Source organism: Micromonospora sp. 067-2 (assembly GCF_046549295.1).
Classification (GTDB): domain Bacteria; phylum Actinomycetota; class Actinomycetes; order Mycobacteriales; family Micromonosporaceae; genus Micromonospora.
The window spans coordinates 55,458-286,143 of sequence record NZ_JAJPWB010000007.1 but is presented as its reverse complement, the minus strand read 5'-3'; the positions used below and the strand labels follow the sequence as shown (position 1 = coordinate 286,143).

Sequence of the window (230,686 nt, the reverse complement as noted above, 5' to 3'; positions counted from 1 at the left end):
CCGCCCGCAGGTCGCCGGGCCCGTGCAACCGGACGGCGGTGGCCGTGCCGGATGCCGCCGCGACCGTGCCGAGCCGGGCCCCGGTGCTCACCGCTGCACCCGGTACAGCGCACTGCCGTGTGCCGGCAATCGGACCGGCAGGTCGGCCGAGAGGACGCCGAGATCGGTGCCGGTCCACAGCTCGGTGGCCCGGCTGCCCGGCGTGCAGCCGGCCGACGTCAGCGGCAGGTCCACCGCCAGCGGCTCGTCCCCGGTGTCGAAGACCGCGACGTACCGGCTGCCGTCGGCGGCGTCCGCCGTCCACACCACGAGGTCACCCTCGCGCAGCACCTGCCGGTTGTTGCTGCTGTCAGTGAGCACCCGCAGCACGTCTGCGTTGGTCAGCAGGTCGAGGGTGCGCGGGTCGCTGCGTGGAAGGTCGCCGCCGAACATCAGCGGAGAGCGGGCCATGCACCACAGCGTCATCAGGGTGCGCTGCTCGTCCCAGGTGAGCAGGGAGTCGCGGTCCACGCCCCGTTCGGCCCGGATGCCGACCCGACCCAGGGGCAGCATGTCGGCGTCCGGCCAGCAACCGGGACCGGCGAGGTGCGCCCAGCGGGCGGTGCGGTCGAACTGGTCGTAGACGTCCGACCAGCGGTCCCACAGGTCGTCGGAGATCCGCCACATGTCGGCGTTGGCACGCAGGTGCTCGTCGTGCTCGAGGGAGAGCGATCGACCGGGGGAGAGGCTGAGCACCATGTCCCGTCCGCAGGTGCGCACCGCCTGGGAGAACGAGGCGATCTCCCGATCGTGGTACGGCCCGAGCATGTCGTCGACCTTGACGAAGTCCACCCCCCACTCGGCGAAGAGCGCCAGCAGCGAGTCGTAGTACGCCTGTGCGCCCGGGTGGTCGTGGTTGAGCCCGACGTTGTCGGTGTTCCAGTCGCAGGTGGAGTCGGGATCGGCCACCTCACCGGCCCGGTATCCGGTGCCGAGCACCGGAAGGCCGCGGCTGACCGCCAGCCTCGGAATGCCGCGCATGATGTGCAGGCCGAAGCGCAGCCCGAGCGCGTGCACCCGTTCGGCCAGCGGGCCGAAGCCCCGCCCGTCGGCAGACGATGGGAAGCGGCGCTCGACCGGGCGCGGCCGACCGTACTCGTCAAGCTCCAGCGGTGCGTCGTCGTTGTACCCGCCGGCGCGGGCGGTCGGCTCGTACCACTGGATGTCGACCACGACGGTGTTCCAGCCGTACGGCAGCAGCTTGGCGGCCATGAACTCCGCGTTGGCGACAACCTCGTCCTCGGTCACCGTCGTGCCGTAGCAGTCCCAGCTGTTCCAGCCCATCGGTGGAGTGGTCGACAGCGGGCGATGCGATGGGGTGGTCAACGGGGTCCTCCGTTTGCTCGATGCTCTTGTTAGCGTTAACAACATAGGCCCGGAGCCCGCCGCTCGTCGACCGACACCGGGGCCAGCTCAGCCGAGGGGTTCCGCCGGGCGCGCCCGGCGGGGGCGGGGCGTCGCGGACACCACCGGCGGCACGAACCCGGCCGGCCCGCCGGTGCGGCCAGCGCGGATCTGCGCACGGACGAAGTCCTCGACCCCGGCGACGTGCACCGCCGCCCGGATCCGGGCCAGCTCGGGATCGCGGGCCCGCAGCGCGTCGAGGATGGCCCGGTGCTCGCCGAGGGTGCGGCGCGCGGCACCCTCATCGGTCAGCTCCCGCCACAACCGGGCGCGCATGGTCTGCCCGGACAGCGATTCGGTCAGTGCGGTGAGCACCGGGTTGCCGGCGGACCGGACGATCGTGCGGTGAAACTCCCGGTCGTGCGCCAGCAGCGCGTCGTGATCGGCCTCGTCGGCGTCCAGCAGCGCCTCGGCCGCGTCGAGGATCCGGCCGAGTTCGGCCAGGTCGGGGTCGCGCAGCCGGACCGCTGCCTGGCTGGTGGCGTGCGACTCCAGTGCTCGGCGGGTCTCCAGCAGGAACAACTCGGAGCTGTCCTGGTGCAGGTCCATCGTGAACGACAGCGAGCCGAGCAGCAGGTGTGGTTCCAGGCTGGTGACGTACGTACCGTCACCCTGCCGGGTGTCCAGTACGCCGATCAGCGTCAGGGCGCGGACGGCCTCGCGCAGCGTGCCACGGGACAGACCCAGCTCGGCAGCCAGGTCCTTTTCGACCGGAAGCCGGTCACCGGCCCGCAGTCGGCCGTCGAGAATCATCCTTCGGATCGCGCCGACGGCGTCGTCACTGAGGGCCACCGTGCACCACCTTCTGTGGAATCCTCGGGTGCCCCGGCATCGTCCAGGACCGATTCATTCGATGACTCGCTGAGGGCCGAGGTTAGGGACGCCGTGGCGACGTGTCAAGAGAGACCGTTCAGGGAGGGGGCTAAGGAGCAGCTCAGCAGATCTTTGCCGGTCCGCGGTCGAGGTCCGGGGGAATTGCACCCTGGCGCCTCCTGATCGCAAGTGATTGGATGACTCGCGTTCGGTGGGTCCTCGACCCGCCCCTCGTCCGCTGCCCCCACCCCGCGAGGACGCCATGCACGCACGCGAGACCACGCCCGTACCCGCTCCTTCCGGCCGCCGCCTCACCTACGATCGGCCCGCCCGGATCTGGACCGAGGCGTTGCCGGTGGGCAACGGCCGGCTCGGCGCGATGGTGTTCGGCGACCCGCACCGGGAGCGGATCGCGCTCAACGTCGACACGCTCTGGTCCGGCGGCCCCCGCGACGCCGGCGTGACCGACGGCCCGGCGGCCCTCGCCGAGGTGCGCCGGCTGCTGCTCGACGAGGGTGACCGGGCCGCCGCCGGTGCGGCGACGCTGCGGTTGCAGGGACCGAACAGTGAGTCGTACCAACCGCTGGGCGACCTGCTGCTGACCCGGCCGGACGTCGGCGCCGACACCGGATATCGCCGGACGTTGGACCTCGGCCGGGCGGTCGCCGCGGTGCGGGCCGACGGCTTCAGCAGCGAGACGTTCTGCTCGGCACCGGACGGGGTGCTGGTGGTCAGGCTGCGCGCCACCGGTCCCGAGCCGCTCGACGTGCGGCTGGCGCTGCCGCACCCGCACCGCGAGGGCTGGACCGAGTGGCTGGACGCCGCCACCGTGGCCGTCGGCGGTCGGGTGCCCAGCCACGTCGACCCGCCGCACACCGAGCGGCCCGACCCGGTCACCTGGACCGAGGGCACCGGCATGATCTTCGCGACCGCGCTACGGGTGCGCACCGACGCCGGCACGGTCAGCGTCGACGGCGACGGGCTGCGGCTGACCGGCGCCCGTGAGGCCACCCTGCTGCTGGCGGCCGAGACGTCGTTCCGGAGCTGGGACGCGGTGCCGCACGACGACCGGGCCGCACTGCTCACGGCGGTCACCGCCACGCTGGACGCGGCGTCGGCCCGTACGCCGGAGGAGCTGGCCGACCGGCACGAGCGGGACCACGGCTCGCTCTTCGGCCGCGTCCAGCTGAAGCTGGCCGGCGATCCGGAGGTGGAGGCGGCGCCGACCGACCTGAGGCTGGCCCGCTACCGCGCCGGCCACGACGACCCGGGGTTGGAGGCGCTGCTGTTCGACTACGGCCGATACCTGCTCATCGCCTCGTCCCGGCCGGGTGGTCAGCCTGCCAACCTCCAGGGCGTCTGGTCCGCCGACGTGCAGCCGTCGTGGAGCAGCAACTTCACCTCCAACATCAACGTGCAGATGAACTACTGGCCGGCGGAGACCACGAACCTGCCCGAGTGTCACCGCCCGCTGTTCGACCTGGTCGACGAGCTGGCCGCCTCCGGTGCGCGGACCGCCCGCTCGCTGTACGACTGCGCCGGCTGGACCGCCCACCACAACGTCGACATCTGGCGGACCAGCTGGCCGGTCGGTGAGGGGGAGGGCGACCCGATGTACGCCATGTGGCCGATGGGCGGCCCGTGGCTGAGCCGGCACCTGGTCGAGCACGCCGAGTTCGACGGCGACGACACCTTCCTGGCCGAGAGGGCCTGGCCGGTGCTGCGGGGCGCCACCGAGTTCGTCCTCGACTTCCTGGTCCCGGACCGCGACGGTCGGCTGGTGAGCGCCCCGTCGACCTCGCCGGAGAACACCTTCCTCGACGCCGGCGGCCGGCACGTCTCGCTGGACACGATGTCGACGATGGACATCTGGCTGATCCGCGACCTGTTCCGGGACACCCTCACCGCCGCGAAGCAGGCTGGCGTGGCGGACGACGGCCTCGGCGGGCGGATCGCCGCGGCGCTGGCCCGACTGCCGGAGCCGGCGATCGGCCCGGACGGGCGGTTGCAGGAGTGGTCCGAGCCGTTCGCCGAGTTCGAGCCGGGGCCCCGGCACGTCTCGCACCTGTACGCGCTCTATCCCGGCAACGAGATCGACCCGGTGGACACCCCGGTCCTGGCCGACGCCGCGCGCCGGTCGTTGCGGGCCCGGCTGGATTCCGACGGCGGCAGCACCGGCTGGAGTCGGGCCTGGGCGATCTGCCTCTGGGCCCGCCTCGGCGACGGCACCGCGGCGGCGGCGAGCATCCGGGAACTGCTCTGCCGGTACACCGCGGCGAACCTGTTCGACCTGCACCCGCCGGAGATCTTCCAGATCGACGGCACCTTCGGAGCGACCGCCGGCGTCGCCGAGATGCTGGTGCAGAGCCACCGGGGTCGGCTGCGCCTGCTGCCCGCGCTGCCACCGAACTGGCCGAGCGGCTCGGTGCGCGGGCTGCGCGCCCGTGGTCCGGTGCTGGTCGACCTGACCTGGCAGAACGGGCACCTCACGTCGGCCACTCTCACCGCCCGCGACGACCGCACCGTGCCGCTGGCCCTGTCGACCGGGACCACCGGCCCCGAGTCGGTCACCCTGCGCGCCGGAGTCCCGCAGACCCTCACCTTCGCCACCTTCTGAGCCGGAGAGGACCGTCGTGCACGCCACGCTCACCGCCCATCCCGGGTTCACCGTCGGACCGGTCCGACGGCGGATCTTCGGGTCGTTCGTCGAACACTTCGGCCGCTGCGTCTACGGCGGTATCCACCAGCCCGACCATCCCACGGCCGACGAGGACGGCTTCCGGGCCGACGTGCTCGCGTTGGTCCGCGAGCTGGGCGTCACCACGGTCCGCTATCCCGGCGGCAACTTCGTCTCCGGCTACCGCTGGGAGGACGGCGTCGGTCCGGTCGACCAGCGCCCGGTGCGTCTCGACGGGTCCTGGCGCAGCATCGAGACCAACCAGGTCGGTCTGGGGGAGTTCAGTCGCTGGGCGGCGCGGGCCGGAGTGGAGACGATGCTGGCCGTCAACCTCGGCACCCGGGGGGTGCCGGAGGCGCTGGACCTGCTGGAGTACGCCAACCACCCGGGCGGCACGCGGCTGTCCGACCTGCGGGTGGCGCACGGGGCACCCGAGCCGTACGGCATCCGGATGTGGTGCCTGGGCAACGAGATGGACGGACCCTGGCAGACCGGGCACAAGACCGCCACGGAGTACGGTCGGTTGGCCGCCGAGACGGCCCGGGCGATGCGGATGCTCGACCCCGGCCTGGAGCTGGTGGCCTGCGGTAGCAGCCACTCCCAGATGCCGACGTTCGGCGGCTGGGAGTCGACCGTGCTGGCCGAGACCTACGACCTTGTCGACCACGTCTCGGCGCACGCCTACTACGAGCACCGTCCCGGGGATCTGGGCGGCTTCCTCGCCTCCGCGGTGGACCTGGACCGCATGATCGAGGCGGTGGTGGCCACGGCCGACGCTGTGGGCGCCCGGCTGCGCAGCCGCAAACGCATCATGGTCTCGGTCGACGAGTGGAACGTGTGGTACCAGAGTCGACTGCCTGACTGCCTGCCCGCCGACTGGACCCGGGCGCCACGGATCAGCGAGGACGCGTACACCGTCGCGGACGCGGTGGTGGTCGGCAACCTGCTGATCTCGCTGCTGCGGCACTCCGACCGGGTGGCCGCGGCCTGCCAGGCGCAGCTGGTCAACACGATCGCGCCGATCCGCGCGGAGCCGGACGGGCCGGCCTGGCGGCAGACCATCTTCCACCCGTTCGCTCAGGCCGCCCGGTACGCCCGGGGCACGGTGCTGCGCACCGAGTTGACCGCGCCGACGTACGACACCGAGCCGCACGGGAGCGTGCCGGTGCTGGACGCGGTGGTGACCCACGACCCGGGCGCCGGGGCGCTGACCGTGTTGGCGGTCTGTCGGGAGCAGAGCCGCCCGGTGCGGTTGGACCTGGATCTGGCCGCGTTTCCCGGCTACGAGCTGCTGGAGCACTCCGTGCTGGCCGACTCCGAAACGGGGGCGGCGAACACCCGCGACGATCCGGACCGGGTCCGGCCGCGGTCCGCGACGGGATCCGCGCGCCGGGAGGGATCGGCGCTCAGCGTGCTGCTCCCGCCGGTCTCCTGGAACGTCCTGAGGCTCACCGGCCCGGCCACCGGCGACCGGGTCGGTGGCGACCAGGTGCACGACCGCGAGGAAGTCATTCGATGACTGGTATCCGGCGTCACGTGCCGCGTCCCGGCCCCGGTGTCCGCAGGCGCCCCGTTCCGGGTGCCCGCACGCGGCAGGCGGCGGCCGTGCGTCCGGCGGAGGCGGTGCCGCGCGCGGATGCGGCGTACCAGCGCCGCTCCGATACGACCAGCTGCCGTCGCAGCTCAGAGGCATCGTGCCGGGTTTCGAACATGCCTCAGCGGCGGCCTCGGCGGCCTGCCACGGCCCCGGGGAGAGGCCGTCCGGGGCGGTGCTCCTTGGCGTGTCCAGGTAACGGCTTCGCCACCGGCGCAGATCGTCCATTGACAACGTCGACCCGAAGATCTAACGTTCCGGAAACAGTCATCAGATGAATATTCCTACTGGGTGACTCGTGATTGTGAGCGCTAACAACACGGTCGCCGGGCCGGACGGCATCCGGACCGGATGACCCGGACACATGCATCCCACACCCCCATCACCTTCAGCGCGCACCGGCACGCCCCCGCCCGCGACAGCCACCGTCCCCCGACGGCAGCGGGCGTTGGGCCCCCGGGCGTTCGAGAGAGGCAGATCATGGCGATTACTGTGGACAGACGTCGGCTCCTCGCCGGGGCCTTCGGCGTAGCGGCCGCCGGGGCGCTCGCGGCCTGCGGCTCCCCGGGAGAGGACAAGCCGGCGACCAACGCCGGCACCGACAAGGACGTCGACAAGCTGGTGTTCCTCACCAACGCCGACGACCCCACCGCGAAGCCGATCGCGGCGAAGTACACCAAGGTGCCGGTCGAGGTCCGGCAGACCGACTCGTCCACCTACGCCGACAACTTCCCCCGCATCGCCACGGCGGCCGACGCACCGAGCATCGCCGGCTTCTTCATCGACGGCGGGCGCTTCACCGACCTGGCCAAGGGCGGCAAGCTGCTCGACCTCACCGACGTCTGGGAGAGTGCGGGCCTCAACGCCTCGGTGCCCGACCTGGTGAAGAAGAAGTACCTGGAGTTCACCGGCGACGGCAAGGTCTACGGCGCACCCACCAACACCAGCCGCTACGGCTGCCTGTTCTACCGCAAGTCGGTCCTGCAGGCCGCCGGTGTCACCCCGCCGACCGACCATGTCTGGGAGTCCGAGGCGCAGTGGAACGCCGCCTGCGACAAGCTCAAGGCGGCCGGCATCGAGCCGCTGAGCGTTGGCGGCAAGGACGGCTACCCGCTCTCGCACCTTCAGGACGGGCTGCTCTCCTCGGTCATGCTGCCCGAGCAGATCAACAAGCCGCTGACCATCGACTACAACTCGCCGCAGTGGAAGGCCCCGATCCAGAAGCTGGTGGAGTGGAACAAGAAGGGCTACTTCTCCCGCGGCTTCCTCGGCCGCTCCACCGACCAGGGCAACACGCTGTTCGGCCAGAAGAAGATCGGCTTCTCCACCGGCATGAACGTGTGGCAGCCGCTGGTGGTCAAGGCCGGCACGCCGCTCGACGACCTCGACTGGTGCCTGCTGCCGCCGATCGGTCCGCTGCCCACCAAGATGTCGGTCTACGCCGGTGGTGGCGTGGTCATCCCGGCCATCGCAGCCGGGCACAAGCAGGCCAAGGAGTTCATGAGCTACCTCGTCTCGCCGGAGGCGGCGCTCGAGGCCGCGAAGATCGGCCAGGCCGTTCCGGCCCGCACCGACGTGCCGGGGCTCCAGGCGGCGCTCGGTCCGATCGGCGGTTCGATGGTGGACTTCGCCAACAAGCCGGACCGCTCGCAGTTCGGCTGGGACGACCCGGCGCCGACCGACATGATCGAATACGACCGGAACAATCTCCAGGCGGTGCTCGCGGGAACGCAGACCGTCGACGCCTTCTGCGCCGAGCTGGAGAAGCTGAAGGCCAAGAACAGCTGATCATGAACCGTCCAGTCCGGATCTCCGCACGCACCGGCGTCGCACCGCACCAGCGGTCCGCGCCGTCGCAGCCCGGCGTCGCCGCGGCCCCCACCCGGGGGCCGCGGCGGCGCGGTCCCGGTCGAGCCAACCGACGTACCCTGTTCTGGGTGGCGCTCTTCGGCGCCCCGGCCCTGCTCCTGATGGCCGTCTTCCTGGTCTACCCGGTGGTGCAGAGCTTCCGGTTCAGCATCTACGACTGGGACGGCATCGGAAAGGCCACCCCGATCGGGCTCGGCAACTACCGAGAGTTGGTCGCTGACGCCCTGTTCCGCAAGGTCGTCCGCAACAGCCTCTTCCTGGCCGTGCTCGGCACCGTCGGCTCGATGCTGGTCGGCCTGCTCTGGGCGTACGGCATCGAGCGGCGGCTGCCCGGCTGGCGCGCCTACCGGTTCCTGCTGTTCATCCCGGTGATCATGCCGATCACCGTGTCGGCGTTGCTCTGGGCTCTGATGCTTGACGTGCAGGGTCCGGTCAACCAGCTCATCGGCTTCTTCGGCGTCGACCTGCCACCGGACTGGCTCGGTGACTACCGGGTCGCCCCCTGGGTGGTGGTCTTCGTGGCCATCTGGCAGGCCAGCGGCTTCACCATGCTGATCATCCTGGGGGCCATGGAGGACGTGCCGGCGGAGTTGCACGACGCCGGGTCGCTGGACGGGGCGAACGCCCTGCGCCGGCTGACCTCGATCGTCATCCCGTACATCCGGGGCACCCTGGGCACGCTGACCATCGTCCAGTTCATCGGCCTGCTGAAGGCGTTCGACATCGTCTTCGCGCTGACCGCCGGCGGCCCCGGCAACGCCACCGACGTGCTCGGCACGTACCTCGTGCAGAAGGCGTTCGCCGAGGGCCGCTACGGCTACGGCTCCGCGGTGGCCGTCGGCATGACGCTGATCATGCTGGTGATCAGCGTGGTCTTCTACCGCAGGCTCCTCGGGAAGGACAACGAGCAGTGACGGTACCGGGCACAACCCCGCTGACCGGCGTCAGGCCGACCCCCAGCAACGCCCGGCGCCGGCGCGGGGCGCAGAGCGTGGACACCCCGGCCGGCCGGGTCGCCCGCGTCGCCGGCCTGATCGGCCTGATCGTCTGCTCCGCCGCGACCGCGCTGCCACTGCTGCTGCTGCTGGCCAACGCGCTCAAGGGCAGCGGTCAGATCCTCAGCGACCCGATCGGTGTGCCCGTTCCGCCGCACTTCGGCAACCTGTCCGACGCCTGGTCGCAGGGCCCGTCCGGGACGCCGTTGGCCCGCAACTTCCTCAACAGCGTGATCGTCACCACCGGGGCGGTGGCGCTGGTGACGGCCGCCGCGGCGTTGGCCGGATACGCGCTGGGCGGGTTCAGCTTTCCCGGCGAGCAGTGGGTCAGCCAGGGCATCCTGGTCCTGCTCGCGGTGCCGGTGCAGGCCACCCTCATCCCGGTCTTCGAAATGCTGGACGACGCCGGGCTGCGCAACAGCTACACCGGCATCATCCTGGTCTACGCGGCGTTCTGGATGCCGTTCAGCGTGTTGCTGCTGCGCGCCGCGTTCCGCTCCTTCCCCCGCGCGCTACTGGAGGCGGCCCGGGTCGACGGGGCCAGCGAGTCACGCGTCTTCCTCCAGGTGGTGCTGCCGGTGTTGCGCGGGCCGATCGCCGGCGTGGCGGTCGTCAACGCCGTCGGTATCTGGAGCGAGTTGCTGTTCTCCTACGTGCTGCTCACCGAGCCGGGCAAGCAGACTCTGCCCGCCGCGATCATCGCCTACCAGGGTGTCTTCGTCACCGACTACCGGCTGCTCTACGCCGGCCTGCTCATCTCGGTGGCCCCGGTGCTCCTCTTCTACGCGGCGATGTCCGGAGTGATCCGCAAGGGGATGAGCCAGGGCTCCTTCCGCTGACCCGCCGGCCGGCACACCGCCCGTGCCGACCAGTTCCACCGACCGCACGTCCGGACGCACACAGGGGAGCGGCATGACCGTCGACGCGCACCACCACCTCTGGCAGCCCGAGCGCGGCTACTCCTGGCTGGACGATCCGGAGCTGGCCGGGATCCGCCGGCCGTTCACCCCGGATGACCTGCGCGCCGAACTCGACGCCGCCGGGGTGGCGCGCAGCGTGCTGGTGGAGGGTGGCCGCTGCCACCCGGACGAGGTGGCGGAGTTTCTCGGCTACGCGGCCGACACCGAGCAGATCGCCGCAGTGGTGGCCTGGGCGGACGTCACCGACCCGGACCTGGCGGTGACGCTGGCGGGGTACCGGCGGCTGCGCGGCGGGGAGCTGCTGGTCGGCGTCCGGTCGCAGGTGCAGGGCGAGGCCGACCCGGACTACCTGGATCGGCCCGACGTACGCCGGGGTCTCGCTGCGGTGGCCGACGCGGGACTCGTCTTCGACCTGGTGATCCGGGACGACCAACTGCCCGCCGCCGCCCGCGCCGCGCGGGACGTACCCCAACTCGCCCTCGTCCTCGACCACCTGGGCAAGCCGCGGATCGCGGACGGTGAGGCCGCGCTGCCCGGCTGGCGCGCGGATCTGACCGCGCTGGCCGCCAACCCCAACGTTTCCGCCAAGCTCTCCGGCCTGGTGACCGAGGCCGGCCCGGAGTGGACGGTGGAGCAGCTGCGCCCGTACGTGGCTGCCGCCGTGGCGACCTTCGGACCGTCCCGCCTGATGTTCGGCTCCGACTGGCCGGTCTGCCTGCTGGTCGCCGACTACCGAGCGGTCCGCGACGCGCTGGTCGCGGCGCTGCCACCGCTGACCGACGCCGAGCGCGACGAGATCTTCGGCGGTACCGCGGTCCGCGTCTACCGGCTGGCGGGGTGACCCTGCCCGGGTGCCTCCGCCGTCCCGGCACCCGCCCGTCCCGATCCCGACCACGAAAGGAGCCGCTCGTATGGAATACCGGCCGCTCGGCGCCACCGGCCTGACGGTCTCCGTCCTCGGTTACGGCGCGTCCTCGCTGGGCAGCGTCTTCCACCCGATCGACGAGGAGGCCGGCATCCGGTCGGTGCGTACCGCGCTCGACCTCGGCGTCAACGTCATCGACGTCTCGCCCTACTACGGCTCGACGGCGGCCGAGACGGTGCTCGGCCGTGCGCTGCGCGGCGTCGACCGGGACAGCTACGTGCTGGCCACCAAGGTCGGTCGGTACGGCGAGGCGGACTTCGACTTCTCGGCGGCCCGGGTGACCGCGAGCGTGGACGAGAGCCTGGCCCGCCTCGGCACCGACCACGTCGACCTGATCCAGTGCCACGACATCGAGTTCGGAAGCCTGGACCAGATCGTCGAGGAGACGCTGCCGGCACTGCGTCGGCTGGGTGAGCAGGGCAAGGTCCGTCACGTCGGGATCACCGGCTATCCGCTGCCCGCGTTGACCCGCGTCTCAGCCCGTACGCCGGTGGACACGGCGCTCTCGTACTGTCGCTACAGCCTCCTGGACCGCGCCCTGCTGGCCGAGGCGCCGCGCTTCGCCGAAGCCGGGGTCGCCATCATGAACGCCTCCCCGCTGGCGATGGGGCTGCTGACCCGCAAGGGCCCCCCGAGCTGGCACCCGGCGCCGCAGCCGGTCCGCGAGGCCGCGGCCGCCGCCGCCCGGCACTGCACGGACGCCGGGGTGGACATCGCCCAGCTGGCGCTGCGGTTCGCGGTGCAGCCGCAGGCGTTCGCCACGACCTTCGTCAGCTCCGCCAACCCGGACAACATCGCCCGCAACGTGCGCTGGGCGGCCGAGCCGTCCGACCCGCAGTTGCTGGCCGAGGTGGAGCGGATCCTCGCGCCACTGCGCGACGCGACGTGGCCCAGCGGCCGGCCGGAGAACAACGTGGGTGGGGAGTGAGCGTGCAGCGCCACGATTCGGACGTTCGGCGACTCAGCGAAGGTGGAACGGCATGACGACCAGAGGAGCGCTCTACACCGGCGACCAGACGTTCGAGGTACGGGAGGTGCCGCCGGTGCCGCCGGGCCCGGGCGAGGTGCGCATCGACGTCGCGTACACCGGCATCTGCGGCACCGACCTGCACATCCTGCACGGGGCGATGGACCACCGGGTCCAGCGTCCGGGAGTGATCGGGCACGAGATGTCCGGCCGGATCGCGGAGCTGGGTGAGGGGGTCGGCGACTGGTCGGTGGGCGACGCGGTGACCGTGATGCCGTTGATCTGGTGCGGTGAGTGCCCGGCCTGCCGGGCCGGGCACCAGCACATCTGCCAGCGGCTCACCTTCGTCGGCATCGACTCGACCGGCGCGATGCAGGGCTCCTGGACGGTCCCGGCCACGCTGCTGGTCGGCATTCCGGAGACGCTGTCGCTGCGCCACGGTGCGCTGATCGAGCCGACCGCCGTGGCGGTGCACGACGTACGCCGCTCCCGGCTGGCCGCCGGGGAGCAGGCCGTCGTGATCGGTGCCGGCCCGGTGGGTCTGCTGATCGCCGCGGTGGCCCGCACGGTCGGCGCGCACGTCGTCCTGGTGGAGTTGGATGCCCACCGGCGCGCGGTGGCCACCGGTCTCGGCTTCACCGTGGTCGACCCGGCCGCCGAGGACCTGCCCGGCTGGGTGGAGAAGTGGACCGAGGGCGCCGGCGCGGCGGTGGTCTTCGAGGTGTCCGGCTCGGCCGCCGGAGCCCGCACCGCCACCGACCTGCTGGCGGTACGCGGTCGGCTGGTGGTGGTGGCGATCCACCCGACGCCCCGGGAGATCGACCTGCACCGGATCTTCTGGCGTGAGCTGGAGGTGATCGGGGTGCGGGTCTACCAGCGGAGCGACTTCACCGAGGCGGTGCGGCTGCTGGCCGACGCCGCGGTCCCGGCCGAGGAGCTGATCTCCGAGGTGGTGCCCCTGGACGCGGTCACCGAGGCGTTCGCGGCGCTGGAACGTGGCGGCGTGGTCAAGGTTCTGATCGAGTGTGGAGGTGCCGCGTGAGCATGTTCGACCTGACCGGACGGTTGGCCGTGGTGACCGGTGCCCGCCGGGGCATCGGGCTGGCGATGGCCGAGGCCCTCGCGGGGGCCGGTGCGGACATCGTCGGGGTGAGTGCCGCGCTGGAGGCCGAGGGCAGCGAGGTGGCCCGCCGGGTGGAGAAGCTGGGCCGCAGCTTCACCGCGCGGCAGGTGGACCTCTCCGACCGGGGGGCGGTGGCCGCGCTCGCCGAGGAACTCGCGGCGGGTCCCCCGGTCGATGTGCTGGTGAACAATGCCGGGACGATCCGCCGGGCGCCCGCGGCCGAGCACGGCGACACGGACTGGGACCACGTGCTGGAGGTGGACCTCACCGCGCCGTTCCTGCTGGCCCGTGAGCTGGGCCGGGGGATGCTGGAGCGGGGATCCGGGAAGATCATTTTCACCGCCTCGCTGCTCAGTTACCAGGGCGGGATCAACGTGGTCTCGTACGCCGCGGCGAAGTCGGCGGTCGCCGGGTTGACGCGGGCACTGGCCAACGAGTGGGCCGGTCGGGGGGTGAACGTCAACGCGATCGCTCCCGGCTACATCGCCACCGACAACACCCAGGCGCTGCGCGACCAGCCGGAGCGCAACCAGGCGATCCTGGACCGGATCCCGGCCGGACGGTGGGGACGGGCCGAGGATCTGGCCGGGGCCACCGTTTTCCTCGCCTCCGACGCCGCCAGCTACGTGCACGGCACGGTCCTGGCGGTGGACGGTGGGTGGCTCGGCCGGTGACACCCCGCTGCCGGCCGTGAGCGGCCTCGACGCCAGGGTTCGCGACCGGCACCGGTGGACGACAGCGACGGGACTTCGACGCAGGCCCTGACCTGGGGATGCCCCGCGCGTTACCGAAGCGTTACCAAGTCCGATTGACCCGATAAATGTTAGCGATAACATTCGGGGTACCCGAGGACCGGAAAACCTCCGGCCCGTCATTCCCTCCGGCGAAGGTGTCGCACTGTGACAGGTCAATCAGACGCACTCGTGGTGGGTGTCGACTATGGAACGCTCTCCGGTCGGGCCGTCGTGGTCCGTGTCCGTGACGGCGCCGAGCTGGGGTCGGCGGTGTGCGACTATCCGCACGCGGTGCTCACCGATGCGCTTCCCGACGGCACTCCGCTCGGCCCGGACTGGGCGCTGCAGGTCGCCGAGGACTATGTCGAGGTGCTGCGCCGGGCGGTGCCGGCCGCACTGGCCGACGCCGGCGCCGATTCGGCCGCGGTGATCGGGCTGGCCACCGACTTCACCGCCTGCACCGTTCTGCCGACGCTGGCCGACGGCACCCCGCTGTCCGAGGTGGAACGGTTCAGCGGCCGGCCGCACGCGTACGTCAAGCTGTGGCGGCACCATGCGGCGCAGCCGCAGGCCGACCGGATCAACCGGCTGGCCGCCGAGCGCGGTGAGTGGTGGCTGCCCCGCTACGGCGGCTTCATCTCCTCGGAGTGGGAGTTCGCCAAGGCGTTGCAGGTCCTCGACGAGGACCCGGAGGTCTACGCCGCGACGGCGTGCTGGGTGGAGGCGGCCGACTGGATCGTCTGGCAGCTCACCGGCGGGTACGTGCGTAACGTGTGCAGCGCCGGTTACAAGGGCATCCGGCAGGACGGCCGCTACCCGGACCGGGAGTTCCTGGTCGCGCTCGACCCGGGCTTCGCCGACTTCGTGACCGACAAGCTGGCCGCGCCGATCGGCGAGCTGGGCGCGGCCGCCGGCGGGCTCAGCGAGCAGGCCGCCGGTTGGACCGGCCTGCCGGCCGGTATCCCGGTCGCGGTCGGCAACGTCGACGCGCACGTCACCGCGGCGGCCGGCAACGCCCTCGAACCGGGTCAGCTGGTGGCCATCATGGGCACCTCCACCTGTCACGTGGTCAACAGCACCGAGGTCCGTGAGGTGCCGGGCATGTGCGGAGTGGTCGACGGAGGCATCGTCCCCGGCCTGTGGGGCTACGAGGCCGGGCAGAGCGGCGTGGGTGACATCTTCGCCCAGTTCGTCCGCAACCACGTGCCAGCGGCGTACGTGCAGCGGGCCGAGGCGGCCGGGCAGAGCGTCCACGAGCACCTCACCGACCTGGCGGCGGGCCAGCGCGTCGGCGAGCACGGGCTGATCGCCCTGGACTGGCACAGCGGCAACCGTTCGGTGCTGGTCGACCACGAGCTGTCCGGTGTGCTGCTGGGGGAGACCCTCGCGACCCGGCCGGAGGACATCTACCGGGCGTTGATCGAGGCCACCGCGTTCGGCACCCGCACGATCATCGAGGCGTTCACCGGTGCCGGCATCCCGATCACCGAGGTGATCGTGGCAGGAGGGCTGGCCCGCAACCGTCTGCTCATGCAGATCTACAGCGACGTCACCGGGCTGCCGCTGTCGGTGATCACGTCCGAGCAGGGGCCCGCGTTGGGCTCGGCGATCCACGCGGCGGTGGCGGCCGGGGCGTACCCGGACATCCGGGCCGCGGCCGCGGCGATGGGCCACGTGGCCCGCGCGGTGTACGTCCCCGACGCGGACCGCGCCGAGCGCTACGACGAGCTGTACGCGGAGTACGTCCGGCTGCACGACTACTTCGGCCGGGGCGGAAACGGCGTGATGCGGCGGCTGCGGGCGATCCGCCGGCGGGCGCTCACCGAGTCGGCACCGGTTGCGGCGGCCGGTCGCGAGGCGATGGAGGCGGTCCGATGACAGTTGCCGGCGCGGTGCGGGACACCGTCGAGACGCTCCGCGCGCACGTCGCCGACCTGCACGCCGAGCTGCCGCGCAACGGGTTGGTGGCGTGGACGGCCGGCAACGTGTCGGCCCGGGTGGCCGGAGCGGACCTGATGGTGATCAAGCCCTCCGGGGTGGGTTACGACGAGCTGACCCCGGACGTCATGGTGGTCACCGACCTGTTCGGGCGGCTGGTCGACGGTGCCCACGCGCCGTCGTCGGACACCGCCGCGCACGCCTACGTCTACCGGCATCTGCCTGACGTCAACGGGGTCGTGCACACCCACTCCGCGTACGCCACCGCCTGGTCCGCGCGAGGTGAGGCGATCCCCTGCGTGCTCACGATGATCGCCGACGAGTTCGGCGGTGAGATCCCGGTCGGCCCGTTCGCGCTGATCGGTGACGACTCGATCGGGCAGGGCATCGTCGAGACCCTCGCTGGGCACCGATCCCCGGCGGTGCTGATGCGCAACCACGGCGTGTTCACCATCGGGGCGACCGCGCGGGCCGCGGTCAAGGCGGCGGTGCTGTGCGAGGACGTGGCCCGCACCGTGCACCTCGCCCGTCAACTCGGCGAGCCTCTACCGATCGCCCAGGCCGACGTCGACTCCCTCTACGACCGCTACCAGAACGTCTACGGCCAGTCCTGACCGGGCCGCAGGCCACCGCACACCCCTTTCGCAGGAGCACATGATGACAACGGCCGCGCAGCCACACCTCTGGTTCCTCACCGGCAGCCAGCACCTCTACGGCCCGGAGACGCTCGACCAGGTCGCCGACCAGTCCGCGCAGATCCAGCGGATGCTGGCCGCGCCGGGACGCATCCCCGCCGAGATCGTCGCCAAGCCGGTGCTCACCGACAGTGCCGCGATCCGAGCGGTGATGCTCGCCGCCAACGCCGACCCGACCTGTGTCGGCGTGATCGCCTGGATGCACACCTTCTCTCCGGCCAAGATGTGGATCACCGGTCTGGACGCGCTGCGCAAGCCGCTGCTGCACCTGCACACCCAGCTCAACGAGGCGCTGCCGTGGGCGTCGATCGACATGGACTTCATGAACCTCAACCAGGCCGCGCACGGTGACCGGGAGTTCGGCTATGTGCAGACCAGGCTGGGGGTGGCCCGCAAGACGGTGGCCGGTCACGCCAGCGACCCCCACCTGATCGCCCGGATCGAGGACTGGGCGCGGGCCGCACGCGGCGCGGCTCACCTGCGGTCGCTGCGGCTGGCCCGTTTCGGCGACAACATGCGCGACGTCGCGGTCACCGAAGGCGACAAGGTCGAGGCCGAGCTGCGCTTCGGCACCTCGGTCAACACCTACGGCGTCAACGACCTCGTGGCCGCCGTCGACGGGGCGACCGAGGCCGAGCTCGACCCGCTGATCGAGGAGTACGCCGACACCTACGAGCTGGTGCCGGAGCTGGCCCGGGGCGGCGACCGGCACGACTCGTTGCGGTACGCGGCCCGGATCGAGGTGGGCCTGCGCCGGTTCCTGACCGATGGCGGGTTCGGCGCGTTCACCACCAACTTCGAGGACCTGGGCGGCCTGCGTCAACTGCCCGGCCTGGCGGTGCAGCGGCTCATGGCGGACGGTTTCGGCTTCGGTGGCGAGGGCGACTGGAAGACAGCCGCCCTCTTGGCGGCGGTCAAGGCGATGGGGGTCGACACCGGCCGGGGAACGTCCTTCATGGAGGATTACACCTACCACTTCGGGCCGGGCGAGCCGAAGATCCTCGGTGCGCACATGCTGGAGGTGTGCCCGAGCATCGCCGCCGACCGCCCCCGGGTGGAGATCCACCCGCTGGGCATCGGTGGCCGGGAGGACCCGGTCCGGCTGGTCTTCGATGCCGAGCCGGGCGACGCGGTGGTGATCGGTCTGGCCGACCTGGGGGACCGGTTCCGGTTCGTGGCCAACACGGTCGAGGTGGTGCCGCCGGACGAGCCGCTGCCGAAGCTGCCGGTGGCCCGGGCGGTCTGGCGGCCGCACCCGTCGTTGAGTACGTCGGCGGAGTCCTGGCTGACCGCCGGTGGGCCGCACCACACGGTGTTGACCCGGGCGGTGGGGGCGGACGCGCTACGGGACTTCGCCACCATGCTGCACACCGAGCTGCTGCTCATCGACGCGGACACCACCACCACGACCTTCACCGATCGGCTGCGCTGGAACCAGGCGTACCACCGGCTGGCCCAGGGGCTGCCCGGTCGGGGCTGACCCGACGTCCACCCGGCCGGCGGCCGGCCCGCAACGCCGGTGGGCGGGCGTACCTGTGCGACGCCCGCCCACCCGGCCCGCGCTACGGCAGGTCGCGGCCGCGCTGGCGGGTGCCGAAGTCACCGTAGGGATAGCTGGAGGACACCGGGGCGCTGACCCGGTCCAGTTCGACCTTCTCCTCCTCGCTCAGCTGCAGCTCGGCGGCGGCCAGGGTGCTCTCGAGCTGGTCGAGGGTGCGTGCGCCGAGGATCACCGAGGTGACCGCCGGGCGCTGGGCCACCCAGGCGATGGCCACCGCCGGCATGGAGGCGTCCGGCCGCCCGTCGGCCACTCGGCGCAGCGTGTCCACGATGTGCCAGGTGCGGTCGTTGTCCCGCACGTCCAGCGCCTCGGCCCCGCCGGAGGGGTGCTCGCCCAACCGGGTCGCGGCCTCGGGCGCGACGCCACGCTGGTACTTGCCGGTCAGCCAGCCGCCACCCAGCGGTGACCACGGCAGGATGCCGATCCCCTCGTTCTGGCAGACCGGCACGATCTCCCACTCGATGTCGCGCTCCAGCAGGTTGTACTGCGGCTGGAGGGTGACGATCGGAGCCAGCCGGTGGAACTCGGTGAGCAGGGCAGCCTTCTGCAGCTGCCAGCCGGTGAAGTTGCTGACGCCGGCGTAGCGGATCTTGCCGGCCCGGACCGCGTCGTCGTAGAAGCGCAGCGTCTCCTCGATCGGGGTCAGCGGGTCCCAGGCGTGCGCCTGGTAGAGGTCGACGTGGTCGGTGCCGAGGCGGCGCAGGCTCGCGTCCAGGGCCTGGGTCAGGTGTACCCGGGACAACCCGGCGTCGTTGACCCCGTCGCCCATCGGGAACCGACCCTTGGTGGCGATGACGATCCGGTCCCGGACCTCGGGCCGCTGGGCCAGCCAGTGCCCGATGACGGTCTCCGTCGCGCCCCGGTTGTAGACGTCGGCGGTGTCCAGGAAGTTTCCCCCGGCATCGAGGAACCGGTCGAGCTGGGCGAACGACTCCTTCTCGTCGGTCTGCGCGCCGAAGGTCATGGTGCCCAGGCACAGGTGGGACACGAGCGTGCCGCTGCGGCCCAGTCGGCGGTACTGCATTTCTGCCTCCTCCCGGCGCGGCGGCCCCGGTGACGGGTGGCTCGGGTCGACCGCCGGACGCCCGGAGCCAGACTACGCGATCATGCGGCATTGATCAGATGTCAGGAGGCCGCCGCGCGGAAACGCGCGCGTCATGAGGTTGACACATGTCGATGATGGGGCTAGACATCTGATGTATCGCCGCACCACCATCCGTCATCACCGCGCAGCATCCGCTGGGAGGTCCGTCCATGTCCGTACCCCCGTTCAGTCGCCGAGCGTTTCTCGCGGCGCTCGGAATCACCGGCGCCGCAGCCGCCACGACCGGCATCACCGACGCCGTCCTCGGCGCCCGCGCCCAGGCCGCCATCCCCGGTCCCAGCAGCTACACGGCCAGCTGGTCCTCGGTGGACCAGCATCCGCCGGCAGCCGAGTGGTTCCAGGACGCCAAGTTCGGCATCTACTTCCACTGGGGCGTGTTCAGCGTCCCGGCCTACGGCAGCGAGTGGTACGGGCGCAACATGTACATCGAGGGGCAGTCCGTCAACGGTCACCACAAGAACGCCTTCGGTGAGCCGGCGGCCTGGCCGTACCACTACTTCATCAACGGTGCCCGCGACAAGGCCGGAAACTTTGTCCAGTTCGCGCCCAAGCTGAAGTCGGCCGGAGGCAAGTTCGACCCCAACGAGTGGGCGCAGCTCTTCGCCGACGCCGGCGCCAGGTACGCCGGGCCGGTCGCCGAGCACCACGACGGCTTCTCGATGTGGGACAGCACGGTCAACGAGTGGAACTCGGTGGACAAGGGCCCGAAGCTGGACCTGCTCAAGCTGCACGCCGACGCCATCCGGGCCAAGGGCCTGAAGCTGGTCGTCGCGATGCACCACGCGTTCAACTTCACCGGCTTCTACGAGTACGCCCCGATCCAGTCCGACAACAGCCTCAAGAAGCTGTACGGACAGCTCAGCAACGCCGCCGAGCAACAGCTCTGGTACGACAAACTCAAGGAGGTCGTCGACCACGTCCAGCCGGACGTCCTCTGGCAGGACTTCAACCTGCCCCGGGTTGACGAGGCGCAGCGGCTGAAGTTCCTGGCCTACTACTACAACCGGGCCGTCGCGTGGAACAAGGAGGTCGTCGCCACCTACAAGGACGGCTTCAACAACCGGGGCGAGGTCTACGACTACGAGCGTGGCGGCCCGGCCGACATCGTCTCGCCGTACTGGCTGACCGACGACTGCATCAGCAGCTCCAGCTGGTCCTACGTCAACGGCCTGCGGCTGTACGCGCTCAACGCCGTGCTGCACGCGATGATCGACCGGGTCAGCAAGGGCGGCAACCTGCTGCTCAACATCTCACCGATGGCCGACGGCACGATCCCGAACGACCAGCGCAACCTCCTGCTCGGCATCGGTGACTACCTCAGGCGGTTCGGTGAGTCGATCTACTCCACCCGGCACTGGACCGTCTACGGCGAGGGGCCGACCAAGATGGGCGGCGGCAGCGGCTTCTCCGCGCCCAAGGCCGGCACCGCGCAGGACATCCGGTTCACCCGCAACAAGGCCAACACCGTGCTGTACGCGACGATCCTGGGCTGGCCGGGCAGCTCCGTCAACGTCACCAGCCTCTCGTCGAGTCGGATCAACCTCGGCGGCCTGACCTCGGTGCAGCTGCTCGGTTCCACCGCCGGCACCTACATCAACCTGCCCACCCGTAACCAGGACGGCTCGGGCCTGCGCATCACCCTGCCGTCGTCAGGCGCCCCGTTCAGCGCCCCGGCGTACGTGGTGAAGTTGACCTTCTCCGGCCAGATCGGTGGTGGCGGCGGCGCCTTCGACCCCAACCGGCAGTACGCCATCACCTGCCGCAAGAGCGGCAAGGTCGCCGACGTCTCCGGCACGTCCACCGCCGACGGGGCACCGGTGGTGCAGTGGACCAACAACTCCGGCGCCAACCAGCGCTGGTACGTCCAGGACGCCGGCGGCGGCTTCTACAAGGTCATCAACGTCCGCAGCGGCAAGGCGCTGGACATCGGCGGCGGGTCGAGCGCCAGCGCCGCCGCCGTCGTCCAGAACACCTGGACCGGGGCGAACAGCCAGCAGTGGAGCATCACCAGCGCCGGCGGCTACTACACCCTCACCAACCGCAACAGCGGCCTGGTGGTGGACGTCAACGCCGGCTCCACCGCCGACGGCGCCACGCTCATCCAGTACCGCGGCACCGGCGCCACCAACCAGCAGTGGTCCATCGGCTGATGGGAAGGAACCCCTGCACCCGGCGGTGGGTGTCTCCGGCACGCCTGCTCAGCGCGGTGTTGCTCACTGCCGTCGCCGGCACCGTGGCCGGTGCGTACCCCGCCGCCGCGGCGACCGCCCCCTCGGACGGCGCCACCTTCACCGTCACCAGCGTCAACAGCGGGAAACTTCTCGACGTCGTCGGCTCCTCCACCGCCGACGGCGCCCAGGTGATCCAGTACGCGGCCAGGGGGCAGGCCAACCAGCGCTGGACCACCCGGGTCGCCGCGGGTGGCGCGTACACCGTGGTCAACGCGCACAGCGGCAAGTGCCTGGCGGTCAGCGGCGCCTCGACCGCCGCGGGCGCCGCGGTGGTCCAGTCGACCTGCGTCGCCGGGGCCACCGAGCAGAGGTGGTCGGTGGCCACCACCGGCGGCGGCATCTCCACCGTCCGCTCCGTGCGCAGCAACCTCTGCCTGGACGTTCCCGCCCGATCACGCGCGGACGGCGCGCTCGTCGAGCAGTGGACGTGCAACGGCGGCACGAACCAGCAGTGGCGGTTCGACACGTATCCCGGCACCGGGACGCGGGTCGGGGCGTGGAGCACCGGCCTGAGCCCGGGCGGGATCGGCTTCGACAACCAGACGGTGCGCCAGATCGTGCACGTCTCGGCCGGCGGCTCGGCACCGCAGCTGCGGGTGTCCAACCTCTTCGGAAGTGGCACCCTGTCGATCGGCCACGTCGACGTCGCCGTGCAGGCCAGCGGTGGCACGGCGGTGACCGGCTCGCACCGCGCCGTCACCTTCGGCGGATCGGGGTCGCTGAGCCTGCCCACCGGCCAGGAGCGGGTCAGCGACTCGATCAACCTGACCGTCGACGCCGACCGGAACCTTCTGGTCAGCATCCACCTGTCCACCTCCATCACCTCGACCAGCTGGCACTCGGGCGCGACCGGCACCACGTGGGTCTCCACCGCCGGCGACCACGCCGCCGAGGACGGCACCGGCAACTATCCGACCACGAACACGTCGTGGTTCCTGCTCGCCGGGCTGACGGTGGTCAGCCCCACCGCCGGCAGCACGCTGGTGGCCTTCGGCGACTCGATCACCGACGGCTACGGCTCCACCAACAACACCAACCGGCGCTACCCGGACCACCTGGCCCGGCGCCTGGTCGCGGCCTCCGGCGGCCCCCGGCTCGGCGTGGTCAACGTCGGCATCGGCGGCAACCGCGTGCTCACCGACGCCGGCACCGTCTACGGCTACAGCGCCCTGCACCGCTTCTCCCGCGACGCGCTCGGCCAGCCCGGTGTGTCGCAGGTGCTGCTGCTGGAGGGGGTCAACGACATCCGGGGCTCCACGGTGACCGCGCAGCAGATCATCAGCGCGTACCAGACGCTGATCGCCCAGGCCCACGGTGCCGGCGTCGCCATCCACGGGGGCACCATCCTGGCGTTCAACGGGTCCAGCGGCTGGACCACCACCCAGGAGAACGTCCGGACGAGCATCAACGCGTGGATCCGGACCAGCGGCGCGTTCGACTCGGTGGTGGACTTCGACGCCGCGCTGCGCGACCCGGCGTCGCCGACCCGGCTGCTGCCCGCGTACGACCGGGGTGACCACCTGCACCCCAACGACGCGGGGTACGCGGCCATGGCCAACGCGGTCGACCTGAGCCGGCTGCGGTACTGAGCCGGCACACGCCGTGGCCCCTGACCGGAAACGGTCGGGGGCCGCGGCGCCAATACATCAGATGTTCTGGTTGACCCGGTCGTCACGGGTCGGTTACGTTGTGGACACATCGACACTCGTCAGCCTGGGGGCGCAGATGAAGCAGACGACCCATCCGTCCCGGGCTGGCGTGTTGGCGACGCTGACCGCCCTGCTGGCCGGCCTGCTGGTCGCGCTGGGTGCCGGCCCGGCCGCGGCGGCCACCGACCTGGCTCTGGGCCGTCCGGCCAGCACCGACTCGACGCAGGCCGGACATCCGGCCGCGGCCGGCGCCGACGGGAACGCCGGCACCCGGTGGTGCGCCGCGGACGGTCGCACCGGGCACTGGTGGCAGGTCGACCTGGGCGCCACCACCGACCTCACGGGCAGCCGGGTGGTCTGGGAGTTCGCCCGGGCGTACCAGTACCGGGTGCAGGCCTCCACCGACGGCACGAACTGGACGGTGGTGGCCGACCGGTCCACCGGCACCGCCACCGCACAGACCCGCGACGACGCCTTCACCGCCCGCGGCCGGTACGTGCGGATCACCGTGACCGGGCTGCCCCAGAGCACCTGGGCGAGCCTGTCCAGCTTCTCGGTCTTCGGCACCCAACCACCCGCCACCGGGGGCCCGGAGCCGGATCCGGCGCTGCTCGCCAGGTGCGCCGGCACCGCGCCGATCACCTGCCACTACGACCTGGCACCCGGCAACTACGACGTCACCCTGGTGCTCGGCGACGCCAACCGGGCGGGCAGCACCACCGTGCACGCCGAGGCGCGGCGTAACCTGCTGGGGCCGGTGAGCACGGCGGCCGGCCAGCTGTCCCGGCAGACGCTCACCGTGAACGTCCGCCAACCCGAGGGCCAGCCCACCGGGCAGGGCGGCACCGGCACGCCCGGCCTGGACCTGGTGCTCGGTGGCAGCGCGCCACGGCTCAGCGGCATCGGCATCGCCCCGGCCGCGAGCGGCACCCGACGGCTCTTCCTCGCCGGCGACTCCACGGTCTGCGACCAGCCCACCACGCCGTACACGGGGTGGGGCCAGCAACTGCCGCAGTACTACCGGGCCGGGCTGGCGGTGGCCAACTACGCCGACTCGGGGGAGAGCTCCGGCTCGTTCCTGAACGTCGGGTCGCTCTTCCCGACGATGGCCCCGCTGATCCGCTCCGGCGACCACGTGCTGATCCAGTTCGGACACAACGACAAGACCACCACCGAGGTGGCGTTCCGGCAGAACCTCACCGACCTGGTCAGCGGGGTACGCGCCCGCGGTGGCGTCCCCGTGTTGGTCACGCCGCCGGTCCGTCGGCTGTTCACCTCCGACGGCTCGTTGAGCAGCACGGCACTGCACGTCAACTCCGTGGGTGTGAACCTGCCGGCGGTGACCCGACAGTTGGCCAGCGCGCAGGGGGTGCCGCTGATCGACCTGACCGCCCGAAGCGCCACCCTGGTACGGGCGCTCGGCCCGACGGCCTCCCAGCAACTCTTCCTGACCCAGGCCACCGACGGGGTCACCGACAACACGCACTTCTCCTCCTACGGCGCGCAGGAGATGGCGAAGCTGGTCCGGCAGGGGATCCGCGACCTGGGCCTGCCGTTGCTGGCCGACGAGCGGTCAGGTGCCTGATCCGATGGGTGCCGTGGTGGTCGAGACCGCTCGGTAACCTGCCGGAAAAGAAATACTGGACAGCTCTGTGATATGCGTCTATAAAGACATCAGATGTTTGATCCAGTTCTGATGATCCTCCCGGCTTCGTTTGTCGCACCGGTCCGGAACGTGCAGCGATCGACGTACGCCCACGACGCGCCACGTCGGACACCGACCAGTCCACCCCGGGTCCCTACCGGGGGGCCTCGGCATGCCTCCACCGAGGTCGGTGGCGGTGCCGACCCTCCCGCAACCAGTCGAACGCGATAGGAGAACGGTGAGCATCACGAGATCTCTCCGCGCAGGCGCAGCCGTCCTGCTGGCCCTGGGCCTCGGCACGCCCCTGGTCGGGGTCGACTTCCCCCGCTCGGACACCGACTTCTGGAACTCCTACATCAAGTACGTGCCCACCTACGGCAAGGAGCTGGGAGTCGAGCTGAAGACCAGCAACTCGCAGAACGACATCGCCAACCTGATCTCCAACACCCAGACCTTCATCAGTCAGAACGTCAAGGGCGTGGTGATGGCGCCGCAGGACACCGCAGCCATCGCGCCGTCCCTGCAACAGCTCGCCGACAAGAAGATCCCGGTGGTCACCATCGACACCCGTCCGGACAACGGCCAGGTGGCCATGGTGGTCCGCGCCGACAACCGCGCCTACGGCACCAAGGCCTGCCAGTTCCTCGGGGAGAAGTTGGGCGGCAAAGGCAAGGTCATCATGTTCCAGGGTGGCCTCGACTCGATCAACGGCCGGGACCGCACCGAGTCGTTCAACGAGTGCATGAAGCAGAACTACCCGACCATCACCGTGTTCGGTGAGGCGACCGAGTGGAAGGGCGACCTGGCCGCGTCGAAGTTCCAGACCCGACTCGCGTCCGACCCGGACATCAAGGGCGTCTACATGCAGTCGTCGTTCGCCCTTGCCGGGACCCTCCAGGTCCTCCGCCAGCGCAACCTGCTGGTGCCGCCGACCGATCCGAAGCACGTCTTCGTGGTCTCCAACGACGGCATCCCGGAGGAGCTGAAGGACATCAAGGACGGCCACATCGACGCCACGGTCAGCCAGCCCGCCGACCTGTTCGCCAAGTACGGCCTCTACTACGTGAAGGCGGCCATCGAGGGTAAGACCTTCCAGCCCGGCCCGACCGACCACGGCAGCACCATCATCCAGGTCCGGGAGGGACTGCTGGAGGATCAGCTCGCGGCGCCGCTGGTCACCCTGGACGGCGCCCCGATCGCCGGTCAGCCGACGCTGAGGTACGACGACAAGACCCTCTGGGGCAACTCCCTATGAGTCACCCGGCACCACTCCTCGACGACGGTGCGGCCCGGCCGCCCGTCGTCGAGGCCGTCGACGTCAGCAAACGGTACGGCTCGACTGTCGCGCTGGACGCCGCCGGCATCCTGATCCGACCGGGGGAGACCCACGCGCTGGTCGGGCGCAACGGCGCCGGCAAGTCCACGCTGGTCAGCATCCTCACCGGCCTCCAGGCGCCGGACGGCGGCGCGGTCGGCTTCGGCGGCCGACCGGCGCCCCCGCTCGGCGACCGGGACGCCTGGCGCAGGTTGGTCGCCTGCGTCTACCAGAAGTCCACCATCATCCCCACCCTGACCGTCGCGGAGAACCTCTTCCTCAACCGGCACTCCACCGGCCCGGGTCGCCTGATCAGTTGGCGGCGGGTCCGCGTCCAGGCCGAGGAACTGCTGCGAGAGTGGTCGGTGGAGGCGGACGTGGACCAACCCGCCGGCACGCTCACCGTCGCGCAGCGGCAGTTCGTCGAGATCGCCCGGGCGCTGTCCTTCGGTGCCCGTTTCATCATCCTCGACGAGCCGACCGCGCAGCTCGACGGCACCGGGATCGAGCGGCTCTTCACCCGGATCCGGGATCTGCAACGGCAGGGCGTGACGTTCCTGTTCATCAGCCACCACCTGCAGGAGATCTACGCGATCTGCGACACCGTCACGGTGTTCCGCGACGCCCGGCACATCCTCAGCGCGCCGGTCGCCGAGGTCGCCGCGCCCGAGCTGGTTGCCGCCATGACCGGCGAGGACGTCGACCTCGCTCCGGACGCCGGCCGGCCGCCGGTCCCGGCCGACGCGCCCACCGTGCTGACGGTCGACGACCTCGCCACCGCGTCCGGCGCCCGCGCATCGTTCCAGGTCCGGGTCGGCGAGGTGGTCGGGCTGGCCGGCGGCGGCGGCAGCGGCACGGTGGAGCTGGCCGAAACGATCGTCGGCCTGCGCAGACCGTCCGCCGGCACGGTCACTCTCGCCGGTCGGCGGCTGCGACCGGGCAGTGTGCCCGACGCGCTCGCCGCCGGCATCGGCCTGGTGCCGCAGGATCGGCACCGGGAAGGGCTGGTGCCGGAGCTGTCGGTGGCCGAGAACATCACCATGACCGTCCGGGACCGGCTGCGCCGGCACGGGCTGGTCACCCCCCGCCGCCGCGACGCGTTCGCGGAGAAGCTGATCGACTCGCTCGCGGTGAAGACCACCGGACCACGCCAGCCGGTCTCCGGGCTCTCGGGGGGAAACCAGCAGAAGGTGGTGATGGGCCGCGCCCTGGCCAGCGATCCCCGGGTGCTGGTGCTCATCACGCCGACCGCAGGGGTCGACGTGCGTTCCAAACAGACACTGCTCGGTGTGGTGGACGAGGTCCGCGCCGAGGGCACCGCCGTCCTGGTCGTCTCCGACGAGCTGGACGACCTGCGCGGTTGTGACCGGGTCCTGGTCATGGTGCAGGGCAGCGTCGTCCGGGAGATGCCCCGGGGCTGGCGTGACAACGACCTCGTGGCCGCCATGGAAGGGGTCGACGCAGACCATGTCTGACACGCTGTCCAAGCGGGCCGTACCGGCACCGGCCGGGCCCGTCGCAGCCGCCCGGTCACGGATGCCCGCGCTGGCCCGGCTGCGGGACCTGGTGCTGGTGCCGGCGATCGTGGTGATCGCCATCGTCGGCCAGATCGTCAACCCGGTCTTTCTGCAGAGCGACAAGTTGATCAACATCCTGCAGAGCATGTCGGCGATCGCCATCCTGGTGCTCGCCGAGACACTGGTGCTCATCGCCGGCAAGATGGATCTCTCCCTGGAGTCCACCTTCGGCCTGGCGCCGGGCATCGCCGCCTGGCTGGTGGTCGACCCGGCGCTCACCCGGGGCCTCGGCGTGGACCTGCTCGCCGGCGGCTGGGCGGTGCCGATCACGTTGCTCGTCGGGGCGCTGATCGGCGCGTTCAACGGTCTGCTGATCGTCCGGTACGGCCTCAACGGCTTCGTTGTCACCCTCGGCATGCTGATCGTGCTACGCGGTCTGCTCACCGGCGTCTCCGGTGGCAAGACGTTCTTCGCCCTGCCCGAGTCGATGACCTACCTGGGCAGCGATTCGTGGCTCGGGGTGCCGGTGTCGATCTGGCTGTGCCTGGCGGCGTTCGCGGTGGCGATCGTGGTGCTGGGCTTCACGTCACCGGGCCGGGCACTCTATGCGATCGGTGGCAACGTCGACGCGGCTCGGGCCGCGGGTATCCGCACCGATCGGATTCTCTGGCTGACCCTGGTCATTGCCAGCATGCTGGCCGCGCTGGCCGGGCTCATGCAGGCCGGCCGTCTCGCGTCGATTCCCAGTGGCCAGGGTGACGGCGCGATCTTCCAGGTCTTCGCGGCGGCGGTGATCGGCGGGGTGAGCCTCAACGGCGGCAAGGGCAGCATGTTCGGCGCGTTCACCGGTGTGCTGCTGCTCTTCATGATCGTCAACGTGCTCACCCTGGCCGGCGTGCCGGCCCAGTGGACGAATTTCCTCAACGGCGCGGTCATCCTCATCGCCCTCGTGCTGTCCCGCATCACCGGAGGCAAGGCCCAGGAGTGACCGGTTGCCGGCCATGAGGCGGGGTACGACCCGGCCGGATGCGAGCCCGGCCGGGTCGTACGGGAGCGCGATCAGCTGGTGGGCCAGCCGTCGGAGCCCCACGTGATCGTGCCGAAGCCGAGCACCGATCCACCGCTGTTCGGGTAGTAGTGGTAGCTGTAGTAGTCCCGTCCACCCTCGCTGAGGATGCCGATGTGCCCGGGGCCGTGCCGGGTGCTGGTGGAGGAGATGAACTTCGCGCTGCGCTCGGTGTAGGGGCCGGTCACCGAGGTCGAGCGGGCCACGTGCACGACGTAGGTGCTCGACGCGCCACTGCAGCAGCCGCCGGTGTTCCAGAACAGGTAGTAGTAGCCGCTGTGGTACTGCACGTACGCGGCCTCGCACCCGCAGCTCTGCACGGTGCGGACCTGGTTGTCGGACCGCAGACCGGTGTTCTTGTTCAGCGCGACGATGTTCAGGGCGGTCTCCCGGGTCGAGCCGTACCCGGAGCCGAAGGCCATCCACATGTTTCCTGCGGCGTCGAAGAACGGCGCCGGGTCGATGGCGTTGTACGTGTTGGCGGTCGGCGTCTTGGCGATGACCACGCCACGGTCGGTCCAGCGGTAGTTCGACGACGACGGGTTGAGCGTCGGGCTGGTGGCCAGGCCGATCGCCGAACGGCTGCCATCGTCCCAGTTCGCCACCGAGTAGTAGAGGAAGAACAGCCCGGCGTTGGGGTTCCAGATCACGTCGGGCGCCCACACGTCGTGCCCGTCGTTGGACGGCACCGCGTTGCGCACCGAGGCCGGGATTCCGTTCGGGAACACCGCCGGCGTCCGCTGCCAGGTGCTGCCGTTCGTGGTGTACCAACCGGGCAGGTTTCCGCCGGTGGAGTAGAAGTAGTGCGCCCCGCCCTCGCTGACGAGCCGGGAGGGGTCGTGGGTGCCCAGGTTCCCGGGGATCGTCGGGGGCGTGCCGCCGCCTCCGCCGCCGCCGCTGCCGACCTTGACGAGTTGCCACTGTTGGTTGGTGGCGCCGGTGTTGGTCCATTGGATGACGTTGGCGCCGTCGGTCTTGGAGCCGGCTTCGACGTCGAGGGCTTTGCCGCTGCGGCGGTTGAGGATGCTGACGTAGCCGGAGGTGGTGTCGGTGACGGACCATTGTTGGTTGGTGGCGTTGGTGTCGGTCCATTGGACGACGTCGCCGCCGTCGGCGGTGCTGCCGGCGTTGACGTCGGCGACCTTGCCGGAGTGGCGGGCCTTGAGTCGGTACCAGCCGCTGCCGGAGGAGACGAACTGCCATTGTTGGTTGGTGGCGGTGCTGGGGGCCCACTGGACGACGTCGGCGCCGTCGGCGGTGGATCCTTCGTAGACGTCGAGGGCTTTGCCGGTGCCGCGGTTGACGAGTTGGTACCACGCCGACGTGTCGATCGTGGCGGCACTGGCCGGCACTGGCGCGACGACGGTGAGGCCGCTGGCGACAGCCAGTGCGACGGCCGGATACAGCAGGTGTCGGGTTCTCATGAGCCTTCTTCCGTTCAACGGGTGGGGTGGACGGTGTTGATGGAACCGTTGGCGGCGAACGTCATCCGGTCGATGCACACCTCGCGGTGGGTGCCGTCGCCGCCTGGGATGTGGAACCGGTGGTACGCGAGGTACCACTCGTCACGCCCCGGAACCTGGACCACCGAGCTGTGCCCGGTGCCGAGAATTCCGGCAGAGGTGTCCTTCGACAGCACGGGGTTGCCGGCCGCCTTCGTGAACGGACCGAGCGGTGAACTGCCGGTGGCGTAGCTGACCCGGTAGTTCTCGCTGCGCGTGTCGTCCTCGGAGTACATGAGGTAGTAGGTGCCGTTGCGTTTGAACACGTTCGACGCCTCTCGGTAGCCACCTGGCGTGATCCGCGTCGGTGCCGTCGCGAGGGCGGTCATGCTGCTGGCCAAACGGGCCACCTCGGCCCTGCCGGAGCCGAAGTACAGATAGGCGGTGCCGTCGTCGTCGACGAACACGTCGGGGTCGATCTCCTGCTCGCCGTACTGGTTCGTGCGCACGAGCGGAGCGCCGAGCGCGTCGGTGAACGGGCCGGCGGGCGAGCTCGCCCGGGCGACGCCGATCTGCTGGCAGGCGCTGAAGTAGAACCAGTAGGTGCCGCCGCGGTAGACGATGGTCGGCGCCCAGGCCTTGGCGTGGCACCAGTTGACCTTCGCGAGGTCCAGCACGACGCCGTGGTCCGTCCACGTCACGAGGTCGGATGAGGAGAACGCACGGAACGTCGTGCCACTCCAGTCGGCGTAGCCGTCGCTCGTCGGATAGATCCAGTAGCGTCCGGCCAGGTACTCGATCTGCGGGTCGGCGAAGTACCCGGGCAGCACCGGGTTGCGTGGTGTGCCCGGTGAACCGCCGCTGCCGACCTTGACGAGTTGCCACTGTTGGTTGGTGGCGCCGGTGTTGGTCCATTGGATGACGTTGGCGCCGTCGGTCTTGGAGCCGGCTTCGACGTCGAGGGCTTTGCCGCTGCGGCGGTTGAGGATGCTGACGTAGCCGGAGGTGGTGTCGGTGACGGACCATTGTTGGTTGGTGGCGTTGGTGTCGGTCCATTGGACGACGTCGCCGCCGTCGGCGGTGCTGCCGGCGTTGACGTCGGCGACCTTGCCGGAGTGGCGGGCCTTGAGTCGGTACCAGCCGCTGCCGGAGGAGACGAACTGCCATTGTTGGTTGGTGGCGGTGCTGGGGGCCCACTGGACGACGTCGGCGCCGTCGGCGGTGGATCCTTCGTAGACGTCGAGGGCTTTGCCGGTGCCGCGGTTGACGAGTTGGTACCACGCCGACGTGTCGATCGTGGCGGCACTGGCCGGCACTGGCGCGACGACGGTGAAGCCGGCGGCGACGGCCACCGTCAGAGCGACAAGCCCAGGACGTTTCATCAGATCTTCCAATCCGGATCGGGTCCACGATGTCGGGTGAGCGCGGTCGGGTGTTTCGTGAATGTTACCGCTAACATCACGCCCGTCAATACGCAGTCACCTGCGCTGGAGCGTCTGTCTCGATCGAAGAGGGTCGCTTTGCTCAGGCTTCGGGCCGCGCTGGCAGCATCACCACGTCATGTGCTAGACATCTGATCTATCGACCTGTTTCCCTCGAAGGGTCGAGGCGTGGCGTCTACCTGGCGTCCGTCGCACTGTGGCCGACGGCGTCGGCGTGACCGTGGACGGCAGGCCCAGCCGACCCCGGCTGGCGAGGGTCACCGCGACGGCGCCGATCGCGAGCGGCACCAGCAGGTTGATCTCACTGATCAGGTAGGCCGACAGGCTGTCACCGAAGACGAATCCGCCGAGCCGGACCGAGTCGTTGGACAGGCCGTGCATGGCGACCGCGAGGATCGTCGCGCCGCCGATGCGGTTGAAGAACCAGGTCATGAGGACGGTGAGGGCCACGAACTTCGCGGTGAGCACCGCGACGATCGACAGCGCCCCCGGACCGTATCCGACGAGGTCGAACTTGACCGGCAGATGCCAGGCGGTCCACATCAGCCCGAGCACGATCGAGCCGAGCAGCGGCCCGTACCGGGTTTGCAACAGGGGCAGCGCGAAACCCCGCCACCCGTTCTCCTCGAACACCGCGCCGCCGTCGAGGAACATCGCGATCACCAGGCCTATCAGGAGCGGCCACAGGAGCGGACGGACGTTCCACACGAATCCCTCGTCGCGGGCGGTCATCGCGTTGAGCCCGGCGGTGGCGAGGTTCATCGCGCAGAACACCGCGACCATCTGCAGCCAGATGCGCAGGCCCCGCCGCCAGCCGGTGGCGGGCGACCAGAACCGCCACCGTCGAGCCACCTGCCGTAGGTGGTGCCGTCCGGCGAGCAGGCCGACCATCAGCACCGCGATGTCGGGTGCCGCCACCTGGATCAGTGACAGCACCACCCCCGCCATCGCCCGATGATCGTTCAGGACCAGTCGGAACGCGGTGACGAGGTCGGTGTTGAAGTCCGTTCCGGTGGCGGTGAGCGCCGCGTCCACGCCCTCCTGGGCGCCGCTGAGCAGGAATACCGGAATGACCACCAGTTCGATCGCCACGGCGATCAACCAGAACCACAGCACCGGGCGGTCCGCGATCCGCGCCCGCAACCCGCCAACCCGCAGGCCATCTCCGCGCATGACTTCTCCTTCGTCGCGCCGTCGATCGAGCGGCTGGAACGCTAGGCCAGTCGCTGTCAGGAGCCGTCCACGCCAGATGGAGAGTCCGCGCAGGTCCCTTCACCGGATCTTGACGTCATCCGGGGCGGATCCAGGTGGACGGGCCCTATGCTCGGTGGACATGTCCGACGTGCGGCGACTGCTGGTGGTGGAGGACGAGCCCGACGTGCGCGAGGTGCTCGTCGCCTATCTGCGTCGGGACGGCCACGCGGTCATCGCCACCGGCGACGGCGCCCACGCCTGGCAGTTGTTTACCGCCGAGCGCCCCGACCTGGTGCTGCTGGATGTCCGGTTGCCGCAGGTCGACGGGTTTGAACTGCTCCGCCGTATCCGCGAGCGGGGCGACGTGCCGGTGATCATGGTGACGGCGCGGGACGAGGACATCGACACGGTGCTCGGCCTGCGGATGGGCGCGGACGACTATGTGGTGAAACCGTTCAACCCGGCCGAGGTCGCCGCCCGGGTCGCGGCGGTGCTGCGCCGCGCCAACCGGTCGACCGTCGCGCCAGGCCGGATCGCCCTCGGCCGGCTCACCGTGGACCTCGTCGGTACGCAGGCCCTCGTGGACGGGCGTCCGGTGCCACTGACCGCCAGCGAGTATCGCCTGCTGGTGGTGCTGGCCACACATCCGCGTCAGACGATGACCCGGTCCCAGTTGCGTGTTGCGGCGTTGCCGGGATCCGCCGCGCTGGACCGGGTCGTGGACGCCCATCTGACGAACCTACGACGCAAACTGACCGATGCCGGCGTGCCCGCGGATCTGATCGGGACCGCCCGCGGGCTCGGTTACCGGCTCACCCCACCGGACCCGGCGCGGTGAGGAGCGTCCGTGTCCGCCTGACACTGGCCTTCGCCGCGGTCGCTGTGATCACCGCGGCGGCGGCGCTGAATCTTGCCCTCGTGTACTTCGAACGCCGACTGGCGGGACTGCCGCCGGAGGTGGCCTCCCAGGTCCAGGGCCGACTGGCTGTCGCCGGTGGCGACTTCGACGGCTTCCGGGAACTGTCGGCGGTGGTGGCGGTCAGCCTTGCCGTGGGTCTGCTCAGCGCCGTTGTGCTGGCCCGTTGGATCAGCCGGCCGCTGCGGGCGCTGAGCAGCGCCGCCGGCCGCCTGGCCGATGGCGACCTCGCCGCCCGAGCGCAGGCACGGGCGGGACGCGACGAGATCGGCCAGCTGGTGTCCGATTTCAACAGCATGGCCGCCACGCTGCAGACCCTCGAGGAGGAGCGGCGGACGAGCAGCGCCCTCATCGCCCACGAACTGCGGACACCGCTGAGCGCACTGACCGCCCGCCTGCAGGGGCTCCGGGACGGCGTACTGGTCTGGGGCCCGGCCGAATCGGACCGACTGCTGCGCCACACCACCATCCTTCGCCGGCTGGTGGAGGACCTCCGCACGCTCAGCCTGGCCGAAGCCGGCCGGCTGCGGTTGGATCGCCGTGACACGGACCTGCGTGGCCCGGTGAGCGACGCGGTCGCGGCGCACCAACCCCTCGCCGACCTCCGCACCGTACGCCTGATCCTGCGACCCGTGCCGTCGCAACCACTCCTGGCGCGAGTCGACGCCGATCGCCTCGGCCAGGTGCTGGGGAACCTCCTCGACAACGCCACCCGGCACACACCGGTGCACGGTGCCGTGACCGCGAGCGCCCATGCCGAGACACGCGAGATCGTGATCCTCGTGGACGACGAGGGACCCGGCATCCCACCGAGCCAGCGCGAACGTGTCTTCGACCGCTTCACGCAGCTAGATGCGGTGGGGGGCGCCGGAAGCGGCCTCGGGCTCACCGTGGTGCGTGCGTTGGTGACCGCCGAGGGCGGCAGTGTGACGATCGGGAGCGCGCCGAGCGGCGGTACGCGAATCGCGGTCAGGCTTCCGCGGCTGGATCAGCCTCGCTGACTCGGTGGAAGCGGGATGAGGATCATGCCTCAGCGCCGGCGCGCGTGTCGACGCCCTCAGCGGGACGCCGCCACCGGCCGGGTGGCTGCGGTGCTCCCATCGGACGGCGGCGACGCGTACCTGGTCGCGGCGCCGATGGCGCCATCCTGGACGAGGGGGCTCTCGATGTCGGCGTGGTCGCCGACCGTTCGCCGCTTGGCCCTCGCCACGGCCGCCGCGGCCGCTGCCGCGGTCAACACCATCGCCGCGGCCTGCCACAGCTGCCGTCTCCTGTTCGGCCGACGCTTCATGCCGAATGCCCCTCACTGTCATGGTGACCCGTGGCTCCATGGTCGGGAACCGGGACGGGGGCGAGGGGACAATCGGCCGGATTGACACGATCGTGGGCCACCCGACGGTGGTCATCGGCCGACCTGTCGCCGCGACCCTCTCACCGTCGGCAGCCCGGGCGCAGTGTCACGGTGATCGGCCGTGACCTGCGGCCCGGTCGAGGCGACAGGGACGTCCCGTCGGGCGAGGTGGCGCAGGAGGCCCCGGATGTGGTGCTTGTCCGCGGGCGAGACCGTGTCGTCGAGCAGCCGTTGGCGGATGGCGCTCAGGTCCGCGTCGACCTCCGCGAGTGCCCGGGGGTCGGGCGTGGTGGCAGCGTTCGGCATCGCGAGCGGTCGGATCGCGGCCCCGAGGGGTAGTTCCAGCGTGGCGCACAGGCTGCGCACCTTTGCCAGCTCAGGGTAGTGCTGCCAGTCGCCGGCGAGCCAGCGAAACAGCGTCGAGCGGCTGACGCCGGTCTGTTGCGCGATGTCGCCGATGCTCCAACCGCGTTCCTCGCGGGCGTCGGTGACCGCTTGGCGGACGAACCGCGCGAAGGCCACCTGCGGCGTCGGTGGAGTCGTGGCCATCCTCAGACGTGTCTTTCCTGGGTCCGGTGGTGCCTCGATGTGCGGCGCTCGATGGTCGGATCCGGTCAGCGATCCCAGGCTTCCGGCTGTGTGACGGTGTCCGACACGATCGTCTCCCAGCTTCCGCCGTCGCACCGTGTCGGCCGGCAGGAATGCCTTACTCCTTTGAGCTGGGTCAGCTACTCAACTGCTGGGCTGATTCCGTTTTCTGATTGGCTGCTCAGGGGATATCGGACTCACCGGCCGTCGTCAGATCAGGTACCGTCGCCTGTCACACCGTCTTCGCACCAATCTGGCTGCCCGTCGCAGGGCGAATCGAACCGGAGGGACACAGCCGTGAGGTTCCATAGCGCAGTCCGCAGGGCCGGCGTCGTCGTGGCGATCGCCGCTCTGGCGGCGAGTGCGGGATGTGCCAAGAAGGACGACAGCGAGGTCCAGGCGAGCGGGGTCAAGCTGGTCCAGGCGGGCAAGCTGACGGTCTGCACACATCTGCCGTACCCGCCCTTCCAGTCGAAGGACGCCAGCGGCAAGGTCACCGGGTTCGACGTCGAGGTCATGGACCTGGTCGCCAAGGAGCTCGGTGTCGAGCAGACCATCGTCGACACGCCGTTCGAGGGCATCAAGTCTGGTCAGGATCTCAACACCGGCAAGTGCGATGCCGCCGCCGCCGGCATGACGATCACTGCGGAACGGCAGAAGGTGGTGAACTTCTCCGACCCGTACTTCGACGCGACCCAGGCCATGTTGATCAAGACCGGCAAGCCGTACAAGGCTCTCGACGACCTCAAGGGCAAGAAGCTCGGCGTCCAGGCGGCCACCACGGGCCGTGACTACGCCCGGAAGTTCGAGCAGGAGAAGGGTCTGCAGCTCGTCGAGTTCGAGGATCTCGCCGCCCTGCAGCAGGCCCTCGCCAACGGTCAGGTCGAGGCCGCCATCAACGACCTGCCGGTGTGGACCGAGTACCTGAAGAAGAACCCGGGTGGGTTCGAGGTTGCCGCCGAGTTCAACACCGGCGAGCAGTACGGGTTCCCGGTGAAGAAGGACAGCAACCCGGAGCTCCTCAAGAAGATCAATGAGGTGCTGGCCAAGGCCAAGCAGGACGGCTCGTACGACGCCATCTACGAGAAGTGGATCGGCAAGCGGCCCAGCGCGTGATCGAAGCTCACCACCGGAGGGCGCGCGGCTCGCGCGCCCTCCTCGTGGGTAACCCCCGGAACGGCAAGGAGCGACGACGGTGAAGCTGCGGCGCCGCCAGCGAGAGCGGCTGTCTCTCTGGCTCCAGTACCTGGCCTTCGTAGCCGTTATCGCCACGGTGCTCTTCGCCGCGGACTGGGGCAGGCTGAAGGACGCGTTCTTCCGCGTCGACATCATCGAGTCGATGTTCCCGACGATCATCACCGTCGCGCTGCGCAACACGGTCCTCTACACGCTGGGTGCCTTCGCCTTCGGCCTCCTGTTCGGCACGATCCTCGCGTTGATGCGGCTGTCCCGCGTGGCGCCGTACCGCTGGGTGGCGACGGCGTACATCGAGCTCTTCCGGGGTCTGCCCGCGCTGCTGGTGCTCTTCCTCGTCGGATACGGCATTCCGATCGCCTTCCCGGAGCGGGAGATTCCCGGCGGGGTGTTCGGTTCGATCGCGATCGGCCTCGGGTTGACCGCCGCCGCGTACATGGCCGAGACCATCCGGGCCGGCATCCAGGCCGTGCCCAAGGGGCAGATGGAGGCGGCGCGCACACTCGGCATGTCGCACGTCACCGCCCTGCGCACGATCGTCATTCCGCAGGCGTTCCGGATCGTGATCCCGCCGCTGACCAACGAACTCATCCTGCTCACCAAGGACTCGTCGCTGGCGTACGTGCTGGGCGTGACGGCCCAGACCATCGAGATCACCAAGTTCGGTCGGGACATGCTGAACGACCGGGTGAACGCCACTCCGCTTCTGGTGGCCGGCCTCGCCTACCTGATCATCACCCTGCCCCTGTCCCAGGTGGTACGACGCCTCGAACTCCGATACGCCAAGGCTCGGTGACCCGCATGACGACCCCGCCGCTCCGACCCGCCGTCGAGATCCGCGACCTGCACAAGTCGTTCGGGTCGCTCGAGGTGCTCAAGGGCATCGACTTCGAGGTCGGTCAGGGCGAGGTGGTGTGCGTCGTCGGGCCGTCCGGGTCCGGCAAGTCGACGCTGCTGCGGTGCGTCAACCTGCTGGAGGAGCCGACCGCCGGCAATATCTGGGTGAACGGGGTCGAGATGACCGACCCGGATGTCGAGATCGACGCGGTGCGCCGCGGCATCGGAATGGTCTTCCAGTCGTTCAACCTCTTTCCGCACCTGACCGTGCTGAACAACCTCACCATCGCCCAGCGTCGGGTGCTCAGACGCGGCAGAGCCGAGGCTGAGCGGATCGCACGGGACAACCTGGAGCGTGTCGGCCTGACCGACAAGGCCGACGTGTTTCCTGCGCAGCTCTCCGGCGGGCAGCAGCAGCGGGCGGCGATCGCCCGATCGCTGTCGATGGCTCCCACGCTGATGCTCTTCGACGAGCCGACCTCCGCGCTCGACCCCGAACTGGTCGGCGACGTGCTCACCGTGATGCGCACGTTGGCCGAGGACGGCATGACGATGATGGTGGTCACCCACGAGATGGCCTTCGCCCGCGACGTCGCCGACCGGGTCGTGTTCATGGACGGCGGCGTCGTGGTCGAGCAGGGGCCGCCGCAGGAGGTGCTCGGCTCGCCGCGGCACGAACGGACCCGCTCGTTCCTCTCCCGGGTCCTCGACCCGACGCACGTCGCGAAGCTCGGCCAGCCCGGCGAGTCTCCCGAGCCGCCGGGGCCGCCCCGACTGTCAACCGACGACCGCCACGAGCTCTGAGGTGCTCCCCGAGGGATCTGCCCTCCACCCGGGCAGCCGTTGGCGCCTGTGCAACGATCGACGGGCATCCGGTCACACGGCCGTCCACCGGCCTGCCGGCGCACCAGTCACCGGCAGGCACGGCAGTGCGTGCCGCACCTCGTACCCCTTGGAGCACGATGTCCCTCTCCCCGATCCGGGTCCTCGCCATGCTGAACGCTGCGCGACCGGCCAGGCAGACGCTTCCGAGCCTGGGCAAGGCCGTCGTGCTCGGTGGCAGTGTCGCCGGCATGCTCGCCGCGCGGGCTCTGTCCGACCACGCGGAGAGCGTGGTCATCATCGACCGGGACGATCTGCAGACGACCGGCGGGCGACCCGGCGTACCACAGGGGACGCAACTACACGCCCTGCTGCCCGGCGGCTTCCTCCAGCTTGAGCGCCTGTTTCCGGGATTCCGCGAGCAGGCGGTGGCCCGGGGGGCGATCGAGGCCCCGCCGGAGGCGAGGCGGAACTACCTCGACGGACGCCGGAAGGTTGTCGTGCCCGACGACGCCGACAGCCTGGCGGGCAGCCGACCGCTGTTGGAGGGCCTGATCCGCGAGCGGGTCCTACGACTGCCCAACGTCAAGGCGGTCACCGCTCGCGCCACCGGTCTGGTGTTCGGCGGTGCCGAGGTCACCGGGGTCCGGTACGACGTCGCCGGTGTGCCCGGCGTGGAGAGCGGCGATTTCGTGGTGGATGCCATGGGGCGTTCCAGCAGGCTCTCGGACTGGCTGGAGCAGGACGGCTGGGATCGGCCGGTGACACGACGGATGGCCGTGCACCTGAACTACGCGACCGCCCTGTTCCGCCGCCCCGAGGCGAATCCCGCCTCGACGGTCGTCCTGGCGCTGCACAGCCCGAAGATGTCGTCGGATGTGGCCGGCGCGGCGTTCTTCGCGATCGAGGGTGGCCGGTGGATGGCCATGATGGCCGGTTACGGGGACCACCGCCCGGGGCGTACCGCGGAGGATTTCGTGCGCCGCCTGCGCGACCAGTTCCCGCCGGAGTTCGGCGAGGTCGCCGGGAACGAGATGCTCGGCGACGTCCAGACCTACCACCATGCCGACAGCCGGCGGCGGGACTACCACGCGGTGCGGCGGCTGCCGGCCCGGCTCGTCAGCGTCGGCGACGCCGTCGCCTCGTTCAACCCGGTGTACGGGCAGGGCATCACGGCGGCGGCCCTGCACGCGGCGTGCCTGTCGAACTACCTCGGGTCGAATCCGGATCTGAGTGCTCCCGCACGCCGGCACCTCGCCCTGCAGAAGGTGGTGGTCGACGCGGCCTGGTCGTTGTCGACCTCCGCCGACCTGGCCCTGCCGCACGTCGACGGGCCCTACCCGCGCGGGCACCGGATCTCCAGCTGGGCCAGCGGTCAGATCGTCGCGGCGACGGTCACGGACGTGACCATCGCGCGACGGTTCAACGAGGTCGTCTCCCTGCGGGAACACCCACGTTCGCTGGCCACACCGGGCGTGATACTCGGCGCCTTGCGGGCCAACCGCCGGGCGCGCTGATCACCACCCGGGCGGCGACAGCCCGAGCGGCGACAGCCCGAGCGGACGCGGCGACGGTGGCCGTCGACTAAGGCGTGTTTCAGAAGTCGTGGGTGGCCGGTGAAGGTCACGGCGTGGCGGTGACCTGGCTGACGGTCCAGGGCAAATCGGCCGTGATCCGGAGTGGTCATGGTGGTGGTGTCCGAGGCGGAGCCACGTGGTGCATTGACGCGCTGGACCTGAAGGCGGATTCCCCGGCCACGTTGTGGGAATTCACGATTGGCCTGAACAGGCGTCGGTCTACCGTGCCTCAGTGACCAGCCCTCCGGACGCGGCGCGCATGCGCCTCCGCTTACGCGTTCACCACGTGTCCCGTAGCGCCCAGCTACGGCGGGTGATCACGATGGCGGCTCCACTTCGCAACACCCACATCACCAATGTGCTGTGGCAGCACACCGGCGCTCTTATCAGCTCCCGCGCGGATCTACTTCGCCTCGGGGCGCTGTTCCGGCTGGCGGCGGTCAGCCCACACAGCGCGGTGTTTCTGCCGTTGCGAATGAACGAACCCAGCGATACCGCCGCGTCCTGGCGTGACAGCCAGGGATTGGCCGACCTTCTCATCGTGCGCCGCGATATGCCGCTACGACCGTCGGCCTGGCCGACGATCCGTGCGACGCTACGCCGTGGCCCCGGAGCCCCCGCGACAATGTCGACACCGGCTCCGCGCCCGCCGGCCGGCCGGACATACAACCCGGCGCTGCAGGCACTGTTCGTCGCCGAACATGCCCACACGCTGGTGATGTCAGGCACCTCCACCGCCCTGCACGAGGCCGGTGACGAGCTGACGTGGTGTGGCAACGAGGTCGCCACCAACGAGGCCATTCACCGATATGGGGGCCCCACCGGGCTCAGCCAGTTCAACGGACCGGACCGCCGCTCCGGACGACGCGACGGTAGCTGGGAATGCATGGTCCTCGCCGAGGACCCAATCTTCCACCGGTCTCGCTGGCTGCGAATCATGTCCGAACCAGCTGCCGCCTAATACTGCAACTAAGGCGTTTTTCATAAGCCCCGTCAGAGCCATTCGCAGATGATGGTGATGGTCAGGACGGCCTGGAACCGGACGGCCAACTTGTCGTAGCGGGTGGCCACGCCGCGGTGGCGCTTGAGCCTGTTGATGCCGTTCTCGACGGCATGCCGCCTCCGGTAGAGGTCTCGGTCGAACGTGGGCGGGCGTCCGCCGCGGCTGCCCTTGGCCTTGCGGTGGGTGTCCTGATCCTTCTTGCGCGGGATGCACGCCTTGATGCCACGCTTACGCAGGTAGGCGCGGTTGCCGCGGCTGGTGTAGGCCTTGTGGGCGCGGCTGGTCATCGAGTCCAGGCTGACTGTCCAGATGATCCGGCCCTCGGCATTGCCGGCAGCCTGCGACGCAGACAAGATCTTCTCCCAGGTTCCATCGCGCTGCCAGCGACGGAATAGGCCGTAGAGCGTCTGCCAGGGTCCGTACTCGGCCGGGACGTCACGCCAGGGCGACCCGATACGGCCACGAGGTCTCCGGTATGAAGTTCTTGCTTGGTCGCAGAACCAGATACCGGAGACCTCTTCAGTTGTCGATCACCGCCACGCCGGGACCTTCACCGGCCACCACGACTTCTAGAACACGCCTTAGCGCGGGAGCTTGCGCAGGATGTCGACGACGAAGCGGTGGTCATCCAGTTGCGGCAGACCGGAGACACCGACCCAGCCCACCACGCCGGTGCCGCGCACGCGCAGCGGCACCGCGCCTCCGGCGGCCGCGTACCGTGCCGCCGGCAGGCCGTACTTCTCCGTGAGCGTGGTCTGCTTGTCGTGGCACAACCGGGCCATGTACAGCGACGAGTGCTCGAACCGGGTCACGACGCGTCCCTTCCGGCGCAGCCACCCGTCGTTGTCCAGCGTGGAACCGGGCAGGCCGCAGTGGAACAGTTGGCGCCCGGCCCGCCACACACCCACCGCGACCGGGAGCCGCTGTGCGCTCGCGGCGCTGACGGCCAGCATCCCCAACTCGTACGCGTCGGTCTCGGACAGGCCCGGCAGCTCCAGCTCGAACTCCTCGCGCTGCAGCTCGTCCAGTGTCGGCCAGAGGTCGTGGTCGGATGGCATGGGTGCCTCCTCGTCGAGTGGGCGAATGATCCGGTGTGTGGCGGGTGGAACGCTGGTCACCACGCGCAGGGTGCGTAGTCCTTGAGGAAACACCCGTAGAGGTCCTCGCCCTGCTCGCCGCGGACGATCGGGTCGTACACCCGGGCCGCGCCGTCGACCAGGTCCAGGGGGGCGTGGAAGCCCTCGTCCGCCAGCCGCATCTTCGTCGGGTGGGGCCGCTCGTCGGTGATCCAGCCGGTGTCGACGCTGGTCATCAGGATGCCGTCGGTCAGCATCTCCTGCGCGCTGGTCCGGGTCAGCATGTTCAGTGCGGCCTTGGCCATGTTGGTGTGCGGGTGCCCCGGCCCCTTGTAGCCGCGGCCGAACTGGCCCTCCATGGCCGACACGTTCACCACGTACTTGCGGCGGGCCTTCGCGGCGGCCATCGCCGGTCGCAGCCGGCTGACCAGCACGAACGGCGCGGTCACGTTGCACAGCTGCACCTCGAGCAACTCGACCGGGTCGACCTCGTGCACCCGCTGGACCCAGCTGTTGACCGAGTCGAGATCCGGCACCAGGCCGCCCGCGTCGATGGCCGTGGACGCCGCGATCCGTTCCGGCGACGCGGAGCCGCTGGTCAACGCGAGCGCGGTGAGCGCGTGCGGGGTGAGCGCGGTCGACTGTGGCCCGGCGGTCAGGCTGCCCGCCGGGGCGCCCGGCTTGGCGAACGTGATCAGCTCGGGCAGCGGGCCGTCCGGCAGGGCCGCGGCCTCGGCGGCGGCGAGCTGCGCGTACGCCCCGGGTGTGCGCCGGACCGTCTGCGCCGCGTTGTTGATCAGGATGTCGAGTGGCCCCTGATCGCCGACCGAGTCGGCGAGGGCGATGACCTGGGCGGGGTCGCGCAGGTCGATTCCGACGATCCGCAGACGGTGCAGCCAGTCACCGCTGTCCGGCATCGCGGCGAACCGGCGGACCGCGTCGTGCGGGAACCGCGTGGTCACCGTCGTGTGCGCGCCGTCGCGCAGCAGCCGCAGCGCGATGTACATGCCGATCTTCGCCCGCCCGCCGGTGAGCAGGGCGCGGCGGCCGGTCAGGTCGGTACGCGCGTCCCGGCGTTCCCGGTTGAGCGCGGCGCAGGACGGGCAGAGCTGGTGGTAGAAGGCATCCACCTCGCGGTATCGCTGCTTGCAGACGTAGCAGCCGCGCGGGTTGTGCAGCAGACCGGCCGTGGCACCCGCGGTGGCGGAGGCGAGCGGAATGCCCTGGGTCTCGTCGTCGATGCGGCCGGGGGCGCCGGTGGCGGTGGCCGCCGTCACCGCGCGGTCGGCCGACGCGATGGCGTCCCGCCGCTCCTCGCGTCGCCGCTGCTTGATCACCTTGTAGAGCTTCGCGGTGGCCCGCTGCACCGCCACCACGTCCGGGTGATCGGCCGGCAGGGCCTCCAACGCCGCAAAGACACTGAGACAGGTCTCCAGCCGGCTCCGGTCGATGCCGATCTGACCGTTATCGGTAACTTCGTCCACTGTCATGCGTCTGTGTCTCGTCCCGTTCCCTGAGCCGGTTCCGGCCGGCGCACCCCAAGTCCGACCAGGAACTGTACGCGACAGACCGAATCGCGACATCAGCGCGGAACTCCGTGGAAACATTGACGATGGTCTCGGTGTTCGATTACCGTGCGGGCTGAGAGAGCGCTCTCTCAGCCCCTCTTTCCCCCCATTCCGAGGCAAGAGCGTGGGAGGCCGGTCAGCCGGCGTTCCGACGCGCGATGGAGGCACCATGAAACCTCCCGTCCCACACCGCCGATGGGCCCTGGCCGCCACCACCGCCCTGGCGCTGGTCGTCAGCGGCCTCGCGATCGCCGTCACCCGCCCGGCCGAGGCAGCCCCCGTCGGCGCCGGCAGCTACACCACCACCCCGGTCGGCCCGCTCCCCACCGGCTGCGGCGCGATGTCCAGCAACCCCCGGCAGTTCGCCACCGCCAACGCGCCAGCCGGCGCCGTCCCCACCAACGACTGGTGGTCCTCGCTGCTCTGGAAGCGCACCGACTGCGCCTTCAGCGAGCCCCTGCACGCGCATCCGATCTCGTACGACACCTTCACCGACGGCCTCGGCTTCTCGGCCAACTCCACGCCCGCCATCAGCGGCACCGCGACCGGCGTCGGGGAGTACCACTATCCGTACGTCCAGGACATCCGGGTCGGCGTCGCCGGGCTCGCCGCGCCCCAGGTCAAGGTGGACGGCTGGACCGACTGGACGGTCAGCCCGCACTGGAGCGACGGAACGCGGACCATGCGCGCCACCATCGGCCACGGCCTGCCCTTCGCCTACCTCCAGACCAGCGGCGGAGACGCGGTGATCAGCACCTCCGGCACCGCCGAGGTCTGGTCCAACAGCGGCTCCACCGTCGGCTTCCGGGTCAACGGCCACGACTACGTCGGGTACGCCCCCAGTGGTGCCAGCTGGACCGTCGGCACCGGCCGGATCTCCTCCACCCTGGCCGGTCGGGGCTACCTCTCGGTGGCCCTCCTGCCGCCGACGGCGAACACCACCGAGCGCGCCGAGCTGGCCGCGACCTACGGCCGGTACGCGCACGCGCACGTCACCGGCACCCGGGTCTCGTACGCCTACGACCCGGCGACCAGCGGCCTGACCACCACGTACGCCTTCACCACCACCGCCCGGGAGGGCACCGCCACGCAGACCGTGGTGAGCCTCTACCCCCACCAGTGGAAGTCACTGGCCGGCTCCACCGCGATCGCCGCGACCTACCCGTCGGCGCGCGGCCGGATGAAGGTGCTCACCGGCGTCAACCAGTTCCGTACCGCCATGAAGTTCCAGGGCGTCCTGCCGGAACTACCTGCCGTCGGCGACGGCAGCGGTGCCGACCTGGCGACGCTCACCGGCCACCTGGCCGCCGCCCGCGCGAACCCGTTGGACCAGCGCGGCGCCGACACGTACTGGACGGGCAAGGGGCTCGGCCGGGCCGCCCGCCTCGCCGAGGTGGCCGACCTGGTCAATGACACCGCGACGCGCGACAGCGCGTTGAACGCGATCCGTAGCACGCTCACCGACTGGTTCACGGCCTCCAGCGGCAAGACCGGGAGGGTTTTCTACTACGACGGCAACTGGGGCACGCTGATCGGCTACCCGGCGTCGTACGGCTCCGACCAGGAACTCAACGACCACCACTTCCACTACGGCTACTTCATCGCCGCCGCCGCGACGTTGGCCAAGTACGACCCCGGGTGGGCGGCCACGAGCCGTTACGGCGGCATGGTCGACCTGCTGATCCGGGACGCCAACAACTACCGCCGCGACGACACCCGCTTTCCCTACCTGCGCGACTTCGACATCTACGCCGGCCACGACTGGGCCTCGGGGCACGGCTCGTTCGGCTCCGGCAACAACCAGGAGTCGTCGTCCGAGGGGATGAACTTCGCCAACGCCCTGATCCAGTGGGGTCAGGTCACCGGCGACACCGCCGTCCGGGACGCCGGGATCTTTCTCTACACCACGCAGGCTGCGGCGATCCAGGAGTACTGGTTCGACTCGAGCGACCAGAACTTCCCCGCCGCCTTCGGGCACTCGACGGTCGGCATGGTGTGGGGTGACGGTGGGGCGTACGCCACCTGGTTCAGCGCCGATCCGGAGATGATCCAGGGCATCAACCTGCTGCCGGTCACCGGCGGTCACCTCTACCTGGGCAACAACCCGGCGTACGTACGGACCAACTACGCCGAACTGGTGCGCAACAACGGCGGCCAACCGACGGTGTGGCAGGACATCCTCTGGCAGTTCCAGGCCCTCGGTGACGGCAACGCGGCACTCGCGAACCTCCGGGCCAACCCGGGCTACACGCCGGAGGAGGGGGAGAGTCGGGCGCACACCTTCCACTGGATCCGTAACCTCGCGGCGCTGGGCACCGTCGACACGACGGTGACCGCCAACCACCCGCTGGCGGCGGTCTTCACCCGCAACGGCGCGCGCACGTACGTGGCGTCGAACCCGACCGCGACGGCGGTCACGGTGACGTTCTCCAACGGCACCACACTCGCCGTCGGCGCCGGAAAGACTGCCACCACGGGTGCGTACACCTGGAGTGGTGGCAACGCGTCCGGCGGCGTACCCCCGGGGAACCCGCCGCCCACCGACCCGCCGCCCACCGACCCACCGCCGACGGATCCGCCGCCGACCCCCGGCACTCCCACGCGGTACCTGCTGCCCGGTGGCGGGCTGGGCGCCGCCGGCGGCGCGGCCACGACCACGGTCGCGGCGGCCAACGGAAACCACGACGGTACGCCGACAAACGCGCAGGTCTTCACCGCTACCGGTCTCAACCTCGCCTACTCCGGCGGGCAGACCGCGTTCGACCTGTTCGTGGACGCTGGCGCGGCGGTCGGTAACGGCGTGCAGGTGCGGGTCTCCTACGACCTGACCGGTAACGGCAGCTTCGAGAGGGTGGAGACCTGGCGTTACTTCGCCACCGATCCCGTTGCGGGCTACGAGCACTACACCCAGAACGCCGGCCTTGCCTCGGCCACCGGCACGCTGGGGGCGCTGAGCAACGGCACCGTTCGGGTCGAGGTCTGGTCGGCGATCGGCAACAACCCGAGCACCCTGGGCATCGGCAACCAGTCGGTGTTGCGGCTCCCGTACTCCTGAGCCCCGCCCACGCCGCCGCAGGTTCCGGCCTGCGGCGGCGTGGCTCCGACGAATGGGCCACGCCCCCTCGGGTACGCGAGCGGAACCGGGCACGACCAGAGGAGGGGTGGCTGCGATGAAGGTCAGGAACTCGCTGCGTGGCTTGAAGAACAAGATGAACTCGATCGTGGTACGTCGCCGGGGCAGGACGTTCGTCATCAACAAGAACGACCGGCGCCAGAAGGCCCGCCAGGGCTGACAGCGCAACACCGGGTGGTGGGTCAGCCACCGAGCCGAACCCGGACCGCGGTCGCGGCGCACAGGATGACGACGAGACCGCCGACGACCGTGGCCCAGCCGATGGGCTCCCGCAGGAGCAGACCCGCCCAGGCGATGCTCAGGACCGGCTGGATCAGTTGCACCTGGCTGACCCGAACCATCGGGCCGGTGGCCAGGCCGTGATACCAGGCGAAGAAGCCGAGGAACATGCTGACGACCCCGAGGTAGCTCAGGGCCGCCCACTGCACCGCGGTGCCCGGCGAGCTCTGCTGGACGGCGGAGACCACCGTCAGGACCACCGAGAGCGGGGAGCACAGCACGAGCGCCCAGGAGACGGTCTGCCAGGCGCCCAGCGTCCGCGCCAGCAGGCCGCCCTCGGCGTAGCCGACGGCGGCGGACACCACCGCGCCGAGGAGCAGCAGGTCGGCCCAGTGCAGCTGACCCAGGCCACCCCACTGCGCGGAGGCGAAGGCCAGCGCGGCGAACGTGCCGATGCCGGCGGCGACCCAGAAACGGGCCGAGGGGTGCTCGTGCCCGCGGATGACCGCCAACACCGCGGTCGCGGCCGGCAACATGGCGATGACGACCGCGCCGTGGCTGGCCGGCGCGCTCGTGAGCGCGAACGAGGTCAGGAGCGGGAACCCGACGACGATGCCGCCGCCGACCACGGCGAGGCGGGGCCACTGCGTACCACGAGGCAGCCGCTGGCGGGTGACGGCCAACGCGACGACCGCGAGGGCCGCTGCCACGACCGCTCGGGCGGAGCCGACGAACAGTGGCGCGAGGCCGCCCACCGCCACCCGGGTGAGCGGAACGGTGAAGGAGAAGGCCGTGACGCCCACCAGCCCCCACCACAGGCCCGACGGTCGGGTACGGGATATCGCGTCGTCCATTATCGCGGTAGCGCTACTCTGACCTCTCATGAATGACAGTAGCAGTTCACGGATCGAGGCCGGCCTTCGGAACTGGATCGCGACCGCCGCGCCCGGTGCCCGTCTGCCGTCCACCCGCGAACTGGTCGCCCGCCACCAGGCAAGCCCGGTGACGGTGCAGCACGCGTTACGCATGCTCACCGCCCGAGGGCTCATCGAGAGCCGACCCGGAGTCGGCACGTTCGTCCGGGCGGTACGCACCGTACGGACGGCCGACTACGGCTGGCAGACGGCTGCCCTGCGCTCGTTCCCGGCGCGCGTCGACTCGCTCTCCACCGCGCTGCGCAGTGCCTCCAACGACGTCATCGCGCTGCATGCCGGTTACCCGGACCGGGAGCTTCTCCCGGAGCGTCTGGTCCGTTCGGCACTCGCACGCGCGGCCCGTACCGACGCGGCCCTGGCCCGGCCACCCGCCGCGGGCCTGCCGGAGCTGCAAACCTGGTTCGCCAACGAGCTCGGCGCTGTCACCCCGGCCGGGATCACGCCGCCAACGCCCAGCGACGCCATCGTTCTTCCGGGAAGCCAGAGTGGGCTGAGCTCGGTTTTCCGCGCCCTGGTAGGGGTCGGGCAACCCCTGCTGATGGAGTCCCCGACCTACTGGGGCGCCATCCTCGCCGCCCGACAGGCCGGTGCGCTCGTCGTGCCGGTACCCGGGGGCCCGGCCGGCCCGGATCCCGGCCAACTGGAACGAGCCTTCCGAGAGACGGCCGCGCGCGTCTTCTACGCCCAACCGAACTACGCCAACCCCACCGGCGCGCAGTGGCCGACGGCGCTGCACGAACAGGTGCTGCAGGTCGTGCGCGAGCACGGCGCGTTTCTCGTCGAGGACGACTGGGCGCACGACTTCGGCATCACCAGCGCACCGACGCCGGTCGCGGCCCACGACGACGCTGGCCACGTCGTCTACCTGCGCTCACTCACGAAGAGCGTGTCGCCGGCGATCCGCGTCGCCGCGGTCATCGCGCGAGGACCGGCACGCGAACGGCTCCTGGCCGACCGGGGAGCGGAGTCGATGTACGTCAGCGGTCTACTTCAGGCCGCGGCGCTCGACGTCGTCACCCAGCCCGCCTGGCACTCGCACCTCCGCGGCCTGCGGCAGCAACTCGGCACCAGGCGCGACCTGCTGGTCGCAGCTCTGCGCGAGCATGCCCCACAGGCGGAGCTGGGGGTGGTGCCGGCCGGCGGGCTGAACCTGTGGGTGCGTCTTCCCGACGGAACGGACGTCCACCAGCTGGCGTACGACTGCGAGAAGGCCGGGCTGATCATCGCCCCCGGGACCGAGTGGTTCCCCGCGGAACCCACCGGGTCGTTCGTCCGACTCAACTACGCCGGGCCCAGCCCGGCGGCCTTTCCCGCCGGCGCACGCCTCCTCGGCCGGGCACTCGCCAACGGCCCTGGCAGGTGACCATCTCCGCCCCGGCGTTCGCTGTCCCTACGCCGGTGGTGCGGCGAGCCGCAGCTGCCACCCCGAGCCGCGGTTGGTGAGCCGGACGATCGCCAACGGCTCGACGTCCAGCTGCCGGTACGTCACCAACGGCAGGTCGAGGGCGTGCACGACGGCGACCCGGAGCAGGATCGGGTGGGTGACGGCGATGACCCGCTGGCCACGGTCGCGCTGGCCGTCCAGCCAGCGGCCGACCCGCTCGCGCAGCGCCAGGACCGATTCGCCCCGGTGGGGTGCGGCGTCCGGTGCGGACAGCCACTCGCGCAGCGCCTCGGGCTGCGTGGCGGCGATCTCCTCCAGCGACCGCCCGTTCCAGTCGCCGTAGTCGCAGTCGGCAAGCGCCGCGTCGACGGTGGGCGTCAGGCCGAGGGCGTACGCGGTCCGGGTGGCCGCCACCGCTGGGCTGGACAGGCAGACGTCGGAGGCACCCAGGAGCGCCCGTCGGCCCGGCGCGGCGGGAGCCAGGGCGAGGGCGGCCCGCAGGCCGCCCTCGTCCAGGTCGTCGAGCTGCCCGCCGAACCGGGCCTGCCGCAGGGCGGCGGTGGAACCGTGCGCGACCAGCCGCAGGCTGGTGACGCTCACGTGCTCAGGGGTGCGCTGGTGCTCCTGCGGCGCCGGTCGTGGTTCAGCAGAGCCGCGAACAGCAGGCCGATGCCGGTCCAGAGGACCACCTGGGTGCCCAGGGAGGCCAGTCGGAAGTCCCACAGCAGGGCGGCGGGGAAGTCGTCCGGGACCTCCTGGAACGACGGCAGCACCACGTAGGACACCACGGTGACCAGCAGGAACCCGCCGAGGGCGGCGGCGGCGCGGAGCCACTGCGGTGCGTCGCCGCGAAGCGCCCGGTAGCCCAGCGAGCCGGACCAGACCGCCACCAGGCCGAGCACCACCATCAGCAGGTAGGTGCCGGTGCGCTGGTCGATGGTGGCCGGATCACCGACGGCCGGGGGATTGGGTGGGTACTTGACGAACGGCACGATCACCACGCCGAGCAGCGCGGCGCCGGCCAGCAGCAGACCCGACCGTCCGTCGTCGTCGGTCCGCCGTCGACGCTGCAGCAGGACGTACGCGGTGGCCAGCAGGCCACCCATCGCGGCGCCGAACAGGCCGGTGGCCAGGAACAGGCCGCCGCGCTGGCCGGTCCTGCTGACCAGCGCCTCCTCGTGGTCGTGTGCGCCGGTGGCGGGTTCGGCGTGTGCCGCCGCCTCCTCGATGGCGATGGCGGCCTGAACGCGTGGTTCGCCGGCGAAGTAGGCGAACGTGCCGGCGAGCAGGCCCGCGACCAGGCCGGCGAGCAGCCCGCGGAGCAGCACGCTGACGAACGTGGGCGTGCCGGTGGTGGCCGTCAGTGGCACGGGACACCCAGCAGGTGCCGACCGTCGTGCATCAGCTCGTGCAGGTACATCCCGCTGCGCGAGACCGCTCCCTGGTCGAAGGCGACGAGGTAGGCCAGCAGCGTGAGCACGGCGACGGTGGCCAGGACCGTCCATAGAAGACGGGCGGTGTCAGCGGGCTGCACCAGGGGCTGGCTGGACGTGGAGCTGGACATGGGTACACGAACCTCCCCGGGGATAACGCGTCCCCATCGCAAGGCTGCGGACGACCGAGCGTCCTGACTCGCGGTGCCCCGTGCAGGGGAACCGCTCACAGTGGCGCGACCGCGCCGGAATCTCACCGGCTTCCCTCGCGTCGCCGCAGATAGTGGGTTGACGGTATCGGTGCCGGTTCGGGCGGTCAACCCGGTCCCCGGCGGCGTCGATGGACGAGAGCCGGCTGCGCCGCAGATCGACATGTGGGGTGTGACAACCGTGTCCCTCCCTATATATGGTGTTGAGCGCAGCTGGTTCGGCCGCTCATCGTCAGTGGTCGAGGCAAGAGGGAACCCGGTGGGAATCCGGGACTGCCCCGCAGCGGTAAGTGGGAACGACCGCCGTCATCAGCACTGGGCCGCGAAGCGGCCTGGGAAGCGACGGCCAGTAGGAGACCGGCGAGCCCGGTCGTGCCCGCAAGTCCGAAGACCTGCCAGCGCGCCGCGTACCCGCACCCGGGTGGGCGGCGGTCCGAGGCCGCGTGGGACGGCTGACGCCACCTGACCCCGCGCCCTCCGGCGTGGCGTCCACCGGTGTCCGCCTCCTCGTGTCCGAGGGCCATCAGGTCTCGAACTCGCGAGGAGTGAGTGGTGACGGTCACCCAGGTAGTTCCGGCCAGCGCCGAGCCGGCCCCGCCCGGTCGGCGACGGGCGCAGATGCAGGTCCGCAAACGCGACGGCGCCACCGAACAGGTGGATGTGAACAAGATCGTCCGGGCGGTCGAGCGGTGGGCCGACGACCTCACCGACGTCGACCCGCTGCGGGTGGCGACCCGGACGATCAGCGGCCTGTACGACGGCGCGACGACGGCCGAACTGGACCGGCTGTCGATCCAGACGGCGGCCGAGATGATCGGGGAGGAACCGCAGTACTCCCGTCTCGCCGCGCGGCTGCTGGTCGGCTACGTGGACAAGGAGGTCCACCGGCAGGGCATCACCTCGTTCAGCGCGGCGATCCGGACCGGCCACGCCGAGGGACTGATCTCCGACGACACCGCCGCGTTCGTCGCCGCACACGCCCGTACCCTCGACGACGCCGTCGACCCGGAGGGTGACCGGCGGTTCGAGTACTTCGGGCTGCGCACGGTCTACGACCGGTACCTGCTGCGGCACCCCACCAGCCGGCTGGTCCTGGAGACCCCGCAGTACTGGCTGCTGCGGGTGGCCTGCGGGCTGTCCCGGACACCGGACGAGGCGATCGACTTCTACCGGCTGATGTCCAGCCTGGCCTACCTGCCCAGCTCGCCGACGCTGTTCAACTCCGGCACCCGGCACACCCAGATGTCCTCCTGCTACCTGGTCGACTCGCCGCGCGACGAGCTGGACTCGATCTACCAGCGGTACGCCCAGGTCGCCAACCTGTCCAAGTTCGCCGGCGGCATCGGCATCGCGTACTCCCGGGTCCGGTCCCGGGGCTCGCTCATCCGCGGCACGAACGGGCAGTCCAACGGGATCGTGCCGTGGCTGCGCACGCTGGACGCGAGCGTCGCCGCCGTCAACCAGGGCGGCCGGCGCAAGGGCGCGGCCTGCGTCTACCTGGAGCCGTGGCACCCGGACGTCGAGGAGTTCCTGCAGTTGCGGGACAACACCGGCGAGGATGCCCGGCGCACCCACAACCTGAACCTGGCCAACTGGATCCCGGACGAGTTCATGCGCCGCGTCGAGGCCGACGAGATGTGGTCGCTGTTCGACCCGCACGAGGTGCCCGAGCTGCCCGACCTGTGGGGGGAGCGGTTCGACGCCGCGTACCGGGCCGCCGAGGCGCAGGGGCGATACGTGCGGCAGGTCCCGGCGCGGGAGCTGTACGGCAGGATGATGCGCACCCTGGCACAGACCGGCAACGGTTGGATGACCTTCAAGGACGCCGCGAACCGGCTGTGCAACCAGACCGCCGAGCCGGGCAACGTGGTGCACCTGTCCAACCTCTGCACCGAGATCATCGAGGTGTCCAGCGACGCCGAGACGGCCGTGTGCAACCTCGGTTCGGTGAACCTCGCCGCCCACCTCAGCGACGGCGGCATCGACTGGGAGCGGCTGCGGGCCACCGTCCGTACCGCCGTCACGTTCCTCGACCGGGTCATCGACATCAACTACTACCCGACTCCGCAGGCGGCGGCGAGCAACCCCCGCTGGCGCCCGGTCGGGCTCGGGCTGATGGGCCTGCAGGACGCGTTCTTCGCGCTGCGGCTGCCGTTCGACTCCCCTGCCGCGCGGGAGTTGTCCACCCGGATCAGCGAGGAGCTGTACCTGACCGCCCTGGAGACGTCCGCCGACCTGGCGCGGCGCTTCGGGGCGCACCCGGCGTACGGGCAGACCCGGGCCGCGCGGGGGCAGCTGCAGCCCGACCTGTGGGGTGTCGCCGGTACGCAGACCGCCCGGTGGGCCGCGCTGCGTGAGCGGGTCGAGGTCGACGGGCTGCGCAACTCCCTGCTGGTCGCCATCGCCCCGACCGCCACCATCGCCTCGATCGCCGGTTGCTACGAGTGCGTCGAGCCGCAGGTGTCCAACCTGTTCAAGCGCGAGACCTTGTCGGGGGAGTTCCTGCAGGTCAACACCGCTCTGGTACGCGAGCTGAAGGCCCGCGGCCTGTGGACCGAGCCGATCAGGTCGGCGATCAGGCGCGCGGAGGGGTCGGTGCAGGACGTCCCGGAGCTGCCGTTCGCCGTCCGGGAGTTGTTCCGTACCGCGTGGGAGCTGCCGCAGCGGGCGCTGATCGACCTGGCCGCGGCCCGCGCGCCGTTCATCGACCAGTCCCAGTCGCTGAACCTGTTCCTGGCCGCACCCACCATCGGCAAGCTCTCCTCGATGTACCTGTACGCCTGGAAGGCCGGGCTGAAGACCACCTACTACCTGCGCTCGCGTCCCGCCACCCGGATCCAGCAGGCCACCGTCGCCGTTGTCGCGCCCCCGACGGCCGACGACGAGGCACTGGCCTGCTCGTTGGAGAACCCCGAGTCGTGCGAGGCCTGCCAGTGACCGCCGCCGACACCACCACCGACACGAGGACCACGCACATGCTGCTCGACCCCGGGATGGATCTCACCCTCCGCCCGATGCGGTACCCGCACTTCTTCGACCGGTTCCGCGACGCCATCCGCAACACCTGGACCGTCGAGGAGGTCGACCTGCACGCCGACCTCGCGGACCTCGACAAGCTCTCCCCGGCCGAGCGGCACCTGGTGAGCCGTCTGGTCGCCTTCTTCGCCACCGGCGACACCATCGTCGCCAACAACCTCGTACTCAACCTCTACCAGCACGTCAACAGCCCCGAGGGCCGGCTCTACCTGTCCCGGCAGCTGTTCGAGGAGGCGGTGCACGTCCAGTTCTATCTCAACCTGCTCGACACGTACGTGCCGGACGAGACCGAGCGGTTCGCCGCCTTCGCCGCCATCGAGAACATCCCCTCGATCCGCCGCAAGGCCGAGTTCTGCTTCCGCTGGATCGACTCCCTTGGCGAACTGCGCGAGCTGCGGTCCCGCGAGGACCGGCGGACGTTCCTGCTCAACCTCATCTGTTTTGCCGCCTGTATCGAGGGGTTGTTCTTCTACGGCGCCTTCGCCTACGTCTACTTCCTGCGCTCCCGTGGCCTGCTGCACGGCCTCGCCTCCGGCACCAACTGGGTGTTCCGCGACGAGTCCATGCACATGGCCTTCGCGTTCGACGTCGTGGACACCGTCCGCCGTGAGGAACCCGACCTGTTCGACGACGACCTCGCCGAACAGGTCCGTCAGATGCTCACCGAGGCCGTCGAGTGTGAGGTGCAGTTCGCCGAGGACCTGCTCGACCACGGGGTGCCCGGCCTGACGCTGACCGACATGCGGGAGTACCTCCAGCACGTCGCCGACCGGCGTCTCGCCCAGCTCGGCATCGCGCCGCACTACGGGTCGGTCAACCCGTTCGGATTCATGGAGTTGCAGGACGTGCAGGAGCTGTCCAACTTCTTCGAGCGGCGGGTGTCGGCGTACCAGGTCGGGGTCAGCGGCACCGTCGCCTTCGACGACGACTTCTAGCCCCGGCAGGACGAAGCCCCGGCCCGCTGCCGACAGCCGGGCCGGGGCGTCGGTCCGCCGGAGCGGAGGGTGGGCGCGGACGTGCTCCCGCGCCGGTCGGCTGGACAGCGTGGTTGGATGGTCCGGTGCAGTTCACCGTGACAGACGCGCCGACGCGGGAGCGGTTCGAGGCGCGCGACGAGGCGGGCGTGGTCGCCGGGGTGGTCACCTACCAGCTGACCGGCGCCATCATCGTCTACACCCACACCGAGGTCGAGCCGGAGTTCGAGGGCAGGGGCGTCGGGTCGACCCTGGCCCGTGCGGTAATGGACGACGCGCGGGCCAGGGGCCGGACCGTGGTGCCGCTCTGCCCGTTCCTCGCCGAGTGGCTGGCCAAGCACCCGGAGTACGAGGGCATCGTGGCCCGATCGACTCGCAAGGTCAAATAGCTCGAGCGAAGCTCACTGGCCGGTGCGGCCGTCGACGCACTCGCGCAGCAGGTCGGCGTGGCCGGCGTGCCGGGCGTACTCCTCGATCACGTGGACGAGCACGTCGCGGATGCTGACGGTGCCATCGTCGAACGGCACCTCCCGCCCGAGGTCGTCCTCGTCGAGCGCGTCGAGCCACTGCTCGGCCGCGGCGATCTCGGTCTTCCACGTAGCGAACGCCTCCTGCACGACGGCAGGGTCGGCGACCGCGTCGGTGAAGTCCGCGTCCCGGTCGTCGTCCCGCTTGAACACGCGTGGCCGGTCGGTCCTGCCCTGCAGCACCCGCTGGAACCAGTGGTTCTCCACCTGGGCCAGGTGCCGGACCAGCCCGAGCAGGCTCATGGTGCTCGGTGGCACGGAGCGGCGGGCGAGCTGCTCGGCGTCGAGACCGCCGCATTTCAGGTCCAGCGTCAACCGGTAGTTGTCGAGGTACTCCCGCAGTGTCGCCTTCTCGCCCTTCGGGTTGCCGAAGGTTCGCGGATCGTCGGCGGGCTCCACCCACATGTCGCTCATGGCTCCCGACCCTCCCGGAAGGACCGGGCCCGGCGCAAGCCGGTTACCGATCCGCCGGGCCGCGCGTACGGCACCGGCGGGAACCGCCAGAATGAGCTGGTGAAGATCCTTTCCATCCAGTCGTCGGTCGCCTACGGCCACGTCGGCAACTCGGCGGCCGTGTTCCCCCTGCAGCGGCTCGGCCACGAGGTCTGGCCGGTGCTGACGGTCCACTTCTCCAACCACACGGGGTACGGCTCGTGGCGTGGGCCGATGCTGGCGCCGGCCGACGTCGCCGAGGTGATCGCGGGCATCGCGGACCGTGGGGTCCTGGGCAGCGCCGACGCCGTGCTGTCGGGTTACCAGGGTGACCCGGCGATGGGCGCGGTGATCCTCGACGCGGTGGACAAGGTCAAGACGGCCAACCCGGACGCGGTGTACTGCTGCGATCCGGTGATGGGCGACGTCGGTCGGGGGATGTTCGTTCGGGCCGGTATCCCCGAGTACCTGCGTGACGTCGTCGTTCCGCGCGCGGACATCATCACCCCGAACCAGTTCGAGCTGGACTTCCTCGCCGGCGCCACGACGACATCGCTGGCCGGGTTGTTGGCGGCGGTCGACGTGGTGCGGGAAACGGGACCACGGCACGTCCTGGTCACCAGCGTGCTGCACGACGACGTGCCGGCGGGCTCGCTGGAGGTGGTGGCCGTCTCGGACGAGGGCGCCTGGGCGGTGACCACGCCCCTGCTGCCGATCAACCCGAACGGCGGGGGTGACGTCACCGCGGCGCTGTACCTCGCGCACCTGAGGACGACGGGCGCACCGGCGACGGCACTGGAACGCACCATCGCCTCCGTCTACGCCGTCCTCGAGGCGACTCTCGCCGCGGGCACCCGGGAGATCCAGCTGATCGCGGCCCAGGACGCGATCGCCGAACCCCCGACCAGGTTCGTCGCCCGGCAGCTGCGCTGACCCGTCAGCGGCATCGGTCACCGCGTCGGCTCAGCGCAGCGCGTCGTCGCGGAGCACCGCGTGCGCGCCGACGGTCTGGTTGACGATCTGCGTCACCCGTACGTCGACCGCGACGCTGGCCAGGGCCACCGCGTCGGGGCGGCTGACACCGTGCAGCCGTTGCATCAGGGTCAGCATCGAGTCCAGGGCCATGAACGTGGCGTCGCCGAGGGACGCGCCGACGCCGAGGGTCAGCCAGGCGTCCGCGGTGCGCGCCACCGGGCCGGTGACCGGAAAGTCGTCGCGCACGTCGAAGGTCAGCGTGACCTCGTCCATCGGGCACTCGATCGCGGTGCCGCCGACCTCGCCGTCGCCCTGCGCGGCGTGGCCGTCCCCCACCGAGAACAACGCCCCGTCGACCGGGATCGGCAGCAGCAGGGTGCTACCGGCGGTCAGGTCCTTGCAGTCCAGGTTGCCACCGTGGGGTCGCGGCGGCACCGTCGAGTGCTGCCCCGACTCGGCCGGCGGCATGCCGAGAACCCCCATGAAGGGGCGCAACGCGACGGTGTGGCCGTGTTGGTTGCGGCCGGTCATCGCCACCGGGTCGAGAGCCCAGGCGTGCACCACGCCCTCCGTCTCGACGCCGTACCGCTGGTTGAAGGCGCTCGGCCAGCCGCCGGCGACCGTGGTGCCCCAGGTGGCCGGGATGATCGCGTCGACGCGTACCGCAAGGGTCTGGCCGGCGCGGGCACCGCGGACCGCGACCGGACCGATCAGCGCATGTCCGTGGTCGGGCCGGTGTTGCGGCGCTCGCGGCCGCTCCCGGTGCGGCCCGCCGGGGTACGGGCCGGCCGACCACCAGCAGTCCAGGGTGCGGTAGGTGACGGTGTCGCCCGGATCGACGGTGAGCACTGGCGCGAAGTCGGGGGAGAAGTGGCCGTGCAGGGTGTCGTCGCCCGGGGTGAGGGTGTGTCGCATCTGCGCAGGCTACTGGTGCCCCCGGGATCGCGGACCAGCCCGCCGGGAGCCGGCCGTCGTCGTGGGCGGTGACGCCCAGGGTCTCAGCGGAACGTCCACGTCTGGTTCGACTGTCTGTCCCCGCAGTCCCAGATGATCAGTTGAGTTCCGTTGAGGGTTCCCCAGGCGTCCGCGTCGAGACACCTGCCGGACTGCGGGTTGCGGAGCTGGCCGTTCACGGGCAGCCACTGTTGGGCGCCGTTGCCGAGGCACGTCCACAGTTGCACAGGCGTCCCGCCGCTCGTTCGCCCACCCGCGACGTCGAGGCACTTGTTGGTCGCGGCGTTGACGAGTGTGTTGCCCTGCCAGCGCCAGCGCACCTCCGGCCCGCCGTGGCAGTCCCAGAGCTGCACTCTGGTGCCGTCCCCGCTGCGCCCGCCGGAGACATCCACGCAGCGACCGGAGCCGGCACCACTGATCGTCTGGTTCGGAAGGACCGGCAGACCGGGCACTCCGCGTCGGTTGCCGAGCTGCCACGCCCTGGTGCCCAACCCGAGGTTGCCGGGGATCGTGCCGTTGAGGAAGTCGCGGTACCAGCCGAGCCAGTACGGAAGCCCGTGCTGGTTCTGGTCGTAGCCGTGATCGGCGGCTGAGTGCAGGTCCACCGCGCCGGGTACGCCGCGTTGGTGGAAGTAGTACTGCTCGCCGAGCTGGTGCAGCATCTCGTGGACCCAACCCGCCAGCGCGTCCTGGTGGTAGCCGAGGTCGTCGCGCGCGTTGACGCTGCTCCAGCCGGTGTTGTGTGGCCCCGGCGAGCCGCTGGAGAAGTAGGCGTGCGTCCGGAACGCGTTGTAGACGAACACGCCGTCCCACTCCTGGGGGTGCACGTACTGCGCGACATCCGCACTGATGTTGGCGGGTTCGACCATCAGGCCCGCGTACCCGATCGAGGTGAGCGGCCGCGGCGAGACGACGACCTGGTTGTTCATGTCCACCGCTCCGTCGGTGAGCTCCTCGACCATCCGGGGAAACGTGGTGAGGAAGGCGTTGCTCGCCGCGTCGACCTGGCCCTGGTCGAGGGTCGCGGACAGGTTGGGAACCTGGGACACCGGCTTGACGATCATCAGGAAGCGCAGCGACAGGGCCGGCGCCGCGACAGCGGACCGTCCCGCCTGCGTGGGGGTGGCGGCCCGGGCCGGCGCGACACCGGTCGAGGCCGTGAGCAGCACCGCGGCGAATAGCGCCGCCCTGCCTGTCGAACGACGCGATCGTTCCAGGAATCGCATGATCATGTGCTGTTCTCCGATCGCCGGTGGTGGAGGCGTCGGGCCGGTTGGTGCCGAGCCGGCGGCTCGGCACCAACCGGGCCGATCAGCCGAGTCGCCAGACCTGGTTCGACTGGTTGGTGCCGCACGTCCAAATGATCAACTCTGTGCCGTTGGCGGTGCCCCAGGCGTCGGCGTCGAGGCATCTGCCGGACTGGGGGTTGACCAGCGTGCCGTTGGCCTGCTGCACCCAGCGCTGGGCACCGCTGCCGGGAAGGCAACTCCACAGCCACACCTCGGTGCCGTTCGCGGTGCCGCCGCCGCGTACGTCCAGGCACTTACCGGAACGGGGGTTGACGAAGGTGTCGCCGGTGCGGCGCCACTGTTGCGGCGCGCCGCCGTGGCAGTCCCACAGGATGATGTTGTTGCCGTCGCCGGTGCCCCCGCCGGCCACGTCGACGCAGCGGTTGCTGCCCTGGCCCCGGAGAACGGTGCCGGTGGCGGCGGCACCGCCGACATAGATGGGTTTGCGGGCCTCGTCCAGGAAACGGCTGCGGATGAGGGGGTCGGCCTGGATGCGGGAGTCGCCCCAGTAGCCGTTGGCGCAACCGGGTTGCCCGGCGGGGGCGCCGTTGCACTGCCACTGGGTCTGCGCGTCCCAGTTCGTGTTGATGTAGGCGACGGCGCGGATGACGTCGGTGTTGGCGTTGACGTAGCCGAAGAAGTCGGCGTACCAGGTGTCCCAGATGGCGGCCGCGGTGATCGGCTGCGGGTTCTTGGCGAAGATGCAGCTCGAGGTCCTGGCCCCGGTGGTGAAGCCCTGCGGTGCCGCCTCGGCGATCATCACGGGTTTGCCGTGCCCGCGGGCGAAGCCCAGGATCCGGTCCTGCAGGGCCCGGGGTGAGGTGCTGGGGGCCCGGCAGCCCCACTGGTAGCGCTGGTAGCTGGCGCCGTAGAACGCGGACATGCCGACCCAGTCGACGTACTGGTCGCCGGGGTACCAGGCGTCGAAGTGGTTGGCCGCGGTGACCACGTAGTTCCACTCCGGGTTGCCCGGGTGCTCGTCGATCGGCCACCCTGCCGACTGCCACACGGTGGCGACCCTGGTCGCGCCCAGGGCGTCGATGCGGCCCTTGATGTAGCGGAACGCCTCCTTGTAGAAGTCGGCGTTGTAGCAGTTCCACGGGCCGTCGTACTCGTAGCCGATGCGCAGGAACACCTCCCGGCCGGTGTTCCTCAGCCAGTTGACCATCTCGTCGACCTTCTGCCGGTACGGCCCGGTCAGGCCGGTGACGTCGGCGTCGGGACGGCCGATGATGGCGCGCAGGGGCTGGTTGTTGCAGCCGGTGCTCGCGTCGGAGAGGTACAGGCCCACGGCGAGGGCCGCCCCGGGATACTGCGCGAGCGTCGCGGGGAAGTCGACCGTGCCGGAGCCTGAGTTGGATGGCCCGTAGAAGCCGGCCAGCGGCGGTGGATCGCCGCCGAGTAGCAGGTTCGTGTAGAGGGTCACGCCTCCCGGGCGTGGGGCGCCGGGGTCGGGATCGAGCACGTCCCGCTTGTAGTCCGACAGTGTGGACGAGTCCTGACCCATGAACAGGCGCACCCTGCCGTCGGCGGGAAGGTTACGGGCGTTCACGGCGGCGTCCGCCGCGTCTCCGGCGGTCAGGCCGCCGGCGGTGGCGGCCGCCGCGAGGACGACGGCGAGGACGGCCCTCATCAGGGCGCGAGGTCGACACCGGCGGCGGGAGTGCGGAGCTGTGGCCATGAGGGGCTCCCTGGTTCGTGCTGGTGGTGGTGTGGCAGCCGTTCCCGGTGAGGCCGCCGACTGCCGGCGGCGGGTACGGCCGGGCTGGGGCGGAACGGTATCGATGTTTCTCGCTGCTGTCGTGGTGTTTCGAAACTCGGTTCGAGCTGCTTTCGATTATCGAAAACCATCGACAGTCGGCGATCGATCTACCTAGCCTGCCGCCATGTCACGTACCCGTCTCGCTGCGCTGGTGGCGGCTCTGCTGCTGCTCACCGGCGTCGTCTCCGTGCTGGCGCCGTCGTCGCCCGCGACCGCCGCGACGTTCGTTCCTCCCGGCGGGGGTCGACTGATGTTCGTCGGCCAGTCCACCACCGCCGCCTGGAACGACTACACGTCCTTCGCCGCGCCGCCGTCGGGCGGATCGGTCTACTACGAGGTGAGGTCCGGTACCTGGGTCAACCCGGGTCATCGCGACTTCGCGACCCAACTCGCCGGGCAGGGACGGATGGTCCAGGTCGGTGTGTCGTGGAAGGACAACCCGCCGGGCTTCACCGGTGGCGGCGAGGACGCCAAGGCGGCCCGATCCCGGGTGGTGACCCAGGAGATCGCCGACGGGCGGCACGACGCGCAGTTCGCCGGCCTGATCGCCTTCGTCAACCAGTACCCGGGAGCGAAGTTCTTCCTGCGCCTGGACTACGAGGTCTCGTCGTTCTACCACTGCACCGAGGCGTCGTGTGCCTCGTACCGGGCCGCCTTCGCCCACCTCCGCTCGCTGATCGACGGCGCGAAGCGGCAGGACAACGTCACCTACGTCTTCCACCCCGTCCGCGGGGAGTACGAGCGGCTCTATCCCGGTGACGCGGTGACCGACTGGATCGGGGTGTCGATCTTCGCCCACGAGCTGTGCCTGCCCATCTACGACCGGGGCTACCTCTACAACGGCACACCGCCACAGAACTACGACACGGGTGCCCTGCAGTGCCGCAACGCGTACGTCGGCACGGACGCCTCCGGCAACCCGGCGGCGGTCTGGCGCACCTGGGACCACGACGCGAACGTGCTGAAGATGATGACGTTCGCCCGCGACCACGCGAAGCCGATGATCGTCTCCGAGGCCGGGATGATGAACTTCACCGACAACGGAACGGACACCTCCGGGCTGGAGCAGCAGCGGGGCGATCTGTGGGTGCGGCGACTGTTCGCGCTGATGGACTACGTCGGTCCGGTGCCGAACCTGTCCGGGACGTACGACCTGCGGGGCGTGATCCGCGCCGCGGTCTACATCGACCTCGACTTCCGCTACGGCTGGGACGGCGTCGACGACGGCTCGTTCGACTTCCCGGTCAACTCGACCTGGTTCGTCGACGGCCGCCTCTCCCGGTACGCCCAGGCGCGGGCTTCGTTCTGTCGGGGACTGACCGAGCGGAGCTTCGTCACCCGGTGCGCCGGCGCCGACCAGGCGATCGTCGGCGTCGGCAGCAACCGCTGCGTCGACGTGGCCGGGGGTGACACGGCCGACGGCACCGCCGTCCGACTGTGGGACTGCCTCGGCAACGGCGCCCAACGCTGGCGCAGGGAGGGGGACACCCTGGTCAACACCGGCTCCGGCAAGTGCCTCGACGTACGCGGTGTCGGCACCGCCGACGGCACCCCGGTCTGGCTCTGGACCTGCATCGCCGGAAGCCCGGCTCAACGCTGGCTGTCGAACGCCGACGGCACGCTGGTCAACCCGAACTCGGGGCGCTGCCTGGACGCCGCGGGCTGGGGTACCGCCAACGGAACCCCGCTGCAGATCTGGGCCTGTGGCACCAACCAGTCCAACCAACGGTGGCGGCTGACCTGACCCTCCGGGCCGCGCGGGGTCGGGTTCCGGCCCGCTCCCGCGCGGCGACGTGCTCAGCTGGGCGGCCGCGCGGTGCTGCTGCGCCGGACGAGCGTCGTGGCGAGCTCGATCCGGTGCGAGTCCAACCTCTGCCCGCTGATGATCCGCAGCAGCGTCCGGGCAGCGGTCACGCCCATCTCGTGCAGCGGCTGCCGGACCGTGGTCAGCGGTGGCGCGGTCCACTGGGCGAAGTTGAGGTCGTCGAAACCGACGACGCTGACGTCGTCCGGAATGCTGCGGCCGACCTGGCGTACCGCCTCGTAGACGCCGGTCGCCTGCTGGTCGCTCCCCGCGAAGATCGCGGTGGGCGGCTCGGGGAGCGCGAGCAGGCGTTGGGCCGCGGCCAGCCCTCCTCCGTGGTGGAAGTCGCCGTAGAGGATCAGCTCGCGGCAGGTCGGCACGCCGACCGACTCGAGTGCCGCGCGGTAGCCAGCCACCCGAGCCCTGGTGCAGAGCATCTGCTCCGGGCCGCCGATCATGCCGATCCGTCGGTGGCCGAGGTGCAGCAGGTGCTCGGTGGCGGCGTACCCACCACCGAAGTTGGTGGCGCCGACGGAGGGCACGTCCGGAGGCGGAAGGCTGACCCCGTCCACCACGACGAACGGCAGCGTACGTCGGGCGAGTTCCGCGCGCTGCTGCGCGGCCAGCTCGGAGAGGACCAGGATCGCGCCCTGCGAACCACGGGAGATCAGCGAGTCCAGCCACCGGCGGGTGAGGCTTGCCCGGTTGTGGACCGCGGACACGACCAGACCGAGGCCGGCCTCCTCGGCGACCTCTTCGACACCGGTGAGGATCTCCAGCGCCCAGGCGCTGTCCAGCTCGTTGATCACCAGATCGATGAGGTCACCGCGGCGATTGCTGCGCCGGGGAACCCGCGGTCGTTGGTAGCCGTGCAGGGTGAGCAGCCGCTCGACCTGTGCCCGGGTGGTCGGCGAGACGTCGCTGTGACCGTTGAGCACCTTGGAGACGGTCGGCACCGAGACGTTCGCCTCGCGGGCGATCGTCGCCAGTGTGCAGCGGTTCGGGTCGGTCGGGCTGGTTGCCACGATCGCTGTCCTCCCGCCGGTCGCCGCTCGCGGTGTCGACCGGCCGGCTGTCAGTGTGCCCACTCGCGGGCCGCCGCTTCCAACATGTTTCGAAACTTGTTGGCCGTGCTTTCGACCGGTCCTACGTTGTGTCGCACCGCACCGACGGCAAACCGCCAGGCCGCAGCGCCGACGAAACCCCACCGGCCGACGCGATCACGACGGCCCTCGATCCGGGCCGGGGTGCGCCCACCATCACCACCACCGCACGACCACTTCGGGCACGTGCCCGGTGAACAGGAGGCAACGATGGCGCCCAGAGGCACGAGACCCGTCCGACGACGGTCAGGGCTGCGGCTGGCCGCCGCTCTGGCCGCGACCGCGCTCGCCGTGACCGCGAGCGGCTGCGGCGGCGACGACAGCTCGGGCGGCAGGACCAGCCTGACGGTCGCCGTCTTCAGCGACTTCGGGTACGAGCCGCTGATCAAGGAGTACATGACCGCGCACCCGGACGTCGAGGTGAAGATCCGCCGCGCGGAGTTCGACCCGCACCACAAGCAGCTCGCCACCCGGCTGGCCGCCAATTCCGGCGCGGCGGACATCGAGGCGGTGGAGGAGGGCTTCCTGCCGCAGTTCCGACAGTCCAAGGACAGGTTCGTCAACCTCGCCGACTACGGCGCCGCCGACCTGAAGACGCAGTGGCTGCCGTGGAAGTGGGAACAGGGTGTCGCCGACGGCGGCGCGTACGTGATGGGTCTCGGCACCGACATGGGTGGCCTGGCCCTGTGCTACCGCACCGACCTGTTCGCCGCGGCGGGTCTGCCGACCGACCGGGACGAGGTGTCCAAGCTCTACACCAGTTGGGACGACTACTTCGCCCTCGGCCAGCGGTTCGTCGGCTCGGGCAGCAGGGCCAAGTGGTTCGACAGCGCCGGCAACATCTACAGCGCCATGATCAACCAGTTGCCGTACGGCTACTTCGACACCGGCGACGCCTATGTGGGCGACGCCAACCCGCAGATCAGGGAGGCCTTCGCCACGGTCGCCTCGGCGGCCAGCGGCAAGGGCATGTCGGCCCAGCTCGACCCGTTCAGCCAGCAGTGGAACGTCGGCTTCAAGCAGGGCACCTTCGCATCGCTGCCCTGCCCGAGCTGGATGCTCGGCCTGATCAAGGACGGCTCGGGGCCGGCGAACGCCGGCAAGTGGGACATCGCCAAGGTGCCCGGCAACGGCGGCAACTGGGGTGGGTCGTTCCTCACCATTCCGAAGCAGGGTAAGCACCCCAGGGAGGCGTACGAGCTTGCCAAGTTCCTGACCTCGCCGGAGTCGGAGATCAAGATTTTCCAGAGTGTGGGCAGCCTCCCGTCGCAGCCTGGCCCGCTCAAGGACCCGGCGGTGCTGAGCTTCCGCAACGAGTACTTCACCAACGCGCCGGTGGGCGAGATCTATGCCCGCTCCGGTGAGTCCCTGCGCCCGAACTACCGCGGCACCCGCGACGGCGACGTGCGCCCCGTCTTCGGTCGGGCGCTGGCCCGGGTCGAGCAGGGCAAGCAGTCGCCCGACGCCGCCTGGCAGGCGGCCCTCGACGAGGCGCGCAAGATCCTTGGTTGATCGACGAGGTCGTGGCGGGCGGTCCGGCGACGACCGCGCCGTCCGCCACGACGGAGAACCCCGGAGTGACCCATGACCACCGACGTGAGCAGGCGCCCGGCCGCCCGACACCGACCCGGAGCGCCGCCAGTTCCGCGGCGGCGCCGATCGCTGGCCGACCTGCTGGACCGACGCGCCACGCCGTACCTCTTCATCGCTCCCTTCTTCGTCCTGTTCGGGATCTTCGGCCTGTTCCCGCTGCTCGCCACGGCCTGGATGTCACTGCACGACTGGCACCTCATCAACGGCGACGACGGCTGGGCGGGCCTGGACAACTACCGTGACCTGTTGACCGACAGCTCCTTCTGGAACGCGCTGGCCAACACCCTGAGCCTGTTCGTTCTCTCGACCGTGCCGCAGTTGCTGTTGGCCCTGGGCGTGGCCGCGGCCCTGAACACCGCGCTGCGGGCCCGTACGGTCTGGCGGGCCGGCGTGCTGGTGCCCAATATCGTCTCCGTGGTCGCGGTGGCCCTCGTGTTCGCGCAGGTCTTCGGCAAGGACGCCGGCATCGCCAACTGGCTGCTCGGCCTCGTCGGCATCGATCCGATCAACTGGCAGGCCGAGAAGTGGTCCTCGCACCTGGGAATCAGCGTCATCGTCATCTGGCGCTGGACCGGCTACAACGCACTCATCTACCTCGCGGCCATGCAGGCGGTCCCGGCCGACCTCTACGAGTCGGCCCGGCTGGACGGCGCGTCTGCCTGGTCGGCGTTCTGGCACGTCACCGTGCCGATGATCCGACCGACGATCCTCTTCACCACGGTGGTGTCCACGATCGGCGGGCTGCAACTCTTCGCCGAGCCGTTGCTCTTCGACGGGCAGGGGGAGGCCAACGGCGGCTCGGACCGCCAGTTCCAGACGGTGACCATGTACCTGTACGAGAAGGGGTTCTTCCTCTTCGACGCGGGCACCGCCGCCGCGGTCGCCTGGCTGTTGTTCCTGCTGATCGCCGTCGTCGCGGTGGGGAACTTCCTCGCCGTCCGGCGCGCGGTGGCGAGCCGGTGAGGAGTACGAGATGGTGACATCCGCCCCGGCCGGCCTGGTGCCGGTCGCCACCACCCGCGGGGGTCGGTTCGCCCGCAGCCGCCGACCCGGAAAACTGATCTATCTGTTGCTCGCGGCGGTCCTGGCGGCCTCGCTCTTCCCGCTCTACTGGACGTTCGTGGTCGCCAGCAACGACAACAGCGTGCTCGGCGACGCCACCCCGCCACTGGTACCCGGCGGCCACCTCCTCGACAACATCGCCCGGGTCTTCGACAGCTCCGCGTTCGGCACCGCGTTGGTCAACTCGTTCCTGGTGGCCACCTCGGTGGCCGTCGGCAACGTCTTCTTCGCCTCGTTGGCCGGGTTCGCCTTCGCCCGGCTGCGGTTCCGTGGCCGTAACGCGCTGCTCGTCGTGGTCGTCGCCACGATGATGGTGCCGACCCAGCTCGGCATCGTCCCGCTGTACCTGCTCATGACGGAGCTGGGCTGGACCGGTCGACTCCAGGCGCTGATCGTCCCCGCCCTGGTCTCGGCCTTCGGCGTGTTCTGGATGCGCCAGGCCGTCGAGGAGACGGTTCCGGCCGAGCTGGTCGAGGCGGCCAGGGTGGACGGCTGCACGCTGGTACGGGTCTTCTGGCACGTCGTGCTGCCGGCGATCCGGCCAGCGGCGGCCGTGCTGGGCCTGTTCACCTTCATGACCGCCTGGAACGACTTCTTCTGGCCGTTGGTCGTGCTCAACCCGGAGAACCCGACCGTCCAGGTGGCGCTCTCGGTCCTGGCCAGCGGCTACTACACCGACTACGCCCTGATGCTGGCCGGGGCCAGCCTGGGCGTGCTGCCGGTGCTCGTCGTCTTCGTCCTTCTGGCCCGGCAGATCGTCGGCGGAATCATGCAGGGAGCAGTCAAGGGATGACCGAACTCGTCGCACCCGGCCGGGTTGTCAGCCCCGGCGAGGTGGCCGGGCAGATCCACAACCCGGTGCTGACCGGGTTCCACCCCGATCCGTCGATCCTGCGGGTCGGAGGCGACTACTACCTCGCCACCTCGACCTTCGAGTGGTACCCGGGCGTCCGCCTGCACCACTCCCGCGACCTGGTGCACTGGCGACCGATCGGCGGTGTGCTGACCGACCGGCGACTGCTCGACCTGGCCGGCCGTCCGGACTCCGGCGGGGTCTGGGCACCGTGCCTGTCCTACGCCGACGGCACCTTCCACCTCGTGTTCACGGTGGTCGACTGGTATTCGGGCGGGTTCTGGGACACCCCGAACTACGTCACCACGGCCCCCTCGATCACCGGCCCGTGGGCCGACCCGGTGCCGCTGCACGCGCGCGGGTTCGACCCGTCGCTGTTCCACGACGACGGCCGGAGTTGGCTGCTGTCCAACGCGTGCGACTGGCGCCCGGGTCGCTCCTGGGCGGGCGGCATCATCCTGCAGGAGTACGACCGGCGCGCGGCGAGCCTGGTCGGCGCGCCGGTCACCATCTTCGACGGCACCGTGGCCGGCTTCACCGAGGGGCCGCATCTCTACCGACGCGACGGGTGGCACTACCTGGTGACCGCCGAGGGCGGCACCGGATGGGAGCACCAGGTGACCGTCGCCCGTTCCCGACAGCTGACCGGGCCGTACCTGCCGGACCCGGCCGGCCCGATGCTCACCTCGCTGCACCATCCCGACCTGCCGTTGCAGAAGGCTGGCCACGGCAGTCTGGTGAGTGCTCCCGGCGACGAGTGGTATCTGGCGCACCTGACCGCGCGGCCGCTCGGGCGGCGCGGCCCGTGTGTGCTGGGTCGGGAGACCGCCCTGCAACGGGTCGAGTGGACGCCGGACGGCTGGCCCCGGGTCGAGGGCGGGGTGCCGCACGAGCGGGTCGAGGGGCCCCGGTTGCCGCCGCGTCCGTGGCCGCGGCCGTCCGAGACCGACGACTTCGACGCGACCAGGCTCGGCCCGGACTGGAGCACGTTGCGCCGGCCGCCGTCGCCGGACTGGCTCTCGCTCACCGCCCGACCGGGGCACCTGCGCATCCACGGCGGCCAGTCCCCGTCGTCCCGGCACCGGCCCAGCCTGGTGGCTCGGCGGATCGCGCATCCCCGGGCGGTCTTCTCGACGGTGGTCGAGTTCGCACCGACGTCGTATCAGCAGATGGCCGGGCTGGTCGCCTACTACAACACCCGCAACTGGCACTATCTCCACCTCACCTGGCGGGACACCGTCGGGCCGGTGGTGGACCTGTTGTCCTGCCGTCGGGGCCGGCTGCGACACCTGGATCAGCCGGTGCCGGTCACCGGGGCGGTCGGGCTGCACGCCGCCCTGGACGGAGCCGACCTGCGTCTGGGACACGGCGCCCCGGAGGCGGAGCCGACCTGGTGGCCGGAGACGTTCGACGCCACGATCCTCTCCGACGAGCACGCCACCGAGATCGTGGACGGAGTGGCCGAGGTGTGGGGCTTCACCGGCGCGTTCTTCGGTCTGTGGGTGCAGGACCTCACCGGCGGCGGCGCGTACGCCGACTTCGACCTGGCCCGGTACCGACCACAGTGACGGCGGTCGGACGGCGTCAAGCAGTTGCGAAAAGGCTGGATAACGCGGTGAGCGGATCCCATCCTGGTCATGGAAGCGCTCCCACCCGTCCCCCGAGGAGTTACGTCCATGACCTGGCGATTACGTCCACTCGCGACCCTGGCCGCGCTGGTCACCTGCGCCGCCGCCGGTCTGCTGGCCGTCGCCGCGACACCGGCCAGCGCGGCACCCGTGATCTGTGACCAGTACGGCACCGCCTCCGTGCAGGGGGGTCGGTACACCGTGCAGAACAACCGCTGGGGCGCCAGCACCACCCAGTGCATCGACGTGTCCAACGCCGGCTTCACGGTGACCCGGGCCGACCACAACAACGCCACCAACGGGCCGCCCGCGTCGTACCCGTCGATCTATGCCGGCTGCCACTACGGCGCGTGCACCGTGAACAGTGGCCTGCCGGCCCGGGTCAGCGCGCTCAACAACCCGCGCGCCACCTTCAACCTCACCACCCCCAACTCCGGCGAGTGGGACGCGGCGTTCGACCTGTGGTTCGACCCGAATCCGAACCCGGCCGGGCAGAACTACGGCGCCGAGCTGATGATCTGGACCAACCACCGGGGCCGCCCGCAGCCCATCGGCAGCCGGATCGCCACCGTCAGTCTCGAGGGCGGCACCTGGGACGTCTGGTTCGGCAACATCGGGTGGAACGTCATCTCCTACGTCCGGACCACGCCCACCAACACCTTCGCCAACTTCGGCCTGAAGTCGTTCGTCAACGACTCGGTCGGCCGCGGAAAGATCGACACCGCCTGGTTCATGACCAGCGTGCAGGCCGGCTTCGAGCCGTGGATCGGCGGCACGGGCCTCGCGGTGAACCAGTTCGACTTCAATGTCAACGGCGACGCCGCCGGTGGTGGCGGAGGCGGCGGTGGTGTCTCGGTGCTCCGCGGGGTGGCCGCCAACCGGTGCGTCGACGTGGCCGGCTGGGGTAGGAACGACGGCACGCCGGTCCAGCTCTACGACTGCTTCCCGAACAACGGCAACCAGCAGTGGCGTCGGGTGGGCAACACGTTCGTCAGCGTGGACTCCGGCAAGTGCCTGGACGTGGCCGGCGGCCGGACCGGCAACGGCACCGAGGTACGGCTCTGGACCTGCCTGAACAACGGCGCGCAGCAGTGGGTCGTCAACGGCGACGGATCGGTCGTCAACCCCAACTCCGGCAAGTGCCTGGACGCGGTGGAGCGCGGTACGGCCAACGGAACCCGGATCCAGATCTGGGACTGCGGCAACCCCCTCGGTGGCAACCAGCAGTGGCGTCTGGGCTGACCGGTAAGGCCCATCCCGCCCGCCCGGCCGTCGTGGTCGGGCGGGCAGGTGGCCGCTCACCGCAGCAGCCGCCACTGGTGGTCGGCGGTGCCGTTGTCCTCGTACTGGACGACCTGGGCGCTGTCCGCGCTGGACATGCCGCTCACGCCCAGCACCAGGCCGCTGTTGCGGTTGCGGATCCGGTACCAGCCGTCCCCGTCGCCGAGCAGCTGCCAGTAGTGGTCGGCCGAGCCGTTGTCGCGGTACTGCTGCACGAGCGCGCTGTTGGCCTGGGACATGTTCTGCACCGCGAGCAGCAACCCGCTGTGCTGGTTGACGATCGTGTACCAGTTGTTCGCGGTCAGGTCGAGCCGCCAGTTGTGGTCGGCGGTGCCGTTGTCGGCGAACTGCACCACGTTCGCGCTGTCGGCGGTGGACATGCCACTGACCGCCAGCACCTTGCCGGCGTGCCGGTTCTGGAGCCGGTACCAGGAACCGGGGGTGACCGGGGCGGCGGTGGCGCCGACCCGCCACTGCAGGATGCCGCCGGAGAAGCCGGGCCGCAGCTGGACCACCACCCGCAGGGCCGTCGTGGTCACCGGCGTGAAACGCGCCGTCTGGTAAGCGTTGGTGCCGGTGCCGTACCCGCTGGGCTGGGCGACGGCCTGCCAGGCGCCGGCGTCGGTGAGGTACTCCAGCCGCCAGCTCGCTGGCGTACGGCAGGAACCGTGCCCGGTGTCGTCGAACCAGTAGACGCTGGCCGAGGTGGCCCGCACCGGCGCCGCGAACCGGTACTGCGCCCACTCCGCCGTGCCGACGTGGTCCCACCAGGTGAACCGCGCGCGCGAGGTGTCGTACGAGCTGGTCGGGTCGTATCCGCTGTTCAGCGCGGTGACGGTGTCGCCGGAGAAGCAGTGCGACGCCGTGGGCGTGGCCGGCAACTGCCAGTCCCGGTCGCCGCCGAGGGTGGGAAAGGAGGTGATCCGCAGCGATGCCGCACCCATCGGCACCAGTCGCAGCGTCTCGGTCGGCTCGGCGGAGGCGACCGGGCTCGGTTGCAGCGGAGTCACCACGTTCTCGCCGTCGGCCTGCCAGTTCGGGATGGCCCGGCCCTGCGCGGTCAGCGTCAACGGGGTGCCGTCGAGGGTGAACGGGTTGCCGCTGGCCCCGGTCGCCTGCACCTGCAGGGTGCCGGGCAACAGCCCGTAGTTCCACGACGAGGTCGGCAGCACCGACCACTCCGGCCAGCTAGAGGTCTCCTCGTTGCGACGCAGGAAGTTCTGCCCGATCCGCAGTGAGTACGTCAGCGGCCCGTTGCTCACCGACACGGACCGTCCGTTACCGGGCCAGGTGGTGGTCCGCGGGGTCGCGGGCAGGGTGACGGTGACCGTGTCGCCGTCGCGCCAGGTGCGGTTCACCGGCACGTACGCGGGGCCGGCGACGGCGGTCACCGTCGCGCCGTTCACGGTGACCGACGGGTTCGGGCACCAGCCCGGGATTCGCAGGTAGAGCGGGAAGGACACCGCCGCGGGTGTGCCGACCCGGATCGTCACGGTGTCTCCGAACGGATAACTCGTCTGCTCGGTCAGCGTCACCGTGGTGCCGGGGGAGCCCACGGTGGCGGTGACCGTGCAGGGCGCGTAGATGGCCGCGGCGAGCCCTCGGTCGGCGGTGGCCACCCACAGGTTGTCGGTCAGGTACGGCCAGCCCTGCCCGTAGTTGTGCGGGCAGCACCGGTACTGGTCGACACCCTGCAGGAACGCCTGCATGGCGAACCCGTTCTGGAACTGGCCCTGGGTCTTGGGCCGGTTGTCGAGCTGGACCGAGTTGGCGCTGACGATGTAGTGCAGGCTGCGGTGGCCGGTCGGTTCGACCGCCGCGGGCAGCGAGTTGAAGGCTAGGGTCTCGCAGCCGTCGGCCCAGGTCGGGTCGCCGGTGAGCCGGGTCATCGTCTCGAAGCTCTGCAGGTACTCGACGATCCCGCAGGTCTCGAAGCCCTGGCGGGGATCGCGCTGGTCGGCGCGGACGTTCTCGTCACCGGCGAAGCCGCCGCCGGCGAACTGCCCCCAGGTGCCCTGGATGGTGGCGTACGTGCGGTAGCTGGCACCGGTCAGGGCCGCGTTACCCCGCAGCGCGATCAGGGCCGGCTCGGTGAAGCCCTGCGCGAAGTCGACGTTGTGGTAGCTGGGGATGTTGTCCACGTAGTTGGCGCCGTACTGGTGGATCCTGTCGGCGAGGCTCAGCAGGAAACCCTCACCGGTCCGGGCGAACAACCAGTAGACGCTGTCCAGATTGGTGGCCCAGCGCACCCGCCCCCAGGACTGGTTGAAGACCGAGGCGCCGAAGGTGCTCTGGTAGCGCAGGAAGCGCGTCAGCATCGGCACGATCCGGGTGTCGCCGCTGTACTCCTGGTAGGTCCGCAACGCCTGCATCATCGGCATGTACGGCCAGAAGTCCGGGCCGCCGCCGAGCGAGGTCCGCAGCGCGCCCGGCCCGAAGAAGCCGTCGGCCTGCTGGGTGGCCACGATGCCGTCCACCCAGAGCTTCAGCTTCGCGCGCAGCCCGGCGTCGCCGGTGACGCCGGCCAGGCCGGCCAGCCCGCGCAGCCAGTAGGGCACCTCCTCCCAGCCGCCCCGGGCCGGGTTGATCCAGCCGCTGTCGGCGCGGACCAGGAAGTGCGACACCTCGTCGTACGATCCGGCGATGCCGGTGCGGTCCAGGTCGAGCTGCTGGGCCAGCCAGCCGGCGGCACGGACACTGCCGCTGGGGAGCTTGAGGAAGGGCGTGCGGGTCAGCCCGCCGGGATAGGGGAAGTAGTGCCCGCCGCTGGAGGTGTCGCCGACCAGGGTGACCGGGGTACCGGTCCCTCCGGCCCAGCCGGCCGTCACCGCCTGTCCGGCGAGGGCGAAACCGCCCGCGATACCCACCGCGCCGCGCAACAGCGTCCGTCGCTCCATGGGAGCCTCCTGACATCGACATTCTCGGTTTGAGGGGTTGACCGTGGCGTTCCCGGGGCCGGCCGACGGTGGCCGGCCCCGGGAACCGACCGGTCAGGGCGCCCAGGGGGCGGCGATGTTCCAGGTGCTGTCGGCGGCCCAGAGCGACGGCGTGTTCCAGGCGTCGCCGCCGGTGCCGTTGCTGAGCCAGACCTCCGAGTTGTAGTGCCGCAGGTACTTGCCCCGGAAGTTGTACGACTCCAGCGACACCGCGCCGCCGGTCAGCCCGACCCGGGCGCACCAGGTGGCGTCGGCGCGCAGCAGCGCCGAGCCGTCGTTGGGCGAGTTGCGGACCCGCGAGGCCTGGTGCCGTAGGAACTGGCCGGGGAAGTTGACCGACTCGAACGAGTAGCAGTTCCCGTCGGCCAGGCCGGGCCGGATCGTGTACGTCGCGTCGTTCTTGAGCAGCGCGGAACTGCCCGCGTCGACCACCTCGGTGTAGGCCAGGCTGTTCTGGTGGCGCAGGTACCGGTTGGTGTAGCCCGGCGTGGTGACCTGCAACGACCGGCGGGTGTTCACCGGCAGGGCGACCGGCGCCGAGCTGCCGATCGTCTTCGAGGCGTTGATCAGTGCGGTGTTGACGGCGCGGACCCGGGCCTGGTCCATCTTGACCACCTGGCGGTCGTACGTGAGGAACCCGTTCAGCTCGCCCTCCTGGTCGGCGATCTCGGTGTAGATCGAGGCGCTGAGACCCTTGCCGAGCATCAGGTTCTGCGCACCCTGCACCAGCCCGACGTAGCGGTCGGTGAGCGCGGCCGAGGTGGGTTGCCACTCGTAGGCGAAGAAGTTGCCGGTCGGGCTGTACTCGTGGCCCGGGGTGCGCAGGCCCAGGCCACCGAACTCACCCAGCACGGCGATGCGGCTGGCCGACGGAGAGGGCGAGTCCGGCCCGAGGTAGGCGTGCCAGTCGTCGATGTCGCCGTTGCCGGGGTCACCGAGGGACTGGCAGCAGTTGTGGCCGCTGTGCGGGTTGACCAGCCGGGTCGGGTCCTGGTTCTTGATGTTCTGGGCCACCCGGCGGGTGTCGGCCAGGGCACGCTCGCCCCAACCCTCGTTGTACGGGGTGTACGCGACGACGGCGGGGGAGCTGCGGTGCTCGTCGACGATCTCGCGCGCCTCGGCCTCGAACTGCGCCTGCTGGGCGTCGGTGGCGTTGATGTCCTGCGCGGTCAGCGACGGGATGTCCTGCCAGACCAGCAGGCCGAGTCGGTCGGCGTGGTAGAACCAGCGCTGCGGTTCGACCTTGATGTGCTTGCGCACCATGTTGAAGCCGAGGTCCTTGTGTTTCTGCAGGTCGAACGCGAGCGCGGCGTCGGTCGGCGCGGTGTACAGCCCGTCCGGCCAGAAGCCCTGGTCGAGGGTGCCGACCTGGAACACGAACTGACCGTTGAGCTTGGGGCGCAGCACACCGTTCACCAGGCCGGTGGTGATCTCGCGCATGCCGAAGTAGTGCGTGGTCCGGTCGACGGTCGCCCCGCCGGCGTTGCGGAGGGTGACCCGCAGGTTGTAGAGGAAGGGGTCGTCGGGCGACCAGCGGCGGGCGTTGGGCACCGGAACGCTGAAGTCGGTGAAGCCGCCGGTGGCCGAGCCGACCACGGTGGCGCCGTTCAACGCCTCGGCGAGCACGCTGTGGCCGCTCACGTCGCCACGGGTGAAGACCCGGACCCGCAGGGTGTTGTCGGCGAGGTTCGGGTAGACGTCCACGCTGCTGATCGACGCGGTGGGCACCGGCTCCAGCCAGACCGTCTGCCAGATGCCCGAGCTGGGCGTGTAGAAGATGCCGCCGGGCTGCTTGGTCTGCTTGCCGATGGCCGGCAGGCTGCCGTTCTGCCGCGTGTCGGTGGGGTCCCAGACCTTGACGACGATCTCGTTCGTGCCGCCGTTGAGCTGCGGGGTCACGTCGAAGGTGAAGGCGTCGTACCCGCCGGTGTGCGCACCGACCTGGACGCCGTTGACCCAGACCGTGCTCTGCCAGTCGACGGCGCCGAAGTGCAACAACGTCCGCCGGCCCGACCAGTTCGACGGGACGGTCACGGTGCGCCGGTAGAACAGGTAGTTGCGGTTGTCGTTCGCCGCCCGCTGGATGCCGGAGAGCGCGCTCTCCACCGGGAACGGCACGTTGACCCGCTCGGGCAGGGTGGTGTTGAACTGGGGGGCATCGTCGGTGGTCGACTGCCGTAGCTGCCACTCGCCGTTGAGGTTGAGCCAGTCTGGCCGGGTCATCTGCGGTCGCGGGTACTCCGGCAGCGGAGTGCCCGCCAACGCCTGGCCGGTCCAGGGCGTGGTCAGTGGTGGCGTCTTGGCCGGTGCGGCGTGTGCCTGCGGCGCCGGCCCGGCGAGGACACCGGCGACCAGGGCGAGGATGAGTAGCAGGGGACGTGCGGGGCGGATGGGGACCTGACGTGTCATGCCGTCTCCGGGGGGACGAGTCGCCGCGGGCGGTGCTGCTGGGCCCGAGGCGCGGTGGCGGTGGGCATCGGGTGGCCGTTCGGCGGGGGACGGACGTCGCCAATGGATGTCGGCGGGATTTCCATCGATGAGCAATGGCAACCGTATTGACATCCATCACCACCCGTATAACGTTATAGAGGCACGACGGACGTCCCGTCAATCCTTGTTTGTCAATGCCTGCTCAGGTTTTCCTCAGTTGCCACACCACGGCCACGGCCGCTCCCGGGCCCGCGTGCACGCGCGCCCGGCGCTGCCGCTGGCCCACCCACCGCGCAGAAGGAGTGATCAGATGAGCACGAGAAGTCGAGCCCTGGCACACGTTCCGCTCGCGCTGCTCGCCGCGACGGCGCTGCTGACCGGGTGCACCAAGAGCGAGAGCGACGGCACGCCCGGGCCGGCCGGCAGTGCGGGCGAGCAGGTGGTGGCCACCGGAGCGCCGACCGGCGCCGGCTGCACGCTGAGCCAGTACGGCGCGTCGAAGCTCGACCTGAAGGATGCCGTCGTCGGCTTCTCCCAGTCCGAGAAGGAGGCCAACCCGTTCCGGATCGCCGAGACCGCGTCCATCCGCGACGAGGCCGCCAAGGTCGGGGTGAAGAAGCTGCTGGTCACCAACGCGCAGTCGCAACTGTCCAAGCAGATCAGCGACATCCAGGACATGCTGGCCCAGGGTGCGCAGTTCCTCATCGTCGCCCCTCTCAACAGCGACGGCCTGGAGCCGGCGCTGCAGGCCGCGGCGGCCAAGAAGGTTCCCGTCCTCACCATCGACCGTAAGATCAACGCGTCGAGCTGCAAGGACTACCTCGCCTTCCTCGGCTCGGACTTCGTGTCGCAGGGCAAACGCGCGGCCGACGCGATGATCAAGGCGACCGGCGGTAAGGGCAAGGTGGCGATCCTGCTCGGATCGTCGGGCAACAACGTGACCACCGACCGCACCAACGGTTTCGTGGACCAGGTCAAGGCCGCCGGCCCGGGTCTGGAGATCGTGGCCCAGCAGACCGGCGAGTTCGCCCGGGACAAGGGGCAGGCGGTGATGGAACAGCTCATCTCCAGCAACCCGGAGATCACCGCGGTCTACGCCGAGAACGACGAGATGGCCCTGGGTGCGGTGACCGCACTGCGGTCCGCCGGCAAGAACCCCGGCAAGGACGTCAAGATCGTCTCGATCGACGGCACCCGCAACGCCGTCCAGGGAATCGTCGAGGGCACCATCAACGCGGTGGTCGAGTCCAACCCGCGGTTCGGGCCGCTGGCCTTCAAGACCGCGCAGGACTTCTACGCCGGCACTGCGATCAGCGAGAACGTCATCATCTCCGACCGCGAGTACGACCCGGCCAACGCTAAAGAGTCCCTCGGTAGCGCCTACTGATCCCCCCGCACGGCGGGTCCGCCGCGCGTCGGGAGGCGCGCGTCGGACCCGCCCACCCCGTCCCGTCGTACGTCGCAAGGGGTTTGCCCATGACAGACACAGCGGTGCGGCCCGTGCTGGAGGTGCGGGCGGTGACCAGGCGGTTTCCCGGCGTGCTCGCGCTGGACCGGGTCGACCTGACCCTGGCGGCGGGTGAGGTGCACGCGCTCGTCGGTGAGAACGGCGCCGGCAAGTCGACACTCATCAAGGTCGTCACCGGTGTCTACCGGCCCGACGGTGGCACCGTCCACCACCTCGGCCAACCGGTCGCCTTCGCCCGGCCCCTCGACGCGCAGCGGGCCGGCATCTCCACCATCTACCAGGAGGTCAACCTCATCCCGTTGATGAGCGTGGCCCGCAACCTGTTCCTCGGCCGGGAGCCACGCCGCTACGGCCTGATCGACCTGGGGCGGATGAACCGTCAGGCCGACGAGATCCTCGCCGGCTACGGGATCGACGTCGACGTGACCCGCCCGCTGCGGTCGTTGAGCCTGGCCGCCCAGCAGATGGTGGCGCTGGCCCGCGCGGTCGCGGTCGACGCCAAAGTGCTGATCATGGATGAGCCGACCTCGTCACTCGAACCACGCGAGGTGCAGACCCTCTTCCGACTGGTCCGGCGGCTCAGCGCCCAGGGGATCGCCATCCTGTACGTCAGCCACCGGCTCGACGAGCTGTACGAGCTGTGCGACAGGGTGACCGTCCTGCGCGACGGTCGGGTCGTGCACACCGGTCCGTTGGCCGGACTGGACCGGCTACGGCTCGTCTCGCACATGCTCGGTCGGGACCTGGTGCAGGTGCGGCGCGACGGGTTGACCGCGTTCACCGACGACCGTGCGGCGATCGAGGCGCCCCCGGTGCTGCGCGCCGAGGGGCTGACCAAACGGCACCTGCTCGACGACGTCTCCTTCACCGTGGCGCCCGGAGAGGTGGTGGGGCTCGGTGGTCTGCTCGGCTCGGGCCGCTCGGAGACGGCGAAGGCGATCGTCGGCGCGCTACCTCTGGACTCGGGAACCGTCACCGTGGACGGTCGACGGCTGCGCCGGCTGTCTCCGGCCGCCGCCCTGCGCGCTGGCGTGGCGCTGCTGCCGGAGGACCGCAAGGCCGAGGGGATCATCCCCGACCTGTCGGTACGGGAGAACATCGTGCTGGCCGCGATGCCCCGGCTGGCCCGCGCGGGCGTGGTCAGCAGGGCGCGGCAGGACCGGATCGTCGACATCTTCATGAAGCGGCTGCGGATCCGTGCCGCCAGCGCGGAACAGCGGGTCGGTGAGCTGTCCGGCGGCAACCAGCAGAAGGTGCTGCTGGCACGGTGGCTCTGCCTCAACCCCCGGCTGCTGCTGCTCGACGAGCCGACCCGGGGCATCGACGTCGGAGCGAAGGCCGAGGTGCAGCGGCTCATCGTGGAGCTGGCCCGTGAAGGGCTCGCCGTGGTGCTCATCTCCTCCGACCTGGAGGAGCTGGTGGAGGGCGCCGACCGGGTGGTGGTGCTGCGGGCCGGCGCGGTGGCCGGGGAGCTGACCGGCGACGACGTGTCGGAGCACGCCATCATGGCCCGGCTGGCCGCCGACAAGGAGGACCGGCATGACAACCGTTGAGCCGGCGCTGCGCGGCACCGTCGACCGGCCGGCACTGACCCGCTACGTCCAGGACTACGGTGTCTACGCCGCCGTCCTCGTCCTGCTGCTGTTCAACGCGGCGTTCACCGACAACTTCCTCCAGGTCGCCAACCTGCGGACGCAGCTCGTGCAGGTCGCCCCGGTGCTGATCGTCGCGCTCGGCATGGCCCTGGTGATCGGCAGCGAGGGCATCGACCTGTCGGTCGGTTCGGTGATGGCGCTCGCCGCCGCGGTGCTACCGCTCTACCTCGGCTTCGGGCTGTGGCCGGCAGTCGGCATGGCGCTGCTCGTCGGCGCGGTCGCGGGCCTGGCCAACGGCACTCTCGTCGCCGTGGTGGGCCTGCAACCGATCGTCGCGACCCTTGCCCTGCTGGTCGCGGGGCGCGGCATCGCGCTGGTCGTCGCCGACGGCCAGCTCAAGCAGATCCGCAATGGCGACCTGCTCGCGCTGGGCAGTGGGGAGTGGCTCGGCGTACCCGTCGTGGCGCTGGTCGCGATCGTCCTCGCGGTCGTCGTGGGCGCGGTCGTGCACCGCACCACATACGGTCGGCAACTGGTGGCCGTCGGCGGCAACCGTGCCGCGGCCCACCTCGCCGGCCTGCCGGTGCGGCGCATCCTCCTGGTGACGTACGTGCTCTGTGGCCTGTTCGCCGCGCTCGCCGGCGTGCTGGCGACCGCCCGGCTCACCGCCAGCGACCCGTCGGCGATCGGCAACCTCATCGAACTGTCGGCCATCACGGCGGTCGTCGTCGGGGGGACACCACTCGCCGGCGGCCGGATCCGCATTCTCGGCACCGTGGCCGGCGCGCTGCTCATGCAACTGCTGCGGGCAACCATGATCAAGCATGACCTGCCCGACTCCACGGCGCAGATGGCGCAGGCCGTCATCATCCTGCTCGCCGTCTACCTCGCCCGGCAGCGGAGGACCCGATGATCGACAGCACCGACGCCACCACCCAACTGATCACGCCGGACGCCCAGCAACGCCCCCGCTCCCGAATCGCCACCGGCGAACGGGTCGCCACGCTGGCCCAGCGTCACGGCGCGCTGGCGGTGCTGCTGCTCGCGTGTCTGGCGTCGACCGTGCTGTTTCCCTCCTTCGGCAGCCGGGACAATCTCGCCGGCGTCGCCATCCAGTCCTCCACGTTGATCATCGTGGCCCTCGGCATGACCTTCGTGATCATCAGTGGTGGGATCGACCTGTCGGTCGGTTCGGTCTTCGCCCTCGGTGGCGTACTCGCCGCCTGGGCGGCCCAGTGGGGCCCGCTGGCCGCCATCGCGTTACCGCTGGCGGTCTGCGGTGGGATCGGCCTGGTCAACGGACTGGTGATCGCCCGCACCGGGCTGGAGCCGTTCATCGTCACCCTGGCCAGCCTGCTCGGGGCGCGCGGTCTGCTGCTCGCGGTGACCGACGAGGGCGCCCGGACGTACCTCGTGCCGCGCGACTCGGCGCTGCTCGACGTCGGGCGCGGCACGGCTCTCGGCATCGGATACCCGGTGTTCGTCGCCCTGCTGCTCGCCGTGCTCGGTGCGATCCTGCTGCAACGCAGCCGCTACGGGCAGGCCCTCTTCGCGATCGGTGGCAACGCCGAGGCGGCGGCGCTGATGGGACTGCCGGTCGCCCGGGTCAAGATCCTCACCTACCTGCTGAGTGGGTTGCTGGCCGGTCTCGCCGGCGTCCTCAACGCCGCACGGCTCGGCTCCGGGGTGACCATCCTCGGTGTCGGCCTCGAGCTCGACGCCATCGCGGCGGTCGTGATCGGCGGCACCCTGCTGATCGGCGGCGCCGGCAGCGTCAGCGGTACGCTCTGCGGCGTTCTGCTGCTGGGGGTCATCCAGAACGTGATCAACCAGATCGGTAACCTCACGTCCTCGATCCAGTCGGTGGTCAGTGGAGCGTTCCTGGTGGTGGTCGTCGTGACGCAGACCTATCTCAGTCGTGTGCGGCGGCTCCGGTGACCGGCACCGCTCGCCACCTGTCGGTGGCACCCGGGAGGGGCGGGGGATGAGCTTCAACCTGAAGGCCATCGCCGAACGGGCCGGCGTCTCCCTGTCCACCGTCTCCAACGTGGTCAACGGGTACCGGCCGGTGGGGGAGCACACCCGGCAGCGGGTGCAGCGGGCGATCGACGAGCTCGGCTACAGCCCGAATCTCAGCGCCCGGCACCTGCGCCGCGGGCGTACCGGCCTGATCGCCCTGGCCATCCCGGAACTGAACAACCCGTACTTCGCCGAGCTCGCCGAGATCGCCATCCGGGAGGCCGCCGGGCTCGGCTACACGCTCGTGATGGAGAACACCGCCGCCGACCGGGAGGCGGAGCTGCTGCTCCTGGACGGGTCCCAGCGGCGCATCATCGACGGACTGATCTTCAGCCCGGTGCGGATCGACCGGGACGACGTGTTGTCCCGGACCGCCGACAGCCCGCTGGTGCTCATCGGTGAGGGTGTCTACGACGTCCCGCACGACCACATCGCCATCGACAACGTCGCGGCGGGTCACGCCGCGATCCAGCACCTGGTGTCGATCGGACGACGTCGGATCGCGTTCATCGGCGCGGCTCCCGGCGCCGACCGGCAGTCGGCGCACCTGCGCATGCGCGGTTACACCGAGGCCCTGGCCGCGGCGGGCCTGCCGCTGCGCCCGCAGCTCGTCGCCCGCACCGACGAGTTCAGCCGGCTGGACGGCAGGAGGGCCATGCGCGACCTGCTCGCCCTCGCCGAGCCGCCGGACGCGGTGTTCGGCTACAACGACCTGGTCGCCATCGGCGCGCTGCGGGCGTTGACCGAGGCCGGTCGCCGGGTGCCGCAGGACGTCGCGGTGGTCGGCATCGACGACATCGAGGAGGGGCGCTTCAGCAGTCCCACCCTCACCACCATCGCGCCGGACAAGGCGGAGATCGGCCGACTCGCGGTGCGTCGACTCGTGGCGCGGATCGAGGGCAGGGAGGTCGACGCGCCGCTCACCGTCCAGACGCCGTTCCGGCTGATCCGACGCGAGAGCACCGGCTCGTGGCAACCACCGACTCAGGCGGGGTCGACGCGGCCGAGTCGCCAGTAGCCCATCAAGGCCACCGAACGCCGGTCCGTGCGGGTGGCCGACGGCTCGGCGTACGGGTGGGGGATGCTGGGTCCGTGCAGATCACGATCCTCGGCCCGCTCGCCGTCGACGGCCGGCCGGTCCGGGGTGAGCGGCTCGCCGCCGTGCTCCGCGCGCTCGTCGACGCGCGCGGGCGTACGGTCTCCGTCGGTCTCCTCGTGGACGCCGTCTGGGACGGCACGCCGCCGGACGACGCGACCGGTGCCATCCAGGCGCTCGTATCGCGGGTCCGCCGCCTCGGCCTGCCCGTTGTCGCGGTGCCGGGTGGCTACCGCCTGCCTCCCGACGAGGTCACCGTCGACGCGGTCGAGGCCCGGGCGCTCGTCGAACGTTCCCGTGCCGTGCTCCAGACCGGTGACGCTTTCGCCGCCCGCAGCGCCGCCGACCAGGCGCGTGCCCTGTTTCCCGAGGTCCCGGAGTTCGCCACCGCCGAGAGCACCCGCCTGTTCGCGGACGTCGCCGCGCTGCGGGCGCAGGCGGCACTCGCCGGTGCGGGGTCGTACGAGGAAACTGACCTGCGCCGGCTCGTCGCGCGGACGCCCCCGGACGAGCCGTCGGCCGCCCTGCTCGTCCGGATCCTCGCCGCGCAGGGCCGCGACGCGGAGGCCCTGGAGGTGGTCGAGCGGCTGCGCGCCGACCTGGCCGACCGGTACGGCGCCGACCCGTCGCCGGTGATCACACAGGTCCACCTGGCGCTGCTGCGCGGCGAGCTGACCACCCCGGCCGTCGTGGAGCCACCCCGTCAGCCGACGCGGATCGCCCTGCCCGCCGCGTGGCGCCGTTCGATGACCGCACTCCTCGGTCGGGAACGGGACGTCTCGACCGTGTGCGAGGCACTCACCGTGGCACCCCTGGTGACGATCGTGGCGAGCGGCGGCGCCGGCAAGACCCGGCTCGCCGCCGAGGTGGCGCGTGGTGCGGCGGCGGCCGGGCAGACGGTACGGGTGATCGAACTCGCCGGTCTGCGCTCGCCCGACGAGGTGCTGCCCACGGTTCTCGCGGTGCTCGGCGGTGCGGACACCTCGGCCACCGGTGGCAACCTGGGCCTCGAACGGCGGGTCCTGAACCCCGAGGAGCGGTTGCGCGCCGTCGCGCCGGATCTCGACGGGCTGATCGTGCTGGACAACTGCGAGCACGTCCTCGACGCGGTGGCCACCGTCGTCGCGGACCTGGTCACGGCGACAGCCGGCGAGGTCGCGGTGCTCGCGACGAGCCGGGCCCCGCTCGGTCTCGCCGGTGAGCTGGTCCATCGGCTGACCGCGTTGCCCGACGCCGACGCGCTCGGGCTGATCGAGTCCCGGGCGCGGGCCGGCGGCGCGGTGCCGACCTGGGACGCCGCACGGGCGCTCGCCCTGTGTCACCGGCTCGACAACCTGCCACTGGCGCTCGAACTGGCTGCCGCACGACTGCGGCACATGCCGATCGACGACCTGCTCGACGGGCTGGGCGACCGCTTCGCACTGCTCGACGACGCGCTGCGCGGCCTGCCGGAGCGGCACGCGAGTCTGTGGGCGATGGTCGACTGGAGCAGGGAACTCCTCGCGCCCGACGACCGCGAGCTGCTCCAGCGGGTCGCGGTCATCCCGGCGTCGTTCACCGCGGATCTCGCCGCCGCGGTCGCGCCGGTCCCGGACGTACGACGTGGCCTGGCGGCACTCGTCGAGCAGTCCCTGCTGACCCTGGTCGAGGGGGATGGCCCGCCCCGCTACCGGATGCTCGAGACCGTCCGCGAGTATGGCGAGGCCCGCCTCGACATGGCCGGTGACCGGGATGCGGCCATGGCCGGCCTCGTCGGCTGGGCCAGGGAGCAGGCCCTCTTCCTGGTCGACCGGTTCGTTGGCCCCGGCCAGATCGACGCGCTGGCCCGCTGCGCCGCCGAGCAGGACAACCTGATCGCCGGCCTGCGCTGGGCGCTTCGGCAGGACGACGAGCCGGCCGCCGTGGACATCGCCGGCGCGCTGCTGAACCTCTGGACGGTGCGCGGCCTGCACCTCGAGGTCCTCGGGTGGGCGCGGGGTCTGTTGCACGCCGACGATCCGTCGGGCCGACGGTGCTCGGCCATCTCGCGCGGCCGTACCGCCGGTCGGCCCCTGCCCGACGCCGACCGGCTCGCCTGGATGTGTGTGCTGGTGAGCGTCAACGCCGGCGTCAGCGGGAACCTGCGGCTCACCGTGCTCGCCCGGCGCGCCCTGCGGACGCTCCTCGCCGAGCGGGCCGCCGAGGTGTCAACCCGGCAGCGCGTGATCGCGTCGGCGCTGCCCGGGTTCGACGCGGCCGACGTGGACGAGAGCATGAAGAGCACCGCCGAGATGATCGCGCACCCGGACCCGTACGTGCAGGGGCTCGGTCTGTTCGCCCGGGCGGCCGTCCGGGACAACGGCGGCATCTCCGAGGCGTCGGGTGTCGACGCCGAGCAGGCGTACCGGCGCTTCGAGGAAGCCGGTGACCACTGGGGCATGGGGATGGCGGCGGGGGCCGTCGGGCACGTCTTCCTTCCGCGCCGTGACGCCCGGTCCACGGAGTGGCTGAGGCGCAGCATCCGCCACCTGGAGCTGGTCGGTGCGACGCAGGACGCCCGCTCGACCCGGGTGCGGCTGGACGCGTACCTCGCGCTGGCCGGCGACGCGGACGCGGAGCGACGGCTGGGCGAGACGGCGACGCCGGGCCACGGCGACGAGATGGACGCCGCGCAGGCGCATCTCGGGCTGGCCCACCTCGCGTGGCAGCGCGAGCGGTACGACGAGGCGCTGGCGCACGCCGACACGGTGACCCGGACGATGGCCGTCTGGACCGGGGCGTCGCCGCAGCCCCGCGCCATCCTGCGGGTCGCGGTGGCGGTCCTCTACCTGCGGGTCGCCGAGGTGCGGCAGGCCGCGTCCCAGGAGGCCGACGCGCGGGCGGTCGTGCTGATGACGCTCGCCCGCGACGAGGCGCTCTCCTCGCGGGATCTGCCGGTGATCGGGGCGTGGGCGTTGGGCGGTGCCGAGCTCGCCGCGTACCGGGGCGATGCCGCGGCCGCGCGGGAACTGTTCGCGCTCGGGCTGCGGATCGGCAGCCACCTCGATCCGTTCCTGCCGCCCGGAGGTGGCCAACGGCTCGCCGCCGCCCTCGGCGACGAGGCGCAGCGCGAGCCGTTGACGGCCGCGTGGCGCGCGCGGCCGGTCGGTGCGGTCACCGCCCGGATCCGCGCGCTGATGGACGACCTGCTCGCCTAGGTCAGATCTTTCGGCGGTACGCGCGCAGTGCCAGCGGCATGAACACCGCCACGAAGCCGGCGCACCAGGCGAGTGTCCACCACACGTGCGAGCCGACCGGTGTGCCGAGGAACAGCCCGCGCATCGCTGCCACCAGGTGGGTCATCGGGTTGACGTTCACGAACGCCTGCATCCAGCCGGGCAGGGTGTCGGCGCTGACGAACACATTGGACGCGAAGCTCAGCGGCATGATCAGCGCGAACATCAGGCCCTGCACGGCACCGGGGGTGCGCACCTTCATCGACACGAAGACCGGCAGCCAGCTCAGGCAGAGCGCGAACAGCACCGCGAGCAGGCAGCCGGCGATCGCCCGCAGCGGATCGGAGTCGATCCGGAAACCGAGCAGGTAGCCGATCGCGAGGGTCGAGACGGTGACGATCACGTACCGGACGACGTCGCCCAGGACCGCGCCGACCAGCGGCGCGGATCGGGGGATCGGCAGCGATCGGAACCGGTCGAAGATGCCCTTGGCGATGTCGGTGTTGAGGTTGACACCGATCGCGATGGCGCCGGTGGCGATGGTCTGCCCCAGGATTCCGGGGAGCAGGAACTGCAGGTAGTCGTGGGTGGATCCGGCGACCGCACCGCCGAAGATGTAGACGAAGATGATGAGGAACAGCACCGGCTGCAGCGTGACGTCGATGAGTGCCTCAGGCGTACGCGAGGTCTTGATGAGGCTGCGCTTGGCGAGCGCCAGCGAGTGCCGGATCAGCCTGAACGGTCGTGGGTTCGGGGTGGCTGTCGAGAGCACGGGGCTCTTGGTGGGTGGTGCGACCAGGGTGCTCATGCGGCGACCTCCGTGCGGCTGGTGGTGTCGTCGTCGGACGCGGTGCGCCCGGTGAGGGTGAAGAAGACCTCGTCGAGGCTCGGCAGGTGCAGGGAGAGTTCGGTGACCGCGATGCCCGCCGCGGCGAACCGCGCGACGCTCTCGGTCAGTGCGGCGTCGTCGCCGACCGGCACCGCGAGCACGCCCTTGCGGATCTCGTCGGCCTGCGCACCGGATCCCACCTCGGACAGGATCGCCGCGATCCGCGGCAGGTGCGCGGGGTCGCTCGGCCGGACCTCGAGGGTCTGACCCCCGACCACCCGCTTGAGCCCTTCGGGCGTGTCGTACGCGATGACCCGACCGTGGTCGATCACCGTGATCGCGTCCGCGAGGGCGTCGGCCTCCTCCAGGTACTGCGTGGTCAGCAGGACGGTCGACCCGTTCGTGGCCAGCGACCGGACCACGTCCCACATGTCCTCGCGCTTGGCCGGGTCGAGCCCGGTCGTCGGCTCGTCCAGGAAGATCACGTCCGGCGAGCCGACGAGGCTGGCGGCCAGGTCGAGGCGCCGCCGCATACCGCCGGAGTAGGTCTTGGCCTGCCGGTCGGCGGCGGCGCTCAGGTCGAACCAGCCGAGCAGTTCGGCGGCCCGCTGGCGGGCGCCGGTGCGACCCAGCTCCAGCAGGGTGCCGAACAGCTCCAGGTTCTGCCGCCCGGTGAGGTCCTCGTCGACCGAGGCGTACTGGCCGGTGAGGCCGATGCTCTGCCGGACCCGCTCGGCGTCGCGGACGACGTCGAAGCCGCTGATCCGGGCGGTGCCGGCGTCCGGCGTCAGGAGCGTGGAGAGGATGCGTACGGCGGTGGTCTTGCCGGCGCCGTTGGGGCCGAGCACCCCGAGCACCGTCCCGCGGGGAACGGCGAGGTCGACGCCTCGCAGCGCCCTCGTCTTCCCGAAGTTCTTCACGAGGCCCTCGGCCTCGATCACCAGGTCACTTGTCATGTCGTACAGCCTGCGCGGGCCGCCTGACACCGCCCTGACACGCCACCGACACCGGCACCGACACGCGTCCGGTGGGCCTGTGGCACGCTGGCGACGAGGTCAGCGTGGGAGGTGCGTGCCGATGATCGAGATCACCGTGCGTCCCATGGCTGTCGCCGACGCCGACCGGGTGCTGGCGATCTACCAGACCGGGCTGGACGCCGGCGACGCCAGTTTCGAGATCACCGTGCCGACCTGGGCGGCCTTCGACGCCGCGAGGCTGATCCCGCACCGCTTCGTGGCCGTCGACGGCGACGGCGCCGTCCTCGGATGGATCGCCGTCGCACCGACATCGAGCCGCCCGGTCTACGCCGGGGTGGTGGAACACTCCGTCTACGTCGATCCGGCCGCTCGGGGGCGGGGGATCGCCCGGCTGCTGCTGGGCAGGCTGATCGCCTCGACCGAAGCCGCCGGCATCTGGACCATCCAGTCCGGGGTCTTTCCGGAGAACACCGCCAGCCTCGCCCTGCACGAGCGGGCCGGGTTCCGTGTGGTCGGCGTACGTGAGCGGGTCGGCCGCCATCACGACCGCTGGCGGGACGTCGTCCTGCTGGAGCGTCGTAGCCCCACCATCACGTGACGAGTCGACGTCGGGACGCGCGTCGCCCGGTCCGACAGCTCGGCCGGACGGTCAGGCCGGTGGCCGCCTCGGCGTCAGTGTCGGCTGGCGCAGGCCACGCACGTACCCGCCGAGGGGCGGGCGACCAGCCGTTCGACAGGAATCGGACGGGCGCACCGTTCGCAGACGCCGTACGTGCCGGCGTCGACCCGTTGCACCGCGACGTCCAACTCGGCGAGGCGCCGCCGTGTCGCGTCCAGAACCGCGCTGAGCTGTGCCCGCTCGAACGCGATCGTGCTGCCCTCGGGGTCGTGCTCGTCATCGGCGTTGGACGACCGGGACGCCTCGAACAGGCTCCGCAGATCGCCGTCCAGAGCTGTCGCCTGGGTCTCGGTGTCGTCGCGCAACCGCAGCAGTGCCGCCCGGATCGAGCTGTTGTCCCTGTCCATGACCGTTCAACGGTACTGCGGACATCCCGCCGACCGAGGTGCCGCGACATCGATCACCGTGCGGCGCGGGCATCCCCGCGGTGCGGGCGACCATGCCCGTCGTCACGGTCGATCCGCAACTCCCGCTCCAACTCGGTGATCACCGCCCGGAGGTCGTCGAGCCGTTGGGTCAGTGCGATCCGGTCCACCTCGTCCGGTACGCCGTCACCGTCCCCGTCGTACCCGGAGGCCAACCGCTCGGTCATCTCCAACCGGCGCGCTTCCTCCATCGAGTTGACGATGACGGCGATGAGGATGTTGAGCAGCAGGTTGACGGTGATGATCACGTAACTGACGTAGTAGAGCAGCGTCCACGGCGAGATGGCCATCCCCTGCTCGATGAGGTCCGGCAGCGTCTCCAGTGACAGCAGCACGAACAACGTCAGCAGGGACCGACCGATGTCGCCGTACTGTTCCGGGTATCTGCTGCCGAAGATCAGCCAGCCGGCCATGCCGTACACGTAGAGCGTCACCACGGCCAGGGCGAGGAAACCGCCGACGCCCGGAAGGCTGCGCCACAGGGCGGTGACGATGGTGCGCAGTCCCGGCGAGAACCGCACCAGCCGCACCATCCGGGCGACCCGCACCACTCGCAGCAGTGCCGAGTCGCCGTGCAGGCCCGGTATGAAGATCGCCGCGATCACCGCGAAGTCGAAGACGTTCCACCCGCGCCGGAAGAAGTCCTGCGGGCGGCGGCCGTACGCGGTCAGCCGGATGCCGATCTCGACGACGAAGACGGCGCGGAAGAACAGCTCGAGCCAGTGCAGCGCCGGGCCCGCCACGTTCAGGTCGTCGTACGTCTCCAGGCCCAGGACGATCCCGTTGGCGAGGATCACGACGACGATGCCGATCTCGAAGGACCGCGACCGGGCGAGCCGGTGACAGCTGTCGACCAGCCCGGGCCGATGGCGTGCCGGGGTGGTCGGCGCGCCGCGCTGGGCGGGCGCGGGTGCTCCACTCACCAGCTGGCCGACCCGAGGATGTGTGTCGAGGCCGCCGGGTGGGCCCGTCGGTGGCCGTCAGGGTGGCGGTGCGAGAGGCACTGGGGCATGTCCGTCAGCCTATCCAAGATCAATAGCCGCGGCCGGCCCTGCTCTCCGTGGCACGGCCACCCGTCCGTCGGGGACGACGACGGCCGGGGTGTGTCGTTGGTGTTGAGGCGTTCGCCCGCCCCAGGCGACGCCGGTTGTCTAGGTTTCGGTGGTGAGCCTGAGGAGGAGGTGTCGTGACCGTGTCAGATTCTGATCTTTCGAACCTGCGGGAGCGTGCCGCGAACGGTGACCGGGACGCCGTCGACCAGCTCGTCGAGCTCGCCGGTGAGCGGGGTGACCTTGCGGAGCTGCGCCAACTGGCCGAGGGCGGCAACGCCGACGCTGCGGCTCAGCTCGTCGAGCTTGCCAGCGAGCGTGGCGACATGGGTGAGCTGCGGCGCCTTGCTGATCGGGGCGACGGCGACGCGACCGACCAGCTCGTGGAGTTGGCGGCCGAGCGGGTCGACGTGGCCGAGCTTCGTCGGCTCGCCGACGGCGGCAACCGTGACGCGGCCGACATGCTGGCCGAGCTGACCGAGCAGGACGACGAGACGGAGGAACCGACCGACTGACCGATGCGCGGGGCGGGCGACGGGTAAGCCCCGCCGCCCGCCCCTGATGCTGGCCCAGGTGGCTCGTGATCGAGGCCCGGTCAGGCGAGCGCGGCCCGGACGGCGTCGCGCAACGGCGTGCTCGGGCGACCGATCAGCCGTTCGAGGTCGCCGCTGTCGGTCACCAGCTCACCGATGGCGATCGACGTGTCGAGGGCGGCGACGAACCCGGCGGTGCCGGCGTCGAGCCCCACCTTCTCGAGAGCCGAGGCGAGCTCGGCGGCCGACAGGTCCTGGTGGACGACGGTGGTGCCGGTGACCTCGGTCACGGTGGCGGCCAGCTCGTCGAAGGTGAGGGCGGTCCCGCCCAGCTCGTGGACGGCGTTGCCGTCCTCCTCGCCGGTCAGCGCCGCGACGGCTGCCGCCGCGAAGTCGGCCCGGGTCGCGACCGAGACCCGGGCGCCACCGGTGGCGCCGCGGATCGTGCCGGTCTGCAGGTACTGCGGGAGCTGGTCGGTGTAGTTCTCGGTGTACCAGCCGTTGCGCAGGATCGTGTACGCCAGGCCCGAGGCGGCGATGACCTCCTCGGTGGCCTTGTGCTCCGGCGCCAGCGGGTTCGTGGTGGTGTCGGCGTGCAGGATGCTGGTGTAGGCCAGGCGCTCGACGCCGGCGAGCTTGGCGGCGTCGACGACCGCGGTGTGCTGTGCCACGCGCTGACCGGGCGTGTCGCCGGAGATGAGCAGCAGGCGGCGTGTGCCGGCCAGGGCGCCGGGCAGGGTCGACGGGTCGTCGTAGTTGGCCTGGCGGATCTCCACGCCCCGGGCGGCGAGGTCGGCCGCCTTTTCGGGGGTGCGAACGATGGCGGCGATCTCGGCGGCGGGTACGCCGGTGTCGAGCAGTTGCTCGATCACCAGTCGACCCAGCCGGCCGGTGGCGCCGGTGACGGCATAGGTGGGCATGAGAACCTCCGCAGAAGCAGGAACAAATCCGTAAGCACTTACTAATCTACAGCGCATGCTATCGCGTAACCATCGGGTAGGCTGGTGAGGTGAACGACATGCCGACCCGGGACTCGGCGGGGCCTACCCAGGAACTCGTCAGCGATGTCTTCGCGCGAGGGTGCACCTCCCGCGCCGCCTTCGAGGACGTCACCTCGAAATGGGCCTCGCTGGCCCTGCTGGCGTTGGGCGAGGGTCGGTACCGGTTCAACGCGCTGCGGCGGCGCATCGACGGGGTCAGCGAGCGGATGCTGTCCCAGACCCTGCAGACCCTCGAGCGCGACGGCATGCTGACCCGCGAGGTCCTCACGGCGATCCCGCCGCGGGTCGAATACACGCTGACCCCCCTCGGCGCCCGCGTCGCCGAGCAGCTGCGCGGCCTCGCCGACCTGTTGGAGAGCGCGGTGCCCGAGGTGCAGATCGCCCGCGACACCCACGAACGCGACCGCGCCTAGCCCACCGCCGGGCGCGTCAGTCGACGTCCTGCGCGCAGATCGTGGTCATCTCGGCCAGATAGCTGGCCAGCGTGGGCAGACCCGCCTGCGCCCTGCGCTGCTCGACACCCGGCTCGTCCCTGATCGGAGTCGCCGGAACGGGGCCGTCCGGTCCGCAGCGGACCTGCGTCCCGTACAGCTGGGGCTCGCCCTTGGCGACCGTGACCCGGTCCTGCAGGTAGGCGAGGTTGCCGGGCGACGCCTGACCGATCGCGACGGCCTCGCGCAGCAGGTCGATCGCCTGCTGCTGGAAGGCGGGGTCGAGGTCCGAGTGCTGGGCGATCGCCCAGGCGGCGTTCTCGCCGTCCCGGCCGACGAGGCCGAAGGTCGGCCAGCCATGGGTATGGATGATGTCCTTCAGCCGAGCCGTGCGAGCCTGGTCGGTCTCGGTCTGCGGCGTGCCGCCGCGGTCGGCCTGATCGCGCGCCAGCATCGCGACAAGTTCGTCGTGCAGTGCCTTGTTGAAGACGGCGGGGGAACGGGTCACGGAGGGCGGCGGTGTGACGACGGGCGGTGCGGTGAGCGACGGCGCGGTGCCGGCCGGCTCGGCCGGGTCGGTGCAGGCGGACAGGGCCAGCATGGCGGCCAGCGGTGGCAGGACCCGGAGCAGCGTTCTCATGATGCCTCCTTCCGCCGATTGTCGCCGGGCCGGCGTTCTCGTCAAGAGGACGAGCGCGCCCACGGCTGGTGACCGGTCACGCGTTGAGCGTCTCGCGGGGCGGCACGCCATAGCTGGCGTGGTAGCGGGCGGTGAACCTGCTGTGGCTGGCGAATCCCCACCGACTGGCGATGGCGGACACGGTGTCCTGGTGGGGGTTGGCCCGCACGAGATCGTGATGGGCGCGATCAAGCCGGATTTGACGCAGGTACGCCATCGGGGTCGTGTCGAGGTGACGGCGGAAGGCGAGTTGCACCGCCCGCAGCGAGACGGCGGCGGCGTTGGCGATGTCGGCTGCGGTGATGTCCCGGTCGGCGTGCTCGTCCATGAAGCTGATCGCCCGACGCAGGGTGGCGGTGCCGGCGTTGCGCCGGTCCTCGATCGTCGGATCGGTGACTGCGGTGTTGGGGAAGATCGTGAGCGCGGCCGCGGCGAGCATCCGCGCGGCGTTGCCGATCACCAGCGGCTGCGCACTGGCAATCGGGTTGGTCAGCACGACGTCGCTGATGTAGCGGGTGGTGGTGAACCACTGCCGGGCGAGAGCGGCAGTGGCAGGAGCGAGGTCGGTGAACCGGATCTGACCGGGTCGCCGGTCCGGTGCGGCGGTGGCGACCTGCGCCAGCACCGCGAGGTCCAGCACGCAGAGTTCCACCTCGCCCGGTTGCCAGTGCACGTCGAACGGCAGCCCGGGTCTGCTGGTGAGGAACACGTCGCCCGGGCCACACCGGTGGACCGACGCATCGGTGGCCCGCTCCAGCCGGGCGGTGTGGGAGCGGCAGACGACCAGGGCGTCGATGCCGTTCACGCCGATGTCGAGGTGCGCTGTCTGACCGGCCGCCGCGAGGGCGAACGGTCCGGCGTCGACGCGCCGATGAACGAGTCGGTAGCTCTCGTCCCCACCGTGGATGCGCAGGTCCGTGTCGTAGGTGCTGGCCAGGAAGTCGTGGATGACCGCCGGATCTCGACTCTCGAAGCCTCGGGTCTGCACTGGTGAGGTCATCCGCTGTCTCCGTCTACGGAGGTGCCGCCGGCTGCCGGGCCGAACCGGTGGCGCTGTCGGGTCGGAACTGACTGTCGACAATTCCCACCAGCACACAAGAGATTCATGGGAATTGCACCACACGACAGCGCCGGTGGGTAGCCCCACGCCTCCACATCGGTATGTCGGCTGGTCGACTTCGTTTTTCGACTACCGCGGCCGGTGATGTTGCGCATGCTGTCCTAGCCATGCAGGTTGCACCGACGGACTGTTGTTCCTGATTCCCGGTACAGGGGGCCGGGTCGACGCCGGGAGACCGGCCATCGAGTGGGGTGACCATTGGACGGTACCGACCCTGACCGCATCATACGGCTGGCCACGGCGGAGGCGCTGGCGCGACTGGCGGACCTGGACGGCACGAAGCTGGGCGGCGGCGACGCGCTGGAGAACCTCGGCAGCGCCCTACGTGAGGTGCTGGGTCGAGCCCTGGCCGACCGGGTGCCACTGACCACACCCGCCTTCGTGGACGCCTGCCGTGGCCTGCGCCTCAACCGAGACTCCTTCGACGCGCTGGGGCACTACCTGATGACGGCGTTGCTGGCCCACCACGTTGGGCCGGACGCACTGATCCGGGTCGGCGTGCTGCTCGGCACCGTCCGGCGGTACCTCCCCACCGACCTGCCTCCGGCGCCGCGCAACAGACGCCCGACGCCCCGCCGCCACGACGGGCGCTCGGAGAACGACGTTCTGGGCCGCTACCACCGGACGAGGGTGCCCGAGCACCTACCCAGCCCACCAGACTGGACCTGCACCGGCTGCGGCCGCGACTGGCCCTGCGCCACCAAACAGAGCCAGCTCCTCGCCGAGTTCGGCGGTGCGCGCGCCGCCCTCGCCGTCTACCTCGGTTCCTGCCTGATCGCCGCCGCTCAGGACCTGCCGACGCTGTCGTTGCACCGGGTCCGGAACCGGTTCCTGGGCTGGTTGCCCCGCTCCCGGATCTGACGCCGGCCCGGGTTTTCATCGTGCGCCCGTACCCCGTACAGCGGGTGTTCATGATCCTCTTCGAGGCTGCTGGGACGGCAGCACCAGCTCGATCGAGGAGAGGGCTCTCACGTGCGGAACAAGCAACCCGAAGAGACCGAGCGCGGGCAACTGTCCAGGCGCAAGCTGGTCAAGTACGCGGGCGTCGGCGCGACGCTGGCCGCGGCCAGCCCGCTGGTGGGAGGCGGCGCGGCGTGGGCCGACGAGGAGCGCCGGCCCAGCGACGACAGGAGCGACCGGGGTGGCTCCAAGAGTCGGGTGTGGCGTGCGGGCGACCATCACATCCACTCGGAGTACAGCGGCGATTTCGACACCACGAAGTCACCGGTGGTCTTCCACAAGGGCGCCGACGCGGTCTACCCGATCGTCACCAACGCCATCATGGCGAAGAACTTCGGCCTGACCTGGGCGATGTGTACCGACCATGGTGGACCGACCCACTCGAAGGTGAACATCGAGCAGGCGTACCCCGACCTGCTGCGCTCGCGCAAGCTCGTCCCCGAGGTGCTGCAGTTCTGGGGTATGGAGTTCGACACGCCTGCGCTCGACCACCACACGCTGATGATCCCCCGTCACGACGACGAGGCGAAGCAGCTGTTCGAGCTGGAGAGCCGGTTCGCCAAGTACGACGCGTTCCCCACCGATCCGGCCCGGGACACCGAGGCGAAGATGGTGGAGTTCCTCAAGGTGGCACGGGGGATGCCGCACAAGCCGCTGGTGATCGCCCACCACGCGTCCCGTTCGGCGACCGGGCTGGGGGTGTACGGCCAGGACACCCCGCGGGAGTTCCGCAACGGCAACGACGCCGCGCCCGACATCTATGTCGGCTTCGAGGGCGCGCCCGGCCACCAGGCGGGTCCGCTCAACGGTGGCAAGCGCGGTGGATACGGCAACCACCCCACCTACGGTGGCTTCGACCAGATGACCGCGCGGGTCGGTGGGCTCTGGGACTCGCTGCTCGGCGAGGGCCGCCGCTGGTGGATCACGGCGACCTCCGACTCGCACGTGCACTGGACGCGTGGCGGCGCGGACTTCTGGCCGGGCGAGTACAGCAAGACCTATGTGCACGCCCGCCAGGACTACGGCGACATCATGGACGGCCTGCGCAACGGCCGGATCTGGGTCACCACCGGAGACCTGATCCGCAGCCTCGACGTCACCGCCAGCTCCCAGGGCCGGACCGCCGAGGTGGGTGAGAGCATCACGGTCAGCCGACGCAGCCGCACCGATGTCGAGATCGAGATCAGGTTCCGTCCGTTGGACGGCGTGAACGGCAACGGTGACCGCCCCGAGGTCCGGCGCGTCGACCTGATCGTCGGTCAGATCACCGGCCCGAGCACCAACCCGGACGCCGACACCAACCCCTCCACGACGGTGGTGGCCCGGTTCGGTCCACGGGACTGGCGCCGACAGGGTGCGGACCATGTCATCCGGCACACGCTGCGCAACGTCGAGACCGACACGTACGCGCGGGTCCGTGGCACCAGCACCGACGAGGCCGAGCCGCTCGCCGACGGGCCGGAGAGCCCGTGGGACGACCTGTGGTTCTACTCGAACCCGGTGTTCGTGCACGTGCGCTGACCCGGCGCCGTAGCGGCACAGCGGGTTCCGCCGGCGCCGCTCGACCCACGACCGGTCGGGCGTCGGCGGGACCCGTGCGCACCGGACGGTGCCCTGCTCAGTCGCGACGGCGGGTGCGGGTGGCCGGCGTCCGCCGCGCCGGTGCGGGCGACGCCGACGCGCCCGGCGGACGGGGCGTCGAATCCAGGTCGGGCTGCGCCTGCGCGACCACCTCGCAGAGATCCCGCAGTGGGTCGGCGGCCTGCGCGGAGCAGGCGACCCGCTGAAGCAGGGCCCGCACCGTCGCCGACTCGGCCGGTGAGAGGGTCCCCAGGAGATGTGACTCGACCTGCCGCAGCGACCGCCGTTGCTGCTCCCACGCCGTACGGCCGACGTCGGTGACGTCGACCAGCCGGCTGCGCCGGTCGGCCGGGTCCGCCCGGCGGGCGACGAGGCCGGGTCGTTCCAGGTCGTCGATGACGTACGTGAGCACCGTCCGGTCCATACCGAGCTCCTCGGCGATGGCCCCCTGGTTCCGGGCCGGCCCGTTGATCGCGGCGGTGAGCACCTGGTAGCCGCGCGGGCCACCGGGAAAGTCGGTGAGCGTGTGCTCAGCCGCCCGGACGTAGCCGCGGAAGACGATCCCGAGCATCCAGCCCAGGTCCTCGTCGAGGGGATCGGGTCGATCCCGAGCGTCGGTGGCAGCCGTCATGGCACGACAATAGCGCAGTCGCATAGACCTTGTTGGCAGAAGATGTTCTGTGTGGCATAAGGTTGAGGCCATGACCCAACGCGCCACACGGAAGGCCCGCAGATGAGCGACTACGGCCACGACCTGGTCTTCGGATCGTTCACCACGCCCGGCGCCGACGACCCGGAACGCACCGTCGGCCTCGCCGTGCTGGCGGAGCAGGTCGGTCTGGACCTGGTCACGTTCCAGGACCACCCGTACCAGCCGAAGTTCCTCGACACCTGGACGCTGCTGAGCTACGTCGCGGCGCGGACAACGCGGGTGCACCTGTCGGCGAACGTCACGAACCTGCCGCTGCGCCCGCCAGCGGTGCTCGCCCGCAGCGTGGCCAGCCTGGACCTGCTCAGCGGTGGCCGGGTCGCGCTCGGCCTCGGCGCGGGGGCGTTCTGGGAGGCCATCGAGGCGATGGGTGGCCGGCAGCTGACCCCCGGTCAGGGCGTACGGGCGCTGGAGGAGGCCGTCGAGGTCATCCGCCAGGTCTGGGACACGGCGGCACGCGGCGGCGTACGCGTCGATGGCGAGTTCCACCGGGTGGTCGGCGCCAAGCGTGGCCCGGCGCCCGCACACGCGGTGCCGATCTGGCTGGGCGCGTACAAGCCGCGGATGCTCGCGCTCACCGGTCGTCGGGCCGACGGCTGGTTGCCCTCCCTGGGCTACCTCCAGCCCGGCGACCTGGGAAAGGGCAACGCGATCATCGACGACGCCGCGCGGCAGGCCGATCGCTCGCCGGCGGACATCCGTCGGCTGCTGAACATCTCCGGCCAGTTCGCCCCGGTCGGACGTGGCCCGCTGGACGGGCCTCCGCAGCAGTGGGTTCGCGAGCTGGCCGAGCTCGCGTTGGGCGAGGGCGTCAGCACCTTCATCCTCGGCAGCGACGACCCGGACGACCTGCGTCGGTTCGCCGGTGAGGTGGCTCCCGCCGTCCGCGAGCTGGTCGCCGCCGAGCGCGACCGCGGCACGGCGCCGACGCGTACGCCGGTCTCGGAGTCGGCGCCGGTCGTGGCCGAGCCGGCGCGGGTGACCCGCCCGAGCGTGACCGGTGGCGCGTTCGCCGTGGTGCCGACCCCCGACGACGGCCGGCGGCGGAGCGGGCGGCGGGCCTGGGACGAGTCGACCCGGCCCAGCGGCCCCGCGCCCGACCCGAGGCGCACCTACACCCCGCACGAGCAGGCCACCGGCCAGCACCTGGTGCAGGTGCACGACGCCCTGCGCGCCGAGCTGACCCAGATCCACGACCTGATCGAGCAGGTGGCGGCCGGGGAGATCGATGCCGGCACGGCGCGGTCGCACATCAACACGATGACCATGCGGCAGAACCGGTGGACGCTCGGCGCGTACTGCGAGTCCTACTGCCGCATCGTCACGACCCACCACACCATCGAGGACCAGTCGCTCTTTCCGCGACTGCGCCAACGCGACCCCCGCCTCAAGCCGGTCGTCGACCGGCTGGAGCAGGAACACCACGTCATCCACGATTTGCTGGAGGGCGTCGACCGAGCCCTGGTCACGTACGTCGGAGCACCGGACGGGTTGGCCGAGCTGCGCGCCGCGGTGGACCTGCTGAGCGACGCGCTGCTGTCCCACCTCAGCTACGAGGAGCGCGAACTGGTCGAGCCGCTGGCCCGGTTGGGGATCAACTGATCGACGGATCCGGGATTGCGCCGCCGTGATGTGAGAGCCTACTCTCGAAACATGTCTCTCAATAATCCGTACGGGGATTTCGAGATCACCGAGCCGCAGACCCTGCGGGCGCTGGCGCACCCGGTCCGGCTGGCCATCCTCGACCACCTCCAACGGCACGGCCCGGCCACCGCCACCGGGCTGTCGCCGCACGTCGGCGCCACACCGTCGGTGGTCAGCTGGCACCTGCGACACCTCGCGACGTTCGGCCTGGTCACCGACGCGGAGGGCGCAACCAGCAGGCGCGAACGCTGGTGGCAGGCCGTCGCGCGGGGCTTCCGCTTCACGCTCCCGGACGACGCCGAGGGGCAGGTCGCCGCACGGCAGCTGCGCGGCGAGATGTTCGCCCGAACGGCCGAGGCGCCGCAGCAGTGGCTGCTGAACGACGAGCCCCGGCTGGACGCCGAGTGGCGCGGGCTGGCCGGGTTGGCCGACACCCGGTTCGTGGCCACCGCCGACGAGCTGCGGCAGCTGGAGCGGGCGGTCGAGGAGCTGCTGGCCCCGTACGTCCGGCGCAAGGACGAAAAAACGCCGCCGGACGGTGCGCGACTCGTCCGGATGCTGCGCTACCTGCTGCCCGAGCCCGGCGACGATTCGGCCGCGTCGTGACCGCGGTCGACGCGGCGCCCCCGCTGGCCCTGCACCGCGACCGGCGGTTCCGCACCTTCTGGATCGGCGAGACGATCTCCCAGTTCGGTGACCGGATCAGCGAACTGGCCCTGCCGCTGATCGCCGTCTCCCTGCTCGCCGCGACGCCCGTACAGGTCAGCGTCCTCACCGCCCTGGTCTGGTTGCCCAACCTGCTGGGCCTGTTCCTCGGCGCGTGGGTCGACCAGCGCACCCGCAAGCGTCGACTCCTGGTCATCGCCGACCTGGTCCGGGCGGCGGTGCTGCTCAGCCTGCCGGTGGCCTACCTGTTCGACGCGGTCACCCTCACCCAGCTCTACCTGGTGGCCCTGCTCACCGGTGCCGGGGCGGTGTTGTTCGCCATGGCGCACCAGACGTTCTTCGTCGCGCTGGTGCCACCGTCGGCCTACGTCGACGCGACCAGCAAACTGAGCATGAGCCGTGCTGTCTCGTTCGTGGCCGGCCCGGCCGTCGGCGGCGGGCTGGTCCAGGCGTTGACCGCGCCGGTCGCCGTCATCGTCGACGCGGTGTCCTTCCTCGGCTCGGCGCTGCTGATCGGCCGTATCCCGGTGACCGAGGCGCCCCCGCCGCCGCGCCGGGCCTCCACTCTCGCCCTCGTCCGCGAGGGTCTCGTGCTGGTGCTGCGCCACCCGGTGCTCCGCGCCGCGCTCGGCTGCACCAGCACCGTCAACTTCTTCACCTTCATCGCCAGCGCCCTGCTGGTCTACTACGCGAGCCGCGGGCTCGAACTCTCGGCCGGCGCCATCGGCATCGCCTTCGGCGCCGGCGCGATCGGCGGGCTGGCGGGTGCGGCGCTGGCACCCCGGGTCTCCCGCGCGATCGGGCTGGGCCGGACCGCGATGATCGGGGCCGTTCTCTTTCCCGCGCCGCTGGCGCTGGCCGCCCTCGTGACCGGTCCGACCTGGACGAAGGTCGCCATGCTGGCCGCCATCGAGCTGGTCTCCAGCGTCGGGGTGATGCTGATGGACGTCAACCTGAACGCCCTCATCACCGCGGTCACGCCCGACGACGCGCGAGGCCGCCGGGCTGGCGCGTACAGCGCCGTCAACTACGGCATCCGGCCGTTGGGCGCGCTGGTCGGCGGCCTGTTGGGCACCACCATCGGTGTCCGACCGGCACTGGTCGTCGCCGGCCTCGGCGGCACGCTCGCCGTGCTGTGGCTGCTCGCCTCGCCGGTACGCCACATCAGGACCCTCGACGACCCGGTGGCCTGAGTAACCAATTACCAGGACCTGTCCCAAAGCCGGGTCTATCGATCCTGTGGCAAGATCGCCGAATGCTGCGACTCACCGATTTCATCATCGACTGCCCGGACACGATGAAGCTGGCTGCCTTCTACTCCGAGGTGACGGGTCGCCCGGTCAAGGGGGGCAGCCACGAGAACTGGGCCGGTATCCAGTTTGGCGAGATCGAGCTGGCTTTCATCCGGGTGGAGGACTACCGCGCCCCGCAGTGGCCCGACACCGAGCACCCGAAGCAGTTCCACCTCGACTTCGAAGTCGACGACATCGCGGTCGAACAGACCCGCGTCCTGGCGCTCGGCGCGACCCTGAGGCAGAGCTCCATCGGCCCCAACGGCTACGGCTGGCGCGTGTATACCGACCCCATCGGCCACCCCTTCTGCCTCTGTCGCAACAAGGGTGTCACCTGGACCGACCAGGGCCCCACCTGGTCCACGGGCGACGAGTAGGTGTATCGAAGCGGTGGCTCCCATCGTCCGCGACGGCGCGTCTCGATCGATAGATGTCGAGGTATCGCGCATTGTGCCGCCGGCTCGACGGCCGCCTGCGGCGCAGGTCAGGCGGTTTCCGCCAGTAGCAGGCCGGCCAGCTCGGCGGGCTGGGAGATCATCGGCCAGTGGCCGGTGTCCATCGTGACGAGCCGCCAGTGCTCGCTGGTCAGCAGCTTGGCCACGGTGTCGTTGGGCTCGGGCCCGTCGAGCAGGCACTTGACGTACGTGGCCGGCAGGTCGCCGAGCGGACGGGTCAGCACGGCCGGCTCCGTCAGCGTGGCGCCGGGGTGCGGGGTGGAGCCCGCGACCAGCCGGGCGACCTGCTCGTCGGTGAGCCCCTGGCCGTCGAGGTCTTCCGTGCTCAGCGGCGGCCAGTAGCCGCCACTGTCGGCGATGGTCGACTCCAGTGCCGCCGGGCCCTGCCACCAACCGGACGCGAACGAGGCGCCGTCGACCGGCACCTCCGAGTCGACGAAGACGACCCGGGTCAGCCGGTCGCCGATGCGGTCGGCGGCCTGACCCACCGGGATGCCCGAGTAGCTGTGCCCGACCAGCACCACGTCGCGCAGGTCGTGCCGCTCGATCTCACCGACGACGTCCTGCACGTGGGTCTGCTGCCCGGCGGGAACGCCCTGCTTCTCGGCGAGGCCGGACAGGGTCAGCGGACGAGTGCCGTGACCGGCCGCGCGCAGTGCGGGCAGCACCTCGTCCCATGCCCACGAGCCCAGCCACGCCCCAGCCACCAACACGAAATTTGCCATGGGCCGGACCCTAACGGGCCCCTCCGACACCGACACCGTAGCCGGGCCAGGTCGGAGCGTGGGCGCTGGTCATGGCCAGGCCCGGGCCTGGGCCGCGAACACCTCCGGTGGGCTGGCCACCGGTAGGACGCAGACCAGATGCCCGCCCGGCACCCGCAGGATCCGGCACTCCAACCAGCGCGACACCTCGACAGCGCCGAGAGCGATCAGTCGATCGGTCTCGGCAACCACATCGTCGCTCTCGATGTCCAGGTGGAAGCGAGGCGTGTCGTCGACCGCCTGGACCGCGGTTACCAGGCCGGGCAGGGCGTCGTGCAGGCCGATGAACTGCGGCTCCGAGGGATCCGACCGTGTGCTGACGCCGAGTGCGGCCGACCAGAACGCCGCAGCCCGGGCAGCCTCCTGCTCGGGGGCGTCGATCAGTAGGGCGTAGACGCGACTTCGATGCATGCGACGCAGGATATCGACGGATCGCGTGCCGCAGCGACCGCAGCCCGACCGGTGGCCGTTCAACGGTGGTCAAGCGGTGGCGGGGCGGGTCGGTCGACCAGGGCGGCGAGCCGCCGAGGGGCGAGTAGGCAGTAGCTCTCGGTCAGCAGCTCGCCAACCTCGTCCCAGTCGGTGTCGTCGTCCACGACCATGCCCAGCACGGTCGGGCCCCAATCCGGCTTGTGGAAGGGATGCCCGCCGGCCACCAGAGCGGCGATCTCGTCGGGCGGCGACCGGAAGATCAGCAGGCAGGTCGGCCGGTCCCCCTCGGCGGCACGCGCCTGGGCGACCTGGTGACCGGAGTCGACGGTGTACAGGTGGGCGACGGTCCGCTTGCGGATCCGCCAACGCGTGCCCACCCACGCCGGCTCCTCGTAGGTCTCCGGCAGCCCGAGGCAGATCGGCCGCAGCCGGTCGAGGAACTCGGGAGGAACGTCTCCGGGTTCGGTCACGGTCGGCGACACTAGCCGGCCGGTACGACACCTCCGGCCGTCGCCGACTCTCGGACGGCGCGGCGCCACGGCGGCGGCCGGTGTGGTGCGCGCCCCGCCGATCGGTCAGGATGGGCCGGGGCGACGCCGGGCTGGCGCCTCGGACCGAGCCACCCCGTGCCCGCTGAGGAGTGCCGTGCCGTCCACCCTGCTCTCCCGCCGCGACCTCGACTTCCTGCTGCACGACTGGCTGCGGGTGTCCACGCTCGTCGAGCGGCCCCGCTACGCCGAGCACTCGCGGGAGACCTTCGACGACGCGCTGGACCTCGCCGAGCGGGTGGCCACCGAGCAGTTCGCCCCGCACAACCGGGCCGCCGACCTGGCCGAGCCGACCTTCGACGGGCAGCGGGTACGGCTGATCCCGCAGGTCCGAGCGGCGCTGGAGAGCTTCGCCGAGACCGGCCTGCTGACCGCCGGGCTGGACGCCTCGGTGGGCGGCCTGCAACTGCCGCACGCCGTGGCGGCTGCCTGCTTCACCTGGTTCCAGGCCGCCAACGTGGCCACCTCGGCGTACCCGTTCCTCACCCTGGGCAACGCCAACCTGTTGCTGGCGCACGGCAGCGCGGAGCAGGTCGACACCTACGTGCGGCCCATGCTGGAGGGCCGGTTCTTCGGCACCATGTGTCTGTCCGAGCCGCACGCGGGCAGTTCGCTGGCCGACGTCGCCACCCGCGCCGAAGTCCAGCCGGACGGCACCTACCGGCTCTTCGGCACCAAGATGTGGATCTCCGGCGGCGACCACGAGCTGGCCGAGAACATCGTCCACCTGGTGCTGGCCCGGATCCCCGGCGGCCCGCCCGGCGTCAAGGGGATCTCGCTGTTCGTCGTGCCCAAGGTGCTGGTCGCACCGGACGGGTCGCTCGGTGACCGCAACGACGTGGTGCTGGTCGGGCTGAACCACAAGATGGGCTTCCGGGGCACCACGAACACCCTGCTCAGTTTCGGCGACGGCGGCCACAACCCGGGCGGCCGGCCGGGCGCGGTGGGCCATCTGGTCGGCCCGCCGCACCAGGGGCTGGCGCAGATGTTCCACATGATGAACGAGGCCCGGATCGGCGTGGGAGCCGGTGCCACCGCGCTGGGCTACACCGGATACCTCAAGAGCCTGGCGTACGCCCGGGAGCGGCCGCAGGGCCGGCCGGTCGGCGCCAAGGACCCCGACGCCCCGCAGGTGCCGATCATCGACCACCCCGACGTACGGCGGATGCTGCTCGCGCAGAAGAGCTACGTGGAGGGGTCGCTGGCCCTGGTGCTCTACTGCGCGCGGCTGTTGGACGAGGAGAGGACCGCCCCGGCCGAAGCCGACCGCGAGCGGGCGCACCTGCTGCTGGACGTGCTCACCCCGATCACCAAGAGCTGGCCGTCGCAGTGGTGTCTGGCCGCCAACGACCTGGCGATCCAGGTGCTCGGCGGGGCCGGCTACACCCGCGACCACGACGTGGAGCAGCACTACCGGGACAACCGGCTCAACCCGATCCACGAGGGCACCCACGGCATTCAGGCGCTCGATCTGCTGGGCCGCAAGATGACCATGCAGAAGGGTGCCGGCCTGACCCTGTTGACCGGCACGATCCGGGACACCGCCACCCGGGCGCGAGAGGCCGGAGGCGAGGCCGCCGACCTGGCCGACCGGCTGGCCTCTGCGGTGGACCGGATCGTCGCGGTCACCGGGCGGCTCTGGGCCGACGGTGATCCGGAGGCCGCACTGGCCAACGCCAGCGCCTACCTGGAGGCGGTCGGGCACGTCGTGATCGCGTGGATGTGGTTGGAGCAGGTGCTGGCCCTGCCGCAGGAGGGGTCCGGCGACGCGTTCCATGCCGGCAAGCGGCAGGCCGCGCGCTACTTCTTCACCGTGGAGTTGCCGCGCACCGGCCCGCAGTTCGACCTCTTGGACAGCCGGGACCGGACGAGCCTCGACATGCGCCCGGACTGGTTCTGACCGGGCCGGCCGTCATCGTCGGCGGGCCTGGTGCTGCATCGCCTGCCGACCCTTGACCACGCCCAGGATAATCACGATGACCAGTGCGATGAGACCGATGATGATCAGCCAGCGGACGGCCTCGAGGATCAACCCGAGCAGAATCAGCACGCCAGCGACCACGCCGACGACCCAGAGCAGTGCGCGCATCTCGACCTCCCGTAACCGGCCGCGCCTGGCGCGGCGTGCCCGGCTTCAGGTTCCCCGTTCGGCAGACACCATGCCCGAGCGACGTGCCGAGTCGGCGGGTGGCGCCTGGACGGCTGCGCCGGGTCTTGATCGGGCTCAGCTGTCGGCGCGCGCCACGTAGACGGTGTTCGCGGACTGGCCACCTGTCAGCGGGTTGGCGAACGGCACGACGTGCGCCTGTGCGGTCACGAACACCTCGGTGAGCGCCGCGGTGAACTCGGCGTCCGGCGGGTCGTCCGACCAGAGCGCGAAGACCCCGTCCGGGCGTAGCCGGGCGGCCAGCCGGCGCAGCCCGTCCGGCGCGTAGAAGGCGGCGTGGCTGGGGTGCAGCACGTTGCGCGGGGAGTGGTCGACGTCGAGCAGGACGGCGTCGAACCGTCGCTCCGGCACCTCGGCGTCGAACCCGGCGTCGCCGGCCACCGCCGCGAAGAAGTCGGCCCGCACGAACCGGGTACGTGGATCCTCCGCGAGCCCCGCCGCGAACGGGAGCAGGCCGCGCTGGTGCCAGTCGATCACGTCCTCGATGGCCTCCACCACCAGCAGCGAACGCACCCTCGGATCGTCCAGCGCGGCGCAGGCGGTGTAACCGAGCCCGAGCCCGCCCACCACCACGTCGAGCGTGTCACCGGTCAGTTGGGCCAGGCCCAGCCGGGCCAGCTCGATCTCCGCGACGGGAAAGAGGCTGGACATCAGGAAATCGTCGTCGAGCTTGACCTCGTACACCTCGACCTGCAGCGCCGGGTCCCGACGCCGGCGCAGGCTGATCGCACCGATCGGGGTCTCCCGCCAGGCCAGCTCCTCGAAACGCGCGCCCACGGGTGCCCTCTCGCCGCCGGATTCGTCCCCGGATGGTACCGGCCGGGACGGCGACGGCCACGCAGGGTCCGCGGGACATCGACGCACCGCATATCCTGTGGCCGGCCCATCCATCGGAGGGAACCTCATGCCGTCGCGGCAGGACCAGCTGCACTCCTACCAGTTCAGCGTCCAGCGGGCGGTTGCCGCTCTGGTGATGCGCGAGACCGACCCGGCTCAGTCGCCTTTCCGGCGGCTGGCCGGCGCCGGCCTGGCCAGTGTCCTGGTCGCGGTGATCGGGCTGGGCGGCTTCGCGCTCTACGGCCTTTTCGCCGGCGGTGGCAGCGGCTGGCGCGACACCGGCGCGGTCATCGTGGAGAAGGAGTCCGGCGCCCGGTTCGTCTACCGCGAGCAGAAGCTGCACCCGGTGCTCAACTACGCGTCGGCGTTGCTGATCGTCGGCGCGGACCGGTCGAAGACCGTGCTGGTCTCCCGCCGCTCGATCGACGGCGTGCCGCGCGGGCTGCCGCTGGGCATCGCCGACGCGCCGGATTCGCTGCCCGCCCCGGGCCGGCTGGCGACCACCGCGTGGACGGTCTGCTCGGCGGTACCGGCCGGTGGCGACGCGCCCCGCTCCGCGCTGCTGATCGGCACCGAGCCCGGCGGCGGCCTGCCGCTGGGCGACGAGGCGCTGCTGCTGCGCGACCCCGGCGGCGGGCTGCACCTCGTCTGGCATGAGCGGCGCTACCTGATCCGCGATCCCAGCCGGGTGTTGGCGGCGCTGGCGACCACCCGGGATCGAGCGGTGCCGGTGGCGCCCGCCCTGCTCAACTCGCTGGCCGCCGGCGTCGATCTGGCCCCGCTCGCCCTGCCCGGCCTGGGCCGACCCGCCACCGGGGTGCCCGACGCCACGATCGGCCGGGTCTATCTGGTGCGCAACTCCGGCGGCGGCCGGCAGTACGCGGTGGCGCTCGATGCGGGGTTGGCCGGGATCACCGAGTTGCAGGCCGGGCTGTTGCTGGCCAGCACCGGGCAGGGCGAGCCGGACCCGATGACGTTGGGCCGGTTCGCCGCGCTGCCCACGGTGCCCGATCTGACCCCCGGCGGTCCGACCGCCCCGCCGCCCACCCCGCCCCGGCTCGCGGCCGGTGACGACGCCGCGCTGTGCACCCGGGTCGGCGACGACGGCGGCGCCAGCGAGGTGCGGCGGGGCGTACCGCTGCCTGATCTGGCCGCCGTGCCGCGCACCGCGCCGGCCGGCGGCACAGTGCTGGCCGACCACGTGGTGGTGGAGCCGGGCCGCGGCGCGGTGGTCGAGGCCGCCGCGGCACCCGGTGCGTCCGGCGGCGCCGTCTCCGTGGTCACCGACCTGGGTCGGCGGTATGTGCTGGCCGACCGGGGCGTGCTGGCGATGCTCGGCTACCGCGACGTGCGTCCGCAGCGGCTGCCGGCCGGGCTGGTCAGCCTGGTACCGACCGGCGCGACCCTGGACCCGGCCGCCGCGCGGGCCGTCGCCGCCCCCGCTTGACGGTTCGGGCCCGACGGTTCGGGTCTGACGGCTCGGGCCTCACGGCTCGGCGTCGCGGCGGGTGCCGGGTCGGGCGTCAGGCGGCCGGGCGGCGCAGGATGGTGACCGCGAAATCGGCGTCGTCGCGCCACGGGCGCAGGTCCCAGGTGGCGAAGCGGTGCTCCAGTCGGAGCCCGGCGGCGGCGGCGTCGGCGTCGAAGGCGGTCAGGGGATACCCGCGTGCCGTGCCGAAGCCCACCGCCAGCACGCCGTCCGGACGCAGGTGCCCGGCGAGTCGGCGCAGCACCTCCGGCTCGGTGCCGGCAGCGACGAACGCGAGCACGTTGCCGGCCAGCACCGCGGCGTCGAAGGGTTCGGTCTCACCGGCCGCGGGCAGGTCCAGCTCGGCCAGGTCGGCGACCAGCCAGAGCGGGTCGGGATGGTCGATGCGGGCTGCTGCCACCAACGCCGGGTCGGCGTCCACCCCGACCACGGTGTGCCCACGCCGGGCCAGCGCGGCGCCGACCCGGCCGGTGCCGCTGCCGGCGTCGAGGATCCGTGAGCCGGGCGGCACCAGGGCATCCACCAGCCGGGCTTCGCCGGCCAGGTCCGCGCCCTCGGCCGCGAGCTTCCGGAACCGGTCGATGTACCACTGGGAGTGCTCCGGGCCGGTCTCGGTCGCCCAGCGGGTCGGGTTGGCCATGCGGTCACCGTAACCGGGCCGGCGGGAGTGCGGCGGGCGACCAGGGGAGAGGGGGTCAGCGTCCGCTGATCCGGAGCACGGTCACCGGGCTGTTCGGCGGCGCGGCCGGAAGGGTCAGCACCGTGCCGTGGCGGCCGGGCACGGCCTTGACGGCGGCCGTGGGTTCGAGACTGACGATCGTCCGGTCCTTGTCGAGGTGCACGTCGACGAGCTCGATGTCGCCTTCGGTGGCCGCCTCGACGATGAGGTACAGGTCGTCGCCGCGGCAGGTGAACCAGACCGCACGGCTGTCGGTGGTACGGGTCGTCGGGCGACGCCAGGCCGTCGTGTCGAAGATGGCCTCACCGAACCTGGCCAGCCAGTCCCCGAGGTAGCGCAGACTGGCCCGCTGGTGTGCCGGCAGTGACCCGGTGTCGTCGGGTGAGACGCCGAGCAGCAGGTTTCCGTTGTTCGCCACCACGTCCAGCAGGGTCAGGGTCAGCTCAGGGCCGGACAGGGCCCGTCCCGGATCTTCCTGCCGGTTCCAGCCGAACGACAGCCCGATCGGGCGGATCGACTCCCAGGGCAGGTCGCGCGACGTAGGGGTGGAGAGCTCGGCGGAGGAGGTGCGGAACCGGTCGGTCACCACGCCCTCCGGCACCTTGACCCGGTACTCCTCGATGAGCCTCCGCGCGTCGCCGGCCTCGGGATAACCGGTGTCGTTCCACAACCCGTCCGGCTGGTACCGGTCGATCAGCTCTCGCCAGTGCGCCTCCACGTATCGGGCGTAGTCCCCGCCGGCGGGGCGACTGGTCTCGACATCGGAGCCGGGCCCGGAGGGCCCGCCGGTGTAGGACCAGTCCTCGCCGGAGGAGTAGAAGACACCGAACCGCATGCCGGCCCGGCGGACGGAGGCGCCGAGCTCGCCGAGGATGTCGCGGGGAGAGCGCCAGCGCTCGTCGCGCGGGTGTCGGACCCGCGACGGCCAGAGGAGGTAGCCGTCGTGGTGTTTGGCGACCATGACCACGTAGCGGGCTCCGGCCGCGGCGAAGTCGGCGACCCAGTCCGGCGGGGACCAGCGCGCGGACATCTCTTCGAACGTCGGCCGGAAGTGCTGGTACGGCTGGCCACCATGGATCCGCTGGTGGTACTCGGCGGTGGCGCTGCCGTGTTGGGCCGCGGCGGCCTGGTACCACTCGGCGAAGTACTGGTTCGCCGGCCCTTCGACGCTGCCGGAGCGGATGGGGGTGTCGGCTGGTGGCGGCACGGGTGCCCAGCCGGGAACCGTGTAGACACCCCAGTGCACCATGATCCCGAGTTTGGCGGCGCCGAACCAGGACGGCATCGGGTGGATCTCGTGGGGTGCCTCTGGCTGGCTGGTTCGGGGGACCGTGGGCGACGGGCGCGTGCCGGTGGCCGTGGGCCGCAGAGCAGGGTCCGCGCGGGGCTGGCTCTCGGTCAGCACGAGCCGCTCGGCGAGGTTGCGCGCCTCATCGGGCTCGTGGTCGCCGATGGCTCGCGCGAGTGCCTCGTGGGCTTCGAGGTGCCAGCCCGACGTGCCCAGCGCGCGCGGGTCCCGGCAGCCGCGGAGCAGCATGATCATTCCCTCGGCGACACCGTCTTGCGCGATGGCTGCTATCGCGCGGTGGAATCGATCGTCCGACAACCGTGAGATGGTCGTCTTGAACTGGTCGTGGTGCCCCCGTGACTCCGGTTCCTGAGCGGCCAACCGTAGTTCGGCGAGCGCCTGGGTCAGTGGGCCCATGGTGGACGGGGTCGACCGGGCCGCCGCCCGCGCGGCAGCGGCACCCTCGACCTGGCCGTGCAACCGGACGATCTCGGCGGCGTGATCGATGGCGACGATGCCCAGCACGTGGGTGAGGCTGGGCAGCACTGTCACCGGCTCGAGCGAGGTGACGAAGACGCCCGCGCCGTGCCGTGCCTCGAGCACGCCCATCGTCACCAGAGCGCTGATGGCCTCGCGAACCGAGCCCCGGGACACACCCAGTTGGGTTCCGAGGTCACGCTCGGGCGGCAGCCGGTCGCCGGGGCCGAGGGTGCGCGCCTGGATGAGGTCGAGGATCTGGTGCAACGCCCATTCGGCCGCCGACCGCCCCTGGCTGTAGTGCGAGGACGCCATGCCGCCATGGTAGGCGATTGGTAGGACCAGTCGAAGCCGGGCGGATTGGTCGGATCAATACAGATGCGACGCCCGCGCAACCCGCGCGGCGGGAAATCCCGATTGTGGCGCTGGACACGCGGTCAGTCAGCCGATTTAATCAGCATGACACACGAGGCGCTGCCGCCCTCTGCGGTTCTCCGAGCGTCAAGTGGTCAGACCAATCATTGCTCCCCGAACCGCTTGGAGGCTCGGTGAAACTTGTCAGACCACTCACCGTCGCGATAACGCTGACCGCCCTGACCCTGGCCGGCTGCGGCTCGTCGGCGGACGAGGCCAGCAGCAAGCCACAACCATCTGCCGTCACCGGCGAGGTCGGCGGTGCGATCACCGTCTGGACCTGGGACGGCGCCCCCGGCACCGACGCCATGACCAAACTCGCCGCGGGCTTCCAGGCCAAGACCGGCGTCACGGTCAACTCGAAGGTGATCAAGCGCGACGACTTCAAGGCCCAGGCCCAGCTCGCGCTGAACTCCGGCGAACACATCGACGTGCTCGGCGTGCAGCCCAGCCAGTTCGCCGCCGAGGTGCAGAGCAAGTTGCTCCCCGTCTCGAGCTACGAGTCCAAACTGACCAACGGCCTGGCCGGCTACAAGCCCGCCACCGTCGAGCAGACACGCAAGCTCTACACCGGGGGCCAGTTGTACTCGGTCCCGTTCGGTTCGACGGGATCGGCGGTGTGTTTCTACAACGGTGACCTCCTGGCCAAGGCGGGTGCGCAGCCGCCGCAGACCTGGGCCGACGTCAAGGCCCTGAGCGACGCCCTGAAGACCAAGGCGCCCGGGGTGCTCACCCTGGTCAAGCCCTCCGGTGCGGACACCTGGTTCGAGGACGAGTTCGTGCTCACGATGGCCGGTCAGAAGAACCCCGGATTCTTCAACTCCGTCCGCTACGAGAAGGGCAAGTGGGACCAGGCGCCCTACGTGGAGGCCCTCGCCCGCTACGGTCAGCTCTTCACCGACGGCACGCTGCAGCGCTCCAGCCTCGACCTCGGCTACACGGACGCGATGAACGCCTTCAACACCGGCAAGGCCGCTCTCGTGTGCAACGGGTCATGGGAGGCCGGCCTGCTCAAGAAGTCGTTCCGGCAGACGAACGGCATCAAGATCAGTTCGGTCGGCGTCGTACCGGTCCCGTCCGACGATCCGGCGAGCCGATCGCTGCGCTCGTTCCTCGACGTCACCTGGGGCATCCCGACCACCGCGCAGAACCAGGCCACGGCCGCGGCGTTCATCGCGTACGCCACGCAGGCCGAGGGGGTCAACCTCTGGGCCGACGGTCTCGGGTTCGTGCCGGCCGCCACCAACTGGAAGCTCGACGCGTCGGTGCTCACCGGGGACAGCACGGCCGAGCAGGGCTACCAGCAGATCCAGGATCTGATCAACAAGCCGAGCTCGGACCGCAACAACCTCAGTTCCTTCTCCGCCCAGGTCGGCAAGTACGTCCTGGAGGTCGCCCAGGGCCGCCTGTCCGCCAAGGACGCCGCGGCCAAGGCCCAGAAGGATCTCGACAGCGGCCTCTACAGCTAGCTCGGAAAGGATCGTGACCATGGCATCCGGACGCATCCGACGACGTACCGACGGGCGAGCGGCGACGCTCTTCCTCGGCCCACTGCTCGTCGTATACCTCGGCTTCTTCGGATACGGGTTCTGGTTTCTGGCCCGCACCAGCACGACCCGGGTCAGCCTGTCCTTCGTCAACTCCGTCGACGTCGGTGCGAACAACTACCGGCTGCTGCTGGCCAACGAGACGTTCCGTCGAGCTGTGCTCAACAACCTGCTGTTCGGCGCCGTGAGCATCGCGGCGGCGTTGACCATCGCCTTCTTCGTCGCGTACGCGATCAGTGTCGGGCTGGGCCCGAAGAAGCTGCTCTACGTCCTGTTCATCGTCCCGGCGCTGATGCCCCTGTCGTTGGTGTCCACGATCTTCGGATCGATGCTCCAGCAGCAGTTCGGCGCCCTCAACCAGACACTGACCGCTGTCGGGCTCGAACGGCTCGCCCAGCCCTGGCTCACCGAGCCAGGGCTGGCGTTCGCCTCGGTCGCGGCGATCTTCTGCTATCTGATCGGCCTGCCGATCATGTACTACACCGCTGACCTGTCGGTGTATCCGACCGACACGATCGAGGCCGCCCTGCTCGACGGCGCCGGCACGTTCCGCATCATGCGGTCGGTGGTCTACCCGATGATGACCGCCACCCACCTCACGGTGATCCTCTCGCTGCTCCTCGGCTCGTTCCGGGCGCTGGAGGTCGTCCTGTTCTCCACCGGCGGCGGCCCGGCGGGTAGCACGGAGATCGTCGGCAGTTTCCTCTACCGCTTCAGCACCGACCCCGGACCACGGACCGGCTTCGTCGCCGCCGGTGCCGTGGCGATCCTGCTGGTCGCGTTCGTCATCGCGCTCGTCCAGCTGGCCGTCACCCGTCCTCGAAACAAGGCAACCCGATGAGCACCTCGATCACCGACGTCCGTCCCGATCGCGCCGCCGCGCCGCCGGCCGAGCCGGTCGCCGCGGCTCGCGGCCAGCACGACGACGGCACCCACGGCGCCGTCCTCGCACGGGCCGTCACCTCACGCCGCGACCAGGCGGTCATGTACGCGATCCTCGCCGTCATGGCCGCCCTGTGGGCCTTCCCGCTGTACGCCGCCATCCGCAAGTCCCTGGAGGTGCACGGGTTCGACAACTACCTCTCCCTGTTCACCGACCCGGTCGGCGACATCTCGATCCCGCGTACCTACCTCAACTCGCTGATCGTCGGCCTCCTGCACGCCGTCGCCGTCGTGGTCGTCTCCACCTCCGCCGGATACGCCTTCTCGATCCTGCGCTGGCCGGGCCGTGACCTCGCGTTCGCGGTGGCCCTGCTGTTCCTGGCCATCCCGGCCGCCGCGATGATCGTTCCGGCCTACCGGATCAACAACGAGCTGGGTCTGTTCAACAGCTACCTCGGCGTGGCGCTGCCCGAGGCCGCGATCACCATCCCGTTCGGCGTCCTCCTCATGCGCAACTTCGGCCGCAACCTGCAACCCGCGTTGTTCGAGGCGGCCGGCGTCGACGGGGCCGGGCACCTGCGCGTCTTCCGCAGCATCTTCCTGCCACTGTGCCGGCCTGCCCTGATCAACCTGTCCGTGCTGTGCTTCGTCTGGTCCCTACAGGACTTCATGTGGCCGTCGATCTTCCTTCGGGATCGCGGTATGCAGACGGCCGCGCAGGCCGTCGCCACCCTCAACACCGGTCTCGGCGCCTCACCGACCGACATCGCCCGCTACAACGCCAGCCTCGTGCTGCTCGCGATACCGGCCATCGTGATCGTCCTGTTCGGCATGCGGCACATCATCGGCGGCCTGTCCAGTGGGGGTACGAAGGAATGACAACACCGAACACGTCGGTGGACCCCGCCAGCACCGTGCTGCGCTACTCCAGCCCGGCCCGCCGGTGGACCGACGCGCTGCCGCTGGGAAACGGCCGGCTGGGCGCGATGTACTTCGGGGGTGTGGGGCGCGACCGGGTCCAGCTCAACGACGAGACCTGCTGGTCGGGGGCTCCGGGCACCGCAGCGGGTACCCCGCTGGTTGGCAGGCGCGAGGGCCCCCGGATCATCGCCGACGCCCGGGCTGCGCTCAGTGACGGCGACGTGCGGGCCGGGGAGGCGTTGCTGCGCCGCCTCCAGTCCGGGCACAGCCAGTCGTACGTCGCGCTGGCCGATCTGTGGCTGACCGACGACGCCGCCGACCACTCGGCGACGCCGCCCGGGTACCGCCGTCTCCTGCACCTGGGCGACGCCGTCGCCGAGCACGCCTATCGCCTCGACGACGGGCACCTCCAGCAGGAGGCGTGGATCAGCGCGCCGGCGCAGGCCATGATCCTGCGTCGGCGTAGCTCGGCGCGTACGTCGCTGCGGATCACGGTCAGCACACCGCATCCCACCGGCCGCACGCGGGTGTGGACCTCGCCCGACCGGTCGGTGGGCGGCATCGAGAGCATCATCAGAATGCCCTCGCAGGTGGTGCCACCACACGAGTCGTCGCCGGATCCGATCCGGTACGACCCCACACCCGGTGCCGCGGTGACCGCGATCGTCGGGGTCCGTGCGCTGGCCATGGAGGGCGCCGGCTGGCGGCGCGCCGCCGGCCTGGCCACGCGGGACGGCGACGTGGTGCTCGTCCTGTCGACGGTGACGGACTACGTCGACCCGTTCACCGCGCCGCACGGGAACGTGGACCGGCTGCGCGCTGAACTCGACGACCGGCTCGACCGGTTGGTGGGCGCCCTGTCCCGCGGCGGGTACGAGCGGATGCGCGCCGAGCACCGGGCCGACCACGACGCGCTGTTCGGACGGGTCCGGTTGCGGCTCGGTGACAGCCGCGAGTCCGCCTCCACCGGGGCGCGCGACACGGACCTCCGGGTCCGCGATCACGCCGCCGGCCAACCCGACGCCGCGCTCGCCGCGTTGGTCTTCCAATACGGTCGTTACCTGCTGATCTCCTGCTCGCGGCCGGGTGGCCTGCCGGCCACCCTGCAGGGCATCTGGAACGAGAACGTGCGGCCGCCGTGGAGCAGCAACTACACCACGAACATCAATCTGCAGATGAACTACTGGTCCGCGGAGGTCGCCGGGTTGCCGGAGTGCCACGCGCCGCTGCTGCGCTGGCTGGGGCACGCCCGGCGCCGGGGCGCCGAGGTCGCCCGCAACCGGTACGACGCGCCCGGCTGGACCCTGCACCACAACTCCGACGCGTGGTGCTTCGCGCTGCCGGCGGGGGAGGGGGACGGCGACCCGGCCTGGTCGTTCTGGCCGCTGGGCGCCGCCTGGTTGTGCCGGCACGCCTTCGACCACTACGACTACGGCCGCGACACCACCTTCCTGGTCGAGCAGGCGTGGCCGCTGGTCAGGTCGGCGGCCGAGTTCTGCCTCGCCTGGCTCACCGAGTTTCCCGACGGCACGCTCGGCACCTCGCCCGCCACCTCCCCGGAGAACCACTACCTGGCCGCGGACGGCGAGCCGGCCGCGGTGACCGTCTCGTCGACCGCTGACCTGGCGCTGATCCGTGACCTGCTGGGCCGCGGGCTCGACCTCCTCGCCGCCCTGCCCCATCCCGACGCCGACGACCTCGCCTGGGCCGAGCGCGCCACGGCGGCGCTCGGGCGTCTACCGGCCGAGCGGGTCGGCGTCGACGGCCGGCTGGCCGAATGGGCGACGGACGTCTTCGACACCGAGCCGGAGCACCGGCACACCTCGCACCTCTTCGGCGTCTATCCGGCCGGTGCCATCGACGCCGACGTCGCTCCCGCGCTCGCCACGTCCGCGCGGGTGACCCTCGACGACCGGGGCCCGAAGTCCACCGGCTGGTCGCTGGCATGGCGGCTGGCCCTGCGGGCCCGGCTCCGCGACGTGGACGGTGCCCAGGAGATGCTGCGGATGTTCCTGTCCCCGATGGCCGACGACGCGTCCGACGAGCCGTCCATGACGGCGCCGGCCGGTGTCTACCGCAACCTGTTCTGCGCCCACCCGCCGTTCCAGATCGACGGCAACCTGGGGCTTACCGCCGGGATCGCCGAGCTGTTGATGCAGTCCCACGCCACGACGGCCGACACCACCGTGGTGCACCTGCTGCCCACCGCGCCCACCGCCTGGCGGGACGGGTCCTTCTCCGGCCTGCGCGCGCGCGGCGGGGTGACGGTGGACGCCTGGTGGAGCGACGGAGTACTGCGGGAGGTGACGGTGCGGGCCGGCGGCGACCGTGTGGTGCAGGTCCGGTACGGCACCTGGACCACAACGGTGCGCCTTGCCGCCCATCTTGCCCATACCATTACAATTGACATAACATAGGCATATGTCTATACATGGGAGTCATTCGGAGCCGGTCAGGCGGCGCACGCTACTCAAGGCCGGTGGCGCGACGGTGGCGGCCGGGCTCCCGCTCGCGGGGGCGACCGAGGCGTCCGCCGGCAGCGCCGCGCAGGGGGCAGCGCGGGTCGACACCGGTGTCTCGGCCTACCCGTTCCCGCTGAGCGCCGTGCGCCTGCTTCCCGGACGCCTGCTCGACAACACGAACCGCACGCTGACCTACCTGTCGTTCCTCGACCTGGACCGGATGCTGCACATCTTCCGGCTCAACTACGGACTGAGCTCGAACGCCCAGGCGGTCGGTGGCTGGGACGCGCCGAGCCACGACCTGCGCGGCCACACCACCGGGCACCTGATGACCGCCCTTGCCCAGGCGTACGCCAGCACGGGTAACGCCGCCTGGAAGACCAGGGGCGACTACCTGGTCAGCACCCTGGCCAGCTGCCAGTCCCGGGCCACCTCGCGCGGCTTCGGAGCCGGCTACCTGTCGGCGTTCCCGGAAAGCTTCTTCGACCGGGTGGAGACGGCGCAGCGGGTGCAGGCGCCCTACTACACGATCCACAAGATCCTCGCCGGCCTGCTCGACATGCACCTGTTGGCCGGCAACGCGCAGGCGCTGACCGTCGCCCTGGCGCTGGCCGGCTGGGTCCGCGCCCGCACCGCCAGGTTGGACGCCACGAAGCTCGCCAACACGCAGAACAGCGAGTACGGCGGCATCGGTGAGGCCCTGATCAACCTCTACCAGCTCACCGGCGACGTCAATCACCTGACCACGGCTCGTCGGTTCGTGAAGCCGACCTTCACCGACCCGCTGGCGTCACACCAGGACAGCCTGCGGGGCAGACACGCGAACACCCACCTGCCGACCGCGTTGACCGCGCTGCGTGACTACCACGCCAGTGGCAGCACCCGCAATCGGGACATCGCAACGAACTTCTGGGACATCCTCACCACGCGCTACACGTACGCGATCGGAGGCAGCTCACAGAACGAGTTCTGGCGTGACCCCAACCAGATCGCCGCCACCCTCACCGACAAGAACTGCGAGGGCTGCTGCACCTACAACACGTTGCGGCTGACCCGACAGCTGTTCTTCACCAACCCGGCCCGCGCCGATCTGTTCGACTACTACGAGCACGCCCTGTTCAACCACATCCTCGCCCAGCAGGATCCGACCGCGGCCAACGGTGGCGGCTACGCCTACTTCATTCCGTTGCGAGCCGGTGGAATCAAGACCTACAGCACCGACTACTCGACGTTCAGCTGCTGTCAGGGCACCGGGATGGAGTCCAACACGAAGTACACCGACAGCATCTACGCGTACGCCGGCGAGACGTTGTACTGGAACCTGTTCGTCCCCTCCGAGCTGCGCTGGCCCGGTCGCGCCATCACCATCCGCCAGGACACCACGTTCCCGTCCTCCTTCATCAGCAGGCTGACCGTCACCGGCGCGGGCCACATCGCGCTCAAGGTGCGGGTGCCGTCCTGGACCACCGGGTTGACCGTCAAGCTCAACGGCACGGGGTTCCCGGTCACCGCGACCCCCGGCACCTACCTGACCATCGACCGCACGTGGGCCTCCGGCGACACCGTCGAGGTCACCATCCGGGCCGCGCTCACCTACCCGCGCGCGAACGACGACGCCAGCGTCGGATCGGTGCGGCTCGGGCCGATCCTGCTCGTCGGCGAGTACGGCGCCACCGATCTGGGTGGCGTCCTGCCGACGCTGCGAGCCGGATCGCTGGTTCGGGACACCTCCGAACCGCTGCACTACACCGCCACGACGACCAGCGGGAACGTGTCGCTGCGTCCGATGTTCTCCACGCACCACCAGCGGTACGCCGCCTACTGGCGGATCGCCTGAACCCCGTCCCCCGCACCCGAACCCACCACCACCGCCGATCGGAGGGCCCCATGCGCCCGCGGCTCCTGCTCCGCGTCCGGTCAAACGCCCCGGACACCACCCACCGTCCCACCCGCCGACACCGCCCGTCGACGCCTCGGCGGATCCTGGCCGGGCTGCTGGTCGCTGCCCTGGCCGTCACACCCGTCCAGTTGCTCACCTCCGCGCCGGCACAGGCCGCCCCGGTCGACACGCTCCGGGCCGCCGCGATCCCGCTGGCCGCGGCCCCCCGCGCCGACGCGCCGATGCGGATGACGGTCGGGAGCGCCAGCCCGCTGCTGCTGACCCAGCTGAACATCGGCAACGACCTCGGCCACACACCCGGCTTCAAGCGCAACTACAACAGCGGCTGGTCGATGGCGCAGCTGTGGGCGTCGGTGCCGGACGACGTGAAACACAACATCGGCTTCGTCCTGCACCAGGGCCACACGGCGCTGTCGGACAACAACACCGCCATGTCGGCCGCCTGGCTGGAGGACAACGTCCGAGAGGCGGACTCGCTCGGGATCCCCGTGTTCATCCTCTGGGGAGAGGGCATCACCAAGAGCTCCTCGAAGTTCAGCTTCACCGAGTCGCTGTACCAGCGCTACCCACACTTCATGGGCACCGTGGTCTCCGAACTCACCAGCACCCTCGGCGATCTCGACCAGGCCCTGCAACTGGCCAACAACTACGGCGGCTTCCACGTGCTCGGCTCGCTGGAGGAGGGCAACCTGCTGGCCAACCGTCTGGAGAACCAGACGAACTGGAACACCGCGGCCCGCTACGCCAAGAACTTCATCTTCAACCCGAAGAACTTCCACGAGAACTTCGAGGCGGTCAACGCCTGGACGCAGGGCGCGTGGCTCGCCGGCGCGTTCGACAACTGGGGGCCCTACTTCGACGGGTACCCCTACTACGGATGCGGCTACTTCGCCGTCAACCCCGGCAGCTACAGCAACTGTGGCGACCGGTGGTCACGCAGCATCGCCGAACCGATCTCATCGATGATGATGCTCGACCAGTGGCAGAACGGCGCCACGGTGTTCCACCTCGAGAACCAGTTGGACATCCCCACCACGGGCAGCCTGTTCTCGCCGTACTTCTACCAGTCGATCCTGCCGGCGATCCGGCACATCCTGACGCAGAAGTCGCCGACCCGTGACGAGGTCATCTCGCGTACCAAGGTCGCCTACTCGGAGACCGGCGGCGCGATCTCCACCCTCGGCGACTCCACGTCGCCCGGCCGCAGCGGCAACCCCAACCGCACGACGTTCTACTCGATGTACGAGAAGAGCCCGTCCCTGACCGCCGTGCAGAAGGGGTTGTGGTTCTACCTCCGGTCCAACGGCCGCTACAACATCATCCCGCGGATCCCGGCCCGGGCGCCGTCGAGCCTCTTGACACGCTTCGACACGGTCCTGACCAAGAGCAGCTACGACCCTGCCCTGTACTACGGCGATGCCCGCAACGCCCTGTTCAACAGCCGGTACCCGCAGATCTCCACCGGTGAGGCGTTCGTGCAGAAGGCCGGTGCCAACTGGCTGGTCTACAACACCAACGACCGGGACAACTTCACCGAGGACGCCAACCTCCTGCTCGGCGGCAGCACGTTCAGCCGACTGGAGATGCCCGAGATCACGCCGCACACCTGGGCCGCGGTGACCGAGAGCGGATCGGCGATCTCGGTGCTGCTCGACAACTTCCGCACCGACCGCGAGGCCGACCTGCTCAAGCCCGGCGGCACCCGGGACATGGAGTTCAACCGCAACTTCGTGAAGTACGCCTACGTGCCCAACCCGCAGGACGCCGCGCTGCGGACCACCACGATGCGGTTCGACGTGGCCACCAGGCCGACCCTGACCATCTCGGGCTACGACCGCAACCGCTACACCTACACCGAACAGTGGAACCCGAACAGCCACACCTACAGCCTCGTCGTACGCCACAACGGCGTCGTCAACATCAAACTGACCACCGCGAACCACGAGGGCGGCTGGACGTCGGTCCCGGGCACCTCAAGTCAGATCGTCAGCAGCACCGGCGCCAAGGAGTACACCTTCGACGGCACGTCGGTCGCCTGGACGGTTCCCACCGGTTCCACCGGCACCGCCCGGGCGCTGATCGACGGTGTGACGTTCGCGCCGTCCGTCGCCCTGTCCGGCGGTGGCACCGTCTTCCGCGCCACCGGCCTGTCCAACTCGGTGCACACCCTGCGGCTGGAAGGGTCGTCGCTACCGATCCAGACCCTCGCTCACGTGCCGTCGGTCGAGCACACCGCCAACAGCATCGAGACCAACGACTTCAACTACGGCAGCGAGGCCGCCGACGAGGACGTCCTCTACGGCTCCGAGGGTTGGCGGGTGATCGACGGCAAGCTCAAGTTGGTGGGGTTCGTCTTCCCCTTCTACGGCGACACCACCGTCTACAACACCAACGCCAAACTCACCAACCTGCGGTACGAGGCGAAGATCAACCTCATCCACGGCACCTCGGGCGCCCTGGTGTTCCGGGCCAACGAGGACACCAAGCAGGCCTTCCACTTCCGGCTCGACCCGTCCCGCACCGCCGAGGGACGCAGCAACACGGCCAGCACCTCCTGCCAGTTGATGGCCGACTACGGCACCACGAGCCTGGCCAGTTGCCCGTCGTCGCTCACTCTCAAGCCCGACCAGGAGTACAGCGTCGTGGTGACGGCGTCCGGCAACACGATCACCGCGTCGATCAACGGCAGCCAGGTGCTCTCGTACACGGCGACCGGCGCCTACGCCGGGCGCACCGGCTACACCGGTCTGCGGGCGCCGCAGATGCAGACCGACGCCGGGTACCGGCTCGGTCAGTTCGTCCAACTCGACGACGTCAAGGTCACCGATCTGGACAACGGGCGGGTGGCCTACCAGAGTGGTTTCGACTCGTGGTCGCAGGCCCGGGGCTGGATGACCGAGACGCCGCTGGTCTTCGACTGGCACCAGAAGCCGGACCCGCGCAGCTCGTTCACCTTCCCCTGGCGGTGGCAGATCAGCGGCGGCAGCTGGGGTGTCGTCGAGAACAACACCTTCACCTCCGGCCAGTCCGGCTACTACGCCGCCACCGCGGCCGCCGGCACCGACCTCGTCGCGCTCGGCGGCGGGGAGGCGGGGTGGGCCACCGACGGCGGCTACGACTCCTGGGCCTGGCTACGGGTGACCAGGGGCGACCAGGCCGCTCTGGTGGTTCGCGCGCGGGACAACGCCAACATGTACCAGGCCCGCATCGACACCCGGACCGGGACGGTCTCCTTCGGCAAGCGCGTCAACGGCACCTGGACCACCCTCGCCAGCGCCCCGTCGCCGGTGCCCCTGGCCGCGAACACCTGGCAGTTGGTGAAGGTCACCGCGCACGGATCGCTGCTGACCGTCCTCGTCGGTGGCAAACCCGCCCTGAGCGTGCGGGACACCACCTTCGCCAGCGGGGCGACCGGTGTCTGGGTGCCCGCCGGTGGCACCGCGAACGTCGAGGACGCCAGGGTCGTGGCCCGGCCCACCGACCGGGTCACCGCCGCACGTCCGACGGCCACCCTGGTGCCCGCCGACGGCATCAGCGGACGGCACATCACCGGCTACGACCAGGTCGCCGTCAAGACCGCCCGCACCAAGCAGCCCGCGCTGCCCGGCACGGTGACGGCCCGCTACTCCGACAACACGAAGGGATCGGTCGCGGTGACCTGGCCGGCCATCAGCGCGACGCAGCTCGCCACCGCCACCACACCGACCAAGGCCGGCACCGGCCGGGGCCGCTTCACCATCCAGGGCACCGTCGCCGGCACCTCGCTGACCGTGCCGGTCCTCGTGACGGTCATGCCCAACCTCACCACCACCTTCACCATCACGGGCAGCTACAGCGCCACCAACCGGGCCGTCCCCACGCAGACACCGGGCACCGGGACGTTCGACGACGGCACCGGCGGCACGTACACCAAGTACCTCTACGTGCGGTGGGACACCACGCCCGACATCGTCGCGGGCGCGCCCACCACGCAGACCATCACCGGCACCATCAACGGATACCCCTGGGAGAAGGTCACCGCCCGGATCTCCGTCACCGTGCCGTCCTCCTCCGCCCCCGGAGCACCGACCGCGGTCAGCGCCACCCCGGGCAGCGGCCAGGTCTCCGTGCGGTGGACCGCACCGGCCCGCAACGGCAACTCGTCGATCACCGGTTACACCGTCACGGCCCGTCCGGGCGGAGCCACCTGCTCGACGACCGGCGCGACCAGCTGCACGGTCGGCGGCCTGACCAACGGCACCGCCTACAGCTTCACCGTCACGGCACGGAACGCGGTCGGCACCTCGGCCGCGTCGTTTCCCAGCAGCCTGGTCACCCCGCGGTAGACGGTGGCCCCCAACGACTGATCCTCAGCAACGGGAAGCACAGGGGGCGCGGCGCACACAGCGCCGCCCCCTGCGCGACCCGAATGCATCTGGTGTCTGCGTCGAAACAATGCGACAGCTCGGCCGAAACGTCGGTACGACACCGGCACCGCTCGGTGCGACACCGGCGCCCGCCAGGTCGCCATGGGGGAGGGTCTGGATGAGGGGTCGGCAGCAGGAGACGGCGCGGCGGTTGCGGGGAGCACGCGGTGTCGCGGTAGGTGTGGTGTTCTCGGTCGACGGGCAGGTCGCCCAGACGGACACCAGCTATCCGTACGGCATGCTGTGGAACACCAGGGCGGTGTCGCGGGGGCCGCACACGCTGCGCGCGGTCGCCCGCAGTGTCGCCGGGGCCACCGCCGCCGTGCAGCAGACCGTGACCGTCGCAGCGCCACCGACCGACCGGGAGGCCACCGGATCGGTGGTCACCAGCGGATTGCTGCCCGCCATCACACCGGCCGTCGACAACGTCCGGCTGCGCGACACCAGCGTCACGAGGGGCCTGGTGTGGAGCTTCGAGCGCGACGGTGCCCCCGACGAGCGGGCCTGGTGGGACCTGCACGGTGTGCCCTACCGTGGCGCGTGGGCACCGGAGGTGGCGTACCTGGGGACCTACTACCTCGTCTACAGCCTGGCCACCAAGGGCAGCACGATGCTGCGCAGCACGAGCGGCCGGCCCGAGGGCCCCTACGTCAACGTGCGCGACGACGGTGGCAACCTCTTCGGCAACATCGACGGCTCGCTGTTCCGTGACACCGACGGCACCGGTTACCTCTGCTACGAGAGTGGCAACATCTTCCGGATCAACGCCACCTGGACCGGCACCACCGGGCCGGTGACCCGGGCCAACAGCGGAGGTGACGAGGGTTGCTTCCTGTTCCGCGCGAACGGCCGTTACTACCTGTCGACCGCCAAGTTCATGGACAACGGCCGGTACAGCGCCTGGATCGGCATGGCCGACACCGTCCTCGGCTGACGGCGTCCGCGCCGCTGCGGCGGGCAGGTCCGGTTCCCGCCGTCCGGACCGACCAGCGCCACGTCGGCGCCCCGCCAACCCGATCCCGTCGCCGGAACTCGTGGTCGACGCCTACCGGTCGGCGGTGAGCTGACCCGGTCATCTGAGCTGGTCGCGGCGGCGGCGGACGCCCAGGGCGACGAGTACGGCGCCAACGCCGCCCAACACCGCACCGAACGCGAGCAGCCGACCGGCGTCCGGACCGACGCCGGTGACGGGCAGCGGTCCCGCGGACGGGGATGAGGTGGGCTTCCCGGTCGGCGTGGCCGACACCACCTCGAAGGTGACCCCGGTGGAGCCGGTGGGCGGACGGGGGTCGGCGACCGTCACCGCCACCACCGTGCGAGCCGGTGGCGCGACCTGCCGGTGGGCGACCGGCCCCGCCGCTGCGGCGAGCGCCGGGGCCGCCAGCCCAACCACCACGAACAGCGCGAGACGGAGAGTACGACCGTTTGGCCGCGATCGGATCGCTGATGCCCGGCGGACCACCATGACGGCCTCCTCACGCTCCGATACCGGATGCGAAAACCACTCTAGGTGACCAGAGGCGACGAAATTACACCTATCTGGCAGATCAATCGTTTCCGGCAAAACGGAAGTCCCCTGGGACATCGAGCCGGCCGCCTCGGAGAGACGGCCGGCTCGCGGCGCTGTGGCGGGAGTTCAGACGGAGTGCCCGGCCAGCCGCACTCTCGACCGCCGTCGAATCAGGTACCAGGCGGCGGTGGCGAGCAGCACCAGCACCGCGGCCGCCGTGCCGAGCGGATAGACCAGCCGCCTCGGCTGCTGGACCGTCATGGCAACGGTTCCCGGCACCGGCAGCGTGATCCGGCCTTCGGCGGTGTGTTCCACCGGCCCGCTGGCCAGGGTCAACCGGACGTCCCAGACGCCGGCGGGCAGAGCCTGGTCGAGCTCGATGCCGACATCGCCGCTGCCGCCCGGGGCGAGTGTCGCCCCGCTGGTCAACCGGAAGGGACCCGCCTGCACCGACCCCTTGCTGAGTTGGAGTGCGCCGGTCATGTCCAAGGCCCGCTCACCGGTGTTCACCACGCGGGCCTTGACGATGGGGAACCCACCCGCACCGCGCGTGGCCGTCACGTCGTCGATGCGGAAGTCGGTCGGCGGTTCGCCGCCGGGACCGATGTCGAGATACATCCGTACCCCGACGCGGTGGACCTGGGTGACGTTTCCGCCATGCTGGGGCGGGCTCACCACCTGGGCCCAGATCGTCGCGTACCGCTCACCCCTCGAGGCCGCGGGAGGCACCTCGATCTCGACGCGGACGGCCTGCCGGTCGTCGGGGTCGAGCTCGACGAACCGCTGATCGAGGTGCGTCCAGCCGCTCAGCTCGTTGGCCTTCCGGCCGTCGGGGACAGCGAACGTGGTGCCTTCGATCGATGCGGCACCCGCGTACAGCTCGATCTTCTGCGGCTCCGACGACGTGTTGCGGACCTCGACCCGCCGACTGATCGTCGCTCCGGGCCGTACGTGGTCCACGATGTAGACCTGGGCGCGTGGATCCTCGGCCCGCTCGGTCGGGATGTCGAGCAGGCGCAGACCGATCCCGCCGGCGTCGGTCTCGGTCGCCTGCCGCGGCGACTGCCCGGCAACAGCTGGCGCCGCCGGTACTCCGAGCACGAGCAGAGCTACGGAGACCGACGGCACCAGCCGACCGAGGCGGCTAGACCACCGAATGTGTCACCGTGCCTGTGTAGACGCCCTGGACGGTGCCGGCGGGGATGTTCACCACGAGGGTCGGATTCCACGTGGCGAAGTTGTTCCCGGACCCGCCGGAGTGGCTGAACGCCACGCGCGGCACGTTGATGATGACCCGGTCGGCGGCTGTCGGCTGTCCCGGAACGAACGAACCGGTGCCGGCCGTCGAGGTGGCGTTGCCCGACCAGTACTCCACATTGATGTTCGGGATGGTCTCACCGGAGGTGCCACCGCCGGTCTTGAAGTCGGTCGAGATGACCGAGGCGCTCCAGTTGGGGGTCAGGGAACCCCGCTGGTCGAGCACGGTGACCGGACCGAGTTGGCCGGAGACCGTCGAGCCCTCGGTGCCCTGACCGAGATTGGCCGTGGCCGGCACGGTGATGCTGAGCCCACCACTGGCGTTCACCGTCAGCGTCACCGTGGTGTCCTTCTGATCAGCCAACGCCGGCGCGCCGAGCGCGGCTGAGACGGCGGCACCGGCCAGTACGGCGGCCAGGAGTCTGTGTCGCATCGATGCTCCTTCATTCATTCTCTTCGTCCGATACGTGTGAGCCGACATTAGCCACGAGAATCAGACTAAAAGTAAATTCCGGATGAAAGCACCCAAAAGCGACGTCCCAGGCGGAGCCGACGGCCCGCCGGACACTGCGGCGGCGACCGGTCGACCCGGTCACCGCCGCGGCGTCATCCGGCCCGGCCTCGTTATTCGTCACACGTCGTGCGGCCGGCGGTCGCAGGGCACAGCTGTGCCGCGAAGCCGCCGTTGGCGACCACGGGAACGGACAGGGCGGTGCCGGCGGTCACCGTCCGGGACGAGCGGACCAGACCCCCGGAGCCGTCCGTGACTGTCTCGACCAGCCAGCTGCCGGACGACAGGAAGGTCAGCGGCACCGAGACCGTGCGCGTGCCGCCCGGATAGACACCGCCGACGAACCAGCGTGCGCCGTTGCGCCGGGCGATGGTCGGGCCGGCTGTCGGGTCGCCGGCGACCAGTCGGGTCTCGTCCCACACCGTCGGCAGTTGGCGCAGGAAGCGCTGCGCCTCCGGCCGGGACCGGTAGGCCGCAATGGATCCGCCGAAGACCTGGAGGCCGGCCTCGAAGACCACGCCGAGGCCCAGCTCGGCGGCCTGGCTGTTGGGCTGCGTGTTCTGGAACGTCATCGCCGTGTAGTCCATCGAACCCACGGCGTTGCGGGTGAACGGCAGCGCGACGACGTGGCCGATGGCGCGGCTCCCGTATTCCTCACCGCGTACCGCCTCCATGGCGAGCACGTTCGGCCAGGTGCGCTGGATGCCGTGCGGGATCGTCGAGCCGTGGAAGTCGACCACCAGGTGGTACTGCGCGGCCGCGGCGAGCACGTCGTCGTACCAGCGGTAACGCGACTGGCTGTCGGATTCCATGAAGTCCAGCTTCACCCCGGCGACGCCCCAGCCGGCGATCCGGGCGAACTCGTTCGACCGTTCCGTCGCGGTGTCCAGGTCGGTCCAGCGGTACCAGAGGATGATCCGGACGTTCCTGGCGGCCGCGTAGGAGACCAGCTCCGGCATCCAGGTGACGACGTTCCAACCGTCGTCGACGACCACGTACTCCCAACCCTGGCTCGCGGCGTAGTCGACGTACTCCTTCTGCCTGGTCAGATTGCGCTGGGTGGCGTCGTACCCGTCCAGCCAGGACCAGGCCGAGACGCCGGTTCTGATCCACGACGTGTCGCTGATCTTCGAGGCGGGCGCGACGTCCTCGTTGAGGGTCGATTCGACGACCGTGGCGGCGGTGCCGATGACCGCGGTACGCCAGGAGGTGGCGAGACCGCCGGTGTAGGCCACCTGGGCGTCGGCCAGCCTGATGCCGAACTGCCCCGTGCCGGCGGTGTGCGTGAGCCGCGCGCCGGAGTACCGGCCGTCGACGTCCGACTCGCTGAGCAGAACCCAGTTCGCCCCCGCCTGGAACAGTGCCGGATGGACGTAGTCGCCGCTGGCCGCCGCGGACGCGGTGCCGCGCACGTAGGGGTTCTCGTACTGGGACTGCCAGCCGGACAGGAAGGACACTGCGGTGCCGGGCACGGTGAAGGTGGACGCCTCGCGGGTGATCGTCCCGGAGCCGGGCAGCTCGTACCGGAAGGCGACGCCATCAGCCGACACCCGGAGCACCACGGTGAGCGTGGCGCTGCCGCGCGAGAAGACCAGCCTCGATTCGGTCGCCGTACGGGAGCGTTGCCGGCTCTTGCCGGAGACCGTCGTGTACGAGTAGGTCAGCACGCGGTCCGCCCGGCTGGTGAAGGTCAGACCGGTGCCCAGGTCGGCCGCGGTGGTCACCACGCCGACCGGCGCCGGCAGCAGCGCGGCGGCGCAGTTGCGGGTCGCGCCGAGGGTGAGCCCACCGGCAGCGGTACGGGTCAGGGTCGCCCGTACGCCGTCACAGCCGGTGCCGCCCACTCCCGGCTGGGCCACCGACCAGGTGCCCGAGGGCGGGGCCGTGGGGTCCGTGCCGACCACCGTCAGCAGCCACTGCTGGTTCGGGCCGCCGTTGTCGGTCCACTGGACGACGTCGCCACCGTCGGCCGTCGAGCGGTCCTGCACGTCGAGTGCCTTCGCGCTGCGCCGGTTGAGCAGCTTGACGTAGCCGCCGGTGGTGTCGACCACCGACCACTGCTGGTTCTGGCCGCCGCTGTCGGTCCACTGGACCACGTCGGCGCCGTCGGCCGTGGATCCGCCGGTCACGTCCAGCGCCTTGCCACTGTGCCGGGCGAGCAGCCGGTAGTAGCCGCCACCGGCGTCGACGAACCTCCACTGCTGGTTGGTGGCGTCGGTGTCGGTGTACTGCACCACGTCGGCGCCGTCGGCGGTGGACCCGCCGGTCACGTCGAGCACCTTGCCACTGAGCCGGTTGGTGAGCTGGTACCAGACGCCCGGCTGGATCGTCGCCGCGCTGGCCTTCTGACCCCAGACGACACCACCGGCGGTGAGCACGACAGCGCACGCGAGCGCCAGCCAGATCCTGCCGGTACGGGTGATCGCCGCGCCGGTTGTTGCCGCACCTGTCATCGGTCTGCGCCTCTCTGATTGGTCGTGGACGCCACGGCGGGCCGCCCGTCGGGCGGCCCGCCACCGCTGGTGGCGCCGTAGCGATCCGCTGACGCCGTCGGACGCCGTCAGCCGCCCACGGTCAGGCTCGGGTCCACTTCTGGTTGGCCGTTCCGCTGCACGTCCACAGAACGATGGCGGTGCCGTTCGCGGTGCCCTGGCCGGTGGCGTCCAGGCAGAGACCCGACTGCACACCCCGGATCGAGCCGTCGCCGGTGAAGGTCCACTGCTGGTTGCGCTGACCGTTGCAGTCCCAGATCTGCACCTTGGCGCCCGCGGTGGTGCTCTGGTTGTCGACGTCGAGGCACTTGTTGCCGTAGACGCGGAGTTCGCCGCCGGAGGTCGTGGTCCAGCGCTGGTTGGTGGCGCCGTTGCAGTCCCACAGGGCGATGGCGGTGCCGTTGGTCTGGCTGGCCGCGGGCACGTCGACGCAGCGGCGTGACTGCTGACCGACGATCGTTCCTGCCGTGCCGCCGCCGCCGTAGACGGATGCCTCCCGCGCGGTCGCCCGCAGGCCGTTGGTGCCGTTGACGACCCGGTTGCCCCACGAGGTCAGGCTGTTGGGGTTGAAGCCGTTGGTCAGGTCGAGCACGGCGTCGCTGCCTCCGTTACCGCTCCAGGACCAGGCCAGCCAGCCGAGCGACCGGGACTGGGCGGTGGAGAGGATGCTGTCGACGGCGACGTCGACGCCGCTGTGTCGCCAGCCGAACTCACCGACCACGAGCGGCAGCCGGTTGTTGGCAAACCAGGTGAGATAGTCGCTCACCCGGGTCGCGGAGCCGTAGACCCCGTACATGTGCACGGAGAAGATGACGTTGCGCTGCGGGTCGTTGGCGAGCACCGAGGCGGCGTTGTTGCGCATCAGGTAGTCGCCGTCCTGGCCGTAGCCGGGCGCGTCGGCCATCAGCGTGTGGGTGAATCCCGCGCCGCGCAGCCGCCCGATCGCCGAGTTCGTCTGGCTGATCCAGCCGGTGTCGGTGCCGCTGCCGTAGGGCTCGTTGCCGAGGTTGACGATGACGTACCGCTCCTGGCCGAGAACGGCGTTCCGCACCGAGATCCACCAGTCCGCGGCCTGGGCCAGCGTCGCGGCGCCGTTGCCCGGGGCGTAGCCGGTCGTGTCGTGGACCTCGAGTACGCAGACCAGACGGTTGTTCCTGCACTGGGTCACGGCCGCGGCGACGGTGGCGGTGTCGGCCCCCCGGTTGAGCACGACGCGGACGGTGTTCGCGCCGGTTGCCTTGATGGTGCCGAACGAGCTGTTCTGGTTGAGGAACCAGATGTAGGGGTGGTTGATGCCCCGCATCACGAAGTCGTTGCCGTTGGCGTCGTACAGCCTGCCGTTGCTGACGGAGAATCCGGCGGCGGCGTGGGCCGGGCCCACGCCGACGAGGAGCGCGGCGACCGTCGCGAGCAGGGCGACGACGAGAGGAGCTACTCGGGTACGCATGTCCTGCCTTCCGGGACGAGGGGAGAGGTGGCGATCAGGGCCGGATGGTCCACTGCTGGTTGGTGCCGCCGGCGTACGGCCACTGGATCACCGCCGCGCCGTCGGCCACGGAGCCGCCGGTCACGTCGAGTGACTTGCCGCTGTGCCGGGCCGTGAGGCGGTAGTAGCCGCCGCCCACGTCGACGACGCTCCACTGCTGGTTGGCGGAGCCGCTGTAGGTCCACTGGATGGCCGGCGCGCCGTCCGCGGTCGAGGCCTGGTTGACGTCGAGAGCCTTGCCGCTGCCCGCGTTGATCACCTTGAGGTAGCCCCCACCGGCGTCCTGGAGGTACCAGCGCTGGTTGGCCGCGCCGGTCGAGCTGCGCTGGTCGACGGCGGTGCCGTCCGCGCTGTTGCCGGGGTAGACCTCCAACGCCTTGCCGCTCTTGCGGTTGGTCACCTGGTACGTCCTGGCCGGGTCGAACGAGCCGCCACCGCCGCCCGCTGTGACGACGATGTTGTAGGCATTGGCGGCGGCCATGTTCGGTACGGTCACGGTGATCTGACCGTTGGACACCGTCGCGGTCGTCCGGGAGACCTGGGTCGGTCCGTTGGACGCGCCAGCCCCCGAGTTCGCCAGCGCGGCGACGGTGACGGTGACCGTGTTGCCGAAGGACGTCGAGGAGAAGCCCTTGACGACGACGTCCGTGCTGCCGCCCGCGCCGCCCAGGATGACGCTCGACTGCTGCCTGTTGCCGTCGATCGAGGCGAGGGCCTGCAACGCCCCGTTCTGGCTCGGCAGGGTGGTGCGGACGGTGGTGCCGGTCATGGTGCCGTACCAGTTGTAGAGGTACCAGGCGCTAGCCTTCGCCGTGCCGCCCGGGGTCAGCAGCTCGTTCAACGTGCCGGCCGGCGTCCAGTAGGCCATGCAGGCATAGACCTTGCTGGTCTCGAAGCGGGCGAGGTACTGCACGAGGTTGCCGGGGACGCCGAGGTCCCTGTTCTGCCGACCGTACTCGTTGATGTTCACCGGTAGCCGCCCGATGCCCAGGTCGGACTCGATCCGGCGGTAGTCGTCGTAGTTGGCGTACCAGTTGGTGAAGTACGCGTCGTCGAGGGCGTGCCACGTCGTCATCTGCGGCACGACCTGGTTGTTCTTGGCGAAGGTGAAGAAGGATCGCAGCGCGGCGCTGTTGTAGGAGAGGAAGTTCGGGCCGGCGATCACCGCGCTCGGGTCGATCGACCTGATGCGCTGGTAGACCAGCTTCCAGTCGTTGAGGAACTGGGTGAGCTTGGCGCCGCTGGGGGCGTACCAGATCCAGTCCGGCTCGTTGAACGGCACGTAGATGAAGCTGCTCCGGTTGGGGTTCGCCTTGACCTTGTTGGCGATGGCCGAGACGTGGTTGAGGTACTCGTTGACGCCGTTGTTCGGATAGGGCCACTGGGCGTAGTCGTCCTGCATGTAGATCATCACGGCCTTGCCGCCGGCCTGCAGGAAGTCGGGCGCGACCTCGAAGGCGTCGCCGTCGGCGTGTTGGAGGCCGCCCGGCGCCTTCTGCCCGGTGTACTGCGGCTTCAACCCGGCCATCATCGAGGGCCCGGGCCGGTTGTCGTAGGCCAGTCCGTAGAGCCACCCGGTCGCGCCGTGCATGACCGCGCCCGTCCCGGCGGACAGGTCGACGGTGACGACCGGGTTGGCGGCCGAACTGGGGCTGGGTGCGAGCGCGAGTCCCGCAGCGCTGACCACGATGGCCAGCAGGACCGCCGGGATCGCACGGAGGAGACGAGGGTGTCGCCGCATGCGGTTGCTCCGTTCACTGGCGAGTCGTGCCGTGTTGTCATTGCAGCGATCAACATCGATACGATGAGTGCCTATGTTTCCGTGACGTCTCGAAAGTGTGAACGTGAACATCAGATGTGTCAATGGCTCCACTGGAAGGAGGCGGGCGGTGGCAGGTCTCCGAAAACCGCGGCTGACGGGCTGTTCACCCGGGGGTACAGCTTCGGCGTCCGGTCCGTCGACGATGTCGTCGGTGCGCGATCCGTCGGCCAGACATCAGATGACGTGACAATGCCGAGGATCCGCCGGGTCGGGGGCCAGGTAGCACCGAAACCGAACCGGCTGGCAACGCGGGGAGCAGGTCAGGGCGTCCGGGCGACGGTGACGAACTCGTTGTAGGTGAAGACCCGCCCCAGCGTCCGGGGAAACGGGAAGGAGAACTGCCGGGTGACGGCGAGGCCCAGATCCCGGCAGGTCTGCGCCGCCTCGGCGAAGCCGACGAAGCGGACGTGCGAGGCGTCGCTGCCGTACCCGCGTTCCTGTGGGGTGATGAACACGGCGGTCCCGCCGGGACGCACGTACGGCAGGTAGGAGGCGACGACCTCCCGCGCCTGCTCGGCGGGCAGGTGCTCCAACAGGTGCGCGGCGAGCAGCGAGTCGAACGACCCCGGACGTGCGTGCGGGCTGAGGTGGAACTCCTCCACCGTGTACGCCTCGAAGCCGGCTGCCCGGGTGTGCTCCACCGACGCCCGGTTGTGGTCGACGCCGATCGCGTCACCGCCCAGGTTGGCCAGGTTGCGGCCCAGGCCGGAGCCGATGTCGAGGGTGCGCCCCAGTCGTAGCCGACGCAGGTTCCACCGATAGGGCGCCTGCACGTCGAGTAGTCGCTTCCAGCGGGCGCTGCCCAGGCGTCGCAGCCGCTCGGTGTAGTCCAGCCCGGAGGTCTCGGTCGGCCGGCCTGGCCGGCTGTGCCTCATCACGGGCCCCTTCGGCTGATCGAATGGCGGACCCGTCCACCGTACGAACGACCGGCCCGCGGGCCGGCGTCATCGGCCGACAGTCAACCGATCGATGACGCCGGCACCCTCAGCCCTTCTCGGCGCCGCTGGTCAGCCCCTCGGTGAGCAGCCGCTCGCTGGCGAAGAAGAGGATCACGATGGGCAGGGTGAGGACGACCGACCCGGCCATCAGCACCGTCTTGGGCACCTCCACGCCGTCGGCGAGCAGGGACAACCCCAGTGACACCGTCCACCGGTCGGGTTTGTCGACCAGGAACAACAGGGCGAAGAGGAACTCGTTCCAGGCGATCATGAAGTCGTAGAGCGCGACCGCCATGATCGACGGCATGGCGAGGGGCAGGCTGACCCGGAGGATGATGCCCAGCCGACCGGCGCCGTCGATGGCGGCCGACTCCTCCAGGCTGACCGGGATGGTCTCGAAGTAGTTCTTCAGCATGTAGACCGAGACCGGCAACGTCTGCGAGATGTAGACCAGCACCAGGCCGAACAGCGAACCACGCAGCCCGGCCCGGGTGAAGACCACGAACAGGGGGATCGCGATGACGATCGACGGGAACAGGTAGACGGCCAGGAACAGGAAGTCGACCTGTCGACGCCCGAAGAACCGCAGCCGGGCCACCGCGTACGCCCCGGGGATCGCCACCACGAGGGTGAGCAGGGTCGCCGCGACGGCGACCAGGCCGCTGTTGCGGATGAAGGTGAGGAAACCCTGGCCGCCGTCGTCGGTGGCCCTGAGCACCTCGGCGTACGTGGCGACGGTCAGCTCGCCGAAGCCGACCACCAGCGAGCCCGGGTCGAGCAGCAGCCGCTCGATGGGGCGCACCGAGAGCACCAGCATGTAGTAGAAGGGGAAGACGGTGATCACCAGGAACACGGCGATCACCAGACGGCGCAGCCAGCGCAGGCTCACCGTCTCGACGACGTCCCGGTCCATCAGCTGACCCTCCGTCCGAAGAAGCGCAGGTAGATCAGCACGAACACGATGAGCACCACGGCCAGCACGACCGCCTGGGCGGCGGCGGCACCGATGTCGGTACGGGCGGTGAGAAACTCGTACACCCGGACGCTGACCACCTCGGTGCCGGCCGACCCGCCGGTGAGCAGGTAGACGTCGTCGAACTTGTTGAACGTCATGATGAAGCGCAGCACGCCGAGCAGGGCGATCACCGGCAGCAGTTGCGGCAGCAGGATGTGCCGGAACCGTTGGGTGGGTGTGGCGCCGTCGACCCGGGCGGCCTCCTCCAGCTCGCCGGGCACCGCCTGGAGCCGTGCCAGCAGGAACAGGAACGCGAACGGAAAGTACCGCCACGCCTCGAAGACGATCACCGTGGCCAGCGCGGTGGACTCCTGGGTCAGGAACGGCACCGGGGCGTCCCAGCCGAGCAGCCGCTGGCCCCAGTCGTTGACGATGCCGAGCTGCGGGTCGAGCATCACCTGCCAGACGAAGGTCACCGCGACGACCGGCGCCACGTACGGCAGCAGCATGGATGCCCGGACCAGGGTGCGGCCACGGAACGGGCGGCGGACCACCAGGGCGGCGACCAGGCCGAGCAGGATCGACCCGACGGTGCCGCCGAGGCTGTAGACCAACGTGGTCCACAGCGTGCCGGCGAAGCCGGGGGTGTGCAGCACCCGGTCGACGTTGTCCATGGTGAACTCGCCGAACAGGCCGGTCTTGCGCAGTGTGGCGAGCCGGACCCGCTGGAAGGCGAGCACCACCGTCCAGACGATCGGGATGCCGATGACCGCGATGGTGACGAGCAGGGTCGGGGCGACCAGCGCGAGCCCGGCACGGGACTCGCGACGGCGCAGGGTCAGTGGTCGGCGGCGGCGGCGGGCCGGTGCCGGCCGCTCCCGGGTGGGGGAGCGGCCGGTGCCGGGCGCGGTGGTGGTCAATTGACGCCCTTCTTGATGGCGTCGACGTCCTTCTTGGCCCGGCCTGCGGCCGCCGCCGCGTCGGACTTGCCGGACACGACGTCGTTCAACGCCTTCGGCACCGGCAACTCGGCGAGCATGGCGCCGACGAGCTTGCCCTGCCCCTGCGTGAGACCCCAGCGCTGGAAGGTGTCCGGGCTGCGGCGCAGGGTGGCGAGCACCTCGTCGCCGTAGACCTCTGCGAGGGGCTTCTTCGCGTCCACGCCGGCCTGGCTGGTGTTCCAGGCGGTGAGGAACGTCTCCGGCTCGGCGGGGGTGCCCTTGCGCACCGGGAAGCGGCCCTCGGGGGACATGCCGAACCAGCGCGGGTAGCCGTCACCGAGCATGTACTCCACGAAGGACTTCGCCGGGTCGGCGGCGGCGCCGTCCAGCACGGCCCACGAGCTGATCTCGCCGTACTGGGCTGGCTCGGTGCCGTTCGGGCCCTTGATCGCGGTGACGAACCCGCTGTTCTTGGCCAGGAACGTCGGGTCGGCCTGGCACTGCGGGCAGGTCGGCTTGGCGTCGTTGCGCAGCCCGGCCAGCTCGTCGAGGATGAACGGCGACCAGACCACCATGGCGGCCTTGCCGGCGAAGTACGTGGCGCGGGTGGTGTCCACGTCCTGGGCGCCCTTCACCGAGCTGTTGCGGATCAGGTCGCCGTAGAACCGGAACGCCTCGACGCACTGCGGCGAGTCCAGGGTGACCGCGCCGGCGTCGTCGGTGAGCTGGCAGCCGTTGGCCAGCGCCAGGTGCTCGAAGGTCTGCTGGGTGAACACGTCCTTGGGGGCGGTCGCCGCGGTGATCCCGGCGACGCCGCCGGTGTTCAGCTTCGCCGCGGCGGCGGTGATCCGCTCGTAGGTGTCGGGGGTGGGCAGGCCGGCGGCGGCGAACAGGTCCTTGCGGTAGACGAGCAGCTGACCCCACCCGTCGCTGGGTACGGAGAGCTGCTTGCCGTCGTCGGAGGTGAGCTCCAGCGCGCGGGACGAGAAGGTCTGCTTGCCGAGCTTGTCGACGATCTCGGTGTTGGCCGAGGCGTGCAGCAGTTCGTTGCCGGCGAGCGTACGGATGCCGGCCAGGGAGACCGAGCCGACCACGTCGGGCAGGTCGCCGGCGGCGGCGTTGGCGGAGATCAGTGACGGAAACTGGTCCTCGTTGACGGTGACCAGCTCGACCTGGATGCCGGTCTTCGCGGTGAAGTCGGCGATGATCGCCTTGGTGGCGGTGACCCGGTCGGCCACGTCCTCCAGGCTCCACACCGTGATCTTGTTGCTGCTGCTGTCGGACTTGTCGTCGCCGCAGGCCAGCAGGGTGGACGCGGTAAGTGCCATGATCAGGGTGGTGGCGAGTATCCGCCTCGGAGGTGCTGACATCGGTGGCACTCCTCTCGAAGGGTACATGCCGGATTCAACGCGTTCGATTGATCAATGACAAGACATATAACGATTTTTTGCTATCCTGGAGCCCAGTGCTACCGGGATGTGACTCATGGGCAATTGGGTTGTCTCTCTCGCCGGGCCTCGACGGATCAGCCTCGAGCCCTGCCCGCCGGAGCCGCTCGGCCCCGGCCAGGTCCGGGTCCGCACCTGCTACTCCGGCATCTCGGCCGGCACCGAGCTGACCCTCTACCGGGGCAGCAACCCGCGGCTCAGCAAGGACTGGGACGACACCGCCCGGATGTTCGTGCCCCGTCAGGTCCCGGTGCCGTATCCGCTGATCGGCTTCGGCTACGAGGAGGTCGGCGAGGTCGTCGAGGTGGCCCCGGAAGTCACCGACCGGCACCCGGGCCAGATGGTGTGGGGCATCTGGGGGCACCGCGCCGAGGCCGTGCTGGCCGCCGAGACGGTCCGCCCGCTGCCCGCCGGCCTGGATCCGCTCGCCGCCGTCTTCGCCCGGCCCGGCGCCATCGCGCTGACCGCCGTGCTCGCCGGCGACCTGCACCTCGGTGACTGGGTCGGTGTCTTCGGGCAGGGCGTCATCGGGCTGCTCGCCACCCGGCTCGCGGTGCTCTCCGGCGCACGGGTCGTGGCGGTGGACCGGGTGCCCGAACGACTGGAGTACGCCGCCCGGTACGGCGCGCGGTCCGCGGTGGACGCCGGCGTCGAGTCCCCGGCAGCCGTGCTTCGCCGAGCCACCGGCGGCCGGGGCGCGGACGTCTGCCTGGAGCTGTCCGGGGCGTACCCGGCGCTGCACGAGGCGATCCGGTCCACCGCACACGCCGGCCGGGTCGTGGCCGCCGGCTTCTACCAGGGCCAGGCCGACGGCCTCGGCCTCGGTGAGGAGTTCCACCACAACCGCATCCAGCTGGTGGCCGCTCAGATCTCCGGTCCCACTCCCGCGCCGAGCATGGCCGGCCGGTGGACCGGTGACCGGGTCTCGCAGACCTTCATGGAACTGGTGGCTGAGCGCAGCGTCGACCCGTTGCCGCTGGTCAGTCACATCGTCGACGCCAGCGCGGTCGCCGACGCCCTCGCGCTGCTCGACCGCGGCGCCGGTGACGTCCTCCAAGTCGTGCTGAGGTTCTCATGACCACCATCGCGCTGGCCTGCCAGGAGCAGCTCCTGCCGGGCACCGACCTGATCCAGAAGTACGCCCTCGCCACCGCCCTCGGCTATCAGGGCGTCGAGCTGCGCGGCCGCGGTGACCTCGCGTTCGCCCGCCGGCTGCCCGAGCTGCGCCGGGCCCGCGCCGCCGGGGTGGTGATGCCCACCGTCTGCGTCGAGATGGACCACTTCATCGGCGACTTCGACCCGGCCCGGTCCGCCGACGCGGTGCGCAACCTGCGCTCCCAACTGTCGGTGATCGCCGAACTGGGCGGCGTGGGGGCGATGACCCCGGCGGCCTGGGGCATGTTCTCCCGACGGCTGCCGCCGTTCGAACCGCCGCGCCAGCCGACCGGCGACCGGCGGGTGCTCGTCGACGCCCTCGGCGAGCTGGGCGAGCACGCCCGGGCCGAGGGGGTCACCCTCTTCCTGGAACCCCTCAACCGGTACGAGGACCACATGGTCAATCGGCTCGACGAGGCCGTCGCGCTGTGCGCGGCCGTCGGGCTGCCCTCGGTCCGGGTGGTCGCCGACACCTTCCACATGAACATCGAGGAGGACGACCTGCACCGGGCGCTGCGGGGTGCCGCGCCCTACCTCGGGCACGTGCAGGTCAGCGACTCCAACCGGCACCAGCCGGGTGCCGGGCACCTGGACTGGCCGGCGCTGGTGCGGACCCTGCTGGAGCTGGACTACCGAGGCTGGCTGGCGCTGGAGTGCCGGCTGCGCGGTGACCCGGTCCGCGCCCTCCAACAGGCCGCCACCGTGTTGCGGCACGCGCTGCCCCGGCGGGCCGCCGCATGACCGCCGCCCCGACCCGCACCGGCGGGCCGGCCGATCTCGCCGGGCTGCGCCGGCTCGCGGTCGCCACACTCGACACCAACTGGGAGTACGACCACACGGTGCCGTCGCGCACGCTCTATCCGCACCAGTGGAGCTGGGATTCCGCGTTCATCGCGATCGGGCTGGCCCACGTCCGTCCCGAGCGGGCCTGGCGTGAGCTGACGAGCCTGTTTCGGGCGCAGTGGGCCGACGGGCGGGTGCCGCACATCGTGTTCAACCCGGCGATGCGGGTCGGCGCGTACTTCCCGGGGCCGGAACTGTGGGCCTCGGCCAGCGCCGAGGGCGCACCGGCCGCCGACACGTCCGGCCTTGTCCAGCCGCCGGTGCACGCGCTCGCCGCCTGGCTGGCCTACCGGCGGGCACCCGGTCCCGCCGGCCTGGAGGCCCTGCGTCGGCTCTATCCCGCACTGGTCGCCCAGCAGCGCTACCTGGCCGACCGGCGGGACCTGACCGGAAACGGGCTGGTCTGCATCGTGCATCCGTGGGAGTCCGGTCTGGACAACAGCCCGGCCTGGGACGCGCCGATGGCGGCGGTGCCGGCCGAGGCGGCGGTGATGCGCGCGTACCGCCGGCACGACACCGCCCACGCCGACGCCGCGCATCGCCCCACGGACCTGGACTATGCCCGCTACCTGGCGATCGTGGCCTCCTACCGGGAACGCGGCTACTCCGACCGCGGCCTGGCCGACGGGCACCCGTTCCTGGTGGAATGCCCGTTGTTCAACGCGGCGTTCGGGCTGGCCGAACACGTCCTGGCCCGGATCGCCGCGCTCATCGGTGCCGACCCGGGGCCGCACCGGGCCAGCGCCGCACGGATCACCGAGGCCGTGGGGCGCCGGCTGTACGACCCGGCCACCGGCACGTTCTCCCCCCGTGACCTGCGCACCGACCGGCTGATTCCGGCGCGTACCGTGCTCGGGCTGGCGCCACTGATCCTGCCCGACCTGCCGACCCGGCAGGTCGACGCGCTGGTCGTCGAGGCCCGGTCGGCGCGCTTCGGCGTGGCTCGGCGGATGGAACGGCCGCTGCCCAGCCACGACCGGACCGCGCCGGACTTCGAGCCGCTGCGCTACTGGCGCGGGCCGAGCTGGTTGAACGTCGGCTGGCTGGTGCGGCGCGGGCTGCTGGCGCACGGGCATCCCGAGCTGGCCGCGGGGTTGCGCCAGTCGATGATCGGGCTGGTCGCCGGGGCAGGCTGCCACGAGTACTTCCACCCGGACACCGGCGGCGGGCTGGGCTCACCCGCGTTCGGCTGGACCGCCGCGCTGCTGCTCGACCTCCTGGCCGAGGAGCCCGAGCCCGACCGGGGCTGACCGACCCGTGGCGCCCTGGGCGGCTCCGACCGGTCCGGGTGATAGCGTGCCCGTCCCAGCGGTCAGGAGGGGTGGCGTGCCCGAGATCGACAAGGTGGCCTGGATCCTCATTCAGGACGGACTGGTGCTGAGCACCCGGTCCGAGGGCAAGGACGTGTGGTATCTGCCGGGTGGCAAACGCGAGCCGGGAGAGACCGACCTGGACACCCTGCGCCGGGAGGTCGAGGAGGAGCTGAGCGTCGCGGTCGACGTGCTCGGTGCCACGCACCTGGGCACGTTCACCGCCCAGGCACACGGTCACGCGGTCGGCACCACCGTGCGGATGGCCTGCTACCGGGCGGGATACGAGGGAACGTTGCGGCCGGCCAACGAGATCGCCGAGACAGCTTGGCTCGGATACGCCGACCGCTATCGCACGTCGCCGGTCGACCATCTCATCTTCGACCACCTGCGGTCGGCGGGCCTGCTGCGCTGACTGACTGACTGGCGGACTGACTGGGTGGGTGGGTGGCCGGGTCGGATCTGCGGCGCGGAATGGAGTCGTGCTGGCTCTTACCCCTTGCCCTCGTCTACCCCTTGCCCTCGTCTACCCCTTGCCCTCGTCTACCCCTTGCCTCCGTCGATCCGTGTCGAGCTGCCCCAGATGTGGGGCTTCGCTGGTTGGCTTCTCGGGTCGGTTGCTCTGTCGGTGGGCTGGCGCCGGGTGATCGCTCGGTGCCGACGTGGCGGTGCCCTGATGTCCGAGCGGTCTGTTCGGCAGGTGAGACGCCGTGTCGGTGGTCGGTTCCGATGACCCGGGGGTCCAGATATGGGGCAGCTCGACAGGGACCCAATAGGAGGGGTCGGGCGGCCCGGGCCTGCGGTGGACGTTGCGTTGGCGCGCCGCCGCGCTGGTCACCGACGCCGGCGCGTCGGTGACGTGACGTCGGTGCCTCGGTGTCTCGGTGCGTCCTCTCCGCCGTTTGTCGCCACCGCGGACGGGTAAGCGCGGGTCCCGTGGCGGACAGGAGGACGGCGTGCGGTTTCCCCGCTTCATCGACGCGGTGTCCCGGCGCTCCGGGCTACCGACCGAGCAGGCCACCATGGTGGCTCGTGCCGTGCTCCAGACGATGGCCGAACGGGTGACCGGCAGTCCGACCACCGATCTCGCGGGGCGGCTGCCGGATGACCTGAACGGCTATGTGGGCGGATCGGGCCGGAGCGCGGCAGGGCCGCCGCCGGCCGCCGGGCCTGCCGAATTCCTCCGCCTCGTGGGCGAGCGCGCGGGGGTCGACGAGGCGACCGCGAGGGCCGGCACGGGCGCGGTCTTCGCCACACTGCGCGAGGCGGTCACGGTGCGGGAGTTCCGGGAGATGGTGGCGGGGTTGCCGCGCGATCCGGACGGTGGGGTCGCGCCCGTGCCGCCGTCGGTTGTCGGAGACTGATCACCCATTCGGCCCAGGTTCTATCGCACGGGAAATTCCACTGCGCAAACTAATGGCAACGGAAGAATCGTCGGCGGTAATTGCCTTAGGCGAAAATCCCGTGCCGCGCCAGGGGGATGATCGGACGATGTTCCCCGTCCCTCGTGGGATCCGCCGCTCGCCCCTTCGGGTCGACTCTAGTCGATGATCTATCGCGATACGCATCGAGCCATATGCTCTCTCCATTGTGAAGTCCTGGGGGGGATCATGATCATGTTTGTCGGCTGCTGCGCGTCTGTCCCTTATGGAGCGGTGTGCGCCTGCTGAGATGGAAAACTCGACGCTGATCCATCGCTTCGGCGATGCCGCCGCCGCTCGACCCGACCATCCCGCCGTGCTCAGCGACACCGTCGCGCTCGACTACACCAGCCTCGCAACCCTGGCCGGCGGCCACGCCGAGCTTCTGGCCTCGGCCGGCGTACGATCCGGCGACCGGGTCGGCCTGCTGACCGCGCACGGAACCGTCACCATCGCCGCCATCCTCGGCACGCTCGCCGCCGGGGCTGCCTATGTGCCCCTCGACCCCGGCTTCCCGGAGCAGCGGCTGCGTCACCTCCTCGACGGCGCCGACGTCACCGTCCTGCTCTGCGGTGGCGAGCACACCGAGCTGGCCCGGCGCCTCGCCGCCGATCGGCCCGGCCTGCGGGTGGTGCCGGCCGTCGACGTACGGCCCGCCCCGCTGCGACCGGTGGCGGTGGATCCCGACGCCCTCGCGTACGTGCTGTTCACCTCGGGATCCACCGGTCGGCCCAAGGCGGTCGGTCAGAGCCACCGCAACCTGACGCACGTGGTGGACAACCAGATCGCCACCCTCGACCTACGGCCGGAGGACCGGCTCAGCCTGCTCGCCTCGTTCAGCTTCGACGCGGCCATCCCCGACCTGTTCCCGGCGCTGCTCACCGGCGCCGCCGTCGTCCCGGTCGATCTGCGGCGGCACGGGCTGGCGTACGCCGCCGAGCAGTTGGCCCGACACGGCGTGACCGTCTACCACTCCACGCCGACCGTCTACCGGTACCTGTTGGACACCCCCGGTGTCGAGCGGCTGGACCGGGTCCGGGTGGTGCTGCTCGGCGGCGAGCAGGCCGGCTATGCCGACATCGCCCGCGCCCGGGGCCGCTTCGCACCGGGCTGCATCCTGGTCAACGGCTACGGCGCCACCGAGATGACCTTCGCCGCCCGGTACGCGCTGCCGCTGGCCGACGTCGGTCCCGGGACCACCGGCCCGCTGCCGATCGGCACCGCCCTACCCGGTTACGCCTTGCGGCTGGCACCGGACGGCGAGATCGTCGTGCGCAGCCGGCACCTCGCCCCCGGCTACCTCGACCAGGACAGCGACCGGTTCGGCCACGACTCCGACGGTGTGCCGGTGTACCGCACCGGCGACCTGGGTGAGCTGCTGCCCACCGGTGAGCTGCGCTGCCTCGGCCGGCTCGACCGGCAGGTCAAGGTGCGCGGGTTCCGGGTCGAGTTGACCGAGATCGAGACGGTGCTCGCCGCCGAGCCGGGCATCGCCGAGGTACGGGCCATCGCGCGCGACGGTGAGCTGCTGGCGTACGTCCGGCCGGCCGGTGCGCCGGTGGATCCGGCGACACTGCGGGCGGCCCTGGCCCGGCAACTGCCTGAGTACGCGCTGCCCCGGGCCGTCGTACCGGTCGCCGAGTTTCCGCTGACCGTCAGCGGGAAGATCGACGAGAGAGCCCTGCCGGATCCGGCCCGAGCGGTGCCGCCCGGGGACGAGCCCGCCACCCCGACCGAGCGGATCGTGCACGACATCTGGTGTGACGTGCTCGGCCGGGACGCCGTGGGACGCACCGACAGCTTCTTCGACGTCGGCGGGCAGTCCCTGCTGCTCGGTCAGGTGCAGCAGCGGCTCGCCGAACGGTTCGGTGTGGCGGTGCCGTTGCTGCGGCTCTTCGACCACCCGACCGTGGTCGCCCAGGCCCGGCTGGTCGACCCGCCGGCGCCAACGACCCCGCCGCCCGCGCCTGTGGTCACCCCGACGACGATCCCGGCCGTCGTGTCGCCGGGCGCCGCCGGCCCGTCCGCCGCGTCGGTCGGCCTGCGCGACCACACCGGTGACGAGATCGCCGTGGTGGGCCTCGCCGGCCGGTTCCCCGGTGCTCCGGATCTCGCCACCTTCTGGTGGAACCTGTGCGCCGGCGTGGACGCCATCCACGACCACAGCGACGAGGAGCTGGCCGCGCTGGGCGTCGGCCCCGCGCTGCGTGCCGACCCCCGACACGTCAAGGCCACCGGCCGGCTCGACGGGATCGCCGACTTCGACGCGGACTTCTTCTCCTTCGGCGACCGGGAGGCCGCCCGCACCGACCCGCAGCACCGACTGTTCCTGGAGACCGCGTGGGAGGCGCTGGAGGACGCCGGGCACGACCCGGCCCGGTTCCCCGGCCTGGTCGGCGTGTACGGCGCCACCTCGGTCAACCGCTACTTCCTGTTCCACCTCATGGACAACCCGGCCGTCGTCGGCGACGTCGACCCGGACGACTGGGAGGCCCGGCTGGTCGGTCGGCAACTCACCGACCACCTGCCCGGCCAGGTCGCCTACCGGCTGGGTCTGACCGGGCCGGCGGTGGCGGTGCAGAGCGCCTGCTCCAGTTCGCTGGTCGCGGTCTGCCTCGCCGCACAGAGCCTGGCCGACTACCAGTGCGACATCGCCCTGGCCGGCGGCGTGAGCGTGACCTGGCCCCGGCACCGGCACACGCCCGGCGGCCTGGCCTCACCCGACGGCCGCTGCCGAGCCTTCGACGAGGCCGCCCAGGGCGCCGGTTTCGGCTCCGGCGTCGGAGTGGTGGCGCTGCGCCGGCTCGCCGACGCGCAGGCCGACGGCGACCGGGTCCTCGCCATCCTGCCCGGCTGGGCGGTCACCAACGACGGCGCCGACCGCGCCGGTTACGCCGTTCCCGGGCCGGCCGGTCAGGCCGCCGCGGTGTCCGGCGCGCTCGCCGCCGCCGAGGTCGCCCCCGGTGAGGTCCGCCTCGTCGAGGCGCACGGCAGCGGCACCCCGCTCGGCGATGCCATCGAGGTGGCCGCGCTGCACGAGGTGTACCAGGGTGCCGCGCCCGCCGAGACGTGCGCCCTCGGCTCGGTGAAGACCAGCATCGGCCACCTCGACGCCGCCGCCGGCATCGCCGGGTTGATCAAGGCGGTGCTCGCCGTGCAGCACGGAGTCATTCCGCCGAACCTGCACTTCACCCGACCCCACCCGGAGGTCGACCTGGCCGCCGGCCCGTTCTACGTACCGACCAAGGCGCGCGACTGGCCGGACGTGCCGCGCCGGGTGGCCGGGGTCAGCTCGTTCGGGCTGGGGGGCACCAACGCGCACATCGTGGTGGAGCAACCGCCCCCGACCGAGCCGGTCGAGAGCGGTCCGGCCGGTGCGCAGGTCCTGCCGGTCTCGGCGCGTACCCCGGTGGCGCTGCGCGCGGCACTGACCCGGCTGCGGCGACACCTGGCCTCCACCGCGCCCGTTCTCGCCGACGTCGCCGCGACGCTGGCGTTGGGCCGGCGCGAGTTCGACTGCCGGGCCGCCGTGGTCGCCACCGACCCGGCCACGGCGCTCGCCGCGCTGGACGAGCTGCTGAGCACCAACGCCCGGGTGGCCGGCCCCGCCGGCGCGCTGCGCGAGCTGGCCGCCGACTGGGTCGCCGGCCGTGGCCTCGACTGGACGGCCCTGCACCCGCCCGGCGGCATCCGGCGCACCTCGCTGCCCACCTACCCCTTCCAGCGGCAGCGGTACTGGATCGACCCCCCTCAGAAAGGTGTGCGGTGAACTGGTTCCTCTCCGCCGGCAGCCGCGATCCGGCACCGGTGCGGTTGTTCTGCCTGCCCTACGCGGGTGCCGGTGCCAGCGCGTTCCGCCACTTCCCCGACCGGCTCGGCCCGGACGTCGCGGTGCTGCCGGTGCAGCTGCCCGGCCGGGAGAACCGGATCAGCGAGGACCCCCGCTTCCGGGTGGTCGACGTGGCCGGCGCCATCGCCGAGCTGGTCGACGGCCCATACGCCCTCTACGGGCACTCGATGGGCGGCCGGCTCGGCTTCGAGGTGGTCCGCGAGCTGCGCCGCGCCGGGCTCCCGTTGCCACTGCGCCTCTACGTCGGCGGTGCCCGCGCACCACACGTCACCGCGCCCAGCGTCTTCGACGGGCTGTCCCGGGTGGACGACGAGGAGCTGCTGCGCCGCCTGAGCGTCGGTGGCGGGCTGCCCGCCGAGGTGCTGGAGCATCCCGAACTGGTCGAGCTGCTGCTGCCGCTGCTGCGCGCCGACTTCGAACGGGTGGACGGCTACCGGTACCGGCCCGAGGAGCCGCTGCCGGTGCCGATCGTGGCGTTCACCGGCCGCGACGACCGGGCCGTGACCCGGGACCACAGCGCCGCCTGGCGGGAGCACACCGCCGCCGGTTTCTTCCTGTACGAGCTGGACGGCGGGCACTTCTTCCTGCACGACGCGCTGCCCGAGCTGGCCGCCGCCCTCCGCGCCGACCTGACCGCCGCGCTCCGCGCCGACCTGACCGCCGCGCTCCGCGCCGACCTGACCGCCGCGCTCCGCGCCGACCCGGACCGGGCCGCGTCCGTTGCCGACCCGGACCGACCGGTCGACGGGCACCGGGTGCCGCTGGGCAACACCGGCTGGTCGGTGTGGCGCGACGCCATCCTGCGCAGCACCGGCTTTCCCGCCGACGGGCTGATGATGCTGGCCGCCCCGCAGGCCTCCGCGGCCGCCGACGAGCTGCTGGAGAGCGGCATCGGTGCCGAACTGTTCGACAAGGAGTTCGCCGAGGCGGTGTCCACCGCCGGCCGGCGGCTCACCGAACTGGCCGCCGACCCGCTGCTGCGCGAGGCGGTCACCTGGCAGAACCGCAACGCGCTGGTCGCGCTCGACGGGCTGGTGACCGGAGGCCCGGACGCCCCCCGCAACGTTCGCCGACGCGACCGCGAACGGGCCGTGCTGAAGTACTGGCAGCGCTACTGCGGCAAGAACGAGACCGTCGGCTTCTTCGGCCCGAGCTGCTGGGTCACCCTCGATCCCGACCTGCCGGTCGCCGCCGAGGTGCGCCCGGGCGCGGTGCTGACCCGCCGCCGCTGGGTGTGGTTCGAGTCCTGGGCGCTGAGCGCGTACGCGCAGCGGATCGGCGAGGACCACGCGGTACGCCGGTGGTGGGCGCCCCGGCTCGCACCGCAGCTGAGCCTCGCCGGCCGGGAGGTCCGCCGGCCGGGCCGGCCACCCGTACCGCTGTCTCCGGTCGAGGCGGCCCTGCTCGCCGCCGCCGTCGGCGGCCACCGCCCGGCACGCGACCTGGTCACCGATCCAGCCATCGGGCTGCGTCGACCCGAGGACGGGTACGCGCTGCTCGACCGGCTGGTCGAGAGGGAGCTGGTCACCTGGGACGCCGCCCTGCCGGTGAGCCCCGGCGCCGAGGAGGTGCTGCGGCAGCGGATCGGCCAGGTCGGCGACGGCCCGGCCCGGGTCGCCGCCCAGGCCGGCTTCGACCGGCTGTGCGCCGGCCGGGACGCGGTCGCCGCCGCCGCCGGCGATCCGGACCGGCTGCGCGCCGCACTGGACGCGCTCGACGAGACGTTCACCGACCTCACCGGGCAGCCCGCACAGCGCCGGGCCGGGCAGATGTACGCCGGCCGGACGCTCTGCTACGAGGACACCAGCCGGGACCTGGACGTGGTCTTCGGCGCGCCGCTGCTGGACGGCGTCGCCGCGCCACTGGCCGTGCTGCTGCGGGCCGCCCGCTGGCTGGCCGGCGCGCTGGACGAGGCGTACGCGACGGTGTTCCGTGACCTGTACGAGGAGTTGCGGGCCGAGGCCGGCGACGCGCCGGTGCCCCTGTCCGACCTGTGGTTCCTGGTGCAGGGTCTCTTCTGGGGCGGTGGGCCGCGCCCGGTCGACGCGGTGGCCGGTGAGTTCGCCGCCCGGTGGGCCGGGCTGTTCGGGTTGGCCGACCTGCCGCCGGGCAGCACCGACGTACGGCTGGACGTCGCGGACCTCGCCGCCCGGGTCGACGAGGTCTTCCCGACCGTCCGGCCGGGTTGGTCCACCGCGCGGCTGCACAGCCCCGACCTGCAGATCTGCGCGGCCGATGCGGACGCGCTCGCCCGCGGCGACTACACCGTCGTGCTCGGCGAGCTGCACGCCGCCTGGCCGTCGTTCGACTGCCAGGTGTTCACCCCGTCGCACCCGGACGTGGAGCGGCTGCGGGCCGCGCTGACGACCGACCTGGGTCCACGCCGGATCCGGCTGCTCTATCCCACCGACTGGCCACGGCGCACCAGTCGGGTCGCCGAGGCCCTGATCGGCCCGACCGACCGGCAGTTGGCCTTCGCGCCCGCGCCGAACGCCGAGCCGGAGCGGGTGCTGCCCACCGTGGCGTTGACCGTTCGGGACGAGGACGGCCACCTGGTGGTCGCCGCCGACGACGGGCAGTTCTGGCCGCTGGCCGAGGTGTGTGCCGGCCTGCTCAGCACGCACGCCGTGGACGGGTTCAAGCTGGTCGCCGCCGCGCCGTACACCCCGCGGATCACCCTCGATCGACTGGTGGTGGCCCGGCAGACCTGGCGTACCACCGTCGGCGCGAGCGGCCTCGGCCCGGCGCTCGGGGAGCGGACCCGCTTCCTCGCGGTACGGGCCTGGCGGCGTCGACTCGGGCTGCCCGAGCAGGTGTACGTCAAGCTCGGCACCGAGACCAAGCCCTGCTTCGTCGACCTGAGCAGCCCCGCGTACGCCGCCATGTTCTGCTCGATGGTCCGGTCGGCGCAGCGCGACGGTGGCGAGGACACGACGTTGGTGGTCAGCGAGATGCTGCCGACCCCGCAGGACGCGTGGGTGCCCGACGCCGCGGGCCGGCGCTACTTCAGCGAGCTGCGACTGCACATCGTGGACACCGACGAGCCGGAGTTGACCCGATGAACCACCTGATACCCCTCGGCGCGACGGGCTGGTCGGTGTGGCGCGACGTGGTGCTGCGTACCGCCGGCTTCCCGGCGGACGGCCTGGCCGCCTTCGCCGCTCCGGACGCCGCCGCCGCCGCGGACGCGCTACTGGCCGGCGCGGACACGGCCGAGCTGTTCGACAAGACGTTCGCCGAGGCCCTGGCCGAGGCGTCGACGACCGCCGGCCGGATCGCCGCCGACCCGCTCCTGCGCGAGGCGGTCACCTGGCAGAACCCTGCCATGTTGACCGCCCTGGACGGGCTGCTGCGCACCGACCCGTCGGTGCGCAACCACTGGCGGCGTCGGCGCGAGCTGAGCCTGCTGCGCTACTGGCAGCGCTACTGCGGCAAGGCCGAGACGATCGGCTTCTTCGGCCCGGTGTGCTGGGGCGCCCTCGACCCCGGCGAGGAGTCGACCCGGCTGCGTCCGGGGCCGTCGCTGCTGTCGGGTCGGCAGGTGCACTTCGAGGCGTGGGCGTTGATCGCGTACGCCGATCGGCTCGCCGACGACCTGGACGTGCGCCGCTGGTGGGCGCCGGCGCTGGCGCCGCACCTGAGCGTCCACGACCGGAGCCTGCACCGGCCGCTGCACCCGCCGGTGGAGCTGTCCGTGCTGGAGGCGCGGCTGCTGGCCGGCTGTGACGGGCGTACCCCGGCGCTGCGGCTGGTCGAGGGGATACTCGCCGACCGGGACGCCGGCCTGCGCTCCGCCGCCGACGCGTACCTGCAGCTCGACCGTCTGGTCGAGCGTGGCCTGCTGACCTGGGACGCCGGTCTGCCGATCAGCCCGCGGGCGGAGCACGTGCTGCGGGAGCGGCTGGCCGCGATCGACGATCCCGCGCTGCGCGCCGAGGTGACCGACGGCTTCGACCGGCTCTGCGCCGCTCGCGACGCGGTCGCCGGGGCGGCCGGCGACCCGGACCGGCTGGGCGCGGCACTGGAGGCACTGAACGCGGAGTTCACCGAGGTCACCGGCCGGCCGGCCACCCGACAGGCCGGTCAGATGTACGTCGGTCGCACCGTCGTCTACGAGGAGACCGCCCGGGATCTCATCGTCACCGTGGGCGCGGCGGTGCTCGACGCCCTTGCCGCGCCGCTGGCCGTGTTGCTGCAGGCCGCGCGGTGGCTGACCGCCGAGATCGGCGCGGCCTGCGAACGGCTCCTCGCCGAGCTGTACGAGGAGCTACGCGCCGACGGGCCGGTGCGGCTGGCCGACGTCTGGTCGCTGGCCCAGGGGCTGCTGATGGCACCGGACGGGCCACTGGCCACCGCCGGCGCCGGTTTCACCACCCGGTGGGCGGAGCTGTTCGACCTGGCGGCGCTGCCAGCGGGGCAGACCGAGCTGCGGTTGCACAGCGCGGAGCTGGCCGACCGGGTGCGCTCGATCTTCCCGGCCGAGTCGCCCGGCTGGCCGTCCGCCCGGATCCACAGCCCGGACGTGCAGATCAGCGCCGTCGACCTGGCGGCGCTGAACCGGGGCGAGTTCCTGCTCGTGCTCGGCGAACTGCACCCGGCGCACGTCCCCTTCGACAGCGCGGTCTTCACGCCGTTCCACCCCGATCCGGCGGCGCTGCGCGCCGGGCTGGACGCGGACCTCGGCCCGGCCCGCGTCCGGGTGCTCTATCCGGAGGGCTTCCCCCGCGTGACCACCCGCACCACGTACGGGCTGACCAGCCCGGCCGACCGGCAGCTCGGCATCGACACGGCCCGGGGCGGCGAGATCGACCGGTTGGTTCCGGCGACCGAGGTGCGGGTGGTGCCCGACGGCGACCGACTGGCGGCGGTGCTGCCCGACGGCAGCCGCTGGCCGCTGATGGAGGTCTTCGCCAACCTGCTCGGCTCGCTGCTGCTGGACAGCTTCAAGCTGCTCGACCCGGCGCCGCACACGCCCCGGATCACCATCGACCGGCTGGTGGTGGCCCGGCGGACCTGGCGGACCACGGTCGGGGACAGCGGCCTGGCCGGGGTGAAGGGGGAGGCGGGTCGATTCCTCGCGGTGCGCCGCTGGCGGGCCTCGCTCGGCCTGCCGGAGCGGGTGTTCGTGAAGCTCGGCACCGAGGTCAAGCCCTGCTATGTGGACCTGACCGGCCCGCTCTACGCCCAGTCGCTGTGCGCCCTGGTCGACGCCGCGGCCCGCCAGGGGCAGGACGTGACGCTCGTGGTCAGCGAGCTGCTACCGGCACCCACCGACAGCTGGGTGACCGACGCGTCGGGCCACGGCTACGTCAACGAGCTACGCCTGCAGATCACCGATCCGAGCAGCTACCCCGGGGGGAACGGATGACCGGCGTCCTGTCCGTCAGCGCGGTACGGGGTGAGTCGCTGCCCTGGCCGGACACGACGATCGCCGAGCTGGTGGTCGCGCAGGCCGCCCGTACGCCGGACGCGGTCGCGGTCCGGCAGTGGGACGACCGGCGCAGCTACGCCGAGCTGCTGTCCGAGGCCGCCGGGGTGGCCGCCGCGCTGCGTGCCCGGGGTGTCGGCCGACAGACCCGGGTGGGGGTGTGCGGCACCCGTCGGCCCGAGTTGGTCGCCACCGTGCTGGGGGTGTTGCTGGCCGGCGGTTGCTACGTGCCGCTGGAGCCGGGCGGCCCACGTCGGCGGCTACGCGGGATCGCCGCCGACGCGGGCGTGTCCCTGGTGGTCGGCGACGCCGCCGTGGCGGAGTTCGGCGACCAGCCCGGCGTCGAGGCGGTCGGGCTGCCCGGCCCGGGCATCCTCACGCCCTGCCCGGCCCGTCCGGGCGACCCGGCGTACGTGCTGTTCACCTCGGGCTCGACCGGCCGACCGAAGGGGGTGCTCACCAGCCACCGCAACGTCGTCGAGTTCGTCACCGGCGTGGTGGCGAGCACCGGCGCCGACGCCGGCGTACGCAGCCTCGGCATCGCCTCGCTCGGCTTCGACGCGGCCACCATGGACCTGTTCGTGCCGCTGCTGCTGGGCGGCTCGGTGCAGCTGCTCGGCGCCGAGGACCGCGCGGACCCGGTGCGGCTGGCCCGGTTCATCGCCGCGCACGAGGTCAACTGGGGTTTCGTCACGCCCACCGTGTTGTCCATGCTGGAACCGGCCGAGCTGCCCGGGTGGCGCACCGTGCTGTGCGGTGGTGAGGTGGTGCCGGCCGCGCTGGCCGCCCGCTGGGCGCCCGGTCGGCGCTTCCTCAACGGCTACGGTCCCACCGAGACGACGGTGCTGGCGGTCAGCGGCCCGCTGAGTGCCAGCGAGACCGATCCGCTGCCGATCGGCCGGCCGCTGCCCAACCACCGGGCGTACGTGGTGGACGCGACGCTGGACCCGGTGCCGACGGGCGAGACAGGTGAGCTGCTGATCGGCGGCCCCGGGCTGGCCGACGGCTACCTGGACCGGGCCGGGCTGACCGCCGAGCGTTTCGTTCCGGACCCGTTCTCCGGGCTGTCCGGGGAGCGCCTGTACCGCACCGGCGACCTGGTCCGCCACGACCCGGACGGCCGGATCGTCTACCTGGGCCGTGCCGACCGGCAGGTCAAGATCCGCGGTCAGCGCATCGAGCTGGGCGAGGTGGAGGCGGTGCTGGCCGACCTGCCCGGGGTGACCGGGGTCGCCGTCGAGGCGGTACCCGGCCCGGCCGGTGTCGAGCTGGTCGCGTTCCTCAGCCCGTTGGACGCGCCCGATGATGCCCGGCTGCGCGCGTACGCCGGCAGTCGGCTGACCACGGCGATGCTGCCGGCCCGGGTGCTGCGTCAGGCCACGCTGCCGGTCAGCCCGGTCAGCGGCAAGCTGGACCGGCCGGCGCTGCGCGCGCTGGCCGCCGCCAGCGTCCCCGCGCCGGCCGCCGTTGCCGCGGCTGCCCCGGCCGGGTCCGTGACGGCTGCGGTGGCCGGCATCTGGACCCGGCTGCTCGGCGCGGCACCCGAGCCGGCGACCGACTTCCTCGCCGCCGGCGGCAACTCCATCGCGGCGATGCGCCTGGTCGCCGCGCTCCGCGCCGAACTGGGCCGCCAGGTCGACACCCGCGAGGTGTTCACCGAGCGCACCTTCGGCCGGCTGGCCGAGCGGGTGGCCGCCGCTCCGGCCGGCGTCGACGGGCTGCGCACCGGCAACCCGCCCACCCTCTCCCCGCCGCAGCGACGCCTCTGGTTCGTCGACCAGCTCGCGCCGTCCAGCGCGCCCTACAACATCGCGGTGGCGCACCGCCTGCACGGCCCGCTGGACACGGCCGCACTCGGTACGGCGCTGCGGGCCGTCGCCGAGCGGCACGACGTGCTGCGCTGGCGGATCCCGCAGACCGCGGGCGTGCCGTACGCGGTCTGCGCCGAGCCGACCGACGTGGCGGTGCCGGTGGTCGACCTGACCGGCAGCGCCGAGCCGGTGGCGGAGCTGGCCCGGATGCTCGCCGCCGGCGCCGCGCACCGCTTCGACCTGGCCACCGGGCCGCCCTGGCAGGTGACCGTCTACCGGCTCGGCCCGGCCGAGCACGTGCTGGCCGCCACCTGGCACCACGCCGTCTTCGACGGCTGGTCCGAGCGGGTCTGCTACGACGACCTGGCCGCCGGGTACGCGCAGGCGGTGGCCGGCCACGCGCCGACGCTGCCGGAGCTGCCCGCCCGCTACGCCGACTACGCGGTGTGGCGTGCCGAGCGGGACCGGCTGCGCGGCGCGACCGACCTGGCCTGGTGGACCGGGCACCTGGACGGCGTGCCGACGGTGCTGGACCTGCCTCGGGACCGGCCCCGGCCGACCGTGCAGACCTACGCCGGGGCGGAGGCGGCCATCCGGCTGCCCGCCGACACCGACCGCGCGGTCCGCGACCTGGCCGCGCGGCGCGGCACCACGGTCGCCGCCGTGCTGCTGGCCGCCTTCGGTGAACTGATCGCGCGGCTCACCGGCGGCGACGACCACGTGCTCGGCGCGATCGTCGCCGACCGGCGGCTGGCCGCCTTCGACGACGTGATCGGCTTCTTCATCGACACGGTGCCGGTGCGGGTCCGTACCGGCGGGGTGAGCTTCGCCGAGCTGGTCGACCGGTGCGCCGGGGAGCTGCACGAGGCCACCGCACACCCCGGTGCGCCCCTGGAACGCATCGTCGAGGCGCTCGGCGTCGGCCGGGACACCGCCCGCGCGCCGCTGGTGCAGGTGCTGTTCAACGTGCTCAACTTCGCACCACCCGAGCTGACGCTGACCGGGCTGACCGTGGAGCCGGTGCCGGTGCCCAAGCCGGGGTCGCCGTTCGACATCACCGTCTACGTGGTGCAGCACCCGGGGCGTACCGGCGTCGAGGTGGTCTACAACCCGGACCTGTTCGATGCCGGGCGCGTCGACGACCTGCTCGCCGACCTGGCCGACCTGGTGGGCGAGCTGGCGGCGGCGCCGGACGCGCCGGTCCGCGAGGTGGCCGCCGCGCTGCCCCGGCCCACCGTGCAGGTGCCGCAGCTCGGCGCGATGACCGTCGCCGGTGGCGACGCGGCCGGCCCCCCGCCCGGGCTGATGCCCGCCGGCCCGGACGGGCTCACCGAGACCGAGGAGCTGATCGCCGGAATCTGGCGGGAGGTGCTGGAACGCGACCGGGTCGGAGTGACCGACAACTTCTTCGACATCGGCGGGCACTCCCTGGCGCTCGCCGCCGTGCACGCCCGGCTGACCGCCGCCACCGGCCGGTCCATTCCGATGCTCGACCTGTTCCGCCACCCCACCGTCCGGGCCCTCGCCGCCAGCCTCGACGGCGCCGCCGACCGGCCCGAGTTGGCGCGGGCCGCCCTGCGCGCCGCCGCCCGCCGCAGCCGTACCCGTCGTATTCCTCCCCGCCGCCCCGGCGGCACCGCGTGACGAAGGACAGCCTGATGAGCAATCCGATCCCCGTCGACCTACCCGGCGACGCCACCGACACGCCCCACGAGGGCATCGAACCGATCGCGATCGTCGGTCTGGCCGCGCGCCTGCCCGGCGCGGCGGACGTGCACGAGTTCTGGCGCAACCTCGTCGACGGGGTGGAGTCGGTCACCGAGCTGACCCGGGAGGAGCAACTGGCCCGGGGTGCGACCCTCGAGGAGGTCGACGATCCGGGCTGGGTCAACCGCGCCCCGCTGGTCGACGGCTACGACGAGTTCGACGCCACCCTGTTCGGGATGACGGCCCGCGAGGCCGAGCTGACCGATCCGCAGCACCGGCTGTTCCTGGAGTCCTGCCACGCCGCGCTGGAGGACGCCGGCTACGACCCGGCCCGCTACGACGGCGCCATCGGCGTGTACGCCGGCACCGGCGGCAACACGTACCTGCACCGCTATGTGTTGCGCAACCGGCGGGTCGGCGGCAGCCCGCACGGCGCGGTCTCCATCGCCACCGGCAACTCGCCGAACTACGTGGCCACCAACGTGTCGTACCGGCTGGACCTGCGCGGGCCGAGCATGACCGTGCACACCGCCTGTTCCACCTCGCTGGTCGCGTTCCATCTGGCCTGCGAGGCGCTGCGCAACGGCGAGTGCGACATGGCGCTCGCCGGTGGCGTGAACGTGGAGCTGCCACACGTGGGTTACCTCGGCATGGACGGCTTCACGTCACCGGATGGCCGGTGCCGCCCGTTCGACGCCGCCGCCAACGGCACGGTGTGGGGCAGCGGGGTCGGGGTGACCCTGCTCAAGCGGCTCTCCGACGCGGTCGCCGACGGCGACGCGATCCGCGCCGTGGTGCTCGGCAACGCGATCAACAACGACGGCGCCGGCAAGGTCGGCTTCACGGCGCCCAGCGTCGACGGACAGGTGGCGGCGATCGCCCAGGCCGTGGCGATGGCGGACGTCGACCCGCGCACCATCAGCTACGTCGAGGCGCACGGCACCGGCACCGCGCTGGGCGACCCGATCGAGGTGGCCGCGCTCTCCGCCGTCTACACCCGGGACACCGACGACCGGAGCTGGTGCGGCATCGGCTCGGTGAAGTCGAACATCGGCCACCTCAGCCAGCCCTCCGGCATCGTCAGCGTGATCAAGACGGTGCTGGCCATGGAGCACGGCCTGATCCCGCCGACGATCAACTTCGAGACGCCGAACCCGGCCGTGGAATTCGCCGACACCCCGTTCTACGTGGCCAACACCCTCACCAAGTGGGACACCGACGGTGGGCCGCGCCGGGCCGGGGTCAGCTCGTTCGGCATCGGCGGCACCAACGCGCACGTGGTGCTGGAGGAGGCGCCGACGGCGTACCGGACCGAACGGCGGGTGCGCCCCGCGCACCTGCTCCAGGTCAGCGCGGCCACCCCCACCGCCCTGGACGCCGCGGTGCAGCGCCTCGCCGCCCACCTGGACGGCGCCGCGGACGCCGGGCCCGCGTACCTCGCCGACGTCGCGCACACCCTGCACGTCGGCCGCCGGGCGCACCCGCACCGCCGTGCCGTGGTCGCCACCGACCTCGCCAGCGCCGTGACCACCCTGCGCGCTCCTGTGCGCGCCCCGCGCGGGCCGCAACCACTGACCGACCGTCCAGCCCCGACAGTCGCGGTTGCCCTCCTGTTCTCCGGCCAGGGCTCGCAGTACGCGGGGATGGGCGCGCAGCTCTACGCCGAGCAGCCCAGTTTCGCCGCGGTCGTCGACGAGTGCGCCGAGCTGCTCCGCCCCGACCTGGGCCTGGACCTGCGCGATCTGATCCTGGGCCGGGACCCGGCGGCGGGGGAGAAGCTCACCGAGACCCGCTACACCCAGCCGGCGCTGTTCACCGTCGAGTACGCCCTCGCCGTGCTCTGGCAGGGCGCCGGGATACGCCCGGCCGCGATGATCGGCCACTCCATCGGCGAGTACGTGGCGGCCACCGTGGCCGGGGTGTTGAGCCTGCCGGACGCGCTGCGGGTGGTCGCCGCCCGGGGCCGGCTGATGCAGTCGCTGCCCGCCGGGTCGATGCTCGCGGTCGCGTTGGACGAGTCGGTCGTCGCGGACCTGCTGCCTGACGGGCTCTCCGTGGCCACGGTCAACGGCCCGGGCACCTGCGTGGTGGCCGGCGGGACCGCCGCCGTGGAGGCGTTCGCCGCGATGCTGACGGGAAAGTCTAAGACGCTGCGCACCTCGCACGCGTTCCACTCGCCGATGATGGAGCCGATCCTCGCCGAGTTCACCGCCCTGATGGGCACGGTGCCGTTGCGCCCGCCGACGGTGCCGTTCCTGTCCAACGTCACCGGCACCTGGATCACCGCCGAGCAGGCCACCGACCCGGCGTACTGGGCGTCGCACCTGCGCCGGCCGGTCCGATTCGGTGACTGTGTGGCCACCCTGCTGGCCGCCGGCACGTGGCAACTGGTCGAGTGCGGCCCCGGGCGGCAGCTGGCCAGCCTGGCCCGGATGCAGATCGCCAGAGCTGCTCCGGAGCAGCGCCAGCTCACCCCGCTGGGCAGCCTGCCCGCCGCGGGGGAGAGCACCGGCGACCTCGTCACCCTGCTCGGCACCGTCGGTGCGCTCTGGTGCGCCGGACTGCCGGTGCGCGTCGACGCCGACCCGACGGCCCGCCGCGTGCCGCTGCCCAACTACCCGTTCGAGCGCCGCCGGTACTGGGTCGACCCCGACCCGGAGCAGCCGGTCGCCGCCGCTGCCGTGGAGGCCGGGCCGCGCCCGCTGCCCGAGTGGTTCGCGGTGCCGGTCTGGCGGCAGGCCGCGCCGCTGCCGGCCACCGGGCCGCTGGGCCGCTGCCTGGTGTTGACCGCCGGTCCGCGCGGCGACGCGCTGGTCGCCGGCCTGCGGGCCGCCGGCGCCGACCCCGTGGTGGTACGCCCCGGCGACTCCTTCGCCGCCGCCGATAGCGGCTACCGACTGCGCCCCGGCGTGCGCGCCGACCACGACGCGCTGGTCGTCGCGCTCACCGCCGACGACGCACTCCCGAGCCGGGTGGTGCACGCGTTCACCCTGGACGGCGCGCCGACCGGCACCGACATCCCCGCCACCTGGGCCGCCCAGGAGCTGGGTTTCTTCAGCGCCCTGCACCTGGTGCAGGCGTTCGCCGGCGCCGGCCTGACCGGGGAGGAGGGGGGCGTCGCGCTGGACCTGGTCACCGCCGGCACGGGCGACGTGCGCGGCGACGACCTGCGCCGTCCGGAGCACGCCACCCTCGCCGGGTTGGCCCGGGTGCTCCCCGCCGAGCTACCCGGCCTGGCCGTCCGACTGGTCGACGCGGACCCCACCGACGACGACGTGGCGGCGCTGGTCGCCGAGCTACGCCGCCCCCGCGAGCCCGAGGTGGCCCTACGCGGCGGCCGGCGCTGGGTGGCCGACGTCGAGCAGGTGACGATCAACGCCGAGGAGCCGGGCGCGTTGCGCGACGGCGGTCGTTACCTGATCACCGGCGGTCTCGGTGGCATCGGCATCACCCTGGCCGAGGACCTCGCCACCCGGGTGCGGGCGAAGCTGGTGCTGGTGGCCCGATCCGGGCTGCCGGAGCGGAACCGGTGGGACGACCACCTGGCCGTGCACGGCGACGACCGGGCGGGTCGTGCCATCGCGGCGATCCGCCGGATGGAGGCCGCCGGCGCCGAGGTGCTGGTGCTCGCCGCCGACGTCACCGATCCGGCCGACCTGCGCCGGGTCCGCGACGCCGCGACGAGCGCGTACGGCGGCATCGACGGCATCGTGCACGCTGCCGGTCTGCCCGGCGGCGGGATGGCCGAGGTCAAGGAGCGGGCCGAGGCCGAGCGGGTGCTCGCCCCGAAACTCGCCGGCACTCTCGCCCTCGCCCAGGTCTTCGGCGATCTGCTGCTGGACTTCGTGGTGCTCTGCTCGTCCGTCACAGCGGTGGTGGGGGGCTTCGGCCAGGTCGACTACTGCGCGGCCAACGCGTTCCTGGACGCGCACGCCCGCTCCGGCACGGGTTGGCGTGCCCCGGTGCTGTCCCAGAACTGGGGCGGTTGGGCCGAGGTGGGCATGGCGGTGGAGACCGCAGCGCCGGCCGGCTTCCGTGCGGCCGGCCGGGACACGGTGATCAGCGCGCTCGACCACCCGGTCCTCACCACGAAGGTCACCGGCCCGACGGAGACCGTCCTGCACGGCCTGGTGTCCGCCAGCACGCACTGGCTGCTCGACGAGCACCGGATCGGCGGTGTGCCGGTGGTGCCGGGCACCGCCCACCTGGAGTCGGTGCGGGCCGCGGTGGTCGCCGCGCTGCCCGAACCCGCGCCGGGCGCGGCCGTGGAGCTGCGCGACGTGGTCTTCCTGGAGCCGTTCGCGGTGCCCGACGGCACCGTGGCGCAGTACCGGGTGGAGCTGACGCCGGCCGACGACGGCGGCACCGACTTCGCGGTGCGCAGCCTGGCCGGCGGCCGGCTGCGTACCCACGTGCGCGGCGCGGCCGGCTGGACCGACGAGCCGGCGCCGCCGGCCGGCCCGGCGACCCCGGCCGGCCGACGGGTGGACGACGACGCGTCGTTCGGCCGGGGTCGCACCAGCATGCTCACCTTCGGGCCGCGCTGGGCCGCGCTGAGCGAGCACCACCTGGCCGACGACACCGAACTCGCGGTGGTCGAGGCACCGCCCGCGGCCGTCGGTGACCTGCCCGCCTGGGGCCTGCACCCCGCGCTGCTGGACGTGGCGACCGCGTTCGGTCGGGGTCGGGGCAGCGGCACCTACCTGCCGCTGTCGTACGGCCGGATCGTGGTGCGCGGGCCGCTGCCAGCCCGGTTCACCAGTGAGCTGCGGCATCGGGCCGGCGGCACCGACGAGGTGGTGACCGCCGACCTGTCGCTGCGCGACGCTGATGGTCGGGAGCTGGTCGCGATCGGCGAGTTCGTGCTGCGCCGCGTCGACCAGGCGACTGTCACCGGTGGCCTGACCGCACCGTCCAGCGTGGAGAACGCGCCGCTGGCCACGACGGAGGACATCCGGCCGGTCGACGGTGCCGAGGCGTTCCGCCGCAGTCTCGGCGCCGGCCTCGGCGCCCAGGTCGTCATCGCCACCCGGACGGTCGACGACATCCGGCGTCGCGCCGGTCGGGTCACCACCGACACCCTCAGCGGAGACGAAACCGCCGCCCCGAGGTCTTCCGGCGTCGGGGACGGCAGCTCCGCGCCGGGCACCGAGCTGGAGATGACCATCGCCCGGGTGTGGCAGGACGGGCTCGGGGTGGCCGAGGTCGGCGTCGACGACGACTTCTTCGCCCTGGGCGGCAACTCCCTGGTCGCGGTGCAGCTGATCGCGGCCATGCGCCGGGCGACCGGGGTGAAGCTGCCGATGCGCAGCCTCTTCGAAACCCCCACCGTGGCCGGGTTGGCCGCCCGGATCGAGGAACTACGCGCCACCAGCACCGACGAGCCGGCCAGTCCGGCGCCGATCCCCGCCATTCCGCGACTGCCCCGCGCGTGACGAGAAACCAGGAGTGGAGAGCAATGAGCGACACGATCGCCACGCTGCCCGTGGTCGTCGAATCCGACGGCCGGGCGCTGACCGAGCTGATCACCGAACGCCGGGCCGAGCTGCGCGCCACCCTCGCCGAGCAGGGCGGGCTGCTGTTCCGCGGCTTCGACGTGGGCGGGGTCGACGGCTTCGACCAGGTGGTCCGGGCGCTGTCCGGTGAACCGCTGACCTACACCGAGCGGTCCTCACCGCGGCACGCCATCAAGGGCCGGGTGTACACCTCGACGGACTACCCGCCGGACGAGGAGATCTTTCTCCACAACGAGAACTCGTACCAGGCGCGCTGGCCGTTGACGCTGTTCTTCTACTGCATCACGGCGCCGCAGACCCTGGGCGCCACCCCGCTGGCCGACATCCGCCAGGTCTACCGGGAGATCGACCCGGCGGTACGCGAGGAGTTCACCCGCCGCCGCTGGATGCTGGTGCGCAACTTCCACGAGGATTTCGGCGCGAGCTGGCGGCACGTGTTCGGCACCGACGACCGGGCCGAGGTCGAGGCGTACGCGGCGGACAACCGGATCACGCTCGAATGGGTGGGCCGCGACGGGCTGCGTACCCGGGCGGTCCGCGACGCCGTGCACCACCGGCCCGGCTCGGACGACCCCCGCTGGTTCAACCACGCCACGTTCTTTCACGTGAGCAGCCTGGCCACTTACCTCCAGGAGGGGCTGCTGGCCATGTTCGGCGCCGACGGGTTGCCGTCGAACACCTACTACGGCGACGGCGGCGAGATCCCCGCCGACGTTCTGGACCATCTGCGCGCCGCCTACCGGGCAGCCACCGTCCGCTTCGACTACCAGCGCGACGACGTGCTGGTGGTCGACAACATGACCGCCGCGCACGGCCGGGAGCCGTTCACCGGCCCCCGCAAGATCGCCGTCGCGATGGCCGAACCGCACACCCCCGACACCGATGGAGCAGAGTGATGGCCGAACCCCGATTCCTGGTCGTGCGCAACGACGAGGAGCAGTACTCGATCTGGTCGGCCGACCGGGACCTCCCGGCGGGGTGGCACGACACCGGGTTCGCCGGCACCCGCGAGGAGTGCCTGGCGCACGTCGACACCGTCTGGACCGACATGCGACCCCGGTCAGTACGCGAAGAGGCATCCCAGTGAGCGCGAGGAGTGCAGCGAAGCGGAGCCCCGCAGTCGCGAGCGAAGGGCAGGCTCAGTGAGCGCGAGGAGTGCAGCGAAGCGGAGCCCCGCAGTCGCGAGCGGAAGGCAGCAACGATGACCAGTGAGTGGACCTTTCCGGCGTCCTTCGCCCAGGAGCGGGTGTGGACAGCCAACCAGCTGGACCCCGGTTCGCCCGTCTACAACGTCTCCGCGCCGTGGCGGTTTCCGTCCGGCGTCACGGCGGCACAGGCCGCCGAGGTGCTCGCCCGGGTGGTCGGCCGGCACGAGTCGCTCCGCACCCACCTGCGGATGGTCGACGGCGCCCTGGTGCAGGTGGTCCGGGCGGCCGAGCCGTTGGAGCTGCCCGAACTGGACCTGACCGGCCTGCCCGCCGACGGGCGGGAGGCCCGCTACGTCGAGACGATGGCCGAACTGGCTCGGACGCCGATCCCGTTGGACGTCGCGCCCCTGTGGCGGGCACGGTTGGTCCGCGTCGCCGACGACCAGGTCGGGTTGCAGTTCGTGGTGCACCACGCGGTCTTCGACAGCCACTCCGCGGTGCTCTTCGACGCCGAACTGGCCGCGTTCACCCGGGCCGCGCTGACCGGCACGTCCGCCGACGTGCCGGAGCTGCCCATCCAGTACGCCGACTTCGCCGTCTGGCAGCGCGACCAGCTCACCGGCGACGAGCTGGACCGGCAGCTCGGGTTCTGGCGCGATCACCTGGCCGGCGCGCCGGCGGTGACCGGTCTGCCACTGGACCGGCCGCGCCCCGCCCAGCTCGGCTTCGCCGGGGACGAGGTGCGCTTCGAGCTGCCCGACGGGCTGCTAACCCGGGTCGGGCAGCTTGCCGTCGGCACCTCGGCCACGCCGTACATGGTGTTGCTGACGGCCTTCGCCGCGTTGTTGTCCCGGCTCTCCGGCGACCCCGAGGTGGTGGTCGGCGTGTCCACGGCCGGCCGGGAAACCGCCGAGCTGGCTCCGCTGATCGGTATGTTCGTGAACCCGGTGGCGCTGCGCTGCGACCTGACCGGCGACCCGAGCGTCACGGAGCTGCTCGGCCGGGTCCGTGCCGGCCTGGTGGACGCGATGGAGCACGGGCAGACGCCGTTCCAGCGGATCGTCGAGGCGGTCGCCCCGCACCGCGACCCGTCGGTGCAGCCGGTGTTCCAGACCGCGCTGAACCTCATTCCGGACTCCGGCCTGGACCCGGTGCCGCTGGGCACCACCAAGGACGACCTGGCGTTCGACATCACGGGTGGCACGAGCCGGTTGGTCTACCGCACCGACCTGTTCGACCGGGCCACCGCCGAGACGGTCGTCGCCCGTTACCTGCGGCTGCTCACCGCCGCCGTCGCCGACCCGGGAACGCGGTTGTCGGCGTTGCCGCTGCTCGACGACGCCGAACGCGACCTGCTGCGCACCTGGTGCGGCACCGGCGAGGTGGCTTCCCCGAGCACACTGGTGGCCGAGGTGGAGCGGCAGGCCGCCGCCACTCCGGCCGCGGTCGCCCTGATCTGCGACGGGGTGGAGCTGAGTTACGCCGAGCTGGCCGCCCGGGCCAACCGGCTGGCCCGGTTGCTGGTCGACCGTGGCGCCGGCCCGGAGACCCGGGTCGCGCTGCTGCTGCCCCGGTCGGTGGAGCTGCTGGTGGCCATCCTCGCGGTGCTCAAGGCCGGCGCGGCCTACCTCCCGGTGGACACCGACCACCCGGCGAACCGGATCGGCTACCTGCTGACCGATGCGGAGCCGACGCTGGTGCTGGCGACCGCACGGACGGCCGCGCTGGCCCCGGCCGACGCGCTGCTGCTCGACGAGGCGACCGCCGCCGGCCTCGACGACACCGACCTCACCGACGGCGACCGGCGGGCGCCGCTGCGCCCGGAGCACCCGGCGTACCTGCTCTACACCTCCGGCTCCACCGGCCTGCCGAAGGGCGTGCTGGTCGAGCACCGCGCGGTCACCGCCTACCTGGCCTGGGCAAGGGACACCTACCCGGGCCTGGCCGGCACCGCGTTGCTGCACTCACCGTTCTCGTTCGACCTGACGGTCACCGGGCTGCTCGGCCCGCTCACCGCCGGCGGCACGGTCCGGCTGGCCGGCATCGATTCGCCGGCTGCCCGGGCCGGCGGGCCGCCGACCTTCCTCAAGGTCACCCCCAGCCATCTGCCGCTGCTCGACGACGCGCTGTCGCCCACCACCGACCTGGTGATCGGTGGGGAGGCGCTGACCGGCGAGCAGTTGGCCGGCTGGCGGGCCGCGCATCCCGAGGTCGCCGTGATCAACGAGTACGGCCCGACCGAGGCGACCGTCGGTTGCGTGGCGGCCCGGATCGCACCCGGGCAGCCGGTGCGCCCCGGGTCGGTGCCGATCGGCCAGCCCACCTGGAACACCCGTGTCCACCTGCTGGACGCCGCACTGAACCCGGTGCCGCCGGGGGTGGTCGGCGACCTGTACGTCGCCGGGGCGCAACTGGCCCGGGGCTACCTGCGCCGCCCGGGGCTCACCGCCGAGCGCTTCCTGCCCTGCCCGTACGGGCCGGCGGGGGAGCGGATGTACCGCACCGGCGACCTGGCCCGCTGGCGGGCCGACGGCACGCTGGACTACCTGGGTCGCCGGGACAACCAGGTCAAGATCCGGGGCATGCGGATCGAGTTGGGCGAGATCGAGTCGGTGTTGCGCGCCCGCCCGGACGTGGAGGCGGCGGCGGTCGTGGTCCGTGCCGACACCGGCGAACCGACGCTGGTCGGCTACCTCGTCGGCACGGTCGACGAGACCACGATCGCCGCCGAGCTGGCCCTCGATCTGCCTGCCCACCTGGTGCCGAGCGCGTTCGTGCGGCTGGACGCGCTGCCGCTGACCCCGAACGGCAAGCTGGACACCGCCGCGCTGCCGGTGCCGGCAGCCGCCACCTCCGACGGCTTCCTCGCGCCGCGCACCGACGCCGAGGCCCTGGTCGCCGACGTCTACGCCGAGATCCTCCAGCTGGAGAAGGTCGGCGCGCTCGACGACTTCTTCGCTCTCGGCGGCAACTCCCTGCGCGGCATGCGGGCGATGGCCCGGATCCGCGCCGAGGTGGACGTGGAGTTGCCGATGCGGGCGCTGTTCAGCAGCCCGGTGGTGGCCGACCTGGCCGCCCAGATCGAGGAGCGGATCTCCGCCGAACTCGACGGACTCTCCCCAACCGAGGTCGCCGCACTGCTCGCGGCGGAGAAGGACACCCCGTCATGACCGACGTGAAGGATTCGGCCCGCGACGCCGCCCGACAGGCGCTGATCGCCCAACGGCTGCGCCGCCGGTCGGGCGGCACACCCGCCGCCCGGATCACCCCCCGTTCGCCGGACGTCGAGGTGCCGCTGTCGTACGCGCAGGAGCGGGTCTGGTTCATGGACCAGCTGGCTCCCGGCGAGGCGGCGTACCACATCGCGGTGCCCCTGCGGGTGCGCGGCCCGCTGGATGTCGCGGCGCTGCGCCGCGCGCTGGCCGATCTGACCCGGCGGCACGAGTCGCTGCGCACCCGGTTCCCGGCCGACTCCGACGGCCGGCCCACCGTGGTGCTCGACGACGCGGTCGAGGTGCCACTGACCGTGGTGGACGCCGCCGACGAGGCCGCCGCCCAGGTGCTCGTCGACCGGGCGGCCGAGGAGCCGTTCGACCTGGCCGCTGGCCCGCTGTTGCGTGCCCTGCTGATCCGCCTGGCGCCGACGGAGCACGTGCTCTTCCTGGCTCAGCACCACATCGTCGGCGACGGCTGGTCGGTGGACGTGCTGCTGCGCGACCTCATCACCCGCTACCGCGACGGGCAGCTGCCCGACCTGCCCGTGCAGTACGGCGACTTCGCGGTCTTCCAGGCGCAGGAGCTGGCTGGGCCGGGCGCCCGTCGGCACCTGGACTGGTGGAAGGGACGGCTGGCCGGGATCACCCCGCTGGAGCTGCCCCTGGACCTGCCCCGGCCGGCCACCCAGACCTACCGGGGCGACTTCGTCGAGTTCACCGTGGACCGCGCCGCCACCGACGGGCTGCTGGCGCTGACCCGTTCCTACGGCGGCACGCTGTTCATGACGCTGCTCGCCGCGTACCAGGTGTTCCTGGCCCGGCACAGCGGGCAGGACGACTTCGCGGTGGGTGCGTCGGTGGCCGGCCGGTCCGCTCCGGAGCTGGAGAACGTGGTCGGCATGTTCGTCAACATGCTGCCGATGCGCGCCGAGCTGGCCGGTGACCCGACCTTCGACGAGCTGTTGCAGCGGACCCGACGCGCGGTGCTGGACGGGTTGGAACACGCCGAGGTGCCGTTCGCCCGGGTGGTGCACGAGCTGGGCCTGCCGCGCGACGTCAGTCGCTCACCGGTGTTCCAGTCGATGTTCGTGTTGCAGAACTACGAGATGGGCCGGTTCGGCGGGGTCGCCGAGGACGCCGGGGTGGGCTTCGAGTGGCATCCGATGGAGTTGCGCGCCACCCGTTTCGACTTCGAACTGCACGCCGTCGAGACCGCCGACGGTCTCTGGGGCAAGCTGGTCTTCAACACCGACCTGTTCACCCGGGCCACCGTCGAGCGGATGGCGCACCGGCTGACCACCCTGCTGCGCGCCGTGGTGGCCACCCCGGACCTGCCGGTGTCCGCGCTGGACCTGCTGGCCCCCGCCGAACGGGACCTGCTCGCGGGGTGGAACGACACCGACGGCGACTTTCCCGAGCGGCAGACCCTGCACGCCCCGATCGAGGAGCGGGCCGCCCGTACGCCGGATGCGGTGGCGGTGCGGTTCGCGGGCCGCGCGGTGACGTACGCCGAGCTGAACGCGGCGGCGAACCGGATCGCGCACCGTCTGCGCGGCTGTGGAGTGGGACCGGAAACCCTGGTCGGGGTCTGCGCGGAACGCTCGGTGGAGCTGGTCGCCGGCCTGCTCGGCGTGCTCAAGGCCGGCGGCGCGTACCTCCCGTTGGATCCGGAGTACCCGGCGGAGCGGTTGGCGTTCATGGTCAGCGATGCCGCCGCACCGGTGGTGCTCGTGCAGGAGCACCTACGCGACGTGCTGCCGCCGACCGACGCCACCGTGCTCGTCCTGGACGACGACTCGGTCTGGGCCGACCAGCCGGCCACCGACCCGACGCCGACGGCCGGCCCGGCCAACCTGGCGTACGTCATCTACACCTCCGGCTCCACGGGCCGACCGAAGGGCGTGCCGAACACCCACCGGGGCATCGTCAACCGCCTGGACTGGATGCAGCGCACCTACCGCCTGGGCGCCGACGACGCGGTGTTGCAGAAGACGCCGGCCAGCTTCGACGTGTCGGTGTGGGAGTTCTTCTGGCCGCTGCGGGAGGGCGCCAGGCTGGTGCTGGCCGAGCCGGGCGGCCACAAGGACGCCGGCTACCTGCGCGACCTGCTGATCTCCGAGCGGGTCACCACCGCCCACTTCGTACCCTCGATGCTCACGGTCTTCCTGGCCGAGGAGGGCGTCGAGGCCGCCACGGCGTTGCGCCGGGTGATCTGCTCGGGTGAGGAGCTGCCGGTCGCCGCGGCCCGTGACGTCACCGCCCGGCTGCCCGGCTGCGGTCTGCACAACCTGTACGGCCCGACGGAGGCGGCGATCGACGTCAGCGCCTGGGCGTGCGAGCCGGAGCTGTTGGCCGGGCTGACCAGTGTGCCGATCGGCGCGCCGATCACCAATCTGCGGCTGCACGTGCTGGATGCCCGGGGCGTCGCGTGCCCGGTCGGCGTCGCCGGTGAGCTGCACATCGGCGGTGTCGGGTTGGCCCGCGGCTACCACCGCCGGCCGGCGTTGACTGCCGAGCGGTTCGTGCCGGACCCGTTCGCCACCGAACCGGGGGCCCGGCTGTACCGCACCGGCGACCTGGCCCGCTGGCGTCCGGCTTCGGGCGAACCGGCCGGCGGCGGCGTCGAAGCGGGCGGGGTTCTCGAATTCCTCGGCCGGATCGACAACCAGGTCAAGCTGCGCGGGCTGCGCATCGAGCTGGGCGAGATCGAGAGCGCGTTGCGCGCCCAGCCGGGGGTGACCGAGGCGGTGGTGCTGGTCCGCGAGGACACCCCCGGCGACAAGCGGCTCACCGGATACCTCGTCGGGGCCGCGGAGCACGACGCGGTCAAGGCGGCGCTGAAGGAGACCCTGCCCGAATACATGGTGCCGGCCGCGTTCGTCACCCTGGACGCGGTGCCGCTGACCCCGAACGGCAAGCTGGACCGTCGGGCGCTGCCCGCGCCGGTGGTCACCCGCGCCGCGTCGGTGGCGCTGGTCGAGCCGCGCGACGACACCGAGCGACTGCTCGCCGGTATCTGGTCCGACGTGCTCGGGGTGGACACCCTCGGCATCGACGACGACTTCTTCGACCTGGGTGGGCACTCGATGCTCGCCACGCAGGTGGTCGCCCGGATCCGCAAGGCCGGGCACGGTGGGCGGCCGGTGGGTGTGATGGACCTGTTCCAGCAGCGGACCATCCGCGACCTGGCCACGTTCATGTCCGGCGGTGGCGAGGGCGACGGGCCGCGCCGACTGCTCTACGAGCTGACCAAGCCGATCCCGCAGGCGCAGCGGGTCATCACGTACGTCTGTGTGCCCTACGGCGGCGGCAGCGCGATCGTCTACCAACCCCTCGCGGACGCGTTGCCGGCCGGGCACGCCCTCTGGTCGCTCGCGATCCCCGGGCACGACGTGGGGCTCACCGAGGACGCGCTGCCCTTCGACGAGCTGACCACCCGGGTCGCCGACGAGATCCTGGAGCGCGTCGAGGGCCCGCTCGCCCTGTACGGGCACTGCGGGGTCGGCAGCGCGATCGTCGCCGAGGTGGCCCGCAAGGTGGAGGCCGCCGGTCGCGAACTGACAGTCCTCTACATCGGTGCGATGTTTCCGTTCGCCCGCCCGAAGGGGCTTTTCGCGGCGGTCCGCACCCGCCTGGAGAAGCTGCGCAGCAACAGGCACTACGCGAGCTGGCTCAAGTCGATGGGGGTGGACACCGGCGAACTCGACCCGGAGCAGGCTGACCGGATCATCAGCAACATGCGGGCCGACTCCCGGGCGTCGGAGGAGTACTTCACCGACCTGCTCGACCGGCGGGCGGACAAGCTGCGCGCCCCGATCGTCTCGGTGGTCGGCTCGGAGGACCCGGTCACCGACTACCACTCCGAGCGGTACGCCGAGTGGCAGTTCCTCAGCGACCGGCTGGCGCTGGTCGTGCTCGACCAGGCCGGGCACTTCTTCCTGAAGTACCGGGCGCAGGAGTTGGCCGAGATCGTCAGCCGCGCGCACCCGGCGCTCGTCGCCGGCGACGTCTCCGCGTTGGGTCCGCAGGCGCGCGGCGAGGACGCCGGCTGGGCGGTGACCGACACCAGGGGTGTCGACGCCACCACCGGGCCGGAACAGCCGGTCGTCCGGCCCAGCATGGCCCGGTTCGTGGCGGTCACCGCCGGGCAGCTGGTCTCCACGACCGGCTCGGCGCTGACCGCGTTCGCCCTGCCGATCTGGCTGTTCACCCGCACCGGCTCGGTGGCCAACCTGGGTCTGCTTTGGGCCCTCGCGCTGATCTGTGGCGTGCTGGTCCTGCCGGTCGCCGGCGCGATCACCGACCGGGTCAGCCGACGCAAGATCATGATGATCGCGAGTTGCAGCGCCGGCGCCATCCAGCTGATCCTGGCCGCACTGCTCTGGAGCGGCAACCTGGCGCTCTGGCACATCTACGCCCTGGTGGCGCTGAGTCAGGTTGCCGGGTCGTTCCAGCGCATCGCGTTCCAGTCGGCGGTGCCGCAACTCGTGCCCAAGCGCTACCTCGGGCACGCGATGGGCATCACCCAGCTCTCCAACGGCTTCGCCATGCTGCTGATGCCGGTCTTCGCGGCGGGTCTGCTGGCCGCCATCGACCTCAAGGGCATCCTGCTGCTGGACGTGGTCAGCTACGTGGTCGCGGTGGTGACCCTGTCGGTGGTCCGCTTCCCCGACCTGCTGGGCTGGCGGCCCAGAGAGCGGCTGCTGGTGGCGATCGCCAACGGTCTGCGCTACTCGTGGCGGCACCGCGGCTTCCGGCTCATGCTGGGCTACTTCGCGCTGGGCAACATCTTCCTGGCGCCCGCGCTGGTGCTCACCACCCCGCTGGTGCTCTCCTTCGGCAGCGCCACACAGGTGGCCCAGGTGGCTCTCGCCGAGGCGGTCGGCGCGGTGGCTGGCGGCGTACTCATGTCGCTCTGGGGTGGACCCCGCCACCGCCGCATGATCGGTGTGCTGATCGGCAACCTCGGCACGGCGCTCGGCTGCGTCCTGGTCGGTCTGGACGCGTCGGTCGCGATGATCTGCGTCGGGGCCTTCTGGTTGGCCATGTCGATGACCACGGCGCAGTCCATCTACGCCACGATCGTCCAGGTCAAGGTGCCCCAGCGTTTCCACGGGCGGGTGTTCAGCCTCAACCAGACCATCACCTGGTCGACGCTGCCGATCGGCTTCGCGCTGCTCGCCCCCGGGGCCACCGCGCTGTTCGAGCCGCTGCTCGCCCCGGGCGGGGCTCTCGCCGGGTCGGTGGGCGCGGTGATCGGCACCGGCCCGGGTCGGGGCATCGGCTTCGCGTACGTCTGCTTCGGCGCCGCGCTGATCCTCATCACCCTGGTCGGCTTCTCGATCCGGCTGCTGCGTCGCTTCGACCTGGAGGTGCCGGACTCGCTGCCCGACGACCTGATCGGCGCGCAGGAGCGGGAGCGCCGGTTGGCGGCCCGCACCGCGCAGCGCGGGAAGGAACGGGTGCCGGTCGGGGTGTGACATCGGTGATCGACTCGGCTTTCTGTGACGTCGGGGGTGTCCGTGGCGTTCGGACGGCCCGACGTCCAGGAAGCCGAGTCGGTCGCGACTATCGGGGCGAGGCCCAGCCGAGGAAGCGGTCGTCCAGGGTGGCCGGCGGGGTGACCGAGCCCAACCCGGCGAGGTGCACGGCCGCCTCCGCGCGGAGCGTCGCGAGGTGGATCAGCAGCGCCGCGCGATCATTGCGGTACTCGCCGAGCAGGCGCAACTTCGCGCTGCGGGCGTTCCAGCTCGCGTGGGTGCTTCCCGGCGTCGTCCTGGTCCGCGACACGAAGAACCGCGACGGCGGCACGCTGATCCTCGACGCGGCGGCCTGGCGGGCCTTGGTCACGCAGGTCGCCGGGCGGCCGTAACCGTAGCGCCGGTCCCGGGGTCGCTTACAGCGGGCCCAGGACCTCCTCGAGTGGCGCGTCCAGCGAGAGCGTCTCGAGCACACTGAGCAGCTGACGCTCCTCGTACCGGAAATGGCTCTCCATGATGGCGGCGATGCCGTCGAGGTGGCGATCCAGCTCGGCGGCCGGTGCGGCCCGATCGATCGCGGCCCGCAGACCGGTGAGCAGGTGCGCGATCATCGAGTGGTCCTGGGTGAGGCGGCGGAGCACGGGCTCCAGCTCCGGATGGGCCGCCTGGATCGCCGGGAACAGGCCATGGTCCTCACCCCGATGGTGCCCGTCGAGGGCAGCGCAGAATCCGTGGCAGTACAGCAGCAGGTCGCGGGTGGCCGCCTCGCCGGACTGGCCTTCGGCGACCGCGCTGCGGGTGATGTCGAGCGTGTCGCGCAGGCGTGCGTGCACCTGGCGAAGCTCGTGGCTCCAGGCGATGAGCCTGGTCGTCTCGCGCTCAGTCACGCGACGACGAAGGATGCGACGTCATATCGCCGGTCTCCCTCGGTTGGGCGCCTCCATGCCTGACACGGTCTGCCACCGGCACGCGACGCTGTCCGAAGCGTAGTTCACCGAGATCAGTTCCTGCCGCCCGGCCGTGTCGATCGTCCCCGGGTGGCGGTGACCGTCAGTCGAAGACCGAGATGCGGGTGCGGTGGTGCCGGGGAGCTTCGATCTCGTCGAGGACCGCGACCGCGAGGTCGGCATAGGACAGGGATGCTGGTCCTGAGGAAGGAACGGTGTCGCCGCCGGTTCGGTAGCGGCCGGTTCGTGGGGCCGCCGCACTCAGCACTGCCGGCGGAGTGAGCATGAGCCAGTCGACGGTGGTGTCCGCGGCCCGGAGCCGCTCCAGGCCGGCGGTGTGCGACAGGGCAAAGGGACGCAGGTGGCTGGGGAACGATGCGTGGTCGTCCAGAACCAGTCGACCGTGCTCGTCCTGAAGGTTTGCGAAGAGACCGATGACAATGAGCCGATTCACTCCCGCGTGGGCCAGTCCGTCGAGGAGTGCGTCGACGCCGTGAACGAAGAACTGTTCGTCGAGGTGGCCGAGATCGGCGAGAGCCTCCGGCCCCGATGCGGGTGTGACTGCGCTGACCACGGCCTCGTGGCCGTCCGAGATCGTGGACGTCGCCTGCGGATCCCGGACGTCACCCCGCACCACCGAGACGCCGTCCGCCGCGATGTCGCCGTGTCTGCGTGGGTCCCGTACGACAGCGGTGACCCGGTGCCCGCGGTCACGTGCCTCGGCGGTGATCGCTCGTCCCGCTCTGCCGCCCGCACCGAAGATGGCGATACCGCTCATGATTCCGTTCCCCTGCCTGGCGGTGGATGGATCTCACTGCCGGGGACGGTATCCACGAGATACTGGTTACTACAAAGATACCGGGATAGCGTCGGGGCGTGGCGACGGAGCTGGATCCCGAGATGTTCGATCCGATCTGCCCGTCCGGTGCGCTGCCTTTCCAGATCGGCGACAAGTGGACCGCAATGGTGGTGCTCTGCCTGGAAGACGGTCGGCGCCGGTTCACCGAGATTCGGGTGCCACTTCGCGGCGTCACGCCGAAGGTCCTCACGCAGACCCTGCGGGCGATGGAACGGGACGGCCTGGTGACACGGACCGTCTATCCGGAGAATCCGCCTCGGGTCGAGTACGAACTCACCGAACTGGGGCGCACCCTGCTGTCCCTCATCGAGGCTGCACGTGCCTGGAGCAGAGATCATCTTCCCGCGCTGCTCAACGCTCGACAGGCACACGCCCTCGATCAGGGCAGCGAGGTGTCGGAGGCAGCGGTCAGCGCCCCGCAACTCCGTCGACTGGATCTCGTCGCCCGGAACCAGTTCGGGGCTGGTCTCGGGGTCCAGGATGGCGGCCAGGATCCCATCGCGGCAGGCTAGCTCTCGGCTGCCACGACCGGTGCCGGCTCGGCGACCGGGGTGTCGCCGCGGGCCATCAGGCTGACCGCGATCGCCATGACGACCGCGATCACCACCAGCGCGATGAAGATGTGGTGCACCGCCTCCGTGAGGCGGCCCGGGTCGACCTGGTCCGACGATCCGATCGTGGCGTTGGCGATCGCGCCGAAGACGGCCACCCCGAGCGAGCTGCCCAGCGACCGCAGGAAGATGTTGTTGGCCGTGACCACGCCGCGCTGGCTCCAGCCGACGCTGGACTGGGCCGCGATCAGGGTCGGCGACGCGGTGAGACCGATGCCCAGCCCGATGATCAGGCAGAAGCCGGCCACCTCGAAGACGCTGGAGTGCCGGCCGAGCAGCAGCATCAGGGCCACCCCGACCAGCACGACCGCGGTGCCGATGAGCCCGCAGCCGCGAAAGCCGATCCGCAGGTAGACCTTGCCGGCCTGGCTGCCCGAGATCGACCAGCCGAGCAGCAGCGTGGCCAGGGCGAGACCGGCGACCAGCGGTCCCGTGCCGAGCACGTCCTGCACGTACGTCGGCACGTAGGACGTGAGGCCGAGCAGCACGGCCCCGATGCCGAACGACGCGAGCCCGCCGGTGACCAGCAGCCGGCGGCGGAAGACCCAGAGCGGCAGGACGGGGTCGGGCGCGGTGCGCTCGACCAGGCCGAAACCGATCAGCGCGGCGACGCCGACGACCAGGATGGCGATCCCGGTGGGGGAGTCCCAGGCCCAGGCTTGCCCCCCTTCGAGTAGGCCGAGGATGACCAGTGTCAACCCGGTCGTCAGAAGCGCCGAACCCCGGTAGTCGATCGGCTTGGCCGTGCGGGTGACCTTCTCGCGGAACCGCCGAGCGATCACCGCCCCGGCGAACAGGCACAGCGGGACGTTGACGAAGAAGATCCAACGCCAGGACGCGTACTCGCTGAAGACCCCGCCGAGCGTGGGCCCGACCACCGAGGCGATGCCCCACACGATGGCGATGTAGCCCTGGACCTTGGGCCGCTCCTGCACCGAGTAGAGGTCACCGACGATCGTGATGGTGGTCGGCAGGATCGCCCCGGCACCGAGCCCCTGCACGACCCGGAAGGCGATGAGCACCCAGATGTTCCAGGCGAAACCGCACATGACGGATCCAGCGAGGAACAAGGCGATCCCGAAGAGCAAGACGGGCTTGCGCCCGAAGATGTCGGCCAGCTTCCCGTAGATCGGCACCGAGACGGCCTGTGCGAGCAGATAGATCGAGAACAACCAGGGAAACTCGGCGAACCCCCCGATGTCCCGGACGACGGACGGCACCGCGGTGGCGAGAATCGTCGAGTCGATGGCGACCAGCCCGGTCGACAACAGGACGGCGAGAAGAATGGGCCCCCGCTCGGAGCGGAACCCGACGTTGTTGCCAGACACGAGGAGCCTTCCCAGCCGCCCACGGCCCAACCAGCCGATCCCGCTGACCGTATCGACGATCGCGGAACGCCACCCCGCGCAGGCGCCCGAACGAGGCGAGAATCACTGTCTCGCTGGTTCCTCATCGGCAGTGTCCAGCCACGACAGCCGAGCCAGGTCTGCGACGTCGTCCGCGGTCCCCTGACTGATCCTGGCGACGCGAGCCTGCCACGGCCCTGGAGTGCGGTCCGTCGCGGCTCAGTCGCTGTCGCGGCAGCCAATCTGGTCGCCGATCTCCGCCGGGATGCCGAAGGGCTTGCACTCGAACGGGCTTCCCTCGCCCACCTTCTTCCAGCTGCCGGCCGCGTACTCGAACACCATCACGCCGTCGCCCTGCATGCTTGGATCAACGGCCTTGACACCGGTCACGGCCCACCGGCGCACGCACTTCACGTGGTCCGGGTCAAGGCGGTGTGTCTTGCCCAGCCCCGACACTCGCTGCAGGGTCTCGACACCGACCGGACAGGGGGCCTTGGTGGCGGTCGGCGTTGCGGAGACCGCGCTGCGGGTGGGCGACGCGCTGCTGAGAGCCGATGGTGCCGCCTCGGAGGTGTACGCGGTGCTGGGTGCGGGCGACGCGGTGCTGGACCCCGCCGAGGAGACGGGCGGGTTGGAGGTGCAGGCCGCCAAGCCCGCCAGTGCGGCCAAGGGCGCGAGCGCACGCAGTGACGTCAGGTTCATCGATCCTCCAGATCCGCGGGGTGTTCTTCATTTACACCCCGTCGGGGTGGGTCGGGTTGCAGGTGAAGGCGCACGGCCGCCAGTTGCCCCGCTGCGTCGCCCGTGAAGGCCCGCAACGGCAGGTCAGGAGAGCACGTCGATGGGCGCCGTCGTCACGATGTCCCGCACCGTGTTGGCAAGCTCCGCGTCGAGCGTGATGAGGGCATCGGCCTGCAGTGTGCTCAGGGCGACGTACTCGGCGCCGAACGTGTCCGACCACCCCAGCTGCTCGGCGATCGGGGATCGGGGATCGGGGCATCATCGCTGGCCAGACGGAGAGCCACGGCCGGAGTGATCACGTACCTGGCCATCAGGAGTACTCCTCCGCATCGTTCGACGTCCCCTCCGCCTCGGGCAGCTCCTCCGGCTCGGTCACCCAGGCGGAGAAGACCGGCACCCCGTGCCACGGCCCGGTCCCCCCGTCGGCCCGCCTGTCCGTGGCGACGGCCACCACGGCGTACGGGTGGCCGAAGCGCAGCTCGGCGGTGCGGGCGATGCCCTCCGGGGGCATGCTGGTGATCCCGAACATCCCGGTCACCGCCGCCGCCTCGAAGCCGTACCGCCCGTACCGGGCCATCGCCACCTGCCGGGCCTCGAAGTCCTGTACCGGCAGCGTCAGCGCCGCCGCCAGCGTGGCCGACGCGGCTGGAAAGCCCAGCGCCGGAGCTGTCAGGTCGTGCTCGCTGCGGGCCGACCAGCAGGGGAGTACCGCGCTGTGCCGCTCCTCGCGGCCGTCGCGTGCTCCGGTGCGTACGCGCTCCTCCCGTAGCGTCCACAACGGTCCGGTGCCGAGCGGCAGGTCGAACAGTGAGCGGCGGCCGGCCGGTGGCGCGCCGTCGGCGGCGTCGGCACTGAGTTGGTACGCGGCGGCCAGCACCTCGGTCGGCGGCACCTGCGGTGCGGCGGCGACCGAGAGCACCACCAGCCCCGCGCCGTCGGCCGTTCTCGCCGGTGCGGTGTGCACGATCACGTCACCGGCCCGCGCGGTCGTCGCGATGGCGCCCCGATGGCCCCGGCCGGGGCTGCGCAGCACCCGGCGCAGCCGGCCCGCCCAGGCGCTCGCCGCGCCGAGCGCACTGCCGTCGGCGACCTCGAACGGGTCGGCCCAGGAGATCCGGGTCGCCAGCGCGCTGGCCAGCGCCAGCACCACGTCCGGCCCGACCCGCATCGGGAACGACTCGATCAGGCCGAGGGTGCGCGCACGAGCCCAGGCGTCCAATCCGGCCTGGTCCGGTAGTGCGCCGACCTCCGTCGTGGTGGGCAGGGCGCCCCGCCACCCGGACGGTCCGTGGACGCCCTGATCCGGCCGGTACCAGAGCGCGGTCGCCGAGGCGACCAGCGGATGAGGGGCGTCCAGCAGCGCGCGGGCGACCTCGGCCGCGCCGGTCAGATCGGTGCCCAGGGATTCCGCCAGCCCCGTGGCGGCCGGGTGTTCGGTCGCCGTGGCGCCGGCGATGGCGAGCAGCAGCCAGGCACCGAGCGGGGAGGCGACGTGGTGCCTGTCGCCGATCGTGGCGTGCAGGCTCTCGGCGTACCGGGACAGCGGGCCGTGCAGGTCGCTCGTCATCCTCCCACTCTGCCTGTCGCCGCCCGGTCCGGCATCCTCGCCGCCCCGGTCTACGAGAACAGCTCGAACGGCTCGTCGATCTCCTCGCCGGCCAGGAACGGTGTGATCAGTCGGGGGAGCTGCCCGGGATAGAACCGGTCCCGGCTGGCCACCACCTCCGGCAGCGGCCACCAACGGAAGCCGAAGTAGTCCTCCACCTCGTAGTCGAGCCGGTGCGCCTCGTCGACGTCCGGACCCGGGCCTGCCAGCCGTACCGCGACGACCACCTCGTCCTGGACGTGGCGCAACCGGCGGTGCAGGAAGCTCGCCCGCCGTCGCCAGGTCGGCGGGCCCACCTGGTCGACGGTGACCGCGATGCCGGTCTCCTCGCGCAGCTCGCGAGCGGCGGTGTCGCGGTAGGTCTCTCCGGGATCGATGCCGCCACCGGGCAGCTCCCACCAGGTGCCCAGTCGCGGGTGGTCCGGGTCGCGGGTGTGGAACAGCAACACCCGGTCGGTGCTGTCGAGGACCACCACCCGCACCGCGCGGCGTTCCAGGATCGGCAGGTCGCGCGGCAGCCCGGGCAGCCGGTCTCCGGTCACCGCACACACCTCCGAGTCGTCGCGATGCCGCACAGTCTGCCGCAGCTCCGCCCGCTCCTGCGGCCGGCGCGGCGACGGGTAGGCTGCCCGCCGTGGCTGGTCTGTTGAGGAATGTGGCGGCGCGCATCTCGCGGGTGGGTGCCGTGATCCCGTCGCCCCGGCGTAGCGGGCCGGCACCGGCGCAGGTGGCCCGGCGTCGCCAGGTGAGCGCGTTGCAGCGGCGGGAGCTGACCTACGCCCCGGAGCGGGACGGCCAGGCCGACCCCGGGGAGATCGTCTGGACCTGGGTGCCGTACGAGGACGACCCCCGGCAGGGCAAGGACCGGCCGGTGCTGGTCGTCGGACGGCACAGCCGGACGCTGTTCGGGCTGATGCTGTCCAGCCAGAGCGACCGGCAGGGGCAGCGGCACTGGTTCGCGCTCGGCCCCGGCGAGTGGGACCGGGACAACCGGCCGAGCTGGGTCCGACTGGACCGGGTGCTCACCATGCGGGAGGACAGCATCCGCCGGGAGGGCGCCGTGCTGGACCGCCCCCGGTTCGACCGGATCGGGCAGGCCCTGCGCGCCGGCTACGGCTGGCGCTGACGACGACGCCCGCCCCCGGGGGAAGCTGTCAGGCCGATGCGCGGGCGGCGTCCTTCGCCTCCGGCGGCGGGTACGACTGCTCGGCGAGCAGCCGCGCGAGGTGCGCGCTGTTGAGGGCAAGCGCCTTCGTGGTGCGGCCGGTGGTGTCGGGCTTGGGGCCGGCGTCGCGGTAGTCCACCGTCTGCAACGCCTCGCCGACCCAGTAGGTGGCGCCCGCGGCGGGGCAGGTGAACCCGACCTCGTTGAGCGCCTGCTGCACCTGGCCGATGGTGTGGTGGGCGCCGTCCTCGTTGCCGACGACCGCGACGCCGCCGATCTTGCCGTAGGTGAGCAGCCGGCCCTCGTCGTCGGTCTCGGAGAGTTCGGCGTCGAGGCGTTCGAGGACCATCTTGCAGACGCTTGCCGGCTGACCGAGCCAGATCGGCGTGGCGATGATGAGGATCTGGGCCGCGAGCAGTTTTTCCCGGATGGCCGGCCACCCGTCACCGTCGCCCTCGTCGGTGGACACCCCGAACCGTACGTCGTGGTCGACCACCCGGATCAGTTCGCCGTCCACCCCCTGTTCGGCGAGTGCGGCGAGGACCTCCCGGCCGAGTTTCTCGGAGCTGGAGGGGGCCGGTGACGGCTTGAGGGTGCAGTTGAGTACGAGGGCGCGGATGCTCGCCACGTCGTTTCCTTCCGGCGTCGATCGGGGTGACCGCTTGGTCATACCCCGGGTCCGGCTCCCGAATCACCCGCGCATTCCCTGTTGACTCGACCCTGCTGAGCTGTATATTCAACCTAACGGTTGACAAGCCAGATGGTTGAGAGCGGCAGATGATGACAGACCCGGTCAGTGCGGTGTTCGCCGCCCTCGCCGATCCGACCCGCAGGGCGATCCTGGCCCGGCTGGCGGCCGGCGAGGCGACAGTCAACCAGCTGGCCGAGCCGTTCCCGATCAGCCTGCAGGCGATCTCCAAGCATCTCAACGTGCTGGAGCGCGCCGGGTTGATCGTGCGGACCCGTGAGGCGCAGTGGCGTCGATGCCGGCTCGATCCGGCCCCGCTGCGCACGCTCGCCGAGTGGGTCGAGCAGTACCGCCGGCTCTGGGACGACCGTTACGACACATTGGACGACTACCTCCGCGACCTGAAGGAGAACAGCCATGAGCAACCTTCGTGACCTCGTGATCGACCTCCCGTCCGACCGGGAGATCACCCTCACCCGTTCCTTCGACGCCCCCCGCGAACTGGTCTTCGCCGCGCACACGCAGGCCGAGCACCTGAAGCGCTGGTGGGGGCGGGGCAACCCGCTGGACGTCGAGATCGACTTCCGGGAGGGCGGAAGCTACCGCTTCGTCGAACACGCCCAGGACGGCAACGATTACGCCTTCCGCGGCGAGTTCCGGGAGATCGTGGTGCCGGAGCGGATCGTGCAGACCTTCGAGTTCGAGGGCATGCCCGGCCAGGTGGCCGTGGAGACGCTGGTCCTCACCGAGCACGACGGACGCACCACCGTCACGGGCACCACCCGGTTCGACACCACCGAGCAGCGCGACGGCATGGTGGAGTCGGGCATGGCACAGGGTGCCGCCGAGTCGTACGCCGCTCTGGAGCGGCACCTCGCCACCCTGCGCTGACCCGGCGCCACGCGCGGCGGCGCCCGGTATTGGGGTGGGCCGGGTGCCCCACGCGCTGGCATGGTGTCCCGCATGATCGATGACACGTCTCGGCAGGTTGCCGGCTGGGTCCGCGCCGACTTCGGCCTCGACCTGACCACTGTGGACGAGGTGACCCACGGCGCCGACCAGCACGCCCGACTGTGGAGGGCCAGCTGCGCCGACGGCGCCCGCTACGCGGTCAAGCTGAGCGGTGGCGGCACTCCCGCCGGCCTGGTCGTGGCGGCGCACCTAGCCGAGCAGGGGGTGCCGGGCATCGCCGCGCCGCTGCGTACCCCGGACGGAGGGCTGCGCAGCCACCGGTCCGGGCGCCGGCTCTCGGTGGTGCCGTGGGTCTCCGACAGGCGGGCCCTGGGCGGCCCGATGACCGAGGCGCACTGGCGTGCGTACGGCGAACTGCTGGCCGCGGTGCACGCGGTGCCGGTGACCGACGAGCTGGTCCGGCTGTTGCCACGTGGCGGTGCGGCGTACCGGAGGATCGTGGCCGCGACCCGCGCGACGGCCGAGCGGCTGCGCGACCCGGACCCGGCGGATCCCGCCGGTCCGCTGGTCGCCGAGATGGCGGCCGTCTGGTCGGTGGCGGCCGACCAGGTGTCGACTCTGATCCGCGAGGTCGAGCGCCTCGCCGCGGACCCGGCCGGGGCGATGGTGGTCTGCCACGGCGACCCGCACCTGGGCAATCTGCTGCTCGGCCCGGACGGGCAGGTGTGGCTGATCGACTGGGACGACGCCGTGCTCGCCCCGATCGAGTGTGACCTGATGTTCGTGACCGGCGGGGTGCTGGCCTTCGCGACGATCACCACCGAGCAGCGGGCGGCCGTCCTCGCCGGCTACGGAAGCGCCGACGTCGACCCGCGCCGCCTGGCCTGGTTCCTGGCCGTCCGCGCGCTCGACGACCTCAGCGACTGGACCAGCCAGGCGTTGGACACCGGTGCCAGCGTGGCCGACCGGGCCAGGGCAGCGGACGTCGTACGGGGACTGGTGTCGCCGATCGGCCTGGTCGTCCTCGCCGACGCGGCGCTGCTCGACCTCGGTCAGGCGGGTTGACCGCACCCGCCCGTCCCGGACCGCTCAGCGCTCGGCCAGACGGACGCTGTCGACGAGCTGCCGGGGCGACCGGCGACCGCCGAGGCTCTTCGCCTGGTACATGGCCGCGTCGGCGCGGCTGAGCGCATCGGTGAGTTGGGCCGGGCCGGTCACCGGGGCGAGCCCGACGGAGGCGGTCACCTGGACGCTGCGGCCACCCAGTCGGATCGGGGCGGCGACGGTCTCGGCGAGCCGCCGGGTGGAGTGCTCGATCCAGCGCCGGTCGACGGTGGGGCTGGCCAGCAGCCCGGCGAACTCGTCGCCGCCGAGGCGGGCGACGAGGTTGTCCCCGGCGAACCCGGCCAGCCGCTCGGCCACGCAGATCAGCACCTGGTCGCCGGCGGCGTGCCCGTACCGGTCGTTGATCTGCTTGAAGTCGTCCAGGTCGAGCACGATGGCGATCAACGGCTGCCCGGCAGCGTCGGTGAGCAGGGTGGCCGCGAGCCGGTAGAAGGCGCGCCGGTTGGGCAGTCCGGTGAGCGGGTCGTGGCTGGCGGCGTGCCGTTCGGCGGCGAGCTCGGCCTGGAGGTGCCCGATCTCGGCCTCGGCGCGCAGCGACCGTCGGCGGAGTTGCCAGGAGGAGAGCAGCGCGCCGGCGGCGCAGAGGCCGGAGGCGACGCTCATCGGATCCGGCACGAACCCTCCCATCGCCGCGACAGTCTCCAGCCCTGATGGCTCCCATCCGGGGTGACTCAACGTGAACGGATCAGCACCATTCACGTGCGTTATCATGCTCGCCGTCCGGTGCAGATGCAATAGCAGATGCACGTGCAGCACTGTCCGATGTCGATACCGCACCCCTCGCCGGCACCGCTCCTCCCACGGGCATCGGCGAGCTCGTGAGCAGAAAGACACCCCTATGCGACAGCCGCCGAACGGCGTTCCGATCCATCAGTTGCCTCCGCTGCGCTGGCAGAAGAGCCGCCGCAGCAACCCCAGCGGGAACTGTGTCGAACTCGCCGAACTGCCCGGTGGAGCCGGCATCGCGGTCCGCAACTCGCGACATCCGGACGGGCCGGCGCTGATCTACACGGTGGATGAGATCGCGGCCTTCGTGCTCGGCGCGCGCGACGGCGACTTCGACCACCTGATCACCTGACGCCCGCCCACACGTCGTCCCGTCGACGGGACTGATTTCCCGCTTCGGAGGAGTTCACCTCACTGTCGGTCCATGGCATGCTTACACCTCGGCCGGGCTGGGGTGTCCGACCACCATGGTCGGTATCCGGAGGTCCGCACGTGACGATGGTCCCCGCCGAGGGCGGCCCGACAACCGGGCCCACAGTGCTGCGCATGCTGCTCGGCGCACAGCTCCGCCGCCTGCGGGAGTCCAGCGGGGTGACACGGGAGGGCGCCGGCTGGGAGATCCGGGCCTCCGAATCCAAGATCAGCCGGATGGAGCTGGGTCGGGTCGGGTTCAAGGAACGCGACGTGTCGGACCTGCTCACCCTCTACGGCGTCGCCGACGACCAGGAGCGGGAGGCGCTGCTCAAACTCGCCCGGGACGCCAACAGCCCTGGCTGGTGGCACCGCTACGGTGACGTCCTGCCCACCTGGTTCCAGTCCTACCTTGGCCTGGAGGCGGCGGCCGCGCTGATCCGCAGCTACGAGGTGCAGTTCGTGCCCGGCCTCCTGCAGACCCCGGCGTACGCTCGCGCGGTCGTGCTCCTCGGGCACGGCGCGGCCGACCCGGCCGAGATCGACCGGCGGGTGGCCCTGCGGATGCAGCGCCAGCAGTTGCTGCACCGGAAAACCCCTCCGCAGCTGTGGGCCGTGGTCGACGAGGCGGCACTGCGCCGCCCGATGGGCGGCGCAGAGGTGATGCGCGGCCAGGTGACCGCGCTCATCGAGGCGACCAAGTCACCCACCGTCCGCCTGCAGGTCATCCCGTTCGCCGCCGGTGGCCACGCCGCGGCCGGGGGAGCGTTCACCATCCTGCGCTTCGGGGACCGGGAGCTGCCCGACATCGTCTACATCGAACAGCTCACCAGCGCGATCTACCTGGACAAGCGCGAGGACCTGGACTATTACGCCGTGGCCATGGAGCGACTCTGCGTCGAGGCCGAGCCGCCGGAGCGTACGCCGGAGATTCTCGGACGGCTGCTGGAGGACCTCTACCCTGCCTGACCACCGACCGGGGCGGCGTCGGCGCCCGGCGTCGCACTACCATGGTCGAGGACCGGCGACAGTGGACGGACGCGCCGGCCAGATGCACGCAGAGTCGTGGAGGCAGCCTTGACCACCGACACCCACGGCACGACGGGCGGCTCGCCGAGCGACCGGATCGACACGTCGGTGCCCCACCCGGCCCGCCGCTACAACTACTGGCTGGGCGGCAAGGACAACTTCCAGGCCGATCGGGATTCCGGCGACGCGATGGCGGCCGCCTTCCCGACCATCCGCACCTCCGCGCTGGAGAACCGTCGCTTCCTGAAGCGGGCCGTGGGATACCTGGCTCGCGAGGCCGGCATCCGGCAGTTCCTCGACATCGGCACCGGCATCCCGACGGCCGACAACACCCACGAGGTCGCCCAGTCGATCGCGCCGGATTCCCGGGTGGTCTACGTCGACAACGACCCGATCGTGCTCGCCCACGCCCGCGCGCTGTTGACCAGCTCGTCCGAGGGCGCCACCGCCTACATCGACGCCGACCTGCGCGACCCGGAGCGGATCCTCAGCCACCCGGAGCTGAGACGCACCATCGACCTCTCGCAGCCGGTCGGGCTCATGCTGGTGGCGGTGCTGCACTTCGTGCCCGACGGCGACGACCCGTACGCGCTGGTCCGTCAGTTGCTGGCCGCGCTACCGGCCGGCAGCTACCTGGCCGCCTCGCACGCCACCCACGAATACCTGCCTCCGCAGATCGCCGAGGAGGCCAGGGCGGCGGCCAAGGGCGGCAGCCCGCACGGCCTGATCAATCTGCGCACCCGGGACGAGTTCTCCGGCTTCTTCACCGACCTCGACGTGGTCGAGCCGGGCATCACCTCGGTCGCCGAGTGGCGGGCCGAGAGCGAGCCGCAGCCCCGCCCCTCGGTGGTCGAGGTGAGCATGTACGGAGCGGTCGCCCGCCTGCCCTGACGGCGCCGGTCAGCCGAGGCCGTTGCGGACCGGAGCGTTCAGCCGCCCGGGGCGTCGTAGCGGGCCCGGGCCGTGTGCACCTCGCCGATGTGCGTCTCGGCCCATGCCTTGATGGCCCGCTGGACCGGCAGCAGGCTCTCGCCCAGCGGCGTGAGCCGGTAGTCGACCCGGGCCGGCACGCCGGCGGTCACCGACCGGCTGACCAGGCCGTCGCGCTCCAGTTTGCGCAGCGTCTGGGTGAGCATCTTCTGACTCGCCCCGGCCACCGTGCGGGCCAGTTCGCTGTGCCGTTGCGGCCCGTCGGCCAGCGCGCTCACCACCAGCGTCAGCCACTTGTCGCTCAGCGTCGCCAGCAGCTCGTGACCCGGGCACTCGGCCAGGAACGCGTTGTACGAGCGCCGGTCCCGCTCGCGGCGCTCGCTGGCGGTCATGGTGGCCATCGCGTACCTCCCGGGTGCCCAGGGCACCCGAAGGTGCCTCCTTCTCGCGGCAGGGTAGCGCTCCTAGCCTCGCTGGCATGAGAGCTGTGATCGTCCGCCGGTTCGGCGGCCCCGAGGTGCTGGAGATCGCCGACCTGCCCGAGCCGGAGCCGGGAGTCGGGCAACTACGGGTGCGGGTCGCCGCCGCGGCCGTCAACCGGATCGACCTGTCCACCCGTAGCGGCGCATTGAGCGCGGCCGGCCTGCTGCCACCGTTGCCTGTCGTGGGGCTGGGCTGGGACGTGGCGGGGGAGGTGGACGCGGTCGGGCCGGGGATACGGCGGTTCGCGGTGGGTGACAGAGTGATCGGACTGCGGGACCTGCTCTCCGCGCCGGGGGCACAGGCCGAGTGGGTGGTGCTGGACGAGGGTGCGGTGGCGTCGGCACCGCGTACCGTCGCTCCGGAGCTGGCGGCGACGCTGCCGCTGATCGGTCTCACCGCGACCCGGTCGCTCGCCCTCACCGGGCTGGACGCCGGGCGGACGCTGCTGGTCACCGGCGCGGCCGGCGGGGTGGGCGGGCTGCTGCTCGAGCTGGCCGCGCTGCGCGGCATCCGGACTGTCGCCCTGGCCGACGCGCGGGACGAGGAACTGGTCCGGTCGCTGGGCGCGGACTGGTTCGTGGCGCGGACCGACCGGGTCGGGGCGGCCGTGCGGGCGGTGGTGCCGGGCGGTGTCGACGCGGTGGTCGACGCGGCGGTCATCGGCGTCGCCGCGCACGAGGCGTTGCGGGGCGGGGGAGTGTTCGTCGCACTGGTGGCGCCGTTCGCACCGCCGCCGCTGCGCGCCACCCGGGTCGTGGTGCAGGAGGTCCACGCCGACGGCGCGCACCTGGCTGAGCTGTCGGCGCTGGTCGACAGCGGCCAGCTCAGTCTGCGGTTGGCCGGACGGCTGCCGCTGGGCGAGGTGGCGGCGGCACATGAGCGGCTGACCGTCGGAGGTCTGCGAGGGCGCCTGGTGCTGGAGCCGTGAGGCGTCGCCGACGCGCGGGTCGGACCCTGGTATTGACCGACGCCGACTGGTCGGGCTAACCTCTGCATCGATACAGACTGGATCGATGCAGAGAGGTGCCGGATGAAGCCGACCCTGCAAGCCGTGGCGGACGCCGTCGGCGTCTCACGCAGCACGGTGTCCAATGCCTACAGCCGCCCCGACCAGCTCTCCGCCGCCCTGCGCGACCGGATCCTGGACGCCGCCCGGCAGCTCGGATACCCGGGCCCCAACCCCACCGCCCGCTCGCTGCGTCGCGGCTTCGTCGGCTCGATCGGGGTCCTGTTCACCTCGCAGCTGTCGTACGCCTTCACCGACCCGTTCGCGGTCCGCTTCCTCGCCGGGGTGGGCGGGGCGGCCGAGCGGCACGGCACCAGCATGTTGCTCGTGCCGCTGCCCACGGCCGAGACCGAAGCCCGCCGGGCGGTGGAGAACGCCGCGGTCGACGGCTTCTGCGTCTACTGCGTCGCCGACGAGAGCTGGGCGGTGGAGGTCATCCGGGACCGTGGGCTGCCGTTCGTCAGCACGGCCGCTCGCGACGACGCGGGCCCCGACGACCGGTTCGTCGGCATCGACGAGTCGGCCGCGGCCCGCAGCGCCGCCGCGCACGTGGCCGGGCTCGGTCACCGCCGGGTGGCCCTGCTCGCCGACAGCGTGCTGCCCGGCGCACCCGCCGGCCCCCTGACGCTGTCCGGGGTCGACCAGGTGCCGCACCCCACCACCCGGGGGCGGCTCGCCGGGTTCGCCGACGCGTTCGCCGAGGTCGGTGTCGACTGGGCCGAGCTGATCCTGCTCAACGCCCCGGGCAACGACCGCCAGACCGGGGCCGCCGCCGTCGCCGGTCTGTTCGACACCTCGGCGCCGCCGACCGCCGTGCTCGCCTGCTCCGACGTGCTCGCCCTCGGCGTCCTGGACGCGCTGGCCCAGCGACCGGCCGGCAACCGACCGCCGGTCTCGGTGACCGGCTTCGACGACGTCCCCGAGGCCGCCGCAGCCGGCCTCACCACCGTCCGCCAACCGGCCGAGGAGAAGGGCCGGATCGCCGCCCAACTGCTGCTCGATCCGCCCGCGGACGCCGCGGCCGGTCACGTGCTGCTGCCCACCACACTCGTCGTCCGGGCGTCCACCGGACCTGTCCCGAGGAGTTGACCATGGAATACCCGACCGGATACGTCACCGCCCTCGACGCCGTCGACCGGCACGTCAACTCGGCTCGACCGGATGCTCCGGTCCAGGTCGAGCGAGCCCGCCCGGCGCTGCTCGCCCCGACCCGGCAGGCCACCGCCGGCGCTCTGCGTCGCCTCGCCGACCGGATCCAACCGCGACCGCTACCCGCCGTGACCCGCTGCTCGTAGTCGACCCGCCGGCTCCGGCCGACCCGCCCACTGCCCATTTCGGTACGTAGGGGAGGAGCGGGCCGGGACCGGGCGGCGCGGGTGGTCGAGCGGGACGCGGCCAGGCAGACTGGTGAGGCCATGTCGCCGTTCACGCCCACTCTCCGTCTCCACGACCGCTACGTACTGCACGAGCGGATCGGTCTCGGCGGCATGTCCGAGGTGTGGCGGGCCGACGACGAGGTGCTCGGCCGGCCGGTCGCGGTCAAGGTGCTCGCGGGGCAGCTCGCCACCGACCCGCAGCTGCGGGCCACCATCCAACGCGAGGCCCGCGCCGCCGCCCGGCTGACCCACCCACACGTGACCCAGGTGTACGACTACGCCGAGGCGACCCTGGCCAGCGGCGTGGTGGTGCCGTACCTGGTCATGGAGCTGGTCGACGGTCACAACCTGGCCGACCAGCTGCGGACCGGGCCGCTGCCCTGGCCGGAGGCCGTGCGGGTGGGCGGGCAGATCGCCGCGGCGCTGGCCGCCGCGCACCGCATCGGCGTCGTGCACCGCGACGTCAAGCCGGGCAACGTCATGCTCACCGACACCGGCGCCAAGGTGCTCGACTTCGGCATCGCCGCGCTCAGTGGCCCGCACCACCCGCTCGGCGGCCAGGCTGGTGAGCCCCTGATGGGCACCCCGGCCTACTTCGCCCCGGAGCGGCTGGCCGCCGGCCCTCCGGACCCGGCCAGTGACGTGTACGCCCTCGGCGCACTGCTCTACCGCACTCTCACCGGCCGGGCTCCACTGCCGGTGCAGAGCTGGGAGGACGCGCTGGAGGTGCACCGGCGGGGCACTCCGGTGCCACCGCTGGGGGTGCACGGCCTGCCGGGTGACATCGCCGAGCTGACCGTTGCCTGCCTGGCCGCCGACCCGGCACGCCGGCCGACCGCCATGCAGTTGGCGATCCGGTTCGGCGCCGGCCAGCCCGTCGAGCCGCCCACCGAGATGCTGCGCATCCTGCCGTCGGCCCATCCGCCCACCCTGATCGACCGTCCGGCGGCCCGCCCCCACCCCGGGCCGGACGCCGCCGTGGCACGCCGCCGACGCTCACGGCGTCCCCTCGCGGTGCTGGTCGCGGGTGGCCTCGCGGCGGTGGTCGGCCTCGGCGCCCTGCTCACCCAGGGGTTCGACCCGTCCGGCCCGGCGCACGTCGCCGCGCCGCCGTCGACGACCGCTGCGGCGCCGTCGCCGTCGCCCACCACCGCAGCGCCGAAGCCGACGGCATCGTCCTCGCCGCCGCCGCCGGTCAGCAGCCCGGTGCCGACGACCGAGGGCCAGCAGGTGCCGGTCAGCCTGCGGCAGGTGAGCGCCCAGTTCGCCGCGGTGCTCGACGAGGCACAGGACCGTGGCCAGGTCGATCGGAAGACCGCCGAGGATCTGCGCGACGACCTGGCCGATGCGAGCCGCCGATCGAAGGACCGCGCCAAGCGAGTCGCCGACCTGCGGGAACGCATCGCCGATCTGGTGGACCGGGACCGGCTGCCGGAGCGCACGGGCGCTCAGCTCGACACTCTGCTGGCCCAGAGCGACACCTTCTCCACCGGCCGCACGGACGACTGACACATCCACCAGCACCGCTGGCATGATGGTCCGATGCGGACGCGGCTGATCTTCGTACGGCACGGCGAGTCGGTCCACCACCTCGAGGGGATCGTCGGCGGCCCGCACGGGTGCCGGGGCCTGACCGACCTGGGCCACGACCAGGCGCGCGCGTTGGCCCGGCGGCTCGCCGTGGAGCTTGCCGCCGACAGGCCGACCGCCGTGTACTCGTCCGTGCTGCGTCGCGCCGTCCAGACCGCCCAGCCGATCGCCGCGGCTCTGGGCGTCAACGCGGTGGCCGACTGTGGCCTGTGCACCTGGCACACGCCGCCGTACGCCGACGGGCTGCCGATCAGCCACTTCCAGGCCGACTACGCGGCGGAGGGCGGCGGTGTCTTCCGTCCGTTCGAGAAGGGCAACGAGAGCTGGGCAGAGCTGGTCGTCCGCGTCAGCCGCGCGATCATGGAGATCGCGGACCGACACCGGGGTGGCACGGCGCTTCTGGTCGGGCACACCGAGACCGTCGAGAGCGGGTTCCACGCGCTCGCCGCCCAACCGCTCTACCGGGCGTTCGACCTGGGGGTGGCCGCAGCGTCGATCACCGAGTGGACCACCGACGACGACACCGCCGGCTGGCCACCGGCCCGCTGGACCCTGCGCCGATTCAGCGATACGGCAGGCCTGTGAACCGGGCTGAAGTGTGATCGAGTAGCGCCGCACCGCGGCAGGTGGTCCTCGACCTGCAACGTGCCGATGTCGCGTGTGCCCAGGGTGACGATGGACAGTCGGGAAGGGAGCGAGTCCATCAGCCGACCGTCACGGCATCGCCCTGCGCCACCCGGCCGGGACGGACCACCCGGGCGTACGCGCCGACGCACGGCTGCGGACCGAGGCCCGGCAGCGGCTCGACCCGGTTCAGCCGGGCTGGCACCCGTAGCGCCCCGGTTTCCCGGGGCAACGGGCCGTGCGCCAGCGTCGGCACCGCGCAGCGCGGCGTCGGGGCGAGCACGGCCAGCAGCAGAGTCGGGCCGATCCGCACCTGACGGCCGACCCAACCGTTCTCGGTGAACGCATCCCCGGACGTGTCGAGCACCAGGTTGGGTCGGTAGCGCTCCACCATCGCGGCCTCGGGCGGCAGGTCGGCGGCGATCCGGTCCAGGGTCGCGGTGGTGACCAGGTGGATCGGGGCGAAGTCGAAGAACGTGCCGGGTGCGGCCGACCCGAGGCGGCTCTCGTCCGCCGGGACCTCGTCGGCCAGTCCGGCCGCCAGCACCGCGTCCGGGTGGGACCGCAGCAGTGTGGCGTCGGCCGGTACGGAGTCGACAAGCGTCACCGAGTGGCCCGCCGCTGCGGAGAGCACCATGTCGATGGTGGGATCCGAGGTCGACAGGCACCGGCCGTCGGGCAGGGCGACCCGCACCTGACCAGGTGCCTCGCCAGCCGCCCGCAGCGTGAGCAGAGTGCGCCACCGGTGGGGTTGTTTGGCGCTGGCAACCCGGCCGGTCGTGTTGTCCAGCAGGGCCAGCGCCCGGTCACCCGCGACGCCGTTCTCGCCCACCTCGGCGGCCGGCAGCCGTTCACCCAACAGGGATTTCACCGGATAGCGCCACAGCTCCACCAACCGCCCGGACATCACCCCGCCACCCTAGCCGCGCGCGGAGCACGCCGATCCGTTGCCGGCGACCGTAATCTCACAGGCATGACGACAACGCAGACGCGCACCCTCGCCGCACCCGGCGTCGACCTGGTCTACGACGTCCGCGGCCCGCTACCCCCGTCCGGCGGGCGCCCCGCGCTGCTCCTGATCGGCCAACCGATGACGGCAGACGGATTCACCGCGCTCAGCGCACACCTCACCGACCGCACGGTCGTCACCTACGACCCGCGTGGCCTGGGCCGCAGCGTCCGCACGGACGGCCGGTCCGAGCACACGCCGCAGCAGCAGGCGGCCGACCTGCACCTGCTGATCGAGACGCTCGGCGTCGGTCCGGTCGAGGTGTTCGCCAGCAGCGGCGGGGCGGTGACCGGGCTCGAACTGGTCGCGACCCACCCCGGTGACGTCCGCACGCTGGTGGCGCACGAGCCGCCGATCAACGCCGTGCTGCCCGACGCCACGGCCGCCGAGCGCGCCCGCGCCGCCTTCCACGAGGCGTACCAGGCGAAGGGCCGCGGTGCCGGCATGGCCGCGTTCATCGCCATGACGTCCTGGCAGGGCGAGTTCACCGATGCCTACTTCGCCCAGCCCACGCCCGACCCGGCGACGTTCGGCCAGCCGATCGTCGACGACGGCACCCGCGACAATCCGCTGCTGTCGAAGAGTTCGTGGGCAATCAGCGACTATCGCCCCGACGCGAGCCTGCTCACCGCAGCGCCAACCCGGATCGTGATCGCGGTCGGCGAGGAGTCGTCGGGGACGTACACCGCGCGTACGGCCGAGGGCATGGCGGCGTTGCTCGGCCAGGAGGCGGTGGTGTTCCCCAGCCACCACGGCGGCTTCCTCGGTGGTGAGTTCGGTTACGCGGGCAAGCCCGAGGAGTTCGCGGCGAGGCTGCGCGAGGTGCTCGAGGCCAGCTGAGCGTCCTGGGCGGGGCGGCTGTCCCAGAAGGGGTTGCTCGGCGATCTAGCCCGAGTGCCGGCCGGCGAGGTGCTCGGCGAGCACCGGCGCCAGCACCTCGTCGGAAACGCCGTGCCACTCGCCGGGCAGCCGGCGATGCCGTCGCGGCCAGTACAGGTGCGGGGTCCGACACCGAAGGCCGGTTCAGCCGAGGCGAACGCCGACCAGCTCTCCCGGCGCCGTTCCCGCGCGGGCGTGCAGCTCACCCTCCGGCGTCCAGATGGCGGACCGGCCGGCCGCCGAGGTGTAGCCGCCGCCCGTCGACCCGGCGAAGCTCGCCACCGCCACCCAGACCCGGTGCGCGGTCGCGATCCGTTGCGCCCGCTGGTCGGGCACGGCGGCGTCGACCGCCGACTCCAGCACGCCCGCCGCGTAGACGTCGATCCCGAGCGCGGCGGTCCGCACCGCGTGCGCGGCGACGCCGGTGTCCTTGCAGATCGCCAGCCCCACCCGCCACCCGTCCACGTCGAGCGCGGCCGGCTCGTCGCCCGGGGAGAACCGGCGGGCCTCCGCGTCACCCAGCCACATCTTCCGGTAGGCCACCGTCGCACCGGCGCCGGTCACCGCCAGCGTCGCGATGTGGTCACCGGCGACCGGCGCGCCGGCCAGGGCCAGGGCGTTCATCTCGGCGCACGCCTCGACCAGGGGCGTCAGCCTGCGATCGTCGACCGGCAGGACCGGCGCGTCCAACTCGTACCCGGTCAGGGACAGCTCTGGAAAGAGCACCACCCGCGCCCGCGCCGCGCGGACCGCGGCGGCGTGCGCCCGCGCGTTCGCCGCGACATCCCGGGGTACGCACAGCGGCTGCGCCACCGCGAACCGCAGCGGGGTGCGGTCTTCCACACCCCCGCCGGTGGGGTCGACCCGCGCGACCGGGCGGTCGACCTCATGGTCGACTCTCAGGATCACTTCGTAGCGTGGGAGCATGATTCGAACGTCCCACGCCGCACTCGCCACCGGAACCCCCACCGCTGCGGCGGAACCTCCGCAGGATGGAATGGTCGGCTACGTCAGCGACCTGGTGGAACGACTCGGCGGGCCGGGCGCCGGCCTGGCGGTGGCGCTGGAGAACCTTTTCCCGCCGATCCCCAGCGAGGTGATCCTGCCGCTGGCCGGGTTCGTCGCCGCGCAGGGCCGGATCAGCCTGGTCGGTGCGATCTTCTGGACCACCGTGGGCTCGGTGGTGGGCGCTCTGGCGCTCTACCTGATCGGTGCGTCACTGGGCCGGGACCGGATGCGTGCCATCGTGGCCCGGCTGCCGCTGGTGAAGCTCACTGACGTGGACCGGACCGAGGCGTGGTTCCTCAGGCACGGCGTGAAGGCGGTCTTCTTCGGCCGGATGATCCCGATCTTCCGCAGCCTGATCTCCATTCCGGCCGGAGTGGAGCGGATGCCCGTCACCACGTTCCTGCTCTTCACCACGCTGGGCAGCCTGATCTGGAACACCACCTTCGTGCTCGCCGGCTACCTGCTCGGTGACAACTGGCACCTCGTCGAGGGGTACGTCGGCGTACTCCAGAACGTGGTGATCGTGGCCTGCGTGGCGGCCGTCGCCTGGTTCGTCGGGTCCCGCGTGCTGCGCGCCCGCCGCGCCTCCCGCAACCCCGAGCCGACCGACCTCGACACCCTCGACCAGCAGGGCCACGGCGCGCCCGACCCGGGCGGTCGCGGCACGCTCTACCGTGGTGGCTCGTGGGCTTCCGAAGACCGCTGAAACCGGCAACCGGGCGGTCTGGGCGGGCGAGGGAGGCAGGCGGTGGGAGAGCGCGGGGACCGGCCGGTGCTGTGGACGCCGATCGGTGTCGCCGCCGGGACGGCAACCGCCGCCTGAACGGGATGTACTGCACGAGATGGGCCAAGGCTGCACGAACGCCGCCATCGCCCAACGGCTGCACGTGTCGCAGAGCGCGGTCGCGAAGCACGTCAATGCCCATCTTCGACAAGCTCAACCTCGCCCACCTGGCGGGTTGCCGCCGCCGGATCCTCGCGGTGCTGCGCTACCTGGGCACCTGACACGACCCTGGACCCGTCGGGCGGCAAACCACCGGATCCGGGTCGATGGTGCCGACTGTCGGGAACGCCCCGATGTCGGGATTGCAGGGCGATGGACACCAGATCAGCCGGTCGTCGGCGCTCAGGTTCAGGCGGCATGATTTTCTTTGTCTGGTTTGCGGTGTTTCGCAGGGTGGCCGGCGTCACTGGCCTGCCGGAATGGTGGCCGGCCCGGGGTCGTTACACACCCTGACGATCGCAGCACCACGGCTCGCTCATGGCCTGCCTGCCTGACCGGTCATCGGTTGGAATGCTGGCCCCGCCCGGTCGTTGCAGTCCCCACGAACGACCCCCCGGGCCGCCTGGATGAGGTGGCGACGGGATGGGCCACCCCCGGAATGACGGCGGCCCGCCGGTCGTTACATCTGGACCCGGCGCCACGAGCCCTCTCGGAGGCCGCCGACCCCGGCGCCACGAGCTCACCCCGCCCGTAGGTCGCCGACCCCGACGCCGCGAACTCACCCCGCCCGTAGGTCGCCGACCCCGACGCCGCGAGCTCACCCCGCCCGTAGGTCGCCGATCCCGGCGCCGAGCCGCCGGAGGTCGCCGGTCCCGGCGCTGAGCCGCCGTAGGTTGCCGATCCCGGCGCTGAGCCGCCGGAGGCGTCGACCCCCCCCCGAAGACTTTTCTGATGCGCCCGGACGAGGTGCTCGCACTCGGCTCGCCGTTTTCCCCTTGGCGGTTGGGTGTCCTTACCCCCGAAGGAGCTTTCCCCGTGAACACGATCATGCGTAAGAGTGTGTTGTCCGTTGCTGGTCTGGCGTTCGCCGGTGGTGTGTTCGCCGGTCCGGTCGCCGCCCACGCCGCCACCCCGGTCGACGGCAAGCCCGTCGCGGTCGCGGTGCAGGCCCCGAAGCCGCAGGGTGACCAGTCCCGGATCGCCTTGAACGGTGAGCAGACCGGTAACGCCAAGGCGATCATCGCCGCCACGAAGAAGGCCGGCCTGCCCGAGCGGGCCGCGGTCATCTCGATCGCGACCAGTTTGCAGGAGTCGAAGTTGGAGAACCTGGGCCATCTGGGTGACGCCAACGACCATGACTCGCTGGGCCTGTTCCAGCAGCGCCCGTCCTCGGGTTGGGGTACCCCGGAGCAGATCACCGACCCGGCCTACTCCACGACCGCGTTCCTGAAGGGTTTGCGGCAGGTCGACGGGTGGCGGGACATGGCGTTGACCGACGCCGCGCAGACCGTGCAGGTCTCGGCGTACCCGGATGCGTATGCCCAGTGGGAGCAGCAGGCCACCGACCTGGTGCACCAGCACTGGAACAGCTGACCCACCACCGCACCACCGCACGACCGCGTGAAACCGACCGCTGGCCGGCACCCGTTACGGGTGCCGGCCGGCGGTGTCGCTGAGGCGGCGGGAGATCTTGGACAGTTACCGTTTTTGGTGGACGGTAAGTGTCCAAGATCTGGGGGCTGGTTGGGAACAGGGTGGGGCGTGGGCCTGTTACACCCCATGTCGGTGTGATCCAGTGTCCCCGGGCCTCACCTATATTGCCGTCGCGGAACACCGTTCGGCTGGAGCCGCGTCGCGCCACTCGCCGAGAGGCGACCTGCACACCGACACCAGCGCCGCCCCCGGCCCAACCGCCGGGGGCGGCGCTGTCTGTGTTCGGCCGCCGTGGCGGCACCGTACGCGGCTCATCTGCCGGCACATTGCCCGGATGACTGTCGCGCAGACCTGGTCGGAGCAGTCGGGTGCGCTCGTACTGCCCAGCGGGGCGACGGTGCGCGGTCGGCGCATCGGTGCCGTCGCCTCGCCCGCCGACTTTGCCCTGCTGTTGGCGCCCGGCCCGGCGCCGGCGTGGCCGTACCGGAGGATCCGGTGGCCCGACTTCTGGGTACCGCTCGATCGGGCCGACGCGGTGGATGCCCTGCGGGCGGCGCTGCTGCGGGCACACGGCGGTGAGCGCGTCGAGGTGGCCTGCCGGGGTGGGGTGGGACGCACCGGGACGGCGTTGGCCGCGCTGGCGATCCTCGATGGCCTGCCGGTCGAGCGGGCGGTGCCCTGGGTCCGGGCTGGCTACCACCCGAGGGCGGTGGAGACCCCCTGGCAGCGGAGCTGGCTGCGCCGCGTCGCCTGACCATCGCCGAATCTCATACCGCAGCCCGAACCCCTCACGCTGCAGCCCGAACCCCTCACGCTGCAGCCCGAACCCCTCACGCTGCAGCCCGAACCCCTCACGCCGCAGTCCGAACCCCTTACGGCGCAGGGCGAACCCGGGGCGCCGCTGCCCGAACCCCTTGCGCCGCAGTCCGGACCCGGGGGCGCCGCTGCCCTACCCCGGGACGCGGCCCTACCCCCAGAGCGCGTGGCCTACCCCGGGCGGACCGGCTCGTTGACGTACTCGCGCAGGTGGTCGGCGGTGAGGCTGTCGCCCTTCGCGACCAGCTCGGCCGGTGTGCCGGTGAAGACGATCCGCCCGCCGTCGTGCCCGGCGCCCGGGCCCAGGTCGATGAGCCAGTCGGCGTGCGCCATGACCGCCTGGTGATGCTCGATGACGATCACCGTGTTGCCGGCGTCGACCATCCGGTCCAGCAGTGCCAGCAACTGGTCCACGTCGGCGAGGTGCAGGCCGGTGGTCGGCTCGTCCAGGACGTACGTGCTGGTCTTCTCCGCCAGGTGGATGGCGAGTTTGAGCCGTTGCCGCTCCCCACCGGAGAGCGTGGTCAGCGGCTGACCGAGCTTGACGTAGCCCAGCCCGACGTCGGCCATCCGGCTGAGAATGAGGTGCGCCGGCCCGCTGGGAAAGAAAGCGTGCGCCTCGGTCACCGGCATGGCCAGCACCTCGCTGATGTTCTTGCCGCGCAGCGTGTACGTGAGCACCTCGTCGGTGAACCGGCGTCCCTCACACCGTTCGCAGACGCTGGCCACGCCGGCCATCATCGCCAGGTCCGTGTAGATCAGCCCGATCCCCTTGCACGTCGGGCAGGCGCCCTCGGAGTTGGCGCTGAACAGTGCCGCCTTGACCCCGTTGGCCTTGGCGAAGGCGGTACGGATCGGGTCGAGCAACCCGCTGTAGGTGGCCGGGTTACTGCGTCGTGACCCGCGGATCGGGGACTGGTCCACGATCACGACCCCGGCGCGACCGCGCAGCGACCCGTGGATCAGTGAGCTCTTGCCGGAGCCGGCCACTCCGGTGACGACGGTGAGCACCCCGAGCGGAATGTCCACGTCCACGTCGTGCAGGTTGTGCAGGTCGGCGTTGCGGATGGCCAGCTGCCCGGTCGGGGAACGCGTCTCGCCGCGCAGGGTGACGCGGTGGTCGAGGTGTCGCCCGGTGAGGGTGCCGGAGCGGCGAAGGGCGGGAACGTCGCCGGTGAAACAGATCCGACCGCCGTCGGTGCCGGCGCCGGGCCCGAGGTCGACCACGTGGTCGGCGATGGCGATGGTCTCCGGCTTGTGTTCCACGACCAGCACGGTGTTGCCCTTGTCCCGCAGTCGCAGCAGCAGGTCGTTCATCCGGGCGATGTCGTGCGGGTGCAGGCCGACGGTCGGCTCGTCGAAGACGTACGTGACGTCGGAGAGGCTGGAACCGAGGTGCCGGACCATCTTGACCCGCTGCGCCTCACCGCCGGACAGGGTCGCCGACTCGCGGTCCAGGCTGAGGTAGCCGAGCCCGATCTCGACCAGCGAGTCCAGGAGGTCGCGCAGGTTGGCGATCAGCGGCGCCACCTCCGGGTCGTCGACTGCCCGCACGAACGCCGCGAGGTCGCTGATCTGCATGGCCGAACAATCGGCGATGGTGCGCCCGGCGATCTTCGAGGACAGTGCCGCGGCGTTGAGTCGGGTGCCGCCGCAGGCCCCGCAGGTGGTGAAGGTGACCGCCCGGTCGACGAAGGCGCGGATGTGCGGTTGCATCGAGTCGCGGTCCTTGGCCAGGTAGAGCCGCTTGACCTTGACCACCAGACCCTCGTACGTCCAGTTGTTGCTGCCCACTTTGATCTTTGTGGATGGCTTGTGCAGGAAGTCCTCCCACTGCCCCGGCGTGTAGTCCTGCAGCTTCGCGTCCGGGTCGAACAGGCCGGAGCCGACGATCGTCTGCCAGTACCAGGAGTCGACGGCGAAGTTGGGCACGGTGACGGCGCCGTCGTTGAGCGAGCGCCCGACGTCCACCAACTCGTTCACGTCGAGGTCGGAGACCCGGCCCAGCCCCTCGCAGGTGGGGCACATGCCCTCGGCCAGGTTGAAGCTGAACGCACCGGCGCCGCCCACCGACGGCCGGCCGAGCCGGCTGAAGACGATCCGCAGCATCGCGTACGCGTCGGTGGCGGTGCCAACGGTGGAGCGTGAGTTGACCCCCATCCGCTCCTGGTCCACGACGATGGCCGCGCCGAGGTTGCGCAGAGAGTCGACGTCGGGTCGGTTCAGGTTCGGCATGAACGACTGGAGGAAGGCGCTGTAGGTCTCGTTGATGAGGCGCTGGGACTCGGCGGCGATGGTGCCGAAGACGAGCGACGACTTGCCCGAGCCCGAGACACCGGTGAAGACGGTCAACCGGCGCTTGGGAATGTCGACCGAGACGCCGGCGAGGTTGTTCTCCCGCGCTCCGCGTACCTCGATCATGTCGTGGCTGTCGGCGGTGGACCGTGCTGGCTGCGACATGCGAACCCTTCACGAGATCGTGGCGGGGGAGGCCCCACCGGGCTGACGGATTACATTGTCTCATTCATCCACTTGTAGAGACTTTCTCCAATGCGGCCAGCAGTGGGGCGGTCGGAACGACCCGGGAAGTCTCAAATCGGGGAGTAACCGGTACGGTTGCCGGGTGGACGTCGCCCCGAAGAACCGCCTGCGGGCGGTGGACCTGGCGGCCACCGCCGGGATCTCGGTGCAGCAGGTGCGCAACTACGTCGAGGTGGGCGTGCTGCCCCCGGTGCGGCGTACCGCGAGCGGCTATCGGATCTTCACGACCGAGCACGCGCGGGCACTGGCCGTGGCGCGTCGGCTCGCCGAGGGGCACGGCTGGGGCCGTACCCGGGAGATCATGGCGGCGGTGCACCGGGGCGACGTGCCGGCGGCCCTCGCGGCGCTCGACGGTGGCCACGCCGAACTGGATCGGGAACGCGCCGAGATCCGCCGGGTGCTCGGCGCCTTCGAGACCGTGCTGGCCAGCCCGCCCGAGGTCAAGGCCGTGGCACGCCGCGGCGCCCGCGTTGGCGAGGTCGCCGCGCTGGTCGGGGTGCGGACCTCGCAGTTGCGGCTGTGGGAGGAGCGCGGCCTGCTGCGCCCGGGCCGCACCCCGGGCACCAGATACCGGGTGTACGACGACGCCGAGGTGCGTGCCGCGCAGGTCGTCGCCCTGCTGCGCCGGGGCGCCTACCCGTTCGAGATCATCGAGGCGGTGCTGGGCGAGCTGCGCACCACCGGCAGCGCGCAGCGGGTACGGGCCGAGTTGGCCCGCCGCGAGCAGGAGCTGCACACACGCAGTCTGCGCCGGCTGCGGGGCAGCGCCGCGCTGTACGACTACCTGCCCGGTCCCTCTGCCACCGGATGGTCGGCCGGCCATCCGGTCCCGCCGAGCGATCTTGTTGGTTAGGGTCGGGCTCATGAGAGCTGCGCTGCTGGTGGCCACGGCGTCCGCCGTCCTGCTCGCTCCCGCGCCCGTCACCGCCGCCACGGGAACGTCCGCCGCGCCGACCGTACGGTGCCCGAGCGCACCGGCGGTGTCCCGGCCTCCGCGGCCCTCGCCCCCGCCCGCGGTGCCCGAGCAGCGTGTGGTCGGCGGAGCGGGACTGGCTACCAGCGGCCTGGTCGTGCCCCCCGCAACCGAAGCGCCGCCGGCGGTCAGCGCCACCTCGTGGCTGGTCGCCGACCTGGACACCGGCCAGGTGCTCGGCGGCTGCGGCCCGCACGAGTACGGCACTCCGGCCAGCGTGCAGAAGCTGCTGCTGGCGGCCACGATGCTGCCCCGACTGGACCCGAAACAGACGGTCACGGTCACCGCGGCGGACATGAACATCGAGCCCGGCTCCTCCGCCGTCGGCCTGGTCGAGGGCGGCCGGTACAGCATCGAGACCATCTGGCTCGGCCTGCTGCTCAACTCGGGCAACGAGGCGGCCAACGCGTTGGCCCGGCTGGGCAGCGGTGCCGACGACGCGGCCGCCGGTGTACGCGCCATGAACGAGCAGGCCCACCGGCTCGGCGCGCTCCAGACGCACGCGGTGACCCCCTCGGGGCTGGACGGCAAGGGCCAGTTCACCAGCGCGTACGACCTGGCGCTGATCGCCCGGGCCTGCTTCGCCGAGCCGACCTTCCGCCGGTACGCGCTCACCGAGCAGGCGCAGATCCCGGTTCAGCCGGCGCAGCGCACCAAGGGTTTCGAGATCCAGAACGAGAACCAGCTCATCTACCGCTACCCGGGCGCGCTCGGCGGCAAGACCGGCTTCACCGACCTGGCCCGGCACACCTACGTCGGCGCGGCGCAACGCGACGGGCGGCGGCTGGTGGTGACCCTGCTGGGCGCCGAGTCGGCGCCGAAGCGCGGCTGGGAACAGGGTGCGGCCCTGCTGGACTGGGGCTTCACGGTGCCCCGCGACGCGGCGGTCGGCCGGCTGGTCGAGCCGGGCGAGCTGACCGCGACGCCGTCGGCCGTGCCGTCCGCGCTGGCCGCGCCCCGGCCGGCGGCGGCCAGCGGCCCGATGCACAGCACCGGGTCGGGGTGGCTGTGGTCGGTGACCGCGCTGAGCGGCGCCGGGGTGCTGCTGGTGGGCGGGCTGCTGTGGCGCAACCGTCGCCGGCTATCCTGAACGGATCGACAAGCGGCTCCGCCGTCCATAGACTCCGGTCTTTCTGGCACCACGAGTCCAGGAGGATCCCTGTGTCGAGTGAACTCGAACCGCGGCCCGGCGTGGCGGCACCCCGCCGGCCGGCACGCGCCCTGACCCGCCTCGCGGGGGTGACGGTCCTCGCCGGGGCGCTGGTCGCCGGCGCGTCCGCCACCGCCGTGGCCGCGCCAGGCCCGTCCGTGGACGCGGTGGCCGCGTCAGCGGCGTCGTCGACCGTCGCCGAGGCCGCCACCCGCCCGCCACGCACCACGCACGGTCCCTGCGCGTACACCGAGACGCCCGACGAGCCGGCGGCCCGGCCGGTGCCACTGCCGCCCGACCCACGGCGTACCCCGGACCGGGGCACCGTCCGGGTGACCCTGTCCACCAACCACGGGCCGATCGGGTTGACCCTGGACCGGGAGGCCGCGCCGTGCACGGTGCAGAGCTTCCTGCACCTGGTCCGCAAGCGCTTCTACGACCGGACCATCTGCCACCGGCTCACCGCGTATCCCACGCTGAGCGTCCTGCAGTGCGGTGACCCGACCGGCACCGGCGAGGGCGGCCCGGGGTACCGGTACCGCGACGAGCTGCCGACCGACCTGCCGCCGGCGCCCACCGACCCGACCGGGGTACGCCGGCTCTACGCCCGGGGCGTGCTGGCCATGGCCAACGCCGGGCCGGACACCAACGGCAGCCAGTTCTTCCTGGTCTACGCCGACTCCGCGCTGCGCCCCAACTACACGATCTTCGGCGAGATCGACGGGGCCGGGCTGGCCACGCTGGATCGGATCGCTGCCGGGGGAGTGGCACCGACGGCCGAGGATCCGGCGCCGGTCGACGGCGCTCCCGCACTGCCGGTGACCATCCGGCGGGCCGTCCGCTCGCACCACCACCACTGAAACGGTGCGGTGCGGTGGGTGGCTCCGGGTCGCCCACCGCGCCGACCGGACCGACTTGACCTGAGCTGGCACGGCGGCCGGGGCGGGCTGATAGACACAGGTGGTGCGCAACCGCATCGCTGGCGTCCTGCTCACGCTCGTCGCGCTGCTCGGAGGCTGCTCCCGCTCGGAACCCCGTCCGGCCCTGAGCGTGCCGGCACCGACGTCGGCCGTCGCGGTGTCCACGCCACCCGCCGCACCGTCGCGCTCGCCGAGTCCGTCCCCGAGCGTCCCCGCCGCCGAGCGGCTGCCCGGCTTCGTGGTCCTCACCGACGTCGACCCTCGCATCCACGCCGACATCCGGTACGCCACGGCGCACAATTTCGTGGGCCGGCCGATCACCGCCTACCGGGAGCCGCTGTGCCTGCTCACCCTGCAGGCGGCCGAGGCGCTGCGCCGGGTGCAGGACGCCGCGCTGGCCGGCGGGCACAGCCTCAAGGTGTACGACTGCTACCGCCCACAGCCGGCGGTGGACGACTTCGTGGCCTGGGCCAAGCGACCCGGCGAGCAGCAGACCAAGGCCGAGTTCTATCCGGACGTACCCAAGGGTCGGCTCTTCGCCGAGGGCTACATCGGGGCGCCCACCGCGCACAGCCGGGGCAGCACCATGGACCTGACTCTGGTCGACGAGCCCGCCGCCAGCCAGCCCCCGTACGTGCCCGGGCAGCCGCTGGTCGCCTGCACCGCCCCGCGCGGGCAGCGGTTCGCCGACAACAGCATCGACATGGGCACCGGCTTCGACTGCTTCGGCGCGCGGGCGCACACCGCCGACGCCCGGATCACCGGCACGCCTCGGAACAACCGGCAACTACTGCTCCGGCTGATGACCGACGGTGGGTTCGTGAACTACGACCGCGAGTGGTGGCACTACAGCTACCGCGACGAGCCGTACCCGGACACCTTCTTCGCCGCGCCGGTGGCCCGCTCGTCGGTCGGCTAGGGCCTGGAGTGCAGGCCAACGGTCAGAAGCTCACCCACGTGCCGGTTCCGTGGCGCTGGGCCTCGCGGTAGAGGTGATCAGCAGCCACGAGGTCCTCGACCGCGAGGCCGAGGGACTTGAACAGGGTGATCTCGTTGTCGTCGGTCCGGCCCGGCGCCGCTCCGATCAGTACGGCACCCAGTTCGGCCCGGATCTGATCCGGCCCGATCGCCCCCTCTCGAGCGGCGAACAGGTAGTCGCCCGACTCGTTGAGGGTGGACTCCCGTCGGTCGACGAACAGGCTGGCCTCGGCCATCGTGGCGGTGTCGATCTCCCGCGCGGTCGGGACGCTGGAGCCGACGGCGTTGATGTGCGCTCCCGGGGAGATCCAGTTCCGCCGCAGCACGGGCTCGGCCGAGGTGGTGGCGGTGACGATCAGGTCAGCTCCGTCGACCGCCTCGGCAACCGACGAGCAGGCCTGCACCGACAGGGAGAGCAGGGCCGCCGCCTCGGCCGCGAACGCCTCGGTGCGCGCGGGGTCGCGGCCCACGACGCGGACCCGTCGCAGCGTACGAACGCCGGCCATCGCGCGCAGGTGGGCGCGGCCCTGCACACCGGTGCCGATGACGGCCAGGTCGCCCGCGTCGGGTCGGGCGAGCAGGTCGGTGGCGATGGCGGACACGGCGGCAGTGCGCACCTCGGTGATCGCCGACGCGTTCATCAGCGCCTGCAACTCGCCTGTGGCAGCGCTGAACAGCAGCACGGCGCCCTGGTGCGCGTCCTTGCCGATCGTCGGATTGTCGGGGAAGACGCAGACCGCCTTCAACCCGTACGCGGCCTCGTGGCCGGAGCGGTAGGACGGCATGACGCCCATCAGCCCGGCGGCCGCCGGGGGGCGCACGATCATGCGCAGGGGCTGGTGTACCTCGTCGTGGGCCAGCGCCGCCAGCGCTTCGCGCATGGCGTGCAGCGCTGCTTCGGGGGTCAGCAGCTGGTGCACCTGGGCGGCATCAAGAACGAGAACAGTCATCTATGCATCCTGTTCGGGATGGATCCGGATGAAACGTCGGCCACGGTATCCGGCGTGCCCGGCAGCGACAACAAGCGCCCCGAACCGGTGGGGCTCGACGACCTCCAGCCGCCACGAGAGCACGCATCCGGAACCGCAACCGGGAACCGTCGTCGTCTGACCCGATCGGCACCCGGTAGGTTCGAGCGGTCCCGCCCCACCGTTCCGGCCGCACCGCGACCGGCAGACATCGTGGGTGTGGCCGACGTGCACTCATCCAGGAGGGTTGGCACCGTGGTGGAAGACCGTTCCGGAGGCCCCGACAACGTTGTCGCGCGGAGGGGTGAGCTGCCAGCTCCCGTACGCGTACCCCTGCCGCCCTTGTCCGCACTGGAACTCGCGACCGTGCAGGAGGGTCGCAGCGCGAGTGAGGCGATGTCGGCGACGGTCGCACTGGCGCGACGGGCCGACGAACTGGGGTTCCGTCGGGTGTGGGTCGCCGAGCATCACAGGTATCGATCGGTGGGCAGCGTCGCACCGCCCGTGTTGGCCACTCATCTCGCGGCGTCGACGGCTCGGATCCGGGTCGGCTCCGGTGGCGTGCTCCTGCCGCACCACGCCCCGCTCGCGGTCGCGGAGCAGTTCACCACCCTGGCCGCGCTGCACCCGGAAAGGATCGACCTTGGCATCGCCCGGGGGCCGGGCACCGGAGATCCCGCCGCGATCCGGGCGCTGCGACGCGGCGCCGATCCGGGAACCGAGGCCGAGTATCGAGCCGACCTGGTGGAGCTGTTGGGTCATCTGGCGGGCGACGACGGCGTACGGGTGGTTCCCGGTGCCGACGAGCTGCCCACTCCCTGGCTGCTCTCGTCGAGCGTCGCCGGCGCCGAGCTCGCCGCGGAGCTGGGCCTGCCGATCGCCTTCGCCTACCACATCAGGCCCGGTAACGCGGTCGAGGCGTTGGCTCGCTACCGCGAGGCGTTCCGGCCTTCGCGCTGGCAGGACGTCCCGTACGTGGTGGTCAGCGTGGAGACGATCTGCGGCCCGACGGACGCCGCGGCAGCCGCGCTCGGACGGCCGGCGCAGCTCGCGATGGGAGGGGTTCTGCAGGGGCGGGGCGGCGAGGCGAAACTCCTGCCGCCCGCCCAGGCCGCGGCGGAAACGCTCCCCGCGCAGGTCGAGGAACGACTTCACGCGATGTGGGCCACCCAGGCGCACGGTTCACCAGAGACGGTGTATCGCCGGTTGTCGGCCGTGGTTGCCCAGACCGGCGCTGACGAACTGATGCTGTCGACGCCCGTGTACGACCCGGTCGACCGCGTGCGGTCACTCGAACTGGTCGCTGGTACCGCCAGCTGACGAGGAGTCGAGCCCGGGCCGGAGCGGCTGGCGGAGCAGCACCGCCAGGGCCGACCTGACAGTCTCGATCTCCCCATCGGTCAGACCGTCGATGACCGTCGCGAGCCACTCCCGGCTGTAGCAGAGGTCGCTGGAAGCCTTGACTCCCGCAGGTGTCGCGGCGACGAGCTTGATCCGGCGGTCTCTGTCGTCGGCGCGGCGCTCCACGTAACCCAGCTCGACGAGGCGGTCGACCTTCGCCGTGAGGTTCGACGGGTCGCAGCCGAACTGCTCGGCCATCTCCCGCATCGACGACGGCTTGACCGCGGCGAAGCCGAGCACCCGAGCCTGCGCCAGGGTCAACCCGGATGCCTGGGCGGCACGCTCGAAGTCCAGCAGGTACTGCCCCACGAACTCGAGCATGCTGTAGCGGATCTCGGGGAACAGCCCCCGTCCCAGCTTCCCTTCGAGGTTCTCCCTGGTGTACGGGTGGCGTCCGGTCATGCGGCAAGCGTAGACGTCGGCGCCGCCATAAGCGTGAGACTCTCAGGGACTTTGGTCACACCGTCGTCAAATAGCTGAGACTCTCAGCTAACTTCGGGTCAATCACCTCTAGACCCGAGGAGCCAGAGTCAGACATGAGCGACGAACGCAGCATCGAAGACGTCCTCGCCCGGTACGTCCGCGCCACCGACCGGCGCGACGGAGCAGCTCAGGCGGCCCTGTTCACCGATGACTCGACCACCCAGATCTACACGAGGACCGGGCCGGCCGCCTGGGAGCCGGTGGGCGACCCGCTGCTCGGCCCAGCCGCCGTCCGGTACGCCGTGGACACCTTCATGAGCCCGCACCCGCCCCTCGGCTCGAGCCACCACGTGACCGCCAACCACCTCGTCGACACCACCGGCGACACCGCGCACATCAGCGCCCAGTTCGTCGTCTTCGAGGTGCGGGGCGCCGAGCGGCCCGCGACCGGCTGGCCGGCGGGAACCCTCGGCGCGCAGGGGACCGTCCGCCCCGTCGAGAGCGGCTACTACGAGACCGATCTGCGCAGGGTGGACGGTGCGTGGAAGATCTTCCGCCACGAGGTCCGGATGGACCTTCCCATGGCACTTCCTGGCGCCTGACTCCAGGAGAGCGGCTGGCCGCTCTCCTCGCCCAGCCCGACGAGCTCTGACGACAGATGGGAAGACGACACCGTGAAGGCGATTGTGTACCGCAGCTTCGGGGGCCCCGAGGTGCTCGAACTCGCCGACCTGCCGACGCCGAAGACGCAACAGGACAGCGTGCTGGTCCGTGTCAGGGCCGCCGGGCTCAACCCGGCCGACAACGTGATCCGCGCCGGCGCGCTGGCCGACTCGATGGACACCTTCTTTCCGGTCGTACCCGGGTGGGACTTCGCCGGCGTCGTCGAGCGCGCCGGGGCCGGCGCACCGGAGTGGACGCCCGGTGACGAGGTCATCGGCTATCTGCGCGAGCCGGTCCTGCACCACGGCACGTACGCCGAGCTCGTCGCCGCGCCGGTCACGGCCGTCACCCGCAAGCCCGCCAACGCGAGCTGGGCCGAGGCGGCGGGTCTCCCGCTCGCCGGGCTCACGGCGTACCAGGCAGTGGTCGAGCATCTCAGGGTGACATCCGGTGAGACCGTGCTGGTGCACGGTGCCAGCGGTGGCGTCGGCTCCCTCGCCGCTCAACTGGCGGTCCGGTCGGGCGCGACCGTCATCGGCACCGCGGGCCTGTCGAACCACGACTACCTGCGGTCTGTCGGTGTCACACCCGTCGCCTACGGCGACGGCCTGATCGAGCGTGTCCGGGACGTCGCCACCGGCGGGGTCGACGCCGTCCTCGACGCTGCCGGTCACGGAGCTTTGGCGAGCACGGCCGCCGTCGGCCGTCCCGGCGTACGCGCCGTCAGCATCGCCGACGCCAGCCCCGACGCCACCACCGTCTTCGCTCGCCACGACCTGCCCACGCTCAAGGAGTTGGTCCAGCTGGTCGAAGCCGGCGACCTCACCATCCGGGTCGCCGCGACCTATCCGCTGCGCCAGGCCGCGGAGGCGCAGCGGGCACTCGCGGCCGGCCGCCACAGCGGGAAGATCGTTCTTGTCCCGTGAGGCGCTACGGCACTACCGCGGTGACAGCGCAGTGGTGCCGGCGGTTCGGTGGGCGGCCGGAGGCAGCGGCACCAAAGACGCGCGGGCGTCAGGTCCAGTAGAGGATCCGGCAGGCCGGCACCCGGGCGGCCAGCTCGGCGGTGAACCAGCCGCGTAGCTCGGCCATCGTGTCGCGCGGGTAGACGTACTTGACCGCGCCGAACTTGCCGTGTTTGCGACTGCGGGAGTCCTCGTCCATCTCCAGCCGGGTGCGCGGGTACCAGCCGAGCAGCACCTCCTTGCTGCCCGGCGTGAACCGGTGGGTGATCAGCTCGGCGGTCAGGTCCAGTTCGGGTACGCCGTCGACCGCCGCGCCGACGAGGTCCAGTAGCTCGCCGTAGCGTTCCCGCCAGTCCGGCAGCGGCATGATCGGCGCGATGGTCAACCCGACGGGATAGCCGTCGAGCGCGAGCCGGCGCAGCGCGCCGAGCCGGTCCGGCACCCGGGCCGTGCCGCCCTCGAACCGCTCGCTGACCGGGGCGCAGTTGACGCTGAACCGGACCCGGGTGCGGCCGGCGTGCGGCAGCCCGACGAAGCTGTCCACGTCGGCGTACTTGGTGGTCCAGCGCAGCTGCACGGGCGCGTCCCAGCCGGCGAAGTGCTGCACCGCCCGACGCCAACTGCCGGTGAGGTGCTCCAACGCGAGGGGATCGGTGTAGCAGGACGCCTCGAAGGTGGTGCCCTCGTCGGCGCGCCGGGCGTTGCGACTGGTCACCGTTCCACGCCCGGCGTACGCCTCCAGCCCGGCCAGGATGTCGTCGAGGTCGGCGTACACCCGGGTCACCGGTGGCCCGGACAGTGACCCGGCGAGGTAGCAGTACTGGCAGTGCGCCGGGCAGCCCTCGGCCAGGTCGACCCGCCAGTCGGCGCTGGGCGCGATGGGTTGCAGGGCGCGCCGCGAGGGCGGGCTCACCACGATCGCCATGGTCGACTTGGCCCGGGCGTACGTCTCCCGGTCGGTGCTTGCGCGCACGCCGGTGAGCCGGTTGGACCGCAGACGTTCCACCTCGATGCCCAGCGTCTCGACCCGGTCGATGATCCGCCGGCCGTGCGGGTGCTCCAGCGCGGCCGGCGTGGCCACCACCCGTCCCGGCGTCCAGCGTCGGGCCGGGCGTGCCCTCGGTGCGAGCCCGGCCAGGTCACGGGTGGGCACCTGCTCGCCGCTGGCGTCGTGTGGCGCGGCGGGTACGTCCACGGCGAGCGGCTGGTCGACGTCGACGGCGTCCGGGCTGGTCATCCGTCCGAGGTACCCGCTGGCGCAGGAATCCCACCCGGAGGGCCGGTGCGGAATTGACGCCGAACAACCCAGCACATAATCTTTCATCAATCTGTAAACCTTGTGAACAGATGTTCACGATGACGCGTCGGCGCGCGTCCCGGGACACGACCGAAGGGACGATCAGGTGATCGCACAACTTTCCACCCGTACCAGGCGGGTCATCTCTCTGGTGGTCGCCTTCGTCGTCGCGCTCAGCGGCGGCCTCGCCGTCAACGCCTCGCGTGCCGCGCAGGCCGCCCCGACGTTCAAGGTCCTGGCCTTCTACAACGGCACGTGGGACGCCGCGCACATCGACTTCGTCCGGGATGCCCGGGCCTGGTTCCCGCAGGCGGCCGCCCAGTACGGCTTCTCCTGGGAGGCGACCAACAACTGGGGCCAGTTGAACACGGCGAACCTGGCCCAATACAAGGTCATCATGTTCCTCGACGACGCGCCGCCTCCGGCGCAACGTGCCGCGTTCCAGCAGTACATGCAGAACGGCGGGGCCTGGCTGGGCTTCCACGTGTCGGCGTTCACCACCAACCCGTCGAGCTGGAACTGGTACTACAACACCTTCCTCGGCACCGGGGCGTTCCAGTCGAACACCTGGGGGCCGACCCGGGTCACGCTGCGCGCCGACAACCGCACCCACCCGGCCACCCGGCAACTCCCCGCGACGTTCCCGTCGTCGATCAGCGAGTGGTACTCCTGGAGCAACGATCTCCGGCAGAACCCCAACATCGACATTCTCGCCTCGATCGACCCGTCCAGCTTCCCGGTCGGCACCGACCCCAACCAGTCCTGGTACGGCGGCTACTACCCGATCGTGTGGACCAACAGGTCGTACAAGATGCTCTACGCCAACTTCGGTCACAACGCGATGAACTACAACACCAACACCGGGCTCTCCTCCACCTTCGACAGTGAACCGCAGAACCGGCTGTTGATCGACGGGCTGCACTGGCTCGCCGGTGCCACCACCGTCCCCCCGACGACGCCCCCGCCCAGTGACGGCCCTATCTCGCCGACCGCCTGGCACACCGTGGTCAACCGGGCCAGCGGCAAGTGCGTCGACGCGCGGGCCGCCGCCAGCACGAACGGCACCGCCATCCAGCAGTACGCCTGCAACAACAGCGCCGCCCAGCAGTACCAGTTCGCGCCGACCAGCGGCGGCTACCTGCGGGTGAACAACCGCAACAACAGCGCCCAGGTGCTCGACGTCACCGACCGGTCGACCGCCGACTCGGCGCCCATCCAGCTCTGGTCCTACAGCGGCGGCAACAACCAGCAGTGGCGCGCCGAGTCCGAGGGCGGCGGCTACTACCGCCTGGTCAACCGCAGCAGCGGCAGGTGCCTCGACGTGCCGGCAGCGTCCACCACGGACAGCGTCCAGCTCATCCAGTACGCCTGCAACGGCACCGCCGCGCAGTCCTTCCGGCTGGTGCCACAGCCGTAGACGCGTCGAGGTCCGGTAGGCATGGCCGTGGCCGGAGCGGGAATCGAAGAGCCGTCAGAGGGCCCGACGGAGGAGACGACGCGCCATGACGGAACCAGGACGCAGCGGGTCGACAGGTGCGGACAGTGGCTTCGCTGTCGTCGAACTGTTCACCTCCCAGGGCTGCAACAGTTGTCCTCCCGCCGAGGAGGCGCTGACCGATATCGACCAGGACGCCAGAAAGAGGGGAGAACCGGTCTTCGCCCTCGGTTTCCACGTCGACTACTGGGACCATCTGGGCTGGCCGGACCAGTTCGCGGACGCGTCGTACAGCGCCCGCCAGGAGGCGTACGCCCGTGCCTTCGGCTCCCGAGGCCTGTACACGCCGCAGATGATCGTCAACGGATCGGTCGAGTTCGTGGGCTCCGACCGGCAGCGGGCGGCCACGGAGATCGGGTCCGCCCTCGACGCGGCCGCCGCCACGTCGCTCGGGCTGTCAGTTCAGGACAGCGCCACCGCGGACGCGCACCGGATGACGGTGACCTACCAGGTCGAGCGACCACCGGAGCAGGCGGTGTTGAACGTGGCCGTCGTGCAACGCGGTCTGGTCAGCGAGATCGCCCGGGGTGAGAACGCGGGCCGGACGCTGCGGCAGGACAACGTGGTCCGCGCCTTCACGTCGATGAGTCTGGGCGTCGAACACGGGCGGGTCGACCTCGAGATGCCGCCGGACCTGGATCCTCGACAGGCCTCGGTGGTCGGCTACGTACAGCGCGACGGCACCGGGGCCGTCGTGGGCGCGGCGGCCGTCGACCTGCCAGCCGGGCACGGTGATGAGCTGCCGTCGGCGACCCAGCGGTAGCAACAATATCCATTGCGGACGCGCCACCGCCCTCCTACTCTCGTCGGTGCAGGTCAACCGCACACACCCGAGGGGGTACGCCGTGTCGCGACGCATCCGCACCGATGCCGCCTGGCGCCTGCCCTCTGCCCGGGCCCTCTCGTTCACCAACGCCGCAACCCGCTGCCTCCGCCCAGAACAGGGCCGGGAGTTGGGGTGGCGCGACTGACGCCGACGCTGACGCGTCCGCCGGCCGCCCACCCCACCGGGGATCGGGCGGCTCTTTCGTATCCGCGTACCGCCGTCGAACCCCGCCGGCGGGCGCACGATCACTTCCGGTCACCGTGCGACGGTGGCATCGGCACCACAGTAGGAGACCATGATGGGATTCACCCCCCTCGCCGGCACCCGGGCACCGGTCCGGGTTTGGACCGACCCGTACGCCATCGAGGCGCAGGCTGCCCGGCAGCTGCGCAACATCGGCGCGCTGCCCTGGGTGCAGGGCGTCGCCGTGATGCCGGACGTGCACTTCGGTAAGGGCGCCACGGTCGGCTCGGTGATCGCCATGCGGCAGGCGGTCTCGCCGGCCGCCGTCGGAGTCGACATCGGCTGCGGGATGTCGGCGGTGCGCACCTCGCTGACCGCCGCCGACCTGCCGGACGACCTGGCCGCGCTGCGGTCCTCGATCGAGGCGACCATTCCGGTCGGTTTCACCCAGCGGACCGAGCAGGTCGACACGCGCCGGGTCCGTGGCCTGGAGCAGGCCGGCTGGGACGACTTCTGGGGCCGGTTCGCCGGTCTGGACCGTCGGGTGGCGCAGCTGGAGACGCGGGCCCGCCGGCAGCTCGGCACCCTGGGCGGGGGCAACCACTTCATCGAGGTCTGCCTGGAGCAGGGCGGCGTCGACGAGGGCCGGGTGTGGCTGATGCTGCACTCCGGGTCGCGCAACATCGGCAAGGAGCTGGCCGAGCGGCACATCGGGGTGGCGCGAGGTCTGCCGCACAACACCGACCTGCCTGATCGGGACCTCGCGGTGTTCCTCACCGGCACGCCGGAGATGGAGGCGTACCGGCGGGACCTGTGGTGGGCGCAGGAGTACGCGCGGCGTAACCGGGCGACGATGCTGGCCCTGCTCTGCGGTGTGGTGCGCGAGCACTTCCCGCAGGTCGGTTACGACGAGCCGATCTCCTGCCACCACAACTATGTCTCCGAGGAGACCTACGACGGCGTGGAGGTGCTGGTCACCCGCAAGGGTGCGATCCGGGCCGGCAAGGGAGACCTGGGCATCATCCCGGGCTCGATGGGGACCGGGTCGTACATCGTGCGCGGTCGGGGTAACCCGGACGCGTACTGCTCGGCCTCGCACGGGGCCGGGCGGCGGATGTCACGGGCGCAGGCCAAGCGGACGTTCAGCACGGACGACCTGGCCGCGCAGACCGCCGGTGTCGAGTGCCGCAAGGACGCCGGGGTGGTCGACGAGATCCCCGGCGCGTACAAGGACATCACCGAGGTGATGGCCCAGCAGGAGGACCTGGTGCAGGTGGTGGCGCACCTCAAGCAGGTGGTCTGCGTGAAGGGCTGAGGAGGGTACGCGCGGGCCGGGATCACCGGCCCGCGCGGACCTCAGAAGCCGGCGAAGACGCGGCGCAGGTCATCCAGGCTCAGCGGGCCGGTCACCCGCACCCCGTCCGGGGTGTTCGCGGGCCCGAGCCGGCCGACCGCCAGCCGCAGCCACGCCTCGGCCGGGGCGGTCAGCTCGCCGTCCGGCTGATCGGGCGCCTCGGTCAGCTCGATGCGCTCACCCAGCCGCAGCCCGTACGTCCGCTCGGGCTGCTGGAGACGGACCAGCAGGGTCGCCTGCTGGCCGGCCAGCTCCTCCGGGCGACTGGTCCAGCCCAGCATGCCGCCGACCTGGTCGAGCAGCAGTGGCACGGCCTCCGGCGTCACCGTCGCGAACGGGTTGAACGCCACCTCGACGTCCCACTGGTGCAGGGCGAACTCGTTGAGCCGGAACCGGCCCGCGGTGGCGACGTCGACCGGATCCGGCAGGAAGCCCAGGTCGATCCGCAGCGAGACACGGGTCTCGGCGTCCAGCGCCTCGTACGCAGAGACGAGGCGTTCGTTGGCGGCGAGGAACCCGGCGGCGTGCTCGGCCGGGGACATGGCGTCCCAGCGCTGCCAGACGCCGCGGTTGAAGTCGCCGTCCGGGCCGGGTGCGCCGGTCCGGGCGGCGGTCAGGGACGCAAGATTGATCTCCGCACCGCTGCCCAGGTGACTGAGCACCTGCGACACCTGCCACTCGCTGGCCCCGGACGGCAGGAGCAGGTCGTCCTCCTTGAGGTCCCGAACCAGCGCGGCAAGCTCCTCGTGGCCCGCGCGCAGAGCGTGAATGATCTGATCGGCTGCCGTGGACATCTGTCTCCTCAACGGATTTTCGACGGTGGTCGGGACGCTACCGGATCTGGGCCGCCGGCCGGTCCACTCCCGACCGGGAGCGGACCGGCCGACGGCCGCGACGTCCGGGTCAGCCCACGTGCACGGCGTTGCCGCTCGGGATGTCTTCCTTGCGCACCTTGATCAGGATCAGGGTGACCAGTCCGGCGAGCACGATCAGGGTCGCGCCCCAGAAGAACGCCACGCGGTAGCCGTGCACCAGAGCCTCGATCTGGTTGACCGGGTTCGGCGCACGACCGACCAGGTACGCGGCGACCGCGCTGGTGTAGAGGGTGTTGAGCAGCGCGGTGCCCAGCGAGCCGCCGACCTGCTGGGTGGCGTTGAGCGTGGCGCTGGCCGCGCCGGCGTCGTGCTCCGGCACCCCGACCAGGGCGAGACTGGACAGCGGCACGAAGGTGAAGCCGAGGCCCATGCCGAGGATGACCTGGGCCGGCAGCAGGAGGGTGAGGAACGACGTGTCCACGTCGATCCGGGTCAGCGCCAGCATGGCCACGGCGGCGAGCACGGCGCCGCCGACCATCAGCGGCTTGGCGCCCACCCGGGGCATCAACTGGCTGGCACCGCCCGCGGCGATCAGCACGCCGGCGGTGACCGGCAGCGACGCGAGCCCGGCCTCCAGCGGCTTGTACTGCAGCACCACCTGGAAGTAGAAGGTCAGGAAGAGGAAGGCACCGAACAGCCCGGCGCCGATCAACGTCGAGGCCAGGTAGGCCCCGCCGCGGTTGCGGTCCAGGATGATCCGTAGCGGCAGCAGCGGGTGGTTGGAGCGCAGCTCGATCACCACGAAGGCGGCGAGCAGCAGCACGCCGGCGCCGATGAAACCGAGCGTCGCGGCGGCGTCCCAGCCGTCCTCGGCGGCCTTGGTGAAGCCGTACACCAGGGAGACCAGGCCGGCGGTGACCACCACCGCGCCGGGTACGTCGTATCGGGTGTTGCCGTGCGCCCGGCTCTCCGGCACCAGCGGGAGCGCGAAGGCGATGGCGATGGCGGCGACCGGGATGTTGACCAGCAGGCACCAGCGCCAGTTGGCGTACTCGGTGAGGACCCCGCCGAGCAGCAGGCCGACCGCGGACCCGCCGCCGGCGATGGCGCCGTACACGGCGAACGCCTTGGCGCGCTCGGTGGCCTCGGTGAACAGGACGGTGAGCAGCGCCAGCGCGGCCGGGGCGAGCAGCGCGCCGAAGGCGCCCTGCAACGCGCGGGCGGCGAAGAGCAGCTCGCCGTTGGTGGCCAGACCACCCACCGCGGAGGCGAGCGCGAAACCGGTCATGCCGACCAGGAAGGTGCGCTTGCGGCCCCAGTAGTCGGCGATCCGGCCACCGAGCAGTAGCAGGCCACCGAACGCCAGTGTGTAGGCGGTGATCACCCACTGCCGGTTGGCGTCGCTGATCCCCAGGTCCGCCTGGGCCTGCGGGAGCGCGATGTTCACGATCGTGGCGTCCAGGACGACCATCAGCTGCGAGACCGCGATGACCCCCAGCGCGATCCAGCGCCGCGGGTGCGGCGCGCCTGTCGACGTCCCGGCGCCGGGAGCGCCGGGAGCGGTCGAGGTGGTTCCGGGCATGGTGAAGCCTTCCGTGTGCGTGCGTACGTCGATGGATCAGGCCTGGGACGGGCGGTCGGGCTGGTAGCGGAGCACCGGGATCAGCACCTGGTCGACGACCTGGGTGAGGAACGCGTCATCGGCGGGTAGGCCGTACGCGACGATGCGGGACATGGTGAGAGCGGGTGCCAGGTCGTGGAACAGGTCACGTTCGCCGGCTTCGGGGGGAATCTCGCCCCGGGCGGCGGCCCGGACCAGGATGGCCGTGCTGGCCACCCGCCCGGCGGGCAGCACCTGGTGGCGTACGAGGCGTTCCAGCTCGGGACTGCTCCGCATGGCGAAGGTCAACGCCTGCATCAGGTCGCAGTCGGCCACGCAGATCGCGGCCGTGGCGCGCAGCAACTCGATGAGGTCGCCGCGAAGGGAGCCGGTGTCGGGTGGGCTGTGCACCCCCACCTGGCGGTCGCGCAGGGCGGCGACGACCAGCTCGGCCTTGCCGTCCCAGCGCCGGTAGATGGTGGCCTTGCTGACATGGGCGCGGGCGGCCACGGCGTCGATCGTCGTGCGGTCGTAGCCGACCTCCCGCACCAGGTTGATGACCACGGCGAACAGGGCGTTGTCGGAACAGCGCGCGCCGCGGGCGGCCGGCACCCCGGCACCCGCGCCAACCTGCTGACCGCCAAGCATCCTGAACCCCCGCGAAACGATGTCGTACCGACACTAGTTGGCGAGGGCCGGAACAGGCGGGTTTTCGTGAGTTTTCTCGCACCGAGTCCGCGAAACGATTTCGTTTTCACGAACCGGCAGACCAACACCCGCAGGTGCCAGAACCTCGGCCCCACCCGCAGCGGCCATGCTCCGGCGTCAAGAATCTTCGAAAAGATGTGGGCATGTTTGTCGATTGGGGTTGATCCTTTTCGTAGCCCTGGTGAGAGCCCGGCACCGATACGGGCCGCACACCCACTGGAGGGCACGATGACCACCACTGCGAACACGACCCCCGCCGCCACGCCGACCGTCGGTGCGCTGATCCGGACCGGTGTCGTCGCCACGGTCGCCGCGAGCGCCGCCACCACGGCCGTCGCCGCTGCCGGCCACGCGGGGGGGATCAGCCTCGATGTCGGAGGCGCCCCGATTCCGGTGGCGGGGTTCGGCATGCTGACCGCCGCCTTCTCGCTGATCGGCGTGGTCATCGCGGCGCTGCTGTCCCGTTTCGCCCGGCATCCGCGGCGCACGTTCGTCCGTACGACGGTGGCGCTGACGGTCCTGTCGCTGGTGCCGGACGTGATCGCCGACGCCGGGGCGGCCACCAAGGCGCTGCTGATGCTCACCCACCTGGTCGCGGCCGCGATCGTGATCCCCACTGTCGCGCGCCGCCTGGCCGCCTGACCAGCCACCATCTGATCGCCGACCCACCGGAGGACCGTCATGAAGCAGTACCTGTTGTCCGTGCACTTCGTCGAGGGCGCGCCAACCCCGTCCGACGATGAGATGCAGACCATGTTCAGGGAGACCGATCGGATCAACGACGAGATGCGGGCGGCGGGCGCGTGGGTCTTCGCCGGAGGGCTCCTGTCACCGGACAGCGCCACCGTCGTCCGCGTCGAGAACGGCACCACCACCATGAGCGACGGGCCGTTCGCCGAGACGAAGGAGCACATCGCCGGATTCTGGGTCATCAGTTGCACAGACCTGGACGAGGCGCTGGCCTGGGCCGAGAAGTGCTCGGCGGCCTGCGGCCCGGTCGAGGTGCGCCCCTTCGGCGACCTGTCCGAAGCCTGAGCAGGAGCCGATCACCCGACATGGACCTGGCGGGCATCTACCGCGCGGAGTACGGCCGCTGCGTCGCCACCCTGGCCCGCCTCCTCGGTGACATCAACCTCGCCGAGGAGGCGGTCCAGGACGCTTTCACCACCGCGCTGCAGAAGTGGCAGACCCCTCCGCCGAACCCGGGTGCCTGGATCGTGACCACCGCCCGCAACCGTGCCGTCGACCGGCTCCGCCGGGAGTCGACCCGCGAGGCCCGGCACGCCCAGGCCCTGCTGCTGCACCAACAGGACGAGCCGCGAGAGGTGGGACCGGTGAAGGACGACCAGCTGCGCCTCATCTTCACCTGCTGCCATCCGGCGCTCGCTCCCGACGCGCGGACCGCCCTCACGCTGCGCCTGCTCGGCGGCCTCGACGTACCGGAGATCGCCCGGGCCTACCTGGTTCCGGAGGCGACCGTCGCCCAGCGGATCGTGCGCGCCAAGAAGAAGATCCGAGACGCCGCCATCCCGTACCGGGTGCCGGCCGAACATGAGCTGCCGGACCGGCTGCCGCCGGTGCTCACCGTGCTGTACCTGATGTTCAACGAGGGCTACGCGTCCACCGCCGGGCCACTGATCAGAACGGACCTGTGCACCGAGGCGATCCGGCTCGCGCGCGAACTCGCCGCGTTGATGCCCGACGAGCCCGAGGTCCTGGGCCTGCTCGCCCTGTTGCTGCTGACCGAGGCGCGCCGCCCGGCCCGGCTCGACGCGACAGGCGCACTGGTGCTGCTGGCCGACCAGGACCGGTCACTGTGGAACCGGCCACTCATCGCCGAGGGCCACGACCTGGTGCGTCGCTGCCTGCGGCGCAACCGGCCCGGCCCGTACCAGATCCAGGCCGCGATCAGCGCGGTGCACACCGACGGCGCCGCCACCGACTGGCCACAGGTCCTGGCACTGTACGACCAGCTCCTCGCACTCGCGCCCACCCCGGTCGTCGCGCTCAACCGTGCCGTCGCCGTCGCCGAGGTGCACGGGCCGGCGGTGGCTCTCGCCGCGCTGGAGGGCGTCGACCTCCCGGGCTACCACCGGCTGCCCGCCACCCGGGCCGACCTGTTGGCCAGGCTCGGACGCGACGACGAGGCCCGAGCCGCCTACGACCAGGCCACGGCACTGGCCACCAACGAGACCGAGCGGGCCTACCTCCAGACCCGTCGTACCGCACTGGATATCCGCCGGCACCCGGGGCCTGATTCTGTTCTTTGATCCGGTGTTGACGCTGGCAGTAACGGCAGAGACCGCGGCGCTCGACGCGGGCTCTGCCCAGTCGACGGCATGGGAGAGTCCACCGCCTGACCTCGCCGGGCACGGCGATGAGGTCAGGCGGTGTGGTCTCTCAGTTGCCTGGCGTGAGGTGGAACGGGTCGTAGTCGGTAGTTCCCTTCGCGGTGTGCACCCGCACGGTGAACGCGCCCTCGCCCGCGGCCGGGCCCGGCCACCAGGCACCCCACCACGTCGCCTTGGCGCTGGTGCGAATCACCGCGCCGTCGTTCAGGATGATGTCGACGCCGGTGACCGTCGGATCGACCCGGCCCGTGACCGACGAGTACTCGTCGTCGCCGTCGCCTCGCGCGCTGATCATCTCGATGGTGATCGGCTTCGTCGGGGTGGCCGGCCGCGATTCGTCCATCGTCATCCAGGCCATGGGTTGGTCGGTGTCGACGACCAGGCATTCCACCACGACCGCGCCCTGCTTCAAGATCAGCTGGGTGGTGACGCCGCGCTGGTCGGCGAGCACCACCTGCTCCGGTGACACACTCCCTGGATCGAAGCCCCCGACGCCTCCATCGACACACGCCTTCGCCTGTGGCAGCACGTCGGCACCGGTCAACGAACCAGGGGTCGGAATCCAGTCGGCGACCGCCCTTTCCGCGGTGCTCGGGAACAGCGCGGGCACTCCCAGCACCACCGCGACGGCGGCCGCCGCGACCAGGCCGACAGTGAACCGGCGGGACGTCACCACCCGGGCGCGGGGGGCCGGCGTCGCGTCGTTCATCGTCTGCTCCAGGTCGAGGCGCGACCGGTTCCACTCGGCTGGGCTCGGTTCCCGCCGCGCGGCCGGGTCGAGCGCGGTGAACTGCTGCAGATCGTGAAGATTCGTGGTCATGACTGCCCCCTGATGGCCTGCGGACGGGTGATGGACAGAGTCGAATCGCCGGGCGTGCCGGCGTACGCGCTCAGCAGGCGTTGCCGCGCCCGGCTGAGCCGCATGGCAAAGGTCGACACGCGGACGCCAACCACCTCGGCTGCCTGCGCGACGGTCAGGCCGTCGAACAGCACCAGAGCCAGCGCCTCCCGGTCGGCTGGCCGCTGTGCCTGCCAGGCGCGCTGCAGGTCGACTCGGCCGGCGGCCGCACTGGAATGGTCATCCGACAGCCGGTCCTCGGCGACCATCCGGACATCCAGCGCCCTACGCCGCAGCCAGCCCCGCGTCTGGTTGGCCATCACACCGCGGGCCACCCCGAACAGCCACGGCCGCGCGTCGACGGGCATATCGTCGTAGCGCCGCCATGCGGTGAGAAAGACCGTCGAGACGACGTCCTCCGCGTCCGCGGGCGGCACCCGCCGTTCCACGAACCGCAGCAGATCGGGATACGTCTGCTCGTGCACCTGCCGGAAGCGTTCCTTCCGGTCATCGTTCGCCGTTGCCGTCATGCCCCCTACCTGTCCGGATCCCCGACGACCATCACACACCGATCCGCAGGACCTTCCGCCCGATGCCCGTCGGTGCTGTGTCGGGGCGTCTGGATGATCTCCGGCGGTAACGTCCCTGACGGGGGCTTGGGACCTGGTCAGGCGGCACCGGGCCGAGATCCGGGCTCACCTGGGGTTCAGGGAGTGCCTCAAGTCGACGCGGAAAGCTGACGGACTGACTGGCCGGGGACTACGCCTGGTAAGAGTCGCCACCGCTTCCAGGTGATGGCGATTCGATGCAACAAACCGGCATCTGCGCAACGGGCCGTGGTCAGCAGTACACACAACGGCTCAACATCACGATCGGTACTGACACATGGCCGGCGCGTCACTGCTCAGACAGAGGTAGTAGCAGCAGGTGCATGGGCGTCCCGTCGGGCATCGCCGAAGTGCCGACCTGCTGCCAACCGGCCCGACGGTAGATCGCACGGGCTGCCGAGCGGGGGTTGGATGCGAGCGTGGCGTACGGTTCGGGCCGGTCGGCGAGCAGCCTGCTCATGAGTTCGGCGCCGACGTGGAGGCCTCGTTGGTCCGGGTGCACAAGCCACTCCATGATCGCGAACTTGTCGGCGTTGCGAACGTCGGCGGGTGGGCCGGTGCCGGCACGGGACCACCACCGGCCGGCGGGCATCGTCCAGCCGTAGGCGGCTCCAACCAGCCCGTTGGCGTCTTCGGCGGCAACCAGCGTGTACCCGGGTCGTGCTGTCTCGTCCAGTAGGCCGTCGCGGAACCGAGCTACCTGCTCCGGCCCCTCCCGGTACGGTTCCTCCGCGTAGACGACGGCGTACAGGTCGACCAGGGCGGGGAACAGGGGCGTGGAACTCGCAGCGGTATGAGCCGTGAAGGTGAGGGGCATGGCCGGCGTCCTAGGCGTGCACCCGCTCGGCGAGGTCTCCGAATGCTGGTCGGCATCGTTCTGCCTCAGGCACCGCGTCGACGACCTGCCGGGCGACGGCGTGCAGCAGATGGTTGTGCTGCTGCACCGGCAGTTCGTCCAGCAGGTCGGTGGCCAACCGCAGCCCATCAGGGATGTGCCCGCCACGGATGAGGTTCGCGGCCCGATGCAGTTGGACCTGCGCACGAAGTCGGGCTTGTGACGGCGGGTACAGGGCTAGTGCCCGGTCCTGTGCCGTCTCGGCGGTGTCGAGCTTCCCGGCGTGCGTGTAGACCCACGATTCGGTGTGGCGTAGCCGGTGCTCCGGCCACCCCCACAACGATTCGACATTGCCGGTGATCGCGTCGGGCAGTCGGTCGACGAGGTCAGACAACCGTCGGACCGTGGCCACAGCCTCGGCGTGCCGTCCGGCCAGGGACAGAGCTTGTGCCCGCCCGGCGAGCAGCCCGCAGGCCGAGGCGGTCGCGGCGCGCCCGCTCATGAGTGGCAGCGCCCGGTCCGACATGGCCACCAGCGTGTCGTGGGTTCGCCCGTCGTAGCAGCCGTTCACGACGTCCCACGCGTGCACGAGCACGATGGTGTCCGGATCCTCCGACTGGTCGGCGATCCAGTGCGCGGTCTGCCACCAACGCGTGGCCAGCAGGTTCTGCCCGGATGCCACCAAACCGAGAGCGACCATGACGCAGAGGCGTGCGCCGGCGCGCAGCAGCCGGGGACGGCGTGCCCCGGTGTCGGCGGCGATCTGATGTTGTAGGACCGTCAGGTCGGCGTTCAGGTGAGCCATACGTGTCTCAGCGGGCTCTCGGTAGTAGCTGGTCCCGTAGTCGGCGACGATCTGATCCCACTCGTCCACGTCACTGTTGTTGGCGATCTTCAAGCCGTGGCGCAGTGCCTCCAACCCGACCAGAGGCCCCACTGCTGGAGTCGCGGCGAGGACGGTCATGGCCCGTAGCACCGTGCGTCTGTGCATCTCAGTGTCGCCCGCCTGCTCGCGTTGGTACGCCACAACCAGCGCACCCCCAGCATGCAGTGCGGCGTCGCAGGCCCGCGCCAGCGCTTCCGACCCGCCGGATTCGCCGCGTTCAACACGCGCGACGTGCCCGTAGTCGCTGTAGACGAGTCGCGCGAGCCCGCGTAGGCCAAGACCGGCGGCCGTCCGGTGTTGCCTCAGCGTCTGCCCGAAAGAGTTCATGCGTCGCCCCCAGCGGCGTGGCTTCAGGTGTGGTGCCACGCGCCACACCTGCCGTTTGGCCAGCCTATCGGCCACGCTCGACATGTCGGCACCTGAACGCCGACCTTGAGGCGCAGCGGCTCACGGACGAATCGTCGGGGATTGCTGCTGCCGTTCCGGATGTGGCGGCCGGGCGGATCAGACCCGCCCGGCCGCCACCTGACGACCTTTGGGGACGTGCCGATGAACGTCTGGTGGTTACACGACGGTCAGGCGGTGTGCGTCGCGAGTCGGCCGCCGGTGAACAGGGTGTGGGCCTCATTCGACACCGCGCTTCTGTTCGCGTCCCGATCGTCCTTTGCCGGCAGTCGTGGCCGCCACCACCAGGGGCGGCGGCGGCCGTGATGGTCGAGTTGGATGTACCGCGCGGTACCCGGCTACTCCTGCGGGCCAGGGAGATCCGACCCAATCCAACAAAGCGCGACGAAATTGTTTGGTCTGTGGCGGTCTACCGGAACGCGATCGCCGGCATGGTGATCCTCCAAGGCCACGTGTGCGGTGCCGCAGGTGAGTGCGCGCAGGGCTGGTGTTTTGAGGCGCAGGTGTCGGTGGACGCCATCCGAGCGAACCTGGCCGGTATCCGGTGAGCACGCCCTCGACCGAACAGGTGGCCGGGTGGTGGCGGATCCTCGACGAGCATCAGCAGCGGTACGGCCGGTGCCCCGTCTGCGAAAAACGCTCCCGCTGTTGGGTGCGCGCGGGAGCAATGGCTGACCTGATCGCCCACGATCTGTACCACCTCGGCCCGTTGGGGCCGAACGCGGCGCACCCGGCGGGCGGCACATCAGTCGGCCACGGGTGACCGCCGCAGCGTGCGCAGTGGTGAGCAGAACACCGAAATCCAGGTCAGTCCGTTGGCGACCGCGCCGACCACCAGCGCGGTGTGGACGTCCGCGAACTGGCCGAGCAGACCGGAGGCCACCGCGCCCACGGTGAGCGCTCCGGTGCGCAGGAACCGGAAGGTGGCGTTCATCCGGCCGAGCAGCGCGTCCGGGGTGGCGCCCGTCAACGGTGCGGTGACTGCCTGAGAGCGGATCTTCGGATGGGCCACGTGCAGCGCCGGACGGTATGACGGTTCCGTTATGGCGACCACGGACCGCCGCCACTCTAGCATCGACCTACATCGATGATCGGCGGCTGGTGGTCGCCGGCGACCGCAGGGGAGTGCGTGATGTTCCGACGACAACTGCTACGTACGGCGCTGGCCGTGGTGGTGGCGACCCTGGCGGCGGCCGGGGTGCAGCTCACCAGCGCCGCTCCGGCCGCCGCCGTACGGACCGTCTACTACGATGCGAGCCGGACCGGTGAGTTCCGCACCAACTTCGACCAGGCGGCGCAGATCTGGAACAGCCGGGTCAGCACCGTCCGGCTGCTGGCCGGCACCCCGGCCAGCATCACCATCTACGTCGACGACGGCTGGCCCCGGGCCCAACCGACCGGGCTCGGCTCGGGCCGGATCTGGATGGGCCGGACGGCCGTCAACCAGGGCTACGACCGCAACCGGATCGCCGCCCACGAGCTCGGGCACATCCTCGGTCTGCCCGACAAGCGCACCGGCCTCTGCGCCGACCTGATGTCCGGCAGCAGTGCCCCGGTCTCCTGTCGCAACGCGAACCCCAACTCGGCCGAGGCGAGCCGGGTGAACTCGCTGTTCGCGGGCGCCCTGGCCGCGCCGGTGACCGGTACGACGTACACCTGGAGTGGCGCGTCCACCACCGGCCCGACGGCCGTCAGAGCGGACCCGCCCTCCATCCGGTCCTGGACCACCACCCAGGTCGGGGGACCACCGGCCTGACCGCTCAGCACCCCGCGGGCGGAGGACGACCGTCGTCCTCCGCCTGCGGGCTCAGTGAGCCGGTCGCGCGCCCTCGCGCGGTGGGAGCCTGTCGTGATACTCGCCGACCGGCCCGGCGTAGCGGATCCCGTTCGGGTAGGGCCAGGCGTTGGCGGTGCAGCCGTGCAGGCCAAGCGTCTGCTGCTGCATCGTCGGTGCCGGTCGGCCCGGTGCCGGGCACCGTTCGTGGCCGAAACCGAGGCGGTGTCCGACCTCGTGGTTGATCATGTACTGCCGGTAGGCGTCCAGGCTCGCCCCGTACCCCGGCACCCCCTTCACCCAGCGCGCCACGTTGACCACCACCCGGTTGCCGTTGCGGCACGAGGTGTAGCCGTCCGGACGGTCCTGGCACAGCTTGTCGCGGGTGCCGGGGGTCGCCAGGTAGATGGTGAAGTCGGCCGGCGAGTCGGCGCCCACCCGGCGCAGCCGCCAGGCTCCGCCGGCGGTCCACCCGCGCGGATCGTCGAGGGTCGCGGAGATCATCTCGGCGACCTCGGCCACCGGCAGGCCGCGGATGTCGCGCTCCTCGGCGACCCGGTACCGCAGCAACCGGCCACCGCTGCCGCGGCCGGGCGTCGTGTCGGCCGCAGCCAGCGACCAGCGGTTGCCGCCGGTGGCGGGATAGCTGATCGCCGGAGCCGGCGACGGCGTGGGCGCGACACCGGCGCTCACCGAGTGCCCGGCGGGCAGCTGCCCCGCTGCGGGTTGCGCGGCCTGGACCGGGTCGGCCGGGGCGGGACCGGCGGCGGGCTGCCCAGCTGCCGGCAGGCCACAGCCGGTGAGCAGCGCCACCACCAGCAGTAGCACCGCGGAGGTGGCGCGCCCCCGGCGGATAGCCTTCGTCGACATGTTCTCTCCCCTCGGGCGCCGGTCTGCGGTGGCGCGGGGAGGAAGACGGCTGACCGGTCCGAAAAGTTGACCTCGCGGCGACTCAACTTTTCGCTGTCCTCACCCGTCCAGCAGGAGTGAAGCACGGGGAGGTTGTTCGCCGGTGGCGCGGGGTGATGCGGAGTTCGTCGAGTTCGCGCGGGCGGCCTCCGCGCGGCTGGTGCACGCCGCGTACCTGATGACCGGCGACCACCACCAGGCCGAGGACGCCGCACAGACCGCGCTGGTGCGCACCTACGCGTCCTGGTCCCGGATCCGTGACGACGACGCCTACGGTTACGCCCGCCGCACCATGGTCAACCACCTGGTCGACGGGTGGCGGCGTCCGATCCGGGAGTATCCGACCGAGGAGATTCCGGAGCAACGACGCGCGGACGTGGCCGACGAGGTTGCGACCCGGCGCTGGCTGACCGCCATGCTCGGCGCGCTCAGCCCCCGGGAGCGGGCCATCGTCGTGCTGCGCTACTACTTCGACCTGCCGGAGGCGCAGGTGGCCCGAGAGTTGGCGGTCTCGGTGGGCACGGTCAAGAGCACCAGCTCACGGGCCCTGGAGAAGCTGCGCGCCACCGGGTTGCGGCCGGCCGACAACCAGGAGGCGCGTCGATGAGTGAGTCGGAGCAGCTCCGCCACGCCATGCGGGTCACCGAACGCCCCGGAGTCGCCCTCGACCTGGTCGCGGTCCTGCGTGACGGGCGACGGCTGCGGATCCGCCGCCGGATCGCCGGAGCCGGGGCGGCCACGCTCGCGGCCGGGCTCGCCGTCGTCGTGGGCGTACTGGTGGTCGGCGCCGGGCCGGACGCCCTGCCGACGGTCGAGCGTCCGCCGTCGATCGCCGCTGCCCCCACGCCGCCGGCCGTCGTCTCCCCGACGCCGCCGATCGAGCCCTCGTTCCCGGACTCGCCGCCGCCGACGGCTGAGCGCACGACGCCCCCGTCGCCGCTGGGCAAGGTCATCGACAGCGGGATCCGCCACGGCACCGACCAGCGGGTGTTCTTCCTCGTCCCGGTCTCGGTGCCCGGCCAGCCCCGGGTGACCGTCGGGCTGGCCGCCGGCCGCCGCGCCACCGACGGCACGCTGACCACGGACGTGCTGGTCAACGATGTCAGGGGCACCGACCGCAGTGCCGGATTCCACCAGATCGGCTACGACGAGCACGGATCAGCCGCGCCGGTGCCCACCTTCGGCTACTTCGTCGGCCCGGCGAAGAGGATCACCGGCACCGTCGACGGCGAGCAGGTCGACGCCCGGCTGACCCGTTGGAGCGTGGACCAGCAGGTGGTGGTCTTCTGGTTCGACCCGGCCAAGCTGACCCCGGGCGACCGGCTGGACGGCATCATCGCCCGCGACAGCCGCAACCGCCGGCTGTGACGCCGACTGCTCAGGCCGCTTCGGTCAGCCGGCGCTCGATGGTGACCGTCGTCCCGTCACCGGTGGAGACCAGCCGCACGTCGCCGTAGGCGTTCATCAACAGCGCGCCGCGCCCACGGTCCATCGCCGGCCGGCGATCCCGCCAGGTGCCGAAGTCGCGCACCGAGATCCGGACCAGACCGCCGCCCACCTCGACCCGGACCCGCACCTCCGGCCGGCTGGGTCGCTGTGCGTGCTCGACCGCGTTGTTCACCGCCTCGGACGCGGCGACCAGCAGGTCCTCCAGCAGGTCCGGGTCGACGTCAAGATCCGCCAGGGCCGTCCGGACGTCTCGGCGCATCGCCGCGGCCGAGGTGACCGCGCAGGGGTACGTCCATCCGACGTCCAGGTGTCCGTTGCGGTGCGCGGGGGCCGTCCCGAGCACGAACGGTTCGGCGACGGTGCTGACGGCGGAAGTTTCGCCCGGGTCACCGGCATCGCCGAGTTCCAGTCGGGGCGGTGTGGATCCGGCCCGGTCGGGCGGGGCCGCCGACTCTCGGGGCGGGCCGACGGTCGCCCGAGCCGACTCCTCAGCGGTGGACGGTGCGGGTGGCGGCGCGCTGCGGGCCCGGGCACCGCGGACGGCGGCCCGGATCCGGGCGATCAGCTCGGGCGCGGCGAAGGGCTTCACCAGGTAGTCGTCGGCACCCAGACTCAGACCCTCCACGCTTGCCTCCCCGCCGGCCCGTGCGGAGAGCACCAGCACCGGTAGCGCCCGGGTCGTCGGGTCCGCGCGCAGTCGGCGGACCAGGTCGAAGCCGTCCAGCACCGGCATCATCACGTCGGTCAGGACCAGGTCAGGCGGGTCGCGGTGGATCGCGTCGAGAGCCTGACGACCGTCGGTGACGGCCTGGACCCGCCAGCCCTGCCCGGTCAGCAACCGACTCAGGTACGCCCGCATGTCGCTGTTGTCGTCGGCGACCAGGATCCGTGCTCCGGCCAGCTCGTCTCCGATCACGCCGGAGGCCGGGTCGGGCTCCGCGACGCCGCCCACCGGGTCGGTCAGCCAGGTCATCGCCTCGTGGACGGCCGCCCTGGCCGCGTCGCCCCGCCCGGCGGGCGGTGGCCCGCTGACCGCCGTGCGGCGTGCCGCCGACCAGGGCAGCGCCACGGTGAAGGTGCTGCCGACGCCGATTCGGCTGGTCACCCGCACCTCGCCACCCTCCAGCCGGGCCAGCTCGTGCACCAGGGCGAGGCCGATGCCGGTGCCCTCGTGGCTGCGCGAACGGGTGCCCTGCACTCGGTGGAAGCGTTCGAAGAGCTTCGGCAACTCGTGCTCGGCGATGCCGATGCCGGTGTCCGTGACGGTCAGCCGCACCTCGTCGCCGTCGGCCTCCAGGCTGACCCGGATCCGGCCGAGAAAGGTGTACTTCAGGGCGTTGGACAGCAGGTTGGTGACGATGCGTTCCCAGTTGAGCGGGTCCACGGTGACCGGCCGGGGCAGCGGCGGGCAGTCGACCTCCAGGGTCAGCCCGGCCCGTTCGACGGCGGCGCGGAAGACGCCGGTCAGCTCGGCGGTGAGCGCGGCGAGGTCGACGACGCGGGCATCGCTGCCGGCCCGCCCGGCCTCCAGGGTGGAGAAGGTGAGCAGGCTGTTGACCAGAGCCAGCAGTCGGGTGGCGTTGCGCCAGGCGGTCTCCACCCTCTCCCGTTGCACAGGCGCCAGGGGTGCGGTGGCATCGGTGAGCGCGTCGCCGAGCGGGCCGAGCAGAAGGGTCAGGGGAGTGCGGAACTCGTGGCTGACGTTGGTGAAGAAGCTGGTCTTCACCCGGTCCAGCTCGGCCAGTGCCTCGGCTCGCCGCCGTTCCTCCTCGTAGGCCCGCGCGTTGCGCAGCGCCACCGAGACCTGCTGGGCCAGAAGTTCGTAGAAGGAGCGGTACGCCTCGTCCAGCCGCCGGCTGGGGCTGACGCCGACCAGGAGGACGCCGAGCGGCTGGGCCTCGTCGGCCGAGGGCAGCGGCAGCGCCAGCGCGGTCCCGATCGGGTCGTCCCAGGGGCCGGCCGGCAGCGTCAACCGGTCGACGAGATCGGTCACCTCGGTCGCTTGCCCCCGGGCGGCGTCCGGCAGCCCCCAGGCCCGGGTGCTCGGAGCGGGGTCGGTCAGCTCGACGGCCTCCGGTAGGACAGCCGCGACGCCACTGTCGTCGGGGTCACCGCCAGCGCAGGCGGTCCGGCGCAGTGTCACGCCGTCACGCAGATAGATCGCGGCGAACGGGACGTCCAGCGGGTGACCGTCGATCGCGTCGATCAGACGGGCGCAGGTGGCGTCCACGTCCACGGTGCGCCCGTCGCCGCGTACGGACAGGTCGCGCAGCAGCCGCAGCCGCCGTTGACCGACCACCTGCTCGGTGACCTCGCTGCAGACGGTCAGCACGCCGACGGTGCGGCCCTCGTCGTCGCGGGCGGGTGCGTGCGAGACGCTGAAGTACGCCTCCTCGCGGTAGCCGGCCCGCTCCAGCAGCAGCTGCAGGGCGGGCACCCAGCTGGCCACCCCGGTGGCCATGGCCTGCTGGATCAGCGGGGCCAGCACGTCCCAGCCCTCGGCCAGGGTCACCCGGACGTCGTCGCCGAGGGCGGCCGGGTGCTTGTCGCCGATCAGGGCCGAGTACGCGTCGTTGTAGAGCTGGGAGAAGCGGTCACCCCAGAGCAGCAGCATGGGATAGCGGGAGGAGAGCACCATCCGAACCGCCGCCCGCAGGCTCTGCGGCCAGCCGGTCACCGGCCCGAGCGGAGTGCCGGACCAGTCCAGCTCCGCCATCAGACGGCCCGTCTCACCACCGCCGGTGAACAGGCCCGTGTGGGCTCGTGTCACGCTCGACCCGGCCCCATCGCAAGCCCCCCGTTCCGGGCCCGACGACCCTTGCTGGTGTTACCTACCCATCCTGGCACCTTTCCTCACCTGTGCCGACGCCGGCATCCACCCGCTGGCGACCGCCGAGCCGGCGACCGCTGGGCGGTGCGGCGGGTGTCGCCGAACCGGTGGGGGATCCGGACGAAAGACCGATGCCCTATACATCGATATCTGTAAGTGTCTCGGGTATCTCTCCAACCCCCGAGGAGCCCCCATGAGAGGCAGAACGCTGAGCGCGGCAGTCGCGCTCGTCGTGTTCACCGGGACGGCGGTGACGCTGGCCGCCCAGCCGGTGACCGCGTCACCCACCGCCGTGACAGCAGCGGCCCGGCCGATCGCCGCGCCCGCCGCCCTCCTGGCGGCGCCGGACATCTCCGTCAGCAACGTCCAGGCGCACCTGACCCAGTTCAACTCCATCGCCAGCAGCAACGGCGGCAACCGGCGGGCCGGCTCGGCCGGTTACACCGCCTCGGTCAGCTACGTGAAGAGCAAACTCCAGACGGCCGGTTACACCGTCAGCGAGCAGAACTGCTCCAGCTGCACGTACCCCTCGAACAACCTGATCGCGGAGTGGCCCGGCGGCCCGGCCGACCAGGTGGTCATGTTCGGCGCCCACCTGGACAGCGTCTCGGCCGGGCCGGGCATCAACGACAACGGCAGCGGATCGGCGACCCTGCTGGAGAACGCGCTGGTCCTGGCCGCGCAGAATCCGACCCTGACGAAGAAGGTCCGGTTCGCCTGGTGGACCGACGAGGAGCAGGGTCTCAACGGCTCCCGGTTCTACGTCAACTCGCTCAACGCCACCCAGCGCGGCTACATCAAGGGCTACTACAACTTCGACATGGTCGGCTCGACGAACGCCGGCTACTTCATCAACCGGGTCACCTCCACCACGGCGGCGCCGCTCAAGGCGTACTGGGACTCACTGGGGTTGCAGCCGGAGGAGAACGTCGAGGGTCAGGGCCGCTCCGACGACTACTACTTCCAGCAGGCCGGCATCCCCACCTCCGGCTACGCCGCCGGCGCCAGCGCCCGCAAGACCAGCGCCCAGGCGGCCAAGTGGGGTGGCACCGCCAACTCCGCCTACGACTCCTGCTACCACCGGGCCTGCGACACCACCGCCAACGTCAACGCCACCGTGCTGAACCGGGCGGCGGACGGTGTCGCGTACGCGCTGTGGCAGCTCGCCGTGGGCGGGGGCACCCCGACCAACGACTTCTCCGTCGCGGTCAACCCCACGACGAGCACCGTCGCCCGGGGCGCCAGCACCACCGCGACGGTGGTCACCGCGACCACCGCCGGCTCGGCGCAGTCGGTGAGTCTCTCCGCCTCCGGCGCGCCCAGCGGGGTGAGCGTCTCCTTCAGCCCGTCCTCGGTGACCTCCGGCGGCTCGGCCACGATCACCCTGGCCGCCTCGGCCAGCGCGGCGACCGGGACGTTCACCGTCACGGTCACCGGCACCGGCTCGGTCACCCGTAGCGCCAGCCTCACGCTGACGGTGACCGGGGCCGGCGGGTGCGCCGGCGGCCAGGTGGTCGGCAACGGCGGCTTCGAGAGCGGCAGCACGCCGTGGACCGCGAGCTCCGGCGTGATCACCAACTCCAGCGGCCAGCCGGCCCGGACCGGGTCGTACAAGGCGTGGCTCGACGGGTACGGCAGCACCCACACCGACACCCTGTCCCAGTCGGTGACCGTGCCGGCCGGGTGCGCCAGCTACACGCTGTCGTTCTGGTTGCACGTCGACACCGCCGAGACCACCGCCTCGACGGCGTACGACAAGCTCACCGTGCAGGTTGGCTCGGCGACGTTGGCGACGTACTCGAATCTCAACGCGGCCGCCGGCTACGTGCAGCGCACGTTCAACGTGGCCGCGTACGCCGGTCAGACGGTGAGCCTGAAGTTCACCGGCACCGAGGACTCCTCGTTGCAGACCAGCTTCGTGATCGACGACGTGACGTTGCAGGCGAGCTGAACGCGAGGGTGCCGGGCGGAGGCAGTTGGTGCCCGCTCCGCCCGGCATCTAGTCACGCTCATCTATCTCTGGTAGAAATCCTCCAAGGCCGGCCCCTGATTCGCAGAATTCCCACCCCTCACGCGAACGGGAGTGCCCACATGTCATCCACCCTGCGCCGCCGCGTGCCCACCCTGCTGGTGGCCACGCTCGCCACGGTCGCCACCGCGCTCGGCCTGGCCGCTCCGGCCTTCGCCATCAGTCACTCCAGCGCAACCTCACAGCTCAGCGCCGCCGGCATCTCCTGGACCTCCAGCGGCAACTGCAGCGACCGCAACGTCGCCACCTGCACCTCGTTCGACGGGGTGCGGCAGGACACCATCAGCGGCGTCATCACCTTCAAGCGGGCCAGTGGCTGTGCGGTCACCATCACCGCGGGCACCGAGGTCGGGCACGCCGGTGGCACGTACAGCCACGGGAACGGCTACAAGCTCGACATCGCTCTGAGCACCTGCATCCAGAACTACATCTCGGCGAACTACACCTATGTCGGCTACATCGCCGGCTTCGGCTACCAGTACCGGGCCGCGTCGGGCAACCTGTACACCAGGGAGGGGAGCCACTGGGACATCCTCTTCTACAGCTGCGGCGGCTGCTGAACGCCCGCGGCGTCCGGGCACGTGGACGGAGCTGACCACGTACCCACGATCGGGCCGCCGCCGGGAAGCCGGCGGCGGCCGATCACGGCCGTGTGGTCGCAGCTCAGGGCAGCTGCGGGTAGAGCGCGGTCACGCCGCCGCTGAGCCCGGCCTGAGCCTGCCGGCTGAAATCGTCGGCGACGATCTCGTACGCGTCGGCCTCGATGCCGTCCGCGCTGATCCGGGCGATCGCCGCCGGGTCGGCCTTCGGGCCGGTGATCCATGCGGTCATGTCGGTGTCCATGTATCCGACGTGCAGGCCGGCGACCCGAACCCCCCGCTCGGCGAGCTGGAGTCGCAGCGCGTTGGTCATCGACCACTCGGCGGACTTCGCGGCGCCGTACGCCCCGTGGATCGGGTAGTTCACCCAGGACAGGCCGGAGAGCACGTTGAGGATCGTCCCGCCGCCGTTGCCCGCGACGATCGGGGCGAACGCCCGGATCACCGACAGGGTGCCGATGTAGTGGGTCTCCAGCTCGAGCCGGACGAGGTCCAGGTCGCCCTCCAGCAGGTCGGTCCGGTTGTCGATGCCGGCATTGTTGACCAGCAGGGTCACGTCCCCGGCCACTGCCGCGGCGGCGGCCACCGAGGCCGGATCGGTGATGTCCAGTCGCACCGGCGTCACGCCGGGCAGGTCGATGCCGTCCGGGTTGCGGGCGCCCGCGTAGACCCGGGCGCCCCGGGTCAGCAACTCGGCGGCGAGGTGTCGGCCGAAGCCGCGGTTGGCGCCCGTGACGAGGGCGGTGCTTCCAGCGATCTTCATGGCAACTGCTCCAAACGGCGGTGGACGGGCCTGGGGTGGTCGTCGTGCTCTCCGCGACGCTAGCCGGCCTGACTTTGGTTCAGCAAAGTCAGCTGAATCACCCCATCGGCACCCGGTGATCGGGAATACGACGCGGACGCGGCCACGGGTCTGCCGGTGACGACTCGTATTCTTTCCGCGAACACTCGCGTGAACAGGGAAGGGGACGGTGTGAGCAACCAGGCGCAGACGTTGGAGTTCCAGGCCGAGGCGCGTCAGCTCCTCCAGTTGGTCGTCCACTCGATCTATTCGAACAAGGATGTCTTCCTGCGGGAACTCATCTCGAACGCGTCCGACGCGCTGGACAAGCTGCGGCTGGCGACACTGGTCGACAAGGACCTCGTCGCCGACACCGACGACCTGCACGTCGCCATCGAGGTCGACCGCGACGCCCGTACCCTGACCGTCCGGGACAACGGCATCGGAATGACCCGCGACGAGGTGGTCGCGCTGATCGGCACGATCGCCAAGTCCGGCACCGCCGAGCTGTTGCGCCAGCTGCGCGAGTCCGCCGACGCCCACGCCTCGCAGGACCTGATCGGCCAGTTCGGCGTCGGCTTCTACGCCGCGTTCATGGTCGCCGACAAGGTCACCCTGCTGACCCGCAAGGCCGGCGAGACCGGCGGCACCCGGTGGGAGTCAGCCGGCGAGGGCACGTACTCGATCGAGACGGTCGACGAGGCGCCGCAGGGCACCACGGTGACCCTGCACCTCAAGCCGGCCGACGCAGAGGACAACCTGCACGACTACACGACAGAGTGGACCATCCGCGAGATCGTCAAGCGATACTCCGACTTCATCGCCTGGCCGATCCGGATGAGCGTCGAGCGCCCCGGCGCCGACGGCGCGGACGCCACCAGCGAGGTGCAGACCCTCAACTCCATGAAGGCGCTCTGGGCGCGGTCCCGCGACGAGGTCGACGCCGCCGAGTACAACGAGTTCTACAAGCACGTCAGCCACGACTGGGCCGACCCGCTCGAGGTCGTGCACATGAAGGGCGAGGGCACCTTCGAGTACGAGGCGCTGCTGTTCCTGCCCAGCCACGCCCCGCTGGACCTGTTCTCCCCGCAGGGCCGCCGCGGCGTCCAGCTCTACGTCAAGCGCGTCTTCATCATGGACGACTGCGAGGCGCTGGTCCCCACCTACCTGCGCTTCGTCAAGGGCGTGGTCGACGCGCACGACCTGTCGCTGAACATCTCCCGGGAGATCCTCCAGCAGGATCGGCAGATCCAGATCGTCCGCCGTCGTCTGGTCAGGAAGGTCCTCGCCACCGTCAAGGACCTCAAGGCCAACCACCCCGAGCGCTACCGCACCTTCTGGACCGAGTTCGGCGCGGTGGTCAAGGAAGGGTTGATCGACGACACCGACAACCGGGACACCCTGCTGGAGATCCTGTCGGTGGCCTCCACCAACGACCCGGCCGAGCCCACCGACCTGGCCGGCTACGTCGAGCGGATGAAGGACGGCCAGAGCGACATCTGGTACGCCACCGGCGAGACCCGGGCCACCATCGAGAACTCCCCGCACCTGGAGGCGTTCCGGGCCAAGGGCCACGAGGTGCTGCTGCTCACCGACCAGGTCGACGAGGTGTGGGTCGAGCGGGTCGGCACGTACGACGGCCGCCCGTTGCGCTCGATCGCCAAGGGCGAGGTCGACCTGGACACCGACGAGGAGAAGCAGCAGGCCGAGGCCGAACGCGAGCAGCAGCGAGCGGAGTTCGCCGCGCTGCTCGACTGGCTGGGCAGCACGCTGGCCGACAGCGTTCGGGAGGTCCGCCTGTCGTCGCGGCTGACCACCTCACCGGCCTGCGTCGTCGGTGACGCGCACGATCTCACCCCGACGCTGGAGAAGATGTACCGGGCGATGGGACACGAGATTCCGTCGACGAAGCGGATCCTGGAGGTCAATCCCGGTCACCCTCTCGTCACGGGGTTGCGCAAGGCCCACGAGCAGGGCGCCGACTCCGCCGCCCTGACCGAGACCGCCGAGCTGCTGTACGGGCTGGCGGTGCTCGCCGAGGGCGGTGAGCTGACCGATCCGTCCCGGTTCACCCGTGTGCTCGCCGACCGGCTGGCGCGCACCCTGTAGGTGTGGACGCGGCCGGCGGGCCGCCCGACCAACGGGCCCCGCCGGCCGTGACACCGTCACCACGCGACACGTGGGCGAACCCCGCCGTTCGCTCAACTGGGCGGCTCATCCACCTCCGTCAGCCGGCGGCGTACACCCGCGGCGTCCGGGTGGGCGAGATCGTCGAGGAGGACCAGCGCGGCGCGCCAGCTTTCCTGCGCCCCCACCGGATCGCCGGCGTCCACCTGCGCCTCGGCCAGATGGCCCAGCGTGTCCGCCTCGTAGTACCGGTCCCGGAACTCCCGGTACAGCTGCACCGCGTGCCGGTACGCCCCGACCGCCTCCGACGGCCGCCCCGCCCGGTGCTGCGCGTAGCCGAGCGTGTCCCAGGTGGCGGCCTGGCCGTGCCGGTCATCGAACTCCCGCAGCAGCTCCAGGCCCTGCCGGCACGCCTCGATGGCGGCGTGGTGCTCGCCGAGCTGGGCCTGGTACCAGCCGATCGCGTTCAACGCCATCGCCTGCCCGTAGCGGTGCCCGGCAGTGCGGTACAGCGCCAGCGCGGCCTCCGCGTGCTGGACAACCTCGGCGCGCCGGCCCTGTCGGTCGGCCATCTCGGCCAGGTCCAGGCAGGTGTGCCCCTGGTTGGCCGGGTCGTCCAAGCCTCGGAAGAGCGCCAGCGCACGCTCGAGCTGGCTCGGTGCCTCGTCGACCCGGCCCAGCCGGGCCTGGGCGCGGGCCAGACTGCGGTGCGCGTGTGCCTGCCCGGCCGGGTCGCCGCTGCGTCGCGCGGTGACCAGCGCCGTACGCTGCACCGCCAACTGGTCGTGCCAGCCGCCCTGCCGGTCCAGGAAACTGGTCAGGCTCCAGGCCAGCTGCCAGGCGTGCCGGTCGAATCCGCTGGCCGCACACCGCTCGACCAGCGCGATCAGCACCTCCCGCTCCCGGGCGAACCACGCCAGTGCCTCGTCGTGGTCGCTCAGCTTCTCGGGCCGTACCCCGCCGTCGGCCGGAGGCAGCGCGATCGGGTCCCAGTGCGGGTGCAGCAACACCGCGGCACCGTGCGCGCTGTGCAGATAGTGGTCGAAGAGTCGGCCCCGCGCCTCGGCTCGGGCACCTGGCGGATCCTGCTCGCCGGACAGTTCGGCCGCGAAGGCCCGTAGCAGGTCGTGCATGGCGT

At 71.3% G+C, this 230,686-nt stretch carries 186 protein-coding genes, 3 pseudogenes and 2 riboswitches (2 of these 191 only partly in view); of the genes and pseudogenes, 114 read left to right on the top strand and 75 right to left on the bottom strand.

The window, feature by feature from the left end; translation table 11 throughout:
• The 3 genes from ACLJN9_RS18905 to ACLJN9_RS18895 all read right to left on the bottom strand — a co-directional run.
• Positions 1–91, bottom strand: the 5' end (the start) of a protein-coding gene (locus ACLJN9_RS18905) for a zinc-dependent alcohol dehydrogenase (protein ID WP_410812744.1). Its footprint begins 968 nt before the window's first position; only the first 91 of its 1,059 coding nucleotides appear in the window; its start codon is at positions 89–91; its stop codon lies beyond the left edge, outside the window.
• Positions 88–1,365, bottom strand: a complete 1,278-nt coding sequence (locus ACLJN9_RS18900) for a glycoside hydrolase family 27 protein (protein ID WP_410812743.1) — start codon at positions 1,363–1,365, stop codon at positions 88–90. Before ACLJN9_RS18900 ends, ACLJN9_RS18905 begins: the two co-directional genes overlap by 4 nt.
• Positions 1,366–1,452: 87 nt before the next feature.
• Positions 1,453–2,235, bottom strand: coding sequence for a FadR/GntR family transcriptional regulator (locus ACLJN9_RS18895; protein ID WP_410812742.1), 783 nt, complete (start codon positions 2,233–2,235; stop codon positions 1,453–1,455).
• 283 nt (positions 2,236–2,518) lie between these two features.
• Between ACLJN9_RS18895 and ACLJN9_RS18890 the strand changes: the two genes are divergently transcribed.
• The 12 genes from ACLJN9_RS18890 (at position 2,519) to araA (ending at position 18,173) form a co-directional block, all read left to right on the top strand.
• Positions 2,519–4,873 (top strand): glycosyl hydrolase family 95 catalytic domain-containing protein, encoded by a 2,355-nt coding sequence (locus tag ACLJN9_RS18890; protein ID WP_410812741.1) that lies wholly within the window; start codon positions 2,519–2,521, stop codon positions 4,871–4,873.
• A gap of 16 nt (positions 4,874–4,889) precedes the next feature.
• Positions 4,890–6,452 carry an alpha-N-arabinofuranosidase gene (locus ACLJN9_RS18885; RefSeq protein ID WP_410812740.1) on the top strand — a complete coding sequence of 521 codons (1,563 nt, stop codon included), beginning with the start codon at positions 4,890–4,892 and terminating at the stop codon, positions 6,450–6,452.
• Between the two features lie 555 nt (positions 6,453–7,007).
• The gene (locus ACLJN9_RS18880) at positions 7,008–8,315 is read left to right on the top strand and encodes an ABC transporter substrate-binding protein (protein WP_410812739.1); all 1,308 of its coding nucleotides are present in this window, start codon (positions 7,008–7,010) and stop codon (positions 8,313–8,315) included.
• 2 nt (positions 8,316–8,317) lie between these two features.
• The gene (locus tag ACLJN9_RS18875) at positions 8,318–9,310 is read left to right on the top strand and encodes a carbohydrate ABC transporter permease (RefSeq protein WP_410812738.1); all 993 of its coding nucleotides are present in this window, start codon (positions 8,318–8,320) and stop codon (positions 9,308–9,310) included.
• Positions 9,307–10,230: a carbohydrate ABC transporter permease gene (locus ACLJN9_RS18870; protein ID WP_410812737.1), complete on the top strand. Its 924-nt coding sequence runs from the start codon at positions 9,307–9,309 to the stop codon at positions 10,228–10,230. Before ACLJN9_RS18875 ends, ACLJN9_RS18870 begins: the two co-directional genes overlap by 4 nt.
• 73 nt (positions 10,231–10,303) lie before the next feature.
• Positions 10,304–11,152, top strand: coding sequence for an amidohydrolase family protein (locus ACLJN9_RS18865; protein ID WP_410812736.1), 849 nt, complete (start codon positions 10,304–10,306; stop codon positions 11,150–11,152).
• Positions 11,153–11,222: 70 nt separating this feature from the next.
• Entirely contained in the window at positions 11,223–12,164 is a 942-nt protein-coding gene (locus tag ACLJN9_RS18860) for an aldo/keto reductase (protein ID WP_410812735.1), read from the top strand.
• Between the two features lie 52 nt (positions 12,165–12,216).
• Entirely contained in the window at positions 12,217–13,245 is a 1,029-nt protein-coding gene (locus ACLJN9_RS18855) for a zinc-dependent alcohol dehydrogenase (RefSeq protein WP_410812734.1), read from the top strand.
• A gap of 2 nt (positions 13,246–13,247) precedes the next feature.
• Positions 13,248–14,000 carry an SDR family oxidoreductase gene (locus tag ACLJN9_RS18850; protein WP_410812903.1) on the top strand — a complete coding sequence of 251 codons (753 nt, stop codon included), beginning with the start codon at positions 13,248–13,250 and terminating at the stop codon, positions 13,998–14,000.
• A 225-nt stretch (positions 14,001–14,225) separates the two neighbouring features.
• Positions 14,226–15,938, top strand: a complete 1,713-nt coding sequence (gene araB, locus ACLJN9_RS18845) for a ribulokinase (protein WP_410812733.1) — start codon at positions 14,226–14,228, stop codon at positions 15,936–15,938.
• On the top strand, positions 15,935–16,612 hold the full coding sequence (locus ACLJN9_RS18840; protein ID WP_410812732.1) for an L-ribulose-5-phosphate 4-epimerase: 678 nt from the start codon (positions 15,935–15,937) through the stop codon (positions 16,610–16,612). The genes araB and ACLJN9_RS18840 overlap by 4 nt, the downstream gene beginning before the upstream one ends.
• Positions 16,613–16,655: 43 nt before the next feature.
• Positions 16,656–18,173: an L-arabinose isomerase gene (araA, locus tag ACLJN9_RS18835; RefSeq protein WP_410812731.1), complete on the top strand. Its 1,518-nt coding sequence runs from the start codon at positions 16,656–16,658 to the stop codon at positions 18,171–18,173.
• Positions 18,174–18,255: 82 nt separating this feature from the next.
• Here the strand turns inward: araA and ACLJN9_RS18830 are convergent, their stop codons facing one another.
• Positions 18,256–19,278: an aldo/keto reductase gene (locus ACLJN9_RS18830; protein ID WP_410812730.1), complete on the bottom strand. Its 1,023-nt coding sequence runs from the start codon at positions 19,276–19,278 to the stop codon at positions 18,256–18,258.
• A gap of 230 nt (positions 19,279–19,508) precedes the next feature.
• Between ACLJN9_RS18830 and ACLJN9_RS18825 the strand changes: the two genes are divergently transcribed.
• The 6 genes from ACLJN9_RS18825 (at position 19,509) to ACLJN9_RS18800 (ending at position 28,704) form a co-directional block, all read left to right on the top strand.
• Entirely contained in the window at positions 19,509–21,509 is a 2,001-nt protein-coding gene (locus ACLJN9_RS18825; protein WP_410812729.1) for an alpha-L-fucosidase, read from the top strand.
• 29 nt (positions 21,510–21,538) lie between these two features.
• The gene (locus ACLJN9_RS18820; RefSeq protein ID WP_410812728.1) at positions 21,539–23,179 is read left to right on the top strand and encodes an RICIN domain-containing protein; all 1,641 of its coding nucleotides are present in this window, start codon (positions 21,539–21,541) and stop codon (positions 23,177–23,179) included.
• 136 nt (positions 23,180–23,315) lie between these two features.
• On the top strand, positions 23,316–24,824 hold the full coding sequence (locus tag ACLJN9_RS18815; RefSeq protein WP_410812727.1) for a discoidin domain-containing protein: 1,509 nt from the start codon (positions 23,316–23,318) through the stop codon (positions 24,822–24,824).
• Between the two features lie 298 nt (positions 24,825–25,122).
• Positions 25,123–26,139 (top strand): sugar ABC transporter substrate-binding protein, encoded by a 1,017-nt coding sequence (locus ACLJN9_RS18810; protein ID WP_410812726.1) that lies wholly within the window; start codon positions 25,123–25,125, stop codon positions 26,137–26,139.
• The gene (locus ACLJN9_RS18805; RefSeq protein WP_410812725.1) at positions 26,136–27,674 is read left to right on the top strand and encodes a sugar ABC transporter ATP-binding protein; all 1,539 of its coding nucleotides are present in this window, start codon (positions 26,136–26,138) and stop codon (positions 27,672–27,674) included. Before ACLJN9_RS18810 ends, ACLJN9_RS18805 begins: the two co-directional genes overlap by 4 nt.
• The gene (locus ACLJN9_RS18800) at positions 27,667–28,704 is read left to right on the top strand and encodes an ABC transporter permease (protein ID WP_410812724.1); all 1,038 of its coding nucleotides are present in this window, start codon (positions 27,667–27,669) and stop codon (positions 28,702–28,704) included. The genes ACLJN9_RS18805 and ACLJN9_RS18800 overlap by 8 nt, the downstream gene beginning before the upstream one ends.
• A 71-nt stretch (positions 28,705–28,775) precedes the next feature.
• Here the strand turns inward: ACLJN9_RS18800 and ACLJN9_RS18795 are convergent, their stop codons facing one another.
• The 3 genes from ACLJN9_RS18795 to ACLJN9_RS18785 all read right to left on the bottom strand — a co-directional run bounded on the left by ACLJN9_RS18795 (position 28,776) and on the right by ACLJN9_RS18785 (position 32,839).
• Positions 28,776–30,206 carry an RICIN domain-containing protein gene (locus ACLJN9_RS18795; RefSeq protein WP_410812723.1) on the bottom strand — a complete coding sequence of 477 codons (1,431 nt, stop codon included), beginning with the start codon at positions 30,204–30,206 and terminating at the stop codon, positions 28,776–28,778.
• Between the two features lie 14 nt (positions 30,207–30,220).
• Positions 30,221–31,606: a family 43 glycosylhydrolase gene (locus tag ACLJN9_RS18790; RefSeq protein WP_410812722.1), complete on the bottom strand. Its 1,386-nt coding sequence runs from the start codon at positions 31,604–31,606 to the stop codon at positions 30,221–30,223.
• Positions 31,607–31,789: 183 nt separating this feature from the next.
• Positions 31,790–32,839, bottom strand: coding sequence for a CPBP family intramembrane glutamic endopeptidase (locus ACLJN9_RS18785; RefSeq protein WP_410812721.1), 1,050 nt, complete (start codon positions 32,837–32,839; stop codon positions 31,790–31,792).
• Positions 32,840–32,999: 160 nt separating this feature from the next.
• Between ACLJN9_RS18785 and ACLJN9_RS18780 the strand changes: the two genes are divergently transcribed.
• Positions 33,000–33,698 (top strand): response regulator transcription factor, encoded by a 699-nt coding sequence (locus ACLJN9_RS18780; RefSeq protein ID WP_410812720.1) that lies wholly within the window; start codon positions 33,000–33,002, stop codon positions 33,696–33,698.
• Positions 33,695–34,777 carry an ATP-binding protein gene (locus tag ACLJN9_RS18775; RefSeq protein ID WP_410812719.1) on the top strand — a complete coding sequence of 361 codons (1,083 nt, stop codon included), beginning with the start codon at positions 33,695–33,697 and terminating at the stop codon, positions 34,775–34,777. Before ACLJN9_RS18780 ends, ACLJN9_RS18775 begins: the two co-directional genes overlap by 4 nt.
• A 56-nt stretch (positions 34,778–34,833) precedes the next feature.
• Here the strand turns inward: ACLJN9_RS18775 and ACLJN9_RS18770 are convergent, their stop codons facing one another.
• Both ACLJN9_RS18770 and ACLJN9_RS18765 read right to left on the bottom strand, forming a co-directional pair.
• Entirely contained in the window at positions 34,834–35,067 is a 234-nt protein-coding gene (locus ACLJN9_RS18770; protein WP_410812718.1) for a hypothetical protein, read from the bottom strand.
• A gap of 210 nt (positions 35,068–35,277) precedes the next feature.
• Positions 35,278–35,676: pseudogene (locus ACLJN9_RS18765) on the bottom strand (helix-turn-helix domain-containing protein); the annotation flags it as partial.
• A 336-nt stretch (positions 35,677–36,012) separates the two neighbouring features.
• Between ACLJN9_RS18765 and ACLJN9_RS18760 the strand changes: the two are divergent.
• The 5 genes from ACLJN9_RS18760 to ACLJN9_RS18740 all read left to right on the top strand — a co-directional run bounded on the left by ACLJN9_RS18760 (position 36,013) and on the right by ACLJN9_RS18740 (position 41,106).
• Positions 36,013–36,831 (top strand): basic amino acid ABC transporter substrate-binding protein, encoded by an 819-nt coding sequence (locus ACLJN9_RS18760; RefSeq protein ID WP_410812717.1) that lies wholly within the window; start codon positions 36,013–36,015, stop codon positions 36,829–36,831.
• A 79-nt stretch (positions 36,832–36,910) separates the two neighbouring features.
• Positions 36,911–37,705 (top strand): amino acid ABC transporter permease, encoded by a 795-nt coding sequence (locus tag ACLJN9_RS18755; RefSeq protein ID WP_410812716.1) that lies wholly within the window; start codon positions 36,911–36,913, stop codon positions 37,703–37,705.
• Between the two features lie 5 nt (positions 37,706–37,710).
• The gene (locus tag ACLJN9_RS18750) at positions 37,711–38,550 is read left to right on the top strand and encodes an amino acid ABC transporter ATP-binding protein (protein WP_410812715.1); all 840 of its coding nucleotides are present in this window, start codon (positions 37,711–37,713) and stop codon (positions 38,548–38,550) included.
• A gap of 158 nt (positions 38,551–38,708) precedes the next feature.
• Positions 38,709–40,085, top strand: coding sequence for an FAD-dependent oxidoreductase (locus ACLJN9_RS18745; protein ID WP_410812714.1), 1,377 nt, complete (start codon positions 38,709–38,711; stop codon positions 40,083–40,085).
• A gap of 373 nt (positions 40,086–40,458) precedes the next feature.
• Positions 40,459–41,106 carry a hypothetical protein gene (locus ACLJN9_RS18740; RefSeq protein WP_410812713.1) on the top strand — a complete coding sequence of 216 codons (648 nt, stop codon included), beginning with the start codon at positions 40,459–40,461 and terminating at the stop codon, positions 41,104–41,106.
• Between the two features lie 32 nt (positions 41,107–41,138).
• Here ACLJN9_RS18740 and ACLJN9_RS18735 read toward each other — a convergent pair.
• The 3 genes and pseudogenes from ACLJN9_RS18735 to ACLJN9_RS18725 all read right to left on the bottom strand — a co-directional run.
• Positions 41,139–41,618, bottom strand: a pseudogene (locus tag ACLJN9_RS18735) (transposase); the annotation flags it as partial.
• Between the two features lie 111 nt (positions 41,619–41,729).
• Complete coding sequence (locus tag ACLJN9_RS18730; protein ID WP_410812712.1) at positions 41,730–42,206, bottom strand: heme-degrading domain-containing protein; 477 nt, start codon at positions 42,204–42,206, stop codon at positions 41,730–41,732.
• Positions 42,207–42,262: 56 nt separating this feature from the next.
• Positions 42,263–43,714, bottom strand: a complete 1,452-nt coding sequence (locus tag ACLJN9_RS18725; protein WP_410812711.1) for an SDR family NAD(P)-dependent oxidoreductase — start codon at positions 43,712–43,714, stop codon at positions 42,263–42,265.
• Positions 43,715–43,961: 247 nt separating this feature from the next.
• Between ACLJN9_RS18725 and ACLJN9_RS18720 the strand changes: the two genes are divergently transcribed.
• Together ACLJN9_RS18720 and ACLJN9_RS18715 are read left to right on the top strand one after the other, a co-directional pair.
• Complete coding sequence (locus ACLJN9_RS18720) at positions 43,962–46,847, top strand: glycosyl hydrolase (protein WP_410812710.1); 2,886 nt, start codon at positions 43,962–43,964, stop codon at positions 46,845–46,847.
• Positions 46,848–46,962: 115 nt separating this feature from the next.
• Positions 46,963–47,085, top strand: coding sequence for a ribosomal protein bL36 (locus tag ACLJN9_RS18715; protein WP_328417692.1), 123 nt, complete (start codon positions 46,963–46,965; stop codon positions 47,083–47,085).
• Between the two features lie 22 nt (positions 47,086–47,107).
• Here ACLJN9_RS18715 and ACLJN9_RS18710 read toward each other — a convergent pair whose 3' ends face one another.
• Positions 47,108–47,998: a DMT family transporter gene (locus ACLJN9_RS18710; protein ID WP_410812709.1), complete on the bottom strand. Its 891-nt coding sequence runs from the start codon at positions 47,996–47,998 to the stop codon at positions 47,108–47,110.
• A 28-nt stretch (positions 47,999–48,026) separates the two neighbouring features.
• On the opposite strand from ACLJN9_RS18710, the gene ACLJN9_RS18705 reads away from it, so the two are divergent.
• The gene (locus ACLJN9_RS18705; RefSeq protein ID WP_410812708.1) at positions 48,027–49,442 is read left to right on the top strand and encodes a PLP-dependent aminotransferase family protein; all 1,416 of its coding nucleotides are present in this window, start codon (positions 48,027–48,029) and stop codon (positions 49,440–49,442) included.
• 27 nt (positions 49,443–49,469) lie between these two features.
• Here the strand turns inward: ACLJN9_RS18705 and ACLJN9_RS18700 are convergent, their stop codons facing one another.
• Genes ACLJN9_RS18700 through ACLJN9_RS18690 form a run of 3 tightly spaced genes read right to left on the bottom strand, consistent with a single transcriptional unit; the run spans position 49,470 to position 51,027 of the window.
• Positions 49,470–50,063, bottom strand: a complete 594-nt coding sequence (locus tag ACLJN9_RS18700; protein WP_410812707.1) for a histidine phosphatase family protein — start codon at positions 50,061–50,063, stop codon at positions 49,470–49,472.
• Positions 50,060–50,833, bottom strand: coding sequence for a CbtA family protein (locus ACLJN9_RS18695; RefSeq protein WP_410812706.1), 774 nt, complete (start codon positions 50,831–50,833; stop codon positions 50,060–50,062). Before ACLJN9_RS18695 ends, ACLJN9_RS18700 begins: the two co-directional genes overlap by 4 nt.
• Positions 50,824–51,027, bottom strand: a complete 204-nt coding sequence (locus ACLJN9_RS18690; RefSeq protein ID WP_410812705.1) for a CbtB domain-containing protein — start codon at positions 51,025–51,027, stop codon at positions 50,824–50,826. The genes ACLJN9_RS18695 and ACLJN9_RS18690 overlap by 10 nt, the downstream gene beginning before the upstream one ends.
• A 34-nt stretch (positions 51,028–51,061) precedes the next feature.
• A riboswitch (cobalamin riboswitch) is annotated at positions 51,062–51,213 on the bottom strand.
• 89 nt (positions 51,214–51,302) lie between these two features.
• A riboswitch (cobalamin riboswitch) is annotated at positions 51,303–51,520 on the top strand.
• Between the two features lie 137 nt (positions 51,521–51,657).
• Between ACLJN9_RS18690 and ACLJN9_RS18685 the strand changes: the two genes are divergently transcribed.
• The 3 genes from ACLJN9_RS18685 (at position 51,658) to ACLJN9_RS18675 (ending at position 55,504) form a co-directional block, all read left to right on the top strand.
• A complete protein-coding gene (locus ACLJN9_RS18685; protein ID WP_410812704.1) occupies positions 51,658–54,042 on the top strand; it encodes a ribonucleoside-diphosphate reductase subunit alpha in 2,385 nt (794 codons plus the stop codon).
• 38 nt (positions 54,043–54,080) lie between these two features.
• The gene (locus ACLJN9_RS18680) at positions 54,081–55,076 is read left to right on the top strand and encodes a ribonucleotide-diphosphate reductase subunit beta (RefSeq protein ID WP_410812902.1); all 996 of its coding nucleotides are present in this window, start codon (positions 54,081–54,083) and stop codon (positions 55,074–55,076) included.
• Positions 55,077–55,201: 125 nt separating this feature from the next.
• Entirely contained in the window at positions 55,202–55,504 is a 303-nt protein-coding gene (locus tag ACLJN9_RS18675) for a GNAT family N-acetyltransferase (RefSeq protein WP_410812703.1), read from the top strand.
• 12 nt (positions 55,505–55,516) lie between these two features.
• Here the strand turns inward: ACLJN9_RS18675 and ACLJN9_RS18670 are convergent, their stop codons facing one another.
• On the bottom strand, positions 55,517–56,056 hold the full coding sequence (locus ACLJN9_RS18670) for a DinB family protein (RefSeq protein ID WP_410812702.1): 540 nt from the start codon (positions 56,054–56,056) through the stop codon (positions 55,517–55,519).
• A 99-nt stretch (positions 56,057–56,155) separates the two neighbouring features.
• On the opposite strand from ACLJN9_RS18670, the gene pdxY reads away from it, so the two are divergent.
• Positions 56,156–57,007, top strand: coding sequence for a pyridoxal kinase PdxY (pdxY, locus tag ACLJN9_RS18665; protein ID WP_410812701.1), 852 nt, complete (start codon positions 56,156–56,158; stop codon positions 57,005–57,007).
• Positions 57,008–57,037: 30 nt separating this feature from the next.
• Here pdxY and ACLJN9_RS18660 read toward each other — a convergent pair whose 3' ends face one another.
• The 3 genes from ACLJN9_RS18660 to ACLJN9_RS18650 form a co-directional block, all read right to left on the bottom strand.
• Entirely contained in the window at positions 57,038–57,964 is a 927-nt protein-coding gene (locus ACLJN9_RS18660; protein ID WP_410812700.1) for an acetamidase/formamidase family protein, read from the bottom strand.
• 83 nt (positions 57,965–58,047) lie between these two features.
• A complete protein-coding gene (locus tag ACLJN9_RS18655; RefSeq protein WP_410812699.1) occupies positions 58,048–59,235 on the bottom strand; it encodes an RICIN domain-containing protein in 1,188 nt (395 codons plus the stop codon).
• 79 nt (positions 59,236–59,314) lie between these two features.
• Positions 59,315–60,973: an RICIN domain-containing protein gene (locus tag ACLJN9_RS18650; protein ID WP_410812698.1), complete on the bottom strand. Its 1,659-nt coding sequence runs from the start codon at positions 60,971–60,973 to the stop codon at positions 59,315–59,317.
• Between the two features lie 205 nt (positions 60,974–61,178).
• Between ACLJN9_RS18650 and ACLJN9_RS18645 the strand changes: the two genes are divergently transcribed.
• Positions 61,179–62,798: an RICIN domain-containing protein gene (locus tag ACLJN9_RS18645; protein ID WP_410812697.1), complete on the top strand. Its 1,620-nt coding sequence runs from the start codon at positions 61,179–61,181 to the stop codon at positions 62,796–62,798.
• Between the two features lie 53 nt (positions 62,799–62,851).
• On the opposite strand, the gene ACLJN9_RS18640 is transcribed toward ACLJN9_RS18645, so the two are convergent.
• Positions 62,852–63,883: a LacI family DNA-binding transcriptional regulator gene (locus ACLJN9_RS18640; RefSeq protein ID WP_410812696.1), complete on the bottom strand. Its 1,032-nt coding sequence runs from the start codon at positions 63,881–63,883 to the stop codon at positions 62,852–62,854.
• Between the two features lie 288 nt (positions 63,884–64,171).
• Here ACLJN9_RS18640 and ACLJN9_RS18635 point away from each other — a divergent pair, with 288 nt between their 5' ends.
• The 5 genes from ACLJN9_RS18635 (at position 64,172) to ACLJN9_RS18615 (ending at position 70,339) form a co-directional block, all read left to right on the top strand.
• Positions 64,172–65,473: an extracellular solute-binding protein gene (locus tag ACLJN9_RS18635; RefSeq protein ID WP_410812695.1), complete on the top strand. Its 1,302-nt coding sequence runs from the start codon at positions 64,172–64,174 to the stop codon at positions 65,471–65,473.
• A 72-nt stretch (positions 65,474–65,545) separates the two neighbouring features.
• Positions 65,546–66,517 (top strand): carbohydrate ABC transporter permease, encoded by a 972-nt coding sequence (locus tag ACLJN9_RS18630; protein WP_410812694.1) that lies wholly within the window; start codon positions 65,546–65,548, stop codon positions 66,515–66,517.
• Between the two features lie 10 nt (positions 66,518–66,527).
• Positions 66,528–67,409, top strand: coding sequence for a carbohydrate ABC transporter permease (locus ACLJN9_RS18625; protein WP_410812693.1), 882 nt, complete (start codon positions 66,528–66,530; stop codon positions 67,407–67,409).
• Positions 67,406–69,037 (top strand): glycoside hydrolase family 43 protein, encoded by a 1,632-nt coding sequence (locus ACLJN9_RS18620; protein ID WP_410812692.1) that lies wholly within the window; start codon positions 67,406–67,408, stop codon positions 69,035–69,037. The genes ACLJN9_RS18625 and ACLJN9_RS18620 overlap by 4 nt, the downstream gene beginning before the upstream one ends.
• Positions 69,038–69,145: 108 nt before the next feature.
• A complete protein-coding gene (locus ACLJN9_RS18615) occupies positions 69,146–70,339 on the top strand; it encodes a GH12 family glycosyl hydrolase domain-containing protein (RefSeq protein WP_410812691.1) in 1,194 nt (397 codons plus the stop codon).
• 56 nt (positions 70,340–70,395) lie between these two features.
• On the opposite strand, the gene ACLJN9_RS18610 is transcribed toward ACLJN9_RS18615, so the two are convergent.
• Complete coding sequence (locus tag ACLJN9_RS18610; protein WP_410812690.1) at positions 70,396–73,275, bottom strand: beta-L-arabinofuranosidase domain-containing protein; 2,880 nt, start codon at positions 73,273–73,275, stop codon at positions 70,396–70,398.
• Positions 73,276–73,368: 93 nt separating this feature from the next.
• On the bottom strand, positions 73,369–75,723 hold the full coding sequence (locus ACLJN9_RS18605) for an AbfB domain-containing protein (protein ID WP_410812689.1): 2,355 nt from the start codon (positions 75,721–75,723) through the stop codon (positions 73,369–73,371).
• A 331-nt stretch (positions 75,724–76,054) separates the two neighbouring features.
• Between ACLJN9_RS18605 and ACLJN9_RS18600 the strand changes: the two genes are divergently transcribed.
• The 6 genes from ACLJN9_RS18600 (at position 76,055) to ACLJN9_RS18575 (ending at position 85,098) form a co-directional block, all read left to right on the top strand.
• The gene (locus tag ACLJN9_RS18600; protein ID WP_410812688.1) at positions 76,055–77,131 is read left to right on the top strand and encodes an ABC transporter substrate-binding protein; all 1,077 of its coding nucleotides are present in this window, start codon (positions 76,055–76,057) and stop codon (positions 77,129–77,131) included.
• A gap of 89 nt (positions 77,132–77,220) precedes the next feature.
• The gene (locus ACLJN9_RS18595; RefSeq protein ID WP_410812687.1) at positions 77,221–78,765 is read left to right on the top strand and encodes a sugar ABC transporter ATP-binding protein; all 1,545 of its coding nucleotides are present in this window, start codon (positions 77,221–77,223) and stop codon (positions 78,763–78,765) included.
• Positions 78,752–79,720, top strand: a complete 969-nt coding sequence (locus tag ACLJN9_RS18590; protein ID WP_410812686.1) for an ABC transporter permease — start codon at positions 78,752–78,754, stop codon at positions 79,718–79,720. The genes ACLJN9_RS18595 and ACLJN9_RS18590 overlap by 14 nt, the downstream gene beginning before the upstream one ends.
• Positions 79,717–80,745: an ABC transporter permease gene (locus tag ACLJN9_RS18585; protein ID WP_410812685.1), complete on the top strand. Its 1,029-nt coding sequence runs from the start codon at positions 79,717–79,719 to the stop codon at positions 80,743–80,745. Before ACLJN9_RS18590 ends, ACLJN9_RS18585 begins: the two co-directional genes overlap by 4 nt.
• Positions 80,746–80,791: 46 nt before the next feature.
• On the top strand, positions 80,792–81,844 hold the full coding sequence (locus tag ACLJN9_RS18580) for a LacI family DNA-binding transcriptional regulator (RefSeq protein WP_410812684.1): 1,053 nt from the start codon (positions 80,792–80,794) through the stop codon (positions 81,842–81,844).
• A gap of 74 nt (positions 81,845–81,918) precedes the next feature.
• Positions 81,919–85,098: a BTAD domain-containing putative transcriptional regulator gene (locus tag ACLJN9_RS18575; RefSeq protein ID WP_410812683.1), complete on the top strand. Its 3,180-nt coding sequence runs from the start codon at positions 81,919–81,921 to the stop codon at positions 85,096–85,098.
• Between the two features lies 1 nt (position 85,099).
• Here ACLJN9_RS18575 and ACLJN9_RS18570 read toward each other — a convergent pair whose 3' ends face one another.
• Positions 85,100–85,924: an ABC transporter permease gene (locus ACLJN9_RS18570; protein ID WP_410812682.1), complete on the bottom strand. Its 825-nt coding sequence runs from the start codon at positions 85,922–85,924 to the stop codon at positions 85,100–85,102.
• Positions 85,921–86,901 (bottom strand): ATP-binding cassette domain-containing protein, encoded by a 981-nt coding sequence (locus ACLJN9_RS18565; protein ID WP_410812681.1) that lies wholly within the window; start codon positions 86,899–86,901, stop codon positions 85,921–85,923. Before ACLJN9_RS18565 ends, ACLJN9_RS18570 begins: the two co-directional genes overlap by 4 nt.
• Positions 86,902–87,022: 121 nt before the next feature.
• Here ACLJN9_RS18565 and ACLJN9_RS18560 point away from each other — a divergent pair, with 121 nt between their 5' ends.
• Entirely contained in the window at positions 87,023–87,520 is a 498-nt protein-coding gene (locus ACLJN9_RS18560) for a GNAT family N-acetyltransferase (protein WP_410812680.1), read from the top strand.
• Positions 87,521–87,594: 74 nt separating this feature from the next.
• On the opposite strand, the gene ACLJN9_RS18555 is transcribed toward ACLJN9_RS18560, so the two are convergent.
• Both ACLJN9_RS18555 and ACLJN9_RS18550 read right to left on the bottom strand, forming a co-directional pair.
• Positions 87,595–87,948, bottom strand: a complete 354-nt coding sequence (locus ACLJN9_RS18555) for a TraR/DksA family transcriptional regulator (RefSeq protein WP_410812679.1) — start codon at positions 87,946–87,948, stop codon at positions 87,595–87,597.
• A 53-nt stretch (positions 87,949–88,001) separates the two neighbouring features.
• Positions 88,002–88,949: an ion transporter gene (locus tag ACLJN9_RS18550; protein ID WP_410812678.1), complete on the bottom strand. Its 948-nt coding sequence runs from the start codon at positions 88,947–88,949 to the stop codon at positions 88,002–88,004.
• Between the two features lie 263 nt (positions 88,950–89,212).
• Between ACLJN9_RS18550 and ACLJN9_RS18545 the strand changes: the two genes are divergently transcribed.
• A complete protein-coding gene (locus tag ACLJN9_RS18545) occupies positions 89,213–89,590 on the top strand; it encodes a hypothetical protein (protein ID WP_410812677.1) in 378 nt (125 codons plus the stop codon).
• An 80-nt stretch (positions 89,591–89,670) separates the two neighbouring features.
• On the opposite strand, the gene ACLJN9_RS18540 is transcribed toward ACLJN9_RS18545, so the two are convergent.
• Complete coding sequence (locus ACLJN9_RS18540) at positions 89,671–90,528, bottom strand: NAD(P)H-binding protein (protein ID WP_410812676.1); 858 nt, start codon at positions 90,526–90,528, stop codon at positions 89,671–89,673.
• A gap of 98 nt (positions 90,529–90,626) precedes the next feature.
• Between ACLJN9_RS18540 and ACLJN9_RS18535 the strand changes: the two genes are divergently transcribed.
• Positions 90,627–91,022 (top strand): winged helix-turn-helix transcriptional regulator, encoded by a 396-nt coding sequence (locus ACLJN9_RS18535; RefSeq protein WP_410812901.1) that lies wholly within the window; start codon positions 90,627–90,629, stop codon positions 91,020–91,022.
• Between the two features lie 16 nt (positions 91,023–91,038).
• Here the strand turns inward: ACLJN9_RS18535 and ACLJN9_RS18530 are convergent, their stop codons facing one another.
• Both ACLJN9_RS18530 and ACLJN9_RS18525 read right to left on the bottom strand, forming a co-directional pair.
• Complete coding sequence (locus tag ACLJN9_RS18530) at positions 91,039–91,680, bottom strand: DUF6624 domain-containing protein (RefSeq protein WP_410812675.1); 642 nt, start codon at positions 91,678–91,680, stop codon at positions 91,039–91,041.
• A 76-nt stretch (positions 91,681–91,756) separates the two neighbouring features.
• The gene (locus ACLJN9_RS18525) at positions 91,757–92,719 is read right to left on the bottom strand and encodes a helix-turn-helix transcriptional regulator (protein ID WP_410812674.1); all 963 of its coding nucleotides are present in this window, start codon (positions 92,717–92,719) and stop codon (positions 91,757–91,759) included.
• 318 nt (positions 92,720–93,037) lie between these two features.
• On the opposite strand from ACLJN9_RS18525, the gene ACLJN9_RS18520 reads away from it, so the two are divergent.
• Both ACLJN9_RS18520 and ACLJN9_RS18515 read left to right on the top strand, forming a co-directional pair.
• Positions 93,038–93,700, top strand: a complete 663-nt coding sequence (locus tag ACLJN9_RS18520; protein WP_410812673.1) for a hypothetical protein — start codon at positions 93,038–93,040, stop codon at positions 93,698–93,700.
• A 111-nt stretch (positions 93,701–93,811) separates the two neighbouring features.
• On the top strand, positions 93,812–95,320 hold the full coding sequence (locus ACLJN9_RS18515; protein ID WP_410812672.1) for a phosphoesterase: 1,509 nt from the start codon (positions 93,812–93,814) through the stop codon (positions 95,318–95,320).
• 97 nt (positions 95,321–95,417) lie between these two features.
• Here the strand turns inward: ACLJN9_RS18515 and ACLJN9_RS18510 are convergent, their stop codons facing one another.
• The gene (locus ACLJN9_RS18510; RefSeq protein ID WP_410812671.1) at positions 95,418–96,011 is read right to left on the bottom strand and encodes a MarR family winged helix-turn-helix transcriptional regulator; all 594 of its coding nucleotides are present in this window, start codon (positions 96,009–96,011) and stop codon (positions 95,418–95,420) included.
• Positions 96,012–96,113: 102 nt separating this feature from the next.
• Between ACLJN9_RS18510 and ACLJN9_RS18505 the strand changes: the two genes are divergently transcribed.
• The 4 genes from ACLJN9_RS18505 (at position 96,114) to ACLJN9_RS18490 (ending at position 100,068) form a co-directional block, all read left to right on the top strand.
• Positions 96,114–97,691, top strand: a complete 1,578-nt coding sequence (locus ACLJN9_RS18505; RefSeq protein WP_410812670.1) for an LLM class flavin-dependent oxidoreductase — start codon at positions 96,114–96,116, stop codon at positions 97,689–97,691.
• 51 nt (positions 97,692–97,742) lie between these two features.
• Entirely contained in the window at positions 97,743–98,339 is a 597-nt protein-coding gene (locus ACLJN9_RS18500) for an ArsR/SmtB family transcription factor (protein WP_410812669.1), read from the top strand.
• Complete coding sequence (locus ACLJN9_RS18495; protein ID WP_410812668.1) at positions 98,336–99,592, top strand: MFS transporter; 1,257 nt, start codon at positions 98,336–98,338, stop codon at positions 99,590–99,592. The genes ACLJN9_RS18500 and ACLJN9_RS18495 overlap by 4 nt, the downstream gene beginning before the upstream one ends.
• A gap of 62 nt (positions 99,593–99,654) precedes the next feature.
• Positions 99,655–100,068, top strand: coding sequence for a VOC family protein (locus tag ACLJN9_RS18490; RefSeq protein WP_410812667.1), 414 nt, complete (start codon positions 99,655–99,657; stop codon positions 100,066–100,068).
• A gap of 107 nt (positions 100,069–100,175) precedes the next feature.
• On the opposite strand, the gene ACLJN9_RS18485 is transcribed toward ACLJN9_RS18490, so the two are convergent.
• The 3 genes from ACLJN9_RS18485 to ACLJN9_RS18475 all read right to left on the bottom strand — a co-directional run bounded on the left by ACLJN9_RS18485 (position 100,176) and on the right by ACLJN9_RS18475 (position 101,812).
• Positions 100,176–100,871, bottom strand: a complete 696-nt coding sequence (locus ACLJN9_RS18485) for an alpha/beta fold hydrolase (protein WP_410812666.1) — start codon at positions 100,869–100,871, stop codon at positions 100,176–100,178.
• A 69-nt stretch (positions 100,872–100,940) separates the two neighbouring features.
• Positions 100,941–101,321: a VOC family protein gene (locus ACLJN9_RS18480; RefSeq protein WP_410812665.1), complete on the bottom strand. Its 381-nt coding sequence runs from the start codon at positions 101,319–101,321 to the stop codon at positions 100,941–100,943.
• A 59-nt stretch (positions 101,322–101,380) separates the two neighbouring features.
• A complete protein-coding gene (locus tag ACLJN9_RS18475) occupies positions 101,381–101,812 on the bottom strand; it encodes an MmcQ/YjbR family DNA-binding protein (RefSeq protein ID WP_410812664.1) in 432 nt (143 codons plus the stop codon).
• A gap of 175 nt (positions 101,813–101,987) precedes the next feature.
• Here ACLJN9_RS18475 and ACLJN9_RS18470 point away from each other — a divergent pair, with 175 nt between their 5' ends.
• Entirely contained in the window at positions 101,988–103,790 is a 1,803-nt protein-coding gene (locus tag ACLJN9_RS18470) for an acyl-CoA dehydrogenase (protein WP_410812663.1), read from the top strand.
• 12 nt (positions 103,791–103,802) lie between these two features.
• On the opposite strand, the gene ACLJN9_RS18465 is transcribed toward ACLJN9_RS18470, so the two are convergent.
• Both ACLJN9_RS18465 and ACLJN9_RS18460 read right to left on the bottom strand, forming a co-directional pair.
• The gene (locus tag ACLJN9_RS18465; RefSeq protein ID WP_410812662.1) at positions 103,803–103,979 is read right to left on the bottom strand and encodes a hypothetical protein; all 177 of its coding nucleotides are present in this window, start codon (positions 103,977–103,979) and stop codon (positions 103,803–103,805) included.
• A gap of 135 nt (positions 103,980–104,114) precedes the next feature.
• Positions 104,115–104,834 carry a spermidine synthase gene (locus ACLJN9_RS18460; protein WP_410812661.1) on the bottom strand — a complete coding sequence of 240 codons (720 nt, stop codon included), beginning with the start codon at positions 104,832–104,834 and terminating at the stop codon, positions 104,115–104,117.
• 127 nt (positions 104,835–104,961) lie between these two features.
• On the opposite strand from ACLJN9_RS18460, the gene eccB reads away from it, so the two are divergent.
• On the top strand, positions 104,962–106,341 hold the full coding sequence (gene eccB, locus ACLJN9_RS18455; protein ID WP_410812660.1) for a type VII secretion protein EccB: 1,380 nt from the start codon (positions 104,962–104,964) through the stop codon (positions 106,339–106,341).
• Between the two features lie 76 nt (positions 106,342–106,417).
• Here the strand turns inward: eccB and ACLJN9_RS18450 are convergent, their stop codons facing one another.
• Together ACLJN9_RS18450 and ACLJN9_RS18445 are read right to left on the bottom strand one after the other, a co-directional pair.
• Positions 106,418–107,023, bottom strand: a complete 606-nt coding sequence (locus ACLJN9_RS18450; RefSeq protein WP_410812659.1) for a class I SAM-dependent methyltransferase — start codon at positions 107,021–107,023, stop codon at positions 106,418–106,420.
• Positions 107,024–107,078: 55 nt separating this feature from the next.
• Positions 107,079–109,142 (bottom strand): alpha-L-fucosidase, encoded by a 2,064-nt coding sequence (locus tag ACLJN9_RS18445; RefSeq protein WP_410812658.1) that lies wholly within the window; start codon positions 109,140–109,142, stop codon positions 107,079–107,081.
• A 233-nt stretch (positions 109,143–109,375) separates the two neighbouring features.
• On the opposite strand from ACLJN9_RS18445, the gene ACLJN9_RS18440 reads away from it, so the two are divergent.
• From ACLJN9_RS18440 to ACLJN9_RS18410, 7 genes are all read left to right on the top strand, one after another.
• Entirely contained in the window at positions 109,376–110,710 is a 1,335-nt protein-coding gene (locus ACLJN9_RS18440; RefSeq protein ID WP_410812657.1) for an ABC transporter substrate-binding protein, read from the top strand.
• A 19-nt stretch (positions 110,711–110,729) separates the two neighbouring features.
• Positions 110,730–111,629: a carbohydrate ABC transporter permease gene (locus tag ACLJN9_RS18435; protein WP_410812656.1), complete on the top strand. Its 900-nt coding sequence runs from the start codon at positions 110,730–110,732 to the stop codon at positions 111,627–111,629.
• Positions 111,626–112,549, top strand: a complete 924-nt coding sequence (locus ACLJN9_RS18430) for a carbohydrate ABC transporter permease (protein ID WP_410812655.1) — start codon at positions 111,626–111,628, stop codon at positions 112,547–112,549. The genes ACLJN9_RS18435 and ACLJN9_RS18430 overlap by 4 nt, the downstream gene beginning before the upstream one ends.
• Entirely contained in the window at positions 112,546–115,008 is a 2,463-nt protein-coding gene (locus tag ACLJN9_RS18425) for a glycosyl hydrolase family 95 catalytic domain-containing protein (RefSeq protein WP_410812654.1), read from the top strand. Before ACLJN9_RS18430 ends, ACLJN9_RS18425 begins: the two co-directional genes overlap by 4 nt.
• 4 nt (positions 115,009–115,012) lie before the next feature.
• A complete protein-coding gene (locus tag ACLJN9_RS18420; RefSeq protein WP_410812653.1) occupies positions 115,013–116,890 on the top strand; it encodes a beta-L-arabinofuranosidase domain-containing protein in 1,878 nt (625 codons plus the stop codon).
• Positions 116,891–116,940: 50 nt separating this feature from the next.
• Positions 116,941–121,278 (top strand): glycosyl hydrolase family 98 C-terminal domain-containing protein, encoded by a 4,338-nt coding sequence (locus ACLJN9_RS18415; RefSeq protein ID WP_410812652.1) that lies wholly within the window; start codon positions 116,941–116,943, stop codon positions 121,276–121,278.
• A 199-nt stretch (positions 121,279–121,477) separates the two neighbouring features.
• Entirely contained in the window at positions 121,478–122,293 is an 816-nt protein-coding gene (locus ACLJN9_RS18410) for a family 43 glycosylhydrolase (RefSeq protein ID WP_410812651.1), read from the top strand.
• A 138-nt stretch (positions 122,294–122,431) separates the two neighbouring features.
• Here the strand turns inward: ACLJN9_RS18410 and ACLJN9_RS18405 are convergent, their stop codons facing one another.
• From ACLJN9_RS18405 to ACLJN9_RS18360, 10 genes are all read right to left on the bottom strand, one after another.
• Positions 122,432–122,752 carry a hypothetical protein gene (locus ACLJN9_RS18405; RefSeq protein ID WP_410812650.1) on the bottom strand — a complete coding sequence of 107 codons (321 nt, stop codon included), beginning with the start codon at positions 122,750–122,752 and terminating at the stop codon, positions 122,432–122,434.
• Positions 122,753–122,995: 243 nt separating this feature from the next.
• The gene (locus ACLJN9_RS18400; RefSeq protein WP_410812649.1) at positions 122,996–123,997 is read right to left on the bottom strand and encodes a hypothetical protein; all 1,002 of its coding nucleotides are present in this window, start codon (positions 123,995–123,997) and stop codon (positions 122,996–122,998) included.
• 16 nt (positions 123,998–124,013) lie between these two features.
• On the bottom strand, positions 124,014–124,559 hold the full coding sequence (locus ACLJN9_RS18395; RefSeq protein WP_410812648.1) for a hypothetical protein: 546 nt from the start codon (positions 124,557–124,559) through the stop codon (positions 124,014–124,016).
• A gap of 191 nt (positions 124,560–124,750) precedes the next feature.
• Positions 124,751–127,090: a glycoside hydrolase family 97 catalytic domain-containing protein gene (locus ACLJN9_RS18390; protein ID WP_410812647.1), complete on the bottom strand. Its 2,340-nt coding sequence runs from the start codon at positions 127,088–127,090 to the stop codon at positions 124,751–124,753.
• Between the two features lie 121 nt (positions 127,091–127,211).
• A complete protein-coding gene (locus tag ACLJN9_RS18385) occupies positions 127,212–128,576 on the bottom strand; it encodes a cellulase family glycosylhydrolase (RefSeq protein ID WP_410812646.1) in 1,365 nt (454 codons plus the stop codon).
• Positions 128,577–128,610: 34 nt separating this feature from the next.
• The gene (locus ACLJN9_RS18380) at positions 128,611–130,356 is read right to left on the bottom strand and encodes an RICIN domain-containing protein (RefSeq protein WP_410812645.1); all 1,746 of its coding nucleotides are present in this window, start codon (positions 130,354–130,356) and stop codon (positions 128,611–128,613) included.
• 341 nt (positions 130,357–130,697) lie between these two features.
• Entirely contained in the window at positions 130,698–131,312 is a 615-nt protein-coding gene (locus tag ACLJN9_RS18375) for a methyltransferase domain-containing protein (protein ID WP_410812644.1), read from the bottom strand.
• 109 nt (positions 131,313–131,421) lie between these two features.
• On the bottom strand, positions 131,422–132,288 hold the full coding sequence (locus ACLJN9_RS18370) for a carbohydrate ABC transporter permease (protein ID WP_410812643.1): 867 nt from the start codon (positions 132,286–132,288) through the stop codon (positions 131,422–131,424).
• A complete protein-coding gene (locus ACLJN9_RS18365) occupies positions 132,288–133,250 on the bottom strand; it encodes a carbohydrate ABC transporter permease (RefSeq protein ID WP_410812642.1) in 963 nt (320 codons plus the stop codon). Before ACLJN9_RS18365 ends, ACLJN9_RS18370 begins: the two co-directional genes overlap by 1 nt.
• Positions 133,247–134,641 carry an ABC transporter substrate-binding protein gene (locus ACLJN9_RS18360; RefSeq protein WP_410812641.1) on the bottom strand — a complete coding sequence of 465 codons (1,395 nt, stop codon included), beginning with the start codon at positions 134,639–134,641 and terminating at the stop codon, positions 133,247–133,249. Before ACLJN9_RS18360 ends, ACLJN9_RS18365 begins: the two co-directional genes overlap by 4 nt.
• A 115-nt stretch (positions 134,642–134,756) precedes the next feature.
• Here ACLJN9_RS18360 and ACLJN9_RS18355 point away from each other — a divergent pair, with 115 nt between their 5' ends.
• The 15 genes from ACLJN9_RS18355 to ACLJN9_RS18285 all read left to right on the top strand — a co-directional run bounded on the left by ACLJN9_RS18355 (position 134,757) and on the right by ACLJN9_RS18285 (position 167,995).
• On the top strand, positions 134,757–135,797 hold the full coding sequence (locus ACLJN9_RS18355; protein WP_410812640.1) for a zinc-dependent alcohol dehydrogenase: 1,041 nt from the start codon (positions 134,757–134,759) through the stop codon (positions 135,795–135,797).
• On the top strand, positions 135,794–136,615 hold the full coding sequence (locus tag ACLJN9_RS18350; RefSeq protein ID WP_410812639.1) for a sugar phosphate isomerase/epimerase family protein: 822 nt from the start codon (positions 135,794–135,796) through the stop codon (positions 136,613–136,615). Before ACLJN9_RS18355 ends, ACLJN9_RS18350 begins: the two co-directional genes overlap by 4 nt.
• Complete coding sequence (locus ACLJN9_RS18345) at positions 136,612–137,967, top strand: MGH1-like glycoside hydrolase domain-containing protein (protein WP_410812638.1); 1,356 nt, start codon at positions 136,612–136,614, stop codon at positions 137,965–137,967. Before ACLJN9_RS18350 ends, ACLJN9_RS18345 begins: the two co-directional genes overlap by 4 nt.
• 76 nt (positions 137,968–138,043) lie before the next feature.
• Entirely contained in the window at positions 138,044–138,442 is a 399-nt protein-coding gene (locus tag ACLJN9_RS18340) for an NUDIX hydrolase (protein WP_410812637.1), read from the top strand.
• A gap of 541 nt (positions 138,443–138,983) precedes the next feature.
• The gene (locus tag ACLJN9_RS18335; RefSeq protein ID WP_410812636.1) at positions 138,984–139,391 is read left to right on the top strand and encodes a DUF2267 domain-containing protein; all 408 of its coding nucleotides are present in this window, start codon (positions 138,984–138,986) and stop codon (positions 139,389–139,391) included.
• A gap of 307 nt (positions 139,392–139,698) precedes the next feature.
• A complete protein-coding gene (locus ACLJN9_RS18330) occupies positions 139,699–143,217 on the top strand; it encodes an AMP-binding protein (protein WP_410812635.1) in 3,519 nt (1,172 codons plus the stop codon).
• The gene (locus ACLJN9_RS18325) at positions 143,214–146,360 is read left to right on the top strand and encodes a thioesterase domain-containing protein (protein WP_410812634.1); all 3,147 of its coding nucleotides are present in this window, start codon (positions 143,214–143,216) and stop codon (positions 146,358–146,360) included. The genes ACLJN9_RS18330 and ACLJN9_RS18325 overlap by 4 nt, the downstream gene beginning before the upstream one ends.
• The gene (locus ACLJN9_RS18320) at positions 146,357–148,666 is read left to right on the top strand and encodes a lantibiotic dehydratase (RefSeq protein WP_410812633.1); all 2,310 of its coding nucleotides are present in this window, start codon (positions 146,357–146,359) and stop codon (positions 148,664–148,666) included. The genes ACLJN9_RS18325 and ACLJN9_RS18320 overlap by 4 nt, the downstream gene beginning before the upstream one ends.
• Positions 148,663–152,181 (top strand): amino acid adenylation domain-containing protein, encoded by a 3,519-nt coding sequence (locus ACLJN9_RS18315; RefSeq protein WP_410812632.1) that lies wholly within the window; start codon positions 148,663–148,665, stop codon positions 152,179–152,181. The genes ACLJN9_RS18320 and ACLJN9_RS18315 overlap by 4 nt, the downstream gene beginning before the upstream one ends.
• 14 nt (positions 152,182–152,195) lie before the next feature.
• Positions 152,196–157,679: an SDR family NAD(P)-dependent oxidoreductase gene (locus ACLJN9_RS18310; protein ID WP_410812631.1), complete on the top strand. Its 5,484-nt coding sequence runs from the start codon at positions 152,196–152,198 to the stop codon at positions 157,677–157,679.
• A 23-nt stretch (positions 157,680–157,702) separates the two neighbouring features.
• Positions 157,703–158,656, top strand: a complete 954-nt coding sequence (locus tag ACLJN9_RS18305) for a TauD/TfdA family dioxygenase (RefSeq protein ID WP_410812630.1) — start codon at positions 157,703–157,705, stop codon at positions 158,654–158,656.
• Positions 158,656–158,847: an MbtH family protein gene (locus ACLJN9_RS18300; protein ID WP_410812629.1), complete on the top strand. Its 192-nt coding sequence runs from the start codon at positions 158,656–158,658 to the stop codon at positions 158,845–158,847. Before ACLJN9_RS18305 ends, ACLJN9_RS18300 begins: the two co-directional genes overlap by 1 nt.
• A 114-nt stretch (positions 158,848–158,961) precedes the next feature.
• Positions 158,962–162,078, top strand: coding sequence for a non-ribosomal peptide synthetase (locus ACLJN9_RS18295; RefSeq protein ID WP_410812628.1), 3,117 nt, complete (start codon positions 158,962–158,964; stop codon positions 162,076–162,078).
• A complete protein-coding gene (locus ACLJN9_RS18290; protein ID WP_410812627.1) occupies positions 162,075–167,603 on the top strand; it encodes an amino acid adenylation domain-containing protein in 5,529 nt (1,842 codons plus the stop codon). The genes ACLJN9_RS18295 and ACLJN9_RS18290 overlap by 4 nt, the downstream gene beginning before the upstream one ends.
• Positions 167,600–167,995 carry a DUF397 domain-containing protein gene (locus ACLJN9_RS18285; protein WP_410812626.1) on the top strand — a complete coding sequence of 132 codons (396 nt, stop codon included), beginning with the start codon at positions 167,600–167,602 and terminating at the stop codon, positions 167,993–167,995. Before ACLJN9_RS18290 ends, ACLJN9_RS18285 begins: the two co-directional genes overlap by 4 nt.
• A 24-nt stretch (positions 167,996–168,019) precedes the next feature.
• Here ACLJN9_RS18285 and ACLJN9_RS18280 read toward each other — a convergent pair whose 3' ends face one another.
• Together ACLJN9_RS18280 and ACLJN9_RS18275 are read right to left on the bottom strand one after the other, a co-directional pair.
• Complete coding sequence (locus tag ACLJN9_RS18280) at positions 168,020–168,490, bottom strand: hemerythrin domain-containing protein (protein ID WP_410812625.1); 471 nt, start codon at positions 168,488–168,490, stop codon at positions 168,020–168,022.
• Positions 168,491–168,653: 163 nt separating this feature from the next.
• Positions 168,654–169,328, bottom strand: coding sequence for an NAD(P)-dependent oxidoreductase (locus ACLJN9_RS18275; RefSeq protein WP_410812624.1), 675 nt, complete (start codon positions 169,326–169,328; stop codon positions 168,654–168,656).
• A 98-nt stretch (positions 169,329–169,426) separates the two neighbouring features.
• On the opposite strand from ACLJN9_RS18275, the gene ACLJN9_RS18270 reads away from it, so the two are divergent.
• Positions 169,427–169,921, top strand: a complete 495-nt coding sequence (locus ACLJN9_RS18270) for a winged helix-turn-helix transcriptional regulator (RefSeq protein WP_410812623.1) — start codon at positions 169,427–169,429, stop codon at positions 169,919–169,921.
• Here ACLJN9_RS18270 and ACLJN9_RS18265 read toward each other — a convergent pair.
• From ACLJN9_RS18265 to ACLJN9_RS18250, 4 genes are all read right to left on the bottom strand, one after another.
• On the bottom strand, positions 169,918–171,348 hold the full coding sequence (locus ACLJN9_RS18265) for an MFS transporter (protein ID WP_410812622.1): 1,431 nt from the start codon (positions 171,346–171,348) through the stop codon (positions 169,918–169,920). The two genes, ACLJN9_RS18270 and ACLJN9_RS18265, sit on opposite strands and share 4 nt — an antisense overlap.
• A gap of 237 nt (positions 171,349–171,585) precedes the next feature.
• Positions 171,586–172,068: a hypothetical protein gene (locus ACLJN9_RS18260; RefSeq protein WP_410812621.1), complete on the bottom strand. Its 483-nt coding sequence runs from the start codon at positions 172,066–172,068 to the stop codon at positions 171,586–171,588.
• Between the two features lie 349 nt (positions 172,069–172,417).
• Positions 172,418–173,674 carry a hypothetical protein gene (locus ACLJN9_RS18255; RefSeq protein WP_410812620.1) on the bottom strand — a complete coding sequence of 419 codons (1,257 nt, stop codon included), beginning with the start codon at positions 173,672–173,674 and terminating at the stop codon, positions 172,418–172,420.
• Positions 173,675–173,724: 50 nt separating this feature from the next.
• Positions 173,725–174,255 carry an NUDIX hydrolase gene (locus tag ACLJN9_RS18250; protein ID WP_410812619.1) on the bottom strand — a complete coding sequence of 177 codons (531 nt, stop codon included), beginning with the start codon at positions 174,253–174,255 and terminating at the stop codon, positions 173,725–173,727.
• Positions 174,256–174,347: 92 nt separating this feature from the next.
• Between ACLJN9_RS18250 and ACLJN9_RS18245 the strand changes: the two genes are divergently transcribed.
• Positions 174,348–174,839, top strand: a complete 492-nt coding sequence (locus tag ACLJN9_RS18245) for a type II toxin-antitoxin system PemK/MazF family toxin (RefSeq protein WP_410812618.1) — start codon at positions 174,348–174,350, stop codon at positions 174,837–174,839.
• Between the two features lie 28 nt (positions 174,840–174,867).
• On the opposite strand, the gene ACLJN9_RS18240 is transcribed toward ACLJN9_RS18245, so the two are convergent.
• A complete protein-coding gene (locus tag ACLJN9_RS18240) occupies positions 174,868–175,506 on the bottom strand; it encodes a flavodoxin family protein (protein WP_410812617.1) in 639 nt (212 codons plus the stop codon).
• Positions 175,507–175,655: 149 nt separating this feature from the next.
• Here ACLJN9_RS18240 and ACLJN9_RS18235 point away from each other — a divergent pair, with 149 nt between their 5' ends.
• The 3 genes from ACLJN9_RS18235 (at position 175,656) to ACLJN9_RS18225 (ending at position 177,543) form a co-directional block, all read left to right on the top strand.
• On the top strand, positions 175,656–176,000 hold the full coding sequence (locus ACLJN9_RS18235) for an ArsR/SmtB family transcription factor (RefSeq protein ID WP_410812616.1): 345 nt from the start codon (positions 175,656–175,658) through the stop codon (positions 175,998–176,000).
• Positions 175,984–176,457 (top strand): SRPBCC family protein, encoded by a 474-nt coding sequence (locus ACLJN9_RS18230; RefSeq protein WP_410812615.1) that lies wholly within the window; start codon positions 175,984–175,986, stop codon positions 176,455–176,457. Before ACLJN9_RS18235 ends, ACLJN9_RS18230 begins: the two co-directional genes overlap by 17 nt.
• Positions 176,458–176,529: 72 nt before the next feature.
• Positions 176,530–177,543 (top strand): phosphotransferase enzyme family protein, encoded by a 1,014-nt coding sequence (locus tag ACLJN9_RS18225; protein ID WP_410812614.1) that lies wholly within the window; start codon positions 176,530–176,532, stop codon positions 177,541–177,543.
• Between the two features lie 24 nt (positions 177,544–177,567).
• Here ACLJN9_RS18225 and ACLJN9_RS18220 read toward each other — a convergent pair whose 3' ends face one another.
• Positions 177,568–178,218 (bottom strand): GGDEF domain-containing protein, encoded by a 651-nt coding sequence (locus tag ACLJN9_RS18220; protein ID WP_410812900.1) that lies wholly within the window; start codon positions 178,216–178,218, stop codon positions 177,568–177,570.
• A gap of 223 nt (positions 178,219–178,441) precedes the next feature.
• Here ACLJN9_RS18220 and ACLJN9_RS18215 point away from each other — a divergent pair, with 223 nt between their 5' ends.
• The 3 genes from ACLJN9_RS18215 to ACLJN9_RS18205 all read left to right on the top strand — a co-directional run bounded on the left by ACLJN9_RS18215 (position 178,442) and on the right by ACLJN9_RS18205 (position 180,660).
• Positions 178,442–178,681 carry a DUF397 domain-containing protein gene (locus ACLJN9_RS18215; RefSeq protein WP_410812613.1) on the top strand — a complete coding sequence of 80 codons (240 nt, stop codon included), beginning with the start codon at positions 178,442–178,444 and terminating at the stop codon, positions 178,679–178,681.
• Between the two features lie 146 nt (positions 178,682–178,827).
• On the top strand, positions 178,828–179,709 hold the full coding sequence (locus ACLJN9_RS18210) for a helix-turn-helix domain-containing protein (RefSeq protein WP_410812899.1): 882 nt from the start codon (positions 178,828–178,830) through the stop codon (positions 179,707–179,709).
• A 108-nt stretch (positions 179,710–179,817) separates the two neighbouring features.
• Complete coding sequence (locus ACLJN9_RS18205; RefSeq protein ID WP_410812612.1) at positions 179,818–180,660, top strand: SAM-dependent methyltransferase; 843 nt, start codon at positions 179,818–179,820, stop codon at positions 180,658–180,660.
• 38 nt (positions 180,661–180,698) lie between these two features.
• Here ACLJN9_RS18205 and ACLJN9_RS18200 read toward each other — a convergent pair whose 3' ends face one another.
• Positions 180,699–181,100, bottom strand: a complete 402-nt coding sequence (locus ACLJN9_RS18200) for a winged helix-turn-helix transcriptional regulator (RefSeq protein WP_410812611.1) — start codon at positions 181,098–181,100, stop codon at positions 180,699–180,701.
• Positions 181,101–181,177: 77 nt separating this feature from the next.
• Here ACLJN9_RS18200 and ACLJN9_RS18195 point away from each other — a divergent pair, with 77 nt between their 5' ends.
• From ACLJN9_RS18195 to ACLJN9_RS18175, 5 genes are all read left to right on the top strand, one after another.
• Positions 181,178–182,110 carry an NADP-dependent oxidoreductase gene (locus ACLJN9_RS18195; RefSeq protein WP_410812610.1) on the top strand — a complete coding sequence of 311 codons (933 nt, stop codon included), beginning with the start codon at positions 181,178–181,180 and terminating at the stop codon, positions 182,108–182,110.
• A 102-nt stretch (positions 182,111–182,212) separates the two neighbouring features.
• Complete coding sequence (locus ACLJN9_RS18190) at positions 182,213–183,277, top strand: LacI family DNA-binding transcriptional regulator (protein ID WP_410812609.1); 1,065 nt, start codon at positions 182,213–182,215, stop codon at positions 183,275–183,277.
• Between the two features lie 2 nt (positions 183,278–183,279).
• On the top strand, positions 183,280–183,483 hold the full coding sequence (locus ACLJN9_RS18185; RefSeq protein ID WP_410812608.1) for a hypothetical protein: 204 nt from the start codon (positions 183,280–183,282) through the stop codon (positions 183,481–183,483).
• A 120-nt stretch (positions 183,484–183,603) separates the two neighbouring features.
• The gene (locus ACLJN9_RS18180) at positions 183,604–185,073 is read left to right on the top strand and encodes a serine/threonine-protein kinase (RefSeq protein WP_410812607.1); all 1,470 of its coding nucleotides are present in this window, start codon (positions 183,604–183,606) and stop codon (positions 185,071–185,073) included.
• Positions 185,074–185,106: 33 nt separating this feature from the next.
• Positions 185,107–185,739 carry a histidine phosphatase family protein gene (locus tag ACLJN9_RS18175; RefSeq protein ID WP_410812606.1) on the top strand — a complete coding sequence of 211 codons (633 nt, stop codon included), beginning with the start codon at positions 185,107–185,109 and terminating at the stop codon, positions 185,737–185,739.
• Between the two features lie 118 nt (positions 185,740–185,857).
• Here the strand turns inward: ACLJN9_RS18175 and ACLJN9_RS18170 are convergent, their stop codons facing one another.
• Positions 185,858–186,685, bottom strand: coding sequence for an MOSC domain-containing protein (locus tag ACLJN9_RS18170; RefSeq protein ID WP_410812605.1), 828 nt, complete (start codon positions 186,683–186,685; stop codon positions 185,858–185,860).
• A 66-nt stretch (positions 186,686–186,751) separates the two neighbouring features.
• Here ACLJN9_RS18170 and ACLJN9_RS18165 point away from each other — a divergent pair, with 66 nt between their 5' ends.
• Positions 186,752–187,627 (top strand): alpha/beta fold hydrolase, encoded by an 876-nt coding sequence (locus tag ACLJN9_RS18165; protein WP_410812604.1) that lies wholly within the window; start codon positions 186,752–186,754, stop codon positions 187,625–187,627.
• Positions 187,628–187,810: 183 nt separating this feature from the next.
• On the opposite strand, the gene ACLJN9_RS18160 is transcribed toward ACLJN9_RS18165, so the two are convergent.
• The gene (locus ACLJN9_RS18160; RefSeq protein WP_410812603.1) at positions 187,811–188,593 is read right to left on the bottom strand and encodes a carbon-nitrogen hydrolase family protein; all 783 of its coding nucleotides are present in this window, start codon (positions 188,591–188,593) and stop codon (positions 187,811–187,813) included.
• Here ACLJN9_RS18160 and ACLJN9_RS18155 point away from each other — a divergent pair.
• The 3 genes from ACLJN9_RS18155 to ACLJN9_RS18145 all read left to right on the top strand — a co-directional run bounded on the left by ACLJN9_RS18155 (position 188,592) and on the right by ACLJN9_RS18145 (position 191,805).
• On the top strand, positions 188,592–189,380 hold the full coding sequence (locus tag ACLJN9_RS18155) for a DedA family protein (protein ID WP_410812602.1): 789 nt from the start codon (positions 188,592–188,594) through the stop codon (positions 189,378–189,380). The two genes, ACLJN9_RS18160 and ACLJN9_RS18155, sit on opposite strands and share 2 nt — an antisense overlap.
• Before the next feature lie 1,053 nt (positions 189,381–190,433).
• Positions 190,434–190,991 carry a hypothetical protein gene (locus ACLJN9_RS18150; RefSeq protein ID WP_410812601.1) on the top strand — a complete coding sequence of 186 codons (558 nt, stop codon included), beginning with the start codon at positions 190,434–190,436 and terminating at the stop codon, positions 190,989–190,991.
• Positions 190,992–191,385: 394 nt separating this feature from the next.
• Positions 191,386–191,805 (top strand): protein-tyrosine phosphatase family protein, encoded by a 420-nt coding sequence (locus tag ACLJN9_RS18145; protein ID WP_410812600.1) that lies wholly within the window; start codon positions 191,386–191,388, stop codon positions 191,803–191,805.
• A gap of 233 nt (positions 191,806–192,038) precedes the next feature.
• Here the strand turns inward: ACLJN9_RS18145 and ACLJN9_RS18140 are convergent, their stop codons facing one another.
• Positions 192,039–194,327 (bottom strand): ATP-binding cassette domain-containing protein, encoded by a 2,289-nt coding sequence (locus ACLJN9_RS18140; RefSeq protein ID WP_410812599.1) that lies wholly within the window; start codon positions 194,325–194,327, stop codon positions 192,039–192,041.
• Positions 194,328–194,490: 163 nt separating this feature from the next.
• Between ACLJN9_RS18140 and ACLJN9_RS18135 the strand changes: the two genes are divergently transcribed.
• From ACLJN9_RS18135 to ACLJN9_RS18120, 4 genes are all read left to right on the top strand, one after another.
• A complete protein-coding gene (locus ACLJN9_RS18135) occupies positions 194,491–195,261 on the top strand; it encodes a MerR family transcriptional regulator (RefSeq protein WP_410812597.1) in 771 nt (256 codons plus the stop codon).
• Between the two features lie 10 nt (positions 195,262–195,271).
• A complete protein-coding gene (locus tag ACLJN9_RS18130) occupies positions 195,272–196,471 on the top strand; it encodes a D-alanyl-D-alanine carboxypeptidase family protein (RefSeq protein WP_410812595.1) in 1,200 nt (399 codons plus the stop codon).
• A 227-nt stretch (positions 196,472–196,698) separates the two neighbouring features.
• Positions 196,699–197,391, top strand: a complete 693-nt coding sequence (locus ACLJN9_RS18125; protein ID WP_410812898.1) for a peptidylprolyl isomerase — start codon at positions 196,699–196,701, stop codon at positions 197,389–197,391.
• A 103-nt stretch (positions 197,392–197,494) separates the two neighbouring features.
• Entirely contained in the window at positions 197,495–198,370 is an 876-nt protein-coding gene (locus ACLJN9_RS18120) for a M15 family metallopeptidase (protein ID WP_410812593.1), read from the top strand.
• 22 nt (positions 198,371–198,392) lie between these two features.
• Here the strand turns inward: ACLJN9_RS18120 and ACLJN9_RS18115 are convergent, their stop codons facing one another.
• Positions 198,393–199,379: an ornithine cyclodeaminase family protein gene (locus tag ACLJN9_RS18115; RefSeq protein ID WP_410812591.1), complete on the bottom strand. Its 987-nt coding sequence runs from the start codon at positions 199,377–199,379 to the stop codon at positions 198,393–198,395.
• A 360-nt stretch (positions 199,380–199,739) separates the two neighbouring features.
• On the opposite strand from ACLJN9_RS18115, the gene ACLJN9_RS18110 reads away from it, so the two are divergent.
• Entirely contained in the window at positions 199,740–200,717 is a 978-nt protein-coding gene (locus ACLJN9_RS18110) for an LLM class flavin-dependent oxidoreductase (protein WP_410812590.1), read from the top strand.
• Here ACLJN9_RS18110 and ACLJN9_RS18105 read toward each other — a convergent pair.
• Positions 200,685–201,200: a MarR family winged helix-turn-helix transcriptional regulator gene (locus ACLJN9_RS18105; RefSeq protein ID WP_410812589.1), complete on the bottom strand. Its 516-nt coding sequence runs from the start codon at positions 201,198–201,200 to the stop codon at positions 200,685–200,687. The genes ACLJN9_RS18110 and ACLJN9_RS18105 overlap by 33 nt on opposite strands.
• Positions 201,201–201,334: 134 nt before the next feature.
• Between ACLJN9_RS18105 and ACLJN9_RS18100 the strand changes: the two genes are divergently transcribed.
• On the top strand, positions 201,335–201,823 hold the full coding sequence (locus tag ACLJN9_RS18100) for a nuclear transport factor 2 family protein (protein ID WP_410812587.1): 489 nt from the start codon (positions 201,335–201,337) through the stop codon (positions 201,821–201,823).
• 72 nt (positions 201,824–201,895) lie between these two features.
• The gene (locus tag ACLJN9_RS18095) at positions 201,896–202,810 is read left to right on the top strand and encodes an NADP-dependent oxidoreductase (RefSeq protein ID WP_410812586.1); all 915 of its coding nucleotides are present in this window, start codon (positions 201,896–201,898) and stop codon (positions 202,808–202,810) included.
• An 88-nt stretch (positions 202,811–202,898) separates the two neighbouring features.
• On the opposite strand, the gene ACLJN9_RS18090 is transcribed toward ACLJN9_RS18095, so the two are convergent.
• Positions 202,899–204,086, bottom strand: a complete 1,188-nt coding sequence (locus ACLJN9_RS18090) for a spore photoproduct lyase family protein (RefSeq protein WP_410812585.1) — start codon at positions 204,084–204,086, stop codon at positions 202,899–202,901.
• A gap of 166 nt (positions 204,087–204,252) precedes the next feature.
• On the opposite strand from ACLJN9_RS18090, the gene ACLJN9_RS18085 reads away from it, so the two are divergent.
• The 3 genes from ACLJN9_RS18085 (at position 204,253) to ACLJN9_RS18075 (ending at position 207,965) form a co-directional block, all read left to right on the top strand.
• Positions 204,253–205,563, top strand: a complete 1,311-nt coding sequence (locus tag ACLJN9_RS18085) for an RICIN domain-containing protein (protein WP_410812584.1) — start codon at positions 204,253–204,255, stop codon at positions 205,561–205,563.
• 85 nt (positions 205,564–205,648) lie between these two features.
• A complete protein-coding gene (locus tag ACLJN9_RS18080; protein WP_410812583.1) occupies positions 205,649–206,404 on the top strand; it encodes a DUF1223 domain-containing protein in 756 nt (251 codons plus the stop codon).
• Positions 206,405–206,765: 361 nt separating this feature from the next.
• Complete coding sequence (locus ACLJN9_RS18075; RefSeq protein ID WP_410812581.1) at positions 206,766–207,965, top strand: RtcB family protein; 1,200 nt, start codon at positions 206,766–206,768, stop codon at positions 207,963–207,965.
• 41 nt (positions 207,966–208,006) lie between these two features.
• Here the strand turns inward: ACLJN9_RS18075 and ACLJN9_RS18070 are convergent, their stop codons facing one another.
• The 3 genes from ACLJN9_RS18070 to ACLJN9_RS18060 form a co-directional block, all read right to left on the bottom strand.
• Entirely contained in the window at positions 208,007–208,798 is a 792-nt protein-coding gene (locus ACLJN9_RS18070) for a maleylpyruvate isomerase family mycothiol-dependent enzyme (protein ID WP_410812580.1), read from the bottom strand.
• 109 nt (positions 208,799–208,907) lie between these two features.
• Complete coding sequence (locus ACLJN9_RS18065) at positions 208,908–210,401, bottom strand: DHA2 family efflux MFS transporter permease subunit (RefSeq protein WP_410812578.1); 1,494 nt, start codon at positions 210,399–210,401, stop codon at positions 208,908–208,910.
• A gap of 36 nt (positions 210,402–210,437) precedes the next feature.
• A complete protein-coding gene (locus ACLJN9_RS18060) occupies positions 210,438–211,067 on the bottom strand; it encodes a TetR/AcrR family transcriptional regulator (protein ID WP_410812577.1) in 630 nt (209 codons plus the stop codon).
• Between the two features lie 288 nt (positions 211,068–211,355).
• On the opposite strand from ACLJN9_RS18060, the gene ACLJN9_RS18055 reads away from it, so the two are divergent.
• From ACLJN9_RS18055 to ACLJN9_RS18045, 3 genes are read left to right on the top strand one after another with little or no spacing between them, the layout of a single operon-like run.
• On the top strand, positions 211,356–211,769 hold the full coding sequence (locus tag ACLJN9_RS18055; RefSeq protein WP_410812576.1) for a DUF6069 family protein: 414 nt from the start codon (positions 211,356–211,358) through the stop codon (positions 211,767–211,769).
• 39 nt (positions 211,770–211,808) lie between these two features.
• A complete protein-coding gene (locus tag ACLJN9_RS18050) occupies positions 211,809–212,162 on the top strand; it encodes a YciI family protein (protein ID WP_410812575.1) in 354 nt (117 codons plus the stop codon).
• A gap of 20 nt (positions 212,163–212,182) precedes the next feature.
• Positions 212,183–213,397, top strand: coding sequence for an RNA polymerase sigma factor (locus ACLJN9_RS18045; RefSeq protein ID WP_410812574.1), 1,215 nt, complete (start codon positions 212,183–212,185; stop codon positions 213,395–213,397).
• A gap of 130 nt (positions 213,398–213,527) precedes the next feature.
• Here ACLJN9_RS18045 and ACLJN9_RS18040 read toward each other — a convergent pair whose 3' ends face one another.
• The 4 genes from ACLJN9_RS18040 to ACLJN9_RS18025 form a co-directional block, all read right to left on the bottom strand.
• On the bottom strand, positions 213,528–214,298 hold the full coding sequence (locus ACLJN9_RS18040; protein WP_410812573.1) for a hypothetical protein: 771 nt from the start codon (positions 214,296–214,298) through the stop codon (positions 213,528–213,530).
• Positions 214,295–214,846 carry an RNA polymerase sigma factor gene (locus tag ACLJN9_RS18035; protein ID WP_410812572.1) on the bottom strand — a complete coding sequence of 184 codons (552 nt, stop codon included), beginning with the start codon at positions 214,844–214,846 and terminating at the stop codon, positions 214,295–214,297. Before ACLJN9_RS18035 ends, ACLJN9_RS18040 begins: the two co-directional genes overlap by 4 nt.
• Before the next feature lie 367 nt (positions 214,847–215,213).
• Positions 215,214–215,741, bottom strand: coding sequence for a GNAT family N-acetyltransferase (locus tag ACLJN9_RS18030; protein WP_410812571.1), 528 nt, complete (start codon positions 215,739–215,741; stop codon positions 215,214–215,216).
• 10 nt (positions 215,742–215,751) lie between these two features.
• Entirely contained in the window at positions 215,752–216,972 is a 1,221-nt protein-coding gene (locus ACLJN9_RS18025; RefSeq protein WP_410812570.1) for a helix-turn-helix domain-containing protein, read from the bottom strand.
• Positions 216,973–217,352: 380 nt separating this feature from the next.
• On the opposite strand from ACLJN9_RS18025, the gene ACLJN9_RS18020 reads away from it, so the two are divergent.
• Entirely contained in the window at positions 217,353–217,598 is a 246-nt protein-coding gene (locus ACLJN9_RS18020; RefSeq protein ID WP_410812568.1) for a hypothetical protein, read from the top strand.
• Positions 217,599–217,795: 197 nt separating this feature from the next.
• Here the strand turns inward: ACLJN9_RS18020 and ACLJN9_RS18015 are convergent, their stop codons facing one another.
• Entirely contained in the window at positions 217,796–218,062 is a 267-nt protein-coding gene (locus tag ACLJN9_RS18015) for a hypothetical protein (protein ID WP_410812567.1), read from the bottom strand.
• A gap of 120 nt (positions 218,063–218,182) precedes the next feature.
• On the opposite strand from ACLJN9_RS18015, the pseudogene ACLJN9_RS18010 reads away from it, so the two are divergent.
• Positions 218,183–218,728: pseudogene (locus ACLJN9_RS18010) on the top strand (snapalysin family zinc-dependent metalloprotease); the annotation flags it as partial.
• A 129-nt stretch (positions 218,729–218,857) separates the two neighbouring features.
• On the opposite strand, the gene ACLJN9_RS18005 reads toward ACLJN9_RS18010, so the two are convergent.
• Positions 218,858–219,694, bottom strand: a complete 837-nt coding sequence (locus ACLJN9_RS18005) for a DUF3152 domain-containing protein (protein WP_410812566.1) — start codon at positions 219,692–219,694, stop codon at positions 218,858–218,860.
• A gap of 142 nt (positions 219,695–219,836) precedes the next feature.
• Here ACLJN9_RS18005 and ACLJN9_RS18000 point away from each other — a divergent pair, with 142 nt between their 5' ends.
• Both ACLJN9_RS18000 and ACLJN9_RS17995 read left to right on the top strand, forming a co-directional pair.
• On the top strand, positions 219,837–220,340 hold the full coding sequence (locus ACLJN9_RS18000; protein WP_410812565.1) for a SigE family RNA polymerase sigma factor: 504 nt from the start codon (positions 219,837–219,839) through the stop codon (positions 220,338–220,340).
• Positions 220,337–221,101 carry a hypothetical protein gene (locus ACLJN9_RS17995; RefSeq protein ID WP_410812564.1) on the top strand — a complete coding sequence of 255 codons (765 nt, stop codon included), beginning with the start codon at positions 220,337–220,339 and terminating at the stop codon, positions 221,099–221,101. The genes ACLJN9_RS18000 and ACLJN9_RS17995 overlap by 4 nt, the downstream gene beginning before the upstream one ends.
• Positions 221,102–221,111: 10 nt before the next feature.
• On the opposite strand, the gene ACLJN9_RS17990 is transcribed toward ACLJN9_RS17995, so the two are convergent.
• Entirely contained in the window at positions 221,112–223,952 is a 2,841-nt protein-coding gene (locus tag ACLJN9_RS17990) for an ATP-binding protein (protein ID WP_410812563.1), read from the bottom strand.
• A 253-nt stretch (positions 223,953–224,205) separates the two neighbouring features.
• On the opposite strand from ACLJN9_RS17990, the gene ACLJN9_RS17985 reads away from it, so the two are divergent.
• Together ACLJN9_RS17985 and ACLJN9_RS17980 are read left to right on the top strand one after the other, a co-directional pair.
• Positions 224,206–225,963: a M28 family peptidase gene (locus tag ACLJN9_RS17985; protein WP_410812562.1), complete on the top strand. Its 1,758-nt coding sequence runs from the start codon at positions 224,206–224,208 to the stop codon at positions 225,961–225,963.
• Between the two features lie 140 nt (positions 225,964–226,103).
• Positions 226,104–226,601, top strand: coding sequence for a hypothetical protein (locus ACLJN9_RS17980; RefSeq protein ID WP_410812561.1), 498 nt, complete (start codon positions 226,104–226,106; stop codon positions 226,599–226,601).
• A 103-nt stretch (positions 226,602–226,704) separates the two neighbouring features.
• Here the strand turns inward: ACLJN9_RS17980 and ACLJN9_RS17975 are convergent, their stop codons facing one another.
• On the bottom strand, positions 226,705–227,403 hold the full coding sequence (locus ACLJN9_RS17975) for an SDR family oxidoreductase (protein WP_410812559.1): 699 nt from the start codon (positions 227,401–227,403) through the stop codon (positions 226,705–226,707).
• A gap of 210 nt (positions 227,404–227,613) precedes the next feature.
• On the opposite strand from ACLJN9_RS17975, the gene htpG reads away from it, so the two are divergent.
• Positions 227,614–229,530 carry a molecular chaperone HtpG gene (gene htpG / locus ACLJN9_RS17970; protein ID WP_410812557.1) on the top strand — a complete coding sequence of 639 codons (1,917 nt, stop codon included), beginning with the start codon at positions 227,614–227,616 and terminating at the stop codon, positions 229,528–229,530.
• Positions 229,531–229,622: 92 nt separating this feature from the next.
• Here the strand turns inward: htpG and ACLJN9_RS17965 are convergent, their stop codons facing one another.
• Positions 229,623–230,686: the 3' portion of an AfsR/SARP family transcriptional regulator gene (locus ACLJN9_RS17965; RefSeq protein WP_410812556.1), read on the bottom strand. 1,762 nt of this gene lie beyond the right edge of the window; only the last 1,064 of its 2,826 coding nucleotides appear in the window; its start codon lies off the right edge, out of view — the gene reads right to left on this strand; its stop codon occupies positions 229,623–229,625.

Coding starts and splice junctions, on each gene's coding strand:
- ACLJN9_RS18585 (WP_410812685.1), top strand. CDS start 79,717: ATGATCGACAGCACCGACGCCACCACCCAACTGATCACGCCGGACGCC.
- ACLJN9_RS18800 (WP_410812724.1), top strand. CDS start 27,667: ATGTCTGACACGCTGTCCAAGCGGGCCGTACCGGCACCGGCCGGGCCC.
- ACLJN9_RS18450 (WP_410812659.1), bottom strand. CDS start 107,023: ATGGCCAACCCGACCCGCTGGGCGACCGAGACCGGCCCGGAGCACTCC.
- ACLJN9_RS17995 (WP_410812564.1), top strand. CDS start 220,337: ATGAGTGAGTCGGAGCAGCTCCGCCACGCCATGCGGGTCACCGAACGC.
- ACLJN9_RS18375 (WP_410812644.1), bottom strand. CDS start 131,312: ATGAGGCACAGCCGGCCAGGCCGGCCGACCGAGACCTCCGGGCTGGAC.
- ACLJN9_RS18175 (WP_410812606.1), top strand. CDS start 185,107: ATGCGGACGCGGCTGATCTTCGTACGGCACGGCGAGTCGGTCCACCAC.
- ACLJN9_RS18295 (WP_410812628.1), top strand. CDS start 158,962: ATGACCAGTGAGTGGACCTTTCCGGCGTCCTTCGCCCAGGAGCGGGTG.
- ACLJN9_RS18565 (WP_410812681.1), bottom strand. CDS start 86,901: ATGACAAGTGACCTGGTGATCGAGGCCGAGGGCCTCGTGAAGAACTTC.
- ACLJN9_RS18625 (WP_410812693.1), top strand. CDS start 66,528: ATGGTGACATCCGCCCCGGCCGGCCTGGTGCCGGTCGCCACCACCCGC.
- ACLJN9_RS18070 (WP_410812580.1), bottom strand. CDS start 208,798: ATGTCCACGGCAGCCGATCAGATCATTCACGCTCTGCGCGCGGGCCAC.
- ACLJN9_RS18390 (WP_410812647.1), bottom strand. CDS start 127,090: ATGACAGGTGCGGCAACAACCGGCGCGGCGATCACCCGTACCGGCAGG.
- ACLJN9_RS18255 (WP_410812620.1), bottom strand. CDS start 173,674: ATGACGAGCGACCTGCACGGCCCGCTGTCCCGGTACGCCGAGAGCCTG.
- ACLJN9_RS18785 (WP_410812721.1), bottom strand. CDS start 32,839: ATGCGCGGAGATGGCCTGCGGGTTGGCGGGTTGCGGGCGCGGATCGCG.
- ACLJN9_RS18710 (WP_410812709.1), bottom strand. CDS start 47,998: ATGGACGACGCGATATCCCGTACCCGACCGTCGGGCCTGTGGTGGGGG.
- ACLJN9_RS18570 (WP_410812682.1), bottom strand. CDS start 85,924: ATGAGCACCCTGGTCGCACCACCCACCAAGAGCCCCGTGCTCTCGACA.
- ACLJN9_RS18750 (WP_410812715.1), top strand. CDS start 37,711: ATGACGACCCCGCCGCTCCGACCCGCCGTCGAGATCCGCGACCTGCAC.
- ACLJN9_RS18420 (WP_410812653.1), top strand. CDS start 115,013: ATGTCTATACATGGGAGTCATTCGGAGCCGGTCAGGCGGCGCACGCTA.
- ACLJN9_RS18225 (WP_410812614.1), top strand. CDS start 176,530: ATGATCGATGACACGTCTCGGCAGGTTGCCGGCTGGGTCCGCGCCGAC.
- ACLJN9_RS18745 (WP_410812714.1), top strand. CDS start 38,709: ATGTCCCTCTCCCCGATCCGGGTCCTCGCCATGCTGAACGCTGCGCGA.
- ACLJN9_RS18815 (WP_410812727.1), top strand. CDS start 23,316: ATGAAGCAGACGACCCATCCGTCCCGGGCTGGCGTGTTGGCGACGCTG.
- ACLJN9_RS18190 (WP_410812609.1), top strand. CDS start 182,213: ATGAAGCCGACCCTGCAAGCCGTGGCGGACGCCGTCGGCGTCTCACGC.
- ACLJN9_RS18560 (WP_410812680.1), top strand. CDS start 87,023: ATGATCGAGATCACCGTGCGTCCCATGGCTGTCGCCGACGCCGACCGG.
- ACLJN9_RS18035 (WP_410812572.1), bottom strand. CDS start 214,846: ATGACGGCAACGGCGAACGATGACCGGAAGGAACGCTTCCGGCAGGTG.
- ACLJN9_RS18875 (WP_410812738.1), top strand. CDS start 8,318: ATGAACCGTCCAGTCCGGATCTCCGCACGCACCGGCGTCGCACCGCAC.
- ACLJN9_RS18655 (WP_410812699.1), bottom strand. CDS start 59,235: ATGATCATGCGATTCCTGGAACGATCGCGTCGTTCGACAGGCAGGGCG.
- ACLJN9_RS18230 (WP_410812615.1), top strand. CDS start 175,984: ATGAGCAACCTTCGTGACCTCGTGATCGACCTCCCGTCCGACCGGGAG.
- ACLJN9_RS18005 (WP_410812566.1), bottom strand. CDS start 219,694: ATGTCGACGAAGGCTATCCGCCGGGGGCGCGCCACCTCCGCGGTGCTA.
- ACLJN9_RS18595 (WP_410812687.1), top strand. CDS start 77,221: ATGACAGACACAGCGGTGCGGCCCGTGCTGGAGGTGCGGGCGGTGACC.
- ACLJN9_RS18260 (WP_410812621.1), bottom strand. CDS start 172,068: ATGAACCTGACGTCACTGCGTGCGCTCGCGCCCTTGGCCGCACTGGCG.
- ACLJN9_RS18410 (WP_410812651.1), top strand. CDS start 121,478: ATGAGGGGTCGGCAGCAGGAGACGGCGCGGCGGTTGCGGGGAGCACGC.
- ACLJN9_RS18165 (WP_410812604.1), top strand. CDS start 186,752: ATGACGACAACGCAGACGCGCACCCTCGCCGCACCCGGCGTCGACCTG.
- ACLJN9_RS18730 (WP_410812712.1), bottom strand. CDS start 42,206: ATGCCATCCGACCACGACCTCTGGCCGACACTGGACGAGCTGCAGCGC.
- ACLJN9_RS18830 (WP_410812730.1), bottom strand. CDS start 19,278: ATGCAGTACCGCCGACTGGGCCGCAGCGGCACGCTCGTGTCCCACCTG.
- ACLJN9_RS18725 (WP_410812711.1), bottom strand. CDS start 43,714: ATGACAGTGGACGAAGTTACCGATAACGGTCAGATCGGCATCGACCGG.
- ACLJN9_RS18480 (WP_410812665.1), bottom strand. CDS start 101,321: ATGCATCGAAGTCGCGTCTACGCCCTACTGATCGACGCCCCCGAGCAG.
- ACLJN9_RS18210 (WP_410812899.1), top strand. CDS start 178,828: ATGGTCCCCGCCGAGGGCGGCCCGACAACCGGGCCCACAGTGCTGCGC.
- ACLJN9_RS18530 (WP_410812675.1), bottom strand. CDS start 91,680: ATGAGAACGCTGCTCCGGGTCCTGCCACCGCTGGCCGCCATGCTGGCC.
- ACLJN9_RS18105 (WP_410812589.1), bottom strand. CDS start 201,200: ATGACCGGACGCCACCCGTACACCAGGGAGAACCTCGAAGGGAAGCTG.
- ACLJN9_RS18330 (WP_410812635.1), top strand. CDS start 139,699: ATGGAAAACTCGACGCTGATCCATCGCTTCGGCGATGCCGCCGCCGCT.
- ACLJN9_RS18160 (WP_410812603.1), bottom strand. CDS start 188,593: ATGCTCCCACGCTACGAAGTGATCCTGAGAGTCGACCATGAGGTCGAC.
- ACLJN9_RS17985 (WP_410812562.1), top strand. CDS start 224,206: ATGAGAGGCAGAACGCTGAGCGCGGCAGTCGCGCTCGTCGTGTTCACC.
- ACLJN9_RS18850 (WP_410812903.1), top strand. CDS start 13,248: ATGTTCGACCTGACCGGACGGTTGGCCGTGGTGACCGGTGCCCGCCGG.
- ACLJN9_RS18505 (WP_410812670.1), top strand. CDS start 96,114: ATGAGCGACTACGGCCACGACCTGGTCTTCGGATCGTTCACCACGCCC.
- ACLJN9_RS18395 (WP_410812648.1), bottom strand. CDS start 124,559: ATGCGACACAGACTCCTGGCCGCCGTACTGGCCGGTGCCGCCGTCTCA.
- ACLJN9_RS18605 (WP_410812689.1), bottom strand. CDS start 75,723: ATGACACGTCAGGTCCCCATCCGCCCCGCACGTCCCCTGCTACTCATC.
- ACLJN9_RS18115 (WP_410812591.1), bottom strand. CDS start 199,379: ATGACTGTTCTCGTTCTTGATGCCGCCCAGGTGCACCAGCTGCTGACC.
- ACLJN9_RS18090 (WP_410812585.1), bottom strand. CDS start 204,086: ATGACCAGCCCGGACGCCGTCGACGTCGACCAGCCGCTCGCCGTGGAC.
- ACLJN9_RS18100 (WP_410812587.1), top strand. CDS start 201,335: ATGAGCGACGAACGCAGCATCGAAGACGTCCTCGCCCGGTACGTCCGC.
- ACLJN9_RS18715 (WP_328417692.1), top strand. CDS start 46,963: ATGAAGGTCAGGAACTCGCTGCGTGGCTTGAAGAACAAGATGAACTCG.
- ACLJN9_RS18680 (WP_410812902.1), top strand. CDS start 54,081: ATGCTGCTCGACCCCGGGATGGATCTCACCCTCCGCCCGATGCGGTAC.
- ACLJN9_RS18650 (WP_410812698.1), bottom strand. CDS start 60,973: ATGGCCACAGCTCCGCACTCCCGCCGCCGGTGTCGACCTCGCGCCCTG.
- ACLJN9_RS18660 (WP_410812700.1), bottom strand. CDS start 57,964: ATGCGACACACCCTCACCCCGGGCGACGACACCCTGCACGGCCACTTC.
- ACLJN9_RS18310 (WP_410812631.1), top strand. CDS start 152,196: ATGAGCAATCCGATCCCCGTCGACCTACCCGGCGACGCCACCGACACG.
- ACLJN9_RS18805 (WP_410812725.1), top strand. CDS start 26,136: ATGAGTCACCCGGCACCACTCCTCGACGACGGTGCGGCCCGGCCGCCC.
- ACLJN9_RS18580 (WP_410812684.1), top strand. CDS start 80,792: ATGAGCTTCAACCTGAAGGCCATCGCCGAACGGGCCGGCGTCTCCCTG.
- ACLJN9_RS18670 (WP_410812702.1), bottom strand. CDS start 56,056: ATGAGCGACATGTGGGTGGAGCCCGCCGACGATCCGCGAACCTTCGGC.
- ACLJN9_RS18215 (WP_410812613.1), top strand. CDS start 178,442: ATGCGACAGCCGCCGAACGGCGTTCCGATCCATCAGTTGCCTCCGCTG.
- ACLJN9_RS18510 (WP_410812671.1), bottom strand. CDS start 96,011: ATGACGGCTGCCACCGACGCTCGGGATCGACCCGATCCCCTCGACGAG.
- ACLJN9_RS18155 (WP_410812602.1), top strand. CDS start 188,592: ATGATTCGAACGTCCCACGCCGCACTCGCCACCGGAACCCCCACCGCT.
- ACLJN9_RS18300 (WP_410812629.1), top strand. CDS start 158,656: ATGGCCGAACCCCGATTCCTGGTCGTGCGCAACGACGAGGAGCAGTAC.
- ACLJN9_RS18825 (WP_410812729.1), top strand. CDS start 19,509: ATGTCCGTACCCCCGTTCAGTCGCCGAGCGTTTCTCGCGGCGCTCGGA.
- ACLJN9_RS18350 (WP_410812639.1), top strand. CDS start 135,794: ATGACCACCATCGCGCTGGCCTGCCAGGAGCAGCTCCTGCCGGGCACC.
- ACLJN9_RS18200 (WP_410812611.1), bottom strand. CDS start 181,100: ATGGCCACCATGACCGCCAGCGAGCGCCGCGAGCGGGACCGGCGCTCG.
- eccB (WP_410812660.1), top strand. CDS start 104,962: ATGCCGTCGCGGCAGGACCAGCTGCACTCCTACCAGTTCAGCGTCCAG.
- ACLJN9_RS18170 (WP_410812605.1), bottom strand. CDS start 186,685: ATGTCCGGGCGGTTGGTGGAGCTGTGGCGCTATCCGGTGAAATCCCTG.
- ACLJN9_RS18855 (WP_410812734.1), top strand. CDS start 12,217: ATGACGACCAGAGGAGCGCTCTACACCGGCGACCAGACGTTCGAGGTA.
- ACLJN9_RS18315 (WP_410812632.1), top strand. CDS start 148,663: ATGACCGGCGTCCTGTCCGTCAGCGCGGTACGGGGTGAGTCGCTGCCC.
- ACLJN9_RS18720 (WP_410812710.1), top strand. CDS start 43,962: ATGAAACCTCCCGTCCCACACCGCCGATGGGCCCTGGCCGCCACCACC.
- ACLJN9_RS18075 (WP_410812581.1), top strand. CDS start 206,766: ATGGGATTCACCCCCCTCGCCGGCACCCGGGCACCGGTCCGGGTTTGG.
- ACLJN9_RS18645 (WP_410812697.1), top strand. CDS start 61,179: ATGTCACGTACCCGTCTCGCTGCGCTGGTGGCGGCTCTGCTGCTGCTC.
- ACLJN9_RS18705 (WP_410812708.1), top strand. CDS start 48,027: ATGAATGACAGTAGCAGTTCACGGATCGAGGCCGGCCTTCGGAACTGG.
- ACLJN9_RS17980 (WP_410812561.1), top strand. CDS start 226,104: ATGTCATCCACCCTGCGCCGCCGCGTGCCCACCCTGCTGGTGGCCACG.
- ACLJN9_RS18690 (WP_410812705.1), bottom strand. CDS start 51,027: ATGTCCAGCTCCACGTCCAGCCAGCCCCTGGTGCAGCCCGCTGACACC.
- ACLJN9_RS18345 (WP_410812638.1), top strand. CDS start 136,612: ATGACCGCCGCCCCGACCCGCACCGGCGGGCCGGCCGATCTCGCCGGG.
- ACLJN9_RS18145 (WP_410812600.1), top strand. CDS start 191,386: ATGACTGTCGCGCAGACCTGGTCGGAGCAGTCGGGTGCGCTCGTACTG.
- ACLJN9_RS18045 (WP_410812574.1), top strand. CDS start 212,183: ATGGACCTGGCGGGCATCTACCGCGCGGAGTACGGCCGCTGCGTCGCC.
- ACLJN9_RS18275 (WP_410812624.1), bottom strand. CDS start 169,328: ATGAGCGGTATCGCCATCTTCGGTGCGGGCGGCAGAGCGGGACGAGCG.
- ACLJN9_RS18635 (WP_410812695.1), top strand. CDS start 64,172: ATGGCGCCCAGAGGCACGAGACCCGTCCGACGACGGTCAGGGCTGCGG.
- ACLJN9_RS18610 (WP_410812690.1), bottom strand. CDS start 73,275: ATGGAGCGACGGACGCTGTTGCGCGGCGCGGTGGGTATCGCGGGCGGT.
- ACLJN9_RS18615 (WP_410812691.1), top strand. CDS start 69,146: ATGACCTGGCGATTACGTCCACTCGCGACCCTGGCCGCGCTGGTCACC.
- ACLJN9_RS18795 (WP_410812723.1), bottom strand. CDS start 30,206: ATGAGAACCCGACACCTGCTGTATCCGGCCGTCGCACTGGCTGTCGCC.
- ACLJN9_RS18025 (WP_410812570.1), bottom strand. CDS start 216,972: ATGAACTCTTTCGGGCAGACGCTGAGGCAACACCGGACGGCCGCCGGT.
- ACLJN9_RS18860 (WP_410812735.1), top strand. CDS start 11,223: ATGGAATACCGGCCGCTCGGCGCCACCGGCCTGACGGTCTCCGTCCTC.
- ACLJN9_RS18030 (WP_410812571.1), bottom strand. CDS start 215,741: ATGCCCCTCACCTTCACGGCTCATACCGCTGCGAGTTCCACGCCCCTG.
- ACLJN9_RS18080 (WP_410812583.1), top strand. CDS start 205,649: ATGACGGAACCAGGACGCAGCGGGTCGACAGGTGCGGACAGTGGCTTC.
- ACLJN9_RS18600 (WP_410812688.1), top strand. CDS start 76,055: ATGAGCACGAGAAGTCGAGCCCTGGCACACGTTCCGCTCGCGCTGCTC.
- ACLJN9_RS18050 (WP_410812575.1), top strand. CDS start 211,809: ATGAAGCAGTACCTGTTGTCCGTGCACTTCGTCGAGGGCGCGCCAACC.
- ACLJN9_RS18485 (WP_410812666.1), bottom strand. CDS start 100,871: ATGGCAAATTTCGTGTTGGTGGCTGGGGCGTGGCTGGGCTCGTGGGCA.
- ACLJN9_RS18195 (WP_410812610.1), top strand. CDS start 181,178: ATGAGAGCTGTGATCGTCCGCCGGTTCGGCGGCCCCGAGGTGCTGGAG.
- ACLJN9_RS18360 (WP_410812641.1), bottom strand. CDS start 134,641: ATGTCAGCACCTCCGAGGCGGATACTCGCCACCACCCTGATCATGGCA.
- ACLJN9_RS18320 (WP_410812633.1), top strand. CDS start 146,357: ATGAACCACCTGATACCCCTCGGCGCGACGGGCTGGTCGGTGTGGCGC.
- ACLJN9_RS18525 (WP_410812674.1), bottom strand. CDS start 92,719: ATGACCTCACCAGTGCAGACCCGAGGCTTCGAGAGTCGAGATCCGGCG.
- araA (WP_410812731.1), top strand. CDS start 16,656: ATGACAACGGCCGCGCAGCCACACCTCTGGTTCCTCACCGGCAGCCAG.
- ACLJN9_RS18370 (WP_410812643.1), bottom strand. CDS start 132,288: ATGGACCGGGACGTCGTCGAGACGGTGAGCCTGCGCTGGCTGCGCCGT.
- ACLJN9_RS18535 (WP_410812901.1), top strand. CDS start 90,627: ATGCCGACCCGGGACTCGGCGGGGCCTACCCAGGAACTCGTCAGCGAT.
- ACLJN9_RS18430 (WP_410812655.1), top strand. CDS start 111,626: ATGAGCACCTCGATCACCGACGTCCGTCCCGATCGCGCCGCCGCGCCG.
- ACLJN9_RS18385 (WP_410812646.1), bottom strand. CDS start 128,576: ATGCGTACCCGAGTAGCTCCTCTCGTCGTCGCCCTGCTCGCGACGGTC.
- ACLJN9_RS18040 (WP_410812573.1), bottom strand. CDS start 214,298: ATGACCACGAATCTTCACGATCTGCAGCAGTTCACCGCGCTCGACCCG.
- ACLJN9_RS18055 (WP_410812576.1), top strand. CDS start 211,356: ATGACCACCACTGCGAACACGACCCCCGCCGCCACGCCGACCGTCGGT.
- ACLJN9_RS18445 (WP_410812658.1), bottom strand. CDS start 109,142: ATGGCGTCCTCGCACTACAGCCAGGGGCGGTCGGCGGCCGAATGGGCG.
- ACLJN9_RS18880 (WP_410812739.1), top strand. CDS start 7,008: ATGGCGATTACTGTGGACAGACGTCGGCTCCTCGCCGGGGCCTTCGGC.
- ACLJN9_RS18490 (WP_410812667.1), top strand. CDS start 99,655: ATGCTGCGACTCACCGATTTCATCATCGACTGCCCGGACACGATGAAG.
- ACLJN9_RS18890 (WP_410812741.1), top strand. CDS start 2,519: ATGCACGCACGCGAGACCACGCCCGTACCCGCTCCTTCCGGCCGCCGC.
- ACLJN9_RS18540 (WP_410812676.1), bottom strand. CDS start 90,528: ATGCCCACCTATGCCGTCACCGGCGCCACCGGCCGGCTGGGTCGACTG.
- ACLJN9_RS18060 (WP_410812577.1), bottom strand. CDS start 211,067: ATGCTTGGCGGTCAGCAGGTTGGCGCGGGTGCCGGGGTGCCGGCCGCC.
- ACLJN9_RS18770 (WP_410812718.1), bottom strand. CDS start 35,067: ATGAAGCGTCGGCCGAACAGGAGACGGCAGCTGTGGCAGGCCGCGGCG.
- ACLJN9_RS18380 (WP_410812645.1), bottom strand. CDS start 130,356: ATGCGGCGACACCCTCGTCTCCTCCGTGCGATCCCGGCGGTCCTGCTG.
- ACLJN9_RS18290 (WP_410812627.1), top strand. CDS start 162,075: ATGACCGACGTGAAGGATTCGGCCCGCGACGCCGCCCGACAGGCGCTG.
- ACLJN9_RS18435 (WP_410812656.1), top strand. CDS start 110,730: ATGGCATCCGGACGCATCCGACGACGTACCGACGGGCGAGCGGCGACG.
- ACLJN9_RS18590 (WP_410812686.1), top strand. CDS start 78,752: ATGACAACCGTTGAGCCGGCGCTGCGCGGCACCGTCGACCGGCCGGCA.
- ACLJN9_RS18620 (WP_410812692.1), top strand. CDS start 67,406: ATGACCGAACTCGTCGCACCCGGCCGGGTTGTCAGCCCCGGCGAGGTG.
- ACLJN9_RS18140 (WP_410812599.1), bottom strand. CDS start 194,327: ATGTCGCAGCCAGCACGGTCCACCGCCGACAGCCACGACATGATCGAG.
- ACLJN9_RS18305 (WP_410812630.1), top strand. CDS start 157,703: ATGAGCGACACGATCGCCACGCTGCCCGTGGTCGTCGAATCCGACGGC.
- ACLJN9_RS18185 (WP_410812608.1), top strand. CDS start 183,280: ATGGAATACCCGACCGGATACGTCACCGCCCTCGACGCCGTCGACCGG.
- ACLJN9_RS18840 (WP_410812732.1), top strand. CDS start 15,935: ATGACAGTTGCCGGCGCGGTGCGGGACACCGTCGAGACGCTCCGCGCG.
- ACLJN9_RS18235 (WP_410812616.1), top strand. CDS start 175,656: ATGATGACAGACCCGGTCAGTGCGGTGTTCGCCGCCCTCGCCGATCCG.
- ACLJN9_RS18415 (WP_410812652.1), top strand. CDS start 116,941: ATGCGCCCGCGGCTCCTGCTCCGCGTCCGGTCAAACGCCCCGGACACC.
- ACLJN9_RS18555 (WP_410812679.1), bottom strand. CDS start 87,948: ATGGACAGGGACAACAGCTCGATCCGGGCGGCACTGCTGCGGTTGCGC.
- ACLJN9_RS18630 (WP_410812694.1), top strand. CDS start 65,546: ATGACCACCGACGTGAGCAGGCGCCCGGCCGCCCGACACCGACCCGGA.
- ACLJN9_RS18425 (WP_410812654.1), top strand. CDS start 112,546: ATGACAACACCGAACACGTCGGTGGACCCCGCCAGCACCGTGCTGCGC.
- ACLJN9_RS18465 (WP_410812662.1), bottom strand. CDS start 103,979: ATGCGCGCACTGCTCTGGGTCGTCGGCGTGGTCGCTGGCGTGCTGATT.
- ACLJN9_RS17975 (WP_410812559.1), bottom strand. CDS start 227,403: ATGAAGATCGCTGGAAGCACCGCCCTCGTCACGGGCGCCAACCGCGGC.
- ACLJN9_RS18780 (WP_410812720.1), top strand. CDS start 33,000: ATGTCCGACGTGCGGCGACTGCTGGTGGTGGAGGACGAGCCCGACGTG.
- ACLJN9_RS18180 (WP_410812607.1), top strand. CDS start 183,604: ATGTCGCCGTTCACGCCCACTCTCCGTCTCCACGACCGCTACGTACTG.
- ACLJN9_RS18500 (WP_410812669.1), top strand. CDS start 97,743: ATGTCTCTCAATAATCCGTACGGGGATTTCGAGATCACCGAGCCGCAG.
- ACLJN9_RS18355 (WP_410812640.1), top strand. CDS start 134,757: ATGGGCAATTGGGTTGTCTCTCTCGCCGGGCCTCGACGGATCAGCCTC.
- ACLJN9_RS18790 (WP_410812722.1), bottom strand. CDS start 31,606: ATGAAACGTCCTGGGCTTGTCGCTCTGACGGTGGCCGTCGCCGCCGGC.
- ACLJN9_RS18130 (WP_410812595.1), top strand. CDS start 195,272: ATGAGAGCTGCGCTGCTGGTGGCCACGGCGTCCGCCGTCCTGCTCGCT.
- ACLJN9_RS18865 (WP_410812736.1), top strand. CDS start 10,304: ATGACCGTCGACGCGCACCACCACCTCTGGCAGCCCGAGCGCGGCTAC.
- ACLJN9_RS18065 (WP_410812578.1), bottom strand. CDS start 210,401: ATGCCCGGAACCACCTCGACCGCTCCCGGCGCTCCCGGCGCCGGGACG.